General features: G+C 65.6%; 237 protein-coding genes, 5 tRNA genes, 3 rRNA genes, 1 other RNA gene and 4 pseudogenes (2 of these 250 running past the window's edge). 151 read left to right on the top strand and 99 right to left on the bottom strand.

Annotated elements, in window-relative coordinates:
• Together ffs and G9465_RS14170 are read right to left on the bottom strand one after the other, a co-directional pair.
• Window positions 1–145: signal recognition particle sRNA (ffs, locus tag G9465_RS14175), an RNA gene on the bottom strand (it extends 172 nt beyond the left edge of the window).
• 63 nt (window positions 146–208) lie between these two features.
• Window positions 209–622, bottom strand: coding sequence for a hypothetical protein (locus tag G9465_RS14170; RefSeq protein ID WP_166971080.1), 414 nt, complete (start codon window positions 620–622; stop codon window positions 209–211).
• A 78-nt stretch (window positions 623–700) separates the two neighbouring features.
• Between G9465_RS14170 and G9465_RS14165 the strand changes: the two genes are divergently transcribed.
• Entirely contained in the window at window positions 701–982 is a 282-nt protein-coding gene (locus G9465_RS14165) for a DUF5798 family protein (protein ID WP_166971078.1), read from the top strand.
• A gap of 9 nt (window positions 983–991) precedes the next feature.
• On the opposite strand, the gene G9465_RS14160 is transcribed toward G9465_RS14165, so the two are convergent.
• The gene (locus G9465_RS14160; RefSeq protein WP_166971076.1) at window positions 992–1,633 is read right to left on the bottom strand and encodes an ATPase domain-containing protein; all 642 of its coding nucleotides are present in this window, start codon (window positions 1,631–1,633) and stop codon (window positions 992–994) included.
• Window positions 1,634–1,830: 197 nt separating this feature from the next.
• Between G9465_RS14160 and G9465_RS14155 the strand changes: the two genes are divergently transcribed.
• Together G9465_RS14155 and G9465_RS14150 are read left to right on the top strand one after the other, a co-directional pair.
• Window positions 1,831–1,905 (top strand) — tRNA-Arg (locus G9465_RS14155).
• A gap of 325 nt (window positions 1,906–2,230) precedes the next feature.
• A complete protein-coding gene (locus G9465_RS14150; protein WP_166971074.1) occupies window positions 2,231–2,563 on the top strand; it encodes a hypothetical protein in 333 nt (110 codons plus the stop codon).
• Between the two features lie 310 nt (window positions 2,564–2,873).
• Here G9465_RS14150 and G9465_RS14145 read toward each other — a convergent pair whose 3' ends face one another.
• A complete protein-coding gene (locus tag G9465_RS14145) occupies window positions 2,874–3,728 on the bottom strand; it encodes a plastocyanin/azurin family copper-binding protein (RefSeq protein WP_166971072.1) in 855 nt (284 codons plus the stop codon).
• Window positions 3,729–4,256: 528 nt separating this feature from the next.
• Window positions 4,257–6,395 carry a catalase/peroxidase HPI gene (gene katG / locus G9465_RS14140; RefSeq protein ID WP_166971070.1) on the bottom strand — a complete coding sequence of 713 codons (2,139 nt, stop codon included), beginning with the start codon at window positions 6,393–6,395 and terminating at the stop codon, window positions 4,257–4,259.
• A gap of 512 nt (window positions 6,396–6,907) precedes the next feature.
• Here katG and G9465_RS14135 point away from each other — a divergent pair.
• Both G9465_RS14135 and G9465_RS14130 read left to right on the top strand, forming a co-directional pair.
• Complete coding sequence (locus tag G9465_RS14135) at window positions 6,908–7,612, top strand: hypothetical protein (protein ID WP_166973051.1); 705 nt, start codon at window positions 6,908–6,910, stop codon at window positions 7,610–7,612.
• A 90-nt stretch (window positions 7,613–7,702) separates the two neighbouring features.
• Window positions 7,703–8,305, top strand: a complete 603-nt coding sequence (locus G9465_RS14130; protein WP_166971067.1) for a bifunctional 2-polyprenyl-6-hydroxyphenol methylase/3-demethylubiquinol 3-O-methyltransferase UbiG — start codon at window positions 7,703–7,705, stop codon at window positions 8,303–8,305.
• 157 nt (window positions 8,306–8,462) lie between these two features.
• Here the strand turns inward: G9465_RS14130 and G9465_RS14125 are convergent, their stop codons facing one another.
• Window positions 8,463–9,986: an aldehyde dehydrogenase family protein gene (locus G9465_RS14125; RefSeq protein ID WP_166971065.1), complete on the bottom strand. Its 1,524-nt coding sequence runs from the start codon at window positions 9,984–9,986 to the stop codon at window positions 8,463–8,465.
• 162 nt (window positions 9,987–10,148) lie between these two features.
• Here G9465_RS14125 and G9465_RS14120 point away from each other — a divergent pair, with 162 nt between their 5' ends.
• Window positions 10,149–10,868 carry a helix-turn-helix domain-containing protein gene (locus G9465_RS14120; RefSeq protein WP_166971063.1) on the top strand — a complete coding sequence of 240 codons (720 nt, stop codon included), beginning with the start codon at window positions 10,149–10,151 and terminating at the stop codon, window positions 10,866–10,868.
• Between the two features lie 141 nt (window positions 10,869–11,009).
• Here G9465_RS14120 and G9465_RS14115 read toward each other — a convergent pair whose 3' ends face one another.
• Complete coding sequence (locus tag G9465_RS14115) at window positions 11,010–12,368, bottom strand: PQQ-dependent sugar dehydrogenase (protein ID WP_166971061.1); 1,359 nt, start codon at window positions 12,366–12,368, stop codon at window positions 11,010–11,012.
• Between the two features lie 45 nt (window positions 12,369–12,413).
• Entirely contained in the window at window positions 12,414–13,241 is an 828-nt protein-coding gene (locus G9465_RS14110; protein ID WP_166971059.1) for a proline dehydrogenase family protein, read from the bottom strand.
• Window positions 13,242–13,413: 172 nt separating this feature from the next.
• On the opposite strand from G9465_RS14110, the gene G9465_RS14105 reads away from it, so the two are divergent.
• The 9 genes from G9465_RS14105 to G9465_RS14065 all read left to right on the top strand — a co-directional run bounded on the left by G9465_RS14105 (window position 13,414) and on the right by G9465_RS14065 (window position 21,987).
• Complete coding sequence (locus G9465_RS14105) at window positions 13,414–14,733, top strand: ABC transporter substrate-binding protein (RefSeq protein WP_166971057.1); 1,320 nt, start codon at window positions 13,414–13,416, stop codon at window positions 14,731–14,733.
• Between the two features lie 8 nt (window positions 14,734–14,741).
• Window positions 14,742–15,701: a branched-chain amino acid ABC transporter permease gene (locus G9465_RS14100; protein WP_166971055.1), complete on the top strand. Its 960-nt coding sequence runs from the start codon at window positions 14,742–14,744 to the stop codon at window positions 15,699–15,701.
• Window position 15,702: 1 nt separating this feature from the next.
• Window positions 15,703–16,881, top strand: coding sequence for a branched-chain amino acid ABC transporter permease (locus tag G9465_RS14095; RefSeq protein WP_166971053.1), 1,179 nt, complete (start codon window positions 15,703–15,705; stop codon window positions 16,879–16,881).
• On the top strand, window positions 16,874–17,704 hold the full coding sequence (locus G9465_RS14090) for an ABC transporter ATP-binding protein (protein ID WP_166971051.1): 831 nt from the start codon (window positions 16,874–16,876) through the stop codon (window positions 17,702–17,704). The genes G9465_RS14095 and G9465_RS14090 overlap by 8 nt, the downstream gene beginning before the upstream one ends.
• A complete protein-coding gene (locus G9465_RS14085) occupies window positions 17,701–18,414 on the top strand; it encodes an ABC transporter ATP-binding protein (RefSeq protein ID WP_166971049.1) in 714 nt (237 codons plus the stop codon). Before G9465_RS14090 ends, G9465_RS14085 begins: the two co-directional genes overlap by 4 nt.
• A gap of 134 nt (window positions 18,415–18,548) precedes the next feature.
• The gene (locus G9465_RS14080) at window positions 18,549–18,740 is read left to right on the top strand and encodes a hypothetical protein (protein ID WP_166971047.1); all 192 of its coding nucleotides are present in this window, start codon (window positions 18,549–18,551) and stop codon (window positions 18,738–18,740) included.
• A gap of 214 nt (window positions 18,741–18,954) precedes the next feature.
• Window positions 18,955–20,163 (top strand): orc1/cdc6 family replication initiation protein, encoded by a 1,209-nt coding sequence (locus G9465_RS14075; RefSeq protein ID WP_166971045.1) that lies wholly within the window; start codon window positions 18,955–18,957, stop codon window positions 20,161–20,163.
• 404 nt (window positions 20,164–20,567) lie between these two features.
• Window positions 20,568–21,461: a universal stress protein gene (locus G9465_RS14070; protein ID WP_166971043.1), complete on the top strand. Its 894-nt coding sequence runs from the start codon at window positions 20,568–20,570 to the stop codon at window positions 21,459–21,461.
• A gap of 76 nt (window positions 21,462–21,537) precedes the next feature.
• Window positions 21,538–21,987: a pyridoxamine 5'-phosphate oxidase family protein gene (locus G9465_RS14065; protein WP_166971041.1), complete on the top strand. Its 450-nt coding sequence runs from the start codon at window positions 21,538–21,540 to the stop codon at window positions 21,985–21,987.
• On the opposite strand, the gene G9465_RS14060 is transcribed toward G9465_RS14065, so the two are convergent.
• Complete coding sequence (locus G9465_RS14060) at window positions 21,984–22,565, bottom strand: VIT1/CCC1 transporter family protein (protein ID WP_166971039.1); 582 nt, start codon at window positions 22,563–22,565, stop codon at window positions 21,984–21,986. The genes G9465_RS14065 and G9465_RS14060 overlap by 4 nt on opposite strands.
• A gap of 5 nt (window positions 22,566–22,570) precedes the next feature.
• Window positions 22,571–22,861, bottom strand: a complete 291-nt coding sequence (locus G9465_RS14055; RefSeq protein WP_166971037.1) for a DUF211 domain-containing protein — start codon at window positions 22,859–22,861, stop codon at window positions 22,571–22,573.
• Between the two features lie 86 nt (window positions 22,862–22,947).
• On the opposite strand from G9465_RS14055, the gene G9465_RS14050 reads away from it, so the two are divergent.
• Both G9465_RS14050 and G9465_RS14045 read left to right on the top strand, forming a co-directional pair.
• On the top strand, window positions 22,948–25,521 hold the full coding sequence (locus tag G9465_RS14050; protein ID WP_166971035.1) for a calcium-translocating P-type ATPase, PMCA-type: 2,574 nt from the start codon (window positions 22,948–22,950) through the stop codon (window positions 25,519–25,521).
• Between the two features lie 99 nt (window positions 25,522–25,620).
• Window positions 25,621–26,490: a universal stress protein gene (locus G9465_RS14045; protein WP_166971033.1), complete on the top strand. Its 870-nt coding sequence runs from the start codon at window positions 25,621–25,623 to the stop codon at window positions 26,488–26,490.
• A 15-nt stretch (window positions 26,491–26,505) separates the two neighbouring features.
• Here G9465_RS14045 and G9465_RS14040 read toward each other — a convergent pair whose 3' ends face one another.
• Window positions 26,506–27,060, bottom strand: coding sequence for a VIT1/CCC1 transporter family protein (locus G9465_RS14040; protein ID WP_166971031.1), 555 nt, complete (start codon window positions 27,058–27,060; stop codon window positions 26,506–26,508).
• A gap of 119 nt (window positions 27,061–27,179) precedes the next feature.
• Between G9465_RS14040 and G9465_RS14035 the strand changes: the two genes are divergently transcribed.
• A complete protein-coding gene (locus G9465_RS14035; RefSeq protein ID WP_166971029.1) occupies window positions 27,180–28,226 on the top strand; it encodes a bifunctional oligoribonuclease/PAP phosphatase NrnA in 1,047 nt (348 codons plus the stop codon).
• 5 nt (window positions 28,227–28,231) lie between these two features.
• Here the strand turns inward: G9465_RS14035 and G9465_RS14030 are convergent, their stop codons facing one another.
• Complete coding sequence (locus G9465_RS14030; RefSeq protein ID WP_166971027.1) at window positions 28,232–30,154, bottom strand: beta-CASP ribonuclease aCPSF1; 1,923 nt, start codon at window positions 30,152–30,154, stop codon at window positions 28,232–28,234.
• A 210-nt stretch (window positions 30,155–30,364) separates the two neighbouring features.
• On the opposite strand from G9465_RS14030, the gene G9465_RS14025 reads away from it, so the two are divergent.
• The gene (locus G9465_RS14025) at window positions 30,365–30,538 is read left to right on the top strand and encodes a DUF5786 family protein (protein WP_166971025.1); all 174 of its coding nucleotides are present in this window, start codon (window positions 30,365–30,367) and stop codon (window positions 30,536–30,538) included.
• 74 nt (window positions 30,539–30,612) lie between these two features.
• Here G9465_RS14025 and G9465_RS14020 read toward each other — a convergent pair whose 3' ends face one another.
• The 6 genes from G9465_RS14020 to G9465_RS13995 form a co-directional block, all read right to left on the bottom strand.
• Entirely contained in the window at window positions 30,613–30,951 is a 339-nt protein-coding gene (locus G9465_RS14020; protein ID WP_166971023.1) for a glutaredoxin, read from the bottom strand.
• A 48-nt stretch (window positions 30,952–30,999) separates the two neighbouring features.
• Window positions 31,000–31,233: a BolA/IbaG family iron-sulfur metabolism protein gene (locus tag G9465_RS14015; RefSeq protein ID WP_166971021.1), complete on the bottom strand. Its 234-nt coding sequence runs from the start codon at window positions 31,231–31,233 to the stop codon at window positions 31,000–31,002.
• 80 nt (window positions 31,234–31,313) lie between these two features.
• A complete protein-coding gene (locus tag G9465_RS14010) occupies window positions 31,314–33,497 on the bottom strand; it encodes a PQQ-binding-like beta-propeller repeat protein (protein WP_166971019.1) in 2,184 nt (727 codons plus the stop codon).
• 543 nt (window positions 33,498–34,040) lie between these two features.
• Window positions 34,041–34,352 (bottom strand): HalOD1 output domain-containing protein, encoded by a 312-nt coding sequence (locus G9465_RS14005; RefSeq protein WP_166971017.1) that lies wholly within the window; start codon window positions 34,350–34,352, stop codon window positions 34,041–34,043.
• A gap of 134 nt (window positions 34,353–34,486) precedes the next feature.
• Complete coding sequence (locus tag G9465_RS14000) at window positions 34,487–34,897, bottom strand: CoA-binding protein (protein ID WP_166971015.1); 411 nt, start codon at window positions 34,895–34,897, stop codon at window positions 34,487–34,489.
• A 60-nt stretch (window positions 34,898–34,957) separates the two neighbouring features.
• Entirely contained in the window at window positions 34,958–35,773 is an 816-nt protein-coding gene (locus tag G9465_RS13995; RefSeq protein WP_193571704.1) for a TrmB family transcriptional regulator, read from the bottom strand.
• A 316-nt stretch (window positions 35,774–36,089) separates the two neighbouring features.
• Here G9465_RS13995 and G9465_RS13990 point away from each other — a divergent pair.
• Both G9465_RS13990 and G9465_RS13985 read left to right on the top strand, forming a co-directional pair.
• Window positions 36,090–36,305 (top strand): annotated as a pseudogene (locus G9465_RS13990) (helix-turn-helix domain-containing protein); the annotation flags it as partial.
• A gap of 132 nt (window positions 36,306–36,437) precedes the next feature.
• A complete protein-coding gene (locus G9465_RS13985) occupies window positions 36,438–36,725 on the top strand; it encodes a HalOD1 output domain-containing protein (protein ID WP_166971013.1) in 288 nt (95 codons plus the stop codon).
• Window positions 36,726–36,734: 9 nt separating this feature from the next.
• Here G9465_RS13985 and G9465_RS13980 read toward each other — a convergent pair whose 3' ends face one another.
• The 3 genes from G9465_RS13980 to G9465_RS13970 form a co-directional block, all read right to left on the bottom strand.
• Window positions 36,735–37,070: a hypothetical protein gene (locus tag G9465_RS13980; protein ID WP_166971011.1), complete on the bottom strand. Its 336-nt coding sequence runs from the start codon at window positions 37,068–37,070 to the stop codon at window positions 36,735–36,737.
• Between the two features lie 107 nt (window positions 37,071–37,177).
• A complete protein-coding gene (locus tag G9465_RS13975) occupies window positions 37,178–37,420 on the bottom strand; it encodes a hypothetical protein (protein WP_166971009.1) in 243 nt (80 codons plus the stop codon).
• 8 nt (window positions 37,421–37,428) lie between these two features.
• Window positions 37,429–38,292, bottom strand: a complete 864-nt coding sequence (locus G9465_RS13970) for an SDR family oxidoreductase (RefSeq protein ID WP_166971007.1) — start codon at window positions 38,290–38,292, stop codon at window positions 37,429–37,431.
• Between the two features lie 154 nt (window positions 38,293–38,446).
• Between G9465_RS13970 and G9465_RS13965 the strand changes: the two genes are divergently transcribed.
• Window positions 38,447–38,632, top strand: coding sequence for a hypothetical protein (locus tag G9465_RS13965; RefSeq protein ID WP_166971005.1), 186 nt, complete (start codon window positions 38,447–38,449; stop codon window positions 38,630–38,632).
• Between the two features lie 54 nt (window positions 38,633–38,686).
• On the opposite strand, the gene G9465_RS13960 is transcribed toward G9465_RS13965, so the two are convergent.
• Entirely contained in the window at window positions 38,687–39,061 is a 375-nt protein-coding gene (locus G9465_RS13960; RefSeq protein WP_166971003.1) for a helix-turn-helix domain-containing protein, read from the bottom strand.
• A gap of 70 nt (window positions 39,062–39,131) precedes the next feature.
• Here G9465_RS13960 and G9465_RS13955 point away from each other — a divergent pair, with 70 nt between their 5' ends.
• Window positions 39,132–39,383 carry a sugar kinase gene (locus tag G9465_RS13955; RefSeq protein WP_166971001.1) on the top strand — a complete coding sequence of 84 codons (252 nt, stop codon included), beginning with the start codon at window positions 39,132–39,134 and terminating at the stop codon, window positions 39,381–39,383.
• A gap of 48 nt (window positions 39,384–39,431) precedes the next feature.
• Window positions 39,432–40,850: an FAD-dependent oxidoreductase gene (locus G9465_RS13950; RefSeq protein WP_166970999.1), complete on the top strand. Its 1,419-nt coding sequence runs from the start codon at window positions 39,432–39,434 to the stop codon at window positions 40,848–40,850.
• A 3-nt stretch (window positions 40,851–40,853) separates the two neighbouring features.
• On the opposite strand, the gene G9465_RS13945 is transcribed toward G9465_RS13950, so the two are convergent.
• The 3 genes from G9465_RS13945 to G9465_RS13935 form a co-directional block, all read right to left on the bottom strand.
• Window positions 40,854–42,110: an MFS transporter gene (locus G9465_RS13945; RefSeq protein WP_227015560.1), complete on the bottom strand. Its 1,257-nt coding sequence runs from the start codon at window positions 42,108–42,110 to the stop codon at window positions 40,854–40,856.
• A gap of 213 nt (window positions 42,111–42,323) precedes the next feature.
• On the bottom strand, window positions 42,324–43,544 hold the full coding sequence (locus G9465_RS13940; protein WP_166970997.1) for an iron-containing alcohol dehydrogenase family protein: 1,221 nt from the start codon (window positions 43,542–43,544) through the stop codon (window positions 42,324–42,326).
• Window positions 43,545–43,550: 6 nt separating this feature from the next.
• Window positions 43,551–44,585 (bottom strand): ring-cleaving dioxygenase, encoded by a 1,035-nt coding sequence (locus G9465_RS13935; protein ID WP_166970995.1) that lies wholly within the window; start codon window positions 44,583–44,585, stop codon window positions 43,551–43,553.
• Window positions 44,586–44,709: 124 nt separating this feature from the next.
• Between G9465_RS13935 and G9465_RS13930 the strand changes: the two genes are divergently transcribed.
• The 8 genes from G9465_RS13930 to G9465_RS13895 all read left to right on the top strand — a co-directional run bounded on the left by G9465_RS13930 (window position 44,710) and on the right by G9465_RS13895 (window position 53,410).
• Complete coding sequence (locus tag G9465_RS13930; protein ID WP_166970993.1) at window positions 44,710–44,898, top strand: hypothetical protein; 189 nt, start codon at window positions 44,710–44,712, stop codon at window positions 44,896–44,898.
• Complete coding sequence (locus G9465_RS13925; RefSeq protein WP_166970991.1) at window positions 44,895–45,737, top strand: 3-keto-5-aminohexanoate cleavage protein; 843 nt, start codon at window positions 44,895–44,897, stop codon at window positions 45,735–45,737. Before G9465_RS13930 ends, G9465_RS13925 begins: the two co-directional genes overlap by 4 nt.
• 847 nt (window positions 45,738–46,584) lie before the next feature.
• The gene (locus G9465_RS13920) at window positions 46,585–46,821 is read left to right on the top strand and encodes a UPF0058 family protein (protein ID WP_166970989.1); all 237 of its coding nucleotides are present in this window, start codon (window positions 46,585–46,587) and stop codon (window positions 46,819–46,821) included.
• A gap of 152 nt (window positions 46,822–46,973) precedes the next feature.
• Complete coding sequence (locus tag G9465_RS13915) at window positions 46,974–47,270, top strand: translation initiation factor eIF-1A (RefSeq protein ID WP_166970987.1); 297 nt, start codon at window positions 46,974–46,976, stop codon at window positions 47,268–47,270.
• A 621-nt stretch (window positions 47,271–47,891) separates the two neighbouring features.
• Window positions 47,892–49,358, top strand: a 16S ribosomal RNA gene (locus tag G9465_RS13910).
• Window positions 49,359–49,731: 373 nt separating this feature from the next.
• A 23S ribosomal RNA gene (locus G9465_RS13905) occupies window positions 49,732–52,648 on the top strand.
• A gap of 127 nt (window positions 52,649–52,775) precedes the next feature.
• Window positions 52,776–52,898 (top strand): 5S ribosomal RNA (gene rrf / locus G9465_RS13900).
• Together the 16S, 23S and 5S rRNA genes form the textbook arrangement of a ribosomal RNA operon.
• Window positions 52,899–53,026: 128 nt before the next feature.
• Window positions 53,027–53,410, top strand: a complete 384-nt coding sequence (locus tag G9465_RS13895) for a DsrE family protein (protein WP_166970985.1) — start codon at window positions 53,027–53,029, stop codon at window positions 53,408–53,410.
• Here the strand turns inward: G9465_RS13895 and G9465_RS13890 are convergent, their stop codons facing one another.
• The 4 genes from G9465_RS13890 to G9465_RS13875 form a co-directional block, all read right to left on the bottom strand.
• Window positions 53,411–54,181, bottom strand: a complete 771-nt coding sequence (locus G9465_RS13890) for an ABC transporter ATP-binding protein (RefSeq protein WP_166970983.1) — start codon at window positions 54,179–54,181, stop codon at window positions 53,411–53,413. It lies immediately after the preceding gene.
• On the bottom strand, window positions 54,172–54,978 hold the full coding sequence (locus G9465_RS13885) for an ABC transporter permease (RefSeq protein WP_166970981.1): 807 nt from the start codon (window positions 54,976–54,978) through the stop codon (window positions 54,172–54,174). The genes G9465_RS13890 and G9465_RS13885 overlap by 10 nt, the downstream gene beginning before the upstream one ends.
• Before the next feature lie 24 nt (window positions 54,979–55,002).
• Window positions 55,003–56,019 (bottom strand): ABC transporter substrate-binding protein, encoded by a 1,017-nt coding sequence (locus G9465_RS13880; protein ID WP_166970979.1) that lies wholly within the window; start codon window positions 56,017–56,019, stop codon window positions 55,003–55,005.
• Window positions 56,020–56,206: 187 nt separating this feature from the next.
• Window positions 56,207–58,303 (bottom strand): glycoside hydrolase family 3 protein, encoded by a 2,097-nt coding sequence (locus G9465_RS13875; RefSeq protein ID WP_166970977.1) that lies wholly within the window; start codon window positions 58,301–58,303, stop codon window positions 56,207–56,209.
• A gap of 94 nt (window positions 58,304–58,397) precedes the next feature.
• Between G9465_RS13875 and G9465_RS13870 the strand changes: the two genes are divergently transcribed.
• From G9465_RS13870 to G9465_RS13855, 4 genes are all read left to right on the top strand, one after another.
• A complete protein-coding gene (locus G9465_RS13870) occupies window positions 58,398–59,237 on the top strand; it encodes a VOC family protein (protein WP_166970975.1) in 840 nt (279 codons plus the stop codon).
• Window positions 59,238–59,363: 126 nt separating this feature from the next.
• Window positions 59,364–60,002, top strand: coding sequence for an alpha/beta hydrolase (locus G9465_RS13865; protein WP_166970973.1), 639 nt, complete (start codon window positions 59,364–59,366; stop codon window positions 60,000–60,002).
• Between the two features lie 66 nt (window positions 60,003–60,068).
• The gene (locus tag G9465_RS13860; protein WP_166970971.1) at window positions 60,069–61,169 is read left to right on the top strand and encodes a DUF3179 domain-containing protein; all 1,101 of its coding nucleotides are present in this window, start codon (window positions 60,069–60,071) and stop codon (window positions 61,167–61,169) included.
• Window positions 61,159–61,764, top strand: coding sequence for a hypothetical protein (locus G9465_RS13855; RefSeq protein WP_166970969.1), 606 nt, complete (start codon window positions 61,159–61,161; stop codon window positions 61,762–61,764). The genes G9465_RS13860 and G9465_RS13855 overlap by 11 nt, the downstream gene beginning before the upstream one ends.
• Here the strand turns inward: G9465_RS13855 and G9465_RS13850 are convergent, their stop codons facing one another.
• Complete coding sequence (locus G9465_RS13850) at window positions 61,765–62,193, bottom strand: CopG family ribbon-helix-helix protein (protein ID WP_166970967.1); 429 nt, start codon at window positions 62,191–62,193, stop codon at window positions 61,765–61,767. It abuts the gene before it with no gap.
• A 126-nt stretch (window positions 62,194–62,319) separates the two neighbouring features.
• On the opposite strand from G9465_RS13850, the gene G9465_RS13845 reads away from it, so the two are divergent.
• From G9465_RS13845 to G9465_RS13825, 5 genes are read left to right on the top strand one after another with little or no spacing between them, the layout of a single operon-like run.
• Window positions 62,320–63,504, top strand: a complete 1,185-nt coding sequence (locus G9465_RS13845) for a VWA domain-containing protein (protein WP_166970965.1) — start codon at window positions 62,320–62,322, stop codon at window positions 63,502–63,504.
• A gap of 52 nt (window positions 63,505–63,556) precedes the next feature.
• A complete protein-coding gene (locus tag G9465_RS13840; protein ID WP_166970963.1) occupies window positions 63,557–64,786 on the top strand; it encodes an FHA domain-containing serine/threonine-protein kinase in 1,230 nt (409 codons plus the stop codon).
• Between the two features lie 2 nt (window positions 64,787–64,788).
• On the top strand, window positions 64,789–65,886 hold the full coding sequence (locus G9465_RS13835; protein ID WP_166970961.1) for a PP2C family serine/threonine-protein phosphatase: 1,098 nt from the start codon (window positions 64,789–64,791) through the stop codon (window positions 65,884–65,886).
• Between the two features lie 48 nt (window positions 65,887–65,934).
• Window positions 65,935–67,032: a zinc ribbon domain-containing protein gene (locus tag G9465_RS13830; RefSeq protein WP_166970959.1), complete on the top strand. Its 1,098-nt coding sequence runs from the start codon at window positions 65,935–65,937 to the stop codon at window positions 67,030–67,032.
• 43 nt (window positions 67,033–67,075) lie between these two features.
• Window positions 67,076–68,272 carry a zinc ribbon domain-containing protein gene (locus G9465_RS13825; protein WP_166970957.1) on the top strand — a complete coding sequence of 399 codons (1,197 nt, stop codon included), beginning with the start codon at window positions 67,076–67,078 and terminating at the stop codon, window positions 68,270–68,272.
• Here the strand turns inward: G9465_RS13825 and G9465_RS13820 are convergent.
• On the bottom strand, window positions 68,269–68,679 hold the full coding sequence (locus tag G9465_RS13820; protein ID WP_166970955.1) for an archease: 411 nt from the start codon (window positions 68,677–68,679) through the stop codon (window positions 68,269–68,271). The two genes, G9465_RS13825 and G9465_RS13820, sit on opposite strands and share 4 nt — an antisense overlap.
• Before the next feature lie 53 nt (window positions 68,680–68,732).
• Window positions 68,733–69,386 (bottom strand): halocyanin domain-containing protein, encoded by a 654-nt coding sequence (locus tag G9465_RS13815; RefSeq protein ID WP_227015558.1) that lies wholly within the window; start codon window positions 69,384–69,386, stop codon window positions 68,733–68,735.
• A gap of 814 nt (window positions 69,387–70,200) precedes the next feature.
• On the opposite strand from G9465_RS13815, the gene G9465_RS13810 reads away from it, so the two are divergent.
• The 7 genes from G9465_RS13810 to G9465_RS13780 all read left to right on the top strand — a co-directional run bounded on the left by G9465_RS13810 (window position 70,201) and on the right by G9465_RS13780 (window position 78,568).
• Entirely contained in the window at window positions 70,201–70,509 is a 309-nt protein-coding gene (locus G9465_RS13810) for a hypothetical protein (RefSeq protein ID WP_166970953.1), read from the top strand.
• Between the two features lie 465 nt (window positions 70,510–70,974).
• Window positions 70,975–74,109 carry a molybdopterin-dependent oxidoreductase gene (locus tag G9465_RS13805; protein ID WP_166970951.1) on the top strand — a complete coding sequence of 1,045 codons (3,135 nt, stop codon included), beginning with the start codon at window positions 70,975–70,977 and terminating at the stop codon, window positions 74,107–74,109.
• Window positions 74,109–75,284, top strand: coding sequence for a 4Fe-4S dicluster domain-containing protein (locus tag G9465_RS13800; protein WP_166970949.1), 1,176 nt, complete (start codon window positions 74,109–74,111; stop codon window positions 75,282–75,284). The genes G9465_RS13805 and G9465_RS13800 overlap by 1 nt, the downstream gene beginning before the upstream one ends.
• The gene (locus G9465_RS13795) at window positions 75,281–76,021 is read left to right on the top strand and encodes a molecular chaperone (protein ID WP_227015556.1); all 741 of its coding nucleotides are present in this window, start codon (window positions 75,281–75,283) and stop codon (window positions 76,019–76,021) included. The genes G9465_RS13800 and G9465_RS13795 overlap by 4 nt, the downstream gene beginning before the upstream one ends.
• Window positions 76,018–77,094: an ethylbenzene dehydrogenase-related protein gene (locus G9465_RS13790; protein WP_166970947.1), complete on the top strand. Its 1,077-nt coding sequence runs from the start codon at window positions 76,018–76,020 to the stop codon at window positions 77,092–77,094. The genes G9465_RS13795 and G9465_RS13790 overlap by 4 nt, the downstream gene beginning before the upstream one ends.
• Window positions 77,091–78,017, top strand: coding sequence for a HEAT repeat domain-containing protein (locus tag G9465_RS13785; protein WP_166970945.1), 927 nt, complete (start codon window positions 77,091–77,093; stop codon window positions 78,015–78,017). The genes G9465_RS13790 and G9465_RS13785 overlap by 4 nt, the downstream gene beginning before the upstream one ends.
• On the top strand, window positions 78,014–78,568 hold the full coding sequence (locus tag G9465_RS13780) for a hypothetical protein (RefSeq protein WP_166970943.1): 555 nt from the start codon (window positions 78,014–78,016) through the stop codon (window positions 78,566–78,568). Before G9465_RS13785 ends, G9465_RS13780 begins: the two co-directional genes overlap by 4 nt.
• Here G9465_RS13780 and G9465_RS13775 read toward each other — a convergent pair.
• From G9465_RS13775 to G9465_RS13765, 3 genes are all read right to left on the bottom strand, one after another.
• Complete coding sequence (locus G9465_RS13775; protein ID WP_227015554.1) at window positions 78,535–78,864, bottom strand: hypothetical protein; 330 nt, start codon at window positions 78,862–78,864, stop codon at window positions 78,535–78,537. The two genes, G9465_RS13780 and G9465_RS13775, sit on opposite strands and share 34 nt — an antisense overlap.
• A gap of 33 nt (window positions 78,865–78,897) precedes the next feature.
• On the bottom strand, window positions 78,898–80,652 hold the full coding sequence (locus G9465_RS13770; protein ID WP_166970941.1) for a DNA mismatch repair protein: 1,755 nt from the start codon (window positions 80,650–80,652) through the stop codon (window positions 78,898–78,900).
• Window positions 80,653–80,817: 165 nt separating this feature from the next.
• Window positions 80,818–81,075: a twin-arginine translocation signal domain-containing protein gene (locus G9465_RS13765; RefSeq protein ID WP_166970939.1), complete on the bottom strand. Its 258-nt coding sequence runs from the start codon at window positions 81,073–81,075 to the stop codon at window positions 80,818–80,820.
• Window positions 81,076–81,294: 219 nt separating this feature from the next.
• Between G9465_RS13765 and G9465_RS13760 the strand changes: the two genes are divergently transcribed.
• Entirely contained in the window at window positions 81,295–81,912 is a 618-nt protein-coding gene (locus tag G9465_RS13760; protein WP_166970937.1) for a zinc ribbon domain-containing protein, read from the top strand.
• A gap of 45 nt (window positions 81,913–81,957) precedes the next feature.
• The gene (locus G9465_RS13755) at window positions 81,958–82,695 is read left to right on the top strand and encodes a sporulation protein (RefSeq protein ID WP_166970935.1); all 738 of its coding nucleotides are present in this window, start codon (window positions 81,958–81,960) and stop codon (window positions 82,693–82,695) included.
• 4 nt (window positions 82,696–82,699) lie between these two features.
• Here G9465_RS13755 and G9465_RS13750 read toward each other — a convergent pair whose 3' ends face one another.
• Window positions 82,700–85,534 (bottom strand): DEAD/DEAH box helicase, encoded by a 2,835-nt coding sequence (locus G9465_RS13750; RefSeq protein ID WP_166970933.1) that lies wholly within the window; start codon window positions 85,532–85,534, stop codon window positions 82,700–82,702.
• A 40-nt stretch (window positions 85,535–85,574) separates the two neighbouring features.
• Window positions 85,575–86,357: a hypothetical protein gene (locus G9465_RS13745; RefSeq protein ID WP_166970931.1), complete on the bottom strand. Its 783-nt coding sequence runs from the start codon at window positions 86,355–86,357 to the stop codon at window positions 85,575–85,577.
• A gap of 144 nt (window positions 86,358–86,501) precedes the next feature.
• Here G9465_RS13745 and G9465_RS13740 point away from each other — a divergent pair, with 144 nt between their 5' ends.
• Together G9465_RS13740 and G9465_RS13735 are read left to right on the top strand one after the other, a co-directional pair.
• Window positions 86,502–87,272, top strand: a complete 771-nt coding sequence (locus G9465_RS13740) for a creatininase family protein (protein WP_166970929.1) — start codon at window positions 86,502–86,504, stop codon at window positions 87,270–87,272.
• A 69-nt stretch (window positions 87,273–87,341) separates the two neighbouring features.
• Window positions 87,342–88,187: a class 1 fructose-bisphosphatase gene (locus G9465_RS13735; RefSeq protein ID WP_166970927.1), complete on the top strand. Its 846-nt coding sequence runs from the start codon at window positions 87,342–87,344 to the stop codon at window positions 88,185–88,187.
• 2 nt (window positions 88,188–88,189) lie between these two features.
• Here the strand turns inward: G9465_RS13735 and G9465_RS13730 are convergent, their stop codons facing one another.
• From G9465_RS13730 to G9465_RS13720, 3 genes are read right to left on the bottom strand one after another with little or no spacing between them, the layout of a single operon-like run.
• Window positions 88,190–88,939: a metallophosphoesterase gene (locus G9465_RS13730; RefSeq protein WP_166970925.1), complete on the bottom strand. Its 750-nt coding sequence runs from the start codon at window positions 88,937–88,939 to the stop codon at window positions 88,190–88,192.
• Between the two features lie 52 nt (window positions 88,940–88,991).
• On the bottom strand, window positions 88,992–90,653 hold the full coding sequence (locus G9465_RS13725; RefSeq protein ID WP_166970923.1) for a hypothetical protein: 1,662 nt from the start codon (window positions 90,651–90,653) through the stop codon (window positions 88,992–88,994).
• Window positions 90,650–91,930, bottom strand: coding sequence for a Single-stranded DNA binding protein (locus G9465_RS13720; RefSeq protein ID WP_166970921.1), 1,281 nt, complete (start codon window positions 91,928–91,930; stop codon window positions 90,650–90,652). The genes G9465_RS13725 and G9465_RS13720 overlap by 4 nt, the downstream gene beginning before the upstream one ends.
• 232 nt (window positions 91,931–92,162) lie before the next feature.
• Between G9465_RS13720 and G9465_RS13715 the strand changes: the two genes are divergently transcribed.
• Both G9465_RS13715 and G9465_RS13710 read left to right on the top strand, forming a co-directional pair.
• Window positions 92,163–92,621, top strand: a complete 459-nt coding sequence (locus G9465_RS13715) for a hypothetical protein (RefSeq protein ID WP_166970919.1) — start codon at window positions 92,163–92,165, stop codon at window positions 92,619–92,621.
• A gap of 48 nt (window positions 92,622–92,669) precedes the next feature.
• A complete protein-coding gene (locus tag G9465_RS13710; RefSeq protein ID WP_166970917.1) occupies window positions 92,670–93,344 on the top strand; it encodes a 2,5-diamino-6-(ribosylamino)-4(3H)-pyrimidinone 5'-phosphate reductase in 675 nt (224 codons plus the stop codon).
• Between the two features lie 6 nt (window positions 93,345–93,350).
• Here G9465_RS13710 and G9465_RS13705 read toward each other — a convergent pair whose 3' ends face one another.
• The 3 genes from G9465_RS13705 to G9465_RS13695 form a co-directional block, all read right to left on the bottom strand.
• Window positions 93,351–93,638, bottom strand: coding sequence for a hypothetical protein (locus tag G9465_RS13705; protein WP_166970915.1), 288 nt, complete (start codon window positions 93,636–93,638; stop codon window positions 93,351–93,353).
• 56 nt (window positions 93,639–93,694) lie between these two features.
• Window positions 93,695–94,171: an SRPBCC domain-containing protein gene (locus tag G9465_RS13700; RefSeq protein WP_166970913.1), complete on the bottom strand. Its 477-nt coding sequence runs from the start codon at window positions 94,169–94,171 to the stop codon at window positions 93,695–93,697.
• Between the two features lie 104 nt (window positions 94,172–94,275).
• On the bottom strand, window positions 94,276–95,322 hold the full coding sequence (locus G9465_RS13695; protein ID WP_166970911.1) for an NAD(P)/FAD-dependent oxidoreductase: 1,047 nt from the start codon (window positions 95,320–95,322) through the stop codon (window positions 94,276–94,278).
• A 102-nt stretch (window positions 95,323–95,424) separates the two neighbouring features.
• Between G9465_RS13695 and G9465_RS13690 the strand changes: the two genes are divergently transcribed.
• The 6 genes from G9465_RS13690 (at window position 95,425) to G9465_RS13665 (ending at window position 100,326) form a co-directional block, all read left to right on the top strand.
• Window positions 95,425–95,709 (top strand): DUF357 domain-containing protein, encoded by a 285-nt coding sequence (locus tag G9465_RS13690; RefSeq protein ID WP_166970909.1) that lies wholly within the window; start codon window positions 95,425–95,427, stop codon window positions 95,707–95,709.
• 344 nt (window positions 95,710–96,053) lie between these two features.
• A complete protein-coding gene (locus G9465_RS13685) occupies window positions 96,054–96,329 on the top strand; it encodes a winged helix-turn-helix domain-containing protein (protein WP_166970906.1) in 276 nt (91 codons plus the stop codon).
• Window positions 96,330–96,383: 54 nt separating this feature from the next.
• Window positions 96,384–96,689: a hypothetical protein gene (locus tag G9465_RS13680; RefSeq protein ID WP_166970904.1), complete on the top strand. Its 306-nt coding sequence runs from the start codon at window positions 96,384–96,386 to the stop codon at window positions 96,687–96,689.
• Between the two features lie 177 nt (window positions 96,690–96,866).
• Complete coding sequence (locus G9465_RS13675; protein ID WP_166970902.1) at window positions 96,867–98,915, top strand: PGF-CTERM sorting domain-containing protein; 2,049 nt, start codon at window positions 96,867–96,869, stop codon at window positions 98,913–98,915.
• Between the two features lie 163 nt (window positions 98,916–99,078).
• Complete coding sequence (locus G9465_RS13670; protein ID WP_166970900.1) at window positions 99,079–100,050, top strand: transcription initiation factor IIB family protein; 972 nt, start codon at window positions 99,079–99,081, stop codon at window positions 100,048–100,050.
• Window positions 100,051–100,146: 96 nt separating this feature from the next.
• Window positions 100,147–100,326, top strand: a complete 180-nt coding sequence (locus tag G9465_RS13665) for a hypothetical protein (protein ID WP_166970898.1) — start codon at window positions 100,147–100,149, stop codon at window positions 100,324–100,326.
• Here G9465_RS13665 and G9465_RS13660 read toward each other — a convergent pair whose 3' ends face one another.
• Complete coding sequence (locus G9465_RS13660; RefSeq protein ID WP_166970896.1) at window positions 100,327–100,731, bottom strand: translation initiation factor IF-2 subunit beta; 405 nt, start codon at window positions 100,729–100,731, stop codon at window positions 100,327–100,329. It lies immediately after the preceding gene.
• Window positions 100,732–100,918: 187 nt separating this feature from the next.
• Here G9465_RS13660 and G9465_RS13655 point away from each other — a divergent pair, with 187 nt between their 5' ends.
• Window positions 100,919–101,155 (top strand): UPF0058 family protein, encoded by a 237-nt coding sequence (locus G9465_RS13655; protein WP_166970894.1) that lies wholly within the window; start codon window positions 100,919–100,921, stop codon window positions 101,153–101,155.
• Between the two features lie 81 nt (window positions 101,156–101,236).
• Here the strand turns inward: G9465_RS13655 and G9465_RS13650 are convergent, their stop codons facing one another.
• Together G9465_RS13650 and G9465_RS13645 are read right to left on the bottom strand one after the other, a co-directional pair.
• Entirely contained in the window at window positions 101,237–101,677 is a 441-nt protein-coding gene (locus G9465_RS13650) for a DUF555 domain-containing protein (RefSeq protein ID WP_166970892.1), read from the bottom strand.
• Window positions 101,678–101,722: 45 nt separating this feature from the next.
• Entirely contained in the window at window positions 101,723–102,703 is a 981-nt protein-coding gene (locus G9465_RS13645) for a DMT family transporter (RefSeq protein ID WP_166970890.1), read from the bottom strand.
• A gap of 226 nt (window positions 102,704–102,929) precedes the next feature.
• Here G9465_RS13645 and G9465_RS13640 point away from each other — a divergent pair, with 226 nt between their 5' ends.
• On the top strand, window positions 102,930–103,718 hold the full coding sequence (locus tag G9465_RS13640; RefSeq protein WP_166970888.1) for a winged helix-turn-helix domain-containing protein: 789 nt from the start codon (window positions 102,930–102,932) through the stop codon (window positions 103,716–103,718).
• Between the two features lie 59 nt (window positions 103,719–103,777).
• Here the strand turns inward: G9465_RS13640 and G9465_RS13635 are convergent, their stop codons facing one another.
• Window positions 103,778–104,401 carry a uracil-DNA glycosylase family protein gene (locus G9465_RS13635; protein ID WP_166970886.1) on the bottom strand — a complete coding sequence of 208 codons (624 nt, stop codon included), beginning with the start codon at window positions 104,399–104,401 and terminating at the stop codon, window positions 103,778–103,780.
• 113 nt (window positions 104,402–104,514) lie between these two features.
• Here G9465_RS13635 and G9465_RS13630 point away from each other — a divergent pair, with 113 nt between their 5' ends.
• The 4 genes from G9465_RS13630 to G9465_RS13615 all read left to right on the top strand — a co-directional run bounded on the left by G9465_RS13630 (window position 104,515) and on the right by G9465_RS13615 (window position 109,588).
• Window positions 104,515–106,065, top strand: coding sequence for an acyl-CoA carboxylase subunit beta (locus tag G9465_RS13630; protein WP_166970884.1), 1,551 nt, complete (start codon window positions 104,515–104,517; stop codon window positions 106,063–106,065).
• A gap of 2 nt (window positions 106,066–106,067) precedes the next feature.
• Entirely contained in the window at window positions 106,068–106,370 is a 303-nt protein-coding gene (locus G9465_RS13625) for an acc operon protein (RefSeq protein ID WP_166970882.1), read from the top strand.
• A 314-nt stretch (window positions 106,371–106,684) separates the two neighbouring features.
• On the top strand, window positions 106,685–108,535 hold the full coding sequence (locus tag G9465_RS13620; RefSeq protein WP_166970880.1) for an acetyl-CoA carboxylase biotin carboxylase subunit: 1,851 nt from the start codon (window positions 106,685–106,687) through the stop codon (window positions 108,533–108,535).
• A gap of 66 nt (window positions 108,536–108,601) precedes the next feature.
• Window positions 108,602–109,588 (top strand): biotin--[acetyl-CoA-carboxylase] ligase, encoded by a 987-nt coding sequence (locus tag G9465_RS13615; RefSeq protein ID WP_166970878.1) that lies wholly within the window; start codon window positions 108,602–108,604, stop codon window positions 109,586–109,588.
• Window positions 109,589–109,614: 26 nt separating this feature from the next.
• On the opposite strand, the gene G9465_RS13610 is transcribed toward G9465_RS13615, so the two are convergent.
• The 5 genes from G9465_RS13610 to G9465_RS13590 all read right to left on the bottom strand — a co-directional run bounded on the left by G9465_RS13610 (window position 109,615) and on the right by G9465_RS13590 (window position 113,469).
• A complete protein-coding gene (locus G9465_RS13610) occupies window positions 109,615–110,091 on the bottom strand; it encodes a universal stress protein (RefSeq protein ID WP_166970876.1) in 477 nt (158 codons plus the stop codon).
• A gap of 60 nt (window positions 110,092–110,151) precedes the next feature.
• Window positions 110,152–110,553 carry an SHOCT domain-containing protein gene (locus G9465_RS13605; RefSeq protein ID WP_166970875.1) on the bottom strand — a complete coding sequence of 134 codons (402 nt, stop codon included), beginning with the start codon at window positions 110,551–110,553 and terminating at the stop codon, window positions 110,152–110,154.
• A 36-nt stretch (window positions 110,554–110,589) separates the two neighbouring features.
• On the bottom strand, window positions 110,590–111,612 hold the full coding sequence (locus tag G9465_RS13600) for an amidohydrolase family protein (protein ID WP_166970873.1): 1,023 nt from the start codon (window positions 111,610–111,612) through the stop codon (window positions 110,590–110,592).
• 21 nt (window positions 111,613–111,633) lie between these two features.
• Window positions 111,634–112,857, bottom strand: coding sequence for an HD domain-containing protein (locus G9465_RS13595; protein ID WP_166970871.1), 1,224 nt, complete (start codon window positions 112,855–112,857; stop codon window positions 111,634–111,636).
• 72 nt (window positions 112,858–112,929) lie between these two features.
• A complete protein-coding gene (locus G9465_RS13590; protein WP_166970869.1) occupies window positions 112,930–113,469 on the bottom strand; it encodes a dual specificity protein phosphatase family protein in 540 nt (179 codons plus the stop codon).
• 156 nt (window positions 113,470–113,625) lie between these two features.
• On the opposite strand from G9465_RS13590, the gene cofD reads away from it, so the two are divergent.
• From cofD to G9465_RS13565, 5 genes are all read left to right on the top strand, one after another.
• Window positions 113,626–114,618: a 2-phospho-L-lactate transferase gene (cofD, locus tag G9465_RS13585; protein WP_166970867.1), complete on the top strand. Its 993-nt coding sequence runs from the start codon at window positions 113,626–113,628 to the stop codon at window positions 114,616–114,618.
• Window positions 114,618–115,364, top strand: a complete 747-nt coding sequence (locus G9465_RS13580; protein WP_166970865.1) for a tRNA-dihydrouridine synthase — start codon at window positions 114,618–114,620, stop codon at window positions 115,362–115,364. Before cofD ends, G9465_RS13580 begins: the two co-directional genes overlap by 1 nt.
• The gene (locus tag G9465_RS13575) at window positions 115,361–116,200 is read left to right on the top strand and encodes a triphosphoribosyl-dephospho-CoA synthase (RefSeq protein WP_166970863.1); all 840 of its coding nucleotides are present in this window, start codon (window positions 115,361–115,363) and stop codon (window positions 116,198–116,200) included. Before G9465_RS13580 ends, G9465_RS13575 begins: the two co-directional genes overlap by 4 nt.
• Entirely contained in the window at window positions 116,200–116,784 is a 585-nt protein-coding gene (locus tag G9465_RS13570; protein WP_166970861.1) for a DUF447 domain-containing protein, read from the top strand. The genes G9465_RS13575 and G9465_RS13570 overlap by 1 nt, the downstream gene beginning before the upstream one ends.
• Window positions 116,785–116,924: 140 nt before the next feature.
• Window positions 116,925–117,116: a 30S ribosomal protein S17e gene (locus tag G9465_RS13565; RefSeq protein WP_166970859.1), complete on the top strand. Its 192-nt coding sequence runs from the start codon at window positions 116,925–116,927 to the stop codon at window positions 117,114–117,116.
• Between the two features lie 48 nt (window positions 117,117–117,164).
• Here G9465_RS13565 and G9465_RS13560 read toward each other — a convergent pair whose 3' ends face one another.
• Entirely contained in the window at window positions 117,165–118,226 is a 1,062-nt protein-coding gene (locus G9465_RS13560) for an Mrp/NBP35 family ATP-binding protein (RefSeq protein WP_166970857.1), read from the bottom strand.
• Between the two features lie 62 nt (window positions 118,227–118,288).
• Window positions 118,289–118,600 (bottom strand): hypothetical protein, encoded by a 312-nt coding sequence (locus tag G9465_RS13555; protein ID WP_227015552.1) that lies wholly within the window; start codon window positions 118,598–118,600, stop codon window positions 118,289–118,291.
• A gap of 195 nt (window positions 118,601–118,795) precedes the next feature.
• On the opposite strand from G9465_RS13555, the gene G9465_RS13550 reads away from it, so the two are divergent.
• The 16 genes from G9465_RS13550 (at window position 118,796) to G9465_RS13475 (ending at window position 127,212) form a co-directional block, all read left to right on the top strand.
• A tRNA-Ser gene (locus G9465_RS13550) sits at window positions 118,796–118,880 on the top strand.
• 23 nt (window positions 118,881–118,903) lie between these two features.
• Window positions 118,904–119,437, top strand: coding sequence for a 30S ribosomal protein S13 (locus tag G9465_RS13545; protein ID WP_166970855.1), 534 nt, complete (start codon window positions 118,904–118,906; stop codon window positions 119,435–119,437).
• Complete coding sequence (locus G9465_RS13540) at window positions 119,437–119,949, top strand: 30S ribosomal protein S4 (RefSeq protein WP_166970853.1); 513 nt, start codon at window positions 119,437–119,439, stop codon at window positions 119,947–119,949. Before G9465_RS13545 ends, G9465_RS13540 begins: the two co-directional genes overlap by 1 nt.
• On the top strand, window positions 119,946–120,338 hold the full coding sequence (locus G9465_RS13535; protein WP_166970851.1) for a 30S ribosomal protein S11: 393 nt from the start codon (window positions 119,946–119,948) through the stop codon (window positions 120,336–120,338). Before G9465_RS13540 ends, G9465_RS13535 begins: the two co-directional genes overlap by 4 nt.
• A 3-nt stretch (window positions 120,339–120,341) precedes the next feature.
• On the top strand, window positions 120,342–121,121 hold the full coding sequence (locus G9465_RS13530; RefSeq protein WP_166970850.1) for a DNA-directed RNA polymerase subunit D: 780 nt from the start codon (window positions 120,342–120,344) through the stop codon (window positions 121,119–121,121).
• 103 nt (window positions 121,122–121,224) lie between these two features.
• Window positions 121,225–121,309: transfer RNA gene (locus tag G9465_RS13525), tRNA-Leu, on the top strand.
• Between the two features lie 24 nt (window positions 121,310–121,333).
• Entirely contained in the window at window positions 121,334–121,684 is a 351-nt protein-coding gene (locus tag G9465_RS13520; protein WP_166970848.1) for a 50S ribosomal protein L18e, read from the top strand.
• On the top strand, window positions 121,681–122,118 hold the full coding sequence (locus tag G9465_RS13515) for a 50S ribosomal protein L13 (RefSeq protein ID WP_166970845.1): 438 nt from the start codon (window positions 121,681–121,683) through the stop codon (window positions 122,116–122,118). The genes G9465_RS13520 and G9465_RS13515 overlap by 4 nt, the downstream gene beginning before the upstream one ends.
• Entirely contained in the window at window positions 122,112–122,510 is a 399-nt protein-coding gene (locus G9465_RS13510) for a 30S ribosomal protein S9 (protein ID WP_166970843.1), read from the top strand. Before G9465_RS13515 ends, G9465_RS13510 begins: the two co-directional genes overlap by 7 nt.
• A 12-nt stretch (window positions 122,511–122,522) precedes the next feature.
• Complete coding sequence (locus G9465_RS13505; protein WP_166970841.1) at window positions 122,523–122,723, top strand: DNA-directed RNA polymerase subunit N; 201 nt, start codon at window positions 122,523–122,525, stop codon at window positions 122,721–122,723.
• Complete coding sequence (locus G9465_RS13500) at window positions 122,720–122,899, top strand: DNA-directed RNA polymerase subunit K (protein WP_135303168.1); 180 nt, start codon at window positions 122,720–122,722, stop codon at window positions 122,897–122,899. Before G9465_RS13505 ends, G9465_RS13500 begins: the two co-directional genes overlap by 4 nt.
• Window positions 122,896–124,101, top strand: a complete 1,206-nt coding sequence (gene eno, locus G9465_RS13495; RefSeq protein ID WP_166970838.1) for a phosphopyruvate hydratase — start codon at window positions 122,896–122,898, stop codon at window positions 124,099–124,101. The genes G9465_RS13500 and eno overlap by 4 nt, the downstream gene beginning before the upstream one ends.
• Complete coding sequence (gene rpsB, locus G9465_RS13490) at window positions 124,098–124,883, top strand: 30S ribosomal protein S2 (protein WP_166970836.1); 786 nt, start codon at window positions 124,098–124,100, stop codon at window positions 124,881–124,883. Before eno ends, rpsB begins: the two co-directional genes overlap by 4 nt.
• Window positions 124,884–124,990: 107 nt before the next feature.
• Window positions 124,991–125,368, top strand: coding sequence for a DUF5518 domain-containing protein (locus tag G9465_RS13485; protein WP_166970834.1), 378 nt, complete (start codon window positions 124,991–124,993; stop codon window positions 125,366–125,368).
• Between the two features lie 54 nt (window positions 125,369–125,422).
• Window positions 125,423–125,803, top strand: a complete 381-nt coding sequence (locus G9465_RS13480; RefSeq protein WP_166970832.1) for a DUF5518 domain-containing protein — start codon at window positions 125,423–125,425, stop codon at window positions 125,801–125,803.
• Window positions 125,804–125,871: 68 nt separating this feature from the next.
• Window positions 125,872–127,212, top strand: coding sequence for a cytochrome P450 (locus G9465_RS13475; protein ID WP_166970830.1), 1,341 nt, complete (start codon window positions 125,872–125,874; stop codon window positions 127,210–127,212).
• Here G9465_RS13475 and G9465_RS13470 read toward each other — a convergent pair.
• Window positions 127,209–128,036, bottom strand: a complete 828-nt coding sequence (locus G9465_RS13470; protein WP_166970828.1) for a hypothetical protein — start codon at window positions 128,034–128,036, stop codon at window positions 127,209–127,211. The two genes, G9465_RS13475 and G9465_RS13470, sit on opposite strands and share 4 nt — an antisense overlap.
• Window positions 128,037–128,199: 163 nt before the next feature.
• On the opposite strand from G9465_RS13470, the gene mvk reads away from it, so the two are divergent.
• From mvk to G9465_RS13395, 15 genes are all read left to right on the top strand, one after another.
• Window positions 128,200–129,183 carry a mevalonate kinase gene (gene mvk / locus G9465_RS13465; protein WP_166970825.1) on the top strand — a complete coding sequence of 328 codons (984 nt, stop codon included), beginning with the start codon at window positions 128,200–128,202 and terminating at the stop codon, window positions 129,181–129,183.
• On the top strand, window positions 129,180–129,920 hold the full coding sequence (locus G9465_RS13460) for an isopentenyl phosphate kinase (protein WP_166970823.1): 741 nt from the start codon (window positions 129,180–129,182) through the stop codon (window positions 129,918–129,920). The genes mvk and G9465_RS13460 overlap by 4 nt, the downstream gene beginning before the upstream one ends.
• A 49-nt stretch (window positions 129,921–129,969) precedes the next feature.
• Window positions 129,970–131,394, top strand: a complete 1,425-nt coding sequence (locus G9465_RS13455; RefSeq protein WP_166970821.1) for a hypothetical protein — start codon at window positions 129,970–129,972, stop codon at window positions 131,392–131,394.
• A gap of 266 nt (window positions 131,395–131,660) precedes the next feature.
• The gene (locus tag G9465_RS13450; RefSeq protein WP_166970819.1) at window positions 131,661–133,007 is read left to right on the top strand and encodes a ribonuclease J; all 1,347 of its coding nucleotides are present in this window, start codon (window positions 131,661–131,663) and stop codon (window positions 133,005–133,007) included.
• 4 nt (window positions 133,008–133,011) lie between these two features.
• Window positions 133,012–134,052, top strand: a complete 1,041-nt coding sequence (idsA3, locus tag G9465_RS13445) for a geranylfarnesyl diphosphate synthase (RefSeq protein ID WP_166970817.1) — start codon at window positions 133,012–133,014, stop codon at window positions 134,050–134,052.
• An 82-nt stretch (window positions 134,053–134,134) separates the two neighbouring features.
• Window positions 134,135–135,067 (top strand): ArsA family ATPase, encoded by a 933-nt coding sequence (locus G9465_RS13440; RefSeq protein WP_166970815.1) that lies wholly within the window; start codon window positions 134,135–134,137, stop codon window positions 135,065–135,067.
• Window positions 135,068–135,112: 45 nt separating this feature from the next.
• Window positions 135,113–136,846: a glutamate--tRNA ligase gene (locus G9465_RS13435; RefSeq protein WP_166970813.1), complete on the top strand. Its 1,734-nt coding sequence runs from the start codon at window positions 135,113–135,115 to the stop codon at window positions 136,844–136,846.
• A 97-nt stretch (window positions 136,847–136,943) separates the two neighbouring features.
• Window positions 136,944–137,315, top strand: coding sequence for an Hsp20/alpha crystallin family protein (locus G9465_RS13430; protein WP_166970811.1), 372 nt, complete (start codon window positions 136,944–136,946; stop codon window positions 137,313–137,315).
• Window positions 137,316–137,360: 45 nt separating this feature from the next.
• Window positions 137,361–138,284 carry an alpha/beta hydrolase gene (locus tag G9465_RS13425; RefSeq protein ID WP_166970809.1) on the top strand — a complete coding sequence of 308 codons (924 nt, stop codon included), beginning with the start codon at window positions 137,361–137,363 and terminating at the stop codon, window positions 138,282–138,284.
• Window positions 138,285–138,334: 50 nt separating this feature from the next.
• Window positions 138,335–138,664: a ferredoxin family protein gene (locus G9465_RS13420; protein WP_166970807.1), complete on the top strand. Its 330-nt coding sequence runs from the start codon at window positions 138,335–138,337 to the stop codon at window positions 138,662–138,664.
• A 193-nt stretch (window positions 138,665–138,857) separates the two neighbouring features.
• Entirely contained in the window at window positions 138,858–139,712 is an 855-nt protein-coding gene (locus G9465_RS13415) for an electron transfer flavoprotein subunit beta/FixA family protein (protein ID WP_166970805.1), read from the top strand.
• Window positions 139,713–139,714: 2 nt separating this feature from the next.
• Entirely contained in the window at window positions 139,715–141,370 is a 1,656-nt protein-coding gene (locus tag G9465_RS13410) for an electron transfer flavoprotein subunit alpha/FixB family protein (RefSeq protein WP_166970803.1), read from the top strand.
• On the top strand, window positions 141,363–143,021 hold the full coding sequence (locus G9465_RS13405) for an FAD-dependent oxidoreductase (RefSeq protein WP_166970801.1): 1,659 nt from the start codon (window positions 141,363–141,365) through the stop codon (window positions 143,019–143,021). Before G9465_RS13410 ends, G9465_RS13405 begins: the two co-directional genes overlap by 8 nt.
• Window position 143,022: 1 nt before the next feature.
• Window positions 143,023–143,382 (top strand): hypothetical protein, encoded by a 360-nt coding sequence (locus G9465_RS13400; RefSeq protein WP_166970799.1) that lies wholly within the window; start codon window positions 143,023–143,025, stop codon window positions 143,380–143,382.
• Between the two features lie 77 nt (window positions 143,383–143,459).
• The gene (locus G9465_RS13395) at window positions 143,460–144,191 is read left to right on the top strand and encodes a GNAT family N-acetyltransferase (RefSeq protein WP_166970797.1); all 732 of its coding nucleotides are present in this window, start codon (window positions 143,460–143,462) and stop codon (window positions 144,189–144,191) included.
• Here the strand turns inward: G9465_RS13395 and G9465_RS13390 are convergent.
• The 3 genes from G9465_RS13390 to tmcA are packed head-to-tail and all read right to left on the bottom strand — an operon-like array spanning window position 144,188 to window position 147,089.
• Window positions 144,188–144,352: a hypothetical protein gene (locus G9465_RS13390; RefSeq protein ID WP_166970795.1), complete on the bottom strand. Its 165-nt coding sequence runs from the start codon at window positions 144,350–144,352 to the stop codon at window positions 144,188–144,190. The genes G9465_RS13395 and G9465_RS13390 overlap by 4 nt on opposite strands.
• Window positions 144,349–144,843, bottom strand: a complete 495-nt coding sequence (locus tag G9465_RS13385; protein ID WP_166970793.1) for a DUF456 domain-containing protein — start codon at window positions 144,841–144,843, stop codon at window positions 144,349–144,351. Before G9465_RS13385 ends, G9465_RS13390 begins: the two co-directional genes overlap by 4 nt.
• Complete coding sequence (gene tmcA / locus G9465_RS13380; RefSeq protein WP_166970791.1) at window positions 144,840–147,089, bottom strand: tRNA(Met) cytidine acetyltransferase TmcA; 2,250 nt, start codon at window positions 147,087–147,089, stop codon at window positions 144,840–144,842. Before tmcA ends, G9465_RS13385 begins: the two co-directional genes overlap by 4 nt.
• 272 nt (window positions 147,090–147,361) lie before the next feature.
• On the opposite strand from tmcA, the gene rpl7ae reads away from it, so the two are divergent.
• From rpl7ae to G9465_RS13355, 5 genes are read left to right on the top strand one after another with little or no spacing between them, the layout of a single operon-like run.
• Window positions 147,362–147,724: a 50S ribosomal protein L7Ae gene (gene rpl7ae, locus G9465_RS13375; RefSeq protein WP_166970789.1), complete on the top strand. Its 363-nt coding sequence runs from the start codon at window positions 147,362–147,364 to the stop codon at window positions 147,722–147,724.
• A gap of 11 nt (window positions 147,725–147,735) precedes the next feature.
• Window positions 147,736–147,963, top strand: coding sequence for a 30S ribosomal protein S28e (locus G9465_RS13370; protein WP_166970787.1), 228 nt, complete (start codon window positions 147,736–147,738; stop codon window positions 147,961–147,963).
• A 2-nt stretch (window positions 147,964–147,965) separates the two neighbouring features.
• Window positions 147,966–148,313 (top strand): 50S ribosomal protein L24e, encoded by a 348-nt coding sequence (locus tag G9465_RS13365; RefSeq protein WP_166970785.1) that lies wholly within the window; start codon window positions 147,966–147,968, stop codon window positions 148,311–148,313.
• Entirely contained in the window at window positions 148,310–148,774 is a 465-nt protein-coding gene (gene ndk / locus G9465_RS13360; protein WP_188995712.1) for a nucleoside-diphosphate kinase, read from the top strand. Before G9465_RS13365 ends, ndk begins: the two co-directional genes overlap by 4 nt.
• A gap of 54 nt (window positions 148,775–148,828) precedes the next feature.
• A complete protein-coding gene (locus tag G9465_RS13355; RefSeq protein ID WP_166970781.1) occupies window positions 148,829–149,068 on the top strand; it encodes a glutaredoxin in 240 nt (79 codons plus the stop codon).
• Here G9465_RS13355 and G9465_RS13350 read toward each other — a convergent pair.
• From G9465_RS13350 to G9465_RS13340, 3 genes are read right to left on the bottom strand one after another with little or no spacing between them, the layout of a single operon-like run.
• Window positions 149,059–149,733, bottom strand: a complete 675-nt coding sequence (locus G9465_RS13350; RefSeq protein WP_166970779.1) for a hypothetical protein — start codon at window positions 149,731–149,733, stop codon at window positions 149,059–149,061. The two genes, G9465_RS13355 and G9465_RS13350, sit on opposite strands and share 10 nt — an antisense overlap.
• A gap of 40 nt (window positions 149,734–149,773) precedes the next feature.
• A complete protein-coding gene (gene msrB / locus G9465_RS13345; RefSeq protein ID WP_166970777.1) occupies window positions 149,774–150,184 on the bottom strand; it encodes a peptide-methionine (R)-S-oxide reductase MsrB in 411 nt (136 codons plus the stop codon).
• 49 nt (window positions 150,185–150,233) lie between these two features.
• Window positions 150,234–151,349, bottom strand: a complete 1,116-nt coding sequence (locus G9465_RS13340) for an NADH:flavin oxidoreductase (protein ID WP_166970775.1) — start codon at window positions 151,347–151,349, stop codon at window positions 150,234–150,236.
• Between the two features lie 140 nt (window positions 151,350–151,489).
• Between G9465_RS13340 and G9465_RS13335 the strand changes: the two genes are divergently transcribed.
• The gene (locus G9465_RS13335; RefSeq protein ID WP_166970773.1) at window positions 151,490–152,524 is read left to right on the top strand and encodes a YhjD/YihY/BrkB family envelope integrity protein; all 1,035 of its coding nucleotides are present in this window, start codon (window positions 151,490–151,492) and stop codon (window positions 152,522–152,524) included.
• 24 nt (window positions 152,525–152,548) lie between these two features.
• Here G9465_RS13335 and G9465_RS13330 read toward each other — a convergent pair.
• The 12 genes and pseudogenes from G9465_RS13330 to G9465_RS13275 form a co-directional block, all read right to left on the bottom strand.
• Window positions 152,549–152,622, bottom strand: a tRNA-Thr gene (locus tag G9465_RS13330).
• Window positions 152,623–152,652: 30 nt separating this feature from the next.
• The gene (locus G9465_RS13325) at window positions 152,653–153,120 is read right to left on the bottom strand and encodes a GNAT family N-acetyltransferase (protein ID WP_166970770.1); all 468 of its coding nucleotides are present in this window, start codon (window positions 153,118–153,120) and stop codon (window positions 152,653–152,655) included.
• 48 nt (window positions 153,121–153,168) lie between these two features.
• Window positions 153,169–153,741 (bottom strand): CBS domain-containing protein, encoded by a 573-nt coding sequence (locus G9465_RS13320; RefSeq protein WP_166970768.1) that lies wholly within the window; start codon window positions 153,739–153,741, stop codon window positions 153,169–153,171.
• 219 nt (window positions 153,742–153,960) lie between these two features.
• Window positions 153,961–154,299 carry a hypothetical protein gene (locus G9465_RS13315; RefSeq protein WP_166970766.1) on the bottom strand — a complete coding sequence of 113 codons (339 nt, stop codon included), beginning with the start codon at window positions 154,297–154,299 and terminating at the stop codon, window positions 153,961–153,963.
• 73 nt (window positions 154,300–154,372) lie between these two features.
• The gene (locus G9465_RS13310; RefSeq protein ID WP_166970764.1) at window positions 154,373–154,672 is read right to left on the bottom strand and encodes a DUF5785 family protein; all 300 of its coding nucleotides are present in this window, start codon (window positions 154,670–154,672) and stop codon (window positions 154,373–154,375) included.
• Between the two features lie 53 nt (window positions 154,673–154,725).
• Window positions 154,726–156,111, bottom strand: coding sequence for a PGF-pre-PGF domain-containing protein (locus G9465_RS13305; RefSeq protein ID WP_166970762.1), 1,386 nt, complete (start codon window positions 156,109–156,111; stop codon window positions 154,726–154,728).
• Between the two features lie 271 nt (window positions 156,112–156,382).
• Window positions 156,383–156,466: transfer RNA gene (locus G9465_RS13300), tRNA-Ser, on the bottom strand.
• A gap of 40 nt (window positions 156,467–156,506) precedes the next feature.
• Entirely contained in the window at window positions 156,507–157,247 is a 741-nt protein-coding gene (locus tag G9465_RS13295) for a hypothetical protein (RefSeq protein WP_166970760.1), read from the bottom strand.
• An 80-nt stretch (window positions 157,248–157,327) separates the two neighbouring features.
• Window positions 157,328–157,954 carry a uracil-DNA glycosylase family protein gene (locus G9465_RS13290; protein ID WP_166970758.1) on the bottom strand — a complete coding sequence of 209 codons (627 nt, stop codon included), beginning with the start codon at window positions 157,952–157,954 and terminating at the stop codon, window positions 157,328–157,330.
• A 1-nt stretch (window position 157,955) separates the two neighbouring features.
• A pseudogene (gene aroC, locus G9465_RS13285) lies at window positions 157,956–159,152 on the bottom strand (chorismate synthase).
• 67 nt (window positions 159,153–159,219) lie between these two features.
• Window positions 159,220–160,506: a 3-phosphoshikimate 1-carboxyvinyltransferase gene (aroA, locus tag G9465_RS13280; RefSeq protein WP_166970756.1), complete on the bottom strand. Its 1,287-nt coding sequence runs from the start codon at window positions 160,504–160,506 to the stop codon at window positions 159,220–159,222.
• A gap of 75 nt (window positions 160,507–160,581) precedes the next feature.
• Complete coding sequence (locus tag G9465_RS13275; RefSeq protein ID WP_166970754.1) at window positions 160,582–160,896, bottom strand: DUF6069 family protein; 315 nt, start codon at window positions 160,894–160,896, stop codon at window positions 160,582–160,584.
• A gap of 314 nt (window positions 160,897–161,210) precedes the next feature.
• Between G9465_RS13275 and G9465_RS13270 the strand changes: the two genes are divergently transcribed.
• Window positions 161,211–162,386 carry a Xaa-Pro peptidase family protein gene (locus tag G9465_RS13270; RefSeq protein ID WP_166970752.1) on the top strand — a complete coding sequence of 392 codons (1,176 nt, stop codon included), beginning with the start codon at window positions 161,211–161,213 and terminating at the stop codon, window positions 162,384–162,386.
• A 14-nt stretch (window positions 162,387–162,400) separates the two neighbouring features.
• On the opposite strand, the gene G9465_RS13265 is transcribed toward G9465_RS13270, so the two are convergent.
• Window positions 162,401–162,550 carry a DUF1272 domain-containing protein gene (locus G9465_RS13265; RefSeq protein WP_166970750.1) on the bottom strand — a complete coding sequence of 50 codons (150 nt, stop codon included), beginning with the start codon at window positions 162,548–162,550 and terminating at the stop codon, window positions 162,401–162,403.
• Between the two features lie 203 nt (window positions 162,551–162,753).
• Between G9465_RS13265 and G9465_RS13260 the strand changes: the two genes are divergently transcribed.
• Together G9465_RS13260 and G9465_RS13255 are read left to right on the top strand one after the other, a co-directional pair.
• The gene (locus G9465_RS13260; RefSeq protein ID WP_166970748.1) at window positions 162,754–162,921 is read left to right on the top strand and encodes a hypothetical protein; all 168 of its coding nucleotides are present in this window, start codon (window positions 162,754–162,756) and stop codon (window positions 162,919–162,921) included.
• A 45-nt stretch (window positions 162,922–162,966) separates the two neighbouring features.
• Window positions 162,967–163,176, top strand: coding sequence for a ribbon-helix-helix domain-containing protein (locus G9465_RS13255; protein WP_166970745.1), 210 nt, complete (start codon window positions 162,967–162,969; stop codon window positions 163,174–163,176).
• Here G9465_RS13255 and G9465_RS13250 read toward each other — a convergent pair.
• Window positions 163,177–163,584 (bottom strand): annotated as a pseudogene (locus G9465_RS13250) (hypothetical protein).
• A gap of 60 nt (window positions 163,585–163,644) precedes the next feature.
• Window positions 163,645–164,325 (bottom strand): hypothetical protein, encoded by a 681-nt coding sequence (locus tag G9465_RS13245; protein WP_394353970.1) that lies wholly within the window; start codon window positions 164,323–164,325, stop codon window positions 163,645–163,647.
• 122 nt (window positions 164,326–164,447) lie between these two features.
• On the opposite strand from G9465_RS13245, the gene G9465_RS13240 reads away from it, so the two are divergent.
• Both G9465_RS13240 and G9465_RS13235 read left to right on the top strand, forming a co-directional pair.
• Window positions 164,448–165,137: a VOC family protein gene (locus tag G9465_RS13240; RefSeq protein ID WP_166970743.1), complete on the top strand. Its 690-nt coding sequence runs from the start codon at window positions 164,448–164,450 to the stop codon at window positions 165,135–165,137.
• Window positions 165,138–165,251: 114 nt separating this feature from the next.
• On the top strand, window positions 165,252–168,443 hold the full coding sequence (locus tag G9465_RS13235; protein ID WP_166970741.1) for a carboxypeptidase regulatory-like domain-containing protein: 3,192 nt from the start codon (window positions 165,252–165,254) through the stop codon (window positions 168,441–168,443).
• A 13-nt stretch (window positions 168,444–168,456) separates the two neighbouring features.
• Here the strand turns inward: G9465_RS13235 and G9465_RS13230 are convergent, their stop codons facing one another.
• Window positions 168,457–168,756, bottom strand: a complete 300-nt coding sequence (locus G9465_RS13230) for a DUF5779 family protein (RefSeq protein WP_166970739.1) — start codon at window positions 168,754–168,756, stop codon at window positions 168,457–168,459.
• A gap of 112 nt (window positions 168,757–168,868) precedes the next feature.
• On the opposite strand from G9465_RS13230, the gene G9465_RS13225 reads away from it, so the two are divergent.
• The 13 genes from G9465_RS13225 to pfkB all read left to right on the top strand — a co-directional run bounded on the left by G9465_RS13225 (window position 168,869) and on the right by pfkB (window position 180,306).
• On the top strand, window positions 168,869–170,116 hold the full coding sequence (locus G9465_RS13225) for a LeuA family protein (RefSeq protein ID WP_166973038.1): 1,248 nt from the start codon (window positions 168,869–168,871) through the stop codon (window positions 170,114–170,116).
• 333 nt (window positions 170,117–170,449) lie between these two features.
• The gene (gene ilvB / locus G9465_RS13220; RefSeq protein ID WP_166970737.1) at window positions 170,450–172,213 is read left to right on the top strand and encodes a biosynthetic-type acetolactate synthase large subunit; all 1,764 of its coding nucleotides are present in this window, start codon (window positions 170,450–170,452) and stop codon (window positions 172,211–172,213) included.
• Between the two features lie 14 nt (window positions 172,214–172,227).
• Window positions 172,228–172,815 (top strand): acetolactate synthase small subunit, encoded by a 588-nt coding sequence (ilvN, locus tag G9465_RS13215; protein ID WP_166970735.1) that lies wholly within the window; start codon window positions 172,228–172,230, stop codon window positions 172,813–172,815.
• Window positions 172,808–173,839, top strand: coding sequence for a ketol-acid reductoisomerase (gene ilvC, locus G9465_RS13210; RefSeq protein WP_166970733.1), 1,032 nt, complete (start codon window positions 172,808–172,810; stop codon window positions 173,837–173,839). The genes ilvN and ilvC overlap by 8 nt, the downstream gene beginning before the upstream one ends.
• A complete protein-coding gene (locus tag G9465_RS13205; RefSeq protein ID WP_166970731.1) occupies window positions 173,832–174,077 on the top strand; it encodes a hypothetical protein in 246 nt (81 codons plus the stop codon). Before ilvC ends, G9465_RS13205 begins: the two co-directional genes overlap by 8 nt.
• The gene (leuC, locus tag G9465_RS13200; protein ID WP_166970729.1) at window positions 174,074–175,495 is read left to right on the top strand and encodes a 3-isopropylmalate dehydratase large subunit; all 1,422 of its coding nucleotides are present in this window, start codon (window positions 174,074–174,076) and stop codon (window positions 175,493–175,495) included. The genes G9465_RS13205 and leuC overlap by 4 nt, the downstream gene beginning before the upstream one ends.
• Window positions 175,492–176,190, top strand: a complete 699-nt coding sequence (gene leuD, locus G9465_RS13195; RefSeq protein WP_166970727.1) for a 3-isopropylmalate dehydratase small subunit — start codon at window positions 175,492–175,494, stop codon at window positions 176,188–176,190. The genes leuC and leuD overlap by 4 nt, the downstream gene beginning before the upstream one ends.
• Before the next feature lie 254 nt (window positions 176,191–176,444).
• Window positions 176,445–177,086 carry a hypothetical protein gene (locus G9465_RS13190; RefSeq protein ID WP_166970724.1) on the top strand — a complete coding sequence of 214 codons (642 nt, stop codon included), beginning with the start codon at window positions 176,445–176,447 and terminating at the stop codon, window positions 177,084–177,086.
• 46 nt (window positions 177,087–177,132) lie between these two features.
• On the top strand, window positions 177,133–177,258 hold the full coding sequence (locus G9465_RS26105; RefSeq protein WP_255491946.1) for a hypothetical protein: 126 nt from the start codon (window positions 177,133–177,135) through the stop codon (window positions 177,256–177,258).
• The gene (locus tag G9465_RS13185) at window positions 177,255–177,515 is read left to right on the top strand and encodes a hypothetical protein (protein ID WP_166970722.1); all 261 of its coding nucleotides are present in this window, start codon (window positions 177,255–177,257) and stop codon (window positions 177,513–177,515) included. The genes G9465_RS26105 and G9465_RS13185 overlap by 4 nt, the downstream gene beginning before the upstream one ends.
• A gap of 48 nt (window positions 177,516–177,563) precedes the next feature.
• Window positions 177,564–178,547, top strand: coding sequence for an isocitrate/isopropylmalate dehydrogenase family protein (locus G9465_RS13180; protein WP_166970720.1), 984 nt, complete (start codon window positions 177,564–177,566; stop codon window positions 178,545–178,547).
• 86 nt (window positions 178,548–178,633) lie between these two features.
• Window positions 178,634–179,395, top strand: a complete 762-nt coding sequence (gene glpR / locus G9465_RS13175; RefSeq protein ID WP_166970718.1) for an HTH-type transcriptional regulator GlpR — start codon at window positions 178,634–178,636, stop codon at window positions 179,393–179,395.
• Window positions 179,392–180,306, top strand: a complete 915-nt coding sequence (gene pfkB / locus G9465_RS13170; RefSeq protein ID WP_166970716.1) for a 1-phosphofructokinase — start codon at window positions 179,392–179,394, stop codon at window positions 180,304–180,306. The genes glpR and pfkB overlap by 4 nt, the downstream gene beginning before the upstream one ends.
• Window position 180,307: 1 nt before the next feature.
• Here pfkB and G9465_RS13165 read toward each other — a convergent pair whose 3' ends face one another.
• Both G9465_RS13165 and G9465_RS13160 read right to left on the bottom strand, forming a co-directional pair.
• On the bottom strand, window positions 180,308–181,423 hold the full coding sequence (locus G9465_RS13165; RefSeq protein ID WP_166970714.1) for a hypothetical protein: 1,116 nt from the start codon (window positions 181,421–181,423) through the stop codon (window positions 180,308–180,310).
• Between the two features lie 3 nt (window positions 181,424–181,426).
• Window positions 181,427–182,209, bottom strand: coding sequence for a class I fructose-bisphosphate aldolase (locus G9465_RS13160; protein ID WP_166970712.1), 783 nt, complete (start codon window positions 182,207–182,209; stop codon window positions 181,427–181,429).
• Between the two features lie 117 nt (window positions 182,210–182,326).
• Here G9465_RS13160 and G9465_RS13155 point away from each other — a divergent pair, with 117 nt between their 5' ends.
• Entirely contained in the window at window positions 182,327–182,476 is a 150-nt protein-coding gene (locus G9465_RS13155; RefSeq protein ID WP_166970710.1) for a hypothetical protein, read from the top strand.
• Here G9465_RS13155 and G9465_RS13150 read toward each other — a convergent pair.
• A complete protein-coding gene (locus tag G9465_RS13150; protein WP_166970708.1) occupies window positions 182,473–182,916 on the bottom strand; it encodes a DUF5799 family protein in 444 nt (147 codons plus the stop codon). The two genes, G9465_RS13155 and G9465_RS13150, sit on opposite strands and share 4 nt — an antisense overlap.
• A gap of 71 nt (window positions 182,917–182,987) precedes the next feature.
• Window positions 182,988–183,383: an OsmC family protein gene (locus tag G9465_RS13145; RefSeq protein WP_166970706.1), complete on the bottom strand. Its 396-nt coding sequence runs from the start codon at window positions 183,381–183,383 to the stop codon at window positions 182,988–182,990.
• Window positions 183,384–183,490: 107 nt separating this feature from the next.
• Here G9465_RS13145 and G9465_RS13140 point away from each other — a divergent pair, with 107 nt between their 5' ends.
• A complete protein-coding gene (locus G9465_RS13140; protein ID WP_166970704.1) occupies window positions 183,491–184,381 on the top strand; it encodes an NAD(P)-dependent oxidoreductase in 891 nt (296 codons plus the stop codon).
• 9 nt (window positions 184,382–184,390) lie between these two features.
• Here the strand turns inward: G9465_RS13140 and G9465_RS13135 are convergent, their stop codons facing one another.
• Both G9465_RS13135 and G9465_RS13130 read right to left on the bottom strand, forming a co-directional pair.
• Window positions 184,391–185,110, bottom strand: a complete 720-nt coding sequence (locus G9465_RS13135; RefSeq protein ID WP_166970702.1) for a metal-dependent hydrolase — start codon at window positions 185,108–185,110, stop codon at window positions 184,391–184,393.
• A gap of 56 nt (window positions 185,111–185,166) precedes the next feature.
• Entirely contained in the window at window positions 185,167–185,427 is a 261-nt protein-coding gene (locus tag G9465_RS13130; RefSeq protein ID WP_166970700.1) for a hypothetical protein, read from the bottom strand.
• A gap of 81 nt (window positions 185,428–185,508) precedes the next feature.
• Between G9465_RS13130 and G9465_RS13125 the strand changes: the two genes are divergently transcribed.
• On the top strand, window positions 185,509–186,612 hold the full coding sequence (locus G9465_RS13125; RefSeq protein WP_166970698.1) for a S1C family serine protease: 1,104 nt from the start codon (window positions 185,509–185,511) through the stop codon (window positions 186,610–186,612).
• An 11-nt stretch (window positions 186,613–186,623) separates the two neighbouring features.
• On the opposite strand, the gene G9465_RS13120 is transcribed toward G9465_RS13125, so the two are convergent.
• The 4 genes from G9465_RS13120 to G9465_RS13105 all read right to left on the bottom strand — a co-directional run bounded on the left by G9465_RS13120 (window position 186,624) and on the right by G9465_RS13105 (window position 189,796).
• Window positions 186,624–187,118, bottom strand: a complete 495-nt coding sequence (locus G9465_RS13120; protein ID WP_166970696.1) for a TspO/MBR family protein — start codon at window positions 187,116–187,118, stop codon at window positions 186,624–186,626.
• A gap of 84 nt (window positions 187,119–187,202) precedes the next feature.
• Window positions 187,203–188,102 carry a hypothetical protein gene (locus G9465_RS13115; protein ID WP_166970694.1) on the bottom strand — a complete coding sequence of 300 codons (900 nt, stop codon included), beginning with the start codon at window positions 188,100–188,102 and terminating at the stop codon, window positions 187,203–187,205.
• Window positions 188,099–189,277: a DNA primase small subunit PriS gene (priS, locus tag G9465_RS13110; protein WP_166970692.1), complete on the bottom strand. Its 1,179-nt coding sequence runs from the start codon at window positions 189,275–189,277 to the stop codon at window positions 188,099–188,101. The genes G9465_RS13115 and priS overlap by 4 nt, the downstream gene beginning before the upstream one ends.
• Before the next feature lie 39 nt (window positions 189,278–189,316).
• Window positions 189,317–189,796: an N-acetyltransferase gene (locus G9465_RS13105; RefSeq protein WP_166970690.1), complete on the bottom strand. Its 480-nt coding sequence runs from the start codon at window positions 189,794–189,796 to the stop codon at window positions 189,317–189,319.
• Between the two features lie 242 nt (window positions 189,797–190,038).
• Here G9465_RS13105 and G9465_RS13100 point away from each other — a divergent pair, with 242 nt between their 5' ends.
• From G9465_RS13100 to G9465_RS13090, 3 genes are read left to right on the top strand one after another with little or no spacing between them, the layout of a single operon-like run.
• Window positions 190,039–191,076, top strand: a complete 1,038-nt coding sequence (locus tag G9465_RS13100; protein WP_166970688.1) for a DUF502 domain-containing protein — start codon at window positions 190,039–190,041, stop codon at window positions 191,074–191,076.
• A gap of 24 nt (window positions 191,077–191,100) precedes the next feature.
• Window positions 191,101–192,195: a DoxX family protein gene (locus tag G9465_RS13095; protein WP_166970686.1), complete on the top strand. Its 1,095-nt coding sequence runs from the start codon at window positions 191,101–191,103 to the stop codon at window positions 192,193–192,195.
• A gap of 48 nt (window positions 192,196–192,243) precedes the next feature.
• Entirely contained in the window at window positions 192,244–193,698 is a 1,455-nt protein-coding gene (locus G9465_RS13090; protein WP_166970684.1) for an RtcB family protein, read from the top strand.
• A 67-nt stretch (window positions 193,699–193,765) separates the two neighbouring features.
• On the opposite strand, the gene G9465_RS13085 is transcribed toward G9465_RS13090, so the two are convergent.
• Window positions 193,766–194,200 (bottom strand): type IV pilin, encoded by a 435-nt coding sequence (locus G9465_RS13085; protein WP_166970682.1) that lies wholly within the window; start codon window positions 194,198–194,200, stop codon window positions 193,766–193,768.
• A gap of 91 nt (window positions 194,201–194,291) precedes the next feature.
• On the opposite strand from G9465_RS13085, the gene G9465_RS13080 reads away from it, so the two are divergent.
• Window positions 194,292–195,143, top strand: a complete 852-nt coding sequence (locus G9465_RS13080) for a translation initiation factor eIF-2B (RefSeq protein ID WP_166970680.1) — start codon at window positions 194,292–194,294, stop codon at window positions 195,141–195,143.
• On the opposite strand, the gene G9465_RS13075 is transcribed toward G9465_RS13080, so the two are convergent.
• Together G9465_RS13075 and G9465_RS13070 are read right to left on the bottom strand one after the other, a co-directional pair.
• Window positions 195,140–195,334: a hypothetical protein gene (locus G9465_RS13075; protein WP_166970678.1), complete on the bottom strand. Its 195-nt coding sequence runs from the start codon at window positions 195,332–195,334 to the stop codon at window positions 195,140–195,142. The genes G9465_RS13080 and G9465_RS13075 overlap by 4 nt on opposite strands.
• A 125-nt stretch (window positions 195,335–195,459) precedes the next feature.
• Window positions 195,460–196,203: a proteasome assembly chaperone family protein gene (locus G9465_RS13070; RefSeq protein ID WP_166970676.1), complete on the bottom strand. Its 744-nt coding sequence runs from the start codon at window positions 196,201–196,203 to the stop codon at window positions 195,460–195,462.
• 77 nt (window positions 196,204–196,280) lie between these two features.
• Between G9465_RS13070 and G9465_RS13065 the strand changes: the two genes are divergently transcribed.
• Complete coding sequence (locus G9465_RS13065) at window positions 196,281–197,321, top strand: mechanosensitive ion channel family protein (RefSeq protein WP_166970674.1); 1,041 nt, start codon at window positions 196,281–196,283, stop codon at window positions 197,319–197,321.
• Here G9465_RS13065 and G9465_RS13060 read toward each other — a convergent pair.
• Window positions 197,291–197,737 carry a universal stress protein gene (locus G9465_RS13060; protein ID WP_166970672.1) on the bottom strand — a complete coding sequence of 149 codons (447 nt, stop codon included), beginning with the start codon at window positions 197,735–197,737 and terminating at the stop codon, window positions 197,291–197,293. The two genes, G9465_RS13065 and G9465_RS13060, sit on opposite strands and share 31 nt — an antisense overlap.
• Window positions 197,738–197,769: 32 nt before the next feature.
• The gene (locus G9465_RS13055; RefSeq protein ID WP_166970670.1) at window positions 197,770–199,128 is read right to left on the bottom strand and encodes a bifunctional UDP-sugar hydrolase/5'-nucleotidase; all 1,359 of its coding nucleotides are present in this window, start codon (window positions 199,126–199,128) and stop codon (window positions 197,770–197,772) included.
• A 222-nt stretch (window positions 199,129–199,350) separates the two neighbouring features.
• Between G9465_RS13055 and G9465_RS13050 the strand changes: the two genes are divergently transcribed.
• Together G9465_RS13050 and G9465_RS13045 are read left to right on the top strand one after the other, a co-directional pair.
• Entirely contained in the window at window positions 199,351–199,590 is a 240-nt protein-coding gene (locus G9465_RS13050) for a DUF5816 domain-containing protein (RefSeq protein WP_166970668.1), read from the top strand.
• 122 nt (window positions 199,591–199,712) lie between these two features.
• The gene (locus G9465_RS13045; RefSeq protein WP_227015772.1) at window positions 199,713–200,063 is read left to right on the top strand and encodes a hypothetical protein; all 351 of its coding nucleotides are present in this window, start codon (window positions 199,713–199,715) and stop codon (window positions 200,061–200,063) included.
• Between the two features lie 18 nt (window positions 200,064–200,081).
• Here the strand turns inward: G9465_RS13045 and G9465_RS25615 are convergent.
• Window positions 200,082–200,311 (bottom strand): annotated as a pseudogene (locus G9465_RS25615) (IS630 family transposase); the annotation flags it as partial.
• Window positions 200,312–200,551: 240 nt separating this feature from the next.
• Between G9465_RS25615 and G9465_RS13040 the strand changes: the two are divergent.
• The 3 genes from G9465_RS13040 (at window position 200,552) to G9465_RS13030 (ending at window position 203,776) form a co-directional block, all read left to right on the top strand.
• Window positions 200,552–201,382, top strand: a complete 831-nt coding sequence (locus tag G9465_RS13040; RefSeq protein WP_166970666.1) for a UbiA family prenyltransferase — start codon at window positions 200,552–200,554, stop codon at window positions 201,380–201,382.
• A gap of 341 nt (window positions 201,383–201,723) precedes the next feature.
• Window positions 201,724–203,040, top strand: coding sequence for a cytochrome P450 (locus G9465_RS13035; protein ID WP_166970664.1), 1,317 nt, complete (start codon window positions 201,724–201,726; stop codon window positions 203,038–203,040).
• Between the two features lie 139 nt (window positions 203,041–203,179).
• Window positions 203,180–203,776 (top strand): hypothetical protein, encoded by a 597-nt coding sequence (locus G9465_RS13030; RefSeq protein WP_166970662.1) that lies wholly within the window; start codon window positions 203,180–203,182, stop codon window positions 203,774–203,776.
• 881 nt (window positions 203,777–204,657) lie between these two features.
• Here G9465_RS13030 and G9465_RS13025 read toward each other — a convergent pair.
• The 3 genes from G9465_RS13025 to G9465_RS13015 form a co-directional block, all read right to left on the bottom strand.
• Window positions 204,658–205,266, bottom strand: coding sequence for a hypothetical protein (locus G9465_RS13025; RefSeq protein WP_166970660.1), 609 nt, complete (start codon window positions 205,264–205,266; stop codon window positions 204,658–204,660).
• A gap of 146 nt (window positions 205,267–205,412) precedes the next feature.
• On the bottom strand, window positions 205,413–207,347 hold the full coding sequence (locus G9465_RS13020) for a prenyltransferase/squalene oxidase repeat-containing protein (RefSeq protein WP_166970658.1): 1,935 nt from the start codon (window positions 207,345–207,347) through the stop codon (window positions 205,413–205,415).
• 137 nt (window positions 207,348–207,484) lie between these two features.
• Window positions 207,485–208,159 carry a helix-turn-helix domain-containing protein gene (locus G9465_RS13015; RefSeq protein ID WP_166970656.1) on the bottom strand — a complete coding sequence of 225 codons (675 nt, stop codon included), beginning with the start codon at window positions 208,157–208,159 and terminating at the stop codon, window positions 207,485–207,487.
• 91 nt (window positions 208,160–208,250) lie between these two features.
• Here G9465_RS13015 and G9465_RS13010 point away from each other — a divergent pair, with 91 nt between their 5' ends.
• The 12 genes from G9465_RS13010 to G9465_RS12955 all read left to right on the top strand — a co-directional run bounded on the left by G9465_RS13010 (window position 208,251) and on the right by G9465_RS12955 (window position 219,365).
• Window positions 208,251–209,297 carry an ATP-binding cassette domain-containing protein gene (locus G9465_RS13010; RefSeq protein WP_166970654.1) on the top strand — a complete coding sequence of 349 codons (1,047 nt, stop codon included), beginning with the start codon at window positions 208,251–208,253 and terminating at the stop codon, window positions 209,295–209,297.
• A complete protein-coding gene (locus G9465_RS13005) occupies window positions 209,294–210,148 on the top strand; it encodes an ABC transporter permease (protein WP_166970652.1) in 855 nt (284 codons plus the stop codon). Before G9465_RS13010 ends, G9465_RS13005 begins: the two co-directional genes overlap by 4 nt.
• A gap of 250 nt (window positions 210,149–210,398) precedes the next feature.
• Window positions 210,399–213,035: an RND family transporter gene (locus G9465_RS13000; protein ID WP_166970650.1), complete on the top strand. Its 2,637-nt coding sequence runs from the start codon at window positions 210,399–210,401 to the stop codon at window positions 213,033–213,035.
• 696 nt (window positions 213,036–213,731) lie between these two features.
• Window positions 213,732–213,953: an Imm49 family immunity protein gene (locus tag G9465_RS12995; RefSeq protein WP_166970648.1), complete on the top strand. Its 222-nt coding sequence runs from the start codon at window positions 213,732–213,734 to the stop codon at window positions 213,951–213,953.
• Window positions 213,954–214,603: 650 nt separating this feature from the next.
• Window positions 214,604–215,179: an IS6 family transposase gene (locus tag G9465_RS12990; protein ID WP_227015771.1), complete on the top strand. Its 576-nt coding sequence runs from the start codon at window positions 214,604–214,606 to the stop codon at window positions 215,177–215,179.
• 76 nt (window positions 215,180–215,255) lie between these two features.
• The gene (locus G9465_RS12985; protein WP_166970646.1) at window positions 215,256–215,564 is read left to right on the top strand and encodes a hypothetical protein; all 309 of its coding nucleotides are present in this window, start codon (window positions 215,256–215,258) and stop codon (window positions 215,562–215,564) included.
• Window positions 215,565–215,588: 24 nt separating this feature from the next.
• Entirely contained in the window at window positions 215,589–216,122 is a 534-nt protein-coding gene (locus G9465_RS12980) for a mechanosensitive ion channel domain-containing protein (RefSeq protein ID WP_166970644.1), read from the top strand.
• A gap of 86 nt (window positions 216,123–216,208) precedes the next feature.
• A complete protein-coding gene (locus tag G9465_RS12975; protein WP_166970642.1) occupies window positions 216,209–217,123 on the top strand; it encodes a metal-dependent hydrolase in 915 nt (304 codons plus the stop codon).
• Between the two features lie 41 nt (window positions 217,124–217,164).
• Entirely contained in the window at window positions 217,165–217,785 is a 621-nt protein-coding gene (locus G9465_RS12970) for a hypothetical protein (RefSeq protein ID WP_166970640.1), read from the top strand.
• The gene (locus G9465_RS12965; RefSeq protein WP_166970638.1) at window positions 217,782–218,441 is read left to right on the top strand and encodes a hypothetical protein; all 660 of its coding nucleotides are present in this window, start codon (window positions 217,782–217,784) and stop codon (window positions 218,439–218,441) included. The genes G9465_RS12970 and G9465_RS12965 overlap by 4 nt, the downstream gene beginning before the upstream one ends.
• 71 nt (window positions 218,442–218,512) lie before the next feature.
• A complete protein-coding gene (locus G9465_RS12960) occupies window positions 218,513–219,028 on the top strand; it encodes a hypothetical protein (protein ID WP_166970636.1) in 516 nt (171 codons plus the stop codon).
• A gap of 136 nt (window positions 219,029–219,164) precedes the next feature.
• Window positions 219,165–219,365, top strand: a complete 201-nt coding sequence (locus tag G9465_RS12955) for a dodecin (RefSeq protein ID WP_166970634.1) — start codon at window positions 219,165–219,167, stop codon at window positions 219,363–219,365.
• On the opposite strand, the gene G9465_RS12950 is transcribed toward G9465_RS12955, so the two are convergent.
• From G9465_RS12950 to G9465_RS12940, 3 genes are all read right to left on the bottom strand, one after another.
• A complete protein-coding gene (locus G9465_RS12950; protein ID WP_166970632.1) occupies window positions 219,362–219,733 on the bottom strand; it encodes an iron-sulfur cluster assembly accessory protein in 372 nt (123 codons plus the stop codon). The two genes, G9465_RS12955 and G9465_RS12950, sit on opposite strands and share 4 nt — an antisense overlap.
• Before the next feature lie 132 nt (window positions 219,734–219,865).
• A complete protein-coding gene (hisD, locus tag G9465_RS12945) occupies window positions 219,866–221,134 on the bottom strand; it encodes a histidinol dehydrogenase (protein WP_166970630.1) in 1,269 nt (422 codons plus the stop codon).
• A 48-nt stretch (window positions 221,135–221,182) separates the two neighbouring features.
• On the bottom strand, window positions 221,183–221,435 hold the 3' end of the coding sequence (locus G9465_RS12940; RefSeq protein WP_166970628.1) for a PQQ-binding-like beta-propeller repeat protein. 1,013 nt of this gene lie beyond the right edge of the window; only the last 253 of its 1,266 coding nucleotides appear in the window; its start codon lies off the right edge, out of view; the stop codon is at window positions 221,183–221,185.

Below are 221,435 nucleotides of genomic sequence, written 5' to 3'. Positions count from 1 at the left end.
TGGACCGCCGTCCCCGTGGGACGAGGCTTCTACGTTGGCTCACGGGGTCCACGTCCGTCTGACCGGACGCCCCCGGGGTTCGGTCCCCGCTCATGACCACAGTGCGGGCGAGGAGGGGGGCCAAGCCCCCCGACCTAGTCCACTTCGATGGTCCGCCGCCGCCCCATAAGGGCCTTTCGGAACACCCGGGGACTGCGTGGCGATACGGTCAGAAAAGCCCGAGTGCGCGAGCGAACCACGCCGACCCGACCGGCACTGGCACGCTTGCGAGGACGACGGCCCACCGGTGGTGTTCGATGAGCGTCGACTCCGACAGCCCCAACACGAGGCTGACGGGCACCGTCGCCGCCCAGAGGAGGCTCAGACCGACGATGAACAGGCCCAGAACGAGCGTCGCGCCGGCGGCGATGCTGGGGTCGGTCCGCCCCTCTCGGCCCGCCGCGAGGACGATGATGACGACGAGCGAGAGGACGGCGGGGATGACCGGTGAGATACCACCGGAGCCGTAGTAGGCGCCGACGGCGCTTGCCGTCTCGACGATGACGTACGGCACCGCGAGCGCGAGCAGATAGAGGACGCAACCGGCGATACCGACGGTCGGTGCGGTCCGTAGGTCGTTCATATCGGCGCTCGGGTCGGCGGCGTCTTAACACCGACGTTCGAGCGAAACGACGAAATGGCCGCTCGAACTATCGACAGTATGGGATTTGGCTCGACGGCGAAGAAGATACAGAAAGTGGCCGACGTCGCCGACAAACTCTACACGAAAGTCAACGAACTAAAGACGCAGGTCCAGGAACTCCGCGAGACGGTCGAGGACACGAACGGCCGGGTCGACGACGTAGAGCGCCAGGTGGCCGAACAGCGAGCGCTGCTGGAAGCCATCGCGGACGAACAGGGCGTCGACGTCGATGCGGTCCTCACCGACGACGTCGAGAGAGCGCCAGCAGACGCGGCGGAGACGGCACACGGCGAGGAGTGAAAGGGGCCGTCACAGGTCGACGGTCTGGTCTTCGAGGTTCGGAAGCCGAATCGTCGCCGTTCCTTCCTCGGTCAGTTCTACCGTCCCGTCGACCAACTGCGTGAGAGAGTTCATCGTCTCGTCGTCGTGGGCCGTCGACGTGACGGTGTAGAAGCCGACTGCGCTGGCGTTGTCGACGCGCGAGGTGAACATGTGCATGAAGCGGAACACGCCCTGGAGATTCGAGTAGACCAGCAACGGCGACAGGGAGTCCACCAGCACGCGGGTTCGTTCGATGCCGCCTTCGGTGTAATACGACTGGACGAACTCGGAGAACTTGATACCGATACTGCTCATGTCCTTCGGTGATGACGTGTACTTCGTGTGCTGGTCGTCGGTGACCGACTGGCCGAAGGTCTCCGAGACGGCGTCGACGACGCCGAGCGGCGGTACGTCCTCGTCCCCGCCGGCAAACAGTGTCCGATAGTCAGAGCGCACCCTGTCGGCAGTGTCTCGTGTCGTCACGACGATAGCCCCCTCGCCCCGTCGCGACCCGGCCGCGAGCGCTTGCATCCCGAAGCGGCGTTTCCCACAGAGTGGCGGCCCGGTTACGAGGACGTTCGTGCCGGGGTCGAGAGCGAAATCGAGGCGGTCGTGTCCGATATCGTACATCAGTATTCACTGGTCGGCTGTAGTGAGCGAGCACACCAGAGCGATATTCCTACACGTACTCGAACAGACATATAATCTTTGTCTTGTCTCACAGCCGAGAGGTGGTCGGCGTCGACTGATAGCGCGTGGGTATCTCTCACGAGCACGATACAGAACCGGATGGTTTAAACCGGAACACCGAATTACGTATTCACGTAGGGCGCTTAGCTCAGCCTGGACAGAGTGCTTGGCTTCGGACCAAACCGTCGGGGGTTCAAATCCCTCAGCGCCCGTGATTTTGCGAGGAACGGACGTGACGAGCAAAGAGTGGTCGCTGAGGATTTGCATCAGGGAGGAGCTTGCTCCGACCGTGGTTCAAATCCCTCAGCGCCCGTCTTGTTACTTCACGCGTCGCATAGACCGTACAGCGGCCGGTTTGGTCCGATCCAACCACTCCGTTCAGGCTGACTTGAACACGCGACGTTGAGCGGGTCGATGCCGTCACGGCTTCAGCTAGAGCCGACGGAACGACTCAGAGTAGGTATTGACTCCCAATATCGTTCTGGAAGTCGAGCCATCGCCTAGAAAGCCTATCACGACCGATGACCGATATCCAACATGTTTCAACCATCCAACTGGGTTCGTTTGACTTCGTTGGCGGTGTTGCTACTTCTGGTAGCTGCTGTGATTGGATTCGGGTTTTCGATAGCCGGTGTTGAGCCAGCTATTGTCTCCCCGAACGCTGTTAACAATGAGTCGACCAGTGAAGCATCCCCCACAGAGCGAGAGACGCCGCATCCAGAGACGGGCACGCAGAACGATCAGATATTCTGTGACGACCCCGGAAGCGGCTTCGAGTGTGAACCCGGCATGCCCCTTCGGAACGGTTCGACGTACACCGCTCCAGATTCCAACGAGACACAGGAGCGCAACGAGACGGACGACACATAGCGGCGTGAGCGGGTTAAGCCGTTGTAGAAGTTGAACCCACTCAGAGACGGCGGAACTACGGAGACAGCTGGGTAATCAGCTATCTACGGGAGAGACCATACAATTTCTCAGAAGAGTGGTTAGTTTCGCTATTCAAATCGAGAAGACCGCTTAACCGAGTGTGCGAATTCACGACGCTGTATAGCGCGTAATTCAGCATCGCAAACCGTTCAGTAACGGTTCAACCCACTTCTGGATGGGATTTAGCTAATCAGAACCTACTGTTCTATCGGAAAACGATATGGGGGGATGTCTCAACCGCCCTCACGACCTACTCGTGTACGTGGTTGACATCGGCACGATCAATATCATCGAGAACCTCACTGAACGACACTTTTCCGTCACCCTCCTGTATATTCCCTGGGTCAAGCGCGTCCGTATCAAGGATTTCTTTCGGTGTCAGCCATACCCATTCACAGCCTTCGTTGTCACCCTCAACGAATGCGGTGAAATTATGGAGTTCGTGTTCGAGAGACGCTTTGCCAAATGGAGGCAAAAGCGGCGGTGGGCCTTCGGAACCCTCGAACGTGTCCTCGTAGTCTGGGATATCCTCGTCGCTGAGATCTCCGACGACGATCCGCATTGCCATGCCGAGAATGCGGTGTGGTCCGCAGTACATGTCGTAGAGTCCTTCTTTCTCGAATCGGTAGAGCCACGCTCCACCGGCACTAATGACTGGCGATGAGAAGGGGGGTGCCCCTTCAGGAACCCGCTGCTGGAACCCATGTGCCGGGTGATAGGACGTGATCGTGTGGTCTGGAGCGGTAAATGTGAACTGGACGATATCACCGGCGTCCACAGAAAGTCCACTTGGAGCAAAGTGGAACATCGGCGGTTGGTTCTCCGGGGGGTTTGGAAAGATCAAGTGCAGTTCAACCTCGTGATCCGGTTCCAGTTTCTTCGGAATGTTATCGGCGTCCGGGGTAGAATAGCCGTAGTGGGGGTCGATGTTCGGCGGATGCGGATCGTCGTGCTTTGCGGCTGCGCTACCGGCACTAAGCGACAGCGCAGTTCCAATACCGAGCGCTTTCATCAGGGACCGACGGTCGATACCGTGGTTTTTGATCAATTCGAGTAGCTCTGCATCACTGAGTTCCAGTTCGCTGATGGATGGTCGGTCGGGCATGTTATTTATCTTTCAGTATTTGGCTATCTACTGTTTCGGCGAGACGGACTGTTTCTTATCCGATTCGAACTATCCCCTTCCGGACTAGACTTGTGAATTGTTGACATACAACAATATAAGTAGTAGGACGTTACCGAGAGTAGAGGCTATGGATACGCACTCTGTATCTACTGCACGGTACGTGCGTCCCCTGTATCGAGCGACGCGAGGTGTATCAAGAAAGTCGGAGCGCCGACGGCTGATTCATCGACTCACTGCGTACGATTCCCATGGTATCCGGGCGTCTCTCGAATCCCTCTGACGGATCCGGTAATTAAGACGGTCGTTCCACAACAGCAATTCCGAACGGGCCATCGTCCGACGGCACGCCTCGGCTGTCGGTTGATATGTGGGGAGCAGCCGAAAACGTCACACGCCACTACGCTCGGCAGTTCTTCACGGCTCATTTGTGAGACGCGATTAGGGGCCGTGGCGACAGTGCATCGGGACGTCGGCGACGGTCACCGGCCCGAAAGCTCGTCGCTCAGTTCACTCGAGGTCGAAGCGATCGAGGGACATCACTTTGTGCCACGCATCCACGAAGTCGCGCACGAATTTCTCCTCTGCGTCGTCAGCTCCATACACTTCCGCGATGGCTCGAAGCCGGGAGTGCGAACCGAAGATGAGGTCTACGCGGGTACCCTTCCACTTGAGTTCGCCCGTGTCACGGTCGCGCCCCTCGAAGACGGTTTCCGAGTTCGCGGTCCGTTCCCACTCCGTGTCCATGTCGAGCAGGTTCACGAAGAAATCGTTGGTCAACGTCTCCGGTCGGTCGGTGAAGACACCGAGGTCGGACTGCTGGTAGTTCGCGTTCAGTGCTCGCATGCCGCCGACCAGCACCGTCATCTCGGGTGTCGTCAGATTCAACAGCTCCGCCTTGTCCACCAGCAACTCCTCCGCCGGTCGGTCGACCCCGTCCGTGAGGTAGTTCCGGAACCCGTCTGCCTTCGGTTTGAGCGCGTCGAACGAGTCGACGTCGGTCTGTTCCTGTGAGGCGTCTGTCCGTCCCGGTTCGAAGGGGACCTCCACGTCGTACCCGGCGTCCTTTGCCGCCTGCTCGACGGCTGCACAGCCGCCCAGAACGATCAGGTCCGCGAGCGAGACTCGCGTCCCGTCGGACCGCGAGTCGTTGAACTCCCGCTGGATCCCTTCGAGGGTCTCCAGCACCGTTTCGAGCTGCTCCGGCTCGTTGACCGCCCAGTTCTTCTGGGGTTCGAGTCGGATGCGGGCCCCGTTTGCGCCACCGCGCTTGTCGCTGTCGCGGAACGTCGACGCCGACGCCCAGGCGGTCTTGACCAGCTGGGAGACGGACAGGTCCGACTCGAGGATCTCCGCTTTGAGGTCGGCGATCTCGTCGTCCCCGATGAGACCGTGATCGACGTCGGGGACGGGGTCCTGCCACAGCATCTCTTCGTCGGGAACTTCCGGGCCGAGGAACCGAGACGGCGGGCCCATGTCGCGGTGGGTCAGCTTGTACCAGGCCTTCGCGAAGGCCATCCCGAACGCCATCGGATTGTCCTGGAAGCGCTCGACGATCTCCCGGTAGTCTGGGTCCCGCTTCAGGGCGATGTCCGTCGTGAGCATCATGGGCGTTTGCGTCTCCGACGGGTCGTGGGCGTCCGGCACGGAGTTCTCTAGCTCCTCGCTCTTTGGCATCCACTGCCACGCGCCACCGGGACCTTTCTCCGGCTCCCACTCGTAGTCGAGTAGGTTGTCGATGTAGCCTGTGTCCCAGCTGGTGGGCGCTTGCGTCCACGGACCCTCGATACCACTGGTGATCGTATCCGGTCCTTGGCCGGAACCGTACTCGCTCTCCCAGCCGAGCCCCTGTTTCTCGATAGGGGCCGCCGCGGGCTCGGGGCCGAGGTTGTCAGTGGAGTCGGCACCGTGGACCTTCCCGAACGTGTGTCCGCCGGCGATGAGTGCGACCGTCTCCTCGTCGTTCATCGCCATCCGGCCGAACGACTCGCGGATGTTCTCCGCCGACGCCTCTGGGTCCGGCTGCCCGTCCGGGCCTTCCGGATTCACGTAGATGAGCCCCATCACGGTGGCGCCGAGCCCCTCTTCGAGGTTTCCGTCGTCGTCGAAGCGCTCGGACGTTTCCATCTCGTCTTCGGGCCCCCAGTCGACGGCCTCGTCGGGTTCGAAGGCGTCCTCGCGTCCGCCCGCGAAGCCGAACGTCTTGGCCCCCATCGACTCTATGGCGACGTTTCCGGCCAGGATGATCAGGTCGGCCCACGAGAGTTTGCGGCCGTACGTTTGCTTGACCGGCCAGAGCAGCCGGCGGGCCTTATCGAGGTTCGCGTTGTCGGGCCAACTGTTGAGAGGCGCAAAGCGCTGTCTACCGGCGGACGCGCCGCCGCGGCCGTCGCTGGTGCGGTACGTGCCGGCGCTGTGCCACGCCATTCGAATGAAGAGCGGCCCGTAGTGGTCGTAATCGGCCGGCCACCACTCCTGTGACGTCGTCATCACCTCTTCGATATCCGCCTTCACGGCTTCGAGGTCGAGTTTCTCGAACTCCTCGGCGTAGTCGAACTCCTCGCCCATCGGGTCGGCCTGCCGGGCGTTCTGGTCGAGAATCTCTATGCTCAACTGATTCGGCCACCAGTCTTGGTTGGACCCGTTCACGCTCGGACGCTTCTCATGTTTGCGTGTTAAAGTTGTCTATTCAGGAACGATATCTTTGCTGTAGCTAAGTAACCTTCCGGGTTTGTGAAATTCCGTTAGTGCTTGACTCAGGCCGTGTATCCAGTACCATCGGCGGAATTTGGTCTTGACTGACGAGTTCGAGAAGGCCAATCGGGAACAAACCGGTAGACGATTGCAGCGCAAACCGAGCGGACGATATCGCCACGGCACCTGTGCGGTTCGCACTCACCGATCACAGCCGGGGCGACTCCGCTCGCCTCACGCAGACGACCCGTTCGCTCGGCGAGCGCCCGCGCGTAGCGCGCCTCGGTTCGACGGTGGGGGCACACGGCCAGTCGCCCTCGACTCACGGCGCTCTCCGGGTCGAGCAGTCGGCACATCTCGGCTGCGACGCCGACGGGCGCAGCGCCGACGGTGACGCCAGCGGCGGGACCGACCGCACTGGTTATTGCCCTCTGGGTGCTGGCACAGGTGTGACAGACTGGCCACCGATCGACCCCGCCGACGCGACGGCGGTCGCCGAACGACGTGACGAACTGGTCGCTGCGGTGCGGGACCACGCGGGCCAAATCGCCTACCAGTTAGCCCGACTGCAGGGTGGAGACTACGGACAGGCCACCGTCGAGACAGACGGCGGCGAGTGGACGGTCAAGTACGAGGGCGGCGACTTGGAGTACCTCCGGTACGACCCCGTCCGCGGGTCGGAGGTGTACGTCATCTCGACGAAACAACCCCCGGAACCGGACGCACTGGCCGACGCGTTGCTGGACTATCGGGCCTTCGTCGAGGGGTTCGGCGACTACGTCGACTCGCTGGACGGCGTCTTAGACGACGTCTCGACGGACTTCCCCGAGGTGGCGACCACCGATGGTGTCGTCGCCGAACGGAACCGCGTCCTCGGTCGCATCCGCGAGGTGTGTGACCGCATCGCCGGCGAACTCCAGCGCTACGAGGGCGGCGACTACGGGACGTACGCGACCCGCGTCGACGGCACCCGCTGGGAGCTAAAGTGGGAGAGCGCACGGGCGTCGTACCTCCGGGTCGGCGGCACCGGCGGCCTCTACCTCCTCTCTCAGTACGAACCGCCGTCGGCGGCCGACATCAGGGAGTACGCCCCGCGGTTCCGCGGGTTCGTCGAGGCGTACAACGACCACGTCGACGAACTGGAGTCGGACCTCGCGACCGTCGAGTTGTGAGTGGCGGAGAGTCGTCCGCCCGCGGGAACGGCCCCAGTTCCGGTGGCGAGGTGTCGGTAGACCTATACGCGCAGGCCACCCCGTTCCAACGTGGATTCTAACGACGTCCGAAGCGAGTGGGCAGAGCGGTCCGGCGAGTACTCGCCGACGTATTACGCCCACTACGGCCCGGACGAGACGAGCGAGTTGGTGCAGTCGATTCTGGAAACCGAAGTCGGACGAGAGGCGAGCGTTCTGGAGGTGGGGTGTGGCGTGGGCCGCCACCTCGCCGCGCTGGCCGACGCGGGCTTTTCGGACCTGACCGGTGTCGACGTCAACCCGGCGGCGCTGGACGTCCTCGCGGAGACGTACCCCGAACTGGCCGAGACGGGGTCGTTCCACGCCGAAGCCATCGAGGAGTACGCCACGGACGTCGCGGACGACGCCTTCGACGCCGTCTACTCCGTCGAGACGCTCCAGCACATCCATCCCGACGTGGAGTGGGTGTTCGACGACATCGCGCGTATCGCGGGTGAACTCGTCGTCACCGTCGAGAACGAGAGCGGCGAGTACGGTGAGGTCAACTACGTCGACGACGACATCCCGCTCTATTACCGGGACTGGCACCGCGTGTTCACCGACCGCGGGTTCGTCGAAGTCACGTCGTCCGAACGGAAGCGCGACACTGTCAGAGTGTTCCGGCCGTCGGAGTAATCCGGCGCAAAGACGGCTGGAGTCGCCCGACTGGCCTCAGTCCGAGCCCTGTCGCGGAACCCAGCCACAGTCGGCACACGTCACCACGCCCACCTGTCTGTGGAGGGTGCCGCCACAGGACGGGCAGACTGCGCTCGGTTCGCTCGTCGGAGTCGTCTTACTCGTCGTCGCTGGTGATGATGTCGGCAGAGAGGCCCTGTGCCATCTGGATCTCCTTCGAGTTGTTGAGCGTCCACGCCGTCCGGTCGGTGACCGCTTCGATGATCTCGCGGGCCGAGGGGTAGCCGTTCCCGGAGCGCTTGACGCCGCCGAAGGGGAGTTGGACCTCCGCGCCGATGCAGGGGAGGTTCCCGTAGGCGAGGCCGAGTTCCGCGTGGTCGCGGTAGTAGTTTATCTGGCGGTAGTCCTCCGAGACGATAGCGCCGGCCAGCCCGTACGGCGTGTCGTTCTGGATGTCGACGGCGCGTTCGATGTCGCCGTCGTACTCCAACAGGGCGACGTGTGGGCCGAACACCTCCTCGTGGGTACAGCGCAGGTCGGCGTCGGGGTCCGCTTCGTAGACGAACGGACCGACCCAGTGGCCGTCCTCGTGGCCGTCGGGAATCTCGTCGGCGTCGAGGTCGGTCCGGTCGACGAGGACGTTTACGCCCTCCTCGCGTGCGAGTTCGTTGTACTCCGTGACCTTCTCGCGGTGTTCGGCCTCGATGAGCGGCCCCATGAACGTGTCCTCTTCGAGAGGGTTGCCGACGGCGACTTTCAACGCCACGTCGACGAACCGCTCCGTGAACTCCTCGTAGACGTCCGTGTGGACGATGAGCCGCTCCGAAGAGACACAGCGCTGGCCGGTCGTCTTGAACGAGGACATCACCGCCGAGTGGACGGCGATGTCGAGGTCCGCGTGTTCGGTAATGACGACGGCGTTCTTCCCGCCCATCTCACAGGCGGCACGTTTCCCGGAGACGCCCCCGACCGAATCGGCTATCTTGTGCCCGACTTCGGCCGACCCGGTAAAGAGCACCGTCTCCACGTCGTCGGACTGGACGATGGCGTTGCCGGCGTCGCCGTAGCCCTGTACCATGTTGAACACGCCGTCGGGCAGGCCGGCCTCGTCGAACAGGCGGGCGATGACGTTCGCACACTTCGGCGTCTGTTCGGCGGGCTTGAACACGACGGTGTTGCCCTCGACCAGCGCGACGGCCATGTGCCAGTACGGGATGGCGATGGGGAAGTTCCACGGGGTGATACACCCGACGACGCCACGGGGCTTGCGGCGCATGTAGGCGTCTTTCGCGGGAATCTCCGAGGGGACGATGTCGCCGCTCGGGTGGCGGGCGTCGCCGGCGGCCCACTCGACCATGTGTGCGGCCTCGACCACGTCGGCCCGCCCCTCGCTGATCTCCTTGCCGCACTCCCGGGTGACGATTTCGCCGTACTCGTCGACGTTCGTCTTCAGTTCGTGGTAGACATCCCAGAGGTACTCTGCGCGGTCGATGCGGGAGAGTTCGCGCCACTCCTCGTAGGCCGCGTCGGCGGCCTCGACCGCCCGTTCTACGTCCTCGGGCGTTCCACGTCGGAACTCGCCCAGCGTCTCGCCAGTCGCGGGATTCTCGCTCGTGAAGGTCTCTGTGCCCTCGCCGTCGGTCCATTCGCCGTCGATGTAGTGTTGATATGTCGCTCCCATTGCATCTGACTACGCCGAGCGAGAGCCAATAGTCCCATCCGACCATGGACGGGTGGACAATTCAGGCCGTCGGCTGATCGCGAGGGCGGGACCGACCCGACCATGGTCGGAAGGGGTTTGTGAATTGGTCACGTACATCCGGGTATAGGGGCTACTGTATCCATGAGCGTCGAACAACAAGTTTCGGGGACACGGCTAACGCTTGACCTCTGGCATCCGAACTGCTGGGCCATCGAGGCCACCGAACAGACGGGTGGTGGGGTACTGGCACACGCGATCTACAACTCGCCGGCGACGAGCGGCGAGATGCCGACGTCGGTCAACGGCCTCTTTACGGCATTCGGTGACACCGAGGACGAAGTCGAGCGACTGCTAGACGCCATCTGCGAATCGGACCGGGCCGGCGAACTACAGGAACTACAAGAGCGGTTCGGCCGCCAGCGCAACGCGCCGGGCAACGTGGTCCGGGAGTTCTTCCTGGAGTACGATCCCGACGACATGGTCTGCCCGACGCTGCTCGAACACGGGTTCGTCCACAGCGCCCCCGTCCGCATCGAGGACGGCCGCGAGGAGTGGCAGGTGTGTTTCGCCGACGAGCGCTCGAAGATCGAACCCGCACTCGACAAGGTCAGAGAGGAGGCCGGGGCCGAGGTGAGCGTCGCCGCCATCACGGCCTCAGAGTCCGCGGCGTCCGAACGGGAACAGCGACTCGACTCGCTGACCTCCGCACAGCGCAAGGTCTTCGAGCACGCGCGGGACGCGGGCTACTACGAGTGGCCCCGCGAGACGTCGACCCGCGAACTGGCCGACGACATGGACGTCTCGAAGACGACGCTGTTAGAACACCTTCGGAAGGCAGAAGCGAAACTACTGGACCCGTAAGTTCGCGGCCGCGATAGCCCCGCCGTCCCACTATCCGGAGCCATTTCGCCGCGCTGTCCGACCCACCCACTCTCCGTCTCCTGCCGACGGCACCCATTCGTTCGCCCGGTTCCGCCGTGTCTCCGGCCGGCGCTGCCGTGCTCACTCTGCAGGCGTCAGCCGGACCAGCCGGTCGTCCCGTTCGGTCGGGAACCCGTCACCGGCACGGCCGTCTCGGTTCGAGACGATGGCATAGAGCCTGCCGGCCGGCCCCTGCTCGACGTGACGGATCCGCCCGAGTTCGTCGGTCAGTCGGGCGTGAGTCGTAGCGACGAAGCGGTCGTCGAGCCACTCGCCCGCGTGGCGGACGCCGGTCTCGCCCAGTGGCGGCGCCTCGGCCTCCGACGGCGTCAGTGTGACCACCTTCAGTTCCTGACTCGCGAGACAGCCGACCAGCAGCCGGTTACGCAGCGAGGGGACCGCATCGCCGGTGTAGAACACGCAGCCAGAGGGTGCCCACGTACTCTCTAGTGCGGTACTCGCCACCGGCGGTCGGACGTCCGACGCGGCGTACTCCTCGGGCTGGCGCACGTCGGGCCACCCGTGGTCGCCGCCGGCACCGAGCAGGTTTACCTCGTCCGGCCCGGGGCCGTGTTCGACCGCCAGCGGGCTGGCGTCCGGTAGCCAGTTTACGCCCTGCGGGTTGCGGTGGCCCATCGAGTAGATGCGCGGATCGGCGTCCCCGCCCCGCTCTGGGTTGTTCGGGGCCGGGTCGCCAGTCGGGGTGACCCGCAGCACCGACCCGGCCAGCGACGTCGGGTCCGAAGCCAGATCCGCCTCCCCGCTGTCCCCGACACAGACCCAGAGGTAGTTCGCCGGGCCGAACGCGATGCGGCCACCGTTGTGCACCGTATCGGCGGGCGCCTCCAGTATCGTCTCGGTCGTCGCTGCAGGATCGTCGGCCTCGACGTCGACGTACGCGAGCCGGTTCACTTTCTCGCCGTCGTCCCGCTCGGCCGTGTAGTAGAGGTAGACGACCGGCACGTCCGGGTAGTTCGGGTGGGACGCGACGCCCATCGTCCCGCCCTCGCCGCCCTCGACCCACCAGGAACTCTCGTCGGTGCCGGGGTCGACGGAGCCGGCGTCGATGGCGTCGGCCGGCGACGCGACGCCGACGACCTCCGAGTCCTCGTAGCGCAGGAGCCGTCCCGTCCGCTCGGTGATGAACAGGTCGCCGTCCGGCGTAAACGAGAGGTCCCACGGAATCTCGAGGTTGGTCACGAGCGTCTCGACTTCGAGGTCCGTCGGGACCGTCGTGGGTGCCTCCCAGTCGGGCACGTAGCCGTCCCACCCGTACAGGTCGTGGTCGACGGAGACGTCGTAGCTCGGTGCCGATGCCGTCCCCGTGTTTGTCCCCGCCTCCGTGTTCGCCCCCGTCTCTCCGCCACCGGTGACACAACCGCCCAGTCCTGTCGCCGCTGCCGTGGCGAGCAACTGGCGGCGCGTGACGTGTCGTTTCACGTCCCTCCACTGGATAAGGTACACCTAAAAAATTGCGTTCGCGCCTCAGCGGCCGACAACGGCCCGAAGCGCGAACAGGGCGTTTGACTTTCGCTCTCTGATGCGTCGGTAGAAATACGAGAACCACTTCTCGCCGTAAGGGATGTACTGATAGACGGTGACGTCGTCCGCGAGGTCGAACTGCGCGCGTTCCCGGACGCCGGTCAGCATCTGGACCTCGTAGGGCGTTCCGTACTCCTCGTGCAGTTCGCGAGCGTAGCTAATCATCGCCGGGTCGTGACTGCCGACGGCGATGCCGTCGTCGAAGTGCTGGAACATGAACGCTAGATCGTCTCGGTAGGCCTCGTCGACGCGGGCCTTCTCGCGGTAGGCGAGTTCGGCGGGCTCGTCGTAGGCCCCCTTGACCAACCGGACCTTGCCCGGGAGGTCGGCGAGGCGTTCGAGGTCGTCGCGGGTTCGTTTGAGGTTCGCCTGCACGCAGACGCCCACGTTCCCGTCCGTCTCGCGTGCGTGCCGTTCGAACGCGTCCAGCGTCACGTCCGTGGTCGTGTGGTCTTCCATGTCTATCCAGACCAGACAATCGGCGGCGTCTACGATGCGGGCGAGGTTCTCCTCGAACACTGCATCGCCGATGTCGAGTCCGATCTGACTCGGCTTGACGGAGATGCAAGCGTCGGTGTTTCGCTGTGCGAGCGCTCGTACGAGGTCGACGTACGCCTGCGTGTCCGCATCAGCGTCCGCGCGGTCGCCGTAGTGCTCCCCGAGCAGATTCAGGATGCCGTGTACCCCTCGCTCGTTCAGGTCGTCGACGTGGTCCATCGCCGCCGACGCCGTTTCGCCCGCGACGAAATTGCTGGCGATCGGTGGAATCATACACACAGGCACGGACTCCCCCCACCTATAACGGCCCCCGACCAAAAATTCCGTTTTAAAATATCCGAATAAAACGGCAGTGATTCAGGTACTGGTACGTGATTGCCCGGAACGTCCCGTCCATGGTCGGGGTACTGTTAACGATGTTCCTTGTTCCATGGTGTATCTAGACATGGAGTCAGACGACTCGCCGAAGAAACTCGATCGTCGAACAGTGCTACGAGCGTCCGGTCTCGCGGGCCTCGCTGGCCTCGCCGGCTGTGTCAGCACCACCGACGACGGTGGCGACGGCAGTGACGGCGATGGCGGCGATGGCGGCAGTGACGGGGGGAGTACGGACACCGAGGGCGACGGGGGTGGTGGTGACGGCGGCAGCGGTCCCTACAACATCGGCATGGTCGACGCGCTGACGGGGTCGCTGTCGGCGTTCGGCGAACGGAACCAGCGCGGGAAGGACCTCGCTCTGGAGGCCGTAAACGAAATCGGTATCGACGGCCGTGAACTCTCGATCACCGTCGAGGACTCGGAGAGCGAGAGTCAGGGCGGCGTCTCGGCGGCCCAGAAACTCGTCAATCAGGACGGCGTGCCCTTCCTCATCGGGGCGGTGGGGTCCGGCGTCTCGCTGGCTATCTACGAGAGCGTCGTGCAGGGCACCGACGTCGTCCAGTTGAGCCAGAACTCCACGGGCCTGTCGCTTACTGACTTCCCGGGCCTGCTCCGGATGTCGCCGACGGGCCGGACCCAGTCGACGGCGCTCGCGAACATCATCGCCGAAGACGGCTACGACACCGTCGCGCTGACCTACGTCAACAACGACTACGGGCAGAGTCTGGCCGACGCGTTCGTCGAGGCCTACGAGGGCGAGGTGGCGTACAACAACCCTCACGACCAGGAACAGCAGTCCTACTCCAGCGTCGTCTCGGGGATGAACTCCTCGGGCGCCGACGCGTGGCTGTTCATCACCTATCAGGCCGAGTTCGCGACGATGGTCAACGAGGTGTACTCCAGCGGGTACGAGGCGCAGTTCTACGGCGCCGACTCCGTCTCCGGGGACAACGTCATCGAGAACACCCCCGAGGGGAGTATGGACGGCATGAGAATCGTCGTCCCCTCCGCGCCCGTAGAGGAGGAAAACTACAAGCAGTTCGCGTCGGCCTTCGAGGAGGCCTACGGCGAGCAACCGACCGCGTGGTCGGCCTACGCCTACGACTGCGTGGTGACCGCCGCGCTGTCGATTCAGGCCGCCGACGAGTTCACCGGCGCGGCGCTGCAGGAGACGGTCCGCGACGTGACCCGCCCGGAGGGCGAGAAAGTCACCTCCTTCGAGGCCGCGAGCCAGATTCTTGCCGACGGCGGTGGCCCCGACGACGTCGACTATCAGGGCGTCAGCGGCCCCATCGACTTCGACGAGAACGGTGACCCCGTTGGCTTCCTACAGATTCTGACCGTCCAGGACCACGATTACGTCGGCACCGGATTCATCGAATCCTAAGCCGGACCATGGTCTTCGACTATCTCGCCAGCGGGCTCGTATTCAGCAGTATCATCGTGCTCGGGAGCATCGGGCTGTCGCTCATCTACAGCATCGCGGACTTCGCGAACTTCGCCCACGGCGACACGATGACGGTCGGCGCGTACGCGGCGTTCCTCACCTTCGGGGCGGTCGGCGGCCTCGGCGGTAGCGTCCTCGGTCTCCCACTGGGCTTTTTCGTGGCACTGGTGGCCGGCATCGTCGTCGCCGCCGTCGTCGCCGTCCTCACGGAGAAGGTGGTGTACGACGGGATGAACGCGGGGTCCATCGAACTGCTCATCACCTCTATCGGTATCGCGTTCGTCTACCGCGCCATCATCCAGATCGGCTTCGGCGCGGACTTCACGCGCTACGAGGTCCAGACGCTCCGCCCCATCGAGGCGTTGCTCCCCTACGGAGTTCGGGTCACCCAGCACGACGTGGCCATCGTCCTCTCGGCGCTCGTCCTCGTCGGGTCGCTCCACACCCTACTCCAGTACAGCGACCTCGGACGGAAGATGCGCGCGATGGCGGACAACCCAGACCTCGCTCGGGTCAGCGGCATCCGCACCGACCGCGTGAAACTCTGGACGTGGATAATCGGCGCCGGCCTCGCGGGGTCGGGGGGCGTGTTCCTCGGCCTGTACAATCAGCTCTCGCCACGGATGGGCTTTAACCTCCTCTTGCTCATCTTCGCCGCCGTCATCCTCGGCGGTATCGGCTCCGTCTACGGGGCCATGCTCGGAGGGTTCCTCATCGGGATGATAAACCAACTGACGCCGGTGCTGTCGGACATCGCGCTGCTGACCGACATGGGCGCCCTGTTGCCGCTGGTTCCGGACAGCTTCGGCATCGCCATCGGCATCGAGTACGCCAACGCCATCGCGTTCGTCATCATGGTCGCCGTGTTGCTCGTCCGTCCGAACGGCATCGCCGGGGAGGCGACCTGAGATGAGTGCTCTCTCCGACCCGAAAGGGTACTGGGCGGACCTCACGAGGTCCGAGCAGGGCGTCCTCGCGTTCATCGTCGGCTTCGCCGGACTCCTGCTCGTGGGCCTGCTGACGGGTGCGCTCGCGCCGACGTACTTCCTCTATCTCGTCGGCCTCGCGGGGATGTACGCCCTGCTGTCCTTCGGCCTGAACTCGCAGTGGGGGTTCACCGGACTCATCAACTTCAGCGTGGCGGCGTTCTTCGGCGTCGGCGCGTACGGGACGGCGCTGATGAGCGCCAGCAGTTCGCCCATCGCCGGCGACGTACTCCCTATCGTCGGCCTCGTCGTCGCACTCGGCGTCGCCGCCCTGCTGGCGCTGGCTATCGGGATTCCCACGCTTCGCCTGCGCGCGGACTACCTCGCCATCGCCTCGCTCGGACTGGCTGAAGTCGTCCGCCTCGTCGTGCTCAACGAGCGGCAGTTCACCAACGGGAGTGCCGGCGTGCGGGGCATCCCGCCGTTCTTCGAGGGAGTCCCCGTGCTGGCGACACTGCCGGAGACGATGCCGGGGCTGGCGGTTCGCCCGCTGCCCGGTACGACCCTCGTGCTCGAGACGCCGTTCTGGAGCGCCCTGTTGAACGTCGCAATCGTCCTCGGGTTCGTCGGCATCAGCTACGCCGTCTTGCGGCGCGCTCACCGCTCGCCGTGGGGGCGAGTCCTGCGGACCATCCGCTCGGACGAGGACCTCGCGCGAGCGCTGGGGAAGAACACCTACGGGTTCAAGATGCAGTCGTTCGTCCTCGGGAGCATCATCATGGCGCTCGCGGGCGTGTTCTACGCTCACCTGAACCTGTTCGTCAGCCCCGGCGACTTAGATCCGGTGACGACGTTCTACGTCTGGGTCGCCGTCATCCTCGGCGGCAGCGGGTCCAACCGCGGCGCGCTGTTCGGCGGGTTCGTCATCGTCTCCATCCGTGAGGGGACCCGCTTCCTCAACGAGTTCGCGTGGATTCCCATCGACGTCGCGCCGCTCCGACTGCTGCTCATCGGTGTCCTCATCGTCGTCCTGATGCGGTACCGCCCGCAGGGCGTGCTTCCGCCACAGCGAGAGCTCATCTGGCCCAAAGTCGTCGACGAGGCGCCGAACCGACCGGACTCTGGCGTCCGAGAGGCCAAGGCAGGTGGTGACGATGACTGACGCCGACGCGGCGGCGGCAGACGCCGCCGAGACGGCCACGGCGGCCGACCGGTCGAAAGACGACGTCGTTCTGCGCGTCGAGGACTTACAGAAGTCCTTCGGCGCGCTGACCGCCACCGACCACGCGACCTTCGAGGTCGAACGCGGCACTATCACGGGCCTCATCGGGCCCAACGGCGCCGGGAAGTCGACGCTGTTCAACCTCATCTCCGGGTTCTACGAACCGGATGGGGGCCGCGTCGAGGTCAACGGTACGGAGGTCACGGGGATGGAACCGTACGAAATCGCCGACCACGGGCTCATCCGCACCTTCCAGACGCCGCGGAAGCTAGAGGGGATGACCGTCCGGGAGGCGATGCTCGTCGGCCCGCGGAAACAGCCCGGCGAGTCGTTCCTGAACCTGTTCTTCAAACCCGGCGAGGTCGGCGAGCACGAGGCGGCGAATTTAGAAGACGCCGAACGCATCCTCGAAGAGTTTGAGATAGACCATCTCGCCACTCAGCCAGCGACGAAGATATCCGGCGGGCAGATGAAACTCGTCGAACTGGCCCGCGCGATGCTGGCCGACCCGGAACTGCTCTTGCTCGACGAACCGGCCGCCGGGGTCAACCCGACGCTGCGGAACAAACTCGCAGAGCAGATACGCCGCCTCAACGAGCAGGGGACGACGTTCCTGCTCATCGAACACGACATGGACTTCGTCATGAAACTCGCCGACCCAGTCATCGTCCTCGATCAGGGCAGCGTCCTCATGGAGGGGTCGCCACGAGAGGTACAGGCCGACGAGCGCGTCATCGACGCCTACCTCGGGGGGAGCCCATGAGCGACCGGACGGTACTCGAACTGTCGAACGTCGACAGCGGCTACGGGGAGGTGCAGGTCCTAGAGGACCTGTCGCTGCACCTCGACGCGTCGGAAATCGTCTGCCTCATCGGTCCCAACGGCGCTGGGAAGTCGACGGTCCTCAAGACGGCCTTCGGCATGCTGACGCCGTGGGAGGGAACCGTCACCTACCACGGCGACGAGATCGGCGGGATGGCGCCCGAAGACATCGTCCGCGAGGGCATCGGCTACGTCCCGCAGACGGACAACGTGTTCGGGAGCCTCACCATCGAGGAGAACCTCCGGATGGGCGGCGTCGCCCGCGAAAGCGGTCTCGACGAGGTTATCGAACGGCTCTACGAGCGGTTCCCGCTGCTGGACAACACCCGGAAGGCGAAAGCCAAGACGCTCTCTGGTGGTCAGCGGCAGGTGCTCGCCTTCGCCCGAGCGCTGGTGATGGAACCCGACGTGTTGCTCATCGACGAACCGTCGGCGGGGCTGGCCCCGAACACCGCCGACGAGGTGTTCGGCCACGTGCAGGCGGTCAACGACATGGACACGGCCATCCTGATGGTCGAGCAGAACGCGAAGAAAGGGCTCGGCATCTCCGACCGTGGGTACGTGCTGGATCAGGGGACCGTCCGCTTCGAGGACGCCGCCTCGGAACTGTTGGACAACGAAGACGTCTCGAAACTGTATCTGGGCGGCTGAGGCCGGCCCCCGTCACCCCACCGTGTCGAGTGTTCTCGGGGCGACGGGTGCTGGCGTGTCCGAACGGCCGCCGCTGTCGACCGAACCGCTGGCCGAGTGACGGACCCCTCCCACCCCACCGTGTCGAGTGTTCTGTGTCTCACAGAGTCGGGCCGGAGTGGGCCGTCGGTGCGACCGACGTGACCGACGGGGCGACCCGCCACTCACCGGGTCGTGGCTGGACGGACGTGACCGACGACCAGCATCTCCACGCGGGTGAGAACTACGCCCGGCGCTGTGAAGGCCCCGAGGACATCAAAGCGGACGTTGTCGGCACGGACCAATAGGGGCCGGCACTCGAGGACGTCGCCGTGACTGTCGAACCGCAGGTCCGCGAGACGAGAACGGACCATTCACGTAGGTCCACGCCAACCGACAGACGAGTCGTCGGTCCGCCGCCAGAACACTCGACACGGTGGGGTGGCTATTCGGGGTGAAAGTCTTTCACTCGACGCAGTCGACACGGTGGTTTTATGTACTGAATGTCCATACGGTGCGGCAATGGCGAGGTTCACCCGCGACGAGGACGTGTTCCGCGACGAGGACATGCTGCGGGAGGACTACCAGCCCGATTCTATCGCCGCCCGGGACGACGAACTGGCCGCCTACGAGAACGCGCTCCAGCCAGTCATCAACGGCGCGCAGCCGCGCAACATCTTCCTCTATGGGAAAGCGGGTGTCGGCAAGACGGCGGTCACGCGGTTCCTGCTCTCTCATCTGAAACAGGACGTCGCCGAGTACGACGACGTCGACCTCTCGGTGTACTGGCTGAACTGTACGAACTTCTCCTCGTCGTATCAGGTCGCTGCGAACCTCGTGAACCTCCTGCGCCCGGCGAACCAGCAGATAAGCACGACCGGCTACCCCCAGCAGGCCGTCTTCGATATGCTGTACGAGGAACTGGAGGACGTCGGCGGGACGGTCCTGCTGGTCTTAGACGAGATAGACCACATCGGCGAGGACGACGACATCCTCTATGAACTCCCGCGGGCGCGCTCGAACGGCTACCTCGATACCGTCAAGCCCGGCGTCATCGGCATCAGCAACGACTTCGGGTTCCGGGAGACGCTCTCGCCGAAGGTCAAGGACACGCTCTGTGAGGAGGAGATTCACTTCCCACCGTATCAGGCGCCCGAACTGGAGTCGATACTGACTCAACGCGTCGACGGTGCGCTACGGGAGGATGCGTTGTCGGCGGGAGTCCTGCAACTGTGTGCCGCTATCGCCGCACAGGATACGGGGAGCGCGCGACAGGCACTCGACTTGCTGTACAAGGCCGGCGACATCGCCCGCACGCACGGCGACCCGCCGATAGTCGAGGAACACGTCCGCGAGGCCTCACAGGAACTCGAACGCGGCCAGATTCGCCACGGGATGCGGGAGTTGACCCACCACGGGCACCTCACGCTCATCGCGACGCTCTCGCTGGCGTTCGAAGAGCAGATGCCGGCCCGCGTCCGCGAGATCTACCCCGTATATCGGACAGTGGCCGACCAGTCGGGCACCGATCCGCTCGTCCGCCGTCGGATGCACGACCACCTCGCGGACCTCGCGATGGTCGGCATCCTCCAGCGTACCGTCCGCAACGAGGGACGGGCCGGCGGGCAGTACCACGAGTACGAGTTCGACGTCCCGCTGGACCTCGTCTGTGACGTGGTCAGGGAACTGGACGACATCGCCACGCCCAGCGTCGTCGCGCGCCACATCTAAGCGGGTGAGCGTTCGGTCCGGCCTGTTCGACCAGTCACCTCGCTGTGAGAACACTCGACACGGTGGGGTGAGAGGGGCGACCGTCACGTGGAAACGGGCGGGTACGCGCGTTCCCGGTAGCGGTTAGTACTCACTGTCGACACGTTCCGCTCACAGAGCGACGCACTGGTACGGGAACACTCGACACGGTGGGGTGCGTGGGGTGGTGGCTGTCGGTAGAGACCCGTCGACGACACGTCCCGTCGTCCACGGTCCGGCCGTCGCTCGAACGTGAGTATCCGTCGCCCACGAGCCCCCTCCCCCGGGAACGCAGAACACTCGACACGGTGGGGTGGGCGTGTCCGTCCGCCACCGCGCTCGTGACGTAGAACTATCAACTGCACGCACGTATCGCCCCGGTACGGATGTACGACACTATCCTCGTACCAACGGACGGGAGTGACCACGCGCTCAGAGCGGCGACACACGGGGCGTACCTCGCCGACCTGTTCGACGCGTCGATCCATCTGCTCACCGCCGTCGACGTTGACGCCGCGAGCGGCCCCTTCTCGGTCGGCGGCGTCGACGACGAGTTCATCGCGCGACTGAAAGCCCAGGCGGAGTCTGCCGTCGATGCCACCGAGTCCGTGGTGGCGAACGTCGAGACGGTCCGACGAGAGGTCCTGACCGGCCGGCCATCGGACGTGATTCTCGACTACGTGACCTCTCACGATATCGACGTCGTCGCCATGGGGACCCATGGACGCAGTGGTCTCACGCGGGTCCTGACGGGCAGCGTCGCAGAACGCGTCCTGCGCCGGTCGCCCGTCCCGGTCCTCAGCGTCCGCGCGACCGAGGAGACGCAGGTCGGCGAGGGATACGACGAGGTCCTGATTCCGACCGACGGGAGCGAGGCGGCGACCGCCGCCGTCGAACACGGAGTCGCCGTCGCCCAACGGGCCGACGCCCGGGTCCACGCCGTCAGCGTGGTCAATCTCGGCGACCTCGCCACGGGGTCGGAGATGGGTATCCCGCCGGGCGTCCTCGACCACCTCGAGGAGTCGGCCGCCGAGGCAGCCGAATCGGTCGCCGAGACGGCACGTGCGGCCGGTCTCGACGCGGTCACGGCGACGCCGACCGGCTATCCGGGTCAGGCCCTGCTGGAGTACGTGACGGACGCCGGCGTCGACGTCGTCGCGATGGGGACCCACGGCCACACGGGCCTCGACCGGGTCGTGTTGGGAAGCACGGCCGAACGTCTCGTTCGCCGGTCGACTGTACCCGTTCTCACGGTGAGTACGCGCCAACGAGACGAGTGACGGCGTGTCGACCCGGACGGGACCGTACCGACCGCCAGTCAGGACTTATAGTCCACCCAACCAAATTGGTACAGATATGGAGTCAGACCATCCCGTGTCGATGGCGGACGACGAGGTAGACGAGTTCCTCGGAAACGGCGGCACTGGCGTCCTGTCACTGTCGAGAACGGCGGTCCACTCCCCGCACTCGGTCCCGGTGTCGTACGGATACGACGCGAACGCTCGGACGTTCTACTTTCGCCTCGCCGTCGGCCCCGAGAGTTCGAAGACTGACCTCGACGACCGTCCCGTCTCCTTCGTCGTCCACCGGCAGGTCGACGATCGGTGGCAGAGCGTCGTCGCCACCGGCCAACTCGAAGACCTCGCGGAGTCAGACATCGCGACCGAGACGCTTTCGGGCCTCGACAGAGTCGATATTCCGCTGATCGACATCTTCGAGGAACCGACGCGAGTGGTGGATTTCGAGTTCTATCGTCTCGTCCCCGAGGCACTGACCGGCCGCGTCGAGTCGCCGGGGCGGACCTAACCGGGCAAGAGGAGGTTGACGACGGCGACGACGAGGCCGGCCAGCGCCATCCGGGCCGCCGCGACGTACCACCGCTGGTCGGAGATAGACCCCATGTACGCCCCGAAGGCACCGAGGACGCCGATGCCGAGGCCGACGGCAGCGATTGCCGCCTCGGTCATGCTCAGCACGGTGCCTTCCAGCAGGAACGGCGACAGCGGTATCAGCACGCCGACGGTCGGTCCCAGTCCGCTCATCGTCGCGTGGAGTAGTCTAGCCCCGCGGTGTTCTCGCTGGATGCGGGTGTCGTCGAGGTCCGTAAGCATCGCGCGTTCGAGGCGGCGTATCTCCGCGCGCTTCTCTGCCCGTTCTATCTCCCAGACGCTCCAGACCGCCGAGGTGCCGAGACCGACGGCCGCCCCGAGTCCGATCTTTATGACGGTGAGGCCGTTCGGGACCCCCGAGAGTACCGACCCGATGACGACGCCGATGCACGTCAGCGTCCCGTCGAACCCGTTGGAGATGAAGTACCGTCGCGAGATGGCGAGGACGTCCTCTTTCCCCAGCAACCGGCGCAGTAACTCACGCGCGGAGGCCACGGCGGTCACCCGTCCTGAAGCGTCGGTTGGTCGTCGACGACGTACTCGCCGCAGGCGACTTGATCGACGGAGTGGACGGTGCCGCCGAGGCTCTCGATGGTCGACTCGATGGCCGACATGTCGAGGGCGTCGCCCTCGACGGTGACCTTGACGTTCTGTACCTCCTGATCGAGTTCGATGAGCGAGGTGGTCGCGCCGTCGACGCTGTCCGTCTCGCTGACCCGTTCGGTGAACTCCAGCAACGGCGGATCGTGCGGTTTCAATACGTCGACGACGAGTCGGCGGACTGGGGCCATGGGGGACTCTCCGACCGGCCGATACGTAAACCCGCTGCCCGTGTCAACGCCAAACACACTTAGTGCCGGGCCGAGTCACTCCGCGTGTGGACCCGCCCGCACACGCTCAGTCCGCCGACGCCGTGTACGACGCCCTCGACAGCGGCCCCGATGGCCTCTCGGCCGAGTCGGTCCGCGAGCGACGGGCCGCACACGGCCCGAACGAGGTGGCCCGCGATGCGGGACGGTCGGTGTTTCGCATCTTCGTCGCACAGTACCAGAGCGTCCTCATCTACGTGCTGGTGGTCGCGGCGGCGCTGTCCGTCTGGGCCGGCCACGCTGTCGACGCCGTCCTCATCACCGTCATCGTCGTCGCCAACGGCCTGTTCGGGTTCGTACAGGACTACCGCGCCGAGGAGAGTCTCGCCGCGTTGCGCGAACTGACCGCGCCGACGGCGACGGTTCGCCGGGAGGGAACGACGACCGACGTGGAGGCGACACAACTGGTTCCGGGCGACGTCCTCGAACTGACCGGCGGCGACGTGGTGCCGGCGGACTGCCGCCTCGTCGAGACGACGGGACTGGAAATCGACGAGGCCCCCCTGACCGGCGAGAGCGCGCCGGTCGGAAAGTCCGCGGACGCCGTCGACGCGGACACGCCGCTGGCCGAGCGGACGCCGATGGCATATAAGGGGACGAACGTCACGCGGGGCCGGGGCGTCGCCGTCGTCACCGCGACGGGAATGGATACCGAAGTCGGCGCTATCGCGCAGGAACTGGCCGCGACGGAGACGACCGAGACGCCGCTCCAGCGGGAACTGGACTCGCTCGGGCGCAGACTCGGCCTCGGCGTGGTCGTACTCGCCGCCCTCGTCGTCCCCCTCCTGCTCTTGCAGGGCACGGACCCGTTTCAGGCCGCGCTGACGGCGGTGTCGCTCGCCGTCGCCGCCGTCCCCGAGGGCCTCCCAGCGGTCGTGACGCTGACGCTCGCGCTCGGCGTCCGCCGAATGGCCGACGAGAACGCGCTGGTCCGCCGGCTCCCGGCGGTCGAGGCACTCGGCGGCGTCGACGTGATCTGTACCGACAAGACGGGGACGCTCACGCGAGGGGAGATGGCCGTCAGCAGGGTCTGGATCAACGACAGCGTGGTCGAACACGACACCGAACCCGTCGAAGACCGCGTCCACCTGCTGTTGCGAGCCGCCGCACTCTGTAGCGACGCGACGCCGGACGGTGACGCCGGCGACCCGACCGAACGAGCGCTGGTAGCCGCCGCCGAGGACGCGGGCATCGACGTGACGGCCCTGCGGGACGACCACCCCCGGACCGACGAGATACCGTTCTCCTCCGAGCGCAAGTGGATGGGGACGGTCCACGAGGAGCGCTCGTATCTCAAGGGCGCGCCGGAAGTGATCCTCTCGAAGGCCGACCACGTCCTGACCGAGGGCGGACCGGAACCGCTGACCGAGGCGGCGGCCGACCGGATTCGCGCGCAGGTCCGAACGTTCGCCGACGACGCGCTCCGGGTCCTCGCCGTAGCCTACACGGAGGGCGACCTTACCGCCGACGGGGTCGCCGAGGACGCCCTCGTCTTCGTCGGCCTCGTCGGTCTCATCGACCCGCCGCGCGAGGAGGTGGCCGACGCCATCGCCGCCACGGAGCGAGCGGGCATCGACGTGAAGATGGTGACCGGAGACAACGTCCGCACCGCCGCCGCTATCGCCGAATCGCTCGGGATGCACACCGAGGTGATGGAGGGTCGGGAACTAGCCGGGATGACCGACGAGACGCTCCGTGACCGCGTCGAGGACGTCGACGTCTTCGCGCGGACGGCCCCCGAACACAAGGTCCGCATCTTGCGGGCACTACAGGCCAACGGCCACCGCGTCGCGATGACCGGCGACGGCGTCAACGACGCGCCTGCGCTGAAACATGCCGACATCGGCGTCGCGATGGGGATTCGCGGCACCGACGTGGCCAAGCAAGCCAGCGACATCGTCTTGCTCGACGACAACTACGCGACCATCGAACGGGCCGTCGAGCGCGGCCGGGCCATCTTCGACAACGTCTGGAAGTTCGTCGCGTACCTCCTGAGTGCGAACATCGCCGAGGTGGCTATCGTCTTCATCGCCTCGCTCTTTGGCTACCTCGTCCTGCCGGCAGTGCAGTTGCTGTGGATTAACCTGCTGACCGACGGCCTCCCGGCAGTGGCGCTCGGTGCGGACCCTTCGAGCGAGAACGTGATGGACCGCCCGCCACGGGACCCCGGCCGCGGCATCGTAGACCGGGGGATGCTCGGTCTGATGGGCGGGTTGGGTACTATCTCGACGCTCCTCATGCTGGGGTTGCTGTTGCTGACCCTCGATGGCGCACCCGCCGTGACGCCCTACGCCATGACGATGGTCTTTACGGGGTTCGTCGCTATCGAGTTCGAGAAACTGTACGTCATCCGGTGGCTCAGAGAGACGCCGACGTTCTCGAATCTGTGGCTGGCCGGTGCGGTGGCCGTCTCCGCTCTGTTGCAACTGGCCGTGCTGTACACGCCGCTGCGCCGGTACTTCGGTACCGTCGCGCTCACTGTGAGTGACTGGGGTCGCATCGGGACAGTGCTCGCCGTTGCACTCCCTGCCTACCTCGCCGTCGCCGTCGCAGTCAGGCGGTGGAACCGGAGCAAGCGCTGACCGCTCTGACTCGCCCCCGCGCTTTATCCTGTCGGGTGACGAATCGGTGACTACGGGCCGCCACGACGGCGGCTACGGCGACACCCCGTAGTCTCCATTATGTACGACCACATCCTCTTCCCGACGGACGGGAGCGACACGGCCGAATCGGTCCTCGACTACGTCCTCGACGTCGCGGCGGCACACGACGCGACGCTGCACGTCCTGCACGTGGCGGACACGAACCGCGACAGCGTCACGGACGTCCGCGGCGAAATCGTCGACGTCCTCGAACGGGCCGGCGAGCGAGTCGTCGGGACGGTGGTCGACCGGGCGACCGACCGCGGCGTGACCGCGGAGGGCGAGGTCATGCAGGGCGACCCGTCGCTGACAATAGCCGACTACGCAGCGGAGTACGGGATGGACCTCGTCGTGATGCCGACCCACGGCCGGCGCGGCCTCGAACGCGTGTTGCTCGGCAGCGTCACCGAACGCGTCCTCAACGCCGCTCCGGTCCCTGTCCTCGTCGTCAACCCCGACGGGGAGGCCGAGTACCGCTACCCGTGTCAGCGCGTCCTCGTACCGACGGACGGCAGTCCGGGCGCAGAGCGAGCGCTGGCGGAGGGCGTCGACGTCGCCGCGGCGACGGGTGCGACGCTTCACGTCCTCCACGTCGTCGAGACGGGATCGCTCGGACCCGACGCACGGTCGGTCATCAGAGACAGCGAACTCGACGAGCACGCCCACGAGATTCTCGACTCGGCCGTAGAGACTGCCGAAGAATCGCTCGACTCGGTGACCGGGTCCGTCGTCTACGGGACCCCACACCGCGAGATTCGGGCGTACGTCGAATCCGAGGGCGTCGACCTCCTCGTCCTCGGAACGCAGGGCCAGACGAACTTCAGTTGGTACGCGCTCGGTGGCGTCAGTTCGAAACTCGTCCGGTCCTCGCCCGTCCCGCTCTTGATGACGCGAACCGCCGAGGACTGAGCGCGGATCGGCGGGTCAGGCGAGACCGGCCAGCAGGATACCGACGGCGAAGGCGACGCCCGCAGCGAGCATCCCGACGCCGAGCATCTCTGTGCCCGCCACGGGCCACTTGCGGTCGGTGACGACGCTCCGACTCGCACCGATACCGAAGAAGGCGACGGCCGTCGCCGCCACGGAGACACTGAACGTGGGGACGCCACCGAACGGGTCGGTCAGTACGAGCGCTATCACGTAGGGCAACAGCGGCATCCACCCGGCGAACACGAACGCGAGAAACGTAGTCAGCGCCGTCCACGACGGCGGTTTCACGGCCGTAGCGGTGCCGGTCTGTGCCGTCTGGTAGTCCATCGCCGAGCGCTGACTGAGGAAGTTGCTCATCCCCATCGAGAACCCGTCGGCAAAGAGGTTCGCGAAGCCGAGAATCAGGACGATACCCGGGTCGAGTGCCGCCCCGGCGACACCGGCGACGATGGCGAACGTCGTGATGATGCCGTCGTTGGCGCCGTAGACGACCTCCGCGATGTAGCCGCCTGCGTCCTCGACGCCGCCGTCGAGTAGCTCAGTCAACATATCACACACTGCGGGAGGCGTCGTTGTCAATCCCGATGCCTGTTCGGCCCGGTGAAACCCCGAACTGACCGGCCACTCTGGTCAGTAAATGCTTGTATCGGGAGAACCAAGTGAGGGCAATGAGCCACGCGCAGACGCTGTGGGACCTCCTCTCGGACAGTGACGAACTCACCATCGTCTGCCACAACAACCCCGACCCGGACTGTCTGGCCAGCGCCGTGGCACTCGGCCAGATAGCCGCCAGCACCGGTATCGACGAACGGCACATCCTCTACAGCGGGGAGATCTCTCACCAGCAGAACCGGGCATTCGTCAACCTGCTGGACGTCGAATTGCGCCCTTTCGACCCCGAACTGGTCCAGAACCGACCGTCCGGGTCGCTGCTGGCGTTCGTCGACCACTCGAAACCCGGCGCGAACAACCGCGTCCCCGAGGGGACTGCCGTCGACATCGTGCTGGACCACCACCCGGCAGAGGACGTCGAAGCGACGTTCGTCGACCACCGGGAGGACGTCGGTGCGACGGCCACCATCCTCGCCGAGTACGTCCGCGAGTTACCGATGGACCCGGACGCCCGAGTCGCGACGGCGCTGTTGTTCGCCATCCGCCGGGAGACGCTTGGCTTCCTCCGAGGGGTGACGCGCAAGGAGTACGAGGCGGCGAGCTATCTCCACGACTACGCCGACTCGGACCTGCTCAGGCAACTCTCGTCGCCAGCGGTCAGCGGCGCGACGGTCGACGCGATCGCCGACGCCATCCACAATCGGAGCGTCAGGGGGTCGGTCCTTATCTCTCACGTCGGCCGGACCAGTGAGCGCGACGCGCTTCCGCAGTCGGCCGACTACCTCGCGACCCTCGAAGGCATCGAGACGGCCATCGTGTTCGGTATCATCGACGATACGATCCAACTGAGTGCGCGGACGACGGACTCCCGAGTCCACATCGGCGAAGTGCTTGCGAGCGCCTTCGACGACGAGGGCAGTGCGGGCGGCCACCGCGAGATGGCCGGCGCGGAAGTCCCGCTGGGTATCTTCTCTGACTACACCAGCGACGACGACGTGCTGGTGGGTATCGTCGAACAGGTCATCAACAGCCGCCTGCTCGCGGCGCTCAACATCAAAGACGACGATAACTCGGGGAGCAAGGGCGGCGACGACAAAGACTGACCGACTCAGACGAACCGGAACGTCTCTAGGTTCTTCGGGTTGAACGTCCGCATGTTGAACTTCTGGTACAGCGCCGAGGAGAGCTGGTTCGTCGAACTCTCGTCGCCGTGGACACAGAGCACTTTCTCTGGTCGGGGGTGCATCGTCTCGACGAACGTCTCCAGCCCCTGCCGGTCGGCGTGGCCGGAGAAGCCATCCACCGTCTCGACGCCGAGTTTCAGGCTGACGCGCTCCGCTCGGGGACCGCTCTTGTCGGACATCGATATCTCGTCCTGTCCGCGCTGAATCTGGCGTCCGAGAGTGCCTTCGGCCTGATAGCCGACGAAGACCATCGTGTTGTCCGGGTCGCCACCCAGCAGGCGGAGCCACGACATGACGGGACCGCCCGTGACCATCCCCGATGTGGTGAGGATGATGGCTGGTTCCTCGTCGACGATGTCCTGTCGCATCTCCTCGCCGCCGTCGACCTGCTGGAACTGCTCGGCGAGGAACGGGTTGTCGTCCTCGTAGAGGATGCGGTTGCGCAGGCTCTCGCGCAGGTACTCGGGGTAGGCGGTGTGGATGGCCGTCGCCTCTCGAATCATCCCGTCCAGATACACTGGCATCGTCGGGATGTCGCCCTCGCTCATCGCCTCTTCTAAGACGAGCATCAGTTCCTGCGAGCGCCCGACGGCGAAAGCCGGGATGAGGATGTGGCCCTGCTTCTCGTGGGCCTCGTTGATGACGCGCTTGAGGACACGTTCGGAGTCCTCCTGGTCGGTCTGGTAGTCGTTTTTCCCGCCGTAGGTGGATTCGAGGATGAGCGACTCCACGCGCGGGAAGTCGTTGACCGCGCCGTCTAACAGGCGGGTGTCCTTGTAGTGGATGTCGCCCGAGAACGCGACGTTGTACCGCCCTTCGCCGATGTGGAAGTGACACACCGCCGACCCGAGGATGTGGCCGGCGTTGTGCATGGTGAGCTTGATGTCCGGCGCGATGTCGGTGACGTTGCCGAAATCCAGCGGGATGGTGTGTTTCAGGGCGTCACGGACCTGCTGGCTCTCGTAGGGCGGGGCGCGTCCCTCCTTGGCGGCGACGTCGAGATAGTCGAGTTGGAGCAGACCCATCAGGTCCCGCGTCGGTGCGGTGGTGTAGATGGGGCCGTCGTAGCCGTACTTGAACAGGATGGGGATGAGCGCGGAGTGGTCGAGGTGGGCGTGTGTCAGGACGACGGCGTCGATGGAGTTCGGCCCGGCCGCGAGCGCTTCCGGCACTTGCAGATACGGCACCTCGCCTTCGGCACCGGGTTTGTCGCCACAGTCGATGAGGATGCGCGATTCGGGCGTCGAGAGGATGAAAGAGGCGCGACCGACCTCGCGGCAACAGCCGAGCGTCGTAAGACGGACCCAGTCGTCGTCGGCCGTCGTCGGCCGGTTTATCTGGCGGCCGACGCGTTCGAGGATGTCCCGCCGCTCGTCGCGTTCCTGTTTCAGGAAGTTCCGGACGTTCGAGACGGTGGAGGACTCCATCGGCGGCGTGCGGACGACTTCGGGCGTCCAGCCGACGCTTGCGGCTATCTGGTCCAGCGTCTCGCCGTGCCGGCCGATGACGCGGCCGGGTTTCTCGGCCTCGATGAACACTTCGCCCGTCGCGTCGTCGAAGTCGAGGTTCTGGACGCCGGCGTCCTCGGGGATGGTCTCCTCGATCTTCGCGCGGGCTTCTTTCTGTGGGATAAGTGCGTCCGCCGTCGGACGAACGTTGATGCGTTTCCGGAGGGTCTGTGCGAGGTTCCGGACGATACCGTCCCGGTTGGCGATCTCCTTGGCGTCGGGCGTGTAGATCACCAGTTCCGGGCCTTCGAACGTCACCGACGATATGGTGATGTCGTCCGGCGTCTCTTCCTCGACCTGTGCTTTGATCTTCTCAAGCGTCTCGTCTGCGGTACTCATGTATGCGGGAAACTGCGATTGAAGACTTCGGCCGTCGAAGAACAACGGCTATCGAATGTCGTTATCTAGGGGATGTGCGACCACGGATAAGAACCTTTGCTTCCCGAGACGACGACCGAAACGACCGGTAGCCGACGTGTGTCGCGATACCGTGCGCCGACGAGCGGTGCGACCGTCCCATTTTAGTAGCCGACACGCCACCGTTCACACATGGGTTTTGGTAGCTACGACGAGTCCGAACAGAAAGACCAGGACGTAGACACAGACGACAGCGAAGGCGTCGCCGTCCACGAGAACGACCACGACGGCGAGGTGTCTTTCGACACCGAAGCGTCGACGAGCGACCTCGTCGACAAACTCGGCGACATCAAAGACAGCGAGTAGCGACCCGCGACGCCGGCCGCGATTGTGACCTGTCGGGCGGGTTTCGAACACCGAACCGCGAAGTGATTCGCTGCTCAGGCATTCAGCGTCGCTTCGAGGTCGCCGTTCTCGTCTAACTGTTCGAGGATGTCGCTCCCGCCGACGAACTCGCCGTCGACGAACGTCTGGGGAATCGTCTCGCGACCGCTGTACTCCGAGAGGGCCTCGCGATAGGCCTCCGTGGCTGTCAGGACGTTCACCGTCGCCACGTCCTCGCGGTACTGCTTGATGAGACCGATGGCCTTCCGGGAGTAGCCACACTGTGGCATCATCTCGCTGCCCTTCATGAACAGGGCCACCTCGTTGTTCTCGATGGTGTCGTCGACGTTTTCCTGTACCTCTTCGCGGGAGCGTTCCTCCGGTTCGAAGCTCATGGCTCCCCGTAACACGTCGGGAGGGAAATGGCTACCGCCGGCAGTGGTTCACTCGGGTGTCGAGGTGGTCAGTTCGATGGCGTGGATGTCTCGCGTGAGATGCTCGCCGAGAGCGTCGTGGACGAGTTGGTGTTGGTCGACGAGTGACTTCCCTTCGAAGGCCGGCGACACCACGTCGACGGCGTAGTGCTTGTCGTCGTCGGGGTCCCGCGGCGTGGTGACAGTGGCCGTTGCGTCCGGAATCTCTGCCTCGATGAGTGCCTCGACTTCCTCGGCGTCCATGTCTCCGGTCAGGTCGCCAGCGAGGAAAACAGTTGGCTTCCCGCCATCCGGCGACGGCTTGGCGGTCCCACCGCGGGGCGTTACTCCGTTCGGTCGAAGGCCGTCACCTCGGCGGCCTCGGTGGTAGCGTAGACGCTCCCGTCGGTGACTGCTGGGGGCTGGACGACCCGTTCGTCGGTCCGGTAGGCGCGAATCTCGCTGCCGTCGCTCGGGTCCAGCGCACGTACGGACGGGCCGCTCCCGAGATACACCGCGTTGTCGGTAGCTCTGGGTGCCGTGATGGCGTCGAGGTTCGGGTCGGTGTACTCCCAGATTTCGGTTCCGTCCGCGGCGTCGACGGCGACGAGGCGGTCCCCGCCCGAAGCCATCACTTGGGCGTAGACTCTGTCGCCGTCCGCCGCGAGGCCCTGAACGCTCCCGGCGACATCGTCGCTCCACTGGTCGTCACCCTCGGCCGAGACGGCTCGCAGGGTGCTGTCGCCGGCCGCGAACGCCTGCGAGTCGTTGGTCGCGGCGTGTTCGACCGTCCCGAGGTCGGTCCAGACGATGTTACCGGTCGATTTCGTGAGCGCGAACAGGCGGTTGTCGGTACCGACGACGACGCGGTCGCCCAGACTAGCCGGGCCGGCGGTGACTGTCGCGAGCGGGGGACAGCCAGAACCAGTGAACGTCCAGCGCGTCTCACCGCTCTCCGCGTCGATGGCGTACACCGCTGCAGCGTCGCCGTCGACGCCGCTCCCGACGTAGACGGTTCCCTCGACGGCTAGCGGGGCCGTCGTGAGCGGTTTGAGGCTCTTGGTCCATCGCTCGGACTCCCCTTCGAAGAGGCCGTCCGTCTCGACGATGTCGTAGGCGGTGAGGTCGTCCCCGTCGACGGCGTAGACGCCGGTGTCGCCGACGCCGAGAGTCCCGTCGGAACTGGCAGCCCAGTGGTATCCGCCTTTGTCGTCCTCGATGGCCTGCAGGAGTCCCCCCGCCGAGGTTTGATGGCTGACGTAGACGCCGTACTGGCTCGCTACCGGCGGCGTCTCGGGGACGTACTCCGACTCGTCGCCGTCGCTGTCGAACGTCCGTAGCTCGTAGGACCAGCGGAACGACCGCGGGCCGTCGACGAGTTCCTGAAGCGTGTCTCCGCCGGTAAAGAAGTACAGCGACCCGTCAGCGAGGTAGACGCCGAGCGGTTCAGCGATTTCGAGTTCCGTCCGGTAGTGGCGCCATCGCTCCTCGCCGGTGGCCGTATCGAACGCGACGAGTTGTTGATAGAAGTCGGTCCCCGTGGGTACGTACAGTGTATCGTCGGCGACGGCCAGTTGGATGTAGTTGGCCTCGCCGGGTTCGGCCTCCCACAGCTCCGTGCCGTCGGCGGCGTCGATGGCGTGTACCGAGTCCGGGTACCGGCGGACGAAGACCCGCCCGTCGGCGACGACGGGCGTCGACCGGATGTCGTACTCCGCGTCCGTCCGCCACTGTTCCTCGCCCGTCGTTTGGTCGAGCGCGGCAACGTTCTCTCCCTGTACGACGTAGACGGACCCGTCACCGACGACGGGCGGGAAATCGCTCGTGGTCCCGGTCCACTGCTGTTCACCGGTCGCCGCGTCGAGGGCGTACAACCCTTGCGAGGAGGAGATGAAGACGGTTCCGTCGGCCACCGCCGGAACCCCGAACAGCTTGTACGTGTGGACGTCGCCGGGCGTCTCGAACGCCCACTCGCGGGTCCCGTCGGCGAGCGAGACGGCGTGACACCAGCCGGTGTCCGACGCGACGTAGACGGTGCCGTCGACGACTTTCGTCGAGGAACTGTCCACCGAGTCGGTCTCGTACTGCCAGCGGACGCTGCCGTCGCTCCGCGAGAGTGCGGTGACGACGCCGCCGCCGCTGACGACGAGCGTGTCGCCCGCGACGGTCGGCGCGAGGTCTTCACCGATGGGTGCGTCGGCCGCCGAGAACGGCGTCCTCCACACCGCCGAGCCCGTTTCGAGGTCGGTGGCAGTGACGCTCCCACTCGCGTAGTAGGCGACGCCGTCGGCGACGGCCGGCCGTGAATCGGTGTATATCCCGGTCCGTACCGACGACCCGACTTTCGGGAACTCGACGCCGGGACCTGACGCTACCGACCCGGTGTTCCGTGCGTCGTGCTGGAAGGTCGGCCAACCGTCGTCGTCGGTCGCGGCAGTCGTCGTACGGCTACCGACAGCGGTGAGACTGACACCACACGCAGCGAGACCGATTCCTTTCAGGAACGTACGTCTGTCGTTTCGAAACATAGGCGACGAGTCCCCGTACTGATAGTGTCACTATATTTATCCGGACGGTAAGATTCCGCTACCGACCGTTCGGGACCAACCGCGTTTCCGCTCCCGTGGTCGGAACGGTCACCTTCGTCGTTTCGTCCCGATACGGCTAACGCCGCGGTAACTCCGATTCACGGGAGTTATCGGAAAATTAAGGCGGGACGAGCTGACACGTTACGATCGGTGACGCTGTGGGCCGACACGCTCGAACGGCGACGCGGGATGTCGGACCTGCCCCGTAACCGGACTGACGGACTCGTAGCGACAGTCGCGGTGACGGCGTTCGTGCTGACGCTCGGCGACGACGCCCCCGCTACCGTCTTCTGGACGTCTCGTCTTCGGGCTGGAAATCCGGAGGAAAACGGTTGGCATCTCTGCTTCCGTCTACGGCGCTATACTGGGTGTCTCACTCCGGTTCGTCCGCTCTGAGAGCGCCCCGAACGTTCTGCACTCGCTGGTGTCAGGCGAGTTCCGTTCGGGCGCGCCCCGCGAGCAGACAGTTCCGTCGACCCCCGCTCAGTTCTCGATTGGGTCGACGACGATTTCGCCGGTACCACGAACGACGACCAGCAGGCCCTCGTGCGTAAAGGAGAGTTCGATATCGCCGTCGGCAGACAGTAGCAGTCCGTCCATCGCTTCGAGGTCCGCCGTCTCGTACAGCGGCCCGATGTCGGTTGGGTGGCTGTTCAGCGCGACGCCAATCGCCCGGCACACCGCCTCACTCGGTGGGATATCGTCCCAGTCGAAGTGGTGGCGCACCGGTTCTTTTCCATCTACGTTCTGCGGTATCGCTTCGACCCCGCCATCTGATCCTTCGATGCTCGTCATTTGCTATTCTACTCGTCCTTAGACTGACTCCCTAATCAAAAGGGTCTAGCGTTTTCACGGCTTGAAAGAGCCGTCGGACGCCTCGGACTGACAGACGCTACAGCGGTCTGAGGAGCGCTCTGGCACCGGAATAGCTATCCGAGCAGCCGCTGGTGAGTCGGTTTCATACAGCGGTCCTGTACCACGCGGCGGCCCGCCGATTCGGCGCGTTCGACGGCGTCGTCGTCGTGGATGCCCAGTTGCAACCAGACGACCTGTACGTCCTCGCGTTCGAGGACGGCGTCGACGATGTCACTGACCTCCTCACTGGGGCGAAACACGTCGACGATGTCTATCTCGCCGGGGACGTCGGCGAGCGAATCGTAGGCCTCGCGCCCGAATATCTCGTCGGCGAACGGGTTGACCGGGACGACGTCGTATCCCTTGTCTATGAGGTACTTCGGTATCTCGTGGGCGTCCTTCCCGGGAGTGGTCGAACACCCAACGACAGCGACGCGGTTCAGGCTCAGTATCTCGCGGAGTTCGTCGTCGTCGGTGACCGGCATATCCGCTCGTAAACCCTCTAGCGCTAAAAACTGGACGGCGTCTCGCGGCGGTGACGCACATCAGGGACGTTCCGACCCGGGGTCGTCGACGGGCAACAGGCCGGTCGCCATCAACCGGCGAACGATCGTCACGAGGCCGTTGTCGAACCCGCGCCCGAAGATGGCCTTCTCGTCGTCTTCCCGACCCGAGCTAGTGCTTATCAGGATGGTGGTGCGGTCGACCAACAGGAGGCGTTCGATGTCCGTCTGGTCGTCGGGACCCGACGACGCGAGCCACGAGAGTCCGGAGACGAACACCTCGACGTCCGGAAGTGCCGACTGCACTGTCGTCTGTAGCTCTTCGATAGCCGCGCCGACGATTATCGTGACGCCACGCTGTTCTGCCGCTTCGAGCGCGTCCTGCAGGCTCTCGGTGAACATCGCCTCGTCGCCGAGAATCAGGACTACCTCGTCGTCGGCCTCACTGACCAGTTGCTCCGCCCGGGCCGCTATCGTGCGATTCCCCGACAGCGCCCACACCTCGTGGGTCACGTCTCGCTCCGGTTCGGTCGTGATCGGTTCGAGTGCCTTCAGCGTCTCTCTGAGTGACTCGGTACGGTCGTGGTACTCGTCGCGCAGAATGTCGGCTGCCTCGTCCACGGAGACGGCACGGAACTGCTGGGGATTCGAGTGGTGGATCTCCACCAACCCTTTCGACTCCAAGACGCGGACGGCGTCGTAGACGCGTGTCCGTGGTACCTCCGAGCGCTCACTGATGTCTTTGGCAGTGCCCGCGGATACTCGCGAGAGCGCTACGAACGATTTCGCTTCGTACTCTTTCAATCCGAGTTGCTGGAGCAGTTCTATCGCCTGATCGTCGCCTGTAAGCTCGTTCATGTGGGTCCCAACCTACGCCACGGCTGTCCCGAGGCTACGTGGCAGTTCAGTCGCCATCGGAAAGACATTTGGGCTACGAAGACGGGATTTCCCGTCCGATTACGCGACGACTGAGACGAACCGTTATTGTCTGGTATCAAACTGGTGATCACAGTTCACGACGAAACCTATTAACTCACTTAATCACAACACAAATATGTACGTCCGGAATTGATATTGAGGCGGCGCGTGGATCTAGTCGGGTCCCAACTCACTACTCCCACGCGTCGTACTGACTGAGAACGGAGCGCCGCCTAGCGCGGCGAGTGGTGCCAATATGTCGCAGGATTCACCCCAGTGCCCACACTTCGAGGCGATCAAACAGCTACCGGCCCTCGGCCTGAGTGCCTATGCAGCCCGGACGCTCGTTGCTCTCGTCGAACTGGGGGAAGGAACGGCACAGGACGTAAGCGGCGTCGCCGATGTCCCACGGACACGCGTCTACGACGCTGTCGATGAGTTACAGCACAGAGGGCTGGTCGTCGTCCTCCAGATGCTGTTCGCGTGGACGCTCGACGGGAACCGCAAATGACCATCACTCACGCTCTCACAAAACTGATTTACGCGCTGCCAATGACCGTACTCTCACTACCGAGTACTGCTGTAATATACGAGATTCGACACCATGTATGAGGACAACCCAGAGTCTGACGACAGCACAGCGCGTACAGAATGGGGCTCTGTCGCCGACTTGATCACGTCACTGCTGACGGCTGTCGCCGACGAAACAGGTAACCGGGTGAGCGATCTCCCACCCCTGAACGACTCCATCGACCCGGACGCTATGGAGTCTCTCCTGACCAGTGACCGCTCTGAGACGGTCCAGTTGTCGTTCAACTACACCGGCGTGAGAGTACACATCGACAGCGACGGCTACCTGTTCGTCCAACAGCGAACCGGTCCCACGGAGTAAGTCCACCGCTCACTCGAACGTGTCCGCGATGAACGTCAGCAACTCCTCGACTGCGTCGATACCGTGATACGAGACAGTCCTGTGTTGCCTGTCGCATTCGAGTAGGCCCATCTCGTCCAGTTTCGGGAGGTCGACGTGATGGAGTGTGACTTCGAGGCGCTCTTTCTCTCTACTGGGCGGTGCCGTCGTGCTATCGGCCGAATTGCGGAGCGCGTCGGCGAGAGTGGCGACTTCGACTGGCCCGTCACCGTTTCCCTCGAGATAGCGGAGGGCTTGTCGTCGCCGTCCAGTCTGTACGGCTTGCAGCGCTTCCTCTACGGTAGGCGAGTGACTCTGCTGATTCATTGTGTCTCGGGCTATGCCCTGTCGGAACTATCGGGCATATTTGATTGGTAATAGTCGACACACGCTGATCAGGGTGGCGTTCACCATGATACTCACAGGGTATCCGCTCACCACCGGTCGGCAGATAGCTGTCGGTGTTTTATGCGCGGGTGTGTCGGTGCGCAGACGAGCGACCGGACTCCGAGCGCGTTGAACGCGCCGCGGGAGGTGCTGCCGGTGCCGACGAGGTCACACCTCTCCTCCCAACCCTCCAGCAACTGACAGCGGGCGTCGACGGTGGACGCGGTGTGGCTCCCGTCGCCCAGACAGGCGATGGCGACGCGTCGGGTCGCAGTCGGCCGACGCGGCACTTCTGCCGTCACTCGTACGTGTGGGTGTAGCCGCCGTCGAACAGCAGGTCGCCGCCGTTTAGGTGTTTCGCGTGGCTGGAAAAGCCGAAGACAAACAGGTTGGCCACCTCCGCCGGGGCCATCATCTCTTTCGTGCGGGCCTGTCCGAGCATCACGTCCTCGATGACTTCCTGTTCGGAGATGCCCCGCTCTGTGGCCGTGTCCTCGATTTGGTCGACCATCAGCGGGGTCAGGACGTAGCCGACGCTGACCGAGAACCCACGGAGCGTCCCGTCGCCCTCGGCGGCGATGGCCCGGGTCAGCCCGGTGATGCCGTGTTTCGCGGTGACGTAGGCGGCCTTGTCCTTCGTCGCGTAGTGGCCGTGAACCGAGGACATATTGGCGATTGCGCCGACGCCGTCGTCGGTGTCGCGGACGTGTGGCATGGCGGCCTGCGCCATCTTGAACGGCGACCGGAGCATCACGTTCGTCAGGCGGTCGTACGTCTCCATCGGGAACTCCGGGATGCTCGCGATGTGTTGCATGCCGGCGATGTTGGCGACGAAGCGGACGTCACCCTCCTCGGCGGCGGCAGCGACGACGGCTTCCACGTCGTCGTCGTTCGTGAGGTCCGTCTCGACGCCGTGGAACGTCCCGTCGACGCCACAGTCCTCGGCGATGTCGCCCGTCTCGTCCAGTCCCGCCCGGTCGATGTCTGCTCCGACCACGGTGAGGCCGTTTGCGGCCAGCGCCACCGCCGTCGCGCGGCCGATACCGGAGGCCGCGCCGGTGACGACGGCGACGGTGTCCGCCTCGAAGTACGGGTCCTCGAGCACGAGGAAGTCCTCGTGGGTCAGTTCCGGCGCGCTGAGGTCGAACTCGGAGTCAGTCACGTCGTATCACTCGAACGGAACGTCGGTCCCCTGCACATTAACTCCCCACCACGGTCCGAGGCGGGACCACGGACACTCGGTAACCGCTCGGTAACCGAGCGACTTTACGTAACCAGACAATAGGTAGTAGTGTACAGTAACCCCTCCCACGACAATGGCTACGAACACCACTGACACCGACGACGCGGACGACAGATACCCCACGACAGGGCCCGATACGGAGACGTACGACCGATACCGACACGTCACCACCGGTGACGAGGCGATAATCTACGACACCGAGACAGAGGGCGCGTGGATACAGGCCGAACTGTCGCTGGACCTCGAAGACTGGCAGTAAACCGGACTGAGTGCGCCGTTGCTTTTGCTGTATGCTGCCCGATACAGCGCTCGCTCAGCGTATGCCGCCGTCCTCGCTGTCGGGTTCTCGGAGATGCTCTTGGCCCCACTGGGCCATCGTGGTGATGACCGGTTCGAGCGACGCGCCGCGTTCGGTCAGCGAGTAGTTGACGCGGAACGGTTGCTCGTTGACGACCTCTCGGTCGACGAGGCCCTTCTCCTGTAAGTCTTCGAGACTGTCCGAGAGCACTTTCGACGAGATGCCGTCGACGTTCTCCTTGAGTTCGTTGAACCCCGAGGGACCGCTGTCGAGGAGACGGTGGACGATGACCGGGTGCCACTTCTTGCCGATGAGCGTCGCAGTCGTCGTGATGGGGCACCAGTCCTCGCCGGCACACCACACTTCCAATTGCTCTGTTGTATCGCTCATACGCCGTCGTTTGCACTCCAGTGACTAATAGTTACGTGGCGTAATCGAGTTACTGCTAGTTATCACTCGTGTGTCGACTGCTGGTCTCTGTCCATGGAACGGCAGCGCTTCGGACGCCACGACCGGCGACCGTCCCGGCGTCGCCGTCACACCGACCCGCGTCGTCACGCTCGCCCTCCCGAAGACCGGCCTCACCAACCTCGGTGCCGACCGCGTCCTCGCCGACATCGGCTTGCTCAGCGGGGTGTACGAACGACTCGCTATCCCCGCCGCGTCGCCGTTTGGCGACGCGTACGCGGTGACCCTCTCGCTGTCTGCGTAACCCCCGGGTAACTGAACCATTAGGTGCCCGCCGGTCGACACTCCGTCCATGGCCGACCCGTTCGTGGTCGTCGGTGGTGACGCCGCCGGCCTCAGTGCCGCCAGTAAGTACGCGCGAGAGAACCCAGACGGCGACGTCGTCGTCTTCGAGAAGGGCCGGTGGGTCTCTTACGCCCACTGCGGGACGCCCTATTACGTCAAGGGCGAGGTGGACAACCTGACGGACCTCCTCTCGCTGTCGCCCGAGGACGCCGCCGACCGGGGTATCGACCTCCGTCGGGAACACGAAGTCGTCGACGTCGATACCGACGCCCAGACCGTGGTCGTCGTGGGCGACGGTGAGCGGTTCGAACAGCCGTACAGCGACCTCCTCGTCGCGACGGGCGCCCACGCCGTCACCGACCCGATTCCGGGGAGCGACCGCAAGATGGCCTTTACGATGCACGGACTCGACTCGGCGGCGGCGGTCCGGGCGGCACTATCGCCCGCTGGCGAAGAGTGGGTCGACACCGATATCGAGTACGTCGACGCCGACCTCGTCCAGCGGTACACGGACCGCGACCCGCCGGACCGGGTCGCCGTGGTCGGCGGCGGCTACGTCGGCGTCGAGATGGCCGAGGCGTTCCGCGCCCACGGACTGGAGACCCACGTCTTCCAGCGGTCGTCACACCTCCTGCCGCCGTTCGGCGACGCCGTCTGTGAGCGCGTGGCCGACCACCTCCGCGAACAGGGCGTGACGCTTCACCTGAACACCGCCGTCTCCGAACTGGACGGCGGCGACAGCGTCGAGGCCGTCATCCACGAGGACGGGCGCGTGCCCGTGGACCTCGCGCTGGTCGGTATCGGCATCGCACCGAACACGCAACTCCTCTCGGACACGCCGGTCGAACTCGGCGAGTCGGGTGCCGTCGCCGTCGACGACTACGGCCGGACGAATCTCGATGGCGTCTACGCCGCCGGCGACTGTGCCGAGGCCCGCCACGCCGTCACCGGCGAGTCGACGTGGGTGCCGCTCGGCCTCACCGCGAACCGGGCCGGGCGCGCCATCGGGCAGACGGTCGCCGGCGACCCGGAACCGGTCGGCGACGTGGCCGGAACGGCCGTCGTCAAGGCGTTCGAATTGGAGTGTGGCCGGGTCGGTTTCGTCCACGAGGGCGCGGCCAGCGACGCCGGGTTCGACCCCGTCTCGGTGTCTATCGACGCCGGCTCACGGTCGGGGTACTACCCCGATGGGGACGAGACGACAGTGACGCTGACCGCCGACCGGGAGAGTGGCCGCGTCCTCGGCGGGTCCATCGTCGGCCGTGACCGGGCCGCCATTCGCATCGACACGCTCGCCACGGCGCTGGAGTCGGACCTCACCGTAGCCGAACTGGAACGGCTCGACCTCGCGTACGCGCCGCCGTTCAGTCCGGTGTGGGACCCCATCCTCGTCGCGGCGAAGGTGCTTCGGGGGACCCTCGAATAGCTCTCAGCGATTCCCGCCGGCGAGCGCGCTGGCCGCTGGGAGGGTTCTGAGTCGCCACATCGCAAGCGTGCCGACGAGCGGCCCGACGACCAGCGGGAGGAAAGCCCACTGCCAACCGACGTGCTCGGCCACCATCGGGAGCAACTGGATGGAGCCGATAGTGAGCAGGAACCCCACGGCGGTCTGGAGCGTCAGCGCGGTGCCGACGTAGCTCTCCTCGGCGAGTTCCGTCACGCACGCCGAGAACTGCGCGGAGTCGGCGACGATGGTGAACCCCCAGATCGCGAGGAACGGGACGAGGACGGCGAGCGGTGCGTCGAAGACGACGCCGGCCAGCACGGAGAAACTCCCGCTGACGACCATGCTCGCGCCCGTGACGGTGGTCCGGCCGAGGCCGTCGGCGAGTCTGCCGGCTACGAGCGCGCCGAGGCTCCCGATACCGATGGTACCAAAGGCGAGGAGCGCGGCCAGCGTCGGCGTCGCGACGGTGCTGTCGCGGGTGGCGAAACTCGCCGCGAGGTAGACGGGAATCCACGTCCAGACAGCGTACAGTTCCCACATGTGGCCGAAGTAGCCGAGATTCGCCAACATGGTCGGCCGGTCGGTGAGGATGCGTCGGACGGCGCCGGGGTCGAACGGCGCGGCCGGCGACTGGTACGGTCCGGGCCGTGCCCAGAGGACGAGCAACCCGCCGACGGCGGCCAGCCCGGCGGCGACGAGGAGAACGAACTGGGGCCGTCCGACGCCGCCGACGGCCCGAACGAGGTGTGGGAGCGCCGACCCGAGCGTGAGTGCGCCGACCAGCGCACCGATGGCGAGGCCGCGCTGTCCCCGGAACCATCCCGCGACGAGTTTCATGCCCGGCGGGTAGACGCCCGCCAGCGAGACGCCGGTGAGAAAGCGGAGGACGATGGCCGGGCCGGCGCTGTCGACGACGATGCCGAGTGCCGCGGTCAGCGCCGCGCCGAGGAACGCCGAGGCCGCGAACAGGTAGCGGGTCGGAACGGCATCGGCGAGCGTCAGCGCCGCCGAGAGGACGGCGCCGACGACGAATCCTATCTGGACCGCGCTGGTGAGCAACGCCGACTCCGTCGGGGTGAGGTTCCACTGCGCGGTCAACTCCGGTGCGACGGCCGAGGCGCTGAACCACAGCGACATCGCCAGTAACTCCGCGACGCCGACCAGTGCCAGCATCCGCCAGCGTCCGTCGGTCGCGGGAACCGTGTCGACTGCCGCCCCGTCCGTGGTCTCCGCGGTCATCGGTCTGTCGTGTTCACGTACCGAACCCGCTCAATTGTATCGGCTCCGGTGTCGGTATCGGCCGCGGCGCGTGAGCGGGCCGACGGCGTGCGCTCCGGTCTGGACGGGTCGCTATCGAGCATACAAGTTACTACTGGTGACTGAACGCTGTCCCGTAATCAACGTCAGCCAACGGGCGCGTAACCCGGTAACGCTACGGAAACCACAGGCGGGCTACCACGCGGCGTCGAGGACGTGCTCGATGTCCTCGTGAGACGGGTCGAGGCCGGCCGGCGCGTTCGCCATGAACGCGTCCGAGAGGACGGCTTCGGCCACCTCGGGGAACGCCTCGCGGGCCGGGCCATCCACGTCCCGGAGACGCGTCGGGAGGCCCAGTGTGGCGGCCACCTCTGCCACGCTCTCGACGACGGCCGACGCCGGGTCGTCGGCGTCTGCCACGCCGAGAGCGTCGGCCAGTAGGTCCTGCCGGCCGTCGACGGCGTCGAACAGGTACTCGAGCGCGTGTGGCGCGATTACGGCGTGGGCGGCGCCCTGTTGGACATCGTACGTGCGCGTGAGGCCGTGCCCGAAGGCGTGAATCAGCGAGAGGGTCGTCACGCCCGGTCGGGAGATGCCGTACTGGACGAGCATGATGCCCTGCGCGAGTCGCTGGTACACCGCGTCGCCCTCGTTCCCCTCGCCGAACGCCAGCAGGCCGTCCTGCAACAGGCCGAGGCCGCGCATCGCCGTGGCGTCGGTCACCGGCGTCGCCGTACTCGCGTACAGCGTCTCGACGCCCTTATCGAAGCCGTTCATCGCGGAGGCAGCCAGCACGCCACGGGGCGTGGTCGCCAGTAGTTCGGGGTCGTAACACACCGCGGCGGGCATCAGTTCGGGGGCCGAGATGCCGCCGCTCGCTGCGTCCTCGACGGGGCAGGTCCCCGGGACGGCCGTGACGCCGGCCACCATCGAGAGGTCGGCGCCGGCGAGCGTCGTCGGGACGGCGACGATGGGGGGCAGTCCCGTATCGGGCACCCGTATCGTCCCCGTTTCGGCGAACTCGGCACCGACGGCTTCGGGGTCGCGGTTGGTGGCCGCGATGGCCGCGAGTACCTTCGCCACGTCGAGACTACTGCCGCCGCCGACGCTGACTACCGCGTCGGCCTCGACCTCGCGGAACCGGTCCAGCGCGTCGTACGCGGTTCCCAGTCGTTTCGCTGGCGTCGTCTCCGCGAAGACGCCGGCCAGTCGGTCGCCCAGTCCGTCCCTGACGGGGGTCATCACCGCCTGCGTCTCGCCGACCGTCGACCCGGTGACCACCAGCGCTCGCTCACAGTCGATAGCGGCCAGTTCCTCGGCTAGCTCGTCGACGCAGTTCGGGCCGTAGCGCAGGGTCGCTGGGTCGTACTCGAACCGGAACGGCGCTGTGAGGTCGTCGGCGACGTGGTCTGGCATCCTCGCTTACTCCGCGGGGACGTTCGCCCCATCGAACGGTGGGAGTCGCGCTTCGATCTCTTCGCGTTCGTCTTCCAGCCACTCGGGCAGCGTGAGCGACTCGCCGAGTTCGGACCGGGACTCGTCGGCGGTGAACCCCGGCCCCACCGTCGATATCTCGACGAGGACGCCGTTCGGTTCTCGGCAGTACAGCGCCGTGAAGTACGTTCGGTCGATGACCTCGCTCGGTTCGAGGCCCCGTTCCTCGTAGGCCTCGCGGTAGGCCTCCAGTTCGGCGACGTCCTCGGCGCGGAACGCGACGTGGTGGACCGTCCCAACGCCCATCCGGCCCATACTCTCGTCCGTCTCGACGACGTCGACGACCGACCCGAACTTGCCCGTGGTACTCCGGTAGCGGTGTCGGCCGTCCTCGGTCACCTCGTGTTCGTAGCCGAGAACGTCGGTGAGTAGCCCGCCGGTCGGGTCGACCGACTCGACGGCGAGCGTCACCGAGTAGAGCCCCCGTAGCTGATGCTCTTCGGGGACCGGGCTGTCTTCCCACGGGACCGCCTCCGTCTCGGCGTCGGTAGCGACGAGTTCCAGTCCGATGCCGTCCGGGTCGTCGAACTGGAGGACCGTCTCTGCTCGCGGCTTCGCCGCTTGCGTGTCCGCCGAACGCCGTTCTGTGGCACTCGCGTTCGCCGAGGCACTTCGTACCCCGCTCTCGAACCGTTCAGTCCGCTCGACGGCGACGTCGTGGGACTCCAGCCGGTCGGTCCAGTAGTCGACCGAGTCCTCCGGGATGAGATACGCCGTGGCCTGCGTCTGGCCTGCGCCGAACTCGCCCCGTCGCCCCCGGTCGGTCCACGGGAAGAAGGTGATATTCGTCCCGGGCGTCCCCTCGTCGTCACCGAAGTAGAAGTGGTAGGTGCCGGTGTCGTCGTGGTTGACCGTCTTCTTGACGAACCTGAGTCCGAGTGTACCGACGTAGAAGTCCGCGTTCCGCTGCGGGTCGCCGGCTATCGCTGTGACGTGGTGGAGCCCGGACGTTGCTGGTGACATGGACAGTCCTACGCGGTCGGCGCTTGTGGCCCTTTCCTCACACGGATGTCACCGGGGGACACGAGGGTTACCACGTCACCGCAAGCAAGTGAACTGTTAACACGGGCGCCCCGCTACGACACCTATGGTGTGTCCCCACTTGGCGTACCGCAAGACCAACGGTGACCGGTCCTTCGACGAGGCCCGTGCTTTCTGTACCGCCGTCGACGAGTTCGTCCAGCCGATGCGGGCCGACATCTGTAACGACCGGTTCGAGCTCGACCACGCGGCCCACTGCGAGATATACCGTGGCCACGAGGAGGGAGAGGAGTGAGCTACGAGACCTTCCTCGACGGGGACCCCGTCATCGTCACCGCGGCTCTCACCGGTGGCGTCCACGGGAAGGAAGCGAACCCGAACATCCCCGAGACGCCCGGTGAGATAGGCCGTTCGGCGGGCGAAGTCGAGGCTGCCGGCGCGTCCGTGGTCCACCTCCACGCCCGTCGACCGAACGGTGAGCGAAGCTTCGACACCGAGCGCTTTCAGGCCATAGACGACGCCGTACGTCGGCACACCGACGACGTCGTCATCCAGCACTCGACGGGCGGGACCGGCGCGCCGGACGCCGACCGACACTTGCCACTGCGGACCGACCCGCCGCCCGAGATGGCTTCGCTGGACATGGGGCCGCTGAACCGCTATGCCCACCTCACCAGCGAGAACACCCGCGCGCTGGTCGACTCGCTCCACGCCGAGATGGTCGACCGGGGCATCAAGCCGGAACTGGAGGTGTTCAACGACGGCCATCGCAACGAAATCTACGGGTTGCTGGAGCGTCGCGACCTCGCCGACCCAGTCTACGCGACGCTCATCTTCGGGCCGGGGACGCTCACCCGACCACGACCGGAGCACTTTCTCACCGCTATCGCGGACCTGCCCGACGGCGCCACGTTCAACACGCTCGGGTTCGGGCGCCACCAGTTACCTTTCGCGACGATGGGCATCCTCTTTGGCGGCCACGTTCGGGTCGGGCTGGAGGATAACGTCTACTACGACCGTGGCGAACTCGCCGAGAGCAACGCGCAACTCGTCGAACGGGTCGTTCGAGTCGCCGACGAACTCGGCCGACCGGTGGCGACTACCGACGAGGCACGGGAGATACTTGGTCTGTGACCACCGGACCCCTCTTTCAGTAGACGTTACGACTGTCGAGTGAGTAGTGGTGGTATGGGTACGCTCCGCTGTCGACACTGTGGGGAACCGCTGACGACCGGTCTTCTCGCGACGCAGCGGCGCCATTGCTGTCTCAACGACACTCCTATCGCCGGAGCCTGCCCCACCCACGGTCCGATCGGGCCACACGATGCTGTCGAGGAGTAGCGCTGTCGCTCGTCGGTGACGGACTCGGAAAGACGTGTTCTCAGTTTACGCGGCGATGCTAGCGGCGGCGATGAACGACCATCGCGTTCCGCTCGTCGATTCGCGCTGCTTCGCTTCTGCCTGTGTCTCGTTTCGAGGGTGTTTCCAGTTCATCGTACCACTTCATACACGCTCTGTGCGTAAAAAGTATTCCATTCCTGATATGTCTGTCGTGGTCGTTTATGGACAACGAACCACTCTTGAAGCGCACTTCCACGGTCTAAAGTACACGAATGATCCAAAACTATCGGTGTATGTGAAAGCCTTTTTGGTCGATATATCGGGTCCCACACTATTTATCGCAGGTGTATCACTACCCGGGCTACAGCGCGACACCATTACGCGCTCGCGCTCACGCACGCGTAGATATGACGAGCGCCAGTTGACTCGAGCGTGCGCTCCTCCACAGCACCCACTCTCTCGAATACCTGTCTACGAGCGTCGTGGGGGGTGTTCGGTGTGCCGGCGTATACGGTTGGCTGTCAATACAATCACACGAGGTATCGCAGTAGACGACGGCTCCAGCCCCTGTCTCGGCCATATCTTGGTAACAAGTGGCAAGATAATACTATAACCCCTCGTCCATTACCCCGTACTATCCATGAAGAAGCAAGAGCTCATTCACCTACATAGTCTTCTCGCACAGGTACAGCATCACTACGAGACAGAAGCCGAAACCTCCGTTCAACACGACGAATACGCCGAACTGGGTGTCAAGCCGACATCGATTCATAAGTCCAAGACCGACCACAAAGACGCCGTCTTCGCCCTCGCCGATGGTCTCACCTCGGATATGGTCGCCGAAAGCGACGAACCGCTGACGCTCACCGCCGACTGATCGATCCAGCCGCCGTTCTGCAGTGACACTATCCCGTTCAGCGTCTTAGCTGTCGGTCTCTAGTTCCCAGTTGCCGGCCCGTAGTCAGTTCGTGTGGTACGCGGTATCGCAACTCTCAGTTCCTTTATACGCTGAGGGGCCCTACTTGGCGTGTGAGTGAAGAAACAGGGCGACGGAACCTCCGAATGCCCAACGACGACGAACTGTTTGCGGTCGTAACAGAACACAACGGTGGCAACCACGTCAGAATCCAGTGCGAGGACGGCGAGAACCGGATGGGGCGCATCCCCGGCCGAATGAAGTACCGGACGTGGATCAACGAGGGCGACATCGTCCTCGCCGAACCGTGGGACTGGCAAGACGAGAAGGCCAACATCGAGTGGCGCTACAAGGGCCAGGACGCCGACCAGCTCCGTGCCGAGGGCCACATCGACTCCCTGACTGCCTGATTGACGTATTCTGCGGCCGCATGCTCCCTCCCTACTGAGTGTTCTTTCCGTCTGTTACCGCCGGCAGCTACAGGACTGGCGACTGCACCGGCCCCGGACTTCTCCGTTGCTGACAGACACTGTTTCGAGACGGGTCTGTCCCACCCCTGCGCGCAGCTCCGGAGAGATATGATGTCTATGTAGCTCCGTTCCCCGTCAGACGAAGTGTCACCGGATTCTGGAACAATCAATCTAACTGACTACTATTCGTTATATACTGCCGCAGTCTTGCGATTAGGCACGTGAAGTTCTCACGTCACGTGGGGCTATGTGGTGGCAGCACAGGGCGGGCTTGAGACGAGTCATTTATATGTACCCCTCCCATCGGATATGATGCGAAGGTCGCCCCGGGCCGCCCGGGTCGACACGGCCGGTCGTCGACGCGGCGACCGGTCGCTCGTAGAAGGGTGCTCGACGCGAGCACCCTTCGACCCCATGAGGATTCCACCCCTGCGGTCCGCCGTCAAGATGGAATCTGATGTGAGCCCACGGACCCATACAGTAGTCACCATCGACGTAGGAGTCGATGGGTTACGCTTCCGACGGAGTGCAACCACTTCCGCCGCTGATGTATATCAGCACATTCCGGTTGATCCTGCCGGAGGCCATTGCTATCGGAGTCCGATTTAGCCATGCTAGTCGCACGAACTTAGATTCGTGGCGTATAGCTCAGTAACACGTGGCCAAACTACCCTACAGACCGCGATAACCTCGGGAAACTGAGGCCAATAGCGGATATCACTCTCAGACTGGAGTGTCGAGAGTGAGAAACGTTCCGGCGCTGTAGGATGTGGCTGCGGCCGATTAGGTAGATGGTGGGGTAACGGCCCACCATGCCCATAATCGGTACAGGTTGTGACAGCAAGAGCCTGGAGACGGTATCTGAGACAAGATACCGGGCCCTACGGGCGCAGCAGGCGCGAAACCTTTACACTGCACGAGAGTGCGATAGGGGACTCCGAGTGCGAGGGCATATAGTCCTCGCTTTTCTGAACCGTAAGGTGGTTCAGGAACAAGGACTGGGCAAGACCGGTGCCAGCCGCCGCGGTAATACCGGCAGTCCAAGTGATGGCCGATATTATTGGGCCTAAAGCGTCCGTAGCTTGCTGTGTAAGTCCATTGGGAAATCGACGCGCTCAACGCGTCGGCGTCCGGTGGAAACTACACGGCTTGGGGCCGAGAGACTTGACGGGTACGTCCGGGGTAGGAGTGAAATCCTGTAATCCTGGACGGACCACCAATGGCGAAAGCACGTCGAGAGACCGGACCCGACAGTGAGGGACGAAAGCCAGGGTCTCGAACCGGATTAGATACCCGGGTAGTCCTGGCTGTAAACAATGCTCGCTAGGTATGTCACGCACCATGAGTGCGTGATGTGCCGTAGTGAAGACGATAAGCGAGCCGCCTGGGAAGTACGTCCGCAAGGATGAAACTTAAAGGAATTGGCGGGGGAGCACCACAACCGGAGGAGCCTGCGGTTTAATTGGACTCAACGCCGGACATCTCACCGGTCCCGACAGTAATAACGACGGTCAGTTTGACGAACTTACCCGAGTTACTGAGAGGAGGTGCATGGCCGCCGTCAGCTCGTACCGTGAGGCGTCCTGTTAAGTCAGGCAACGAGCGAGACCCGCACTTCTAGTTGCCAGCAATACCCTCGAGGTAGTTGGGTACACTAGGAGGACTGCCGCTGCTAAAGCGGAGGAAGGAACGGGCAACGGTAGGTCAGTATGCCCGAATGGACCGGGCAACACGCGGGCTACAATGGCCACGACAGTGGGATGCCACACCGAGAGGTGGAGCTAATCTCCAAACGTGGTCGTAGTTCGGATTGCGGGCTGAAACTCGCCCGCATGAAGCTGGATTCGGTAGTAATCGCGTGTCATAAGCGCGCGGTGAATACGTCCCTGCTCCTTGCACACACCGCCCGTCAAAGCACCCGAGTGGGGTCCGGATGAAGCCAGCATGCGCTGGTTGAATCTGGGCTCCGCAAGGGGCTTAAGTCGTAACAAGGTAGCCGTAGAGGAATCTGCGGCTGGATCACCTCCTACAGACCGGGATCAGGGCTCTGCCCTGACCCACCTTACACTGACTGGTGACCACAAGTCACCCGCACTGTCAGCGCGTAACACTGACGACTGTATGGGCCCTTGGGCTCACAAGACCGCTCCGAGACGGAGTCCCACTCTGGGATGTCGGGTGCAACTCCCGACAGGTCCGTACTTCGTGCCGCGTTCGAAACCCGTCCCCTTAAGTGTGGGCCGGCGCTCGAACACGGTACGACGACAGATGCACCAGCCCGGGTGAAACCGAGGCTGGGAAGGGTCGATTCGCCCACCATCTACCACCTTGGGGCGAGTATGAAACCGTGTGTACGTGCGATCCAGGCGTCCACTGGACTCGTTCAGTTTAGCGAGTCACAACGACGTTGGCTACTATGCCAGCTGGTGGATAGCTCGGCTCGAGAGCTGAAGAAGGACGTGCCAAGCTGCGAAAAGCCTGAGGGAGCCGCACGGAGGCTAAGAACTCAGGATTTCCGAATGAGAATCTCTTCACAATTGCTTCGCGCAATGAGGAACCCCGAGAACTGAAACATCTCAGTATCGGGAGGAAAAGAAAACGCAACGTGATGTCGTCAGTAACCGCGAGTGAACGCGATACAGCCCAAACCGAAGCCCTCACGGGCAATGTGGTGTTTGGACTGACTCTCATCAGCAGACCGTCTTCATGAAGTCCCTTGGAACAGGGCGTGAAACAGGGTGACAACCCGTAATGAAGACCAGTACGCTGTGCGTCAGTTCCGGAGTAGCGGGGGTTGGATATCCCTCGCGAACAACGCAGGCATCGACTGCGAAGGCTAAACACTCCTCGAGACCGATAGTGCACAAGTAGTGTGAACGAACGCTGCAAAGTACCCTCAGAAGGGAGGCGAAATAGAGCTTGAACTCAGTTGGCGATGGAGCGACGGGCATACAAGGTCCCGTGACGAATGACCGAGACGCGAGTCTCCAGTAAGACTCACGGGAAGCCGATGTTCCGTCGTACGTTTTGAAAAACGAGCCAGGGAGTGTGTCTGTATGGCAAGTCTAACCCGAGTATCGGGGAGGCACAGGGAAACCGACATGGCCGCAGCGCTTTGCGCGAGGGCCGCCGTCTTCAAGGGCGGGGAGCCACACGGACACGACCCGAATCCGGACGATCTACGCATGGACAAGGTGAAGCGTGCCGAAAGGCACGTGGAAGCCTGTTAGAGTTGGTGTCCTACAATACCCTCTCGTGATCTATGTGTAGGGTGAAAGGCCCATCGAGTCCGGCAACAGCTGGTTCCAACCGAAACATGTCGAAGCATGACCTCCGCCGAGGTAGTTCGTGGGGTAGAGCGACCGATTGGTGTGACCGCCTCCGAGAGGAGTCGGCACACCTGTCAAACTCCAAACCTACGAACGCCGTTTGACGCGGGGATTCCGGTGTGCGGGGTAAGCCTGTGCACCAGGAGGGAACAACCCAGAGATAGGTTAAGGTCCCCAAGTGTGGATTAAGTGTAATCCTCTGAAGGTGGTCTCGAGCCCTAGACAGCCGGGAGGTGAGCTTAGAAGCAGCTACCCTCTAAGAAAAGCGTAACAGCTTACCGGCCGAGGTTTGAGGCGCCCAAAATGATCGGGACTCAAATCCACCACCGAGACCTATCCGTGCCCTTGATCGGGCAATCGAGTAGGTTGGCGCTCTCATTGGGTGGAAGCAGGGGTGAGAACTCCTGTGGACCGATGAGTGACGAAAATCCTGGCCATAGTAGCAGCGATAGTCGGGTGAGAACCCGACGGCCTAATGGATAAGGGTTCCTCAGCACTGCTGATCAGCTGAGGGTTAGCCGGTCCTAAGTCTCACCGCAACTCGACTGAGACAAAATGGGAAACGGGTTAATATTCCCGTGCCACTATGCAGTGAAAGTCGACGCCCTGGGGTCGATCACGCCGGGCTTTCGCCCGGTCGAACCGTCCAACTCCGTGGAAGCCGTAATGGCACGAAGCGGACGAACGGCGGAATAGGGAAACGTGATTCAACCTGGGCCCGTGAAAAGACGAGCATAGTGTCCGTACCGAGAACCGACACAGGTGTCCATGGCGGCGAAAGCCAAGGCCTGTCGGGAGCAACCGACGTTAGGGAATTCGGCAAGTTAGTCCCGTAAGTTCGCGATAAGGGATGCCTGCTCCGGAACGGAGCAGGTCGCAGTGACTCGGATGCTCGGACTGTCTAGTAACAACATAGGTGACTGCAAATCCGCAAGGACTCGTACAGTCACTGAATCCTGCCCAGTGCAGGTATCTGAACACCTCGTACAAGAGGACGAAGGACCTGTCAACGGCGGGGTAACTATGACCCTCTTAAGGTAGCGTAGTACCTTGCCGCATCAGTAGCGGCTTGCATGAATGGATTAACCAGAGCATCACTGTCCCAACGTTGGGCCCGGTGAACTGTACATTCCAGTGCGGAGTCTGGAGACACCCAAGGGAAGCGAAGACCCTATGGAGCTTTACTGCAGGCTGTCGCTGAGACGTGGTCGCCGATGTGCAGCATAGGTAGGAGGCATTACACAGGTACCCGCGCTAGCGGGCCACCGAGCCATCAGTGAAATACTACCCGTCGGTGACTGCGACTCTCACTCCGGGAGGAGGACACCGGTAGCCGGGCAGTTTGACTGGGCGGTACGCGCTCGAAAAGATATCGAGCGCGCCCTAAGGCTATCTCAGCCGGGACAGAGACCCGGCGAAGAGTGCAAGAGCAAAAGATAGCTTGACAGTGTTCTTCCCAACGAGGAACGCTGACGCGAAAGCGTGGTCTAGCGAACCAATTAGCCTGCTTGATGCGGGCAATTGATGACAGAAAAGCTACCCTAGGGATAACAGAGTCGTCACTCGCAAGAGCACATATCGACCGAGTGGCTTGCTACCTCGATGTCGGTTCCCTCCATCCTGCCCGTGCAGAAGCGGGCAAGGGTGAGGTTGTTCGCCTATTAAAGGAGGTCGTGAGCTGGGTTTAGACCGTCGTGAGACAGGTCGGCTGCTATCTATTGGGTGTGTAATGGTGTCTGACGGGAACGATCGTATAGTACGAGAGGAACTACGATTGGCCGCCACTGGTGTACCGGTCGTTCGAGAGAGCGCTGCCGGGTAGCCACGCGGCACGGGGTAAGAGCTGAACGCATCTAAGCTCGAAACCCACCTGGAAAAGAGACACCGCTGAAGGCCCTGTAGAAGACAGGGTAGATAGACTCGGGGTGTACGCACTGAGGTAACGAAGTGTTGAGCCCACGAGAACTAACAGCCTGAAGCCATCATTCATACGCACTGTGACTCGCAGTTCAGCCATCGAGCTGACTGAACGAGTCCAGGCGCAAACTGGATCGCACGTACGCAAGGTTATTCGACCGAGACTGGTAGTTTCGCGGTTCGATTCCGCGACTCGGCGTTAGGCGGCCATAGCGGCGGGGTTGCCTCCCGTACCCATCCCGAACACGGAAGATAAGCCCGCCAGCGTTCCAGGGAGTACTGGAGTGCGCGAGCCTCTGGGAAATCTGGTTCGCCGCCACCATTCATATTCATACACATTCAGGCCTCGCGGAGAGTCATCTCTCTGCGGGGCTTTTTGCATGTATAGAGAGCGGCAGCGCTGTCCGTGGCGAGCGGAACGTTTTCGACTGTGGTCGGCCACGGCACGATATGCCCGCGAATCCGACAGCACCGGCGACGGACGGTGGGGTCGAGAGGCTCGGAACCATCGTTCACGTCCCCGAAGGTGACAGCACGTACGGGAAGCGAGCGTTCAGGAACGTCGAGAACCTGCTGGCCGACGAGACGCTGGCCAGTGACGTCACCGTCGTCTGCAACGGCGGTGGGGTCGACCATCTACTGCGGTCGGCGTCGACTGCGACCCGTGTTCGGACACTCGTCGAGCGCGGCGTCGACGTGTGCGCCTGCCGGAACTCGCTGGATAGCGGCGGCCACGATGCCGACGAACTCGTCGACGGCGTCAGAATCGTCCCGACGGCGATGGGGGAACTGACCAAACAGCAAGCGTCGGGGAGCGCCTACATCAGGCCGTAGTCACTCTTGGATGAGGTCGAGGAGTCGCTGGTAGTGGGACCCGAAGGCGTCGTCGGAGCGGTTCCGGGGCCGCTCGATATCGATATCGACGATCTCCCGGATACGGCCGGGTTCTTTGGCCATGACGACGACGCGGTCGGCTAGCTTGACCGCTTCTTCGACGTCGTGCGTGACGAAGAGGACGGTCTTGCCCGTCTCGGTCCAGATGTCGAGCAGTTCGTCCTGCAACATCTTCTTCGTCTGGGCGTCGACGGCGCCGAACGGTTCGTCCATCAGGAGCAGGCCGGGGTCGACGGCGAGAGCGCGCGCGAGGGCGACGCGTTGTTTCATCCCGCCGGAGAGGTCCCGTGGGTAACTGTCCTCGAACCCGTCGAGACCGACGAGGTCGATGAGTTCTTGGACCCGTCGCTGGCGTTCGGCCGAGTCGACGGCCCCGTTCTTTTCGAGTCCGAACCCGACGTTGCCGGCGACGGTGCGCCACGGGAAGAGGTGGTACTCCTGAAAGACGAGTCCGAGGTCGGGGCCCGGACCGTCGACGGGGTCGCCGTCGAGTGAGACGGTCCCGCTCGTCGGCGCTTCGAGGCCGGCGATGATACGAAACAGCGTCGTCTTCCCACAGCCGGACGGTCCGACGATGCAGACGAACTCGCCGGCCTGGACGTCGAAGCTCACGTCGTCGAGGGCCTGCACCGGTCCCTGTGTGCTGTCGTACTGCTTCCCGACGCCGTCGATGCGGACCCGCGGCGTCTCGGTGGGGTCTTCTACCGCCATGCCAGCGCCCTCCGTTGGAGCGTGCGAAACGCCACGTCGACGAGCAGGAACATCAGACTCAACACGAGGATGTAGGTGATGACGACGTCGACCTGCAGGTTGTTCGAGGCGCGGAGGATGCGCCGACCGATGCCGGCGACGCCGAATATCTCGGAGGCGACGACGAGCATCCAGCAGCGGCCGATGCCGGTCCGGATGCCGGTGGTAATCTCGGGGAGTGCGGCGGGCAGGACGACGGCCTTGATGAGTTCGAGGTCACCCTGGACGCCGAGACTGCGGGCGACGTCGAGGAGGTCTTCGGAGACGCCCTCGACGCCGCCGTAGGTCGCGTAGAAGTTGATCCAGAAGGCGCCGATAGCGATGATGAACGCGGCCCCGGCGTGGTTGATGCCGACCCACGCGATGGCGAACCCGATGAGCGCCAGCGGCGGGACAGGCCGGAGTACGCGGACGACGGGTGACGTGAGGTCGTCTAGTAGAGGGCTCCACGCGAGGGCGACGCCAGCGGCGATACCGAGACCCGTCCCGAAGAACGCGCCGGGGACCCAGTGGAGGGTGCTGTTCCAGAGTGCGGTCAGCATCCCGCCACTGGTGGCCTCCGTGTAGAACGTTTCGCCGACAGCGACGGGCGAGGGTAACACGTACGACGGTTGCGTGAGCGATGCGAGCCACCAGACGACGACGAACGCGAGGACACCGGCGGTACCACGGAGCGCTCGCTGGGGGTCGATGTCGGCGAGCGAACCGGCGACGGTGTCGTCGGTGTGGTCGACTTCTTCGGTAACGTCGATAGCCATGGTGTGGTGTGTGAGCGAAGCCAGTTAGAGGCTGTCGTAGACGCTGTAGTCGAATATCTGGTCGAGCGACAGCCGTTGGTCTATCTGCCCGTTCTCGTTGGCGAACCGGGAGAAAATCTTCGTCCCGTTCTCGATTTCGCGTGGGTCGGTGACGAAGTTCGAGAGGGGGCCCTGCAGCGCCGAGAGCGCCTGGTCGGCGTCCATCCCGATACCTTGCTCGACGATGTCGGCGGTCGGCTCGGGGTTGGTCTGGATGAACTCCGTCGCTCGGACGTGCTGTTCGAGGAACTGCGTCGCGACGTCGGTGCCGCGAACGTCGTCGCTCATGAGCGTCACGGCCGCAGGCTGACCCGGCATAATCTCGCTCGCGAGTTTGAACGTCGAGACCGGGACGTTCGCTCGGTCGGCGCGGGTCGGCACCGGTTCCATGATGGAGGACCCGTCGATTTCGCCGTTGGCGATGGCCTGCCAGACGGCGTTGGCACCGTTGATTTCGAGGATGTCGACAGTCGAGGTATCGACGCCCTCCTGTTGGAGCCAGTAACGCAGGAGGACGTCGGGCACCGACCCCTGTGGGAAGGTCCCGAAGCGGAACTTCCGCCCCTTCTGCTCTTCCCAGACTGCGAAGGCGTCGGCGCCGTGTTCGTCCCAGAGGGCCTGTAAGTCCTCGTGCGCGAGGATGGCCATCGGTTCCTTGATGTTCGCGGCAGTCACCTTCGCGGGGATGCCACGGTCGATGACGATCATCGAGGGGACGATACCGAACATCGCCACGTCGAGTTCACCACCGCCGTAGGCCTGCACGATGGCGGGGCCGTCGGTGAACTCCCGCCCTTCGATGGTCGCGTCCACTTCCTCGAAGTACCCCTCCTGTTCCATCACGAAGTACTGCAGGTCGGGGAAGATGGGCATGTAGGCGACCGAGAGCGAGTCACGGCCACCCGAGCCACCGATACCGAGGCATCCGGTCAGGCCGACGGTCGCAGCAGCACCACTACTAGCGAGATACGCACGTCGAGAGAGTGTCGTCCGTTCGGTCACGAGTGGCAGAACTAGCGGTTTCGACCGGTTATAAACAGAGACCCCGTCAAAATAAGCAGCCACCTCGAACGGCCGAGATTACCCGTATCAGGTGTTTCGACCCGGTACCGGAACAGAGCGGGTTACCACCCGAAACTCACCTGTCGTAGATACGGGAAACTTTCACCGGGAGTCCGCGACCGACCTCTCAGCGGTCGATACCGACCGACGCTCGGACGTCGCCAGCAGACCGAGCGACGTCGACGGTGTAGTGGCCGTCGTCGACGGTCCATCCGTCGCGTGAGTCGTATCGAGAGAACGCGAGTTCGTCGAGCGAGAGCGAGACGGTCCGGGACTCGTCGGCGTCGAGAGAGACAGACTCGAAACCCCCCAACTCCCGAACCGGACGGTCGACGTCGTCGGTGCCCGGTGGGCGGACGTACGCCTGGACCACCTCGCGGCCCGGCCGGTCTGCGACGTTCTCGACGGTGACCTCGACGGTGGACTCGTCGATGGCCACAGCGTCGCGGTATTCGAACGTTGCATAGGAGTGGCCGTGGCCGAACGGGTAGGTCGGGTCGTGGTCGGTCGCGTCGAAGTGTCTGTAGCCGACGAACAAGCCCTCGTCGTAGTGGGCTACGCCGTCGACGCCGGGGAACCGTCGCTCGTCGCTCGTCGGATACGCCTCTTCGGGCGCGAACGTGACGGGGAGTCGACCACCGGGGTCGCGGTCACCGTAGAGGACCGACGCGAGCGCCGACCCGTCGGCCTGTCCGGGGTACCACTGTTCGAGGACTGCCGCTACGTCGTCGCGCCACGGCATCTCGACCGGGCCGCCCGAGCGGACGACGACGACGGTCCGGTCGTTGGCCGCGGCGACGGCCTCGACGAGTTCGTCCTGTCGACCGGGAAGCGAGAGGGAATCACGGTCGCGGGCCTCCGTCGTCGCGTCCCGGACGACGACGACCGGTACGTCGGCGTCGGCGGCGGCGTCGACGGCAGCATCGAGCGACGGGTCAACGGGGGGTGTGGACCCGCCGTCGCTGTCGTGGCCACTCTCGACGAACGGTAGCAGGTCGAACAGCGATACGTCCTCGATTTCGGGGACGCCGGATGCGACCGTCACTGTCCCGTCGGCCCGCGATTCGATTCCGTCGACGGGACTGACCGAGTGAAACGGAGTCGTCTCCGAGGACCCGCCGCCACCCAGTTTCGGTTCGTGGACGTGAGGGCCGACGACTGCGACGTCGGCGTCGTCGGCGAGGGGGAGGACGTTGTCGTTGTCGAGCAGGACGGTCCCTCGGACGGCCAACCGCTCGGCGAGGTCGCGGTGGCGCTGGCTATCCAGTTCGCCGGAACGGTCCTCGTCGGCGAACAGGCCGATTCGGGTCATCTGCCCGAGGACGCGCGCAACCATGTCGTCCAGTCGCTCGGGCGAGACGTCACCGTCGTCGAGGGCGGTCGCAAGCGGGTCGCCGAACAGGCCCGCGTGGGTCGCGTCGGGGATGCCGTCGGGCCACTCGAAGTCGTCGAGTGCGTCGTCGCCTGCTGCCGGGACGCCCGGCATCTCGACGTCCAGTCCGGCGTTCGCCGCGCCGACAGTGGTCTCAAGCCCATACCAGTCGGAGACGACGTAGCCGCCGAACCCCCATTCGTCCTTGAGCACGTCGCCCACCAGGCGCTCGTGGTCGCTCATGTGCGTACCGTTCACGCGGTTGTACGCGGTCATCACCGACCCGACGCCGCCCTCGACGGCGGCCCGGAACGGCGGGAGGTACAGTTCGCGAAGCGTCCGTTCGTCGACGTCGGCGCTGACCGTCGTCCGGTGGGTCTCCTGATTGTTGGCGACGAAGTGTTTCACCGTCGCGACGACGTCCTCGGACTGGATGCCGGAGACGAGCGCTCGGCCGATGTCGCTCGCGTGGACCGGGTCCTCGGAGAGGTACTCGAAGTTGCGGCCACACTGCGGGACGCGGATGATGTTCACACCCGGGGCCAACAGCGCGTCTTGGTCGTGGGCGCGCGCCTCGCGGGCCATCGCGGCACCCTGCGTCCGTGCGAGGTCGGGGTCGAACGCCGCCGCCGTCGCGAGGGAGGCTGGGAACGCCGTCGCGCGTTCGCCCTCGGCCCGGATTCCAAGGGGGCCATCGACCAGTCTGAACGGTGGGATTCCGAGCCGTTCGACACCGGGGAGAAAGCCAGTCGCGGTCCCTTCAGGGTCGTGGGTCCCGCGAACGAGCGATAGTTTCTCCGCACGGTCCATCTCGGCGAGGAGTGTGTCGACGTCGACTGGCGTCCGTTCCATTAGCTACCGAATCGTCGTGCCGGGAGATGTAAAGCGTTCCCACGGGACCGAACGGCGGCACAACCGATATCTATCTCTCCGCCGAACAGTAATTATGGCGGACAAGACTGACGTGCTACCGACCGAGACAGGTATCGGGCGGGTCGCTCTCACCGTGGGCGATGCGACCGAGGCGGCCGAGTTCTACGAGACGGTGGTCGGACTGTCTGTCCACGAGCGACAGGCGGCGCGGACGGTCCTCGGCGACGGCGAGACGCCGTCGCTGGAACTGCACGAACACCCCGAAGCGCCCGAACGCTCTCGGTCGGCGGCGGGCCTGTTCCACACGGCGTTTCGGGTTCCGTCGCGGGCAGCGCTGGGTGACGCGCTGGAACGCATCGACACCGAGTGGCAACTGTCCGGGGCGTCCGACCATCTGGTGAGCGAGGCGCTGTACTGTCGGGACCCGGAGGGAAACGGGGTCGAAATCTACCGGGACAGACCGCGAGAGGAGTGGGGGGAGACGGCCGACGGCGGCGTCGAGATGGCGACGGAACCGCTGGACCGTGACGGTGTCCGAGCCGTTGCGACCGGTGCGAAAGGAGTGCCTGAGGGAACCGACGTCGGCCACGTCCACCTCGAAGTCACATCGCTCGAAGCGGCCCGTGCGTTCTACGTCGATGCGCTGGGCATGAACGTCCGGACGACCTACGACGGCGCGCTGTTTCTCGCCGCCGGTGACTACCACCACCACGTCGGCGCGAACGTCTGGAACGGCCGGACAGACCCGGCAAGCGGTCGGGGACTCGCGTGGTTCGAACTCGTGTTCCCGAACTCACGGACCGTCGAGGCGGCGACCGACCGACTCTCGACTGCGGGTTACGAGGTGACGGCCGACGGAGACGGGGTGTCGGTCACCGACGGCGACGGCATCACGCTGCGTCTCCGATCGTAAACCGGTTGTGTCGGTGTTACCGGCTACTCAAGAGGGCAGACGCGGTAACGGGGGTATGGTAGCGAGCGCTGTACACGACGGCGGGTGGCAAACGATAGACGCAGCGGGAGTCCTGGAGGGGCGACGATGAACGGGCCGCATCAGGGCCAGCAACTCGTCACCGCCGGCACGCCGCTCGAATCGGCCGACGCGGCGATGGTACTCGTCCACGGGCGCGGGGCGACGGCCCGGAGCATCGTCCAGATGGGACAGGAGGTCCATCAGGACGGCCTCGCCCTCCTCGCGCCGCAAGCCGCCGGCAACACGTGGTATCCGAACTCCTTTCTCGCCCCCGTCGAGGACAACGAACCGGGCCGGAGTTCCGGCTTGCAGGCCGTCGGCAACGCCGTCGAGACGGCGACGGAGGGCGACGTTCCACGGGAGAAAGTCGTCTTGCTCGGGTTCTCGCAGGGCGCGTGTCTCGCGAGCGAGTTCGTCGCACGGAATCCACGACGGTACGGCGGTCTCGCGGCGCTGAGTGGCGGTCTCATCGGGGAATCCGTCGACCTGGCGGAATACGAGGGCGACATCGAACGGACGCCCGTGCTCGTCGGGTGTAGCGACGTCGACCCGCACATCCCGCTGGAGCGGGTCCACGAGACGACCGAGGCGTTCGAACGGCTGAACGGCGACGTCGACGAGCGCATCTACGAGGGGATGGGCCACGGCGTCAACGAGGACGAACTCGACGCTGTCTCGGAACTGGTCGCCGACGTTCTCGGGTGAGGCGTCGGCGACCGGGTTACTGTGGGCTCACCGCGAGGCTTTGACGACCGCGACCGTACGTCACGTATGACCATGACACGCCGTGATTGGCTCCGAGCAACCGGTGCGCTCGGCGTCGTCGGCCTCGCCGGGTGTAGCGGCAGCGGCGGGTCGGGCGGTGGCGCCGATCAGCCGAACCGAACCGGGGGTGAGACGGGGCAGTCCACGTCGGCGGCCCGACGACCGCCGACGGCCGACCGGTCGCTGTATCTCGGCCACGACATCGAACACGTCTCGGACAACATCGTCAGTGGCGGCGTCCCGAAAGACGGCATCCCGGCTATCGACGACCCGAAGTTCGGGCCGGCGAGTGCGGCCCCACTCGACCCGGGTGACCCGGTGTTCGGTGCCGTCCGCGACGGTAAAGCGAAGGCGTACCCCCAGCGCGTCCTCGTCTACCACGAGGTCGTAAACGACACCATCGCCGGTGACCCGGTGGCAGTGACGTACTGTCCGCTGACCGGCACCGCACAGGGGTTCGACCGCGGGCCCGTCGAGTTCGGCGTCTCCGGTCGACTCGTGAACTCGAACCTGACGATGTACGACCGTGGGACCGATAGCTGGTGGCCGCAGGTGCTCGCGACGGCGGTTCGCGGCGAGATGCAGGGGGCGACACTCAGAGAGTTCCGTGTGGTCTGGACGACGTGGGAGGCGTGGCAGACCGAACATCCCGACACTGTCGTGCTCACCGAGGACACCGGGTTCCAGCGCCGCTACGGGACCGACCCGTACGGTTCGTACAACCCGAAGCGCGGGTACTACGCCAGCGCCCAGACGTTGTTCGCACCGCTGGAGTCCGACGACCGGGTCGACCCGAAGCGTGTGGTCCTCGGCACACGGACCACGGAGGGCGCACTCACCTTCGACAAAGAGACGCTCCTGACCGACCGAGTGCTCACCGGCGACATCGGGGACACCCAGTACGTCGCCGTCGCCGACGACGCACTCTCGACGGGATACGTCTACGCGAACCCCGAGGGCGTGTCGGTGAACGTCGTCGACGACGGATATCGGGTCGACGGCGGGACGTACGCGGCCGACTCGCTCCCGCTGGAACGGTCACTCGCCTTCGACGGGATGTGGTTCGCGTGGGCAGGGTTCTACCCCGGGGTGGACTATGTCCGCTGACGTCTCTATCGAGTCACAGTCGTCGGCGAACCGCGTCGAGCGACTCCTCCGGCAAACCGGTGTGGCGATTCGTGGGGCGTTCTCTCGCCGCGACGGCCGTGCGACGTTCGGTGTGGCGAGCGTGTTGTACCTCCTCGTCTACCTCGCCGGCTTGCGACACCTCGGCTTCGGGCCGTGGGGATTCGAGCTATCTATCGTCGCGGACCCACTCGCCCGGGCGACGCGGATGGTCAGTCCCTTCCAGTGGGAACCGGTCGCGCTCGTCGTGGCCGGTCCGGTGGAACTGCTCGTCTCGCCACTGAACGTCGCGCTGGGGACGGCGCTGGCGGTCCTCGTCGGCGTGAACCTCGCCGTCTCTGTGGTCGCCTACCGCGGTCCGAAAGCCTGCAAAATCGGTCCCGGTGCGGGTGCGGCCGCGGGGCTCCCGGGACTGCTCTCCGGGTTCGTCTGTTGCGGGCCGACGATACTGCTGGTGGTCGGGCTACAGGCCAGCGCCACGGTGCTCACGGTGTTTCAGTGGCTCGTCCCGTTCGCGGGACTCGCACTGGTCGGGACGTTGCTGTGGGTCGGGACGAAGGTCGACCTCGAGGCCTGACTACTCGATGTCCGAGAGCGCACCGAACTCGTCGACGGGGACCACGGAGTAATCGATGTTCAGCGTGTCCTTCGTCGCGCGAATCTTCCCGACGAACGTCGATATCTCTTCTAAGTCGCCCTCTAGGACGAACAGCTCCATACAGCGGTGTTCGCCGACGTGGCTGTGGAAGTTCGAGGCGACGAGGCCCTCGTGCTCGTGGCGCAGGCGCATCATCTTCTCCTCGACGGTGGTCGTGTCGTAGTCGAAGAGGACGGTGACGATGCCCATCAGTTCGCGGCCCTCCAGTCGCTTGTCTTCGAACTCGCCCAGCAGGTTCCGACTGGCTTCGCGGATAATCTCGCTGCGGCCCGTGTAGCCGTGTTCGTCGGCGAACTGGTCGATGCGCTCCAGTAGCGACTCCGGCATGGAGACACTGACGACGGTCATGTATTAATCGAGCGCCCCGTTCCTATTAATGATTATCGAACCGAGCGGGAACCGACAGACTGTGGCCGCTCTCCGCGTACACTGTGGGGAAAACTTATAATTAGTTCGTAAGTCCCTCATAACAGTATGACTGCGAACGTCGTGACCGACGTTAACCGGCCGTACGTCCCGGGGTCCGGGGCGAAACTCACCGCCGAGATAGAGGTCGAGCCGGGACAGCAGGACGAGCGGCCGACGCGACAGATTGCGCTGTGTATCGACGCCAGCGGGTCGATGGCCGGCGACGAGATAGAACGGGCCCGCTCGGGTGCCGAGTGGGTGTTCGGGCTGCTCGAAGACGACGACTACGTCTCGATAGTCGCGTTCGACAGCGACGTCCACGTCGTCCTCGACGCGACGCGGTGGGGAGACATCGCCCGCGAGGAAGCGATGGAGACGGTGGCAGACATCGCCGCGGGCGGCGGGACAGATATGTATCGAGGTCTCGCCGCCGCGGCTGATTCCTTGCGGCAACTCCCCGACGACGGCAACACCGCCCGGCGCGTCCTCCTGCTCTCGGACGGGAAGGACAACACCCACGACACGCCGGAGTTCGAGACGCTCGCCCGGGAGATAGACAGCGAGGGCATCCGAATCAAGTCGGCGGGCATCGGGAGCGACTACCGCGAAGAGACCATCCGGACGCTCGGCAGCGTCGCGCGCGGCGAGTGGACCCACCTCGAAGCGGCCGGGGACATCGAGGACTTCTTCGGCGACGCCGTCGAGGAGGCAGGGACCGTCGTCGCCCCCGACGCCCGACTGGAACTGGACGTGGCCGACGGCGTCGAGGTGAGCGACGTGTACCGTGCGCTTCCCCAGACACAGGAGGTCACGCCCGAGTGGGAGGCCAACACGACGGTCGTCAAACTCCCGGACCTGCTGGACCGGGAGACACAGCGCGTCGTCCTCAAGGTGCACGCGCCCGCCCGTGATATCGGACAGGAAGTCACGCTCGCGGACGTGACGCTGACCGCCGACGGCGAGACGGCCACCGGCGCGATAACCGTCGAGTACACGGACGACGCCGAGAAACTCGGCGAGCACAACGAGGGAGTCGACGTCGACCACCGCCAGACGGTCATCAAGACGGAACTCGGCAAGGGCAACGTCGCCGAGGCCCAGACCCAGATAGAGCGGATGACGCAGGTCCACGGCGCCGACACGGAGGCCGTCGAGGCGGCCGAACGCCAGACGGAAATCGTGATGGAAGGGGGCCGAGAGGAACAGAGCAAGGCGACGAAGATAGTCACCGACGAGGGCCTCCAGAAGTGACGGCGGACCCAGCGGCTGACGGCGATACAGCGGGACGCGGCGAGGCGTGACCATGGCGTGGGAACCCGAACCCGGCGACGTCATCGCTGGCCGCTACGAACTCGCGGAGTTCCTCGGCAAGGGCGGGTTTGCAAAGGCCTACCGGGCGCTGGACACCCAGGCCGGGGACAGCGTCGTCCTGAAACACCCCAACTACAGCGAGTCACAGAACGACCGGAGCGTCATCGAGGAGTACTTCGAGAAGGAGGCCGAGACGCTCGAACGCATCGCCGCCGCAGGCGGCCACGAGAACGTGATGGCGCTGTACGAGGCAGTCGAAGACCGCGGGACGCCGTTCCTCGTCGTCGAACTCGTGGAGGGCGGCATCGAACTCGACGAGGTCATCGAACAACACGGCCCTATCGACGCCGAACAGGTGCGACAGATAGGCATCGACCTCGCGGACGCGATGGGGTTCATCCACGAGAACGAAATCGTCTACCGGGACCTGAAACCGGAGAACGTGATGCTGACGCCCGACATCACGCCGACGCTCATCGACTTCAACACGGCGACGGGGTTCGACGCGACGGACGACCCGTCGACGGGCAACACCGGGACGACGATTCTCGGGCCGTTCAAACCCAGAGAGGTCGCCGAAGCGAGCCGGACCGACGTCCGGCAGGGACCGTGGTCCGACGTCTACTCCATCGGGAAGATTCTGCTCTTCCTGCTGAAGGGCAGTGTACCGAAGAAAGACGGCGTCAACCCGCAGGACTTCGGCGCCGACTGCGAGGACGCCCTCGCGGCAATCGTCGAGCGGGCCACCCAGTCGGACTACCGCCAACGCTATCGGAACGCGACAGTCCTGCGCGACGTGCTGGAAGCGAGGGACCCGACCCCGCCGGCGACGGCCTCGGTGCGGTACATCCAGGCCGACCAGCGGTTCACCGTCGAACCCGGCGACACTATCGGTCGCGCCGGCGCAAGCGGCCCGCCGGCCTCTATCACCATCGACGACCCGCAGGGAGAGTACATCTCCTCGGTGCAGGTCCAGTTCGACACGGAAAGCGACGACTGGTACCTCGTCGACCGAAGCCTCAACGGCACGTTCGTCCAGAAGGGTGCCGGCTGGCAACGCGTCCTGTGTGAGGCGGGTCGCGAACGCCTCCGCAGCGAGGGCGAGGACCCGACCGACCGCCACGGCGACGTGCCGCCGGAGTCGATTCGGCTCCGGGACGGCGACCTCGTCTCGCTCGTCCACCCGACCTACGGCGTCACGTTCGAGTTCAACTCGGAGTAACCATGCGATACGCAACCAACTACGACATCGGCGACCGGAAGCGCGGACAGGGAATCAACGAGGACAGCATCTCGATGACCGTCTTCGAGGAGGGCCATCGGGACGGCTACCGGGGACAGACCCGGCCACCAGTCGATAGCAGCGACACGGACGCCGAGCAGGTCGACCGCCCTGCGAACCGTTCTGCGGGCGTGTTCGTCCTCGCGGACGGCGCGGGCGGCCACGACGCGGGGGACGCGGCCTCGTACATCGCGACGACAGTCGTCGCCGAGCGTCTCGCCCCCATCGCAATCCGTACGGTGCGGAGCCATCCCGACGCCTTCGACGTGGACGTAGCCCCCGCTGTCCTGCCGGACGCGCTCGGGCCGGAAGACGTTCAGGCGGCGATAGCGGACGCCATCGTCGACGCGCACCGAGAGATACTCCGGTACGCCAGCGAATCCGGCACCCAGTCGTACACCACCGTCGTCGCCGGCGTCTACGCCGACGGGAAACTCCACCTCGGGTGGGTCGGCGACAGTCGCGCCTACCTCGTCAACCACGCTCGCGAGGAGATTGCCCGTCTCACGAAGGACCACGCCGTCGTACAGGAGTGGGAAGACGCCGGCGAGATTGACTCGGTAGAAGCCCACGTCCACCCCAACGGCAACGAGATAACCCGGGCGCTCGGCGGGTCGGGCCACGAGGACCCCGACCGAGCTATGGTCGACGTGGACACGCGGACCGTTCGTCTGTTCGCCGAGGACACGGTACTGGCGACGAGCGACGGCCTCATCGACGCCCAGACCGACGCCCCGGACCTCTACGAACAGTACGTCGACGCCGACAAGTCCGAGGACGCCGCAGAGCGAGTCCGCGAGGCCGTCGTCACCGACGACGAGATTCGAGACGTGTTGCTCGGGGCCGAGTCGCTCGACGCCGCCGCCGCCGAGTACGTCTCGCTGGCCAACGACCGCGGCGGGAAGGACAACGTCTCGGTACTGCTGTTCGAGGACGACGCACTCCCCGAGACGCCCAGTAGCGGCGGCTTACCGATCCGTGCCGTAGACCCCGAGGTGGACGTCTCGGACCGTGAGACGGTCATAATCTCGGAAGAGTGAGGGGGCAACTGTTTTCTTTCTCCCCGTAAAAACCGCTCACGAACGAGTATGTCAGACGCGAGCACCGGACAGACAGTGAAGTGCCCGATCTGCGGGGAGGAGTTCGACCCGACAGTCGCGGGCGGGTGGTGTACGAACACGGAGTGTGGCGAGTGGCAACACACCGACGAGGAGAGCGAGACCGAAGCGTCGTCTGCCGACGGCGGCGACCTCCTCTCGCAGGCCGCCGAGGCGTCGCCGACGGACGACGAACCGGTACAGGAGACAGGGGCGGCCGACGCCGAGGCCTCGACCGTCGAACAGACCGAGGCAGCGAGCGACGCCGGACCGGCGGCAGGTGCGGACGGCGGCGCGAACGCGACGGACGCCGGTGCGAGCGAGACAGACGACCTGTCGACTGGGGCCGACACCGAGTCGGAAGCCCCGGCCGGGACGGCGGATACGGCGGCCGACGACGAGGGCGATACGGACGCCACCGAGGCGGCGGACGACGGTCTGTCGACCATCGACTGCCCGGACTGTGGGACCGAACTCGACGCCGACGCGAACTTCTGTGTCGAGTGCGGGGCCGACGTCCGCGACGTCGAACCGGCCGCCCCGCTCACCGAGTGCCCCAGTTGCGGCACCGACGTCGGCGAGACGGACAGTTTCTGTGTCGAGTGCGGCGAGAACCTCGACGCCCACCGCGAGGAGGGCAAGACGGAGGCGGACGACGAGACTGAGACGGACTCCCACGGCGACGACGCGGAGACTGCCACTCCGGCCGAGACCGACACGGAAGCCGAGGACGCCGTGGAAGCGCTCGAAGCGCAGTCCGACGACGAGAGCGGGTCGGACCCGGTGCCCGACTCGCTCGTCCTCGAGGTTCGCGGTCGGGAGATCCCCGTCGAAGACGGCGACACGGTCGGTCGAGAGGTTCGCGCTGCGCTGACCGACGCCGGCCGACCCGAGGACGAGGCGGTTCGTGTCCACCGCGAACACGTCCGGTTCGTCCGCGAGTCCGACGCCTTCTACCTCGTCGACCTCGGCGACAACCCGACCAGCCTGAACGGCCACACCCTGCAGAAGGGCGACCGCGAGTCGGTCGCGCCCGGTGACGAACTCGAACTGTCGGGCGTCGCCACGCTCACGATTCGCGCGCCCTGACCGGACCACACGAACTAAGCCGCCCCTTGGAGATACCTCAGTAATGGCTGACCGTGTTCTCGTCGCGGAGTTTCGACGGTCGATCTCGTTGCTACGGAGTGAGGTGTGGGTGCTCACTGGCGCGCTGCTGGGTACCCTGTGTTACGGCGCGTGGGTTCTCGCGACCGGTATCGCGGTCGGGAGCGCTATACCGGGGCTAGCGAGCAGCGCAGTGACGACTGTCGGCGACGTCACCGTGACTGGTCTGTCGGTGCTGGCACTGGTGCTGTGGGTGGTCGTGCCCGCCATCGCCGTGTCGGTACTCGCGGGTCGACGGTTCCGCAACGAACACGGGAACCTCGAAAAGCGATATCGACTGGACCACCCGACCCTCCTGCTCGCACTGCCGGGACTGGTCATGGGTGGGTGTCTGGTGGCCACCGTCACAGCCGGACGGTCCCCGGCGGTGACGGCGATTGCTCTCGTCGCGAGCGTCCACCTGCTCGTCCGCACCGTCGCCTACGGCTATCGCGTCTACACGCTGTCGGTTCCGCGACTGTTCACGGCGTCTCTCGCCGTGGGTGGGGCTGCGCTCGCCGGGGGATGGCTCGTCGCGGCGACGGTCCTCGCCGAACGGAGCGAGACAGCGGGTGGGCTTGTGACCCGGTCGGGACTGTCCTCGGTGGTCGAGACTGGCCTCACGCTCGCCGGCGTCGGGCCGGCCGATGCGCTGGCGGTCCTCGTGTCGGTACCGGCACTCCTCGCGACGGCCTATCTCGCGGTCCAACTCGTCGCTGGAACCGTCGTCCGGATACAGGCACCGCTTTCGAACCCGACCCGACGCCCGGGACAGCGGTTCCCGATAATGCCGCCGGTGAGTCGAGGCGACGCCGGCGAGAACGGTGCTGTGGCCGTCGGCTCGGGATCAGACGACGGCGAGGCAGATACAGTCGACGAGGTGTCAGCGGAGGACGAACCCGACACGACCGGCGACGCGTCCGACGACGACCGCTCGCACACCCGAGTCTTCACGCCCGACGACCCCGCTCCCGAGAACAGTGGCACGCCGACGGAGGTAGCCACCGTCGACGGGATGGGACACGACGAGGACGACACGGACGACGGGTGGGAGGACGACACGGCGGTGTTCTCGTTCGACCGCGAGGAGTCGTCGCCGGACGTCTGTGAGGCCTGTGGGGAAACGATAGCGGCCGACACCGCGGTTTCGTTCTGTCCGAACTGCGGCGAGCGACTGGACTAGACGTCGAAGACGACGTACGCCCGCCAGCCGTCGTCGGTCGCTTCCAGCGCCATCTCGGAGTACGTGACCGCCTTGACCTCGCGAGCAGTGACGGCCGAGAGCGGGACGCCGCGGGCGCTCGCATCGACGCGCCACTCCTCGCCGCCGCCGCTGACGGCCGCCTCGTTGTCGACGGGGAGGACGTTCCGTACGTCCCGTTCGTAGATCAACTGATCGAGGTAGTCAAACAGCAGTGCCTCCCGCGACTCGGCGGTGACGGTCAGGTCGAACCGACTCCCCTCGTCGGGGACGGACTCACACATCGCGGCGGCGAGGCCGTCGGCGACGGCGGCGAACGTCTCGTCTATCGTCTCGCCGGTGGCTTCGACGGCGACGTCCGCCGTGTGTTCTCGGAGGTCGAACGGCATCACCCGAACGTCCGATCGCCGGGGAGAAAGCGGTACGGGTTCGGCCCGACAGGTCACCGCTGACGGTCTGTCTGTTTCGCCTTGCGCCGCATGAGCGCAGCGAAAGCCAGCGGCGAGAAGAACGCCATGGCGATGACGGCCGCGAGCGCTGTGACCGGACCGCTGGCGGACCCAGTGCGACCGCCGCTACCCGTCGCGTTCTCGCCACTGCTTTCCCCTTCGGCACCACCGGTCTCCGTTGCGGTGCTGCCGCCCCCGCTACTGCCACCTGTAGCCGCCCCGACGACGACGGCACCTTTCATGCCGAGGCCCTTGTGTGGCTCGCAGACGTACTTGTAGATACCCTCGCTCTCGAACGTATGTGAGTACGTCGTACCCTGTTCGGAGACCAGACCACCGGAGTCGAGGGGGCCGTCGCCGTCGGAGACGACGTTGTGGCCACCGCCGTTCCCGGTCCACGTCCAGACGACTTCGGTACCGGGTGAGACGCGGACCGCCGCCGGGTCGAAGGCGAACGCGCCGCCGTTGCCCTCGGCACCGACGGTTATCTCGACGGTGTCCTGTCCCGTCTCGTCGACCGTGCCGTCGAAGTTCGCGACGCCGTCGAACCACCCGCCGTAGTCGGGTCCCTGTTGTGCCGATACTGCCGTCGTAGCGCCCAGTGCGACCGTCCCGGCGGTCACCTGCGCGAACTGTCGCCGTGTCATCGAACCAGTCATGGGTGTCTCTTTGGACGAGCGGCGTCCGAGCCGTCAGCAACCGACCGTCCTTACCTGACGAGTCGGCGACGGACGAGCCTAAAAGCGGAGGGCTGTTCTCAGCGGATAGGAACGAACGCGATAGTGTTCGACAGTGCCGACGACGGGATGACACCGTGATCCCCTCTGTCTCGGCGGCTAGATGACAGCGAAATTCGCCCACGACGCTCATCCGATACAGTTCCGTCGAGGGAACGAAACCGTGCTACTCTATCACGAACGTGCAATAGATTTAATATATCACCTCGTGATGGTGTAGATACGTCACTCAGACCGACGTGGTGTTCACATGACCCGTACCACTCCTGCCCCAACGTCTCTGTCCGCCCCCCGCCGGTCGTCCGGTGGAGGGTGGGCCATCGGACGCGGCATCGATGCCGCGTATCCGGTATCTCTTGCTGGGGGCCGGAGTGGTCGGGTGAACGCCCGTCCGCTTTACCCCGCAGCATAGGGGTACAGCGCCACCGTGGGACGGCCGTCCGGTCGCGCGGACGCCCACTGCGGTGGGGCCTCGATTTCGACTCCCGACACCGACGACGGCGTCGGCCGTGGCCTCGAACGGTTCGAGTGTCACGACGGCGGGTCTGATACCCACGAAGGGACAGTCACTCGGTGGCGTCGGCCATCGACCGCCGTCGGCCGTCGGCAGAGACGCACTACACTAGAGATACATCTCCGTCGAGCGACGCGACCGTCGCTCGCCCCGACGTGCTCGACCGGCGAGCCCCCGTCTCGGGGCCGGTTCGACTCCGGCCGTCGGTGTATGTCGCTCCATGCGACCGTCCCCGTCGACGCATCGGCCGACGTCTCGCTCCGGGTCCCCCGTGGCGGGACCGAAGACCTAGAGAGCGGCGTCGCCGCGGTCATCGAGGGCGTCGACGGCGTCACCGCCGTCACCGTCGACCGCGTGACCAGCGTCCGCCCGACGTTTACCGACATCCGCGTAGACGCCGACGTCTCCATCACTGTCGCCCTCCCCGCCGACGCCGACCCGGAGGCGGACGTGGCCGAGCGACTCCCCGACGGGTTCGGAATCACGTCGGTGAACGACCTCGTCGTCGAGGAGGCCTGACGGCCGCGTTCGACGCTTCGTCTCCCCGAGTCCGCTGGCGGACCCCGGACGCCCGGGACCGGGTTCGACCCCCGGCGGGGAGCGAAATCCATGCGACCGACCTACCTACTCGCAATCGCTCGACAGCGACGAGAGACGAAGGATAGCGACGAGAAGCACCGACGCACCCGCCGTCGGTAACACTGCGGGTTTTTGACCGTATTTCGAGAGCACGACGGACACTCACTAGCCGCACTCGCCGGTCCGCCGTCCGCTGGACGCGTACGGGAACTCGGCACCAAAAACGACCGCAACATTGCGGCTCCATACGAACCGTGTCTCTGTTCTTCCTAAACGTTTGTCCCGGACGTATTCGCACCCGTTCCGAGGCCGCTGGAACGCGCGTCTCGATACAAGGTTTCGCTGTCTCTAGGCTCGGGTGATGTACACACACCGCCAGCGAGTAACGAACAGGGGTGGTGCCCCGTGACGCTGTCACGCCGTGACTTCCTGAGTGCGGCCGGTGCCGGTACCATCGGCGCACTCGTCGGCAGCGGTTGGGGCGCCTCACAAGCGACAGACCCAGTGACGAGCGTCGAGAACCCGCTCACGTCGTATCCGAACCGCGACTGGGAACAGGTGTACCACGACATCTACGCCTACGACGCCGTCGACTGGACGGTCTGTCACCCCAACTGCACGCAGTCCTGTGCGCTGAACTTCTACATGAAAAACGGCGTGCCGATACGCGCCGAGCAGGTGTACCACAACGAGGAGCCCTCGGTTGGCCCGTCCGGCTACGAGGACGCCGGTGTCAGCCAGAACTGGAACCCCCGTGGCTGTATGAAGGGGCTGACGCTCCACCGGCGCACGTTCGAACCCTCCCGCATCAAGTACCCGATGGTCCGCAAGGGGTGGAGCCCGGACGACCCGAACCCCGAGGGTCGCGGCGAGGACGAGTTCGAGCGCGTCTCGTGGGACGAAGCCATCGACCTGCTGGCCGAGAAGATGGCCTCGTTGGAGGACAACAAGCGGTTCCACGTCTTCAACGCCATCAAGGCCGACGGCCTGTTCACCCGCCACGGAGCGGGCCGTCGCCTCGCCTCCGTCTTCGGCGGATGTGAGTGGACGGAGTACGACTGGTACGCCGACCTGCCGCCGGGCCACGTCATCACCACCGGCTACCAGACCAGCGACGCAGACGCCGCCGACTGGCGCAAGTCCGACTACACCATCATTCAGGGCAAGAACCTCATCCACAACAAACTCGCCGACAACCACTGGTTTCAGGAGATGCGCGAGCGCGGCGGGCAGATGGTCGGCATCTATCCGGACTACTCGCCGACGGTCCAGAAGTGCGACCGGTGGCTCCCCATCCGACCCGGGTCAGACCCGGCGATTCCGCTGGGCGTCGCCCACGTCGTCATCGAGGAGGACCTGTACGACGCCGCGTTCATGCGGCAGTTCACGAGTCTGCCGTTGCTCGTCCGCGACGACGACGACAAGTACCTTCGCGCCCACGAGGTGTTCGCCGACCGCGATCCGCCGGCCGAGGGTGACGAACGCGACTGGGGCGAGTTCGTCGTCGTAGACCAGTCTGGCAGTCCGGTCGCCGTCTCCCGCGAGGAGGTGGGCGAGGAGATGCCGGTCACGCCGAAACTGGAAGTCGACACCGACATCTCGCTGGCCGACGGGTCGACCGTCGGCGTCCGCACGGACTTCACCCGCCAGAAGACGAACGTGCTGGAGAACTACTCGCCCGAACAGGTCGAGGAGATCACGACCGTCCCCGCGGATGCACTGGCAAAGACGGCCCGGGAGTTCGCCGCCGCCGAGAACGGTCAGTGGTTCACCGGTGAGGGCATCAACCACTGGTTCCACGGCAACAGCGCGCTCCAGCGCTCCATCTTCTTCGTCCAGTCGATGCTCGGAAACGTCGGCAAACCGGGCTGTGGGTACTACAACTACTCGGGCCAGTACAAGATAGAACTGCTGGACGGCTATCCCCAGTACGTCAACCCCGACGGCCACTCGGCCCACGGGATGTATCCCGGGTACGCCTTCGCCTTCTTCGGCGGCGAGCAACTGGACCCCCACGATATTCGCGGGGATTTCGACCGGGAGCTGGACCTCGTCCCGCAGGGCGACGCCGACGAGCCGGTGATGCCGAGGGGGGCCGAGTCCTACACGATGTCGAAGCCGTCCGTCCTGTGGACGATGAACTGCAACCTCCTGAACCAGACGAAACATCAGGAGCACGTCATAGAGAACTTCGTGAAACACCCCGAGACGGAGAACGAACTCTTCGTCGTCTCGGACATGCATATGACTTACTCGGCCCGCCACGCCGACATCGTGCTCCCGGTGCCCTCGTGGCTGGAGTGTGACTACCCGGACGTCACCGTCGGGCCGGAGAACCCGTTCGTCCAGATGGACCACGGCGTGATGGACCCGCTGTACGACACCAAACAGGACGGAGAAATCATCGCGCTGGTCGCCGAGAAACTCGACGAGAAGATTCCGCCCGAGGAGCGCCGCGTCGACTCCTACCGCGAGTACTTCGCCGAGTTCCTCGACGAGGACGGGGACGTGACGAACTACATTCAGGCGGCGTTCGACGCCGGCATCACGACCCAAGACATCGACGTCGAAGACCTCGAAGACGGCCCCGAGCGGTTGAACCTCAAGACCTATCCGCGAGTCCCCTTCTACTCCCAGATTCACGACGACCGGCCGTTCTACACGAAGACCGGCCGGATGGAGTTCCACAAGGAGGAAGACCGCTTCGTCGAACTCGACCGGGACGATCTGGACCACATCGAGAGCGTCGAGGGGACGCCCTACGAACCGAACGCGAAGTGGCCCGAGGCCGGCGAGGGGTCGAACGACCTCTACGAGGAAGGGTACCAGTTCTACTACAACACGCCCCACTCGAAGTACCGAACCCACTCCTCGTGGGGCATGACCGACTGGAACCTCATCTGGTCGGCCCGTGACTTCGGGAGCGTCAGTGCCGACCCCGAGGGGACCGAGCGCCTGATAGACGACTTCTCGTTCCCCGAAGGCGAGGGCGACACCAGCGACGCGCCGCCGCTGGGAGAGGCGTTCGTGGAGATGCATCCCTCCGACGCCGCCGACATCGGCGTCGAGAACGGCGACTACGTCCGCATCAGCGGGATTCGAGGGGATACCGTGGTGCGAGTGATGGTCAGCGAGCGCCAGCGACCCGGTGACGCTGGGGACATGGGCCAACTGACCATCTGGCACGGGTGGTGGCCACAGCACTTCCCCGACGACGAGGAGTCCGAGGACGGCATCAAGGGGTTCAACGTCACGACGAACATCTGGCTGGACCCCGGTCAGGAGACCGACGAACTCGTCCACAAGGGCGTCTTCGGCGACCCGAACGTCTCCGACGTCGTCGACGAGGACGTGGCGTGGCACGGTGCGGAACTCGAACACGGTTACGAGGAGACGGTGTGGGCGCCGACGGGCGTCAACCGCGACGACCTCGTGACCGTCGAGAAGTACGAGGAGGCGGACTGGTGGCCCGGCGACGCCCGACGTGACGACCTGATGGAAGACTACATCGGCGGCAGTCTGCAGGGAGGTGGCAACTGATGGCGAAAACCTACAATCCACAACTCGGCCGCGAACAGCCCTACCCCTACGAACACCGCGAGGAAGACCGGGACTACCACTGGGGGATGGTCATCAACACGAACCGGTGTATCAACTGTAACACCTGCTCGTTCGCCTGTAAGTCGACGTGGACCAGCGGCGAGGGTGAGGAGTACATGTGGTGGATGAACGTCGAGACCGAACCCTACGGCGGCTATCCGATGGGGTGGGACATGAAACTCCTCTCCGAACTCGACGAGGACCAGACCATCTTCGAGGCCGCCGACACCGACGAACAGGTCAAAGGGTACATCGCCCAGAAGGAGGCGTGGGAGTACCCGGCGCTGGGCGACGACCAAGCCCACGGCGAGTACCCCCGTGGCGACGTCGTCGAGTCCGACCTGGAGAACGACGAGTACCACGACGTCTGGCAGTTCTACCTCCCGCGCCTCTGTAACCACTGCAAGAACCCCGCCTGTCTCGCCGGGTGTCCACGACAGGCCATCTACAAGCGCGAGGAGGACGGCATCGTCCTGCTTGACCAGGAGCGGTGTCGCGGGTACCGCCGCTGTGTGAAGGCCTGTCCGTACCACAAGCCGATGTACAACCCCGAGACGGGCATCACGGAGAAACCGGTCGGCTGTTACCCCCGCATCGAGGCGGGGAACGTCCCGCGGTGTGTCTCCTCGTGTATCGGGAAGACGCGCCTGCACGGCAACATCAACCGCGGGCCCGACGCCGAGTCGCCCGGCGGCAACGCACCCGGCGGGCGGTCACCCATCAACTACCTCGTCCACTCCGACGAGAAGGTGGCACTGCCGCTGTACCCGCAGTTCGGGACCCAGCCGCAGGTGTTCTACATGCCGCCGTACCACGTCCCGCCGGAGTTCCTCACGCAGATGTTCACCCCGAACACGGAGCAAAAGCGCAACGACTGGCCGGGGTCGACCTACGAGGAGTCCATCCGCATCGTCCAAGAGCGGGTTCGGGACCCCAGTCACCACGTGCTGGGAATCCTCCAGTTGTTCGGCGCGACGACCCGCCTCGTCGAGACGTACAACGTGAAAGAGAACCGCGTGAAGGGGTGGGACCAGAACGGCGAGAAGGTCGTGGATATGCCCATCTACGAGGACATCGAGGTCCGCGAGGGCGAACAGTGGACCAACCAACCATGACGGAGGACAGCATGACCGACACCGACATCGACACCACGGACCCGGCGTACCACAGCGCCCGCGCGGCGCTGTACGCCGCGACGGCCGGGGCGTTCGTCTATCCCGACGAGGAGGCGCTAACGGAGCTCCGAAGCCAAGATGCCGTCGAAGGTATCGAACGGGCAGCCGACCGACTCGGCCTCGGCACAGAGGCGAGACGGTTCACCGAGGCCCTCGCCGAGGCCGACCTATCCGACCTCCAGTCGGCCTACACCGACCTGTTCGGATTGCCGACCGACGACGGGACCTACCCGGTCGTTCCCTACGAGGGCAACTACACGGCCGGCGAGGAGGTAGACAAGCAACAGCGGCGAATCGCCGCCGTCGTCGGTCTGCTGGAGACGGTCGGTCTGGAGCCGAGCGAGTCGTTCGGCGAACGGCAGGACCACGTCGCCACCGAACTGGAGCTACTGCAGGTCGCCGCCGGGCAGCGAGCGGTCGTCACCGACCGAGCCGACGACCCCAGCGACAACGAGGTAGCCGGGGAGATACAGGGCATCGAAGCGGCCGCGCTGTCGAACCACCTCGCACCGTTCGTCCCCGCGATGGCCCACGACCTGCGGGCGACGACCGACTGTGAGGTGTATCTGGCCGCCGCCAACCTCGCCGAAGCGCTCGTGGAGTTCGACGACGCGGTACACCCCGACCCGCCGACGAGTCCCGACGAACTGTCGCCGCCGGGGGTGACGGCGCGATGAGCGTCGCCGACCCCCTCTCGAAACTCCGCGCGTCCGAGCTACTGGACGGCAAAGCGGCCGTTCGGTCGACGCTGGTCGCCGTCGTCGTCGCCGCCGCCGTCCTCCTCGCACAGGGCGCGGTAGCGGCGGCAGTCACGAGCGGTGCACAACCGACCGCACAGGTCTCTACAGCCCCCACGTCGCCCTCGGCGGCGACGTGGGACGACGCCCCGGTCCGGACCGTCTCGCTCCAGAAACAGCAGATGGCGATTCCCTACGGCGGCGGGTCGACGGACGAACTGGACGTACAGGCCGTGACCAACGAGACGCACGTCGCCTTCCGCCTGTCGTGGGCGGACCCGACACGCGACGACGGCATCGACTCGCCGCGCAACTACAGCGACGCCGTCGCCGTGATGGCCCGCGCCGGCAACCAACCGCCCATCACGATGGGTGCCACCGGCGAACCGGTCGACATCTGGTACTGGCGGTCCAGTTGGCAGTTCGGGAACAAGTCCTCGGAGTGGTCCGGTGACATGTACGCCTACCCCCACCCGGACGCAGAGACCAAGCCCGGTCGGGCCGCCGGAAACCCCCTCTCTCGGGCGGCCTACGAGAACTACGCCCAGAACTACTACGCCGAGGGCTACGGCTCATTGAGTCACGCACCCACCCAGCCAGTGCAGGCCCGCGGCGAACGCACGGACGAGGGCTGGGCCGTGACGTTTACCCGGCAGCGCCGGACAGAGGGCCAGTTCGACGCGACGTTCGACGGGTCGAAGCAGGTGTATCTGGCCTTCGCCGTCTGGAACGGGAGCGCCGACGAAGTAAACGGGAAGAAGTCTATCACGCTGCAGTACTCGACGCTGAACGTCGAGAGCGGCGAACTCTCCCCACCCGAGAGCGGCGGGTCTGGAGCCAGTTCCGGCGGTGCGAGCGGGAGTGGCACCGATAGTGGCAGCGCTAGTGGCGGGAGCGGCGGTTCCGGTGGCGCTGGAGGTTCCGCGTTCGGCCAGTTCAGCGGGATGCTGGGCACCGCGCTGTCGGCTATCGTCGCCGCGTGGCTCGTCGCCTACTGGAGGCTCGCACGATGACGCTGGAGGACTACCACAGCGCCCGCGACGGCGCACCGGCCGAGGACGAACAGTCCCTCCGCGAGTGTCTGGCCGACCCGAGCCAGCGGCGTATCGCCGCGCTCGCACTGGTCGACGTGGCCGAACGGGACGGCCTCGCGGACGAGACGGTGGCCGCACTCGCCCGTGTCGTCGAAACGACCGGTGGCCCCGACGCCAGACAGTTCGCCGTCGAGGCGATGGGGCTCGCGGGCACGGGCGTCGACGTGATTCGGGCAGCACTGAGCGACGACCACGGGTGGGTCCGCGCGGAGGCTGTCGTGGCCCTTTCCCGTGCCGACCCGGGTGCCACCGCCGTCCTCCGGGCGGCGCTTGACGACGACAGCGGGTGGGTCCGACGGAACGCCCTCATCGCGCTGGGCAAACTCGGTGCGGTGGACCAGTCCCTGCTCGTCGACCGAATCAAGACGGACCCGCACCCCGCCGCCCGGGAGTACGCCGCGCAGTTCCTCCCGGAGGCGGCCGACGACACCGACGAAGCAGTTCGCATCCTCGCGGCGGTGCTGGCCCGGGAACCGAACGCGTATGTCCGGGCGAAAGCGGCCGACGGCCTCGGCGAACTGGCGACGGCCCGCGCGGAAGAGGCGCTGGAGAAACAAGGCCTGACCGACCGGAGCGACGACGTGCGCCGGACCGCTCGGGTGGCCCTCGCAAACGCCCGCGGGACCGACCCCGAGGACATCGAGATACCCGGACACAACGACGAGGCCGGGACACCACCGATGGCGTCCCCACCCGGTGGGTCGGACGCGCCGAGTCCGGCGGACCCACGCTCTGGAGCAGGCGACAGCCACCAACAGGGACAGCGAGGCCAGCACCCGCCGAGCGGCCCCGGGCCAGCGCCGAGTCGTGAGTACGGCCCCGATGGAGGTGGGTCGCGATGAGCGGGGTCGACGACGCGGAGCCACAGCAGTCCGTGGCGCTGTCGATTCCACCGGAGTACGCCGCCGAGTTCGTCGCCGAGGTGTTCGAGGACGCAGAGCGGTCGATCGACTGGCCGACCGTCGTCGACGCGTTCGTGCCGTCGAACCACCGCGAGGCGTGGGACACGCTCACGCCGAGAGAGCAGGTCACGCAGATTCTCGACCGCGCGGGCGAGTACGACGCGGAGGCGGTCGAGGTACTGGAATCGATTCCGTCGGACGCCGACCGGTCGCTGGCCGAGTCGCGGTTCGACGAGGCGCTCCGACGGCGGCGGAACGCCGACGGGTTCCGGAACGCCGTCGCCGACGCTTACGCGTCGGGACACGTCGACGACGACGCACTCGTCGGCGCCGTCGAGGACGCGGGCTTCGAGACGGACACGATAGCCCAGCGGGAGGAGAAGCTGGAACTCGTCGCCGAGAAGCACGACTTCGAGTTCAAACCCTACGGCGGGACGCTACTGGACGAGGACCGGTATCAGACCGACTCGTCCGATTCGGCGACCTGGTGACCGTCCTCGCCCTCGACTTCGACCGGCTCGACGTCCTCGTCGGCGTCGAGTTCGCCCGCGAGCAGGCCCGTGAGGCCGGTGACGAGCATCCCGACGCCGGCGACGCGCGTCGCTCGGACGTACCAGTCTTTGGGTTCGAGATCGCCGGGGTTCTCGTAGCCGCTGAGGAGGAATTTCGCGTTCAGTTTGATGGCCTGCCGCGGGAGAAATACCGCGAGCACTCCTTGCCCGACCATCCACGCGTAACTGAGTGGGAGGAGTCGTCGTAGCATCAGGTCCACGTTGGGCCTCTCCATACCTGAACCCTCGCCTGTCGGCACTCCGGGCGTCTACTCGCTCTCGGTCCAGAGCGCGTCCGAGAGGGTACGCTGGACGGCCTCCTCGCCGACGGCGCGGGCAAGCGTCTCGAACCCGCTCCGCTCGACGGGGTCGTTCGCGTTGGCGACGAGTCTGGAGACGATGAACTCCGGCGTGGACTTCCCGACGGTGCCGAAACGCGGTTGGTAGTCCACCTGCAAGTCGAGGTCCTGACTCAGTCCCTCGGCGAAGATGCCGTCCGTGCGGGCCGCTGCGGGCAGCGGTTCGAGGTCGGCCGCGAGGTGCGTAACGAACACGCCGAGTGCGTCGCGGTCGACGGTCAACGTGACTAGACCGTGCAACAGATTCGCCGCGGAGCCCGGTTCGGTGATGGCCTCGAACTCGTCGACGAGCATCAGCGCCCGGTCCCCGCCGGTCAGCGGCGGGACGACCGACCGGAGCGTGGATTCGAGGACGCCCGCGTTGAACGAGGCGTGCCGGCGGTGGAAGACGACGGTGTCGACCAGTCCCACCTCGGCGGCCTCGGCGGGCACCGGGAGGCCCATCTGGGCGAGCAGTTGGACCTGACACAGCGTTTCGAGGAGCGTGGTCTTCCCGCCGGAGTTCGCCCCCGTGAGGACGGCCACACGGTCGCCGCTGGGCGGGTCGTTCGCGGAGTGGACCGCCAGCGTGTGGTCGCCGATAGCGTAGGTGACCGGTTGGATGTCGTCCGTGTCGGCCAGCGCGAGGTTTCGGGCGTTGCGGACGGCGATGGTCTCGCGGTCGACGAACGTCGGCCGGGTGAGGTCGTAGGCGATGGCGAACCGGGCGAGCGACACCGACAGCGCCACGTCGCCCACGACGGCGACGGCGGCGTCGACGTCCTCGCGCGCGGCCGTGAGGTCGTCTTCGAGGCTCGCCGCGACGGTCTGTTCGCGCTCTTCGACGGCGCTCCGGAGCGACGAGCGCAGTTCGCGGAGCGCGGCGTCCACGAAGTCCTGCGCGTCCGTCGCCTCGCGCGGCATCGCGTCCCTGACTCGCGTGCCGTCGACGCCCGTCTCGCCGGTGACGTGCCGGACCAGCGCGTCCTGAAACTCGTCGGGTCGGCGGGCGTCCTCCTGTACCGCCTCGACCACTTCGGGCGTCGCCGCGGCGAGGTCCGCTATTTGGCCGAGTTGGGTCCGTAGGCGGTCGAGTTGCTCGTCTGCACCCTCGCCGACCCGGTCGCCCTCGCCCGCGAGGCCGGCGAGTGCGGCCCGGGCGTCGGTCAGCGCGTCGCCGTCCAGTTCCGCGACGGCGTCGAACACGCCCTCTGAGACGCCCGTGTCCTTGAGCGCGAGCGCCGTCTCGACGGCCGCGCGCTCCCCGCCGGCCTCGTAGCGTTCGAACGCGTCGAGGACGGCCCGATGGTCGTCCTCCGAGAGGGTTGCCCACGTGTCTCTGGCCGCTAATACGTCGTCCAGCCGTTCCTCCATCGCCTCTCGGGTCGGTAGCGGGGTCAGGACCCGAATCTTGTCGGCCGCGCCGGGCGTGACGGCGTACTCCTCGGCGAGGTCCAGCAGTTCCTTGTACACGTCGCGGGTGTCACGGGTCGCCAGGAGGTCCATCGACTCGGCCCCCGTCGCCCGCCGGAGGATACGCGTGGCCCGGCCTCGCGAGAGGCCCGCTGCCGTGAGCGCGCGCGTGTCCGCCGACTCGATGGCCTCGACGGCCCGTTCGACGCCCAGTTCCTCGCTCAGTAGCTCGGACGTCTTCGGGCCGATGCCCCAGTACTCCTCCAATCGCATAGGCGGGCCGACGGGCGGCCCGGGTTTAGTCGTTTATCATGGCCTCTCCGGGCCGTCTTCACCCCTCTGACTCGCCGGACTGGGCCTGATTGGCTTCGAGGTCCTGCCAGTCGACGGTCCCCTGTTCGGCGATCGTCGCTGGCTGTAGTGCCGGGTCCGTGAGCGTCACGCGAGCGAGGCCGACCGGCCCGGCCCGTGGCTCGGACAGATTCTCGGGAGTCGACGTCTCGAAGGCCTGCAGCCACGTGTCCGGGACTGGCTCCGGGGGACCGTCCCCCGCCCGTCCGTCTCCCGCTCACCGCCGCCCTGCCGGCCGTCGTCCGCCTGTGCGGTCGCCGTCCCGCCGAGTCCCGACAGCACGGCACCGGCACCGAGCGCCTTCATCACGTCTCGCCGCGAGGAGTCTGTTGGGTACTGTCCCATGGCGGGCCGTCATCACGCATCGTCCTTTGTTAACGAGTCCAACGGGACGAGGAAACGAGTACAAGACCGCGTTACCGGCGCTGGCGGTCGCCCGGCCGACTGGAAAGACGACCTTTGCGTCGATAGGGTGGCCGTATCGTTTCCAGACCCGACGCTCACTCGAAGACGGACCGCCCTTGTCTCCGGACCACTCAAGCCCTCGGCGTCGTAAGCGGTCGTATGGCCGACGGACCGGACGCCGACGGGCCGGCTTGTCCCGCCTGCGGGGCGCCCCTCGACTCCCTCACATTCGAGTGTCCGGCCTGCGGGGAGCGACTGCTCTCCGAGGCGCAACTGGCCAGACTCGACGAGCAGATGGCGGCGGCCTTCGAGGGCGACCGCGACGGCGCACCGGGGTGGGCCGTCGCCCTGACCGGACTGGCACTCGGCATCGCCATCGCGCCGCTGGTCGCCTACGCCGCCGTCATCGCCGTCGGTGACCTCCCCCTGTCTGCCCTCGCCGTGCTTCTCCTCGCGGGGTGGCTCCTCCCGGCGGCGTACCTCGGCCGGTTCCCCTCGCCCAGTGCGGCGCTCGCACGCGGCCTCTACCTCGTCGTCGTCGGCGTCGTCGCCGTCGTCCTCGCGGTGGCCTACGACGCGGTCTCCGGCGGGTCCTCGCTCGTCACCCAGCGAACCGGAGTCGTCGCCACGCTCTTGGCGGTGCCCGCCGTCGTCGCCGTCCTGTTGGCGCGCCGCGTCGCGGCCCGGGCCGCGAGACAGGCCCGTGGTGAACCCGGACCGCTACACAAACGCGCGGGTATCGAACCCGACGGTGAGGACGACGGTGACACTCCCTGACAGACACGAAGTTTATAACCGACGGCGACGCCACCCACTGATGGCATGAAAGACGTGCTCTCCCGCATCGGAATTGGTTCCGCCCATGTCGACACTGTCTTACCCTCCAGTACGGTCCGCGCCGGCGACGCCGTCGACGCCGAAGTCCACGTCGAGGGTGGCTCGACCGACCAGGACATCGACGCCATCTACTTCGCGCTGGAGACGGAGTACCGCATCGAGGAGGGGTACGCCGACGCCATCGTCGACAAGTGGCAACTGACAGAACCGTTCACCATCGAGTCCGGCGAGGAACGGCGCTTCGAGACGACTATCGACGTCCCCCGCCGGACGCCGGTGACCGTCGGGTCCGTCTCCGTCGAAATCGAGACGGGACTCGACATCTCGATGGCCGTCGACCCCGAGGACGAGGACCGAATCGAGGTCCGACCGACCGAGCGTCTGCAGGCCGTCTTCGACGCGCTAGAGAACGTCGGGTTCTCCCTGCGCTCCTCGTCCTGCGAGGCCCGTCCCGGCGGCATCTTCTCGACGTCGGCGAGTTTCGTCCAGGAGTTCGAGTTCCGCCCCCAGCGCGGTGAGTTCTCCGGCGAGGTTGACGAAGTCGAGATAATCCCGGTGTACGACGGCAACGGCCTCACCGTCCACATGGAGGTCGACCGGCGCGGCGGCCTGCTCTCGGAGGCCATGGACATCGACGAACGGCACACCTCCTTCACCGTTCAGCGTGCCGACCCGTCGACCATCGAACCGTCGCTGACGCAGGCGATTCGGGACCTGAGCTGACTGCTTAGCCCCAGAACGACTGCGTTCTGGCGTACTCTCGTTCCTGTCGGAGGATGTCCCGATAGAACTCGTCTTCGTCCTCCCGCAGGCGGTTGATGATGCGCGCGGCGTTGTGCGGGCCGACCCCCCGCGCGGCGAGGGCGACGACGGCCTGCTTGCCGTGGGTCTGGACGAGCGATCCGGCGCGGTAGGCGCGCTCGGTCATCTTCTCTTGCTCCTCGTCCTTCTCGTCGGCCCGCACCGCCGAGACGACTTCGTCGGCCCACGGGTTCAGCGCGGCGACGCGGGTGGACCCGCATTTGGGACACGCTGGCTGGTCACGAACCCGGCCGACCTGCTGTTTCCGGTCCCAGTCCTGACAGTGCAGACAGAGCAGGATGACCCGGTCGCTCTGGATGCGCTCTCTGACCGTCTGGATGACGCTCGCGTCTGCGTTCTCCGGCGAGAGCAGTTCACGGCCCGACGAACGACCGCCGAGGCCGACGGGGGTCCGCTCGGCCACCGTCTCCAGCGCCACCTCGCCGGACTGGAGGCGTTCGAGGAGCGTCGCCGTCGCTTCGATAGCGAGGTCCTCGTGCCGAACCTCCCGCAGGGCTTCCTCGTACATCGGCGTGTCCTCCAGCGCGGCCAACAGGCGGTCCCGTCCGAACTCCGTCGACCCGCGGCCGCGCCAGCGCTTGAGCGACCCGAACTTGGTCGCGACCTGTGCGAGTTTGAACTTCAGCGCGTCGGCGTTCTTCAGGCTCAACTCCACCAAGGCGGGAATGTGGTCGGGGTCCGTCTCCTCCAGTACCTCGATGACGTCACCGGCGGTGATTCGCCGGGGGACTTCAAGCCCGATGCGGTAGGGGTCGACCTCCATGGCGACTGAGGACCCGGCCCGCTGTCCCAGCAGTGCCGAGAGGACGCGACCCAGCGTCTCGTTGACGGTGTGGCCGTAACACGAATTGACGACTACTTCCCGGCCGTGAAACTCCACGAGGACGGTCCCGTCGTCGGGAATCGGCCCCTCGTGGTCCGCCAGTTGCGAGAGACCGTCGGCGACCGTCTCGTGGTCGCCGTCGTACCGGGCGGCGACGTGGGAGGCGACTGAATCGACCGGCGCTCCGTCCTGTAACTGGCTGCCGGCGACACGGCGCAACTCGCCGACCTCCTGTGCGACGGCCTGTGGCACCGGAATCTCGGACCCGGTCCACGACGGCACTTCGCCGGCGGGGTCCTCGATGGGCGAGACGGTCACCACTTCCTCCTCCTCGTCGATGTGGGTGATGCGCCACATCTCGCCGCGCTGGACGAACACCTCGCCGGGGGTGGCGAAGTTGACGACGAAGCGTTCGTCTAAGGTCCCGACCTGCTTGCCGGAGGCCACGTCCTCCACTTCGTAGGTGGCCTCGTCGGGAATCATCGAGAGGTTCTGGTAGAAGTACTGCCACGTGCCGCGGCGCTTCTCTAGGGTGTCGCGCTCCTCGTCCAACCAGACGACGTTGTTCTCGGCCAGTTCCCGCACTACCTCCTTGAACTCGGCTTCCCCGAGGTCACGGAACGGGTACGCCCGCGCGAGGACGTGGTAGGCCGCCATCGCGCGAACCTCGCCGGTGTCCATCACGAGGCCGGCAATCTGGTTGGCGACGGTGTCGAGGCTCCCGTCGTGAATCTGTGCGGGTTCCACGTCGCCTGCTTGCGCCTGCCGGGCGATGGCCAGCGCCTCCAGCGTGTCGTCGGCGTGGGTCGTGACGACGGTTCCCGTCGACACTTCGTCGCGGCGGTGGCCGGCACGGCCGACGCGCTGGACCAATCGGGACACCTGCCGCGGACTCCCGTACTGGACGACGTGGTCGACGTGGCCCACGTCGATACCCAGTTCCATCGAGGAGGTACACAGCAGGGCGTCGAGGTCGCCGGCCTTGAACCGGTCCTCGACGTCGATGCGGGCCTCCTTCGAGAGCGACCCGTGGTGGACCCCGAGGTTCGTCCCCAGTTCCTTGAACCGCGAGCCGAGTGCCTCCGCCGTCTGGCGCGTGTTCACGAACAGCAGGACCGACTCCTTCTCGGCTATCAGGTCGTCGATGTAGCGGACGTGACTGGCCGTCTCGGCGTCGGTGACGAGTTCGCTGGAGAGACGTTCGTCCCGGTCGGTCACCTGCGGGCGGACCACCTCGACGTCGAGACGACTGCCGATGTCCACCTCGACGACCGAACAGGGGCCACCGCCGGTGAGAAAGCGCCCGACCTCCTCGGGGTCGCCGACGGTCGCCGAGAGGCCGACGCGCTGGAACCGGCCTGCAACCTCTCGCAGGCGCTCTAACCCGACGGTCAACTGGGCGCCGCGCTTCGCGGCGGCGAGTTCGTGGACCTCGTCGACGACGACGTGGTCGACGTCCTCCAGCGCCACGCGGAGTTTCGACCCGGTGAGCATCGCCTGCAGCGTCTCGGGCGTCGTCACCAGCACGTCCGGCGGGTCGTTGGCTTGCTTCTGTCGCTGGTAGTCGGTGGTGTCGCCGTGGCGAACGTCGACGTCCAGACCGAGCGTCTCGCCCCACCACTCCAGTCGCTCACGCATGTCGCGGTTGAGCGCCCGGAGCGGCGTGATGTAGAGCGCGCCGATGCCGAACCGGTCGCCGTCTTCGACGAGGGCGTCCAGCACCGGGAGCATCGCCGTCTCCGTCTTCCCGGTGCCGGTGGGGGCGACCACGAGGGCGTCGTCGCCGCGGGCGAGCGCCGGGATGGCCTTCCGCTGTGGCTCCGTCGGCGTCGTGAATCCGCGCTCCGAGAGGGCGGCCCGCACCGCGTCGCCCAGCGCTGTGAACGCGTCTTGACCCTGTGTCACCCCGTCGGTCATCGAGGCCGACTAGCGACTACATCGGGTTAAACACGTTGTGTCACTGGCTGTCGTGGTCCGTCCGTGACTCCGTGTCTCGGCCGAAGAGGAGATGTCCGAGAACGACGGCGATACACAGCAGGACACCCACGACGGCGACGGGAATCCCGTAAAGGAATCCCACGAATCCGGCACCGAAGTAGGTACCACCGTCCCGGTGAATCGAGTAGAGGGTCCCGTTCTTCGAGACGAGTATCGGCGAGCGCTCGACGACCGCGCTGTTCTCGTGCGGTCGGTAGCTCCCGATACCGGCGTCACCGCTGGTGTTGGCGACGATCCGGTCGACGGTCCGCTGTGTCTGCGGACCGAGTGATTCGTACGCCACCGCCTGCCTGTCGACCGTCTCTGTCACCACCTGCTCTCGAGTCACGTGCGTCGTCTCGACGGTACCGCCGCCAGCAGCTACAGTGAACGCGTAGTACTCGTTTTGGTACCGGAGGTAGGTGTAGTTCCTCGCTACCGCTTGGATGTCTGACCTGACTGCGGGGGCCGACCGTGTGGCGGTCCCGTTCTGTATCGCTCGGACGAGGGTCCGTCGCAACCGGGAGGGGGCGTCGTACCTCTCGGTCGAGAGGTCGGCCGCGACTTCGAGTCGGAGCGTCCGGTCGTAGTAGACGAGAATCGTCTCCTGTCCGTCCTCGGTGGCCGGGTCGACCACCGGACCGTTGTACGGCGCGTCGGTCTGCGAGTGCGTCATCTCGATAGCGACCGGGAGGTACAGCGGTGCCGGGATACAGAGGAGGCCGATTACGAGGACGAGTATGGCAGGGCGGCCGAGGTCCATTCCGGATGCCTGGTCGTTAAATTACTGGACAAAAGTACCTTGTGTTAACCCTCTAGGCCTGTCGGTTCTCGACTGACGGTCCACGACCATCTGACCGCCCCCGACCGGCAGCACGTTGAAGACGCTGGCAGCGTCAGATATGGTATGTATCTCGCCGACGAGGCGTGGCCGGACCTCGAATCGTACTTCGAGTCTGAGTCGCTGGCGCTGGTTCCGCTGGGGTCGACCGAACAGCACGGGCCACACCTCCCCGAGGCGACGGACCACCTCATCGCCGAGTCGTTCGCCCGGGCCGCCGCCGAGGACACTGGATACCTCTGTACGCCGACCATCTCCGTCGGCGTCAGCCCGCACCATCGGCAGTTCCACGGGACGATGTGGGCCGACGCGCCCGCGTTTCGCGACTACGTCGAGAGTATCACCCGAAATCTCTCGTACCACGGCATCGACCGCGTCGTCTTCGTCAACGCCCACGGGGGCAACGTCGAGCATCTGCGTGAGGTCGGTCGACGCCTACGCGACGACGGTACGATGTACGCCATCGAGTGGATGTGGGACGAGAGCATCACCGACTACATCGAGGAGGCATTCGAGACGCCCGGCCCCCACGGCGGTCCGAAGGAGACGTCGCTCGTCCAGTACCTCGCCCCCGAGTTGGTCCACGAGGACCGCATCGAGGACGCTCGGGACGGCGGTCTGCGGGAGTTCGACGAGTCGACCGGGCGCGTCCACGGGGCGCGAACGTTCTACGACACCATCGACAACACCGAGAACGGCGTACTCGGTGACCAGACCGACGCCTCCGCCGAGGTCGGCGAGGAACTGTTCGAGGCCGCCCTCTCGAACCTCTGTCACCTCTGTGAGTGGCTCGCCGACCAGCGGTTCGAGGACCTGCTACCGAAAGCCCACGTGTAGCCTTATGTCGGTGGCCCTCCGACGTCCCGGTGAGATGAACGACAGCGGCGAGCCACGGAGGACCGGCCGATGAACACGCTGGACGACATCGAGCGAGCGGTCAAGGACACCGCGCACTACGTCAGCAGCAATCTGGCGAACTACGCGGACCGCTCCGGGGCGCAGAACCCGAGCGGCGAGCAACAGGTCGGCGGCGACGTCTGGGCCGACGACCTCTTTTTCGACGCCCTCTCGTACGTCGAGGGAGTGGGCGGCTACGCCAGCGAGGAGCGCGAGGACGTCGTCGACTGCGGCGAGGGGTACACCGTCGCCATCGACCCACTCGATGGCTCTGCGAACCTCGCGTCGAACAACTCCGTCGGCACTATCGTCGGCATCTACGATGGAGAGGTGCCCGCAAGCGGCCGTGAGATGGTCGCCTCGATGATGGTGTTGTACGGGCCCTACACCACGATGACCGTCGCCCGGGAGGACCGCGACGTGGTTCAGGAGTACCTCCTCCGTGACGGCCACAGCGAGCGCTGGGGGACCTTCTCGCTGCCCGACGAACCGACTGTCGTCGGCCTCGCCGGCAAGTACAACGAACGCAGCGACCCGATGAACGAGTTCGCACAGCAACTGTCGAGAGAGCTGAAACCCCGGTACGGCGGTGCGACCGTCGCGGACCTCGCACAGGTGCTTGAGTACGGCGGCCTCTTTGGCTATCCGGCGACAGAGACCTATCCCGGCGGGAAACTCCGCGTGCACTTCGAGGCCGCGCCGCTCGCGTACCTCGTCGAAGCGGCCGGTGGCGGGTCGACGGACGGCGAGCAGTCCTTACTCGACGTCGACCCCGAGGGCCTCCACGACCGGACGCCGACGTTCCTCGGCAACAGGGAACTCGTCGAGCGGACGGAGACGGCGCTGAGCGAGTAGCCTCAGACGCGGCGGTACCGCCCGAGTCGCGTCCCGTCGAGCAGGAACGCTTCCGTGTCGGTCATCCCCGCCGGGAGGAACGGCGCGAGGAAGTCCTGTCCCTCGACGTTGACCCACGTTCCGCCCGAGCGGTCGTTGAACGCCGGGAAGACGACGAGGTCCGCGCTCGTCTCGACGGTGACGCCGTCGTGCTCCGCGAACGGGTCGGCGACGAGCGACCCGCGGAGCCACGCCCGTTCCTTGCGAGCGCCGCCCACCTCGTCCTCCAATCTGACGACGGGGTGTTCGTGGCCCATGCAGACCACCTCGGCGTTCAGCACGTCGGGCGCGGGCCACGTGTGCCCGTGGACGAATCCCACGTCGCCGATGCGGGTGCCGTGGCCCGGCGTCACGTCGACGGCGGGCGCGAGGTCGTCGAGGATGCCTTCGAGGTCGCCGTCGTGGTTCCCTTTCACCAGCGTCACGGGCACGTCGACGGCGTCGAACAGCGCCGCGAGTTCGTCGCGCTCGTCGTCGAACGGCGACCCGATGGCGTGGCCGAGGTCGCCGAGGACGACCAGTCGGTCCGCGCTGGTCCGGTCGAGGAGCGACAGCAACCGCTCCCGGCGTCGGTCGGCGGCGGACTGCAGTTCCACGCCGTCGTAGCGCAGACCGGCCTCGATGCCGGCGTGGTAGTCGGCGACGGCCAGCAGTCGCTCCCCGTCGGTCTCGACGGTCGCGGCCGGTGCGTTCGGGAACGGTTCGACGCGCATCGCTGTCGGGTTGGCGACGGCGGAAGAAAAACGGCGCGGCTCGGATACGGACTCAGATGGGGGTGAGCTTCCCGTCCTCGGGTTCGTAACAGCGCCCGCCCATCAGCGCGTCCTGAATGGCGTCCGCGACGGCGTCGGGGTCGGCGCCGTACCGCTCGACGACGGTCGTGCGGACGGTCTCGCGGTCGGCGCCGCCCCCGTCGTTCAACTCCGTCATCACGTCCATGACGGCGTCTTCGAGGTCGACGTCCTCGGCGTCCGGCGCGTCTTCAGCACCCGACTCGTCGGGCGTCGTCTCGTCGGCTCCTGCCTCGGTAGCCGTCTCGGGCGTCTCGACGGGCGCGTCGCTGGTGGCCGCATCGGCGTCTGGTTCGACGGACTCGTCGCCGGCGGGTGCACCAGCAGAGTCCGGAGCGCTCTCCGCGTCGGCGGCCCCGGCCGGTGCCCCAGACTCGGCGGCCTCGGCCAGTTCCTCGGGGTCGGGCGTGTCGATGCCGGCCTCCCCGGCCTCGTCGACCTCCGTCCCGCTCTGGAAGTCGGTCCCGTACTCCTGTTCTATCTCCTCGCGCTCGTCCTCGTCCAGTTCGAACTCGGTGTCGAAGTCGCCGACCTCGTCCTCGTCGGCACCGAGGTCGGTGGCTCCGGTCTCGGTGGCGGCCGCGTCGGCGGCCGTCTCGGTCGGCTCGACGGTTTCTGGCTCGTCTGCGCTCGCGTCGGCCGTGTCGATACGCTCCACGTCGGTGTCGAAGTCGCCGAGTTCGTCGTCGGCGTCTGCGCTCACGTCCGTCGTCTCGGCAGCGCCCGACGTGGTCGTCTCTACGGGCTCGCTTGCAGCATCGGACGCTGGACTCGTCTCGGAACCCGTCCTCACCGATTCGGTGTCGGCACCCGCCGTCTCGCTATCGGACTCGCTCGTCGCCGGGGCAGCGTCCCCACCGGCCGAGTCCTCACTCGTCTCGGGCGCGGCCGTGGCAGTTTCGAGGTCCGTCTCCGCGAGTATCGGAATCGGGTCGTCGGTTCCGTCGCCGGGCGAGAGCGACAGCGACCCCGCCTCGTCGAGTTCGCCGGCGACGACGCGGGCCGCGTCCAGCGAGAGGTCGCGGACCGCCTGCAGGTAGTCGCCGGTCGTCCCGTAGTGGTCCAGCGCGAGGGTGATGCCGGCAGCGGTACTCTCGTCGACGCCGGACTCGACGAGCGACGCGTGGAGTTCGTCGCCGGACAGCCCCGATTGTTTCGCACTGGCCATCCGTGCCACGCGGTCGATGGTCTGCTCGGCGGCCTGTACGACCCAGCGGTCCCGCGTGTCGGCGTCCACCTCGCTGATGGACTCTGGCCGGATAGAGGTGAACACGCGGTCGCCGTCCTCCGGTTCGAAGGTGCGGGCCTTCCCGGTGACGGCGACGAACATCGGCGGGGTCGCCGATTCGAGGAACGCCAGCGCGTCCGGCTGGTACTGGCCGGCGTAGACGACGAACGGCCCCGTCGGGTCGACGATACGTGCGCGCAGGACTTCCTCGTTGACCTGCTCTATCTCCGTGAGGACGCCGACGACGAACAGGCGGTTGACCCGTGTGCCGGTCGGCGTGACCACGTAGTTCGGAGCGCGCTCCTCGTCGGACTCGGAGTACGAGAAGTCCGAATCGTCGAACTCGGCGGCGAACAGGCGGTGGGCCACCTCGCGGCGTCCCGGTCCCCCGTCATCAGACTCGCTCATGCGTCCACCTCCCGGAGGAGGGTGTTCGCACGCTCTGCCGGGTCGTCCTCGGATTCGGCGAACTCGCTGGCGTTGAGGTTGGCGCCGTACTCGTCGACCGAGAGCGAGCCACGGACGACGTACTCGAGGCCGACGACGCGGTCTGCGATGCGGTCCGCGACGACTTCCTTGTCCATCGCGTCGCGGGCATGTTCGCGAGCGTCCTCTAGGTCGCCGCCGTAGATTCTGGCGGTCAGTTCGTCGTCTAAGATGACGGTAACGGTGGCGGTGCCGTCGTCTAAGATGGCCTTCGTCCGCAGGTCGTCCTCGCCCTCGACGGCGCCGTGGGAGCGACACTGGCCGTTCTGGATGACGCGGCCACACTCCGGACAGCGCTCGATGAGGCCGGACCCGTCGCGTATCTCGATGACGTTGCCGGCGAGTTCGACGTCGAACTGCCCGCCGCTCTCGACGGCCTCGCGAATGGACATCCTCGGGGCGTCCTCAGCGACCGCTACCGACTCCGAGAGCGGCGTCACGGTCGAGAACTCGGAGACGTTGACCGACGGCGCGCCGCGGAACTCCCGGACGAACGTCTCCTCGATGCGGACCGAAGCGCCTTCTTCGATGGCGTCGTGTGGCTCCCAGTCGGTGAAGGGGAGGCGTCCCGACTCGTCGCCGAGGACACCGCTGAGGATAGTCGTCTCGCCGTCGCGGCCGTCGATGACTTTCTCCTCGCACTCTACGACCTGCACTTCGACGGTGATGCCGCGGTCGCCGGGTTCGAGGTCCGTGAGACTCGACTCGCCGCCAACCTCGGCGTCGATGTCGAGCGTCTCGTCGACGACGCTCGTCTGGGTGCTGTCACCGAGGTTGAGTTCGGGCTTCCCGTCCCACTCGCGGACGCCGGCGTTGCCGAACTGCACCGTCTGGCCGGGTTCGAGGTCGGCGTCGAAGCCGTCCCACGCGGTGTAGGAGATGGTGCCGGATTCGTCCGCGAGTTCGCCCTCACGGATGACGTGCTGTTCGCCGTTGTACTGGATGGACCGCCGACCGGACGTGAGCACCACGGCGGTGACCGTCACGTTCGAGTCGTCGGTAGAGACCTCGCTGATGGCCTTACTCGATGGGGTGCCGTCGCTCCCGCCGCCGCCGTCACCGTACTTCCGGCGGAGGCTCTGCTTGGCCTCGTCCATCGGTACGGAGTACTCGACGAGGTTCTCCAGGTCGCGTCTGACCTCCTCTTTGTCGACGTCGAGGTCGGAGGCGAGTTCCTCGACATGGTCTTCGAGAGACATCGAAGGAGGGTTCGGCGGGGGCGTTGAAAAGGGTTTGTGGGCCGACGCGAGGAGGATCCTGTCACCGAGCGACTAATTCGGCCGGTATTTTTATTGTTGATAATGTCTATCGCAGTTTGTATGTCTCGTATGTGGCGTTTGTATGGTCTAGGGGGCTATCTCACGTCATTATCGGCTTGGTTGATGGCTCTGGTTCCCAGTCATGATACCGACTACGCGGGGGGAGCGTAACGTGGGTAGTCTCTTCGGATCGAAACCCTCAGAGGCACACGTCATCTGGCGGAGCGGTCGAGACGATGGCGGGAAAAAGCGGTTCGACTTCGAGTATCTGGAACTGTGGGCGGCACACTTCGGCGTCGACTACGAGGAGTGGGAACGAGTGGACCACGACCGCGGCGAGGACCCCCGGGAACAGCACGTCTGCGTGTTTCATTGGGCCAAATCCGGGGGCCAGGAGGTCTCGCTGGGCGGCGAGACGTGGACGATGGGGGCCTCCGAACGCCCGCGGACGTTCATAGAGATCGACGAGGCGGGGATGGTTCGGCTGAAGGGATGGACGAGCGAGACCACCATCGACGTCGACGAACTCGTCCTCGACGGGACGACCCTCCGTCTGCGGACCGCAGACGGCGGCCAGAAGTCACTCGACGTCGAGAAACTGGCCAGCAAACCCGACGCGAACACCACCTGATTCACCAGAACCGAAACCCGTTTCCTCTCTACTCGCCTGCCGTGTCGTATGCACGTAGTCGTCAACGCCGCGATGAGTGCCGACGGGAAGCTCTCTACGCGGCGCCGTGAGCAGATACCTATCTCCGGGCCCGACGACTTCGATAGAGTCGACCAGTTACGGGCCGACAGCGACGCCGTCATGGTCGGCGTCGGGACGGTGTTGGCCGATGACCCCTCGCTGACGGTCGACGATCCGGACCGTCGCGAGGCGCGGACCGAGCGAGGCGACCCGGCAAACCCCGCCCGCGTCGTCGCCGACTCGCGCATCCGGACGCCGCCGGACGCGAGGGTCCTCGACGGCTCGGCGGAGACGTATCTGCTCGTCAGCGAGGCCGCGCCGACGGACTTCATCGAGGAGATGGAGGCCGCGGGCGCCTACGTCATCGCCGCCGGCGAGGACCGGGTCGACCTCACGACGGTACTCGCCAAACTAGAGGGTGAGGGCGTCGACCAACTGATGGTCGAAGGCGGTGGCGAACTCATCTTCGGCCTGTTCGAGGAGGGGCTTGTCGACGAACTCTCCGTGTTCGTCGGGCCGAAAATCTTGGGTGGACGGGACGCCCCGACGCTCGCCGACGGCGACGGGTTCGTCGAGGACTTCCCGGCGCTGGACCTCACCGGCGTCGAACGACTCGACGACGGCGTCCTGTTGACGTGGTCGGTAGACGGTCGAACCGAGTAACCCGAGTTAGTGGTCGTGGCCGGTCAGTTCGCCGAACGTCGCACCGAAGCGCTCCTCGAAGAGGTCGAGCGTGAGTTCTTCGAGCGCCGCAATCTCTTCGTCCGGTTCGCCCTGACTGTGGTGGACGGCGCCGTGGATTCGCTGAGCGAGACCGAACATCGCGATGTCACCGACGACCTGCGGGTCCGTCTCGTCGGCCTCCTCGCGGAGGATGTCCAGCAGGCCGCTGGGAACGGTCAGTTCGTCGGTCGCGTCGTCGCCTTCGATAGTCAGCGTGACAGTGTCACTAGCCATAAGGACCCGTTCGCCCACCCGACGGAAGGGTCTGTCGGGTTCGTGCCCGCCGCGTGTCAGGCCGCGACGGGGTCCGTGTCGTCTCCGTTCCCCGCTGGCGACGGGGCGGCAGATTCGACACGGGTCTTCAGCGCCTCGTTCATCGCCTCGAATCCTGCCCGGATGTCGGCCTCGTTCAGGAGCAGACCGACGAGCAGGCCCGAAAAGGACTCGCGGTGGTGCAGTCGGGTGCCGCCGTCGTCGAGGGGTTCCAGCCTGAACTCGTGGCGGCCATCGAAGAGGCCACGGACGCCCAGTTTGCCGACCCACTCCAGTCGCTCGCCGGGGTCGGCAGCCGTGACTCGGGGTTCGAATCCCATGCCTCGCCCCTCCGGGGGGTCGATACGGACGCTGAGGCGCTCACCCTCGGCGACGGTGCCCTCGATAGCCGTGACGAACGGGTTCCACTCCGGGTAGGCGTCGAAGTCGGTCAGCGTCGCCCAGACATCTTCGGGGGTCGCGTCGATGTCGACGGTGGTCGTGACGGTTTTCATAGGCGGAGAGACGACCGCTGAGTGAATAAAGACAGAGTGAGGCGTGTCTACACGTATGCCAGTTCGAAAACGGGAAACCGCAGTCGGTCAGGGGACGATAGTCCTCAGTCGTCCGCCGCTTCCGCGGCGGCCTCGGCCTCGCTCTCTGCTTCGGGCAGGTCTTCGAGGTAGTCGTCGGCGTCGATGGCGGCCTTACAGCCCATCCCGGCGGCGGTGACGGCCTGCTGGTAGTGGTAGTCGACGACGTCGCCGGCCCCGAACAGCCCAGGGACGTCCGTGGCGGTTTGGCCGCCGCCCTTGCCGCCCTTCGCGACGATGTAGCCCGTCTCGTCGAGTTCGACCCCCGTGTCTTCGAGGTAGTCGGTGTTCGGCGTGTGGCCGATGGCGATGAACACGGCGCCCACGTCGAAGTCGAACACCTCCGTCTCGTCGTCGTCGAGTTTCTCGGAGGGATAGCCCGCGTCGTTCCGGGCGAGGGTGACGTGGTCCACGCCGTCCTCGGGTGAGCCGTGCATCTCCAGCACCTCGGTGTTGCGCATGATCTCGATCTCGCCCGACTCGACCTTCTTCTGGACCTTGTCTATCCAGTAGTCCTCCGCGCGGAACTCCTCGCGGCGGTGGGCGATGTACACCTTGTTGGCGAACTTCGTGAGGAAGTGAGCTTCCTCCATGGCGGCGTCGCCGCCGCCGACGACCAGCATGTCCTCGCCGCGGAAGAACGCGCCGTCACAGGTCGCACACGTCGAGACGCCGTAGCCCATCAGGTCGTCCTCGCCGGGGATGCCCAGCGTGCGGGCGCTGGCACCCGAGGCGGCGATGAAGGCGTCACAGGTGTAGACGTCGCCGTTGGTGAGTTCGACGCGGAACGGGCGCTCTGAATCGTCGACGTTCTCGACGACACCGTGTTTCAGGTCGGAGCCGAACTGCTCGGCCTGCGCTTTCATCTCGTTGATGAGGTCGGGGCCGGAGATGCCCTCGGGGAAGCCGGGGTAGTTCTCGACTTCGCTCGTGAGCGTCAACTGGCCGCCCGGTTCGTCCCCTTCGAGGACGAGGGGGTCGTTGTTGCTGCGGGCGGCGTAGATGGCCGCTGTCAGGCCGGCGATGCCGGTCCCGGCGACGATAAGTCGGCGGTGGTCCTCGGTGTCTGTCATTACCCGTGCTACTCCACAGCGGCGTATTTACCTTGCGCTGTCGTGTCGACGGCACACAGCCACGCCGACAGGCTTACACGCTCGCCGTCGCTCGCTCCGGCTATGGCCGCCGACCTGACCGAGAAGACAGACCGGTACGAGGGACTGCTCGCCGAGGCACTGGACGCCGCCGAGATCGCGCCGCCCGAGGGGACGCCGATGCACGACGCCGCGCTCGACTGCGAAGAGATGGCGTCGTCGTACCTCGAAGACGGGCGCCATTTCCGCACGGAGGACGACCTCGTCAACGCGCTGGCGTCGTTCTCCTACGGGCACGCGTGGCTGGACGCGGGCGCCCGCATCGGCCTGTTCGACGTACCGACCGAGGGCCATCTTTTCACACAGTGACTGCGCGGAACTGAAATCGGGTGAGTTTCTAGAGAGTATTTACTACGTATCAGTCCACCGACCTCGACTGGGTCTCAGTATGAGGCCAACACGACGCAACGTCCTGCAGAGTATCGCGGCCGGAACTGCTGCGGTAGCGGTCGGTACTGGGACGAGGCGGCAGACGGTGACGCGAAGGTGCGGGTCGCCCACGCGTCGCCGGACGCGGGTACGGTCGGGTCGACGACTGACGGGCTTTCGGGAGCCACCTGAGTACTCCTCCACACCGCTGTCGGTGACGTGACCGGCGTTTCTGCCGTCACGGGCCGGTGGTTATACGTAGGCCCCAAGAGTTGGACACGACGATGGAGGCCGTGTTGTGGTACGTCTTGACGAGTACGCGGGGCGGAGCGAACCGTATCCGCATCCTCCGTGCGCTCGACGACCGGCCTCGGAACGCGAACAGACTGGCAGAGACGCTCGACCTCGACTACAAGACGGTCCGGCACCACCTCGACGTTCTGGAGGAGAACGACATCGTCACCGACAGTGGCGACGACTACGGCGCGGTGTACCTGCCGACCGACCGCACACGCAAGTACTGGGACACGGTCGAGGAGATAATGGAGACCGCAGAGTGACTATGGCTGAAATTGGGAAAGAGTATATCAGCGGCAATCTGAAAGGGTGGAGCAATGGTCGGTTGGATTGACGTCGCACGCGTCGCGGTGGCCGTCAACATGCTGTTACTGGCGGGACTCGTCTACGTCTGGGGGCGCAACTACTACGAACTCCGTTCGAAGCACACGCTCGGCCCCCTCCTGTTCGCCCTGTTCCTCTTCGGAGAGAACGCCTTCGCGCTGTACTTCTACCTGCTCGACCCGCTTCTGGCGGAGTGGTTCAGTACGGCGGTTCCCGACCCGGCGTGGCAGGCGATGGTGGTCCTGCACGTACTGGAAGCCGTCGGCCTCGCAGTGCTCACGTGGACGACTTGGGACTGAGAACCGAGCGGCCGTCGCCGTCGCGATTTTTAAGCACGTCCGTCTATCCTGTCCTCGCCAGCATCGACCGCCGAGCCGACAAACCGCTACACGTGGGCGGGAGTGGGGTGCAAATTGGGTGACAGTCCGGTCGCAGTTCGGAAAATCCCTTTTTATACGTCTCCGGTCTGACCGGGTATGCGGCAACGCATCCTGACTGCGCTGATAGCGCTCACCGTCCTGACGTCCGGTACCGCCGGCGTCGCGGCGGCCGAGACTGGCACCGATTCCGAACTGGCACAGGCCTCCAACGGGGCGAGCGTCACGTTCGCGAACCAGACCAGCGACGGCGACACGGTCACTGTGGACTCGGTGACGCTACCCGAGGGCGGGTACGTCACCGTCCACGACGCCTCGCTGAACGAGGGGGCGGTCCTCGGTAGCGTCGCCGGCACGTCGACGTACCTCGGACCGGGCACGCACGAGAACGTCACCGTGACGCTCACCGACGACGTGAGCGACGGGTCGTACGTCGCGATGGCCCACATGGAGACCGACGGCGACCGGACCTACGAGTTCGTCGCCTCGAACGGCCAGACCGACGGGCCCTACACGACGGACGGCGACATCGTGTTGGACGGCGCGGACGTGACCGTCTCGGCCAGCGTCTCGATGAGCGACCAACCGACTACCGGCGACAGCGTCGTCGTCGACCGGGTCGTCCTCTCCGAGGGCGGGTTCGTGACGGTCCACGACGCGTCGGTCACGGAGGGGGCCGTCTTCGAGAGCATCCGCGGCACCTCGGCGTACCTCGGCCCGGGCGTCCACGAGGACGTGCGCGTCCAGCTGTCGGAGCCAGTCACGGATAACGCGACGCTGGTCCCGATGGCCCACATGGACACGAACGACGACGAGGCCTACACCTTCGAGGAGAGCGAAGGGGAGGCAGACGGCCCGTACGCGACCGCTGACGGGAGCGCGGTCGTCGACACCGCCGCCGTGACGGTCACAGACACGGCACGGACGACGTTCGACGCACAGGCCACCGGCGGCCACAGCGTCGTCGTCGAGAGCGTCTTCGTCCCTGACGGCGGGTTCGTGACGATTCACGACGGTAGCGTCGCTGAGGGCGCCGTCTTCGACAGCGTCCGCGGCACGTCGACGTACCTCGAACCGGGCTACCACACCGACGTCGTCGTCACTCTCGACACGCCCGTCGAGAACGACACGACGTTAGTGGCGATGCCCCACCGCGACACCGACGACGACGAGACGTACGACTTCGTCGAGACGAACGGCAAGGACGACGGGCCCTATACGAACATGGGGAGTGCCGTCACCGACACTGGTGAGGTCACTGTCTCGGCGTCCGTGACGATAGCCGACCAGTCGAGCGACGGCACCACCGTCGTCGTCGACCGGGTCGACGTCTCGGAAGGTGGCTTCGTCGTCGTCCACGACGCGACGCTGTTCGACGGGGCCGTCTTCGACAGCGTCGTCGGCCACTCCGAGTACCTCGAACCGGGCGTCCACGAGAACGTCACCGTGACGCTGGACGAACGACTCGCCAGCGGCCAGACGCTCGTCGCGATGCCCCATGCCGACAGCGACGCCGACGAGAGCTACACTTTCGTCGAGAGCGAGGGCGACGCGGACGGTCCGTACACCGTCGGCGGTGACGCCGTCGTGGACACGGCCCAGACGACCATCGAGGCCAGTCTCGCGTTCGAGTCCCAGACCACCGACGGTGAGACGGTCACTGTCGACGCCGTGACGCTGCAGGACGGGGGCTTCGTGACGGTCCACGACGCGTCGGTCACGGAGGGTGCGGTCTTCGAGAGCATCCGCGGCACCTCGGCGTATCTCGGACCGGGCACGCACGAGAACGTCACCGTGACGCTCTCGGACACCGTCACCGAGAACACGACGCTGGTTCCGATGGCACACCGCGACACCGACGGTGACGAGACCTACACCTTCGCCGAGAGCGAGGGTAGCGCCGACGGTCCCTACGTCGCCGCCGGCAGTGCCGTCGTGGCCGTGGGTGACCTCTCGGTCGAGTCGGCGACCGAGAACTCGATGACCGAGGAGCCGACGGAGACGGAGATGGAGGAGATGACCGAGATGGAGGAGATGACCGAGATGGATGAGGAGTCCACGACCGGCGGGTCCGGTCCCGGGTTCACCGCCGCCGTCGCACTGGCGGCGCTGGTCGCGGTAGCGTTCGTCGCACGCCGGCAGGCTTAAGTACGCGAGTGTCCGCGCGTGTTACGGCCTATCACGGCGCTATCGTGCGGTTAGGTACCAAGAATAGCGAAAGGTTTTTATACTTGTCGAACTAACTATTGGTAAGAGAAACCCAGCAAGGGTTCTTTAGCATTACGCACCCGGCAGTCGGGGAACACCCACCATGAGTGAATCCACAGTACGCAACACGACAGAAGAACAAGTACAGGAGCGAGACATCGGCGAGGAGACGACAGAACAGCAGGACGTCTGTCCCGAGTGTGGCGGCAACGTCACGACAGACACCGAACACGGCGAGACGGTCTGTCAGGACTGTGGGCTCGTCGTCGAAGAAGACAGTATCGACCGGGGACCCGAGTGGCGTGCGTTCGACTCCTCGGAGCGTGACTCGAAGTCCCGCGTCGGCGCGCCGACGACGAACATGATGCACGATAAGGGCCTGTCGACCAACATCGGCTGGCAGAACAAGGACGCCTACGGGCGGTCGCTCTCGTCCAGCCAGCGCCAGAAGATGCAACGTCTGCGCACGTGGAACGAGCGGTTCCGCACCCGCGACTCCAAAGAGCGCAACCTCAAGCAGGCGCTGGGCGAGATCGACCGAATGGCCTCGGCGCTCGGCCTCCCGCAGAACGTCCGCGAGACGGCGAGTGTCATCTACCGCCGCGCGCTCGACGAAGACCTGCTTCCCGGCCGTTCCATCGAGGGTGTCGCGACGTCGGCGCTGTACGCCTCGGCGCGCATGGCGGGGAGTCCCCGCTCGCTCGACGAGATGGCGGTCGTCTCCCGGGTCGATAAGATGGAACTGACCCGGACCTACCGCTACATCGTCCGCGAACTGAACCTCGAAGTCAAGCCGGCGGACCCCGAGCAGTACCTCCCGCGGTTCGTCTCGGACCTCGACCTGAGCGACGAGACGGAGCGGCAGGCCCGCGAACTCATCGAACGCGCTCGCAAGGCGGGCATCCTTTCCGGGAAGTCGCCGGTGGGCCTCGCGGCCGCCGCCGTCTACGCCGCTGCGCTCCTGACCAACGAGAAGGTCACCCAGAGCGAAGTCGGTGACGTGGCCAACATCTCGGAGGTCACCATCCGCAACCGCTACAAGGAACTCCTCGAAGCCGAGAACGTCCCGGCGTAGACGGCTTCGTTGGACCCCTGACGCCGACACTGTCTGAGGCAGACCAGTGGGGAGACGCCAACCTTTTTCCACCTCCGGCGTGTGTCAATATCACACATGGAGGAAGCGTACGTCCGGTTGCTCTGTCCCGAGTGCACGAAAGACTGGGAGTCGACGCCGAGCGAGTTACCGACACACAACACGCTGTATCACTGCCCGAACTGTCACGCGAGCAGACGCCTCGCAGAATTTACACGAACCGACCGCGACTTACAGACGCTGAAAGGGCTCCAGTAACTAGCCGCTGGTCGCCGAGCGCGCACCACACGCCTCACAGCGCAACAGCAGTGCGTCTCCCTCGCTTTCGAGTCGCGTATCGGGGAGCCCACACTCAGAACAGCGGACGAACTCGTCGACGTACTCGTCGATAGCCGTTCCCAGACGGTCGGCGCCGAACGACCCGGTGAGCCGTGCCCGTCCGCTCTCGTCGATGTGCGCGCTGGTCCCCACCTCCGTCTGGAGGAACTGCAGGACGTGGTCTGGCTCCCGACCCAACCGGTCACACAGCGACTGGAAGTTCTCCACGACGGTGACGTTCCCCTCCTGTCTGACCTCGGGGTCCGGTACCTCGAACCGCTCTGACGACCCCTCTATGTCGGGCGTCTCCGACATCGCCCGGTCGAGCATATCGTCGTAGTCCATACGACACAGTGGACGGCCCGGCGTCAAAAATCTTTCAAACCCACCGACACCGGCCCCGGTCGGACGTGACCCGCTACGTGAATTCGGCCGTCTAAGACCGCCTATCCTAACGTTTTATCATCGAGTCGGTGTGTTAACTACCGTCAGAGTAGTACTATAACCCTCCGTCCTCTAGCAAGGGTTGACCATGAAGAAGCAGGAACTCATTCACCTTCACGGCCTGCTTGCACAAGTACAGAACCACTACGAACAAGACACCGGTTCTACGGTCGAACACGACGAGTACGCCGAACTCGGCGTCAAGCCGACATCGATTCACAAGTCGAAGACAGACCACAAGGCCGCTGTCTTCGCTATCGCCGATGGAATTACCTCGGAGATGACCGCCGAGGAGAAAGAGCCTGTTTCTGCCGCCGCTGACTGACTCTCCCGCATCGTTCCTTCGGAAGCGCCGCTACTCAGCGGCTGCCACGGCCGAAAACGGACTGCGAGACGTCGCCGACGGCTATTCGTCGATGAGTTCCTCGAACTCGGGTAGTATCTCTTCGTCGGTCGCGGTGTCGTCCGCCTCCGTGTCGTCTGTCTCCGCTTCCGCCGGTTCGTCCTCGTCCGGGATCTCCTCTATCTCGACGATGTCGAGCGGGATGTTCTCCAGTCGCTGGCCGATCTCCTTTCGCGCGATGCGGGCGGCGTGTTCGTCACGCTCGACGTTGAAGACGGTCATCTCCAGTTCGAGCGCGACGAGGCTCTCGTCGGCCGCGAGGAACGCAGGCTCTAACTCCTCCCCGCAGTGTGGACAGCTCCGTTCGCCCATGTTGATCTCGACGTAGTTGAGGTCCGGATTGAGCATATCGCCGGTCTTCGAGATAGCGATTCGGACCGCTTCGTCGGCTGTGGCTACGTCGTAGACGGGGACGGCTGCCTCGACGACAACTCTGCAGTCCATACGAGCATGTTTGCTGGCCTATATAATGAAGGTTGGCCCGGGTGTTCAGTCGGATTCGAACCCGGTCGCGTCCTCGCCGACGTCGAGGGCGTCGGTGGAGACGACGGCGTCGGTAGGCAGTCGGGAACCGATGGACGGGATGGCGATGGACTCGCTGCCCAGTACGGCGAACCCGACGAAGATGGTGAGGAAGCCGACGACGGCTAGCTCCGAGATGGACTCGCCCAGTAGCGCCCACCCACCGAGCGTCGAGACGACCGGAACGACGTAGAACACGAGGTTCGCGTGGGTCGCACCCGACCGGTCGAGCAGGCCGAAGTAGGCCACGTAGGCGACGGCGCCGGCGAAGACGCCGACGTAGAGGAGCGCGCCGAACGCCGCGGGGACCCAGCTAACGGCGGCGACGGACTCGCCGGCCTGCCAGCTAAGTCCGTGACACAGGGCGGCGGCGACGGGCAGGGCCCACGCCGTCCGGACGGTGCTAGAGAGGTCGCTGTCGCTCCAGCGGACGAGGACGCTCCCGAGCGCCCCGCTGACCGCGCCGCCGAACAGGAGGAGTTTGCCGCCGCCGCCACTGAACAGCATCTCGGGGTCGGGGTTGACGACCAGTGCGACGCCGAGCAAGCCGACGAGCAGGCCGACCGCACCGCGCTTCGAGAGACGCTCGTCGGCCAGCAACAGGGCCGCGAACACGGGGGTCAGGATGGGGTTGAGGCTGAAGACGATGGCGCCCACGGCGCTGGTGGCGTCCTGCTGGCCGACGAACAGGAGCGCGTTGGTCAGGCCCAGCGCCAGCAGTCCGGTCGAGAGGATACCCAGCGCGTCACCACGGCTCTGGGGGAGCAGGTCGATCCGAGACCGGGTGAGCGCCACGTAGCCGAGCAACGCCACGGCGGCGACGTCGAACCGGAGCGCGACGAACAGGAGCGGCGGGAAGTGGTCGAGGCCGGCCTTCGCCGCGACGAACGTACCGCCAAAGAGGACGCTGGCGGCCACACCGAGTGCGAGGACACGTCGTGACACCATCGTTATAGCAACACCTCGCCGACGGACTGACCGGGTACCGAGACACGCAAGAGAATCGCATATGACGGCTGTATCATCGTACTTTCGAGTAGACGTAGTAGGGTTATAGTCTCGTTCAGAAACTCTTACACGACGGGTAGGGACCGACGACCCGCGGCGGTATTTCACGGAGTGAAACTATTGCACGACACGAAAACCGTATCCGTACGGGCCAGCAAGCGCCGGTATGGACGCCACGCTTTCGGAGATAGAGTTTCTCGCGCTCTCACCGAATCGGGTCGCGGTGTTAGAGCTCCTCGCGGCCGACTGGCACACACGCTCGGAACTCGCCGCCGAGACCGGTGCGTCGCAGGCGACGCTGGGGCGCATCCTCGGTGACTTTGAGGACCGGAAGTGGGTCCGACGGACCGAGGGCGGCTACGTCGCGACGGCGACCGGACGCCTCGTCGCCGAGGGGTTCAGAGACTTACTAGACATTCTGGAGACGGAACGCGACCTGCGGGATATCGTCGACTATCTACCGACTGACGCGATGGACTTCGACTTGCGACACCTCGCGGACGCCACGATTACGACGCCGTCACAGACGCGGCCGAACGCGCCGTTACAGCGCCTCCTCTCGCTGATGCGCGACGCCGACGATGTGACGGCGTTCTCCCACGCGTTCAACGACCAGAGCCTCTCGGTCGCGGCCGACCGGGCAGGGAGTCAGCAGTTCCGGGCGATTCTGTCACAGAGTGCCGTGGACGCGCTCACCGGAGACGAGACGCTGCGGGCCCGCCTCCGTTCGCTCGTCGAGACGGAGACGGCGTCAATCGGCGTCTACGACGGGGAGATACCGCTCGCTGTGACTATCGTCGACGACGTGGTGAACCTCCTCGTCCGTGACGAGCGCGGGGTGTTGCAGGCGGCCGTCGACACCGACCATCCAGCCGTCCACTCGTGGGCCGAGGCCCGATTCGAAGACTACCGCGAGCAATCGGCGCCGCTCACTGCGGCCGCCCTCCGACCCTGAGTCCTGTTGTCGACTGCACCTTCGTGAAGACGGTCGCCACTGGCTGGCAACCGACGGTATCAGCGGACGCGCCAGACCTCGTCGCCCGGGAGGAACCGACCCAGTTCCGCTTCCTGTCTGTAGTCGGTCGCCAGTAGCGCCGTGAGTGCGGCGACGAGTTCGTCCTCGTCCTCGTCGGTCCACTCGACGGGGTCCTTGATGGGGTAGACGAGCCACCCGCTGCCGCGAACTTCCGTCGCGTGGAGTTCCTCCATGTCGACGGCGTCGGCCGGTTCGGCGGTCATGTTCGCGAAGACGTGCTTCGTCGCGCGTTCGCCGACCGGGAGGAGGACGTGTGAGGTAATGGCCCGGACCTCGGTATCGAACATCGGTTCGTGGTCCGCGTAGTCCGCTTCGGTCGGGACGCGGTCGCCACAGAGGAACAGATACGAGAGGTACGTCTTGTCGACGGTCGGCGGCGTCCCGGCCTCCTGCAGGAGGCCGCCCGCAACGAGCGCGCGCTGGAGTCGCTCGGCGGCAGGGGTCCCGGTGAAGGGGATGCCCGATTCGCTGCCGCCGTGGACGCCGGGGTGGTCACCGATGACGTGGAAGTCCGCGTTCGCATCACCGTAGCCCGGAACGAACGGCTCACACGGCGGCTCGAAGCCAAACGGGTTGTGCTGGGTTGCCGTGATGTTCTTCACGAGGGGAGTCTGGAAGCAGGTCGGGAAAACTCCGACGGTCTCGGGCGGGCAACGCTTTTTTCGGATGCCCCCGACGAGACGGGTATGCTCAGGTCCGGGAGCCGTGATGTCGCGTGAACCACGACGACCGCGTCGAGGACCTCCGCGAACGGAAGGCGGAGGCCGAACGTGGCGGTGGCGAAGAGCGCATCGAGGCCCAACACGAGAAGGGGAAACTCACCGCGCGTGAGCGCATCGACTACTTCCTCGACGACGACACCTTCGTGGAGATCGACGCCCTGCGGGAACACCGCTCGACCAACTTCGACATGGACGAGAAGCACGTTCCGGGCGACGGCGTCGTCGTCGGCTACGGCGAAGTCAACGGCGAACGGGTGTACGTCTTCGCCCACGACTTCACCGTCTTCGGCGGGTCGCTCGGCGAGGCCTTCGCCCAGAAGGTCTGTAAGGTGATGGACAAGGCCATCGAGAACGGCGCGCCCATCATCGGGCTGAACGACTCGGCGGGCGCCCGAATACAGGAGGGAATCGACTCGCTGGCTGGCTATGCCGACATCTTCCACCGCAACCAGAAAGCCAGCGGCGTCGTCCCGCAAATTTCGGCCATCATGGGGCCGTGTGCCGGCGGCGCCGTCTACTCGCCGGCCATCACGGACTTCGTCTACATGGTCGAGGAGACCAGCCACATGTTCATCACCGGCCCGGACGTCATCGAGACGGTCACCGGCGAGGAAGTCGGCTTCGACGAACTGGGTGGGGCACAAACCCACGCCACGGAGTCCGGTGTCGCCCACTTCACGGCCGCAGACGAGAAGGCGGCGATGGACGACATCCGCTATCTCCTCTCGTACCTCCCGCAGAACAACGTCGCGGACCCGCCGCGCGTCGACCCGTGGGACGACCCGGAGCGCCGCGACGAGAGTCTCGTCGAGACGGTGCCCGACGAGCCACAGAAGCCGTACGACATGGTGGACGTGATAGACGGCGTGTTGGACGAGGACTCCTTCTTCGAGGTGGCCGAGGGGTTCGCGCGTAACATCGTCACCGGGTTCGCCCGACTCGACGGGCACAGCGTCGGCGTCGTGGGCAACCAACCGCGCGTGAACGCCGGGACGCTGGACATCGACGCCTCGCGGAAGGGTGCGCGGTTCGTCCGCTTCTGTGACGCCTTCAACATCCCCATCCTCACGTTCGTCGACGTGCCGGGGTTCATGCCCGGCAAGGACCAGGAGCGCAACGCCATCATCAACCACGGCGCGAAACTGCTGTACGCCTACAGCGAGGCGACGGTGCCGTTGCTGACTGTCATCACGCGCAAGGCCTACGGCGGTGCCTACGACGTGATGGCCTCGAAGCACATCGGCGCAGACGCCAACTACGCGTGGCCGACCGCCGAGATAGCGGTGATGGGGCCACAGGGCGCGGTGAACGTCCTCTACGACGACGAACTCGCCGACGCCGAGGACGTCGAGGCCCGCCGGCAGGAACTCATCGACGAGTACCGCGACGCCTTCGCCAACCCCTATACCGCCGCCGAACGCGGCTTCGTCGACGACGTGCTGGAACCGAAACACACCCGACCGCGCCTCATCGAGGACCTCGACCTCCTACGGGGGAAGCGAAGCGACCAACCGGACCGCAAACACGGGAACATCCCACTGTAACCATGGCTACGGACTCCGCAGAGACGGTAGACGGCGCGCTGGTGGCGGAGATAGCGGCCCAACTCCCGGACGCGTCGACGGACGAGGCGGCGGCCATCGCCGTCGCCGTCGGCGCGCACCTCACGGACCGTAAGCGGGCCGCCGCCGCGGCTGCGGCGGCCGCAGCGGCCGGCGGCGAATCGTGGGACGGCAAGGAGTGGACGTTCTCCGAGCGCGTCGAAGGGACACAGAAGCGCCACGTCAGGGTCCGCGAGGAGGCGCCGACGGACCCGTGGAGTGCGGCCGGGCGGACAGACCGGATGTAACGGCTCGGCCGCCCAGCTCCGCCAGTTCGGTGGCCAGCAGCGGCAGGCTCGCCCGGCCTTCGAGCGTCTCCAGCCACGCCGCCGGTACCCCGTCGATGCCGAAGCGTGCGCCGGCGACGGTCACCGCGTCGATGGTACCGGCGTCGCCGCCGAGACGATGGCCACTCGCAGCGAACCGGCGGCGAGTGTGTGGACAACTCCGCGAGCGGTCCGTTCGTCCATGTCCGACCGTTCGTGTGCCGTGGAAAAAAAGAGCGGTCGGTCGATTCGCCGCTCCGCATAGTTTTATGGGCCAACTCTCAGTATGGTGGGATATGTTCGACAAAGTACTCGTCGCCAACCGCGGTGAAATCGCGGTCCGGGTCATGCGCGCGTGCGAGGAGTTGGGCATTGGGACGGTTGCTGTCTACTCTGAGGCCGACAAACACTCGGGGCACGTCCGCTACGCCGACGAGGCGTACAACGTGGGGCCGGCACGAGCGGCCGACTCGTATCTGGACCAAGAGGCGATTATCGACGCCGCAAAGCAGTCCGGCGCCGACGCCATCCACCCCGGCTACGGCTTCCTCGCCGAGAACGCCGACTTCGCCCGGAAGGTAGAGGACACGGACGGCGTCAAATGGATCGGACCGGCCGGCGACGCGATGGAGAAACTGGGCGAGAAGACGAAGGCCCGGAAGATCATGCAATCGGCGGACGTTCCCATCGTCCCCGGGACGACGGACCCCGTCGACGACCCCGAGGAAGTCGTCGAGTTCGGTGAGGAACACGGTTTCCCCGTGGCCATCAAGGCCGAAGGTGGCGGCGGTGGCCGCGGGATGAAGATCGTCCGCGATCCCGACGAGATAGAGGAGCAACTCGAATCCGCCAAACGCGAGGGTGAGGCGTACTTCTCGAACGATTCCGTCTATCTCGAACGGTTCCTCGAGAACCCCCGTCACATCGAGATCCAGATCATCGCGGACCACGAGGGCAACGTCCGCCACCTCGGCGAGCGTGACTGCTCGCTCCAGCGTCGCCACCAGAAGGTCATCGAGGAAGGCCCGTCGCCCGCGCTCTCTGATGAACTCCGCGAGAAGATCGGCGAGGCCGCGCGCCGTGGCGTCCGCGAAGCGGACTACTACAACGCCGGGACCGTCGAGTTCCTCGTCGAGGAAGACACCGACCGCGAACCCGGGGAAGTGCTGGGGCCCGACACGAACTTCTACTTCCTCGAAGTCAACACGCGTATCCAGGTCGAACACTGCGTTACCGAGGAGATTACCGGTATCGACATCGTCAAATGGCAGATCCGGGTCGCCCAAGACGAGGAACTGAGCTTCGAACAGGACGACGTGGAGATCGACGGCCACGCGATGGAGTTCCGGATCAACGCCGAAAACGCCGCCAAGGACTTCGCACCGGCGAATCAGGGCTCGCTGGAGACGTACGACCCGCCCGGCGGGATCGGCGTCCGACTCGACGACGCGCTCCGCCAGGGCGACGACCTCGTGACCGACTACGACTCGATGGTCGCGAAGCTCATCGTCTACGCGTCCGACCGCGACGAGGTCATCGAACGCGGCAAGCGCGCGCTCGCGGAGTACGACATCGAAGGGTTCCCGACGGTCATCCCGTTCCACCGGCTGATGCTCACCGACGAGGAGTTCGTCGGCGGCACCCACACGACGAAGTACCTCGACGAGACGCTCGAGAAGTCCCGAATCGAGGAGGCCCAAGAGCGCTGGGGTAGCGAAACCGAGGCCGCGGCCGACGAGGACGAGGAGGTCGTCGAACGCGAGTTCACTGTCGAGGTCAACGGCAAGCGCTTCGAGGTGGACTTAGAAGAGCGCGGTGCGCCCCCTATCAACGTCGGCGACGTCGACGTCGGCGGCGGTGACCGGCCACAGCGACCGGGCGAGAGCGGTGGGTCCGACGGTGGCGGGGGCGGCGGGTCCAGCACCGAGGGCCAAGAAGTCACCGCGGAGATGCAGGGGACCATCCTCGAAGTGTCCGTCGACGAGGGCGACGAGGTCGAATCCGGCGACGTCCTCTGTGTCTTGGAGGCGATGAAGATGGAAAACGACATCGTCGCCGAACGCGGCGGCGTCATCAACGACGTCGCCATCGGCGAGGGCGACTCCGTCGACATGGGCGACCTCCTGTTCGTCATCGGGTCCGAATAAGCGCCGAAGCGACGGCGTCTCGGTCGAGTGGCGCCCTTTTTGCCGGTCGCCGTCGAAGCGACTGGCATGAACGAGACACGCCATCGGGTTCTCGACGCGCTCTCTGACGGCCCGGTCTCGGGACCGGCGCTGGCCGAGGACCTCGGTATCTCGCGGTCTGCGGTCTGGAAACACGTCGAGGCGCTTCGGGAGGCGGGGTTCACGATTGCCAGCGACGACGCGGGCTACTCGCTTGCCGAGGTACCCGAATTCGGCGGTCTGGCGGTCGAGTACGGCCTCGACGCGCCGTTCGACATCGAGTACCACGACAGCATTCCGAGTACGAACGCCCGGGCCCGTGACCTCGCCGCCGAGGGTGCTTCTGACGTCGTCGTTCTCGCGAACGAACAGACTGGCGGCCGGGGACGCCTCGACCGGGACTGGGTGTCACCGAGCGGCGGCATCTGGCTTTCCATCCTCTTCCGGCCCGACGTGCCGATGGCCCACGCGCCGGTGTACACGCTCGCCGCCGCCGTCGCGGCGACCCGCGCGGCACGCGAGGCGGGCGTCGAGGCGACCATCAAATGGCCGAACGATGTTCTCGTGAGTGTCACGAGTGCGGGCACGTCGTCAGCGGGCGATGACGACGTGCTGGTCGGCGGCGAGGAGCGGAAACTGGTCGGTATCCTCACGGAGATGGAGGGCGAGGCCGACCGGGTCTCGTGGGTGGTCGTCGGCATCGGCGTCAACGCCAACGTCGACCCGGACTCGCTACCGAGCGAGGCGAACCCGACGAGTCTGCAGGCGGTCCGCGGCGAGGCAGTCGACAGGCGCCTGTTCACCCAGCGCCTCGTCGAGACGTTCGACACGCTCCGGCAGACGCCCGAGTCCGTGCTGGACGAGTGGCGCGAATACGCGACGACGCTCGGGAAACGTGTCCGCGTCGAGACGCCGAAGGGCGTCGTGGAGGGCGAAGCCGTCGACGTCGAGTTCCCGGGACGACTGGTGGTCGAGACCGACGACGGACGCCAGACCGTCTCCGCCGGCGACTGCGAACACCTCCGGCCGGTGTAGCGGCCGCAGTCTACGGGCGGGGTAGTTCACTGCGTGACGCTCGCTTCCGGTTCGTCGTCTCCCGGGTCGACGTCCGTGTCGCCGACCGGAACCGTCACCACCGGGACCGGCGACGACCTGACGACGCGTTCGGCGACGCTGCCGAGCAAGATCCGGTCGAGCCCTCCCCGGCCGTGGGTTCCCATCACGATGGTGTCACAACCGTTCTCGCGGGCGTACTCGACGATCTGCTTGCTCGGTGCCCCCTTCTCGATGGCCGTCACGACTTCGAGGTCGCCGGTCATCGTTTCGAGGGATTCGAGCGCGAGTTCGCCCTCCTCTCGGAGCATCTCGGTGACGCCGTCCCACGTCGTCTCGACGGGCAACGTCGCGTAGCTACCCGTGTCGATGACGTACAGTCCGTGTACCTCGGCGTCGTGGAACCGCGCGAGTTCGACGGCGTGGTCCACGACCCGGGACATCCCCTCGGACCCGTCTGTCGGCACCAGTATCCGGTCGTACATACCCCACAGTACGACGGCGGCGCGTTTAGTTATTTGCTAATTGATACCATACACCGTACCTCAGTTCAGCTCTGACTCGCGCTCGTCGTCACCGTCGGCGTCGCCGGCCGCCTCGTCCATCACCTGTTCGAGTTCGCGCTCTAACTCGCGCTCGGTGAGTGCGCCGTCCCTGTACTTCTCGGTCAGTCGGTCGACGGCGTCCGCGTCGGCCGCGGGGCCGTACTCGGCGGGCGCCTCCGCTGGCGATTCGTCGCTGCCGAGGAGGGACGACCCGACCCAGTAGACCGCGTAGCCGACGCCGACGACGAGGAGGGCGGTCACCAGCAGGGACAGGAGCGCCGCGAGTAGATTCTGGAGGACGGCGAGCACCGCGGCGGCGACGCTGAGAGCGACGAGCAGGGCCACACCGGAGAGCAGCACTCGCCAAAGTGTTCCGAGGGCGCGGTCAGTGGTGGAGGGCATCACGCACCCCTTGCAGTCCGTGGCCGATAAACGTGGCTACGACTCGGGGAGAACGACCCGTTCCACGTCGGACACTCCGGCGCGGCGGACGACCGCTCGGATGGGGTTGTGCGCCCCTGTGAGGTTGTCCGAGTCGCCGTCCAGAACGAGCAGGCTGGCCGGCCGCCCCTCCTCGATGAGGCCGCAGTCGAGACCGGCCAGTTCGGCCCCGTTGACCGTCGCCATCCGCAGGACGTCCCGCGCAGAGAGGTCGTACAGTTTCGCGGTGAACTCCATCTCGCGGAACATCGACGGACTGTTGAGAAAGACGTTGTCCGTCCCCAGCGCCACCGTCGTCCGCTCGGCCAGTTCCTCGACCGGCGGCGTACCGACGCCGGTGACGAGGTTCGACCGCGGGCAGACGGCGACCGGAATCTCGCTGTCGGCGACGCGTTCGAGGTGGAGACGCTTCGCGTGGACCATGTGGACGAGGAAATCGGGGTCTAAGTCCAGCGCCGGGTTGATGTCCGAACTGTCCACCTCGCCGGCGTGGATGCCGAACAGTTTGCCGGCCTCGCGGGTCGCTCGGCGCTCGGGGCCGAACTCGGCATCGTTGGCGCCGCTGGCGCCGAAGCCGTCGGCCATCTCCATCGCCTCGACCGTCTCGCGACCGAGGACGACGCTCCGGAGCGGCGAATCGGCAAGCGCCGCGCGGATGGCACGCACGCCCTCGACGCCGCCCTCACGGAACTCGACGAACGCGCCGGTCCCGGACTGGTGCATGTACGACAGCGACCGGACCATCCCCTCGACCAGTTCGGACTGGTCTGCCTCTCGGAGGAGTCGGTGTTTCAGGCCGTCGGGCGGTGCGACCAGTTCCTCCAGCGAGAGGCCCTCGCCGGCCTCCTTCGCGATGGAGTCCCCGATGTGCGTGTGGGCGTTGACGAACGCCGGGCAGACGATGGCGTCGCTGTCGACGCTGTCCGCCTCGATAGCGGCGATCTCGCCGTCTTCGACGACGACTCGCCCCTCGATAGGTTCGAACGTCCGGCCGCGGAGAATCGTCCCTTCGATACTCATGTACTCATCTCCACTCGATGCTCAGTTAAATTCGTCGAGGGTCGCGTGGATACCCGGTCGGACGTCCCGGACCCGCGCGCCGTCTAAGTCGAGGCCGAGTTCGCGGATGGCGACGTCGCCCACACGGTCGCTGTCGTCCTCGGGGGCGTAGACGCCCAGACGCCACTGGTCACGCTGGGCGGCGCGGATGGCGTTGACGAGCGTCGACTGCTCGCCGAGGCGGCGCACCTCGCCGTTGACGAGGACGCGACTCGTGGACTCGGTCATCGACGGTTCCGAGGGGACGTCGAGGACCACCGAGTCGGGGTCGACGTTCGCGCTGTCGGCGATGGCGTGTTCCCACGTCCGGATATCACGGTGGTCGGCCGCGACTAATTCGTCGGGGACGGCGGTCCGTTCGGCCCAGACGGAGCGCTTATAGAGATCTCGCTCGCTCAGCCGACGGGCGTATTCGGCCGTCTCGTCGCACTGCCGCAGGCGGACGAGCAAGTCTGCGTCGTCCCACCGGCGCAGGTCCGAGGCCGTCACGTTCGTCGCGGTCAGCAGCCGTTCGGCCCCGCGGCGGAGCATCGATTTGGCGATGCGGGCGACGTGGTGGGCGTAGACGGTCGGGTTCATCAACGCACGAGCGAGCAACAGCGACTCAGCGGTCTGGACGTTCCCCTCGTCTAAGACGAGTTCGCCGTCGACGAAGCGCAACTCCCGGACCAGCCGTTCGTGGTCGATAGTGCCGTAGGGGACGCCGGTGTGGTGGGCGTCGCGGACGAGGTAGTCCATCCGGTCGACGTCGAGTTCGCCAGACACCAGTTGGCCGAGTTCGCCGTCGCCGGCGACGAGGTCAGCCACCCGGTCGGTATTCAGGCCGTGGTCGGTGAGCACGCGGGCGACCTCGCCGCGGTCCAGCAGGTCGTGGACGTCGTCGTGGTACTTTCCCGTCTTGCGGTGGATGACCGCCTCGACGTTGTGGCTGAACGGGGAGTGACCCACGTCGTGCAGGAGGGCGGCGGCACGGACCCGTTCGGCCTGCTGACCCTCGATACCCAGATGCGAGAGCGCCCGGTCGGCGAGGTAATAGACGCCGAGCGAGTGTTCGAACCGGGTGTGGTTGGCCGACGGATAGACCAGCGTCACGGTCCCGAGCTGCTTGACCCGGCGGAGGCGCTGGACGGGCGGGGTCTCCAGCAGGTCGGCGGCGACGCCCTCGACCGCGATGTGGTCGTGGACGCTGTCCTTGATGGTGGTCATCGCGTGTCGGTTCGTGAGCCGTCGGCAAAACGGTACTGCCACATCTCGTGGCTGTACCGGCCCGAACGGTGGTCAGAGTCGTGCGACCGACCCCAGTAACTCGAGGAGGGAGTCCTCGTCGGCGTCGCCGTACTCGACGGCGTCCATCGGGTCACGCCCCATCTGCTGGACCGTCTCGATGGCCCGTCTCGGGCCGTAGTCGCGGTTGTATACGAGCCACGCGGCCAGTACCTGTCCCGTCCGTCCGATGCCGGCCAGACAGTGGACGACGGTGCGAACCTCGGTATCTACCGATGTCGCCAAGAACGGCAACACCTTCTCGTGGAGGGCCTCCTTACCGATGAGTCGCTGGTCGGGGACCGGGACGTGGAGGACGTTCGACTCGCCGAACGCGTCGGCGTACCGCTCTAAGTTCGACCCGGATTCGTCTAACTGTGTCCCCGCGAGGAGACAGCAGACGCGCTCTACTTGACAGTCGCGAACAGACTGTATCCAGTCCGAGAGGGCCGCGTCGTGGCTGGCAGCACTGTGCCAGCCGGGTGCGCACGCGCCGAAGACGTACTTTTCGTCGGGGGCTGCGGGGGCGAACCTGTGGGCGTGAATCATACGCATGACTGCAGTTGTCCACTTCCTCTCGGGCCACTAACTTCAGTCTCCCCCCTCGGTTCTCACGACTGATTATCAGCCGACTGACGGGACTGGGTGGGTGCGCTGCCCGTCCGTCCGGCAGGGCCACGTTTATAGGTTCACTCACCCCTACGTCGGCGTATGGTGACGTTCCTTGCCGGCGGGACGGGGACGCCGAAACTCCTCGCCGGCGCCGACGACGTGTTCGACCCCGGGGCCACGACAGTCGTCGCCAACACCGGCGACGACGTGGAACTCGGGGGCCACCTCGTCTGTCCCGACCTCGATACGGTTCTCTTTCTCGACGGGGGCGAACTCGACCGGGAGACGTGGTGGGGTATCGCCGACGACACGGCCGAGACACACGCCGAACTCCACCGCCTCGCCGAGGCCGCCGACCTGTCGACCGGCCCGCAGTACCTCTCCGACGACGCACAGACGTCGGGCCGCGATATCGCCCGCTGGCGGCGATTCTCCGGCGTCGCCGAGTTCATGCACATCGGCGACCGGGACCGGGCGGTCCACGTCACGCGGACCTCGCTGCTGGACGCGGGGTACTCGCTGACGGACGTCACGCGGACGCTCGCCGACGCGTTCGGCCTCGACCGGACGCTCTTGCCGATGAGCGACGACCCGGTGGCGACCATCGTCCACACGCCGCAGGGCCCGATGCACTTTCAGGAGTGGTGGGTCGGGCGGAACGGTGACCCAGCGGTCGACGACGTGGAGTTTCGCGGCGGCGAGACGGCCACGGCCACCGACGCCGTCCTGACCGCCCTCTCGGACCCGGTGGTCGTCGGTCCCTCGAACCCCGTCACGTCGCTCGGGCCGATGCTCGCCGTCGAAGGCATTCGGGACGCGCTCGCCGAGACGCCGGTCGTCGCCGTCTCGCCGTTCGTCGAGGACGAGGTGTTCTCCGGCCCGGCCGCGGACCTGATGGAGGGCGTCGGCCGCGAGGCCAGTACCGCCGGCGTCGCCGAGAGCTACCCCTTCGCAGACGCGTTCGTCCTCGACACCGAGGACGGCACCGACCTAGACAGGCCGGTGGTCCGCACGGACACGACGCTCGACGGCCCCGGAGACGCCGACCGAGTGGCCCGCGCGGTGACCGACGCCCTCTCGGAGGTGGCCTGATGTTCGAGCCACGGGTCGCGCTGGCGAGTCTCAGCGGCGAGGCGGACGCCGCGTGGGCCCGCGCCGTCGAGGACCACGTCGGGTGTGCCTTCCTCGGGGGTATCGCGCTGGACAGCCCCACGCGTGCGGCCGCCCGCGAGATGGTGGACCACGACCGCTCGGAGTTCCTGCCGGAGGACCCGGTCGCTTTCGTCGACGCGCAACTGGACGCACTGGCCGGCGCGCCGATTCGACCCGCGTTCAACGTCCGGAGTGCGTCGGTCGACCCGGTAGTGCGCGCGGCCCGGGTCTGTCGGGACCACGGCGCTCTCCTCGAAGTGAACGCGCACTGCCGACAGGACGAGATGTGCGCCGCCGGTGCCGGTGAGTCACTCCTTCGAGACGCCGACCGCCTCGCCGAACAGGTCGCCGCCGCGAGCGAGGCGGGGGCGACCGTCTCGGTCAAGGTCCGGACCGAGGTGGCGGGCGTCGACCTGCCCGAGGTCACACGAACCGCAGCGGAGGCAGGTGCGGACGCCGTCCACGTCGACGCCATGGACTCTGAGGCCGTCGTCGGCGACGTAGTCGAAGCGACGGACTGCTTCGTCATCGCGAACAACGGCGTCCGTGACCGGGAGAGCGCGACCGAGTACTTCGAGTACGGGGCCGACGCGGTCAGCGTCGGGCGGGCGAGCGACGACCCCGACGTGCTTCGCGAGGTCCGGGCCGCCGCCGACGACTGGACCGGTCGCGAGGTGGTACGGTGAGCGACCGCTCGACGGACCAGAACGCCGAACTGGCGCTGTTGCTGGAGGTCAGCGGGACGCCAAAACCCGGCAACGTCGACAGAGAACGGGAGTACGACGACCTCCGGTTCGAGCACTTTCTGGCCGGCGCCGTCGGCGCTCGCCCCGGCCTCGAACTCGCGGCTGACGGCGAGCGTGTGGGCCACGCCTTCGAACGAGCAGTCGAAGGGATGTCCGGCCAGTCGGGCGGCAACACCCAGTTTGGTGCCCTGTTAGTGCTGACGCCGCTGGTCGCGGCCGCGAGCGAGGACGACCTGACGCCAGACGGCGTCGAGCGAGTGGTCGCTCAGACCACCGTGGCCGACGCCGCCGACTTCTACCGCGCGTTCGAGCACGTCGACGTGGCCGTCGACGACCCGCCAGAGGGGCTCGAACCGCTGGACGTGCGCCGCGGACGCGAGGCGATACCGACGTTGGAGAAGCGGAGTCTGACGCTGTCGGACGTGATGGCCCAGAGCGCGGACGTCGACGGCGTCGCCGCCGAGTGGTCGAGCGGGTTCGAACGCGTCTTCGAGGCCGCCGAGGGGATACTGGACGACGAGGGGGCGGTCGCCGACCGCGCCTCGCGTGCGTTCCTCCGCTTACTGGCCGCGGAGGTCGACACCTTCGTCGTCACGCGGAACGACCGCGAGACGGCCGAGGAGGTTCAGCGACGAGCGCAGGCGGTGCTGGACGGCGAGGAGGACGCGACGGAACTGGCCGCGGAGTTCGTCGCCCGCGACGTGAACCCGGGGACGACGGCCGACCTCGTCGCCGGGGCGCTGTTCGTCGCGCTGGAACGGGGGCTGGTCGTCTGATGGGCGAGACGGACTGGCCGGCCGAACTCGCCGGCGTCACCGAGTCCGTCGTGACGACGCTGGGACCCAACGACCGCTGGAACGTCGCGGCGCTGGGCCTCACGGCACCCGACGGCGACGGTCCCGTAACGGCGACGACGTGGGGCCGGACCCGCACCTGGCGGAACTTCCGGGAGCGCGGCGAGGGGTACGTCCAGTTCACCCGCGACCCGGTCGACTTCGCGGAGGCGGCGCTCGCCGTCCGCGAGGAGGCCGACCCGGTTTTAGAACGTGCCGACGCGTGGGTCCGGGTCGGCGTCGAGCGACTGGCCGACGGTGAGGAAGGCGGGACACAGTGGGTCGAGTGGGCGCTCCGGCCAGTCGAGAGCGGCGTCGAACGACGCGTCGTCCCGACGACGAACCGGGGCCACGCCGCAGTGGTCGAAGCGACCGTCGCGGCCTCACGGCTGGACGTACCGACCTACGACCGCGAGACGCTACTGGATAGGCTCGCGTACTTCGAGTCGGTGGTCGAGACGGCCGGCAGCGAGCGCGAACGTGAGGCGTTCGAGCGCGTCCGGGACCTCGTCGACGCCGAGTGGTGAGACACCGCCCGGCACCAATCGCTCGACACCGCGCTCGAAGACGCTATAACGGGACCGCTGGCGCCGCATCGGGTGATAACGGTTCGCGTCCCGGCGTGGAAGTCGAACCCTTTTTGAACGCCACCTAGCAAGATGCACGCATGGCAATCAAACCCGCCTACGTCAAGAAGACCGGGACACTGCTGATGGAGCGATACCCCGACGCGTTCGGTGCCGACTTCGAGCACAACAAGGACGTCGTCGAGGAAGTCACGAACATCGAGTCCAAGGGCGTGCGCAACCGCATCGCCGGCTACGTCACCCGTAAGTACAACAACCCGGTCGAAGCGTAACTCGGTCTTTCTCTCTACCGCCTCACCTCGGACAGCGGCGGCACCGCCCTACTGCTCGGCCTCGGCGGCCCGCGAGTCGGACTGGCGCTTGCGGTGGATGATACCCTGCATGTTCGCGGTGCGGGCGGCGATGTCGCGGAACGCCTCGCCCGTCTCGTCGTCCTCGTCCAGCACGAGTGGTTGCCCGCTGTCGCCGCCCTCGCGGACGTCCGGGTCCAGCGGAATCTCGCCGAGGAACGGCATCTCGTTTTCGTCGGCGAACTCACGGCCGCCGCCGCTGCCGAAGATGTCGTGGTCGCCGCCACAGTCCGGACAGACGAACGTGGACATGTTCTCGACGATACCCAGCACGGGCGTCTCGTGGCGGCCGAACATCCGCAGGCCCTTGCGAGCGTCGTCGAGTGCGACTTCCTGCGGCGTGGTGACGATGACGGCCCCGGAGACGGGGACGCGCTGGAGCATCGTCAGTTGCGTGTCGCCGGTCCCCGGCGGCAGGTCCACGACCATGTAGTCGAGGCTCCCCCATAGCACGTCGTCCCACAGTTGGGTGAGGACGTTGTCGACCATCGGCCCACGGAAGATGACCGGGTCGTCCTTCCCGACGAGGAAGTCCATGCTCATCAGTTTCATCCCGTACTTCTCGACGGGGATTATCTCCTCGTCCTCGGTGGCACGGGGCGACTCGTCGGCGTTGAGCATCCGGGGGACGTTCGGCCCGTACACGTCAGCGTCGAACAGGCCGACCCGCGCACCGAGTCGGGAGAGGCCGGCCGCGATATTGACGGCGACGGTCGACTTCCCGACGCCGCCCTTGCCCGAGGCGACGGCGATGACGTTCTTGACCTCGGGGAGCGGGTCCTCGGCCTCGGGCACGCCGCGGTCGACGCTGGCCGAGAGGTCCACCTCGCGGTCGAGGTCCGAGAGCGCCTCCCGGACCTCGTTGGCCATGCTCGTCTCCGTCGGCGAGTAGGGCGCGCCGAGCGCGAGGTCGATACGAACCTCGTCGTCTGTGACCTCGATGCTGTTGATGAGACCCAGCGACACGATGTCGTCGCCGAGGTCCGGGTCCTGGACGGTCCGGAGACGCTCACGGACGTCGTCTTCGTTCATGTCTCCGGGTAGGCCCCGGAGGTGCGATAAGGATTGTGACAGGACCGGGCGTCCACCGTCGGTCAGGGATGCCGGAACGTGTACGTGACTTTCTCCCCGTCCGACCTGCCCTCGACGTGGAGTTCGCCGTCGTCGTGGTCGAAGACGAGGCGGTCGGCCGGTGCGTCGAAGGCGTGCAGCGGCATCCCCGTCGCCACGCGGCCCTCGGGGCCGACCGAGACGTACGTCGAGGCGCCGAACTCCGCGGTGAGCGTGCCGTCGTCGCGCTCGGTGACGCGGTTCGGGCCTGCGAACCGTTCGAGGTGGCTCCGAACGGCTTCGCTGTCGGTCGGGTCGACTGTGGTGCCGCCGTCGGCACGCGCGATAGTTTTCACGTCGGGTCGTACGGCCGCCAGCGCCGAAGCAGTTGCGCCGCTCGTCCGTGGGGAATACTCACGTATGCGCCGTCCTCACGGGGGGAGCGCCTTCCGTTGCGTTTAAATACAACCCCGGAATAGCTTGGGACAGACTCGTGTAGGGGGACGCGCCCCCGAGTCCGCGTGCCGCGGGCGCGAGTATCAGAAGCACGTGTCGTGGTAGCCAAGCCTGGCCCAAGGCGCAGGGTTGCTAACTCTGTGGCGTACAGCCTCCTGGGTTCGAATCCCAGCCACGACGCTCACCCAACCGATTACCCATATATGAGTGCAGAAGACCCCAACGCGGGCGAGGACGCGGATGCCGAAGAAGAGGAGGACATCCGCTATTTCGTCCGTATCGGACAGACCGACCTCGACGGTACCAAGTCCGTCGAGCGAGCACTGACAGAACTGAACGGCATCGGCCACCGCGCCGCCCGCATCATCGCCCAGAAGGCTGATGTAGACCGTCGCGCGGTGTTCGGGAAGCTCGACGACGACGTCATCGACTCCGTCGTCGAGGCCGTCGAGAACTACGCCGACGATGTCCCCGAGTGGATGACCAACCACCAGAAGGACTACTTCACCGGAGAGACCACCCACGAGACCGGGAACGACCTCCAGCTCACCCGTCGGCAGGACATCAACCGAATGAAGATGATCGACTCCTACCGCGGCGTCCGCCACAAGCGCGGCCAGAAGGTTCGCGGTCAGCGCACGAAGTCCACCGGTCGTACCGAGGGGACCATCGGCGTCAACGTCGAGGCCATCAAGGAAGAGCAGGCCGAGGAAGCCGCCGCGGAGGATGACGAATAATGGCACTCGGCTCCAACACCAAGTTCTACGAGACGCCGAACCACCCGTTCCAGGGCGAGCGAATCGCCGACGAGAGCAACCTGCTGGGACGCTACGGTCTGAAGAACAAAGAGGAACTCTGGCGTGCCCAGTCCGAGCTTCGTGGCTACCGCCGCGAGGCCCGGAAACTGCTCGGCCAGACCATCCAGACGGACGAGGCCGACGAGTTCCTCGCCCGCCTGAAGCGCTACGGTATCCTCAGCGAGCAGGACACGCTCGACGACGTCCTGTCGCTCGACGTCACCGACGTCCTCGAACGCCGACTCCAGACGGTCGTCTACCGCAAGGGCTACGCGAACACGCCCGAGCAGGCCCGTCAGTTCATCGTCCACGGCCACATCGTGCTGGGCGGCCAGCGCGTCACGCGCCCGTCGATGAAGGTCGAAGTCGCCGTCGAGGACACCGTCGGCTTCGACGAGAACAGCTCGCTTGCGGACGAACTGCACCCTGAGCGCGCGGAGGCACAAGAATGAGCGAAGCAGAAAACGACGGCATCTGGGGCGTCGCACACGTCCACGCATCGTTCAACAACACCATCATCACCATCACCGACCAGACCGGCGCGGAGACGCTCGCAAAGAGCTCCGGCGGGACGGTCGTCAAGCAGAATCGCGACGAGGCGTCGCCGTACGCCGCCATGCAGATGGCCGAAGTCGTCGCCGAGAAGGCCCTCGACCGCGGCGTCGAAGGCGTCGACGTTCGCGTCCGCGGTCCCGGTGGGAACCAGCAGACCTCCCCCGGGCCGGGCGCGCAGGCGACCATCCGAGCGCTGGCCCGCGCCGGTCTCGAAATCGGTCGCATCGAGGACGTCACGCCGACGCCGCACGACGGCACTCGCGCACCGAAAAACTCCGGATTCTAACCCATGACACAGGACTACGAGGTTGAGTTCGTCGAACGCGGCGAGCGGGAGTCGCTCGTACTGATTCGGGGCATCACGCCGGCCTTCGCCAACGGCATCCGCCGGGCGATGATCGCCGACGTGCCCACGTTCAGTATCGATACGGTCCGCGTCATCGAGAACACCAGTGTGATGTTCAACGAGCAGATCGGCCTCCGACTGGGGCTGGTCCCGCTCACCACCGACCTCGACGACTTCGAGATCGGTGACGAGGTGACGCTGTCGCTCTCCGTGGACGGGCCGGCGACGGCCTACTCCAGCGACCTCGTCTCCAGTGACGGGCTGGTGAAACCGGCCGATGACAACGTCCCCATCATCGACCTCAAGGACGGCCAGCGCCTCGAAGTCGAGGCCGACGCCGTCCTCGATACGGGGAAAGAACACGCCAAACATCAGGGCGGCGTGGCCGTCGGTTACCGACACCTCCAGCGTGTCGAAGTCGTCGGCGAGAAGAGCGAGTTCGAGGACGACGAGCCCAACATCCTCCGCGGCGTCATCGAGGAGGGTGCGGCCGAACACGCCGCCGTCGACGCGACGGACGGCGACCTCGTGCCGACCGACGACTTCGGCAACGACCTCTCCCAGCGCTACCCGGGCAAGGAGGTCGAGGTCACCGACGTCGAGAACGCCTTCGTGTTCCACGTCGAGACCGACGGCTCGTTCACCACCGACGAACTGGTCCTGCGCGCGGTCGAGACGCTGCGTGACCGCGCGACCGAACTGAAAGACGCAGTCCAACTGTAACGCCACATGCCCCGAAACACCCTTTCGACGCCGATGACCGCCCGCCCCCCGAGCGCGAGGACCGAAGGGGTTTTTACGGGGCACGCAAAACGCATGAATGCAAGCAGGGATAGCCAAGTCTGGCCAACGGCGCAGCGTTCAGGGCGCTGTCCCGTAGGGGTCCGCAGGTTCAAATCCTGCTCCCTGCACTTTTCCTACAAAGGAGGAACTCTATGAGCAAGACGAACCCGAGACTCAGTAGTCTCATCGCCGACCTGAAGTCGGCCGCCCGCTCTGCGGGTGGCAACGTCTGGGGCGACGTCGCCGAGCGCCTCGAGAAGCCACGGCGCACACACGCGGAAGTCAACCTGGGCCGTATCGAACGGTACGCACAGGAAGACGAGACCGTCGTTGTGCCGGGCAAGGTGCTCGGCTCCGGTGTCCTGCAGAAGGACATCACCGTCGCCGCAGTCGACTTCTCCGGAACCGCCGAGAAGAAGATCGAACAGGTCGGAGAGGCTATATCGCTCGAACAGGCAATTGAAAACAACCCCGAAGGCTCCCACGTGCGGGTGATCCGATGAGCCTCGCAGAATTCGACGCCGACGTCGTCGTCGACGCCCGTGACTGTATCATGGGCCGTGTCGCGTCCGCGGTGGCCGAGCAGGCCCTCGACGGACAGACCGTCGCCGTCGTCAACGCCGAACGCGCAGTCATCACCGGCCGCGAAGAGCAGATCGTAGAGAAGTACAAGAAGCGCATCGACATCGGTGACGACAACGCGTACTTCTACCCCAAGCGCCCGGACGGTATCTTCAAGCGCGCCATTCGCGGTATGCTGCCCCACAAGAAGCAGCGCGGCCGCGAGGCATTCGAGAACGTCCGCGTGTACGTCGGGAACCCACACGACGAGGACGGCGACGTCCTCGAAGGGACCTCGCTGGACCGACTGTCGAACATCAAGTTCGTCTCGCTCGGCGACGTGAGCGAGGCACTCGGAGCGAACAAGACATGGTAACGAACACGTCTGGCAAGAAGAAGACTGCCGTCGCTCGCGCGACGATTCGCGAGGGCGAGGGCCGCGTGCGTATCGACTCCCAGCCCGTCGAACTGGTCGACCCGGAACTGGCTCAGCTGAAGATGCTGGAGCCGTTCCGCATCGCGGAGGACGACCTCCGTGACGACGTCGACGTCGAAGTGTCCGTCGAAGGTGGCGGTGTCATGGGGCAGGCAGACGCCGCCCGAACCGCCATCGCTCGCGGACTCGTCGACTTCACGAACGACGCGGAACTCCGTGACGCGTTCATGGAGTTCGACCGCTCGCTGCTGGTCAACGACGTTCGCCAGTCCGAACCCAAGAAGTGGGGCGGCCCCGGCGCTCGGGCCCGCTACCAGAAGTCCTACCGCTGAGGTGATTCAGATATGATGGTACCGGTCCGGTGTTTCACCTGTGGTAACGTCGTCGGCGAGCACTGGGAGGAGTTCAAGGCCCGCACCCGCGAAGCCGAGGAGCCAGAGGACCCCGAAATGGTCCTCGACGAACTCGGCGTCGAGCGGCACTGCTGTCGCCGAATGCTCGTCTCGCACAAGGACCTCGTCGACATCGTCGCGCCCTACCAATGAACGCACAGGAGAGCCGATACGAGAAGGCCCGTAAACTCGGCGCACGAGCGCTGCAGTTGGCCCACGGCGCACCCGTGCTCATCGAGACGGAGCACACCCAGCCCATCCTCATCGCGGCCGAGGAGTACGACGCTGGCGTGCTGCCGTTCACAGTCAAGCGAGGTGACCACAAATGACGCTAATTACCGACGTACGACTCCGCCGCGTCCTCGACTCGCGTGGAAACGCGACCGTGGAAGCCGACGTCCTCACGGAGAGTGGGGGCTTCGGTCGCGGCAAGGCACCGAGCGGCGCAAGCACCGGCGAGTACGAGGCAATCGAACTGCCGGCTCAGGAAGCAATCGCGAACGCTCGCGACGACGCGCTTCCGCGCCTCATCGGTGAAGTCCACGCCGGGAACCAGCGTGACGTCGACGCGGCGCTCCACGCCGCCGACGGCACGGACGACTTCTCCGGTATCGGAGCCAACTCCGCCGTCGCCATCTCGATGGCGGCCGCGAAGGCCGGTGCCGACGTGCTGGGCGCACCGCTGTTCCAGCACCTCGGCGGCACCTTCCGTGGCAACGAGTATCCGACGCCGCTGGGTAACATCATCGGCGGCGGCGAACACGCCGCGGACGCCACCAACATTCAGGAATTCCTCGCGGCCCCCGTCGGCGCGCCGAGCGTCGAGGAGGCCGTCTTCGCCAACGCCGCGGTCCATCAGGAAGTCCACGACATTCTGGCCGACCGCGACCTGCCAGCGGGTAAGGGCGACGAGGGCGCCTGGGCACCCTCGATCTCGGACGACGAAGCGTTCGAGATCATGGACGAGGCCGTCGAGACGGTGGCCGACGACTTCGGCTTCGCTATCGCGTTCGGCCTCGACGTCGCTGGTGCCGAACTGTACGACGAGGACGAGGGCGGCTACGTCTACGACGACGGCGTGAAGTCGACCGACGAACAGATCGACTACATCGCCGAGAAAGTCGAGGCGTACGACCTCGTCTACGTCGAGGACCCACTCGACGAGAACGACTACGAAGCCTTCGCCGACCTGACCGACCGCGTCGGCGACCAGACGCTCGTCTGCGGTGACGACCTGTTCGTCACGAACGTCGAGCGACTGGAGGCCGGTATCAGCGCCGGTGCGGGCAACTCCATCCTCATCAAGCCCAACCAGATCGGGACGCTCACGGACGCGGTGGACGCCATCGAACTCGCGACCCGAAACGGCTACGAATCCGTCGTCTCCCACCGGAGCGGCGAGACCGAGGACACCACTATTGCACACCTCGCCGTGGCGACCAGCGCGCCGTTCATCAAGACGGGCGCGGTCGGTGGCGAGCGCACAGCCAAGCTGAACGAACTCATCCGTATCGAGGACAACGCAGTATGAGCGGCAACGAAAAAGAGGGTCTCGACGCGTCCGAGTCCGACTTCGACCCGTCCGAGGAGGACGACGAAGCGGTCGACGCAGAGGCCGAGACGGCAGCCGAACAGCCCGCCGACGCCGAGGAGGCCGAGGCAGAGACAACCGAAGACGAGGAAGACGCCGGACCCCAGCTCGACGAGGACGTCATGCCCGACGAGCAGTCCGAGGCCGACCTCCTCATCCCCGTCGAGGACTACCTCGGCGCCGGTGTCCACATCGGGACCCAGCAGAAGACCCAGGACATGGAGCGGTTCATCCACCGCGTCCGTGACGACGGGCTCTACGTGCTGGACGTCTCGATGACGGACTCGCGCATCCGCACCGCCGCGGACTTCCTGGCCAACTACGACCCCGAGCAGATTCTCGTGGCGTCCTCGCGCCAGTACGGTCGGTTCCCGGCCGAGAAGTTCGCCGACGCCGTCGGCGCCCGTGCTCGCACGGGCCGGTTCATCCCCGGCACGCTGACGAACCCGGACTACGACGGCTACATCGAACCGGACGTCGTGGTCGTCACCGACCCAATCGGTGACTCACAGGCCGTCAAGGAGGCCATCACGGTCGGCATCCCGGTCATCGCGATGTGTGACTCCAACAACACCACGTCGAACGTCGACCTGGTCGTCCCGACGAACAACAAGGGGCGAAAGGCGCTGTCGGTCGTCTACTGGCTGCTGGCCAACGAGACGCTCGACCGTCGCGGTGCCGAACCGTCGTACGGTCTCGAGGACTTCGAGTCCGAACTCTAACGCAGGCGTTCGATACCTTCACTTTCTCTCTACACGGCGCGCCAGTGGCGACGATAGGCGTCGCTACGGCACAAGACATAGGGCAGCCCCCCGAGTACCGGTCGCCGATGGCAGAACAAGATACCCTCCTCAACGCGGTTATCGGAGCTGTCGCGACAGCTATCCTGAGTGGTTTCGTCCCCTTCGCACCGGTGTTCGGCGGCGCACTCGCCGGCTATCTGGAAGGTGGTGACCGAGACGACGGCCTCCGAGTCGGTGCGATCTCCGGGGCCATCGGTCTCGTGTTCACGCTGGTCGTGTTCGCCTTCGTGGGAATGGTCTTCCTCGGATTCCTGCTCGGCGGGATGCCGATGCGTATGGGGGCGGTCGGTGTCGTCTTCTTCGTCGTCGCGGCGGTGTTCGCCGCCGTCTACGTCGTCGGTCTGAGCGCGCTCGGCGGGTGGCTGGGCAACTACGTGAAGTACGACACCGACCTCGGAAACTGACCGGCGACGGCGTGGCCAGCTATATTACACCGGCTGTCGACAGACACAGACGAGATGCGTGAGACGCTCGTCGACGCCGGCTGGGGTGCGCTGGTGACAGTCGCGCTCTCGTTCGTCCCGTTCTCGTCGGTCATCGGCGGGGCCGTCGCCGCCAACAGACACGGCAGCGGCTACGCGAGTGGGCTGTGGCTGGGGCTGCTTGCGGGCGTCGGCGCGATGGTGCCGTTGCTGGTGCTGTTCGTCCCGGCACTGTCCATCGCCGGGGCACTCGGATTCGGTATCCACCCGTCCTCGCCGGCGTACGAACTCTTTCTCGCGCTCGTGTTCGCGTTCTTTCTCGCGTACACGGTCGGACTGAGCGCACTCGGTGGCCTTGGCGGCGTCTGGGTGGCGCGACATACGGAGTGGCAGCTAGACCCCGGCCGCTGGCTCTGAGCCGCCTTCGGCCCGTAACCGGGCGATTTGGCATGCGATTCAAACGTGTCCAGCCCTAACTCCGACCGATGGCAGAGACGCCGCCCGGACCGAAAGGCGAACCGCTGTTCGGCAGTAGCAGGACGTACGCCGACGACCCGTTCCGGTTCATCTCGACGCTGGAGAGCGCCTACGGTGACGTCGCTCGCTTCGACATGGGGCCGATGGACACCGTCATGCTGTGTGACCCGGCAGCCATCGAACGAGTGCTGGTCTCGGAAGCCGACCGGTTTCGCAAGCCCGACTTTCAGGGGGACGCGCTCGGTGACTTGCTGGGTGACGGTCTCCTGTTGAGCGAGGGCGAGACGTGGGAGCAACAGCGTCGCCTCGCCAATCCCGCGTTCTCGATGGCACGGCTCTCGGGGATGGCCGACCGAATCACCGGTCACGCGCAGGACCGCATCGCAGACTGGCAGGAGGGGGACGTCGTCGACGTCGAACAGGCGATGACCCGGACGACGCTCGACGTCATCCTCGATTTGATGATGGGCGTCGAACTCTCCGAACAGCGCGTCCGGACCATCGAGGAGCAACTGATACCGCTGGGCCAGCGCTTCGAACCCGACCCGCTCCGCTTTGCCGCACCGGAGTGGCTGCCGATGCCGGACGACGCGGCGTTCGACAGCGCCGTCGAGACGCTCGATGCGGTGCTAGACGACATTATCGCCGTCCGAGAGGAGACGGTCGGAACGGACGAGGACGGCCCGATGGACTTCCTGTCGGTCCTCCTCCGTGCCCGCGACGACGGCGAGCAGTCGCCCGAGCAGTTGCGCGACGAGATGATGACGATGCTGCTTGCGGGCCACGACACGACGGCGCTGACGTTGACCTACACCTGGTTCCTCCTCTCGGAACACCCCGAGGCCGAACGCAAAGTCCACGAGGAACTGGACGAGATGGTCGGCGACGAGCGACCCGGGATGGACCACGTCCGCGAACTCGACTATCTGGAGTGGGTCATTCAGGAGGCGATGCGCCTGTACCCGCCGGTGTACACAATCTTCCGGGAACCGACCGAGGACGTCGAACTGTCGGCGTACCCCGTCGAGGCGGGGACGACGCTGATGCTCCCGCAGTGGGGTGTCCACCGCTCCGCCCGGTTCTACGACGACCCGGAGACGTTCGACCCGGAACGCTGGAAGCCCGAACGGGCGACCGAACGACCCCGGTTCGCGTACTTCCCGTTCGGCGGTGGCCCGCGCCACTGCATCGGCAAGCACCTCGCGATGCTGGAGGCCCAACTCATCGTCGCCACGACGGCCAAGCAGTACCGCCTCGACTTCACGGGCGAGACGCCGCTCGAACTCATGCCGTCGCTGACCGCCCACCCGCGTCAGGAGATGTCGATGCGAGTACAGACGCGAGATTAGGTCGGCGTCGAAGCGTCGCGAACCTGTACCTCGCGTTCGGCCGCGACGTGGCCGGTGACCGACAGCGTGACCGGGCCGTCCTCCATGGCCGTGTAGGCCGTGTCGACGTCGAGGGTCGCCGACACCCGTTCGCCCGCGGCGACGGACCGGTCGACGACGTGGGACTCGTCGTCGTCGGCGATTCCCTTCGTGGGCCAGTACACCGCCGCGAGGAAGCGGCCGTCCGTCTCGGAGACGTTCGTCGCCGTCAGCGACACCGACAACTGCTCGCCCTGCGAGACGCTGTCTGGAACGGTCAGGCTGTCGAGTTCGAACTGCGGTGCCGGTGTCGCGAGCGTGTCGCGTGCGTCTGCCGGTACCGGCCACTCGGTCCCGTCCGAGCGCCGAATACGGGGATTCGACGCAGACAGCGGTGACGGAACCGTGAACGCGACGTACGGGCGCTCGTGACCCGCGACAGCGTGGTTACGCGCGCCCACGGTGTCGGGGAGGCCTTGGTCCCACGAGTCGTCGGCCGTCTCGAACGTGTACGCCAGGTCGTGGAAGTCTTCGACCCCTCGAACCGAGCCAACGACGTACTGTCTATCCTCGCCGGTCAGTACGCCACCGGACCCCATCGACGAGTCGTAGGTGATGGCCTTCCGGACGACGACGTCCTCGACAGCGACCTTCGTGTGCGTCTGGGACGGCGTTCGCTGGTCAGTCCGTTCGTCGTCCGTGGACGTCTCGGACGCCTCGTCCGGAGTCGACGGGGATTCAGAGAGGCACCCGGCGACACCGGCGAGGCCAGTCCCGAGTGTGGTCAGTACGCGTCGACGTTTCATACACGCCCGTTCCATCGGCGCGTAAAAGGTCTTTCAGGTAGCTCAAAACCCGCTTGTATCGTTCCATCGGGACGTATCGCGGCTGTGGCGAGCGACAGACGGCGGCCGGCAGCCCGAAACTGGCTCCGAAAACGCCTAACCCCCTCCGGTCACACGGGCGGGTATGGTCACGTCGAGCGCTCCCGGCAAGGTGTATCTGTTCGGGGAGCACGCGGTCGTCTACGGTGAGCCAGCGGTCCCGTGCGCCATCGAGCGCCGGGCCCGCGTGACGGCGAGAGAGATAGACGAAGGACTTCGCATTCACTCGGAAGACCTCAAACTCGACGGGTTCACCGTCGAGTACGACGGAGACGGAGCGGGTCGGCCCGACGTCGACGCGTCGGAGCCCTTACTCGAAGCGGCGATGGGGTACGTAAACGAAGCGGTGGCACAGGTCCGGGACGCCGCCGACGTACCCGACGCCGGCTTCGAGATACGAATCGAGAGCGACATCCCGCTGGGTGCGGGACTCGGGTCGTCGGCGGCCGTCGTCGTCGCCGCCATCGACGCCGCGACTCGCGAACTGGGCGTCGAACTCTCAGCCGAGGCCATCGCGGAACGGGCCTATCAGGTGGAGGCGGCCGTACAGGACGGCGAGGCCTCGCGGGCCGATACGTTCTGTTCGGCGAAGGGCGGGGCCGTCCGCGTCGAGGGCGACGACTGCCGAACCGTCGAAGGCGTCGACAACCTGCCCTTCGTCATCGGCTACGACGGGGGCGCCGGGGACACCGGCGCACTGGTCGCAGGCGTCAGGAGTCTCCGTGAGGAGTACGACTTCGCCGCGGACACCGTCCGCGCCATCGGTGACATCGTCCGCGAGGGCGAGTCCGTACTGGGCTCGGGCGACTACGAGACGCTGGGCGACCTGATGGACTTCAATCACGGCCTCCTGTCGGCGCTGGGCGTCTCCTCCCGGTCGCTGGACTCGATGGTCTGGGCCGCCCGCGATGCGGGGGCGATGGGCGCGAAACTAACCGGGGCTGGCGGCGGTGGCTGTATCGTCGCGCTTGACGACACCGACGACGCGCTCACCGCCCTGAAGTACACGCCCGGGTGTGAATCGGTCTTCCGGGCGGAACTGGACACTGACGGAGTCCGGCAAGAATGACCGTCGTCCTCAAACTCGGCGGGAGCGTCGTCACCGAGAAGGAGACGCCGGAGACTGTCGACGACGAGGCGCTGGCGGCCGCCGCAGACGCCGTCGCGGCCAGCGACCACGACGTCGTAGTCGTCCACGGTGGCGGGAGCTTCGGCCACCACCACGCCGCCGAGTACGGGGTGAGTACGACCGAGGGAACGCACGACGTGGCCGGCGTACAGGCCATCCACGGCGCGATGACGCGGCTGAACAGCAGGATCGTCACGGCGCTGACCGAGCGTGGGGTCCCCGCCGTCCCGGTCCACCCGCTCTCGGCGGCGGACCGGCGCGCAGACGGCACGCTCACGCTCCCGACCGGACAGGTCCGAACGCTCCTCTCCGAGGGGTTCGTCCCGGTGTTGCACGGCGACCTCGTCGCCCACGCGGGCGAAGGGGCGACAGTCCTCAGTGGCGACGAACTGGTCGTCGAACTCGCGCCGGCCGTCGACGCCGACCGGGTCGGCGTCTGCTCGACGGTGCCCGGCGTGCTGGACGAGGACGGTGCCGTAATCGACCGAATCGAGGCCTTCGAGGACGCCGCGGCGGCGCTCGGCGGCAGCGACGCCACGGACGTCTCCGGCGGGATGGCCGCGAAGGTTCGTGCGCTCCTCGAACTCGAGAGCCCGGCCTCGGTGTTCGGCCCTGATGCGCTGTCGGCCTTCCTCGACGGCGACGCGCCGGGGACGACGATCGAGGCGGATCGGTGAACGTGCGACCGTCGTAACCTATTTCACCGCCGTTGCTAATTGTAAATTCATGTCTGCTGTTAGCTTACCCGACGTCTACCGCTACGGCGCTCGGTACGTCGGTTACGTCCTCGTGGTCGCCATCGTTGGTGGTCTGTTCGTTGGCATCGGCGTGGTCCTCGGTGCGTCACCCAGCGCGTCGCCCTCCGTTACGACGAACCGAGCACTGCTCGGTGTCGCCGTCGCTGCCATCGGGGTCTTGCTTACGCTTTCTGGCGTGTTCGGACTCCTGCACAAACTCGTCGCCGACGCGACGATGGTCGGTGCTGCCGCGGCCGTCGCGAAAGCGGACGACGCGGCGGCACCGACCGAAGCAGCGGCGCCCGACACCGAGAGCCGCGAGGTGAGCGGAGAACAGGAGGCCGCTGGCGCAGCAACCGCCGGAGCAGCTACCGGCTCGACGGCCGAGTCCCGCGACGAGACCCAGACGGGAACGGCCGATTCGGAGCCGAGCGAGACGACGGACGACGACCCGCTCGAACCGACCGCGGCCGAGGCCACCGACGGCGAGACGGCCGAGGCCGGCCCAGCCGAGACGGACGCACCGTCCGAAGCGGTGTCGACGACGGCAGCGACACCCGACGAAGAGCCCCCGGAAGCGGACGAACCGGCTTCCTCACAGCCCGAGTCGTCGGCCGAAGCCGACGCGGTGCAAGACGACTCCGAACTGATCGCCGAGAGCGACCAGTCGGCGCGCGAGAACGCCGCGGACGGACAGGACTCCCAGCCCGCGGCCGCTGCCGAACCGGCACGAGAGACGGACAGCGGTTCGGAGCCCGATGCAGATATCTTCGGTGGTCCCGCTGAGGAGGCGACCGACCAGCCGACGACTGCGGACGACGACGATTCGCCAGCACCGGCTGAGGACCAGGGGCCTGTGACGGCCGACGCCGCCGCTTCGGACGAGAACGACACCTTCGGTGGTCCCGCTGACGAACAGGCCGACGACGTCGGTCGCACGGACCCCGCCGCGGACGAACCGACGGCCGAAGACGACGCGCCGGCCGAACCGCAGGAGTGGTCGCCGCCGGACCCTTCGGAGTTCCAGGGCCGACAGCCAGCCGCGTCGGACGACGACCAGTCGAGCCCGGACGAGTCGGTGCCGGTGGACGACCAGCCCACGACCGAGGAGCAGACCGTCTGGGATATGGAGTCGGGGACCGGACCGGCCGAAAGCGACGACCAGACACAGTCGGCGGGACCACGGACCGCCGACGACCTATTCGGCGAGTCGGCGTCCGAAGAGAGCGACGAGGACCTGCTCGGGAGTATCGAGTCCAGAGAGACGCGCATCGTCGACGACGTCGCCGAGGAGAGCGACGAGTCGTCCGCCGACGACGTCGAGGACGACGCGACGCTCTCAGACGAAGGCGTCACCGGGTTCGACGTCGATTCGGACAGCGACCCGCTGTCGGACGCCCTGGACGACGAATAGCCGCCTGGAACCCACACCGTTTTAAGAAGCGACGTTGTACGTCCGCGTAACCGAGCGCACGGCCGCCCGCAGACCGCGGTTTGGCGGCCGGCAGACGACGGGGAAAGTCGTCGGGACGTCAGTCCCTTCCACTTCGGGAATCGAGGCTACGGGGTGTACCCGGCCGGCCTCGACGCCCACAGGAACCGAGACGCCGTTTCAGCAGTTACCGTCGTCGCCAGCACCAACCGCGGGCCCGCGGACGGCTTCCACTCGGACCTACAACCATGGAAGTCGAAATCGCAACAATCGGCGGATACGAGGCAGTTGGCCGTCAGATGACGGCCGTCCGTGCAGGTGACGACGTCGTCATCTTCGACATGGGCCTGAACCTCTCGAAGGTACTGATTCACGACAACGTCGAGACCGAGCGGATGCACTCGCTCGATCTCATCGACATGGGCGCTATCCCGGACGACCGGGTCATGTCCGACCTCGAAGGTGACGTGAAGGCCATCGTGCCGACACACGGCCACCTCGACCACATCGGCGCCATCTCGAAACTCGCCCATCGCTACGACGCGCCTATCGTCGCCACGCCCTTCACCATCGAACTGGTCAAACAGCAGATAAAGGGCGAGGAGAAGTTCGGGGTCCAGAACGACCTCGTCAAGATGAGCGCGGGCGAGACGATGCAGATCGGCGAGCGAAACGAACTCGAGTTCGTCAACGTCACCCACTCCATCATCGACGCCATCAACCCGGTCCTCCACACGCCGGAAGGGTCCGTCGTCTACGGACTGGACAAGCGGATGGACCACACGCCGGTCATCGGCGACCCTATCGACATGAAGCGGTTCCGAGAGATCGGCCGCGAGGGTGAGGGCGTCCTCTGTTACATCGAGGACTGTACGAACGCCGGCCGGAAGGGCCGTACGGCCTCCGAGGCAGTCGCTCGTCGCCACCTCAAGGACGTCATGACCAGCATCGAGGACTACGACGGCGGCATCGTCGCCACGACGTTCTCCTCGCACATCGCTCGTGTGAAGAGCCTCGTCGAGTTCGCCGACGACATCGGCCGCCAGCCCGTGCTGCTCGGTCGCTCGATGGAGAAGTACTCCGGCACCGCAGAGCGACTGGACTTCGTGGACTTCCCGGAGGACCTCGGGATGTACGGCCACCGCAAGTCCGTCGACCGCACGTTCAAGCGGATCATGAACGAAGGCAAGGAGAACTTCCTGCCCATCGTCACGGGCCATCAGGGCGAACCGCGCGCGATGCTCACCCGCATGGGCCGCGGCGAAACGCCCTACGAGCTAGATAACGGCGACAAGGTCATCTTCTCGGCTCGGGTCATCCCGGAACCGACCAACGAGGGTCAGCGCTACCAGTCCGAGAAACTGCTGGGCATGCAGGGCGCCCGCATCTACGACGACATCCACGTCTCGGGCCACCTCCGTCAGGAGGGCCACTACGAGATGCTCGACGCGCTCCAGCCCCAGCACGTCATCCCGGCCCACCAGAGTCTCGAAGGGTTCGCGCCGTACGTGGACCTCGCCGAGAATCAGGGCTACAAGGTCGGCCGCGACCTGCACATCACGCGTAACGGCAACATGATTCAGCTCACGGAATAACCACATGTCCGAAGGTTATCAGCAGGTCGAAAAAGCCATCCTCGCCCGCCGGGAGCGGGTCAACGAGGCCCTCCCCGAGGAGCTTCCAGTGAAGCGGCCCGAGCACCTCTATGAGGCGACCCGCTACCTGCTGGACGCCGGCGGAAAGCGACTCCGTCCGACGGTGTTGCTGCTGGTCGCGGAGTCGCTACTGGACGTCGAGCCACTGTCGGTCGACTATCGTGACTTTCCGACGCTCACCGGCGGGCAGGCCGACGTACTGTCGGCGGCGCTGGCCATCGAGGTCATCCAGACGTTCACGCTCATCCACGACGACATCATGGACGACGACGACCTCCGCCGCGGGGTCCCGGCCGTCCACAAGGAGTACGACCTCTCGACGGCGATTCTGGCCGGCGACACGCTGTACTCGAAGGCCTTCGAGTTCCTCCTCGAAACCGGCGCGGCCGACGACCGGAGCGTCGCCGCGAACAAGCGCCTCGCGAAGACCTGCACCCGCATCTGCGAGGGGCAGTCGCTGGACATCGAGTTCGAGCAGCGCGATGCGGTCACGCCCGATGAGTATCTGGAGATGGTCGAACTCAAGACGGCCGTCCTCTACGGCGCCGCAGCGTCCATCCCGGCGACGCTGCTGGGTGCCGACGAGGAGACCGTCGAGGCCCTGTACAACCACGGACTGGACGTGGGCCGGGCCTTCCAGATTCAGGACGACCTGCTTGACCTGACGACGCCCTCGGAGAAACTGGGCAAGCAGCGCGGCTCGGACCTCGTCGAGAACAAGCAGACGCTCGTGACGCTGCACGCCCGTCAGCAGGGCGTCGACGTCGAGAACCTCGTCGACACCGACTCCGTCGACGAGGTGTCCGAAGCCGAGATAGACGAGGCCGTCGCCACGCTCCGTGAAGCGGGGTCCATCGAATACGCCCGGGACCGGGCGCAGGAACTCGTCACCAGCGGGAAGGAGAACCTCGAAGTCCTGCCGGACAACGAGGCCCGCGACCTGCTTGACGGCATCGCCAACTACCTCGTCGAGCGCGAGTACTGACGCCAAGCGGTCGTTTGTACGCCCATCGCCCACGGCGGTACGCCGGGTCGGAATTAAGGCGAACCGACACGAACGAGCGTCCGTGACCGAGTTCCTCCTCTACGGCGGGAAAGGCGGGGTGGGAAAGACGACCATCGCGACGGCGACGGGGGTCTCGCTGGCCGAGCGAGGCTACGAGACGCTCGTCGTGTCGACGGACCCGGCCCACTCGTTGGGTGACGCCGTCGAGCGACCGGTCGGAGCCGGCCCCGTGGAGATACACAACGGCTTCTGGGGCGTCGAAGTCGACCCACAGGCAGGTATCGACCGCTACCGGACGCTGTTCGAGGCGCTGGCCGCGGAGTTCGCCAGCGCAGGCATCACCCTCGACGAAGACGAGATTACCGACCTGTTCACCGCGGGTGTGATGCCCGGGAGCGACGAACTGGCCGCAGTAGAGGGACTCGCGACCTACGCCGACAATGACCGGTGGGACCGGGTGGTGTTCGACACCGCACCGACGGGCCACACGCTCAGACTGCTGGACCTGCCGTCGCTGCTTGACCGCGGGATGGCGACGGCGCTGGACCTGCGCGATCAGGTACGCCGGAAGGTGAACACGACGCGAACGATGCTGTTTGGTCCGATGGCGAATCGACGGCGCGCCGACGAGGAAGACGAGTTCACGGCGATGCGCGACCGGATGGAGCAGGTCGGACGTGTTCTCAGAGACCCGGACCTGACCGAGTTCCGCGTCGTCACGATTCCGGAGACGATGGCGGTCCGCGAGAGCGAGCGACTCGTCGACCAGTTACGCGAGTTCGAGGTCCCGGTGACGACGCTCGTGGTGAACAAGCTAATCGAGGGCGCGGGGGACTGTGACCGATGTCGCGGGAAACGGGCCGTCCAGCAGGACGCGCTCGTGGCTCTGCGCGAGTCACTGCCGGAGTTGGCCCTCTGGACGGTGCCCGACGAATCCGGCGAGGTGACGGGGCTGGACGCACTCGGTCGGGTCGGCGCCCATCTCGACGTCTGACCGAACCCGACGGCGTTTTGGGGCCTCCCGCCGGACGCTTCGACCATGGACGACGCGCTGCGAACGCGAATCGAGGAGGCCGCCGAGACGAACGCCCTCCTCAACGCGGTCAAACACGACAGCGAGGCACAGGTCGGGGCCATCATGGGGCCGCTCATGGGCGAGAACCCCGAGTTCAGAGAGCACGGCGACGAGATTCCGGGGATCATTGCGCCCATCGTCGACCGGGTCAACGGGATGGACGCCGAGAAACGCCGTGAGCGCCTGCAGGAACTCGCCCCCGAGAAACTCGAAGAACTCGAAGCCGAGGACGAGGGCGAGGACCACCCCCTGCCCGACCTGCCCAACGTCGAGGAGTACGACACCGTGCGGATGCGCGTCGCGCCGAACCCTAACGGCCCGTGGCACATCGGCCACGCCCGGATGGCCGCCGTCATCGGGACGTACAAGGAGCGCTACGACGGCGAGTTCGTCTGCCGGTTCGACGACACCGACCCAGAGACGAAGCGGCCGGACCTCGACGCCTACGACCAGATTCTGGACGCTATCGACTATCTCGGCTTCGAACCCGACGACGTGTTCAAGGCGAGCGACCGGGTGGAGACCTACTACGAGTACGCCCGGCAACTCATCGACGCCGAGGGTGCCTACACCTGCTCGTGCCCACAGGGCGAGTTCTCCGACATGAAAAACAGCGGCGAGGCCTGTCCCCACCGCGAGAAAGACGTCGAGACGGTCCACGCGGAGTTCGACGCGATGGTCGACGGCGAGTACGACAGCGGCGAAATGGTCCTCCGGGTCCGGACCGACATCACCCACAAGAACCCCGCGTTGCGCGACTTCGTCGCCTTCCGGATGATAGATACGCCCCACCCGCGCGAGGCGGCCGCCGACTATCGCTGCTGGCCGATGCTGGACTTCCAGAGCGGCGTCGACGACCACCTGCTGGGCATCACGCATATCATCCGCGGCATCGACCTGCAGGACTCCGCGAAGCGCCAGCAGTTCGTCTACGACTACTTCGACTGGGAGTATCCGGAGGTCATTCACTGGGGGCACGTGCAGGTGGACGCCTACGACGTGCAGATGTCCACCTCGACCATCTCGGAACTCATCGCCGAGGGCGAACTCGACGGCTGGGACGACCCGCGTGCGCCGACGGTGGCGAGTCTCCGTCGGCGGGGCATCCGTGGCGAGGCGCTGGTCGACGCGATGGTCGAACTCGGCACCTCCACGTCCAACGTCGACCTCGCGATGTCGTCGGTGTACTCGAACAACCGCGACCTGATAGACGACGACACCGACCGGGCGTTCTTCGTCCGGGACAGCGAGGACCACGGCGGCCTCGTCGAGCGACAGGTCGTGGGCGGCCCCGACGTGGGCGAACCGCCTTACCACCCGGACCACGAGGACCGAGGCCGACGCGAGATTCCGGTCGCGGGCGGCGTCGCCGTCGAGGGCGACGACCTGCCGGGCCACGGCGAGCGAGTCTGGCTGAAGGGGTACGGTTGTGTTCGCCACACCCGCGACGCCTTCGAGTACGTCGGCGACGACATCGCGGCGGTGCGCGAGGAGGGCGTCGACGTCGTCCACTGGGCGCCGGCCGACGGCCCCGCGCTCCGACTGCGGACGATGGACGGCGACGTGACCGGCGTCGCAGAACCGGGGGTCCTCGACTACGAGGCCGACGACGTGCTCCAGTTCGAGCGCATCGGCTTCGCCCGCGTCGACGACGTGAATCCGGACGGCGAGTCGGTCGCGTACTTCGCCCATCCCTGAGCCCCTTTGCGATTCGTTACTCTGTGACAAACTATCATTTTCAGCTACATTTTTTACGAACCGCGAACAAGCATCTAGTGAATCGAGGTGAACAGCAATGGCACTGCCCACGACCACACCGAGCTCGTGGATGCGGGGACTCGACCTCCCCGGCCAACTGTTCGAAACCGGGAGTGACGACTACGAACTGTACGAGGAAGACGGCGAGTTCGTCCTCAGCGTCGAACTACCGGGGTTCGACGTCGGGGAGATTGACGTGACGTGGGACGACGGGATGTTGAACATCGCCGCCGAGCACGAGGACGAGCAGCGGAACCAGCGACGGACCTACCACCGTCGGTTCCGCTTCCCGAAGCGGGTCGACGACGAGAGTATCGCCGCGAGCTACACCAACGGCATTCTGGAGGTCCGCCTGCCCGTCTCCGAGGGCGCCGTCACTCGCGGCAAGCGCATCGAAATCGAAAGCTAACCCGTCCCCGACGCGTTTTTATTCCGTCCAACCGCAGTAGGGGACGTGACAGAGCGCGCTCCGACGACGGTCACCGTCGACCGAGACATCCCCTTCCACGAGGCGGCCGGCGAGACGCTCCTGCTGGACGTCTACGACTCGACGGCCAGTAGCGGGCCGAAACCGGTCGCCGTCCTCGTCCGCGGGGGCGGGTTCACGGTCGGTGACAAGGGCGAGTTCGCCCGCCACGCCATCGACCTCGCCGAGGACGGCTACCTCGTCGTCGAACCGCAGTACCGACTGGCACCCGAACACACCTTCCCGGCCGCACTCGTCGACGTGAAGGCCGCTATCGAGTGGTGCCGGGCGGAGGCGGACGCCTACGGCGCGGACCCACAACGCGTCGTCGCAGTGGGACACTCCGCTGGCGCGAATCTCGTGACGCTCGCCGCGGCGACGGCCGACGACCCGGCGTTCGAACCGGACCTGTATCCCGGCGCATCCTCCGAACTTTCGGCCGTCGTCGGCTACTCGGGCGTCTACGACTTCCGGGCGATGGCGGAGACCGACGACGCGGGCGATGCGGACATACACAGGCAGTATCTCGGCGGCGGGCCCGAGGAGGTTCCGGAGGCGTACGAACTCGCCTCGCCGGTGGCACAGGCCACCGTCTCGATGCCGCCGACGCTGTTGCTCCACGCCGAGGACGACGAGGTGCTTCCGCCGGCCCAGTCGGAACTGCTCGCTCGGACGCTCGACCCCCTGACGACGGTGGCATACGAACCCGTTCCGGGCGCTCACGGCTTTCCCTTCGCGGGAGCGTTCTACGACGACGTCTACGACCGCACCGCTGCGTTCCTCCAGCGTCACGTCGGTGTCACCGACGACCCGATGGGCGTCCACGACGGTCCGTCACTCGACGAGGGACGTGGTCCCGGCAAACCGCCCGGCCGTGGACCGACCAGTGGACCCGACGACCCTCGTTTCTGAGGCTGACTGTCGAAAGTTTAAGTATCGTCGCCGAGTGTTGTTAGATACCAATGGCCATAGACCCCGAATTCGAGGACAATCGTGACGTGGTCGAACAACACGACGGCCACAACGTCTGGGGGCCGGTCGAGGAACCCGACACACTGGGTATCCACGGCACCCACGTCGCCGTCGACTTCGACATCTGTCTCGCCGACGGCGCCTGTCTGGAGGACTGCCCGGTCGACGTGTTCGAGTGGGTAGACACGCCCGACCACCCCGAGAGCGAAATCAAGGCCGACCCGGCCCACGAGGACCAGTGTATCGACTGCATGCTGTGTGTCGACGTCTGTCCGGTCGACGCCATCGACGTCGACCCCGGCCGCGCCGGCCGTATCTGAGTCCAGAACGCCTGTTTTCCGTATCGAGTTCGGCGTAGTGGCGGCATCGTTCGTGTCCTCCAGTCGTCGGTCCGGCGGGGTGCTGTGTCCGCCGCATCACCGACGGACGCCCCACGAAACTCTCACCCGTTATTGTGAACATACATTTATGTTCCGCCCGAGATGAGGTACGTTGACGAGAGTCGTGACAACTATGCACACAGTAGTTCTGACAAAGGGGGTCCCCGACTTCCGAGAGGGACAGGTATCCTTCGACGAGGACGGGCACCTCGAACGTGGGAAGACCCCGACGGTGATGAACCCGAACGACAAACACGCGCTCCGGGCGGCGTTCCAGACTCGCGTTCGAAACGGCGGTCACGTCTCGCTCATGAGCATGGGGCCGCCGGGGTATCAGGAGGTGTTACAGGAAGGGATGTGCGACGTCTACGCCGACGACCTGTATCTCCTCTCGGACCGGGAGATGGGTGCCGCCGACACGTGGGCCACGGCGATGACTGTCGCCACAGGCATCCAGAACCTCGACACGCGACCAGACCTCGTGTTCGCGGGGTTCAAGACCGCTGACGGGGAGACGGGCCACACCGGCCCACAGACCGCGTACTGTCTGGACTGGCCGCTGGTCACCCACGTCGTCTCGCTGGACATCGACGAAGAGGCGGGGTTGTTGCGAGCGAAACGACTGGTCGACGGCGACGTCAGCGAGATAGAGACAGTAGAAGCGCCGATGCCGTGTTTCGTCGTCGCGGACCCGGAGTTCGAACCGACCTACCGGAAGGCCAGCCACCGCCTCGAACACAAGCAGTTGCGCGAGGAGACCCAAGAACGCGCCGAGAACTACGAAGACCTGGTGACGGTCTGGGACCACGAGGACCTCAATCTGGACCCGGACTACATCGGCCTCGACGGGTCGCCGACCATCGTCGCCGGCGTCGACCCCATCCCGAAGGTCCCGTCCGAACGCGAGGCGACGGTCGTCGACGGCGACGATTCGGCGGCGATGGAACCGATACTGGACGAACTGACGCCCTACGCAGCAGGTGACTGACCATGCCAGCAATAGACCCCACTGAGTACGAGATCGCCGAACTCGGGCCGAAGATAACAGACGTCGACGACGCCGACGAGTTGCACGAGATGTTGGAACTGGAGGAAGCGGGCGAGGACCGCGCTCCGGTGAAGACGCTCATCGAGGACCGCATCGAGAAGGTCGAAACCGAGGACGACGGCGAACTCGACCCCGAGACGGTCGACCTGACAGCGATGACCGTCGCTGACATCGCGAACATGGTTCGCGGCGTCGACGACGCCGACGTCCTGCGGGACGTCCTCGAACGCGAACGCGAGGGGAAGGAACGCAAGAGCGCCATCACCCAGATAGAGAACCGCATCGACTCCGTCGAAGGCAGCGAAGAGCAAGCGGGCGAGGACGTCGAGTACGTCCCGCCAGAGGAGAAGTACCCCGAACTCGACCACCCGACCAACGACAAGCAGTGGGTCGAGGGGACCGTCGGCGCGGAGTACCGCGACATGTGGGTGTACTGCGAGACGCAGGCGGGCGAACTGGTCGACGTCTCGAAGGAGATGCTGGGGAAGGCCCGCGATCTGATGGACCAGTACAACGCGGACTACGACGCCGAGGAACGCGTCGTCGCCGTCCTCGTCGGTGCCGACGCCAGCGACCACGTCGAGGACGTCACCGCCTACGGCGCCGACCTCGTGGTCTACATGGAGGACGACCGCCTCGAACGGTTCCGACACACGCCTTACACCGAGATAGTCACCGATATGTCTCGGGCGGGGGGCGAACTCGCCAGCGAGGGTCACGAGGACGTCGACTGGAAGGACTACCACGAACCGCGCTATACGATATTCCCCGCGACGAACAACGGCCGGGACCTCTCGGCGCTCGTCCAGGGGGCGCTGGACTCGGGCCTCGCGTCGGACTGCTCGGGGCTGTACATCGAGGAGGCGATGATATCCAACCCCGCGAAGGTCGGCACCGCGGGCGACAACAAGGAGTTCGAGCGCGTACTTCACATGAAACGGCCGGACTTCTCCGGGTTCGAGTACTCGACCATCCTCTGTATCGACAAGCCCAACCGGGACTTTCACCCGCAAGGGGCGTCCGTGATTCCGGGCAGTTTCGAGATTCCGGACCCGGACTACGACCGCGAGGCCGAAGTCGTCGAGTACGAGATGGACCTCGACGACGAGTGGTTCGAGGTGGACGTCACGGAGTTCGACCGCCTCTCGGGCGGCGTCGACCTGACCGGGAACGAGGTGGTGGTCGCCGTCGGTCGAGGCATCGGCGACGACCCGACGACGGGCATCGAACTCGCACTCGACCTCGTGGACGCCTTCGAGGACGCCGACCTCGGCCTCTCGCGGGGCGTCATCACCTCCTCGTACGCGTTCGACAGCCACGTCGAGCAGTACGTCACGGAAGCGCGCCAGATAGGCGAGTCCGGGCAGGTCGTCGAACCGGACGTCTACATCGCCGCGGGCATCTCCGGGGCCATCCAGCACAAGGTCGGCTGTGACGAGGCAGACACCATCATCGCCGTCAACACCGACCCGGAGGCCGACATCCGGGACTTCTCGGACTACGTCATCGAGGGGGACCTCTTCGAGGTGCTCCCGCGACTGACTGAGGCCGTCGAGAAGGGGGAACTGGCCGCGGCCGTGGAGGCCAGCGATGACTGACCACGAACACTACGAGGCCGTCGTCGTCGGGTGTGGCCCGGGCGGGGCCGCCGCGGCGGCGAACCTCGCACGCAACGGCGTCGAGACGCTCGTCCTCGAACGGGGCGTCGACGCCGGGTCGAAGAACGTCTCCGGCGGCCTCATCTACGCCGAGGAGTCCGCACCGTACACCATCGACGGCCTGTTCCCGGACTTCCGCGAGGAAGCGACCGAGCGACCAGTCACCGAGAACTACATCCACAACGTGGCCGGCGACACGGTGAAGACGTTCGACATCGGTGACCTGCACCACCACGACACGGCGTGGGCCGACTCGGTCCTCCGCCGCCGGATGGACTCGTGGCTCGCCGACCGCGTCCACGAACTCACCCACGAGACGGGCGGCGGCCTGCTGACCGAAGTCCACGTCACCGGCCTCCTCCGTGAGAGGGGGGAAATCGTCGGCGTCACCTGCGAGGAACTGGACCCGATAGAGGCCGACATCGTCGTCGCGGCCGACGGCGTCAACTCCGAACTCGCCCGTGACGCCGGCCTGATGGACTGGGAGGACCCCGACGAGTGGTTCCAGGGGGTCAAGGCCGTCGCCGAGATGGACCCCGACACGATAGACGAACGGTTCGACATCGACGCGGACGAGGGCGAGGCCCACCTGTTCTCGGGCGACCTCTTCGATGGGGTGCGTGGCGGTGGGTTCCTCTACACCAACGAGGCGTCGCTGTCCATCGGGACGGTGTTCCACCTGGACTCCATCGCCGAGGAACGGGCCGAACCGCAGGAACTGCTCGACGGCCTGCTGACTCACCCGCTCATGGCCCAGTGGCTGGGCGACGACTACCACGAACTGGAGTACAGCGCGAAACTCGTCCCGGACTCGAAGAAGGCGGCGCTCACCGCCCCGCACGAGGACCGCCTCGTCGTCGTCGGCGACGCCGCCGGCCAGATGCAGGCTCAAGGCCCCATCATCAAGGGGATGAACCACGCCGTCACGGCCGGGGCGCTGGCCGCCGAAGCCTTCGCCGACGCCCGCTCTCGGGGCGACCCGCACCGCGCCGGCGAGTTCTACGAGCAGAAACTCCACGACGAAGGAGTCATGGACAAACTGCGACCGACCAGCTACAGCGTGGTGGGGAAACTGGGCGAAATCGGGCCGATAGACGGCGTCGCGAACGCCGTCGTGGAGTCGGCCGTCGGTCGATTCGGTGTCCGTGCGGCCGAGGGACTGGTCGAACGGGCCTACAACTCCCCGACGCTCGTCTCGATGATTCCCGACACGAAACTGCCCTACGTCACGCTCCCGACGGTCATCGGCGAGGAACTTGGCGAGCGCGTGACCGACGAGAACCACGTCCAACCGCCCGAACTCGACGACCGCATCGGCGACCTGACCTACGACGTGGGCGACCCGCACATCGAACTCGTCGACAACTCCTTCGAGGCGTCCGGAACCGCCGTGACTGCGTGCCCGGTCAGCGCGACGGACTTCGGCGGCGGGTGTTACCGCGACGAGATGGTCCAGACGAACGGCCACGAGGAACACCTCGTGAGTCTGGACACCCAGCCTTGCGTCGAGTGTGGTACCTGCGCCGTCGTCGCCGACACCGAGTGGGAACACCCCGCCGGTGGCAAGGGCGTCGAGTTCGAACAGGGCTGAGATGAGCCACCAGTACCGCGACCGGATTCGGGCGCTCGAACGCCGGGCCGACGAGATCGCCGCGGACTTCGACCCGGACCCGCCGGACGAGGAGCGGGCGATGAACATACTCAGGCGGGGTGTCGGCCCGACGGTGTCGCTGTACTGTGAGGCCCGGACCGGCGGGCAGTGGGTCCGCTTCGACGAGGCGGCCTTCGACCGTCTCGAAGCGACGCTGAACCAGTGGCTGGGGCTGTACGCCGCCTGCTATGGGGTCGAACTGGACGGGACGTACTCCGTCCGCACGGCCGCCGAACTGCTCGTGGACACACACGACGTGCGGGACGTCGTGACGGTGCTGACCGGCGTTCCCGACCGGTAAGCATCGACGTATTCGGAAGTGTGTTATCAGTCCTCACGTGACAAACAATTAAATACTGGTGTGTGGTAACAGAACCCATGGAACTCACAGAGCCACTGCAGTTCGATCACGTAGACCGGCAGGACATCTACGAGTACGTCGAGTCTCACGGCCGCGTCGACGCCGAGAAGGTACGCAAGGCCCTGCAGATGGAGCCACGGCCGTTCGGCCACCACGTCGCCATCCTCCAGCGCGCCGGCATGTTAGAGCGCGACGGGGACGAACTCCGCATCGCCTACGAGGACTCGGACACGCAGGAGTTCGAGACCGAGGAGGTGGAGTACACCATCCGGCAGGCCCGGCAGGAGGACCTGAAGGGTCTCGTCGGGGCCATCCGCGCAGCTATCGGGAGCGGGGCCTACGTCGACGCCGAGACGCTCGCCGACATCATCGACAGCGAGGGCGTCCTCCTCCGACACAACGAACTGGAGTCACGCATCTTCTTCGTGGCTTGCGTCGACGACGACGTGGTCGGCTGGGTCCACGTCAAACACCCCGAAATCGAGAAGCTCAGCCACACCGCCGAACTCACGCTGGGCGTCCTCGTCCAGTACCGCGGGCAGGGCATCGGGTCACACCTCCTCGAACGCGGCACCGAGTGGGCGAGCGACCACGGCTACGAGAAACTGTACAACTCTGTCCCCTCGATGAATCAAGACGCAATCGACTTCCTCGAAGCCCACGGCTGGGCGACGGAAGCCGTCCGCGAGGACCACTACAAGTTCGGCGACGACTATGCGGACGAGGTGATGCTGGCGAAGGAACTCTAGGACCAGTCGTCCACAGCGTCATCGAGCGGTTCGGCGACGACGCCGTCTTTCTGTGCTAGCACGCGGGCGTGGGCGGTACAGAGGAGCACGTTGTCGGCCCACGGGACGTGTAGCTCCACTGCGGCCTCGTTCTCGCAGTCCGTCTCCTCGCAGGTGGTCATACGAGCGCGACCACCAGCATCGTCACCAGAATCGACCCGGTGAGCAGTGCCTGTACGACGCCGGAGGCGAGCATCCCGGCCGTCGTCACGAGCGCGGCTTTCAGCCCCTTCCGTGCGTCCTCCTGTCGGTAGAACTCGACGGCGAACACCGTCGCGGCGACGCCGAGGATGATACCCAGCGGCCCCGTCAGGAAGAAGAGGACGAGGCCGACGAGTCCGGCGAGGACGGCCGTCGCGTTCGATGCGCCGCCGACGCGGGCCGCGACGGCCCCGCCGACGAAGTCGACGACCCACGTCAGCACGCCGACGACGGTCAGCACCGCCAGTAACAGCGTCCCGGGTTCGGTCATGCCGGTGGCGACCCAGTAGAGGTAGACCCCCGCGAGCGACACCGGTGCCCCCGGCATCTGCGGAATCAGGCTGCCGACGACGCCGGCGACCAGCAGTGCGAAGGCGAGACCGACGAGCAGCAGTTCCATCCCCGGTGTCATGTGTGGCGGTCGAGTTCCTCCTGTACCCACTCCTCGCCGTATAGCCGTGTCAATCTTTCGACGGCTCCGCCGAGTGCACGCATGCACTGCCGGCGCGAGACGAACTCCAGTTCCGCTGTCACGTCGTCCCACGGTCGGGCCTGCAGCACTTTCCTGACGAGCAGTCGCTCCTCACGGTCGCTGAGGGCGTCCTCGTCGGCGGGCGCGACGAGATGGCGCACCGTCAGCGCGCGGAACGGCGCGGGGTTCGTATCGAGGATGGCGGCACCGCCCGGGACGCCAGCGACGAGTCGCCACTCCCACGCCGAGAGGTCCGGGTCGGGCGTGGCGTCGACGGCCCGGAGCGTCTCCCGAACCACGTCCGGGTCGCAGTCGTCCAGCGTGTCCGACAGCACCGCGCCGACGCGGTCACAGAACCACCCGGCGTGCCGGGCCGCCAGTTCCGCCCCGGCCTCGGAACAGGGGTCGACCATCACGGCCGAGTACTCCCCGCTGGTGTCGTTCCGCGAGGTGGAGAGGTGGACGGTGCCGTAGCCGTTCGCCCGCCAGAACCGCACGAGTTCCGGCGTCGCGCCGTAGCCGACGCCGACCCAGTCCACCTCGTCGGCGAACTCTGCCCGAATCTCGCCGAGGAGACGCGACCCCAGTCCCCGCGACCGGACCGCGGCGTGCGTGGCGATGCGGAGGACGCGTTGTCCGACAGGGACGCCAGCGTCCTCGTCGCGCAACTGCGTCGTCAGCACGTCCGGCACCATGTTCCCGCGGATGCGCCCGCCCTCGTACATGGTCGCCCGCGTCTCGGCCGGGAGGCCGCCCTCCCGTGCGAGCAGTGCGACGGCGACGACGTGGCCGTGGTGCATCAACGCCCGCACCGAGAGGTTCGGCGCGTCGAGCAGACGAGCGAGGTCCGCCGGCTCGGTGCGGTAGTGGGCAAGCACCAGCAGTCCGAACACCTCACGGAGCAGATGCTCGTCGGCGAGCAAGTTCGCCGTCGAGAGGCGGCGGTACGTGACCGTCTCCGGTGTGGCGTCGGCGACCAACTGCTCGGCGGGCGGGCGGGCGTCGAGCAACAGCGCCCGGAACGCCCACACCTCGACGGGGTCGGCCTCGGCGTAGCGAATCGGCGTCGTCATGGTCACGTCCGTCACCGCGTGGGCGCTCTCGGACAGACGGTCGCGAAAACGGACCGAGAACCCGCGACCGGCGCCCTCGTAGCCGTGGACGGTCGTCGTGAACGCGACGGCCGGCGCGTCGAGCAGGGATTCGAGACGCCGGACGGGGAGCGCGGCGGCCTCGTCGACGACCACCACGTCGGGGTCTTCGGGCAGTTCGACTGCGACGGCGGGCTTCGCGAACCGTATCCGGCCGCCGTCCTCGCCATCGACGGCGAGTTCGTGGGGCGCCTCCGGCCTGTCTGGCGCCACGTCGACGCCGAGCGTCTCGAACAGCGCCCCCGCCCGGACGAACACCTCGGCGGCGCTCCGGTACTGCGGCGCGGTCACGAGGACGTCCGTCCCGTCCAGCGCGAGGTTCGCCGCGGCGAGGCCGGCGGCGCTGGACTTCCCGCGTCCCCGGTCGGCCTCCACGACGACGGCGTGACTGGGTGCGCGCAGTGACTCGAACGCGTGGACGGCGTCGCACTGGTCGGTGGTGAGACAGGCCTCGTAGGTCTCCGGTCGGAAGACTGCGTCTTTGGGTGGTGCAGGCGGTTCGGGCGGGCGTCGTGGCGGCGGGTCGGTCAGGCCGTCGCTCTCGACGGTGTCGCCGTCCGCCTCGACGTGGACGATGGCGACGCCCCGGTGTGCCCGGAGCGTCTCGACCAGTCGGCGTCGGAAGCGGCCGCTCACGTCGTCAACGTCGAACGGCGGCACCGCAAGCGTCTCGTCGAAAGCGTCACGCAAGTCCGGCCACTCGGAGAGCGGCGGCGTCAGGAGGACGAGGAGACCGCCGCCGTCGACCGCACCGACGGCGGTTCCGAGCGCGTTCGGTCGGAGTTCCGCGTGGGCGTCGACGACGACCGCGGTCCGGGTCCGACCGAGCAGTTCCCCGGCGCGGGCCTGCTCGTGGCGTTCGCAGTCGAGGAACGGGTCGGGTCCGAGCAGCGTCGTGTCCGGCCGGGGAACGTCTGCGGCGTCGAGGGCGTCTGCGGCACGGTCGCGCGTCCGTTCGGGGTCGCCAGCCAGCACGAGCAGTCGGCGCTCGTTCGACCGGCGGGCTTCCTCTCGGAGCGACCGTGCGAGGTCCATACTGACGAGTGGCACCGGCGGAGGCATGGGCGTGACGGTTCCTCGGACCGCGGTCCGCGGGCGGCCCCCGGACGATGGCTGTGCACCGCGTTCGCACGCCGTTTCGGCTTCGAAAGCGCTTTTAGGGCCGGTGGCACAGAATGGTGTACAGCCTGTGCCGGGTTGATGATGCTCCCAGCCCTTTTAGGACTACGCGCACCGCCGCGGTGCGCCGCGGGAACGCCCGCGACGGCGGGGGAGCCTGAGCCCGCGCGCAGGAGGTGACCATACAAATGCCAGTATACGTAGATTTCGACGTTCCGGCCGACCTCGAGGACGACGCCCTCGAGGCGCTGGAAGTCGCACGAGACACAGGGAGCGTCAAGAAAGGAACCAACGAGACGACCAAGGCCGTCGAGCGCGGCTCCGCCGAACTCGTCTACGTCGCCGAGGACGTCCAGCCCGAGGAGATCGTCATGCACATCCCCGAGTTGGCCGACGAGAAGGGCGTCCCCTTCATCTTCGTCGAACAGCAGGACGATCTTGGCCACGCCGCCGGTCTCGAAGTCGGCTCGGCTGCCGCCGCCGTCGTCGATGCGGGCGAGGCAGAGGGCGACATCGAGGACATCGCCGCGAAGGTCGAGGAGCTTCGGTGAGGTGACGACGGATGAGTGCTGAGGAATCCGAAGGCAACGGCGCCACGCCCGCCGAGGTCATCGAGATCGTCGGCAAAACGGGGATGCACGGCGAGGCCATGCAGGTCAAGTGCCGCATCCGCGAGGGCGAGAACCAGGGGCGCATCATCACGCGCAACGTCCTGGGTCCCGTCCGAGAGGGTGACGTGCTCCAGCTCCGCGAAACGGCCCGCGAAGCCGACTCCATCGGGGGGCAGTAACGATGCCACAGACGCGCGAATGTGACTACTGCGGCGCGGACATCGAACCCGGTACGGGCACGATGCTCGTCCGGAACGACGGCACGACCATCCACTTCTGCTCCTCGAAGTGTGAGAACAACGCCGACCTCGGTCGCGAGGCTCGCAACCTCGGCTGGACGGAGTCCGGCTACAACGCGAGCGGCGAGAAGCAGGCCGAGGACGAGGCCGCGACGGAAGCGGCTGACGCAGACGAGAACGACGACGTCGACGCCGCACCCGACCTCGAAGCCGCAGAGGAAGACGTCGAGACTGCTGACGACGAAGGCGACGAGGACGACGAGGAAGAGGCCGAGGAGGCTGAAGCCTGATGTCGGACGAGCGTACCTTCGTGATGGTGAAGCCGGACGGCGTCCAGCGCGGTCTCATCGGGGACATCGTCTCCCGCTTCGAAGAGCGCGGCCTGAAGATGGTCGCTGGCAAGTTCATGCAGATCGATCAGGACCTCGCCGAGGAACACTACGGCGAGCACGAGGGCAAGCCGTTCTTCGACGGCCTCGTGGACTTCATCACGTCCGGTCCGGTCTTCGCGATGGTCTGGGAAGGTCAGGACGCGACGCGACAGGTCCGAAAGATGATGGGCGAGACGGACCCCGCCGAGTCCGCCCCCGGAACCATCCGCGGTGACTACGGGCTAGACCTCGGTCGGAACGTCATCCACGGCTCCGACCACGAGGACGAAGGCGCCAACGAGCGCGAAATCGCTCTCTTCTTCGACGACGACGAACTCGTCGACTGGGAAAGCGTCGACGAGACCTGGCTGTACGAGTAAGCCGGGTTCTCCGCGACCACACGTTCTTTGCCGTTCGCTCCGATAGTGCCACCCGTGAGCCGAACGCTCTATCAACTGGACGGCTGTCCCTACTGTGAGAAAGTGGCCGACCGACTGGACGAACTCGACGTCGAGTACGAGAGCATCTGGGTCGAGGCGCTCCACTCCGACCGGGACGAGGTCAAGCGCATCTCGGGGCAGCGCGGCGTGCCGGTCCTCGTCGACGACGAGTACGGCGTCACGATGGCCGAATCAGAGCGCATTCTGGAGTTCGCCGAGCAGACCTACGCCTGACGACCGAAGGTAAGCGCCGCACCGATGGTCACGAACACCAGCGGGAACAGCACAAAGAGGACGCCGGTGAAGTAGGGGTCTGGCTGCTGGCTGGCCGACCCGACGACGCCCTCCGCCGTCGTGAGGTCCCACCGCTGGACCATCGTCAGTGAGCCCACGAGGCCGACGGCGAGATACCCGACAGTGAAGCCGACACCGACCAGCGCCGCTTCACGGAGACGGCCACCGCTCGGATTCCGGCGCCGTCGCCCCTCGAACAGCCCCCCGGCGACGGTCAACGCGACCACGGGGACGAGGAAGTAGACGACTGGTGAGACGCTCGCCCCACCGTTGGCCAGCGAGAGGTAGAGGTCGTTTCCGTACGGCGACCCGGCTATCTGAATCGTGGCCCGCAGCACCGTCGGGACGTGGTGGGCGTTGAACAGGACGTGGGCGTACTGGATGAACACCGCCGCCGTCGAGTCGATGGCGGGGACGCTCCGGTCGACCGACGATGGGCCGACGACGAACAGCGCCGCGACGACCAGATACTCGAGGACGAACGTTCCGATAGCCGCCGTGCTCGCCTCCGTCCACGGGAACGTCCGGAGGGGGACCGACAGAAAGGTGTCGTCGGCGTCTCCGCTCGCGGCGGCTGTGTCGTCGGTATCTGCTTGGGTTGTCACTGCTTACCATATCGATGCACGAAAGATGAGTCTGGTGGTCTTACCGCTCCTCGGGTTCGAACGCAAGCGCCGCGCCGTTGATGCAGTAGCGCTTCCCCGTGGGTTCGGGGCCGTCGTCGAAGACGTGGCCGAGGTGGCCCCCGCAGTTGGCACAGACGACTTCGGTCCGGCGCATCCCGTGGCTCTCGTCGAGTCGCGTCTCGACGGTCCCCTCGTCGTAGACGTCCCAGAAACTCGGCCACCCCGTCTCGGAGTCGAACTTCTCCTCGCTGTCGAACAGTTCGGCGCCACACCCGGCGCAGGTGAACACGCCCGATTGCTCGACGTCCAGCAGGTCGCTGCTGAACCGCGGTTCGGTGCCGGCCTCGCGGAGGATGCGGTACTCCTCGTCGGTCAGTATCTCCCGCCACTCCTCGTCGTTGTCGGGCAGCTCGCCCTCTTGTTCGCTCATACCCGCTCGTAGGGGCCGGAGGGGTATAAGCCCACGTCAGCGCCCCGGTTCAGTCGTCGGCCGGCGACCGCTTGTCGGGGAGTTCGTGGGCCGATATCGACGCTTTGGGGGCGAGGAACCTCGCGGGGTCGAACGCCGTCAGGTCCTCGTCGTTTGCGACCCGGTCGGGCCAATCGGGGTTCGCGAGCGCGCTCGTCGCGAGCGTCACGAGGTCGGCTCCGTCGTCCACTGCCTGCCGGGCGGCGTCGGGGTCGCCGAGGCCACCGTTGGCGATGACCGTCGTCCCCTCGGTGACGTGTTCGGCGGCCGCCTCGGCGAGCGTCGGTCCCTCATCGCCGAACGTGGGACTGGTCGCGTTCGGTTCCGTGGTGTGGACGTAGTCCGCACCGGCGGCGGAGAGGCGCTCGAAGAACACTGCCGCTGCGTCCTCGCCCTCGGGCCACGCGTACTCGTCGTTGGTCACTCGGGTCTGTGAGAGACGGATGCCGACGACGAACTCGTCCGGCACGGCGTCGTGGACGGCCGAGACGACCGACTCGGGGTAGCGGACCCGCGCGTCCGGACCACCGCCGTACTCGTCGTCGCGCCGGTTCATGTCCGCCGCGAGGAACTCGTTGAGGAGGTACCCGTTGGCGGCGTGAATCTCGACGCCGTCGAACCCGGCCTCGTGGGCGTTCACTGCGGCGTCGACGAACCCATCGCGAGCGGCGTCGAGGTCGTCTTCCGTGGCTCGCTTCGGTTCGGGGAACTCGCCGCTCCCGCCGTAGGCTTCGGCCTTCTCGGCGTCCGGGCCGACGGTCGACGGTGCGAGGGTCGCCTCGCCGTCGACGTGGGGGTTCCCCTGCGTCTGTGCCCCGCCGTGCATCAGTTGGGCGACGACGGGTGCCCCGGCATCGTGGACAGCGTCTGTGACCCGTGACCACGCGGTCACGTGGTCGTCGGTGACGAGTCCCGGCTGGTTCAGATATCCCTGACTGTAGGCGTCGTCGGTGTAGACGCCCTCGGTGATGAGTACCGAGAAGCCACCGTCGGCGAACTTCGCGTAGTAGTCGGCCATCTCCTCGGTGGCCCGACCGTCTGCGGTCGCGCTCACCCGCGTCATCGGCGCGAGACCGACCCGGTTATCGAGCGATAGCGTCCCGAGCGTCGTCGAGTCGAACAACATCTCGGATAGGGGTACGCGAGGGTCGGCATTAACCGGCCGTTCGGAGTATGCCGAATCGTGTGTCGGCTCCCCGCACTGCGCTTCAGTCGGGGGAGACGACGGGACGCTGGCTATTTGCACGGCGGCGTCGAAAGCCGGCCATGCACGTCGACGCCGCCCGCGGGACGGAGGTGCTGGGGGCGATTATCCACGAAGCGAGGACCGAGAAGATAACCTTCATGGCCGGTTCTATCGCGTACCACGCCTTTCTCTCTATCCTCCCGCTGTTGTTGCTCGTCCTGACACTCGTCCAGCGGACGCAAAACGTCGCCGTGCGCGACTCCGTCGTCGGCATCATGCAGGCCGTGCTGACCGAGCAGTCCAGCGAACTCATCCAGCAGGGGTTGACCGAAGCGGACGCCTCCGTCTCCCTGCTGGGCATCGCGTTCCTCGTCTGGGGCGCGCTCCGCATCTTCCGCGGTCTCGATACGGCCTTTTCGGACATCTACGAGACCAGCAGCGAGAACACCTTCGCCGACCAGTTGCTGGACGGGTTGCTGTTGCTCGCCACCGTCGCGGTGGCCATCGTCAGCGTCGGCGTCGTCGGCAACCTCGTCTCCATCTCTGGCGACGGCGCCCTCGGTACGGTGCTCCGGGGGGCGGTGACGGCCGTTGGCCTGTTCGTGGTGTTCTACCCCATGTACTACGTCTTCCCGGATACCGACGTCTCGCTGGCCGAAGTCGTCCCCGGAACGGCCCTCGCTGCTGTCGGCCTCACCGTCGCACAGGCGCTCTTTACTACGTTCAAGTCCGGCAGCGCCGGGTCCAACCTCGTCGCCAGTATCCTCGTTCTCCTCACGTGGCTTTACGTCATCGGCCTCGTGGTGTTGCTGGGCGCCGTGGTCAACGCCGTCCTCTCGAACCGCTCTGCGGACGTCGACATCGCACCGGTCGTCGGCGGCATCACGGAACGAGCGACGGACGGTCGCGCGCCCGTCGACCGCGCCGTGTTGCTCACCGAACTCGACGGCCTCGCCGACCGTCTCGCCGACGGCGAGGCGGCCGTGACGATAACCGTCGGGGAGGAGACGGTGACGCTCGTCCCGCCGCAGACGGCCACCGTCGACCGAGAGCCGAGCGTGTTCGGATTGGACGACTCGGTGGCGATGACGCTCCGCTGGTGGCCTGACGACTAGGCGGGTCGACGTGGCGACGAGAAGAGCCAGGGGTGGGATTTGAACCCACGAACTCTCGATTACAAGTCGAGTGCTTGGACCACCCAAGCTCCCCTGGCGCTCGCGTTCGTCCGTTGCAGGGGGACTGTTTAGAGAGTATCGTTTTCCGTCGACTTTTCGAGTTCGATTCGGTGGGGGGCGTAGCCGTGGTCGGCGTAGAACCGGCGGGCGGATTCGTTCGCGGCCATCACCTCCAGCGCCACGGCTGTGGCACCGTTCTCGGCCAGCGCTTTCTCGCCAGCGGAGAGGAGTTCGCTGCCGATGCCCTCGCGGCGGTAGTCGGGGCGGACGTAGATGTTCTCGATGAGGCCCCGCGTGCATCGCTGTTCGTAGCGCCCTCGCTCCATCGAGACCATGACGAATCCGACGAGCGTCTCCCCGTCACGGGCGACGAGCAGTTCGTCGGCGACGACTCGCTGAAGCACTGCCTCGCGTATCGCGGTCCGATTCTCGGACGCGAGGAGGTGAGAGCCGTAGGTCTGCTGGTCGCGTGCGAGGGCAACCCACTGGTCGACGACGGCGTCCACGTCGGCCGCTGTCGCGAGCGTTATTTCCACAGGATATCTCGGATGCACGAGTCCAAAACAGTAGTGCCAAAGCGGGTATCAGACGTCCCGACAGTCCGTACACAGCAACTGACCGTTGAACGACGCGAGGTTGCGGGTGAAGGTCCCGCAGGCAGAGCAGATGCCCTGTTCTTCGAAAGAGTCCTCGGCGGCCGTCGTTTCGTCCGTCGTCGCCCCCTGTCCGGTGGGGGCCATCTGGGCTTCCTCGCGGACCTGCTCTGTCGTTTCGCTCTCCAGTCGCGCGGTCGAGAGGATGTCGTGTTCGGTCAGCGTCCCGAGCGGTTCGCCGTCTTCGGTGACGAGGACCCAGTCTGACGACCACGCGGCCATCTGGTCACGCGCTTCCGGGAGCCGGGCGTCCGGTGAGATGGACGGGACCGATTCGGTCATCACCTCGCCGACTGTGGTCGATTCGAGGGTACCTTCGGAGACGAGATAGCCGAGGATGTCCACTTGCGTGATTACGCCGACTGGATCGTTACCACGAAGGACCAGTGCGGTCGGTTCGTCTTCCCGAACCAGGAGTTCGGTCGTCTCGAGGAGATCGTCAGATTCGCTCGCGCCGACGTACTCGCGGTTCATCACCTCCCGTACGGAGACCGGATCGTTCATGTGTGTCTTTATCTGCCGAGGCGGCTAAAAGATACCTCCATCACGCTTATGCTACGTGGTACCGAAGACCAAGGTTGGTTCTCTCCCCACCGATTCAGATCGACCTGCGGGTATGACTGCGCCGAACCCGTCGAGCGCCGTCCCGCAACGACGGCGGACACGCCTAGCCGACCGAGCGGCCGCTATGCGTTATCGGTGACGACGGGTCGGCGGACCGAATCAGGTCCGCCCTCGGCCGACGATACCCCGGCGCCGTAGCTCGACGGCCCCCAGCATCGAGTCGTACTCGACGACCCCTGTCGCCGTCAACTTCGGGATGTGTTCGGTGAACAGTTCGTCACGCATGATCTCTCGGTCGGCATCACTGACTGTCGACTCCGGAATCCCGCGCTGGCGGGCGACGACGGCCGTCGCGAGGTCGCCGACGACCATCGCTCGGTCGCGTTCGTCGAGAATCGACAGGGCTAGGCGCCGACTATCCTCCGACAGCAGGTCGTCGACGACGGCCTCCGGTAGCTCCGCCGGGTCGGAATCGCCGTCAGTGCCTCGTGTCGCCATAGTGGAGCGTACGACAGTCTCCTACAAGTATGTGTCGTGGACTCACACCACACGGAGAGCGTCGCCTCGTCACTCAGGCGTGTTCGAGACGGTAGGGCCACAGGTCGGCCTCGCGGAGCGCCCGACCGAGGGCCCTGTGGAAATCTGGGAAGTCCTCGAACTCGCCCTGATCGACGTACTCGAATATCTCCTCGACGCTGACGACCGTCTCGTAGTCGATACGGACCGGATGGTCGCCGTACTGCTCGACGTACTCCTCGGCCGTGAGCGGGAAGTCCTCGTCTTCGTCGATTTTCTTCGCGAGGACGGCGTGTCCGTACTTCCGGCGGCCTTCGCTGCCCTCTTCACCATCTGGGTCGTGCGGCCAGTCCATACGTGTGGCTGGGTACAGCGACACAAAAAGGATTGCTCTCCGGCGACTCGACCCTAGAGTTGGTCGAACCCGCCGCCGCTGCCACCGCCGCCGCCACGGCGAAGCACCAACACGAGACCGAAGAACACGACGAGAGCGACCCCGATGCCGCCGCCGAGGTAGACGGTGTCGATGCCCATCACCGTCGCCGGGACGCCCGGTGGGACCGAGATAGCGGGGCCGCTATCGGACGCTGTGGTCGCTGCGGACGTGGACTGACTGGCGGTAGTCGTCGCTTCCGTCCTCGTCGGGGTGTCGTCTGCGACCTGTCCTTCCGAGATGACGATGCTCCCGGCGTCGTCGTCGTTCAATGCGAGTTCGTAGGTACCGGCCGAGCTAACGTCGTGGGTGAGACGAACGGTGCGCTCGCTGTCTGCCGGCATCGTCACCGTCGTCGCGTTCACTCGCTCGTCGTTGACGACCATCGTCCCTTCGTACTCACCGGCGACGCTGCCGTTGTTCCTGACGACGGCTTCGAGGACGAGGCGCTGGCCACTGTCTAACTGCGTCGTGCTCAGCGACGTGTCCTCGACGGTGAACTCGGGTTCGATACGGCCGGCAGCGAACGTCGAGAACTCCGTCGCCGTCACTTCGTAGACGACGCTACTCGCTCGCTCCTCGACGATAGCGGTGTCGAGCGACTCCCACGAGGACCCGTTGCGGTGGTACAGCGTCACCTCGCTCTGGTCGAGGCCGACCTCGCGGAGTCGGGACCGGTCGAGCGAGAACCGAACCGTGGCCTGCTCGATGTCCGCCGTCGAGTCGACGGTGAAGACGCTGGCGACGGTCGCCGACCTGCCAGACGGGACCTCTACCGTCGCCGCCGACGGGTCGGTGTACTCGATTATCTGCTGTGTGTACGACGACTCGCCCGTCTGGACGGTCCACGTCTCGACGGCGAACGAGCGGTTCGTCGCGCTCGGGATGTCGAGCGTGTACGGGCGCGTCGTCGAGACGGACCCCGCGCGCACTTCGATGGTTCGCTGGGCAGCGTCCGTGCTCTCGACCGTCGCCTTCGCCCGCTGAACCTCGACGAGTCCGGCCTCGCGGTCGTTGACCGAGAGTCTGTAGGTCCCGGGTGAACTGAACGAGACCGTCTGGTTGACCTGCACAGACTCGTCTGCCGCGACGACGACCCGTTGTGAGGCGAAGTCGCTACCGTTGCGCTTGAACTCGAACGTGAACCCACCCGACTCGTCGCCGAGGTTCTTCACTCGGGCGGTCACGGTCACGTTCTCGCCGACGAGGACCGTCGACTCCTGTACGTTCGCGTTCGAGAGATACATACTCGGTGCCGCCGCCGCGGGTGTCGCAAGCGCCCCGGCGACGAGGAGGACTACGAGACCTACGGAAACACACCGGCTCCCGATGTCCCATTCGGACCAGATGTCTGGCTGCATCACGTAGTCTTGACCCGTACCAGTGGCTTAAAACCGCCCGGTCGTTACCACGGTTTTTTGAACTATCGTTGCTGAAAAATACGTCGTCGTACCAGATCTCGATACACTCGGTCACCCGTCACCATCGGCGCCAGACAGCCGACTCGCGCGTCGTTGCTCTCTAGACGCACGGTCGGGCTGGGAGGTAAATCCGATGCCAGAGTACTGCGCTCGGTCTACCGTGGTCCGACTGTCAGTCGTACCGGTCCCTCTCGCGTGACTCGGAGCAAAACGGTGGGGCTGGGATTTGAACCCAGGAATCCGTGAGGATACCGGTTTTCAAGACCGGCGCAATAGGCCACTCTGCCACCCCACCGCAGGCACTGCTAACGGGCGATTCCTCTAAGGCCTATCGATTACTCGCGAACCAGCGTTGGGTCGCCGTCGGCGTCTCGCACACGCAACCCCAACTCGTCGAGGACCTTCGTCGTCCGCGGCGGCACCACGCGTCCGGTCCGGACACGGGCGCGGAGCAGGGGGACGACCGTTCGGAGGTCGGCCGGCGTCTCGACGACGGGGTTCGTCGGGAGGAAGTCGACGCCGTGGTCGGCGTCGGCGGCCCGGTCGACGAGCGTTTCGACGGCCGGCGTGGTGTAGGCGTCCTCGAAGTCTATCGGGTCGGCGAACCCGGCGTAGTACACGCGGCCGTCGGTCGACGGCCCGAGGACGACGTCGCTGGAGCGGAGTTTCATCGCGGCGCTATCTATCTGCTGGCGAGCGAGCAACGCGGCGGTCGGTTTCACGGCGGCGACGGTGGCCACGCCCTCTCGGTCGAGCAGGTGGGTGACGGTGTTGCCGATGCGGCCGGCGAACGTCGACCCGACCTGTACCTCGTACCGGGCCTCGCCGGGGTTTTGCAGGGCGTCGTCGAGTGGCTCTCTGACCGCCGCCTCTGGGTCGACGCCGTCGGGCACCTGTTCGCCGGGACGGTAGTTGACGAGCAACTCTGCACCGCTGGCCTCGACGGCGCGACAGACGTCGCCAAGCATCGCGGTGTAGAGGGCTGTCGCCTCGGATTCGTCGAGCGGTCCCGCGGCCAACTCGGGCAGGACGAACCCCTCGACTGGGGGGTCCGCGAGGACTGCGACCGTAGTCATACGTCACTCTGGGGCCGTCTGTGGTTAGTCGGTTCCGTTCTGTGTACGAGACGAGAACATCCGGGTAGGCGACGACGGAGCTATCGACCGCGTCGTCCCTTCGTCTGGCGGTAGTCCTGTCCGAGGACGTCACTGAAGTGCTCTACGAACGCCTCTCGTTCGTCGTCGGTCTGCTCGGCGGGCGGGAGCATCGGCAGAATCTCGAAGCCACGGCCGCGGATGGTCGTCGCGTGGCGTTCCTCGATGTCCAACTCGTCCTCGCTCAGCGTCGTGTACTCGAAGGCCAGTTCTTCGAGGGGGCGCTGGCCGACAGGGAGTAGAATCTCGGGGTTTATCATCCGTATCTCGCTGTTGAGGTACGGTTCGCAGTTCACGACCTCCTCGTCCGTCGCCGCTCGGTCGGGGTGGCGACACCGGGTGACGTAGGTGAGGAAGACGTTTTTCAGGTCCGGTTCGGCGGCGTCGGTGTCCTCGACCATGTCGACGTTGCGGAGGACGTCCAGCAGTTCGCGATCCGTCTCGCCGGTGAAGGGGATGCCAGACTCGTCGGCGCCCTCGCTCGGCGAATCGCCGAGGACGACGAACTCCGCGCCGACGTCGCCGTAGCCGTGGACGACGCTCTCCCGGGTCTCACACAGCGCCGGGCAGTTCTGACAGTTCTCGTCCATCCCGAACGGGTTCGCGATGGACTCCTGATTGGCGTCCATGCTAGTCCTCGTCGACGGTCTTGGCGTGCGTCTCCGCGTCCTCGGGGTCGTTCTGCGGGCTGGACGGGTGGTAGTCGGTGTCGTACTCGCCGGGGCGGCCGTCGAGGCGGTCGGGGTTGATGCGGCCGCCCAGCAACATGAAGTCAAGCACCGTACAGTACAGCATCGCTTCGACGACGGGGACGGCACGGGGCGGCAGGACGGGGTCGTGACGGCCCGTCACGGTGATTTCCTTCTCCTCGCCGGTCTCCCAGTCGACGGTCGTCTGGGTCTTCGGGATGGAGACAGGCGGATGCCAGCTAACTTCGCCGTAGATGGGCTGACCCGTGGTGATACCGCCCTGGATGCCGCCGTGGTCGTTGCCCTCCGGCACCGGGTCGCCGTTCTCGTCGAACGCCCAGTCCTCGTTGTACTCGCTGCCCGCCGTCGTCCGGGCCTCGCGGCCGATGCCGTACTCGAAGTCGTTGACCGCCGGGATGGAGTACATCGCCTGTGCGAGACGCGACGGGAAACTGTCGAACCGCGGGGCGCCCAGTCCGCGGGGGACGCCGCGACACTCGAAGTAGATGGCGCCGCCGATGGAGTCGCCCTCTTTCTGATACTGGTCGGCCAGTTCGCGCATCTCCTCGGCGGCCTCGGGGTCGGCACACCGGACCTCGTTCTCCTCGGAGTGTTCCAGCATCTCCTCGAAGGTCACGTCGTCCGCCTCGACGTCTCCTATCTGGCAGACGTGAGCCTTGATTGTCACGTCGTAGTCGGACTGCTCTAAGACCTGCTTTGCGACGCCGCCGGCCGCGACCCAGTTGACCGTCTCGCGGCCGAGGAGCGGCCGCCGCCGCCCCAGTTGCGCGTTCCGAACTTCGCCGAGTATGTGTAGTCGCCGTGGGAGGGGCGCGGGGCCGTGATGAACGGTTCGTACTTGCCGGAGCGGGCGTCCTTGTTCTGGATGACCATCCGATGGGCGTCCCCGTCGTGTAGCCGTCCTGCACGCCGGAGTTGAGTTTCACCTTGTCCGGTTCGCCCGCGAGGTCGTAATCATCGACTGACCGGGTTTGCGCCGGTCTAAGTCCTCCTGAATCTGCTCTTCGGAGAGTTCGACGCCTGCTGGAACGCCCGAGACCGTACATCCCATGGCCTCCCCGTGTGACTCGCCGTAGGTCGTCATCCGAAAGAGACGACCGAACTCGTTGCCGTTCATTAGCAACGTTTCGGGGGCGGGGGCATTTGAACCTTGTAGATGCGTACCCCGGTTCGCTGACTGACGGCTACCGGTCGACGGCCGCACCCAGACCCGACAGCACGTCGAAGAAGTTCGGGAAGGAGACGTCGACGTGTTCAGCCCCCGTGACGGTTGTCTCGCCGTCGGCGACGAGGCCGGCGACGGCCAGCGACATGATGATGCGGTGGTCCGCACGGCCGTCGACCGTCGCACCGTGCAGGTCCGTGTCCTCGCCGTAGACGACGAGTTCGTCCTGCTTCTCTTCGACTTCGGCACCCATCTTCGTCAGTTCCTCGGCCATCGCGCTCACGCGGTCCGTCTCCTTGTAGCGGACGTGCTCGGCGTCCGTGATGCGGGTGACGCCGCCGGCCGCCGCGCCCAGCGTCGCGATGGTCGGCAGGAGGTCCGGCGTGTCCTTGACGCCGACTTCGATACCCGACAGCGCCGACCGTTCGACGGTAATCTCGCCGTTCTCGCGGTCCCAGTCCAGCGTCGCGCCCATCCGGTCGAGGATGTCGACGATAGCCGAGTCACCCTGCGCGCTCGGGAACGCCGAGGTGACCGTCACCGCGTCGTCGCCCGCCAATGCGCCCATTGCGAGCAGATAGCTCATCGAGGAGAAGTCGCCGGGGACGTGGTAGGTGCCGTCCTCGGGGTCGTAGGACTGCCCGCCGGCGACGGTGTAGCCGTCGTCGGTCTGTTCGGCCGTCACGCCGAAGTCAGAAAGCACTTCGAGCGTGATGTCGACGTACGGCGACGATTTGAGTTCGGTCGTCAGTTCCACGTCGATGCCCGTGTCGGTGACCGCGCCGGCCATCAGGAGGGCGGTGATGTACTGCGAGGAGACGTCGCCGGGGATGGCGACGGTGCCGCCGCCGATGCCGTCGCCGACGACGAGGGGTGCCTGCCCGTTCGCACGCGTACTCTCTGCGCGCCCGCCGAGTTGCTCGATGGCGTCGAGCAGCGGTCCCTGCGGGCGCGAGCGGAGCGAGTCGTCGCCGGTGAGGACGGTCAGGTCGTCTTGCAGGGCGGCTGTCGCCGTCACCAGTCGCATCGTCGTCCCACTGTTGGCGCAGTCGATGACGTCGTCGGGTGTCTCGGGGCGGCCGTCGAAGCCCTCTACCGCGATTGCGCTCTCGTCGCTCCGGTCGACGGTGCCACCGTAGGCGCTGACGGCGCGCATCGTCGCCTTCGTGTCGGCGCTGACGAGTGGGTCGTGAACGGTCGCGCCGCCAGCGTATCCGGCGGCGAGGATGGCCCGGTGCGTGTAACTCTTCGACGGCGGGGCCTGCGTGGTCCCCGCGACCGCAGACTCGCGTATCGTGACGTCCATGTCCGGGCGATTGCGGGCGGGCGACAAGAGGCTACCGCTCTGAGAAACCGAGCGAGGACGGACGTGACGGCTCGTTCAGAGCCGAACTGCGCCGACGACGAAGGCCACCAGCGGCACGGCGACGAAGTTACGGACGGGCCGATCGGTCAGGCGGCCGAGCGCGGCGTAGGCGACACCCGCGCCGACGCCGGAGACGGCCGTACTGGCGACGACCGGAGCGGCCGCGAACGGACTCGTCTGCCCGGTCGCGCCGACCGAAAGAGCGAGCGCGTCGACGATAGCGAGAACCACCAGCGAGGCGACGATAGCCGCGAGGACGCCGAGCGTGGTCCGTCGGGTGAGTTCACCGGCGTTCTGTGCCATCGGATACCGCGACGAAATCGTTGCCATAGGTCCATCGTACGTCGGTTCAGAGCTTACACAGCTACTGTGGTCACGGCTATCGTGTGACTGGACACTCGTCGTTCGAACGCCGCCCGGACAGTCTCGTCTCTGTCTAGCCCGGTCGGTTCGCTCCCGATGTCTCCCCGGCGCCCGCTGGCGTCCACTTCAGGGCGTTGACGTGGTAGCGATACGCGAAGCGGAGGGGCCACCGCGCGTGGTCGTGGCCGATTTCCCGCGGACCGTCGACTGTGCCGTCTCGGCGCGGGCACTGCTACCGTGGCGTCGGTAGCCCTTTGCCGTCGCCGACCGGACGCCTGTGTATGGACCCCGGCCTCTCGGCACTCGACGAGTATCTCGACGAGACGGACACCGACGGCTATCTACTGGACGCGGACTCGGAGGACTCCGACCAGTACTACCTCTCTGGCTTCGACGCCCCGGACCCGTTCATCACGCTGTACGACGGGGAGACGCACCTGCTGTTCCCGCGCAGTCTGGAGTTCGGCCGCGCCAAGCGGGAGTCGCGGGCCGAGTCGGTCCAGCGGTACGTGGACTTCGACCACGCCGAACTGGTCGACGAGTACGGCCCCGAAGAGGCCGTTTCGTACGTCCTCGCGGCGTTTCTCTCCTCCTACGACGTCGACAGCGTGGCCGTTCCGCCGCGGTTCCCGCTCAAGACGGCCGACGGCCTCCGCGCACGCGGCGTCTCCGTGACCGCCGACACCGACGGCGTCGTCACCGAGATTCGCGCGACCAAGACCGACGAGGAAGTCGACCACGTCCGCACCGCCCAGCGAGCGAACGAAGCGGCGATGGCCGCCGCCGAGGACCTGCTTGCGGACGCCACGGTCGACGATGACGGCACGCTCACACACGACGGCGAGACGTTGACGAGCGAACGCGTCAAAGAGGAAATAGAAGTGACGCTCCTGCGACACGGCTGTTCGCTCGACGAGACTATCGTGGCTTGCGGGGCCGACGCCGCCGACCCCCACGACCGCGGGAGCGGCCCGCTGACGGCCGACGAGCCGATTATCGTCGACATCTTCCCGCAGGACAAGTCGACGAAGTACCACGCCGACATGACACGGACCTTCTGTAAGGGCACGCCGAGCGACACTGTCGAGGAGTGGTACGACCTGACCGAGCGAGCGATGGACGCGGCGTTCGACGCGCTGGAACCGGGCGCGACCGGCGAGGACGTCCACGACGCCGTCTGTGACGTCTACGAGGACGCCGGTCACCCGACACTGCGGAGCGACGACCGGACGGAGACGGGGTTCATCCACAGCACCGGCCACGGTGTCGGCCTCGACGTACACGAACTTCCGCGCCTCTCGCCCGTCGGTGGGGACCTCGAACCGGGCCACGTCGTCACTATCGAACCCGGTCTCTACGACCCCGAGGTGGGTGGTATCCGCATCGAGGACATCGCCGTCGTCACCGAGGACGGCTACGAGAACCTCACCGAGTACGAAAAACGACTGGTGGTGTAGGTGGGCAGGCCGCCCTACAACTGCTCCATCTGCCCACCGCAGTTCGGACACGCGGCTTCCGGTAACTCCGTCTGTTCCCCGCAGACGACACACTCATAGCCCATCTCTACCGCTTCGTCCGTGTCGTTGCTGACGATGCCTGTGAGTCGTGAGAGGAGGCCCATTGGTGTCCTCCACGGTAACATACCACGCGATTTATCAAAGTTCTTGTCACTGACAAAATCATTTCTGCCGGTTCGTTCATGAACATTTATTATAGATGGGGCAAAAGGAGCTGGTAGCCTATGCTTGTACCCAAAGCACGCGCCGCACGCACACGCACAGCCCACACGGACGACGACGCCAGACGACCCACACGACCCCCAGGATGACAACACGAATCACGACACCCACCGACGACGACGCGTATCCGACAGACACCCCGACGTTCGACGCGGCGCGCCGGTCCGGTTCCGACCGCGCGCAGATGATGTTCTCACCGACTAGCTCCGCGACTGCCGGTCAGTTCGACACCGACGCGGACGAACCCCGCTGACGACGGGACACAACCGTTTTCCTGCCGGCCGGCAATCGTTCAGGTATGGCCGAATACACCACCGTCTCGATACCGAAAGACCTCGCCGAACGCGTCGAGGGCACTATCGAGGGGACCAGTTTCTCCAGTACGTCGGACCTCGTCCGCTTTCTCCTGCGGAGCATCGTCGTCCAGCACCAGCGAGAGGGCGAACTGACGGAAGCGGAGTTCCAGGACATCGCCGACCAGTTGCGGGACCTCGGCTACCTCGAATAATCAGGCCAGCGACTCTTCGGGCGGTTCGACGTCGAGAATCGTCACGTCCTGCTGTCGTCCCGAGCGGTCGAATGCGGCGAACGACGCCTCGTCCCACGGGGGGATGGCGACGAACACCACCGCGTGCAGGTCGTCTGTCTTACTGACGCCCATGTAGCCGTCGGGGTGGGAGACGAACCGGCCCTGCGTCTGGCCGGCGGGCGTCCCGAGGTCCATCCCGAAGACGGCGTTGACCGACCCGCCGGCCGACGGGAGGTAAAAGTCCGTGAACACCGGCGTCTCGGGTCGAGGCCGGTCTCGGGCAGGTCCCGGCCGCCGTGACCGCCAGCGATATCGTCACGTCGTCGGGCTCTGCCTCCCGTGCCAGTCGCAACAGCGTCTCGACGAGGCGCGTGTGACGTAGACCACGCGTATCGTTGTCGTGGCACGCGTATAACCCGTCGCCGACGAGCGCCGGAGTAGCCCGGTTCAGCCGAGAACGAGCGACTTGATGTTCTTCGCGTACAGGCTCGGCGTGCGGGAACGAGAGCCCCGGAGCGCGTAGATGAGCGCCTCCGTGGCACCCTCCATGATGCCGTGGCCGTGGCCGACGAGCAGTCGGTCCGGGTCCAGTCGCTTCAGTTTCGACGGCGGCGTCAGGCGGAGCATCGGGTGGACGCCCAGACGCTCGTCGCCGGCGAGGAAGTAGTCCGCCGTCCCGACGGCTTCGGGGACGACCAGCGTGTCGTCGTCGTCGCCGTACAGCGCCGCTTCCTGCCAGAACGGGTTGTTGACGAGTTTGTGGACGCCGTAATCGGTGCCCGGAATCTGCCGGCGGACGCGCTCGACCGGCGCGTCGAGGTCGGATTCGACGCCGGACATCCACTCCGGGATGTACACCGGCACGTCGTGGCGGTTGGCGACGGCCGCGCTGTCACGCTTGTGCCGGTCCAGCAGGACGACGACGCCGGCCACCTCGCCGAACTCGGCGAACAGGTCGTCGATACCGTCGGTGTCGACCGGGTCGACGACGACGACGCCGGCCTCGGTGTCGAGGGCGTGGCTCACCCGCTGCATCGTCTCTTCAGGATGTGGGAGCCAACTGACGCCTCGCTCCCAGCGGTTCGTCTCCTCCCACCCTGTCGACGGCCCGGAGCCTTTCATAGGCATATCGCTCCGTAGGCCCTCAGCGTGGATAAATGTTCGAAACGGGGCCATCTGGAACACGGTACCCGTCTCGGACTGGCCCGCAGGTACGGACAGTTTTGACCCTCGACTACGAACGTCGTCGTATGGTCTCGCACCCGGAGTGGCTCACGCTCGAAGTGAAGTACACCGACCGGATGACGGCGTTCTACGACGCCTTCCTCGAGATGGACGTGGTCAGAGAGACCGAACAGTCGGCAGTTCTGGCCGCGGGCGACACCGAACTCCGTCTGCGGTCGCCGGGGCCGGTCCCTCGTGGTGGCCTGCACACCCACTACGCGATGACGATTCCCGAACGCGAGTACGACGACTGGTGGGACCGCCTCGACGAGCGGTTCGACCTCGTCGAGGAGACGTTCGGCGGCGAGCGCTCGCTGTACTTCTACGACCCGGAGGGTAACTGCGTGGAACTGGGCGAGCGCCCCCACGAAGGCCACGGCGTCACCGGTCTGTTCGAACTCGTCCTCGAAGTCGAACAGTTGGACGCCGCCGTCGAGTTCTACCGGGCGCTCGGGTTCGAGATGGCCGACGACGGGCGCGAGACGGGCCGTGTGCGGTTGACGACGGGCGAACTGGACCTCGAACTCTGGTCGCCGCGGCTCGGAATCGCCGACGCCCGCGGCGGCGTCCACGTCGACTTCGGCGTCGCCGCCGCGGACCCGAAGTCGGTCGCTCGCGAGGTGGCCGACGAGGCACTGGCGGTCACGTCCGTCGACGACGGTGTTCGCATCCGCGACCCGGACGGGCACTACCTGACGCTGGTGTCGCCGTCGTGACGCGCCGCGTAGAACTCAAATGAGGTTTACGAACGTTTGACATTTGGTCGATATGTTCTCAGCAGTGATAATGCGACCCGAACGTATTTTTAAAAGAATGTTACTTCCCCAATCATGGTTGAGCAGACTCGGAAGCTTCGGGCGATATGGTTGTCGGCGCTGCTCGTGTTCTCACTGCTCGCGTTCGGCGTCGGAACCGTACCCGGCGGTGCGGTCTCCGGTAACGCCGCGTCGAACGCGGCGGGCAACGCCGACCTGACGACGGCACAGTCGGCCGCGGGGGAGTACGCCGACTACTCGGTCCGTGCTGATTTCGACCCATTGAGCAAACGAGCACAGACGCTTCGGGTGAACTTCACCGGTACCGGTGCCGACCTGCAGAACGCGCGCGTCAGCGGCGTCACCGTCACCGTCGGTGGCACAAAGCAGGACGTCGGTGTCAGTTCCACGACCGCCGTGAAAAGCGGTGAGGCACTGGACGTCACCCTTGCAAGCGACATCCCCGACGGGAGTCCGGTCACAGTCACGTTCGACGTGCGGTCCGTCCAGAACCCTGCGCTGGCGGACGACCACAACGTGACCATCGACGCCCGGACCAACGGGCAGAACGTCCAGCGAGCCAACGACGAAGTGACTATCGTCGAAGGCGGTGACATCACCGGAACGGTAACCAACGAGAGCGGGTCGGCACTCACCGACAACAGCGTCGACGTCCGCATCGTCCAGCCAAATACCGGGACCGTCGTGACTAGCTACGGCGTCAACCCGAACAACGGGGTGTACAGGGCCACGGTCCCCGCGGGGACGTACTACGTCAACGTGACGGCGGACGGCTACGCCCGCCAGTCGAGTACGGTGAGTGTCACGACCGGCGGCTCGGTCACGAACGACGTGACGATGGAGTACGGTGGCTGGGTCAACGGGACGGTGACCAACGGCACCGGGGCACCGCTGGACGGCGTCCAGATTCAGGCCCTCCGGGCCGGGTCGAACGACCTCGCTGCCACTACGACGACGGCCAGCGACGGGTCGTACTCGCTGGCACTCGACCCCGCCACGAGTTCGTACGTCATCCTCGCCTCGCCGGGCACCGGGGACGACTACGACGTCGACTTCCGCGAGGGTGTCACCGTGACCGACGGGGCGACGACGACGGTGAATATGACCACGCCGAGGATTCCCGGCGACGGAACCCTCTCCGTGTCGGTCACCGGTCCCAACGGGAAGGATATCGACGGTGCGACCGTCAGTTATCGGAGTTCGGACTACCGGTTCGGCGGCCGAACGACGACCGACAGCACGGGGCAAGCCGCCATCACGACACCGGCAGAGACCTATCTGGTCCGTATCGAGGCGCCCGGCTACGGTCCGAAGGTCGTCCGCGGCGTGACGGTCAACGAGAGCGAGACGGCCAACGTGGCGGTCTCGCTCTCCTCCCCGGCCACCATCGAAGGGTCAGTCACTGACGTCGATGGGAGTGGTGCGAGCCGCGTGCAGGTGCTCGTCAGCGACGGCGAGAACTTCTACCCGGCCACGACCGACAGCAGCGGCGACTACTCCGTTACGGTCTCGTCCGGAAACTACACCGTCTCGGTGTTCGCACGGGACAAGAGCGCGTCCTCGAAGTCGGTCACCTTGCGTTCCGGCGAGACTGAACGGGCGGACTTCTCGCTGGAGAAAGCATCGGTCAAGGCGTCGAACGTCACCATCACGTCCGGACCCGGTGACCGGTCGAATCTCGGGGTGCGGACCGACCTCCAATCGGGCCTCCTACAGCTGCAACTCGTCGACGAGTCCTCCTACAAGGGTAGCGGCGTCGGCAAGCCCGACAACCTCACCAGCCTCGGCGTTACCGAGTCGACGGAGTTCCGCATCGATCTCACCGTGAAAAACTTCGACCCCAACTCGCTCATCTGGGGGCTCAGAAACGCTAGCTGGGAGACCTCACCCAACGCGAGCGTGAAAGACGGGACCGACATCACCATCACCGGTTCGACGGTCGACCTACAGGCAGTCGCCATCGACAAACACGGCGTCGGCCCGCTGCTGTTCCAGAGTCCGTCGCAAGTGAGTTGGCCGACCGGCCGGAACGCGGCGGCCGACGTCGGATTCACGCGGACGGTGTACTTCGGGCTGTTCGACCTCTCGACGGTGCCCGGGCCCGTCCAGAACAACCTCAACGGCATCAGTACGACGACGAACGCCCAGCGGTTCGCGCCGCCGACTTACGACAACGGGTCGCTACAGGTCTGGATGGCCGCACCGAGCAAGAACACGAGCGGTGGGAAACACACCGGGTTCTATCAGGCGACCATTCCGGACGCCCAACTGAACGAGTGGGGCGTCGACGATCCCGAGACCGAACTCGACGTCTCGTTCAAGAACGAGCCCCGGAAGTTCACCGTCACTGAGATCGACGACGGGGCCCGTATCCTCATCGAGAACATCAGCTACTCCGCAGGGTACGCCGAGATATCCCCGAACGAGACGGCTATCAGTTCCAACTCGGGTGGCAGTGATAACGGCGGGTCCAGCGGGACGACCGCCCCCACGGTGAGCGACACCGAGTCCGAAGAGACCACGAACACGACGGCGAACACGACCACGACGCCGTCAGTCGTCGAGGTGTCCGCCGTCCAGAACGCGAGTACCGGCATCGCGACGGCGACGGTGGCGACCGTCCAGGCCAACGAGACGGTGTCGGTCCAGTTCGACGGGACCGACGACACTACCGCGACCGACGGAGCGCGAATCACCCGAGTCAACGTCACCGCCGCACACAGCGTCGAAGATCTCGACGTGAGCGTCGGCCCGTCGTCTGAGTCGCCCTCGGACGTCCCGGCGCTCTCGACCGAGCGTACTGCCGCGGCCGTCGAGTACGTGACCATCGACACCAGCATCACCGACGGCAACGTCTCCGAGGCGGCGATACACGTCACGCTCACCGAGAGCGAGCGCGAGTCCCTCGGCGTTAGCCGGGCGAACGTCACGGTGTACCGCTACCACGACGGCTGGCAGGCGTTGAACACGACCTCCCTCGGCGACGGCGAGTACCGCGCAGAATCACCCGGCTTCTCGACGTTCGCCGTCGGTGGGCCACAGCGAAGCGTCGAGCGCACCGAGACGGCGACGACCACCGAGACGCACACCGAGACCGCGACGCCGACCGCCGAGCGGGCAACTGTCGAATCCACGTCTTCGCCGACGCCGACCGTGAGCGGGTCGAGCGGTCCCGGGTTCGGCGTCGTCGTGGCGCTACTGGCCGTGTTCGGCGTGGCGCTGCTGGCCCGGACTCGACGGGCATAACCCGCGGTCCGTTTCAGAGCCGGCCGGTGTCGATGGTGACGCCCGGCGGCGTGACGACGAGAAAGCCGCGGAAATGCATCAGTTCGCCGCCGGACTCCTTGACCGGACGGGCGAACCCGGACGCGAGTTCGTTCAGGTCGCCGTCGACGTCGAGGACGAGAACGGCGCCGTCCTCTATCATGTCTAGCCACTCGTCGTCCTCCTCGGACCCGTCGAGGACGCCGAGGACGACGCGGTTGCTCCCGCCCGCGTCGGCGTCGGCCGCCATCTGGTCCTCGACGGCCTGCAGGTCCAGTCCCTCGAAATCACTCATACCCGCGTACAGACGCGGCGGCGGCAAAAATCCTCGGCCCGGCGTCTGACGTCCGGCATCCGCGAGGGAGCGACCGACCGCCCAGAACCGGCCCGATGGACAACTATAAATACTGGAAGTGTCCAGATATAGGTGCTTATGTCCAACAACGAGGGCACGTCGGAATCTCCGGCGGATCGAGTTCTTCCAGGGCACACTGGATTCCACGTCTGAGATAACAGACGCACGGATTTTCGACACCACGCTGCGTGATGGTGAGCAGTCGCCACGCACGTCGTTCAACTACGAGGACAAACGCGAGATAGCCGCTGTACTCGACGAGATGGGGACCCACGTCATCGAGGCCGGATTCCCCGTCAACTCCGACGCGGAGTTCGAGGCAGTGCGCGACATCGCCGAGTCCACGACCGTGACGACCTGCGGTCTAGCGCGTGTGGTCGAGAAAGACATCGAGGCGGCCTTAGATTCGGGTGTGGACATGGTCCACACGTTCGTCTCGACGTCGGACGTACAGTTGCAAGATTCCATGCACGCGACCCGGCAGGAGGCACTCGACAGCGCCGTCGAGAGCGTCGAGCGCATCGTCGAGGCCGGTGCCGAGTGCATGTTCTCGCCGATGGACGCCACCCGGACCGACGAGGACTTCCTCGTCGAGGTCATCGAGGCGACGTCCGAGGCGGGTGCGGATTGGATAAACATCCCAGACACCTGCGGGGTCGCGACGCCACGTCGGTTCTACGACCTCATCGAGATGGTCGACGGGCACACGGACGCCCGTATCGACGTCCACGCCCACGACGACTTCGGTCTGGCCTCCGCGAACGCCATCTCCGGCTTCGAGGCGGGCGCGAGTCAGGCACAGGTGTCGGTCAACGGCATCGGCGAACGGGCCGGGAACGCGGCCTACGAGGAGGTCGTCATGACGCTGGAGTCGCTGTACGACGTCGAGACCGGCATCGACACCACCCGTATCACGGAGCTGTCACGGCTGGTCGAGGAGAAGTCCGACATCCCGGTTCCGGCGAACAAGCCCATCGTGGGACGCAACGCCTTCTCCCACGAGAGCGGCATCCACGCGGCCGGCGTCATCGAGAACTCCGATACGTTCGAACCCGGCGTCATGACCCCCGAGATGGTCGGCGCCGAGCGCGAACTCGTACTGGGGAAACACACCGGTGCACACTCGGTACGCGAGCGGTTGGTCGACGCGGGCTACGCGCCGACCGACGCCGAAGTGCGAGAAGTGACCCGCCGCGTCAAGGACTACGGCGCGGAGAAACAGCAGGTTACGATGAGCGAACTGGAACGGTTCGCCACCGAAGTCGGCGTCGACGAGGAGACCGAGGAGGTCCGCGCGTAGGCCGATGACCGGACCTCCGGCCGCGACGAACAGTCACCAGCGGCGCGCAGTGTCGCGTGTTCGCTATCGAGACGTGCGACAGCACCTCTCACAGAACGTTTATTACCCGTGGCAAACAGATTTTCGACGTGATGACAGCGCACGCTGGACCGCGGGTTCGACCCATCGCCAGCGGCGCGGACCTTCTTCGCGACGTGCGTATTGTAGGGGCTGTATAGCCCCTCACACCCCACTTTCGTCGCCGGCCGTACCGACTTTCCACCACACAGCAGAGACGCCAGCTATGCACGCAGGACACACACAATCGCGACAGACACACGGGGGGACGACAGCATGAGCGAACGTGCGTCCGTCCCCGCGGAGGACGAACAGGCAGACGACGAATCGACCGAGGAACAGGCACCGGTCACCACGGGCGCGCAGTCCGTCGTCCGCGCGCTAGAGAACGCCGGCGCCGAGTACATCTTCGGCGTCCAGGGCGGCGCAATCATGCCGGTCTACGACGCCCTGTACGACTCGGACATCACCCACGTGACGATGGCCCACGAGCAAGGGGCCTCTCATGCCGCCGACGCCTACGGTATCGTCACGGGCGACCCCGGCGTCTGCTTTGCCACGTCCGGGCCGGGTGCGACTAACCTCGTGACCGGCATCGCCGACGCGTCGATGGACTCGGACCCGATGATCGCGCTGACGGGACAGGTCCCGACCGACTTCGTCGGCAACGACGCGTTCCAGGAGACGGACACCGTCGGCATCACCCAGCCCATCACCAAGGAGAGCTACTTCGCGAACCACTCGGACACCGTCGGCAACGACGTCAGCGAGGCGTTCGCGCTGGCCGACGCCGGTCGACAGGGACCGACGCTGGTCGACCTCCCGAAAGACGTCACGCAGGGCGAGACGGACGTCGAACCGATGGCGCCGACCACGCCCGACACCTACGACGTCCCCGACGAGGCCGACGACGAGGCCGTCCAAGAGGCCGCCGACGTGCTTGCCGACGCCGACCGGCCGGTCATCCTCTCCGGTGGCGGCGTCATCAAGGCCGACGCCTCCGGAGCGCTCCGGGAGTTCGCGATGGAGTACGAGATTCCGGTCATCACGACGATGCCCGGTATCGGGAGTTTCCCCGAGGACCACGAACTCTCGCTGGAGTGGGCCGGGATGCACGGCACCGGCTACGCCAACATGGCCATCACGAACACGGACTGCATGCTGGCCATCGGGACGCGCTTCGACGACCGTCTGACCGGCGGCGTCGATTCGTTCGCGCCGGACGCGGACCTCGTCCACGTCGACATCGACCCGGCGGAGATCAGCAAGAACGTCTACGCCGACTACCCGCTCGTCGGGGACGCTCGTGCGGTCCTGCGCCAGCTGTTCGACGCGATGCCGCGCGCGCCCGACGCCGACGAGTGGCGCGAGCAGTGCCAGGACTGGAAAGACGAGTACCCGATGACCTACGAGATGCCCGACGACGAACCGCTGAAACCGCAGTACGTCGTCGAGACGTTCTCCGACGTGACGCCGGACGACACCATCGTCTGCACCGGCGTCGGCCAGCACCAGATGTGGGCCTCCCAGTTCTGGGAGTACACCGAGCCCCGGACGTGGGTCTCCTCCCACGGCCTCGGGACGATGGGGTACGGCGTTCCCGCGGCCATCGGCGCGAAACTGGCCGCACCCGACCAGGAAGTCGTCTGCTTCGACGGCGACGGCTCGTTCCTGATGACGGTGCAGGGGCTCTCCGTCGCGGTCCGGGAGAACCTCGACATCACGTACGTCATCCTCAACAACGAGGCCGTCGGGATGGTCCGCCAGTGGCAGGACGGGTTCTACGAGGGCCGTCGCATGGCCTCGGAGTACCCGTGGATTCCGCAGTTCGACAAACTCGCCGAGGCGTTCGGCGCTCGCGGCTTCCGCCTGGAAGAGACCGACGACGTCGAGGACACCATTCAGGCAGCGCGCGACTACGACGGGCCCAGCGTCATCGACGCCCACATCGACCCCGGGGAGAACGTCTTCCCGATGGTTCCGAGCGGCGGCGACAACGGTCTGTTCGCACTGGAAGAAGACCATCTGGAGATGCTCTAACGATGACTGGAGGAATGCCAGGCCCCGCGCCCGACGAACGGATGCGCCCCGAGGGCCGACGCAACTCGCAAGGGATTCGCGTCGACCCCGAGGCCGAAGTGACCCACGAACCGCGACAGGCGGTGCTGTCGGCGCTGGTCAAACACCGTCCGGGCGTGCTCTCCGAAGTGTCCGGACTGTTCAGCCGCCGCCAGTTCAACATCGAAAGCCTAACCGTCGGCCCCACGAGTGACGAGAACATAGCCCGGATGACCATCCTCATCGAGGAGCCGGAGCCGGGCATCGAGCAGGCCAAAAAGCAGCTGCAGAAGCTCGTGCCCGTCATCTCGGTGATGGAACTGGAACCGGAAGCGGTCCGGCGCGAACTCGCGCTCATCAAGGTCGGTGGCGAGAAACCCGACGACGTCAACGCCGTCGCGGAGATGTACGACGGACAGGCCGTCGACGCCTCCACCGACTCGGTGACCGTCGAGGTCACGGGTAGCAAACAGAAGATAGACGCTGCCGTCGAAGCCTTCCGGCAGTTCGACGTGCAGGAGATCGTGCGGACGGGGGCCGCCGCACTGGAACGAGGCCCCACAACACTCGATAAAGATGACTGACGAACTCACGACGACCGTCTACTACGACGACGACGCAGACGTATCGACACTCGACGACGAGACAGTTGCCGTACTCGGCTACGGCTCACAGGGCCACGCTCACGCCCTGAACCTCCACGAATCCGGGGTCGACGTCGTCGTCGGCCTTCGTGAGACGTCCTCCTCGCGACAGGCCGCCGAAGACGCCGGCCTGCGCGTCGAGACGCCCGACGTGGCGGCCCGCGAGGCCGACCGCGTCGTGATGCTCGTCCCGGACACGGTCCAGCCAGCCGTCTACGAGGCCATCGAAGACGAACTCGACGCCGGCGACACGCTCCAGTTCGCCCACGGGTTCAACATCCACTACGGCCAGATCGAACCGCCGGAGGACGTCGACGTGACGATGGTCGCGCCGAAGTCGCCGGGCCACCTCGTCCGCCGGACCTACGAGCGCGGCGAGGGGACCCCCGGCCTCGTGGCCGTCTATCAGGACGCCACCGGCGACGCATTCGAGGAGGCACTGGCCTACGCGAAGGGCGTCGGCTGTACCCGTGCGGGCGTCATCGAGACGACCTTCCAGGAAGAGGTCGAAACCGACCTGTTCGGCGAGCAGGCCGTCCTCTGTGGCGGCGTCACCGACCTCGTGAAGGCCGGCTTCGAGACGCTCGTCGATGCGGGCTACGCCCCGGAGATGGCCTACTTCGAGTGCCTGAACGAACTCAAGCTCATCGTCGACCTGATGTACGAGGGCGGCCACATGGAGATGTGGAACTCCGTCTCCGACACCGCCGAGTACGGCGGCCTGACCCGCGGTGAGGAGGTCATCGACCGCGAGGGCATGGAGAAGATTCTCGAAGAGGTCCAGAACGGCGAGTTCGCTCGCGAGTGGATCAACGAGAACCAGGCCAACCGACCCGCCTACAAGCAGTACCGGAACGCAGAACAGAACCACCAGATCGAGGAAGTCGGCGCCGGCCTGCGCGAACTGTTCGCGTGGGGCGACGACGCCGACCAGCAGAAAGAGGAAGCACCAGCAGATGACTGATACGAACGACACGATGGGCGACGTGGACCACACGCACCCACACACGAACGAGACGTTCGGCGCCGCGTTCAAACGCGGCCCGGCGGTGGCGGCCGACGGCGGTGAGCGCGATTCAGAGGCCGACGCCGAAGGGAATCGGACGGCGGAGACGATGGAAGACGTCGACCACGAGGCGCCCGGTGAGGGCGTCGCACGCGCCTACGAGCGCGGCACCGAAGGACGGGACGAGACAGTATGAGCCAGGGTACCCTCTACGATAAGGTATGGGACCGGCACAAAGTCACGACGCTGCCCAACGGGCAGGACCAGCTGTTCGTCGGCCTGCACCTCATCCACGAGGTCACCAGCCCGCAGGCGTTCGGGATGCTCCAGGAGCGCGGTCTCGAAGTCGCGCGCCCCGACCTGACCCACGCGACGGTCGACCACATCGTCCCGACGGCGAATCAGGACCGTCCGTACGCCGACGACGCCGCCGAGCGGATGATGGCCGAACTCGAAGAGAACGTCCGCGACGCGGGCATCGAGTTCTCGGACCCGACCACCGGCGATCAGGGTATCGTCCACGTCATCGGCCCGGAGCAGGGCATCACCCAACCCGGCAAGACCATCGTCTGCGGTGACAGTCACACCTCGACCCACGGTGCCTTCGGTGCGCTGGCGTTCGGTATCGGGACCAGCCAGATTCGCGACGTGCTGGCGACCCAGACCATCGCGATGGAGAAACAGAAGGTCCGCAAAATCGAGGTCACCGGCGAACTCGACGAGGGCGTCGAGGCCAAGGACATCATCCTCGAAATCATCCGCCGTCTCGGTACCGAGGGCGGCGTCGGCTACGTCTACGAGTACGCCGGCGAGACCATCGAGAACCTCGACATGGAGGGTCGGATGTCTATCTGTAACATGTCCATCGAGGGCGGCGCTCGCGCGGGGTATGTCAACCCCGACGAGACCACCTTCGAGTGGCTCGAACAGACGGACTACTTCCAGGAGCACCCCGAGAAGTTCGAGGAACTCAAACCGTACTGGGAGTCCATCCAGAGCGACGACGACGCCGAGTACGACGACGTCGTCGAGATCGACGCCAGCGAACTGGACCCCGTCGTCACGTGGGGGACCACGCCCGGACAGGGTATCGGCATCGACGACCCCATCCCGGCACCCGAGGACCTCGCCGAGGACAAGCAAGACACCGCCCGACGCGCCCAGAAGCACATGCGCGTCGAACCCGGAGAGACGATGGAGGGCTACGACATCGACGTCGCCTTCCTCGGCTCCTGTACCAACGCTCGCCTCCCCGACCTGCGCCGTGCGGCCCGCATCGTGAAGGGTCGACAGGTCGACGAGGACGTGCGAGCCTTCGTCGTCCCCGGCAGTCAGCGCGTCCAGCGCGCCGCCGAGGAGGAAGGCCTGAAGGACGTCTTCGAGGAAGCCGGCTTCGAGTGGCGCAACGCTGGCTGTTCGATGTGTCTCGGCATGAACGAGGACCAGCTAGAGGGCGACGAAGCCTGTGCGTCCTCGTCGAACCGGAACTTCGTCGGTCGACAGGGTTCGAAGGACGGGCGCACCGTCCTGATGAACCCCCGGATGGTGGCCGCCGCGGCCATCACCGGCGAAGTCTCTGACGTCCGCGACATCAAGGAGGTGACGCTGGCATGAGCGACCCGACAGAGGAGATTCCCGAAGTCGACTACGTCGAGGGGACCGGTATCCCCATCCGCGGGAACGACATCGACACGGACCAGATCATCCCGGCCCGGTTCATGAAGGTCGTCACCTTCGACGGACTGGGCGAGTTCGCCTTCTTCGACCTGCGGTTTGACGACGAGGACAACCAGAAGGACCACCCGATGAACGAGGAGCGGTTTCAGGACGCCAACGTCATGGTGGTCAACAACAACTTCGGCTGTGGCTCCTCCCGCGAACACGCCCCGCAGGCGCTGATGCGCTGGGGCATCGACGCCATCATCGGCGAGGGCTTCGCCGAAATCTTCGCGGGCAACTGCCTCGCGCTCGGTATCCCGACGGTGACCGCCGACCACGAGAGCATCAACGCGCTCCAGCAGTGGGTCGACGACAACCCGGACGGGAAAATCGAAGTCGACGTAGCGGCCGAGACGGTCCGCTACGGCGTTCCGGAATCGGACGATTCCGGAGCCGAGCAGAACTCGAAGAGTTCTGCGCTCGGCAACGAAATTTCTGTCTCCGTCGACGACGCGCAGCGACAGGCACTCGTCGAGGGCATCTGGGACACGACGGCCCTGATGAAAGCCAACCGGAACGCCATCGAGGAGACGGCCGACCAGTTGCCGTATCTCGACCAGACCCGGTCGGACGTCGAAGCGGACGATTAGCTAAGCAGGGTTTCATCCCTGTGGCGTCCCTCGCTGTGTCGCACAAACCGCCAGTACTCACCAGCGGACGACGCTGATTCCCGGTTCTGTCGACGGTAACCGTATAATACTACCTGTAGTAGCCAGTGTGCCACTGCGTCGGCGTCGGCAAAACGGCCACACGTCGCTGGCTGGTTCCGGACGGTGGCCAGTCGACCGCTCACAGCGGGCCTTAGCGACTGTCTAACTAAACCCTGACCGACCACACCAGCGCTATGGCCACGTTCGACGCGCGACAGATGCAATCACTGACTGGGCTTCAGGCCACGGCCCGGACGTTCCTCATGGTCGGGTTCACCGTGGTCGAGACGGTCGCGCTGGGGCTCTGGTTGGCACTCGTACAGGGGGCGCCGGTCATCTCACGCCCGGCGGCCATCGGCCTCGGTGTGTTGACGGTCGGACTCGTCGTCGAACACGTCCTCACCGACGCCACCGTCAACGGCCTCTCACTCTCTTTCCCGCTCGCTCGAATTGTCGGTATCAGCGTCTCCGAGGCGTTGCTCTGGGCCGTGTGGCTCGGTATCGCCGATAGGCTCGGCGGCGTCGACGGTATCCTCGTCGCCGGCGCGGTCCTGTCGGTGTTGCTCGTACCACAGCACAGCGTCGAGGACAACATCCTCCGGGGGGAGGCGCCGCTATCGAACGTGGTCAACCTCAACACTATCGGGTTCAGCCTCGTCGAAGGTATCGGAGCGACAGTGTGGCTGTTGCTGGTCTTCGAGGGCCAGCAGTTCGCGGGCCTGCTCGCCACTCTCGGCTTCGGCGGCGTCGACCCGGCCGCGGTCGGCCTCGCGGCGCTGGGCATCTTCTTACTCGTCGAACACGACATCGGCGTGACGCTGGCCCGGCAGGGGTGAGCGGTCGCCCCGGCCGATTTTAGTTCCGTCCCCCCGGAGCGTAACCGTGACACAGCACGCCCTCCTGCTTTCCCTGATAGTTCTCGTACTCCTCGTTACGGTGGTGTCGGTCGCGCTCTGGGTCGCCCTCGACGCGGCGTCACGCGGTCTGAACCCGCGGTCGCGGTCGTGACCTATCCCGTCGCCCCGCTGACGCTATCTCTCCTTCGACGGCGACGCGAGCGAGTCAGCGACCCGGGGCGCCGATACGTCGCCGCGAGGACCCTCGCCGTCGGGAGTCTGGTCGGATTCCTCACCGCCGCCGTCGCCGCGCCGCCGGACCCGTTCACGCAACTGTACTACTGGCTCGGTACGTATCCGGTCGCGATAGCCGTCGCGTTGGCCGTCGACCGCTACTGGCTCGGCGCTGGCGACCGCGTAACTTTCTGACGCCCACGAACCGAACCACTTTCACGGACCGCCCGCCTCTCGGCGCACATGACACACGAGATTGCGGTCATCCCCGGCGACGGCATCGGGCAGGAAGTCACGCCCGCCGCCGTCTCGGTACTGGAGGCGCTGGAGACGGTCGACTTCGAGTTCGTCGAGGCTGCGGCCGGCGACGCCGTGAAGGCGGAGACCGGCGAGGCACTCCCACAGGAGACGCGGGACATCGCCGCCGACGCCGACGCGACGCTCTTTGGCGCGGCCGGCGAGACGGCCGCCGACGTCATCCTCCCGCTGCGCGACGTCGTCGGGTCGTTCGCCAACGTCCGCCCCGCACGCTCGTACCCCGGCCTCGATGCGGTCCAACCGGACACCGACATCGTCTTCATCCGCGAGAACACCGAGGGCGTCTACTCTGGCATCGAGAACGAGATAGTCGACGGCGTCCGGACGCTGACACGCGTCGTCACCGAGGACGCATCCCGGAACATCGCCGAGTTCGGCTTCGACTACGCGAAACAGAACGACTACGACGACGTGACCATCGCGCACAAGGCCAACGTGATGCGCGAGACGGACGGCCTGTTCCTCGAAACCGCCGAGGCCGTCGCAGCGGAACGCGATGCCGACTACGACACGGCGTTGATGGACGCGCTGGCGATGCACCTCGTGATGACGCCCGAGGAGTACGACGTCGTCATCTGTCCGAACCTCGCGGGCGACATGCTGTCTGACCTCGCGGCCGGCCTCGTCGGAGGACTGGGACTGCTACCGTCGGCGAACGTCGGCGAGGAGAACGCGCTGTTCGAACCCGTCCACGGCTCTGCGCCCGACATCGCGGGCGAGGGCATCGCCAACCCCTCGGCGATGGTTCTCTCCGCGGCGATGCTGCTCGACCATCTCGGCTACGACGAGGAGGGCGGCCGCGTGCGCGACGCTGTCGAGGCCGTCCTCGAATCCGGACCACGGACCCCGGATCTCGGCGGCGACGCTTCCACCGAGGCGGTCACGGCGGCAATCGTCGACGAACTGTAGCGACCGACCGCTCCCTTCTTCGCTCACAAACGCGCAACAGTCGATAGAAAGTGGTAAAACCGAAGCGAAACAATCACGGGAACAGTATGCTCCCGGCCGAACGCAAGCGGACCATCGTCCAGTTAGTGACAGAGCGAGACGGCTGTTCGGTCGCGGTACTCGCCGACGAACTCGAGTTCTCGAAGGCGACCATCCGACGTGACCTCCGTGACCTCGAAGCCGAGGGTCGCATCGAGCGGTCCCACGGTGGTGCTGTTCCGGCCTCCTCGGTCGGCACCGAGCGGTCGTACGACCAGCGCGAGGTCGAGCGACTCGACGCCAAACAGGCCATCGCCGTCCGCGCCAGCGACGAGATTCGCGACGGACAGGTCGTCTTCTTCGACGCTGGGACGACCACCATGGAAGTCGCACGCGCAGCGCCTGACAGCGGCTACGTCGCGGCGACCAACATGCCAGCACTCGCCATGGAGCTTTCGAACCGAGAGATAGACGTCAAGTCTACCGGGGGGACGCTCCGGGCCCGGACGAAGGCGCTGGTCGGGCCGACCGCCGAGGCGTTCTTAGACCGGACGAACTTCGATCTCCTCTTTCTCGGGACGAACGCGCTGGACGCGGAGGCCGGTCTCTCCACACCGAACGAGGACGAGGCCGAAGTCAAGCGGCAGATGGTCGAACGGGCCGGTCGCGTGGTGCTCGTAGCGGACAGTTCGAAGTTCGGGGAGCGCAGTTTCGTCTCGTTCGCGGACCTAGACGACGTGGACATGATGGTTACGGACGGTGAACTCCCGGCCCCCCTCGCCGATGCGTTCGCAGACGCCGATGTCGTCGTCGAAGGAGTCAGCAAATGATCGTTACAGTCACGTTCAACCCAGCAGTCGACCAGACGATTCAGTTCGACGAACCGATGGCACCCGACCACGTCATGCGAGCCACCGATGCTCGGTTCGACGCGGCGGGCAAGGGAATCAACGTCGCCCAGTTTCTCACGGCGCTCGATACGGACTGTGCCGCGACCGGCATCGTCGGCGGGTTCACCGGCGAGTTCATCCGCGACGAACTGGCGGCCGACGGCGTCGAGACGGCCTTCGTCGAAGTCGACGGGACGACGCGGTTGAACACCACCGCGCTGGCCACCGACGCCGAGTACAAACTCAACCACGACGGGCCGACGGTAGACGACGCGGTCGTCGATGCCACCATCGATCGGATTCGTTCGAACGACCCCGAACAGGTCGTCGTCAGCGGCAGTCTCACGCCCGGCGTGTCGCTTTCTGACGTCGACGCCGTCGCCGCGGCCGGCGACTGGGACACCGTCGTCGACATGGAGGGACGCGCTCTCCGCGAACTCGACGAGCAGTACGCGCTGTGCAAGCCAAACCGCGAGGAACTCGGCGAGGCGACCGGTGCCGACGTCTCGACCGTCGAGGGGTGCGCTCGCGCGGCCGACGCCTTCCGCGACCGCGGGTTCGACCGCGTACTGGCGTCGATGGGCGGCGACGGCGCGGTACTCGCTACCGGGTCGACGCTCCTGTACGCCGAAGCGCTGAACGTCGACGTAGTCGGGACAGTCGGTGCGGGCGACGCGCTCCTCTCGGGCGCCCTCGCGGCGTGGGACGCGGGTGCCGACGACGCCGCAGCGTTACAGAACGGCGTCGCCGTCTCCTCTCGACTGGTCGAACAGGCCGGCACGGCGGTGCCGGCGCTCGACGACGTCTCGGCGTTGCGAGAACGAGTGACCGTCCGGGAACTGGACGGCTGAGTCAGAACTTCTCGTCGTAGGTATCGACGAACGACCGGACCTCGCCGAGCGATGGCTGGTCGGCCGTGCGGACGAAGTGTCCAGCGACGGCGTTGCCGACGACGACGGCCGCCGCCGGCGAGAGGTCCGTCACGAGGCCGAGGCCGAGGCCGGCGTTGAAGTGGTCGCCGGAACTCGTCGTCAGTTCGGGGTCGTCCACCGCCGGCACGGAGACGCTGTCGGTCCCGGCCGGAGAGACGACGACCGAGCGGTCGACGCCGTGGCCCACGAACCACGTCGGGTCGAGCGCCTCGTGGACGGCCTCGGCGGCCGCTTCGAAGGAGCGGTCGGCCTCGCCCGAGTAGGCGTCGGCCAGAACGCCGGTCTCGGCGCGGTTCGAGGAGACGACGACGTCGGTCACCTCGTCCAGCCGACCGATGGCCTTGCGGCCCGCGCGCAGGCGGTCTGCGTCGAGTTTCCGCACGTCGCCCGGGTCGACGAGGACGTGCCCCGGCGGGGTCTCGATGTCGTTCCAGACGTCACACAGGCCGTCGAGGATGTCGGGCAGGTTCGGCGCTTCGGACCAGTAGCCCATCCCCAACAGGTCGGCACCGTCGAGGCGCTGGGCCAGTCTATCGTGGCCGAAGCGCTCGCCGATGTCGGCCCAGTCGAGATGCATCGTGTCGCCGATCTCGCTCAGCATCAGTTTGCCGTCGTCGAACTCGATGGCGTCCGTGACGCCGGGGGCTCCCATCGAGTTGAGATCGAACTCGCCGAACTCCGCCTCGAACGCCTCGTGGACGGGATCACCGTACATCCCGACGAGCGTCGGGTCGAACGACCACGTCCCGAAGGCGCGGGCGAGGTGACAGGTGTGGCCACCCGTTCGGCGGCCTTCCTCCAGCCACTCGAACGTGAGGGAACTGTCGGCGGCGACGGAGCGGTCGACCCGCTCTCCGAACGCGGCTATCGTCGCCAGTCGCTCGTAGGTGTCCGGGTCCGTCCGGTCGGCGACGACTTCCCGGACGCGGTCGAGGTAACCGTCGAAGCCGAACACGACGCGGCCAGCGTCTATCGCCTCGGCGTCGGGCAACTCCTCGCGCGCGTCCGCGACGGCCCGTCGGGTAGCCTCGTCCATGGCCTACAGGACGTCGTCGGCGCTTTCGCCCTCGAAGACGACCCCTTCTAACTTATCGAGGATGTCGTAGGGGTCGTCGCGCTGCCAGACGTTACGGCCGACGGCCAGCCCCGAGACGCCGACGTCCATACAGTCGGCGACGAGTTCGAGGAAGTCGCGGTCCGACGTTTTCGAGCCACCGGAGAGCAGGACGCGGTTGTCGGCGGCGGCGTCGACGGCGTGGGCCATCGCGTCCTTGTTCCGGGGGTATTTCACCTTCGTGAAGTCAGCGCCCAGTTCGAGACCGATGCGGGCGGCGTAGGCGATGATGTCGCGGCTCCGGTGTTCCTTGACGGCCTGTCCGCGCGGGTACGACCACATCGCGATTGGGAGGTCGTGGTCGCGGGCGGCCTCTTGTACCGGCCGGAAGTCCTCGAACATCTCGGGCTCTTTGTTCACGCCGGGGTAGATGGTGTAGCCGATGGCGTCGGCGCCCAGTTCGGCGGCGTACTCGACCGACCAGTTGTGGGCGGAGTAGGGGTCGCCCATCCAGAGGTCCGAGCCGCCGTTGAGCTTCGCGAGGAGGTTCACGTCGTCCTCGTAGCTGGGGTAGTAGGTCTCTGCGAGTCCTTTGCCGACCGCCAGCGCCGTGACGGCGTCGTGGGTCGCCATCTCGAACACTTCGCGGGGGTCGAGACGTTCCTCGACGCCGCTGAACTGCTTCGGCCCGTGTTCGAGGCCGTGGTCGTGGGCCAGCACGAGCGTCTTGTCGTTGCGAACGAGCGGCGAGTCTGCTACAGGTCGCATATCGAAAATCTACCCAGAACGCACATTAACAGTTTTCGGTTGTGCTTTTTTACTACTGTCCGAGTCCGTTTCTGCACGTCCCCGAACGTTAAGTGTCCGCGAGGGGAACCCGCGACCATGCCGACAGTCGAACTCGACGAGGACACCATCCAGCGACTCGACGACCTGCGCGTCGAGGACGAGTCCTACGACGAACTGGTGACCGAACTCATCAACATCTACGAGGCCGAGGAACTCACGCTGTTTCACGGCGGCGACGAGTACTAGTTCGCCGCTTGCTTACAGATTGCCTGCCAGCGCCCGTTCGACTCCAGTTTCTCCTGTAATTTGTCGGCGTACTGCTGGGCGAGTTCCGCTGCTTCCTCGGTGCGTTGGTCTGCACCCCCGCCGCCGCCCAATCCGAGTGCGTCCTTGACGCCGGAGAAGAGTCCGCCACCACCGCCCCCCCCGCCGCCGGATTGCTGCCCCATCCCCGGTTGCTGGTCGATGCGGTCGAGTTCCGGCATGATGCTCGGGAGTTTCGACGTGTTCGCTACGATGCGGGCTGTCTCGGGGTCCTCCGGCCCCTCTATCTCGAACTCGACGGCGGTCATGACGAGACCCCACTGTTGGCTAGAGAAGGAAGATGCGGTGACCTGGTCGTTGAACAACCGGTCGACTTCCATCCGCTCGCCCGCGATGCGGTCCGTCCAGTCGTTGTCGCTCATGACTGCCTGTTCGAGGCCCTCACCCATGAGCGTTTCCCGGGCGCGGAAAAATACGGGGTCGGTCGGTGGCCTCAGACGCCGGACTCGATGGCGATGTCGGCGTGGAGTTCGTCCCGTAGCGCCGAGTGGACGTGACAGATGTCCTCGCCGAGTTCGACGATGTCCTGTTCGTCGTCGCCGAGGTCCGCCTCGACCGACATGTCGAAGGCGATGGAGACGAGGTCGTCGTCCTCGTCGAGGTCGGCCTCGACGTCGACTTCGATGTTCCCTACGTCGTCGTAGCCGTGTTTGTCCGCGGCGACGCGGAACGCCGGGATGTAACAGGAGGCGTAGTCGGCCGCGAGTACCTCGTTGGCCGACGGGCCGTCGTTGCTCAGGGCGTCGACGACGAGTTCCCACTCGCCGTTGATGACGCTCTCGACCGTGTAGCCTTCCTCGCACGTGCTGGTGACTTCGATGTCTGCCATAGCACTCGGGGAGTCTCGTCCCGGTAACGTAAACGTTGTCCGATAGTGTGTCTCGGTGAGCGAGAACCGACAGCGGATTGAAGGCTAGCGCGCCCGAAGACGCACACATGACGACTGTCGGATTCATCGGTCTCGGCGCGATGGGAACGCCGATGGCGTGGAACCTCGACGACGCGGGGTTCGACGTCGTCGTCTACAACCGGACGACCGACCGCGAGCAACCGTTCGCCGAAGCGGGCATCTCGGTGGCGGACTCGCCGAAACACCTGACCAAGCGGTCCGACGTGGTCTGTCTCATGGTCAGCGACGGCGACGCCGTCGCCGAGGTGCTCGAACGCGATCTCGGCGTCCTCGGTGGCCTCGACGCGGAGACGACGGTGGTCCAGATGAGCACCATCGCCTACGAGGAGACGATGGCAGCGGCCGAACTGGTCGCGGAGGCTGGCGCCCGGTTCGTCGACGCCCCGGTCTCCGGAACTGTCGGCCCGGCCCGCGAAGGGACGCTGGTCGGGCTCGCGGGCGGTGACGAGGCCGTGGTCGAGGACGTGCGCCCAGTGCTTGCGGCGATGTGTGACCCGGTCGTCCATTGCGGTGGCGTCGGACAGGGGACGAACATGAAACTGTTCGTCAACCTCCTGCTCGGGAACGCGATGAACGCCTTCGCGGAAGCGCTCGTCTTCGGTCGCAAGAACGGTCTCGCCCTCGATGACATGCGTACCGTCGTCGGGAGCGGGGGCCTCGACTGTCCGCTGTTCGCGGGCAAGGGCGCGGCCATCGCGGACGACGACTTCGAGTCGCGATTCCCGGTCGACTACCAGTTCAAGGACCTCTCACTGGCACTTGCCCGCGCCGGCGACATCGGCGTTCCGCTCTCCCAGACCGCGGCGGCCCGCGAGGCGTTCAGCGCGGCCCGCGCCCGCGGCTACGGTGACGAGGACATGGCGGCCGTACTCAAACCACTCGAAGAAATGGCAGACGTCAGTGTGAGCGACGACTGACGACCGTGGCTACAGGTCGTAGGTCTCGTCGCCGTCGAGGACGACGACTTCCGTGTCGCTACCGGCCGCTTTCACTTCTCTCACGAAGTCGTCGGTGTCTATCTCGATTGGCGGGAACGTGTCGTAGTGCATCGGGAACGCGTAGTCGACGTCCAGCCAATCGACCGCGATGGCGGCCTGCATCGGCCCCATCGTGAAGTGGTCACCGACGGGGAGCGCCGCGGCGTCCGGTTCGAGGTACGGCCCGATGACCTCGCGCATCTCGGTCATCAGACCCGTGTCCCCGGCGTGGTAGAACGTCGTGGACTCCTCGTCGCTGACCTGCGTGGGCTTCGTATCGGAGATGACGAACCCGGCGGGCATCCCGGCGCTCGTGCCGTAGGAGGTGTCGATGCCGTTGGTGTGGTCGGCCCGGTGCATCGTGACGAAGGCGTCACCGATTTCGACGGTGCCCCCGAGGTTCATCCCCATGCCGCCGACGGCGTCGAACTCGCCGAAGTTGTCCTCGCAGTACTCGACGAGTTCCGGCGTGGCGACGAGGCCCGTCCCCTCATAGCGGTCCACGTCACCGATGTGGTCGGCGTGGCCGTGTGTTAGCAGGACGTAATCGGGGTCTAGCTCCTCGGGGTCGGTGTCGGTGTAGGGGTTGTCGAAGAACGGGTCGATGAGCAGGTCCGTGTCGTCGACGCTGACGTGCCACGTGGAGTGGCCGTGCCATGTGAGTTCCATGAGTCGGCCGTGAATACTCGTGGCTCGCACTTAAGACTACACCGCGACTGGGGCCGTCAGTCGAAGAGACCGAGCGTCGTCGGTTTCCCCTGCGCGTAGCGTATCCAACGCCGCATGTGCCTGTTCAGCGCCCAGAAGAGGACCACTACCATCCCGACGAGCGCCGACAACAGCACGACGCCAAGCACCATCGGTTCGTCCGCCGGGAGGCCGAGGAGTGCAACGATGGTGCCGACGAGTGCCATCTCCATGGCACACCGTAGCCCCGGAAGGACGAACCCCGGAGAAGGAGTCGAGTCCTGTGACACATCAGCCATACGTCCCATTTGCTAGCCTCGATATAGTAGTTTGTGCCCCGCGACCGTGGCTTTATTCGGTCGCTCTCCTAACACGTCGGTATGGATAACGACAGGCTCTCGCGCCGGGGCTTTCTCGGCGCACTCGGCGTCACACTCGCCGGGACAGCAGGGTGCCAAGCACCGGGGCAAGTAGACGGTCCCGCGACGGCCGGGACAGACACGGCGCCCCAGTCTCGGCAGTCCCAGCAGTCGACGCAGTCCGGTGGTAGCGTCTACACGAGCGTCTATCGCGAGGTTGCGGACTCGGTCGTCTCTATACGGGTCTACTCTCGCATCGGGCGGGGGTCACAGGGCAGCGGCTTTCTCGTCGACGACGAGCACGTCGTCACGAACGAACACGTCGTCGCCGGCGGTGACGAGTACTACGTCCGCTTCGCCGACACTGGCTGGCGCCGAGTCTCGGTCGTCGGAACCGACGTCTACAGCGACCTCGCGGTGTTGCGTGTCCGGAGCGTACCCGAGAGCGCGACGCCGCTGCCGTTCGTCCGGCGCGACCCGCCGGTGGGAACGCGGGTCGTCGCCATCGGGAACCCCTTCGGCCTCTCGGGGTCCGTCTCTGAAGGCATCGTCAGCGGCGTCGACCGGACGCTCCGCGGTGCGAACAACTTCTCTATCGCGGACGCCATCCAGACCGACGCGGCGGTCAACCCCGGCAACAGCGGCGGACCGCTCGTCGATTTAGACGGCGACGTCGTCGGCGTCATCAACGCCGGTGGCGGCGACAACGTCGCCTTCGCAATCTCGGCCCAACTGGCACAGCGGGTCGTCCCGGCGCTCGTCGAAGACGGCACCTACCGCCACTCTTACATGGGCGTGACCCTCCAGAGCGTCGAACCGCTCATCGCCGAAGCCAACGACCTCCGGCGGGCCTCGGGCGTCTACATCGACACGATCGTCGACGGGGGTCCCTCCGACGGCGTCCTGCAAGGGAGCGACGGCTCCGAGACCATCAACAACACGGAGATTCCGGTCGGCGGCGACGTCGTTCGACGATTGGACGACACGCCGACGCCGACCCGGCAGGCGCTCGCGACGTACCTCGCACTGGAGACCAGCCCCGGCGACACCGTCGACGTGACGATTGTGCGTGACGGCCAGACGCAGACGGTCGAACTGAAACTGGGTCGGCGGCCGCGGCCCTAACCTGCCGGGCGTCAGTTCACTGCGACGAAGCGGTAGTTCAGGACGGCGGCGAAGGCCACCCACAGCAGGTACGGGACGAGCAACAGACCGGCCCGCCGACGGACCCGGTAGAACGCGACTATCGTCGGCACCAGCAGTGCTAGCAGGAGGAGAACGACGCCCAGCGCCAGCGTGAGGTTCTGTGCCTGAAAGAACGTCGGCGTCCACGCGACGTTGAACGCCATCTGTGCGGCGAACAGGCCCAGTGCGAGACGCCGTTGCCGGCCCGCGTCGGCCCGCCAGACGAGGTAGAGTGCGACGCCCATGAGCGTAAACAGGGCCGTCCAGATGACGCCGAACACCCACGGTGGTGGGTAGAGACCGGGTTTGACGAGGCGCTGGAACCACGCGGAGTCGGGACCGCCGAGGGCGGCCGGCGCCGCGCCGACGACGTTGACGAGTAGAATCGTCGCGAGTACTCCGGGGAGGTCCTCTCGGCTAAGTCTCGCCGTCTGGGTTGTCAGCATGGAACTCGGTTCGACCGGCCACGACGTATAGCTACGCCCGTGGCTGGGGGCCGTTCGAGCGACTGCTGAGAGGCGCTGTCCCGCTTACTCGAGCGGTTCGGCGGCGTCGCGCTCGACCAGCGGGTCGGCATTGTCGGCTGGCAGCGTCACCACGTCGTCCGTCGAGAGGTCGTACTCGCGCTGGTCGACGCCGAATATCTCGCCCACGTCGTCGGTGATGCGGACGGTCTTTCTGGCCACGTCGTCCGTCCCACCGTCTCGGTCGCCGGTCGCCGGTGTTTCGTCACCGCCGGCGGCCGCCGCGGCTTCGTCCGGCGGCCGCTGGGGGGCCGGTTCTTCCGGTGGCGGCGTCGGGGCGTCGGTCGTGTCGCCGTCCTCGTCCGATTGTGCGTCGGTACCGGACGAGGCGTCGGCTCCACCGCCCATGAGGTCCGCCGCATCGACGCTCGACGTCGGTTCGTCGGCGGTCCGCTGGGGCGCGTCGGGCGCTACGTCGGACGGCGGGGCTGGCGCCGAATCCTGCGTCGGCGTGCCGGCGTCGTCGGTCGGTGGTTGCGTCGTCGAACTCTCGCCGTCGTCGACGGCGCCAGTCGGCGCCTCGCCCGCGATGACGTCTAAGACGTGCTGGCGGTTCTCCTTGATGGCCCCGACCATCGTCTCGAAGAGGTGCCGTTCTTCCTGTGTCAGCCCGTCGTCTTCGGTGGGCATGTCGGCGGCCGCGAGCGACGCCATCTTGACGATTTTCCCGACGCGGCGCTCGTAGATGGCCTCGACGGTCTGTTCGGCGGTCTTGATGTCGTCGGTGAGGCGGTTGACCTCCGGCGAGTCGAACGGGTCGTCGGCCCGGTCGGCCGCACGGTCACGTTCCTCGCGGAGTTGGTTGACGAACTGGCCGGCCTCCTCGTAGAACGTCGCGCGCAACTGCTGTAGCTGGTCGGTCTGGCGCTCGCGTGACTGGACCGATTGAAGTTCGTCGAGATTCATTCTGCACCCTTCTCGGCGCGACCGCGGGCCATCAGGAACACGCCCACGTGCTCTGGTACTGTGTGATTACCCGCCTCCACTGTAAAGCTATCCCCGTCGAGTTCGACGAGGCCGCCGTCGGTCACCTCGACGGTTATCTCGTGGCCGCGGAAGGTCTCTGGCACCGCGTCGACGAGCGGGTCGAACTCGTCGAGTGCGTCGCGGTCGATGCGCTGGACTTCGAGGCCGCTGCCGCCGTGGAGCGACCCCGGCAGGCGGATGAGCCGGTTCGTGTCAGTCGTCACCGGTTCGTCGATTGGAGCGTTCTCGTCGGCGACAACCTCGTGGACCAGCACCTTCGAAATCTGGTAGAACGCCGAGTGGACGTCGATGTTGCCGGCGGCTAACTCGTCGTAGTTGGTCCGGGCGGCGTTGAGCGCGGCCGTCGCCTTCCCCTCGCCGATGCCCTCGTACCGCTGTAACCGTTCGAGGGCGTCGGTTTCGTCCATCTCCAGCAACGCGTCGACCTCCGACATGATGTGGCGGTGTGCGCGTGCGCTCCACCCGCCCTCGGTGGTGAGCGTGCGCTTCTCGGCGGGGCTGGACCGGCCGGCGGTGCCGGCCACTGTCTCTATCTCGACCAGTTCCTCGAACTCCAGACCGATGCCACGGACGTAGTCGACGATTTCCCGTCTGGCGTCCCGTTCGAGGCCGCGGATAGCCTCGTCGCGGACGTGGACGTGGTAGCCACGGCCGCCCGAGAAGACGACGGTCAGGTCGTCGAACGCGAAGTCGTCCTCCAGAAAGTCGAGCAGGCGAACTAACGCGTCCTTACACTTCGCGAGCATCTCGGCGTAGGAGTCCTCGCCGAGGACGACCGAGGGGAGGTGGTCGGCGTCTAAGTCGAAGACGAGGTCCGAGGAGCGCCATCCCTTGTCGCTCATCGACGAGGCGCTCGGGTCGTCGTAGCGGCCCGCCGAGAAGTAGACGTGGCGTGGCTTCTTCCGACCGAGGAACTCCTCGATGTCGCCGAGGTCCAGTAGCGAGCGGTGGCGCACCATCGTCTCGCCGGGGCCGTCCGTCCACGGGATGAACCCCCACTCTCGTTCGTTCGCGGCCGGCGGCGGCGCTATCGACGTGCGACGGTAGTGGTCGCCGAAGCGGCCACGGAGATACTCGAGGGTCCGCGCTTCCATCGGTGACTCGGTTGGGGGGACCCGTTCAAAAGGGTTCTCCTACCCGCGCAGGAACTTCGATAATTTGTCGGTTATCGAGTCGTCGCCGAGTTTGAGGTAGTATGCGTCGCCGCCGTCCTCGTAGTAGTTGTCGATGCGGCGCCGAATCTCGAAGCCGATGTGCTTATAAAAGCCCAGTGCGCCCTCGTTCGTCGACCGGGCGTGACAGGTCACGCTCCCGTAGTCTTCGGCGACGCGCGCGACGAGGCGCTTCCCGAACCCGTGGCCGCGGTAGTCGTCGTTGACGGCGAGAAAGAGGATGTAGCCGTCCCGACGGACCGCGGCGAAGCCGACGAGTCGATCCGAAGAGCGGTCGAGGTAGAGATAGACCGTCGAACGGCGGTACGCGTTTCTGAAAAATCCCCGCCGCTGCCGGAGTACACCGTCCGCTTCCCGGATGTTCTCTTTGAGTCGCCACGCGTCATCGACGTACTCGTCGTTCCCCCGGTCGACGACCCGTGTTTCGATGTTGACGCTCACTGACACTCACATAGTAGAGGCACGAATATAATTCCACCGCCGATGGACTGGCGGTGGGGAGTGACGAGACAGACACGGAGCAGCGCGACGCAGACGGCCAGTCGCCCCGTTTTCCCATCTAGCCCGTTCGAGCAGCCAGCTTCCGGTGGGGCGTTCTGGCTCGCTTACACTGATACCGCTACCTAAACGCTAGGGATGGGCTAAGGTACAGCTTTTTCCGACTGCCTGTCGTGTCCGCTGGCATGAGTGACAGGAGAGCGCCGAGTCGCGTCTCGCCGACGGCGGTCAGGACGACGGCACGGCGGGCCGTCATCACGGGGTTCGCCTTGACGATTCCGTTGCTGGTGACGCTGTTGGTCATGGGGGTCATCGTCAACGCGCTCTCGAACGTGCTCGACCCTATCGTGGCGTTCACCTTCGAGATGTCCGGGTCACAGATTCGGCCCTCGGAGACGTCGCCGTTTCTCCTGAAGGTGTTCGCGCTCGTCGTTCTGGTCGCCGGCGTCTTCTGTATCGGGTTCGTCGCCGAGCGGCGTTCGGGCAACGGCCGTATCGAGTCGGCGTTCGACGCGACGATGAAGCGCATCCCCGGCGTCGGCTCGCTGTATACGAGTTTCGACGAGATGAGCGACATGTTACTGGACAGCGACACGCAGAGTTTCAAGGAGGTCGTCCTCGTCGAGTATCCGACAGCGGGGTCGTTCACCATCGCCTTCGTCACCGCGAGTACGCCCCAGAGTATCGAAGACGCGACGGATAACGGGGAGATGGTGACGCTGTTCATGCCGATGGCGCCGAACCCGGTGATGGGCGGATACGTCATCCACGTCGAGATGGACCGGGTGTACGACGTGGACATGACCGTCGAGGAGGGCATCCGCTCTATCGTCACGAGCGGGGTCGCTATCGGCGAGGGAACTGTCTCTACACCCATCGGAGCGGGGGAAACGACGGCTAGCGCCGGCCACCCGGCACAGGCGCAGTACCAACCGGACGATGCGATGCGCGAACCGATGCCCCAGACGGACGTACGGGACCGTGAAGCCGCGTACAGCGAGACCATGGACCCAGAACACGCGGAGACGCCCGAGGCTATGGTGCGCCGGCAGGACACCGAGGAGACGGTCGGGACCGACGCGGACCACCCCGAAGAACTCCAACAGGGGAACGGAACGCTCGGTGACGAAAGCGACCTGCCACGAGACATCCACCCCCCCGACGTCGAACCGGATGCAGAGACCCAACAGGGTATCGAACGGGACGAAGAGGAACAGGATTAGGTGTCTCGTGGCCCTAGCGGGTGTATGAAACGCCGTTCGATACTCACGGGGGTTCTGTTGGGGGCCGCTGTCGTCGCGACGAGTCGGCCTGCTGTTGCACACGTCGACTACGTCACAGACGGCCCCGGTGCGGCACTCGATGCGTTCGCCTTCCTCATCGAGGTCCTCTCGAACCCGATAAACGCCGCCATCTTCGGCGTGTCCGGACTCGCGGGCGTCGTTGGCATCGCCGCGTATCTCTGGATCCGTCCGACCATCGCCGACATCGTCATCCTGCGGGAGAAACTCGCCGGCTACACCGACCTCGTGCCGTGGATGCTCAGGCTCGCGGTCGGACTACCACTGGTGGGGGCCGGTTTTCAGGGGTACCTGTTCGCGCCGACAGTGTCGTTCGACCCGAGCGCGAATCCGCTCGTCAGGCTGTTGTTCATCGGCCTGGGGTTTTTCATCCTGTTCGGTCTGGCGACGCGTATCACCACCGCTATCGGCCTGCTCACCTATCTGTGGGCGCTGACCGTCGACCCCGGCGTCGTGCTCGCGATGGAGTACGTCCCGGCATTCCTCGCCTTGCTCGTCGTCGGCGGTGGCCGACCGAGCGCCGACGACATGTTACACGAGGTCGCCAGCACCGAAGGGACCTACTACGGCCGCATCGACCCGGTCCATCACCTGAAGGCGTTCTTAGACGACGTGACCGACCCCTTCCGCCCGTACGTCCCGACCGTGTTGCGGGTCGGGATGGGCGTCGCGTTCGTCTATCTGGGCCTGTTCCAGAAACTCGCCGACCCGGGGAGCGGCCTGCTGGTCGTCGAGAAGTACAATCTCACGGCCGTCGTGCCAGTCGACCCCGGGATGTGGGTCGTCGGTGCTGGCGTGACCGAGATGCTGGTCGGTCTCGCGCTGATCGCCGGCTTCTTCACGCGCGGGGCGGCCGCCGCGTCGTTCGTCCTCTTTACGACGACGCTGTTCGGACTGCCGGACGACCCGGTGCTGGCTCACATCACCCTCTTCGGGATGGCCTCGGCCGTCTTCACGATGGGGGCCGGGCCGATTTCCTTCGACCATTGGTTCGGCCGACCAGCCGTCTCTGACGAGGAACCAGTCGTCCCCGCCGACTGACAGCCGAGCGACCATACACATTTGGGCGTCCGTGGCGGACGTTCACACATGGTGACATACGACACCGGTTCGGTCACGCTCGAACGGGTCCGGGAGTACGTCTGGGAGATTCCGCCGACAGACGGGATGCGCGTGCCGGCGCGGGTTCTCGCGAGCGAGCAGTTGCTGGACGAGATTAGCGACGACAAGACGCTCGAACAGTTGCAGAACTCCGCACACCTCCCCGGCGTGCAGAAGTACACGCTGTGTATGCCCGACGGCCATCAGGGGTACGGCTTCCCCGTCGGCGGCGTCGCGGGCATCGACACCGAGGACGGCTGTATCTCGCCCGGTGCGGTGGGCTACGACATCAACTGCGGCGTCCGGATGCTGACGACGCCACTCGAATACGCCGACGTACAGGGTCACGAGACGGAACTCGTCGACCGCCTGTTCGCGGCCGTTCCCTCTGGACTGGGCGGCGGCGGCGTCTACGAGGGGTCCGTCGAGGACGTCGACGCTATCCTCGAACGCGGGATGGACTGGGCGCTGGAACAGGGCTACGCCACCGAGGCCGACCTCGAACACTGCGAAGACGAGGGGTACCGCCCCGAGGGCGACGCCAGCGTCGTCTCGGAGAAGGCGAAGAACCGGGGGAAAGAACAGGTCGGGTCGCTGGGCTCTGGCAACCACTTCCTCGAAGTCCAGCGCGTCACGGACGTCTACCGCGAGGACGTGGCGACGGAGTTCGGTCTCTCGCCGGACCAGATCGTCGTCCTCATCCACTGTGGCTCGCGGGGCCTCGGCCATCAGGTGTGTACGGATTACCTCCGGAAAATCGAGAAGCGCCACGGCGACTTGCTCGCCCAGTTGCCGGACAAGGAACTCGCCGCGGCGCCCGCGGGGTCACAACTGGCCGACGAGTACTACCGGGCGATGTGCGCGGCCATCAACTTCGCGTGGGTGAACCGCCAACTCGTCATGCACCGGACGCGGGACGTCTTCACCGACGTGTTCGACGTCGACCGGGAGGACCTCGAACTGCTGTACGACGTGGCGCACAACATCGCGAAGAAGGAGGTCCACGACGTGGACGGTGAGGACCGCGAACTGTACGTCCACCGGAAGGGGGCGACCCGGGCGTTCCCCGCTGGTCGGCCGGAACTCCCGCCGGCCTACGCCGACGTGGGCCAACCCGTCATCATCCCCGGGAGCATGGGCGCCGGGTCGTACGTCCTCCGCGGCGGCGAGAACTCGCTGGCGGAGACGTTCGGGTCGACGGCCCACGGTGCCGGACGGCTAATGAGCAGGACGCAGGCCAAACAGGAGTACTGGGGCGAGGACGTGCGCGACGACCTGCGCGACCACCAGCACGTCTACGTCAAAGCGCAGTCGGGGGCGACGGTGGCCGAGGAGGCACCCGGCGTCTACAAAGACGTCGACGAAGTCGTCCGGGTGTCGGACGCGCTGGGAATCGGTGACCGCGTCGCGCGAACCTTCCCCGTCTGCAACATCAAGGGCTGATACGGATCGTCGTAGTCTCGTACCGGTATCGCCGGCACCGGTACACAGCTCCGACAATCCGTATGACTCACCCGCCGCTCCACTCGTCCAACTTCGTCCGGTTGCCGCTCCGGTTGTAGTATATCTCGACGGTGTCTCTCGCGCTCACGCGTCGTCCGTAGGCGTTGCCGCTGCTCAACTGCGCGATGTCACCGGGTTCGACCATCGACGTGTTGTTCCGGTTCGCGAGTCGTGCCCACGTCACCCGCTTGCTTGGCCCCTCGAACTCGATTTTGCCCGCTTCGAGCGGGTCGCCGCGGCTGTAGGTCACCAAGAGGAGTTCGTTCTCGCTGACGTAGTCGTAGGTGAAGTTCGCTTGCGGGCCGCTGCCGCTGTCGTCTTCGACGACGAGGACGTTCAGGCCGACGATGGCCGTCACGAAGATGGTCAGGAAGATGAGGACACCGACGCCTATCGACTCCGACATCCCTACCGTGTCGTCGCTGAGACTGCGCCCACCCATCGCCTGCCAGTTACATCGGTAGACGGCGTTAAATGCTGTTCGGCTCCCCGAGAGGGGAAAGCACATATCGATTCGGGTCACAACCCCCCACATGATAGACGAGACAGTCGAGGAAATCGAGGAGATGCAGACCCACAGTTCCTCGACGGTGGCGATGAAGGCGGCAAAGGCGTTGCGCGCCCTCACAGACCGGGAGTTCCCGACGGTCGAGGAGTACCTCCGGACGCTGGAGCGCAACAGCAACGCCCTCCGGCGGGCGAACCCGTCGCACGCGTCGCTTCACACCACGCAGTTGGAGATCGTCGAGGCCGTCACGGACGCCGACCCGGACGACGTGGCCGCCGCGAAGCGACTCACTGGGGAGGCCATCGACGCGGTCGTCGACGAAGTTGAGTACGCGAAGGACCGCGCGGCGGCGCGCGCCGCAGACCTCATCGCGGACGACGACACGCTGTTGACACACGACTTCTCCTCGACGGTGTTGACGGCTATCGACGACGCGCTTGAATCGGGACACTCCTTCGAGGTGTACACTACCGAGTCTCGACCGCGGTTCCTCGGCCGGAAGATGGCACGGAAACTCGCGGAGCGAGACGGGATAGACGTGACGCTCATCGTCGACAGCGCGGCGGGCCACTACCTGCCCGAGTGTGACCGGGTGCTGGTCGGGATGGACTGTATCGTAGCGGACACGCTGTACAACCGGGTCGGCACCTACCCCATCGCCACGGCCGCCGAGGACACCGGCGTCCCGATGACGGTGGTGGGGGCAGACGCGAAGTTCGTCGACGGCGCGTTCGCCTTCGAGAACGAGTTCCGGTCGCCGGCAGAGGTACTGCGCGAACCGGCAGAGGGGTTCGACGTGGCCAATCCGGCCTACGACGCGACGCCGACGTCGCTACTCGATTCGGTCGTCACAGACGAAGAGATACGCGAGTACTAGCGGTCGCTCACGACCGTCCGGCAGTCGGGACAGCGGCGGGTCCGCGTGTCACCGGTCAGTTCGACGTGCCAGTCACCACCCACTGGACTCTCGTGGCCGCAGGCCGGGCAGAACAGCACGCCCTTCGAGCGCTGATGGACCGACCGCTGCGCGTCAGCGGCGTCCACCGGGTGGGTTTCGATAGGAGTCATCACCTCTAGAGAGGGGACGGAGCGTGAAGTATGTGTTGACAAATTGTTTAATTATTCACGGGGAAACGCCCTGTCTACGAGTTCCGACCGGTACCTACTGTGTGACACATTCGCCTACCTCGCGCTCACATGTACATCCGGTCGTCTGGCATCATTTCCTCTTGGGTCGCTTCGATTCGCTCGGCCAGCGCCCGGTACTGGGCCTCGACGGTGGCGGCGAACTCGGCGAGCGGTTCGGTGTCGACGTCGACGTCGTGGGTCGCCGAGAGCGCCTCGACGAGGCGGACCGCAGCGGCGGCGTCTGGCGCCTGTGGGTGGGCCGGCGTCGTGAACACGCCGACGGGGCGTTCGTCGTCGGGGATTCCTCGGGCGACCAGTTCCGCCGTGGCCCGTCTAAGAACCCGTCCCATCGCCCTGATGTCGGTATCCGAGAGATAGCGCTCCCGGTAGTCCTCGGTGGCGATGTAGAACGGGACGTGGTCCTCGGGGCCGTGTGCGACGGGAACGCCCGAGAGGACGGTGAGGTTCGTCGGCGTCAACTGCGCGTAGACGTCGTCGACGGCGTCCGCGAAGGACTCGGCCATCTGTGGCGGGACGAACCGCTCGCTGATGACGACGCCCAGTGACGCGTCCTCGTCGGCGTACAGACGTGTGTGATGCCGCGGGGTTCCGTCCTCGAACGGCGTGATGGTCGGCGGCCCGGCGCTGTCGAGGTACCCCACCTGTTCCATCTCCATCTGGTCGACGAGGTAGTCGACGGCGGTGAAGCCGGCGAGGCCGTACTCGGTGAACCCGACGGCGAGCGTGTCGACGTCCGGCGGTTCGGCGGTCAATTCGAAGGTGGGTCCAGCAGTGTCAGCTGATACCATGGTGACTGTCTCGTCTGCCGCCGTCTAATCGGTTTGGGAGGGGAACGCTTTTCTCGTGGGACCGTTCAGTCTGTGCCATGCATCCCGGCTACGTCGTGTTGTTTCAGACGGCGTCGCCGACACCGACGTCGACCCAGACGGCCGCGGAGGCGACCCAGACGGCCGCGGAGGCGACCCAGACGCTGTTCTCGTGGCTCCCCTTCGAGATACCTCTCTGGGCGTCCCAGTTGCTGACGTCGCTGCTCGTCATCGTACTGGCGCTACTGGCGTCGCGCCTTCTCGTTCGCTTGCTCGGCCGGCGCGTCGCACAGCGGTTCCGCCGCCCCAGTCTGACGCGGACAGCCCTCCGAGGCATCCGGGTTGGCGTCTACGTCTTAGCCCTGCTGACTATCATGGGCATCTACGGCCTCGGTATCGGCGACATCGGCCTCTCAGTGGCCGTCTTCTCCGCCGTGGTGGGTGTCGTGGTCGCGCCCATCGTCGGGAGTTTCATTTCCGGCGTCTTCCTGCTGGCCGACCAGCCCTACGAGATCGGCGATATGATCGAACTGGCCGACCGGGGCCAGCGAGGGTTCGTCGAGGATATCACGCTCAGGTACACCAAGGTGTTCACGCTCGATAACACCTTCCTCATCATCCCGAACGGATCGATGCGCGACCGGGACGTGGTCAACTACTCCGCGGAGGACCCGCGAACCCGCCTCTCGCTGGACGTGCTGGTGACCTACGAGAGCGACATCGCCGAGGCCCGGAAACTCATCGAACGTGCGGCCCGCGACGTGGACAACGTCATCGAGGGCGGCCCCAACATCCGCGTGGGGGCGGCCCGCTACCCCTCCGCCCCGACGGCGTACATCAACGAGTTCGGCGACCACGGCGTCCTGTTGACGCTTCGCTACTGGGTGACGGAACCGTACAAACTACTGGCCTCTCGGTCGAAGGTCCAGACCAACGTCTGGGACGCACTCGACGACGCCGACGTCGAAATCGCCTACCCCCACTCGCACCTGTTCTTCGACGAGACGAGCGGGGAGATGCAGGTGTCGCTGTCCGAGAGTGACGCTGGACCGGGGCCCTCGCCCGGCGCTCAGTTCCCCGACGAACGCGACGCCGAGTAACCCGACCGCTTGCTGTCGGGGCTGACCGTGACGACGTCACAGTCCAGTTCCTCACGGAGGAAGTGCTCTATGTCCGGGTCGTCGACGAGGCGGCGAACCATCGACCGCCAGCGACTCACCTGTTTGTCGCCGATGACGACGACGTCGGCGTCCTGTGCGGCCACCTCGTCGAGAATCGTCTCCTCGACGAGCATCCCCGACCGGACGACGTAGCGTGTTCGTCGGAGGTGTCCGAACTCACGTTCGACGGCGCTCTTCAGTTGCGACCGCGATATCTTGTGCCCGTTCTGATAGAGGTTGACGTGGAGAACGGTGAGGTCCGCGTCCTCTTCCTCGGCGACTCGGATAGCCTCGGCGAGGGTGGCACGCGAGTTCTCGGAGAGGGGATAACGAACCGGGACGACGACCTGTGGCATCGCCGGGAGGTTCGGTGGCCGGGGTTAAATCCCTAGCGACGCACCACTCGACCAGTGACCGACGGGTCGATGCCCTCGGCTCGCGCGTACTCCGCGAGGACCTCGTACTGAAGCGCCCCCACGTCGACGCGGTGGGTGCCCGTGAGGACGGGGAACTCGACCGGGGTGTGGAGCAGATAGTCCGTCGTCGCGACGGTGTAGGTCGTTTCCGGGTCGACTGGCTCACCGCCGACGTGAAGCCGTTCGACGGTCCGGCTCTCGCGGTCCCAGACGACTTCGAGGCCGCTGAGGTGGGCGTTCCACCAGTCTGGCTCGCCGTACGGGACGACCCGCCCGCTGGCCTGCCGGCAGAGCGTGCGGAGTTCCGCGCCGCTAACCTCGGCCACGACGACGGGTTCCTCGAACGGGACGACGGAGACGAGGTCGGCGACGGTCACGTCCCCCGACAGCGGCGTCTCGTCCTCGCGCACCCCGCCGCCGTTCTGGAGGCCGACGTCGGTGTCCATCGCCCACCGATAGGCGTCGGCGACGAAGTTACCGATGCGGCTCTCGCCGCCGTAGGTGTCCATCCGCTCGCGAGAAATCGGTTCCTCGACGGTGGCGACGATCTCGTCCAGTCCGGTCTCTGCTAGTCGGTCCTCGATGGCTCCAGTGACGCGCTCGTCGGGCGCGGCATCGTCGACGGTCTTGAACTCCGCGGTCGGTTCGGCGCCGTCGAGCGCCACCGTGACGACCGTATGGCCGTTCGATCCGGGTCGGGCCAGCAGGGTCCCGTCGACGCGTTCGATGCGCCGCTGGTGGACGTGGCCGCCCAGAATAACGTCGACGTCGCTCCGGCGGGCGAGGTCATCGTCCGCTCGCCCGAGGTGTGAGAGGACGACCACGTACTCGGCGCCCGCGTTCCGCAGTGCCGCTTCTGCGCCGGCCACCGCGTCGAACGGGTCGGTGAACGTCAGCGGTTCGGCGGCGGGGCTGGCAGCCCCCGTCTCTGGTGCCGTGACGCCGACGAACCCGATTCGGGTGCCGGCCACCTCGCGGACGGCCCACTGTGCCGTCTCGTCGGCGAGGAACCGTCCGTCGCCGTTCCGGACGTTGGCGGTGAGCCACGTCTGTGGCGACGCCTCGACGACGTCCCGCGTGGCATCCAGACCGTGGTCGAAGTCGTGGTTCCCGAACGTCTCGAAGTCGGGTTCGACGGCCGAGAAGAGGTCGAGCGCTTGTCGTCCGTTCGTCACCAGCGAGAGGACGCCCGGCGCGGTGTTGTCGCCGGTCCCGACGAGCAGCGAGTCGGGCCCGGTCGAGGCATCGAGCGTGCTGGCAAGCCGACCGATGCGGTCGGGGTCGTCGTAGGCGTTCTCGACGTCCGAATAGTGGACGAGGCGGGGACCCATCACTCTCAGTAGCGGGACGGAGCGGCAAAGCGGTTGCGCCGCCGACGGGACGACTGGACGGGAGCGTCACGCGATTCGAGAGGCGGGTGAGGTCCGTCGCCTCTCGAGACCGGTAGCGTAGCGCGGGTCCTGCAGCGAGAAGGGTGACGCCAGCGCCGGGACCGAACGCCCGTCGGCGTCTGGGACCGCAGTGATTTAGCCGCTGGATCTGTTTCACTCGGTATGGACGAACGTGACGGTCCGGACGGAACGACGCTGTACGTGGACCGCGAGGACGGCGACATCGGCACGAAGGGTCCCTTCTACGTCGTCTACCGCGGCGAGGGCAGAGAGCGCCGGTGGGGGTACTTCTGTGGTAACTGTGAGACGTTCAACAACGCGATGGACTCGATGGGCCGAATCCGCTGTAACGAATGTAGCAACCTCCGGAAGGCGGAGGAGTGGGACGCCGCCCACGAATAATGCCGTCCGTTTCCTGTCGTCCGGTTGGCGGGCGGTGTGTAGTTAAGCGTGAAGGCTGAGGCGGGAGAATTTCTTGGTGCTCTATGCCAGAAATCGCCCGCCTCAGCGGTAGTTGAAACTGGATAGATTTGGACTTTGTAGAGCGCGAGCGGACACCCGAGCCTGCGACGGCGTTGGGTATTCAATCGTACGCTGCGGGGCTGTCGCTGTCGAGTACCGTCGAATTACTCGACAGCGATGTCGAAACCGCCGTGTTTCTCGTTGGCGGCGCGAAATACTTCCAAACTGCGCTCCAACGAATTGGACTCCGATTTCAGACGTGTCGCCACGGAAATCGGAACGCTATCGAGCGGATTTGCCGAGAGCTGAAGCGACGAACCTCGTCGTTCTCGAACTGCTTCAGTCACGTTGAACCAGAAACAGCCGAAAATTGGTTGCAGAGCTTCGCTCGCTGGCACAATGCTGCTAACTAAACATGACCAAGACAAAGGCCGTTGTTCGCCGTAGACGACCTGTTCGAACGGCTCATCAGCGAGCCGGTCAAGCCATTCCGGCAATCATTGACCAGTGTATCCGTACCGCCTCGCGACTTCGTCCATACCTGCGTCATCTTCTTCGAGATAGTTGATCGCCGCCATAAGACGCTGTGTCGGCTTTTTCTCTCAACTTCTGCGAGCACTTCACGGAGACCCTCGGTAGAGGTGTTCTCCAGTGAGGACATATCGATGAAACGTGTCGAGAATTCAAATTCGTTCTCAGATGATAGTATTAAACCTGTCCTTTGTCTACAGTATTACTACGAGTATAAATTTTAATAGTATACCTAATTTTATAATATTCTGTGGTGGGAAATTTACATCTGGTTGCAGGGGGACAGTGGAGAGAAATGAAGCAGGAAGTAAGGGGTCGATCCCGACGGCGCAGGGTATCCGTACGAAGCAGCTTGAAGGGGCGCTGACAGATGGGGGGTGGGAAGTACTCGATACGTGACCTCTTTGACCTCTTTGTCAGCTGCAGCCTCTACCTGAACCTCAATTCGGTGCTGATACTGATTATCTCGGCGGTCTACCTCGGTGGTGGCTACTTTGCGGCCGACACCGGCATCGTAACCGCGATCGCTGTGATGACGTTCATCTACGTGGTCGACCGACTTAACGTCACGGAGGAGGACAAAATCAACAACCCGGGACGGAGCGCACTCGTCCGGAAGTACCGCACCGAACTCTTCGGTTTGAGCGTGGTGGCGTTCAGCCTTTTTGAACTGTCGTTGTTCGTGACGGTCTTCTCGCCGGATCTGTCGGGTGCCGGTGCGCTCGCACTCGCTCACGTGCCACTGGCCGTTCTGGCTCTCTATGACGAGATCAAGACGGTTCCGCTACCGCTGGACTCCCTCGCCGTTGCGTTCACGTGGGGGTACATGCTCGTGTTCATTTACGTGTTCATTTCGCCGCTTTCGGTCGGGATACTCGAGGGTGCAGGGCTGTTCTGTGGCTGGTTCCTCATCGTCTTCGCGGGCCTCGAAGCGCGTAACGCGAAAGACATTGAAGGGGACCGGGAGGCAGGCAAGGTCACACTCGCCTCACGATTCGGGTGCGATCAGACCAAGCGCATCGAGATCGCGCTCAAGTCCGTCGGGGTGCTCGTGCTCGTAGCGCTGTCGGGGAGCCCCGTCGTCCTTGCCCTGCTGATCTGTCACATCGGGTTACTCCGCCTATTCGGATCACTCGAGACAGATTTCCGAGAAGAGGGCTCTGGTGAACCGCTTGACAGCGGTCGAATATCGGGTGATTAGCTCTGGAAAATTGAGACGAACAAGAATCCGCTCTTGACCAACAAGCGATTTGCTCACCTAAGGCCGTGGATGGACATTCCAGAGGAGCGATCACACCGACTCATCAACAGTAGAACCTACCGCCCTATAGTGAATCATCAAAGCCGAGAAGAGCGGAGCGTCACCGGACCCACGTAGGTCTTAGACGAAGGTATCGAACTGATCGAGGTGTTGTTGAAACAATAGTTTGCGCATCGACCACTCACTGACGCTCCAGGCACGGCAGTATCAGTTCGCGCCCCGACATTATTTCACACTAGTTAATCAATAGAAATATACGAGTGAGGCTGTAAATATTTTATATGTCTGATACCCAGTCCCCGCCGAAGCCCGAGGGGATGCCGTTCCTTGGGCACGCCCTGGAGTACGCGCGGGACCCCATCGAAGCCATAGAGAAGTTCGGAAACAAAGGCGACATCGTCGAGGTCGACACACCGATACAGTCGTTCTACCTCGTCACCGGTCCCAAGATGATACAGGAGATACTTGTCAAAAAACACGAAAGATTCACCATCGGGCCTGCACAGCAAGAAAGCTTCGCCGGCATCACGGACAACGCGGTGAACATGTCCACGGGCGACGACTGGCGTCGGCGACGAAAGGCGATCAGACCAGCGTTCACAGGGGACACCGTCGAAGCGTACCGGCGACGGATGATAGGCGAGGCCGTCGAGTCGGTACGCGCCTGGGAGCACGGCGAGACGTTCGACCTCCACAAGGAGATGCGAGTGTTCACGATGCGGATGCTCACGGATACGCTCCTGGGCATCGACATCCGCGGGGACGAGGAGGTCGTCATTTCGGCATCAGATGCGCTCATCGACCGCGCGAACCTCCGCCGGGTCGGCCGATACCTCCCTGACTGGCTGCCAACGCCAACCGACCGACGGTTCGAGCGGTCCGTCCGCCAACTCGACGAGTACGTCGACATGTGTATTCAGCAACGACGCGGCGAATCCGACGGCGAAGATGTCTGTTCGCTGTTACTGAAAGCGGCGGATCGCGGTGCCCTTTCGGAGGTCGAGGTCAGACACAACCTGGTAGGCCTCCTACTGGCGGGGACATCCTCACCCGGTGGATCGCTCATGCACGCGTGGCGGCTGCTCGACAGGCATCCGTCGGTACTTGAGTCGCTCCGAGAGGAGTACGATAGCGTCGTCGACGGGGACGCGCTCAAGCCCGACGAGGTCGACGATCTCGAATTGACACAACACGTCCTTTCCGAGACGCTGCGGCTCTACCCGCCGACCGTCGGTGTCAACCGGATGGCGACGGAGTCGGTGAGCGTCGGGCGATACGAGTTCGACGAGGGCACGCAGTTCATACTTCCTCAGTGGGTCCCGCATCGCGACGACCGGTTCTGGGAGGACCCGGAGTCGTTCGATCCGTTCCGCTGGCAGAGAGATGTCGAACGGCCGCAGTTCTCGTACTTTCCGTTCAGCGGCGGTCCACGGTTCTGTCCCGGGAAGAAGGTCGCACGTCAGGAGATGGTGATCGCGCTCGCCGAGATGGTCGGTCGCGTAGACCTGGACGTGTCTGTGGACGGGGATATCGAGTTCAAGCCGTCGATGACACTCCGACCGGCAACAGAGCACGTGGCGACCGTCAAACGGCGATAACGATCTAGGGGTCGTTCGTTGCGGACCCTCGCCGCGTCGGAGCGCCGCTGATCAAATGACCCTCTGGGACCGTTCCGAACGCGAAGGGCCGACCGAAACCGTTGTATCGTTTCAATCTCGAATCGCGAGTAGAAAGAAAATGATAGACGCGTTCAGGCTGGCTGATCTGGCGACGCAACCGCGGTTCCTACTCCCGATACTGTTCCCGGTGATGGCGTACCTCGGGTGGCGGTGGGACGGCGGGGGTCGATTGCGGAACCACCTGCTCGCAGTGCTGGGTATCGATGTGGTTGGATCCCTGTTGGCCACAGTGCTCGAGTCACAACCGATAGACGGCAGTCTGGTGAACGCGTTACAGGGCGTGGCGTTGCTTGTGGTCGCGGTGATCATGTACACCGTCTGGCGGCGGTTCGACTGGTCACCTCTCGTTCAGGGATGGGCGCTCGTGGCTGCGGTGAGCATCGTCGCGTGGCTCCCGGCGCGGACGGTGTTCACACTCTCCGGTGGTGTCATCGTCCCGACCGCAACGTTGCTGTATCTCGCGACCCAACGTCGCGTGCTCGCGGTCCTGCTTCCGATTCCAGCGCTCAGAGTTGTCGTCTCCGTGATGCGTGAAGGGTACGGTGTGTTCGACGTGCTGGCAGCGCTGTGTCTCGCGGTCGGGGTAGTTGCGTTCGTGCTCATCGGATGGTCGGCTGACGCTGATCGAATGCTCGCAGTATCGGTGCGGCACTGACCGCTCGTTCGCCGCCGAACTGCGAGCGGGTGCAACGGTACGACAGAGCGAACCGTGTCCCGCCACACGTTCAACGCCACGCGGTGCACCCTCCTGGAAGCACTCGATATCGGGCGTTCCCGGCCATGAATATCGGCCGGTTCGGTTTTCCCGCCGCGGAACCCAACACGGTACTGTTTAGTTTCGCAGTGCATGGGGCTCCCGTGACGCCGAAAGCCCTCGGCCCGCTCGTAGTCGGCCGAGGCCACGTCGATCAGCGACGCGAACGGCGTCACCGACGTCAGAGGCCGTCAGCGCTCTCGTCGACTGCCTCGGCGTAGGTCGTCAGAAGATCGTCTCACACAGGTCCGCTGCGGGCCCAAGAGGCGCTCGCCGGTCATTCCCAGAAAGTGGTCGTCGGTTTCGTTTTTCGAGTCAGAACTACCGCTTTGTGAATACCTGGGGGGAGGATTTCAACCTGTCAGATATGTGGCCAGCGTCAGTCGAAATATTGCCGTCGAAGCGGACGCGATGTTGACGTACGTCTAGTCCCGGACGGAGACCGCGGGTCAAGCCGCACGGTCCGGCATGGATGCCGGCCTCAGCCGGACGACCGCGAGGGTCGTGCCGGCGACCGGGAACGTTGCGAGCGCGAGTACGGTCCCGCCGGTGCTACCACCGACAGCAGCAGGCCGGCTACCGTCGCCCTCACGGCGCCGATCCCGAAGTTGACGGTAGATGTAACCGTAGGAGAGGCCGCGATCTGAACGCCGCATAGGGAGGGCTGAGACGCGTCCAGCGCTCGGCGCAGATAATTGTGGACGGATCGAGTGGTCGCACTACGGCCCACCGAGGTGAGCACACGTGATCAGCGAGTAGAGCACGTGTTATTGAGTGGATCGTCAGCTGACAGAGGGGAGAACGAGAACGATTACGACCGAGACGATACCCATGCTCAATCCCACGACCGTCTCGAAATACGTCAGATTCTCGATCTTGAGTGCGACCGGAACACGAAGGGCGGGAACGAGAAGCAGCGGAATAAATGACGACTCGATGACGGAAAGATAGACGAATACGGCAGTCGGGAAGATAACGCCGCCCGAGAGGGTGAGGAGCCGTCGCGTTGGAAGCCAGAGAAAAACGGCAATTGCGCCCACGAGCGCCCACCCCTGGACGAGGTCGGACCATCCGAAGTGGTTCCAGACGACGTAGATCAACCCAGCCACGACGGCGAGCATCACCCCCTGGATATCGTTGACGGTGTCGTCTTCGAGCGGGACGAACGGCTGGTACTCGACGAACATCGCACCGATCCACCCCACGAGCGCGATGGCGATGGCCGCTAGGACGTGATCCATCAGCGGTGCTGCCGGATCCCGAAGCCAGCCGAGATAGGTAACGAACGGGAACAACACCGGGAGCAGGAAACGCGGCTGCGTGGAGTAGTCGAACAACTTTAGCGGAGACGTTCGACGAACGAAATGTTGTATTGTCTGGAATGCTGCCATCTATTTATTCAGCAGATAACGTTTTAGTTTTATAAATTCGTTGGCTTGGATCGGGCGCCGAAACCGGCCATCACGTGTCTATCGGCGAACGTATGTCCGACGTGGGTAGGCCGTTTCAGGGGTTGCCACAGTGGGGCCGTTCGAAGCTACTGGCTGGACCGATACATCCCGAGCGCTTTCAGCGCCGTCCCCTGCGTGGTCGCTGCGGTACTGTACTTCGGGCCACCCCAGTTGTACATCACTAGGCTCACCGGCCAAGACCCATCGTCCGACTGTGTCTGCAGGAGGTACGCCACGCCGCGCCGAATCGCGTCTGTATCAGGCGACACACCCGCGGCCAGCAGCGCCTGGAGTGCCCACCCGGTCTGCTCAGGCGTCGACTCGTCGGGCTCGTAGGGGACGTCCATCGGGTCCGCCTGTCCCGCCGCATAACTGCCCTGTTCGCCCCACCCACCGTCGCCGTTCTGTTTGTCGAGCAAGGCAGAGGCGGCGTTCTGAACGATGTCCCGCTCCATGTCGACTCCGACCTCGCGAAACCCACGGAGTACCCGCGCCGTCCCGTAGGTGAACGCTTGCCCCCAGATGGCGACCCACATCCCGTTGTCCGAGCGCGCGTCCGCCAGCCACGCGACACCGTCACGAACGCTCTGGGAGTTCTCGACCGTGTACCCGAGCTTCCCCAGCGCTGACAGCGCACCCCCGGTGACGTCGGTCGCCCGATTCCGGCCGAAGAACCGCCGGAACAGTGCAGGGTGAAGCCGGTCTCGGACCGCGTCCTCGACAGCGTCGTCAAGGGGATCGAAGTCCTTCGCAAACGTCGACCAGCTGCCGTCACTGTTCTGGACCTCGATGAGAAACTCTGCGTCGGCACCCATGTGGGGACCCATGAACTCCGCGAGCGCCTCCATGCACATGGACGTGGTGTCCCAGTCGCTGTAGATGTTCTCTCTGTACCCCCAGCCGTTCCCCTGGTGGGTCCGATACGTCGCCATCGGCCGGTCGAGCTTTGCGTTTATCGGTTTGGCGGTGTGCTCGGGGACCCGAGCGTTGTAGAGCCACTGTGCGGCCTCGCGGACGCGCTCGTCGTTCGTGTCGAGCCCCGACGCCAGGAGGGCGTCGATGATCTTCGCGGTGTCCCACGTCGGGAGATTCCAGATCTCTACGCGCCCCTCGTCTGTCACGCGGTTTCGAGCGATCCAGTCGACGGGATACCGGACAGCGTCCTGGCCGGCCGGCTCCACGCCGGTCGCGAGGAGCGCGAGGACGGCGAGCACCGAAACCATCGATGTCGCCCAGACACCGCTACTGAGTCGGCGACTGATGAGCACGCGCTTCAGGAGCGGACGGAGCCTTCGATCGCGCGCGCTCAACGACCTCTTCTTGTCGGAAGCGATGATGAAGTGCGCGCAGATCGCAGCGACGAACGACTGCCGGAAGCTCTGGCCTTGCGCCGAGATACCGTCGCCGTCGAACGCTTCCGTGTAGGCCATGAGGCGGCCGATTTCGAGCGGTGCGTCGAGAGGGAACAGTTCCTCGTAGCTGTACTCGTCGGAGAGCGCGGCGTACATCACCCGCATGTCGTAGGTGAGGCCGGTATCGACAGCGCCGCCCTCGGAGACGGTTGGTGCGAATTCGAACCCCTCGCGTTCGTTCTCCGCCTCGATCTCCGCGACGACACCGTCGTACTGCGGCTCGTCCGCGAGATCGAACAGGAGCAGGGCGCCGTAGTTTGTCGCGACGTCACCCCACCCGCCGCCGTCCTCGCGTCCGTCGAGCAAAAACGAGATACAGCGTTCTTTCATGTCCTCACGGCGGTCCAGGTGTTCGAGCAGGATGGCGTAGTACAGCGTCTGGCGGTACTTGCCCTTCTCGTTGAGGCCGAGGATGTCGGTCTCCCAGTGCCGGAAGGTCCGGCCGCCGAGCTGGTTCGACCCGCGACGGTTCGCGAACAGGGACTCGCGGGCAGCTTCGATCGCATCCGTGACGGCGGCGTCAGAGATCACAACTGACTCGCTCCCCGAATCGTCCTCCGGGTCCGTGGCGGTCTCGTCGAGCGCTTGGACGGGGGCGGTCGAGATCATGGAAGCGACCCCACCGAGGAAAGCTCGTCGGGGGACGCGAGGTGAATAGTGCATAGGCCCGAATTTTCATTTCAAATCAAATAGTCTTACGATTATGACAGGGGGATAGAACTAAACCTCCAGCGGTGCGCCCAGGGTCAAATCTCTGGGCCGAGATCGTCTAGGACAGCGTCTACGAGCTTCGCCTCTGCTCGCTGGAGGTGATCGCTGACGGTGACCGGGGAGCAATCGAGTTCGGCCGCGACATCCTTGTGTGTCGCGCCGCGGGGTTGTTCGTAGTAGTCGAGTCGGTGAGCGGTCCGGAGGACTTCCAGCTGTCGGTCGCTCAACGCGTTTCTGGGGTCGTCGAGGTCCCCCCGAAAGGAGCCGACCTCGTCGATGCGGACTTCGAATGCGTCGGGTGCGACGTCAAGCGCCGCCTGCAGCGGCGCCGGGTCGCCGACGGCCCGACATTGGACTTCCCCGCCCCGATACACGATCGGCGTCCGGATGACGAGTCCCGCCCGCGGTCCGAGCCGCTGGAGCGCACCGAACAGCGGGGTTTCAGCCGGTCGCATGACCACGAGCGCGTACGACCACGTGCAACCACGCGAAGCGATTTCCACGGACTCGATGCCCGGCGAATCGGTGGCCTCGCGTTCGAACGTCGAGGGGTCGCCGTCGATGGCAAACAGGAGCGTCTCGACACCGTTCACGGTCGTGTTGATATCGAGGAGTCTGGCCTCGGCGATGTCCTCCGAGTCCGCGAGGAGGTTGTAGAACTTCGGTGCGTCCTCGCCGGTCATCCGGGCTGTCGCTCGCAGCCGTTTCATTGACCGCCACAAACGGGAGATGCTTTAAAAAACCCGTTTGTATACCTCACAGAAACGTCTCGTGGGGGGACCCGGTACAGTATTTCACGAGATGTCGAAGCAAGAAATAAAACCACACACAGACGACAGCGAGGAATCAGCGGGTGAGGCCCTAGCCATCGAGGTCGAGGGACTCACGTTCCGGTATGCCGACGGAACGACCGCAGTCGACGGCATCACGTTCTCGATTCCCAAAGGGGAATTCTTCGGGTTTCTCGGCCCGAACGGGGCCGGCAAGACGACGACGATAAAGATACTCGCGACGCTACTGGAACCGACGAAGGGCTCAGTCCGGGTAAACGGATACGACCCGACCGAGCAGCGGACGGCGGTACGTGGGTCCATCGGGTACATGGCGCAGTCGGTCAGCGTCGACGAGGAACTGACCGCCCGCGAGAACCTCCGGTTCGCGTGTGAGGCCTACGGCGTGCCGGCTGCCCACCGGGACGACCGTATCGAGGACCTCCTCGCACTCGCAGACCTCGCCGACGTCGCGGACTCACCGGCCGAACAGTTCTCCGGCGGGATGCAGAAGCGTCTCGACGCGGCGACGGCGCTGGTACACGACCCGGAACTCGTGTTCCTCGACGAACCGACGACGGGTCTCGACCCGAAAGCCCGAAACCGCCTCTGGGACTACTTCCGACGCATCAACGAACAGGGGACGACGGTATTTCTCACCACGCAGTACCTCGAAGAGGCCGACTCGCTCTGTGACCGACTCTCTGTCATCAAAGACGGGGAACTCGTCGAGGACGGGTCACCGGAGTCGCTCAAGCGCCGGGTCGGAGGACAGGTCCTCCGTATCGATCTGGACGGCGACGAGTCGGCCCTCGCCGACGCGGCGTCGGTCACCCGCAAGTGTGACGAACTCACCGAGGAGGCGACCGTCGAGGTCGGTTCAGAGAGCCTCCGCGTGACGACCCAGCACGCGAACGAACTCGGGACGGAACTCCTCGTCGAACTCAGGGACGCCGGACACACCGTCACCGGGTTCGACATCGAGGAGGCGACGCTCGACGACGTCTTCCTCGCGATAGCCGACGAGGAGGTCAGGGACCTCGAGGCCGAGACCGAACCGATGGAGGCGAGCCGATGAGTACGTCAGACACCGGCGGGCCCGACACCGGGAACTCTATCATCGGCGACGCGTGGGTGAACCACAAGCGGTGGAACCGGAAGACACTCCGGAACCCAACGGCGTTCGTCCTCGAGATCGTCGTCGCCGTGTTCTCCCTGCTTCTGTTCACTGCGGTCTTCGGTGACGTCGGCGGATTCGCGCTGGAACGCGCCGGTTTTGCGGACGTGGAATACGTCACGTTCCTGCTGCCGGCGGTTCTCGTGCAGGCGACGATGGGATCCGCTTTCAATTCGGGGATGGGTCTCGTGAGCGACTTGGAAAGCGGGATGTTCGAGAAGGTCGTCGTGATGCCGATGACTTGGACGGCCGTGTTCGCGGGGAAAGCGACCTCGGAGCTCGTGCGTATCGTCTTTCAGTTGCTCGCCGTGCTCGGTCTGGGCGTCCTCATGGGCGCGAACGTGACGACCGGCGTCCCAGGGGTGCTCGGCATCGTCATCGTCTGTCTCCTCGTGGGACTGCTATTCATGTCTCTCTCGAACGTCGTCGGGCTGCTCACGCGGGACGAGGAAGTCCTGAACGCGGCGTCGATGCTGTTCATGTTCCCGCTGCTGTTTCTCTCTCCGGCGTTCATCCCGATGTCCTCGGAGGTCGAACTGATAGCGACGTTCAATCCCGTAACGTACGCGGTAGACGCGATCCGGGCGCTCGTGCTCGGCGAAGACGTCATGACCGTGATTACCATCACCCAGTTCGGCGGGATGTACGACACCCTCGTACCAGCGTTCGCTGTCCTCGCCGGTTTGAACGTCGTGTTCGGTGGCATCACGGTAGTGTTGTTGTCCAGGGCGAGCAGTGCCGAAGCCGAGTGACACGATGTGACGGGATCGTGACTCTGACGAACGTAGCGATTATGATGTATATGAATACGACACGTAACGAAAGTTACTTGATGAGCAATAGAATTAACTTTAGATAGAGTGAGAAAATCAGCCGGTCGAGGATCGGGCGGTCCGAGTCGGGACGACCCAGGCGCACACTCGGGGGAACGGAACCGGCGCAGGACCACACCGACGGGACAGTCGAGATGACCGCCACGAACGGGATGAGTAGTGACCGCCGATGTCGAAGGTAAGCCGACTGGGGTCGGTCGTCACGGAACACAGCGCTCTCGTCGTCGCCGTGATGCTGGTCCTGACGGGCGTGTTCAGCGTCGGACTCGGTGACATCCAGGAGTCCTCGTCGATAAGCGGGGTGTCCAGTGATACACCCGAAAGAGCGGCCCACGACGAAGTACAACAGCGGTTCACGGAACGAGGTGCCAACACGACAGTTACGCTGGTCGCGGTCAGCAACGAGACCGGGAACGCGTTGTCGAGGGCCACGTTACTGGAGACGCTACGCTACCAGCGGGCCCTCTACCAGAACCGGACGCTGAACCGGACGCTGGCGGACGACCAGGCCGTAGTGAGCGTAGCGAACGTCGTCGCACGCGCGGCCGTCGCTGCGGAGCGCCGACAGCGGCTCCCCGACCCAGTCATCACTGGCTGGACCGAGTCCGGCACCGCGGACATCGAGGCGCAGGCGAGCGCGTCGGACAGCCCGGAACCGCCGACGCTCGAAGCACAGATAGCGCAACTGGAATCGATGAACGAGTCCGAGGTCTCGGCGGTCGTGACGCGCGTCCTCGATCCCAAACGACCGTCATCCGGCAGGCGCGCGGCGCTCCGCCTGCTCCCGCAGTCCTACGAACCGGGTGCCGCGACCGCGGACACCCACCTCGTGGTCGTAGTCCAAGAGACCGGCGGTGGCGCCACTGTGGACGTTGCGCTCCCCGAGCGAGTCACCGATGGACAGGTCGCGGCGAGACAGCTCGCCAAGGATCGGTCGGACGGGGAGCGATACTACCTCTACAGTGGTGGGCTGATGAGCGGCCAGCAGTCGATAGCGATATCGGACAGCCTCGCGATACTCGGCCCGCTCGCGCTGATGTTCGTCCTGGTCGTGCTCTCGATCGCGTATCGTGACCCCATCGACATCGGCCTGGGACTAGTCGGCATCGGCGTCGTCCTCGTCTGGACGATGGGACTCATGGGGTGGCTTGGTATCGCGTTCGGGCAGACGATGATCGCGGTCCCGATACTCCTCATCGGGCTATCGGTCGACTACGCGCTCCACGTCGTGATGCGGTATCGCGAGGAGCGCGAGGACGGCGAATCGTCGCCGGAGACCGCAATGCACCGGTCACTCGTCGGTGTCGGGCCAGCGCTCGCGCTCGTCACGGCGACGACCGCCATCGGGTTCCTCGCGAACCTCACCAGTCAGATGGCCGATCTCCGGATGTTCGGCGTCGTCTCGGCTATCGGGATCCTCGCAACACTGTGTGTGTTCGGCTTGCTGGTTCCCGCCCTCAAGATCGGCGTCGACTCGCTTCTGGCGCGGGTCGGGTGGGACAGACGGTCGTCCTCGCTGGGGTCGATGGCCACAGTCCGCCGAGCCCTGCGTGGCGGGTCGACCATGGCGACGCGCGCACCGGTCGCGGTCCTATTGTCGGTCGCGCTCCTCACGGCCGGTGGGGCCGCCGCCGCCACACAGGTGGATGTCGCGACGCCGGAGACGTCGTTCATGGCTGACGACCCGCCCGCGTGGACAGACAACCTCCCGGACGACCTGCAACCAAGCGACTACTTCCTCAAGGAGAACCGCCGGCTCATCTACGGGAACTTCCAGACCCCAGACAAACAGGGATACGTGTACGTCGAAGGGAACGTGACGGATCCGGGGGTACTCGATGGCGTAGCGCGGGCCACAGACGCAGTCGAAACGGCAGACGCCGTGTTGACGGGTGCAGACGATGAGCCAGCCGTCGTCACGCCCGTAAGGGCGATGCAAACGGCAGCTGCGCAGAACGAATCATTCAACGCGACGCTACAGGCAGCTGATACGGACGCAGACGGGGTCCCGGACCGAAACGTCGCGGCGGTCTACGACGCGTTCTATGAGACGACCCCGCGTCTCGCAACGCGAACGCTCCACCGGAGTGACGACGGCACCTACGATGGCCTGCTCTTGCGTATCGCGGTGAACGGGAACCTCGACAGGGACGCCGCTGTCGCGCCGTTGTACGACGCCGCGGGGACGATAGAAGACGCCGATGGCGTGTCGGTCATCGCGACCGGGTCGCCGGTGACATCGAAGAACCTCAACGATGGTCTGGCGACCACAGTCGTTGAGAGCCTGGCGTTGACCCTCTGCGTCGTGCTCGTGCTCCTGATGGTGATATATCACGTTCGGGAAGGTGCGCCGCTGCTCGGCTTAGTCACGCTCCTTCCGATATTCTGTAGCGTAACGTGGCTGCTCGGCACGATGTGGGCGCTGTCCATCCCGATCGGACTCACGACGGCGCTCGTTGGCAGTATCTCGGTCGGGCTTGGCGTGGACTACGCGATCCATATCAGCCAGCGATTCACCGAGGAACTGGACGAGGAGGTCGATACCGAGACGGCACTGGTACGAACAAGCACCGGGACCGGGAGCGCGTTGCTCAGTAGTGCGGCGACGACCGCAGCCGGGTTCGGTGTCCTGTCGTTCGCGCTATTGCCGGCACTGCGACAGTTCGGTCTCGTTCTCGCGATCGGGATCGTGTACTCGTTCCTCGCGAGCGTGTACGTCCAGCCGAGCCTCCTCGCGCTGTGGTCGCGGTACAGGTCGGAGCCGACGCTCCGGGCGAGTCCGTCACCGTCCACCACCGACGACTAATCTCCCTTCTCGACCGTTTCGGCGGACCGCTTCGAAAGGGCGGTGAAGTTCGGATCCGTATCGAGCAGTTCCGACGCCCTGCAAAACGCCGTTTGGTAGACGGTCCCGTGAATGCGGCAGCGTTCGAGCCGGGACCGGCCGCTGAGCGTTCGGACTTCGAATGCTAGTGCGGAAGACGTGGGCACCCCAGCGGGGACAAACACGATAACCGATCCATCAACTCCTTCATCGTCCGGGATGTCGTATGTCTAGTAGGTGCTTCCCGACGCCTGCTCAAAGACGTCGGCGACCGTCTGCTTCGGGACGTCAAGTGTATCTGGTGCTCGTAATCCCAACAGGTGAGGACGTACGCGACCGCGTCGCGCAACCCAACCTCGAATCGTGATTCGATATCGATGTCGCATCGGGCGTGTCGTACCACCCGCGCTACAACATCGCCCAGGGGATGTACACAGCGACGTTGGCTGGCAATGGTATCGGTCTCATCAGCATAGCTGAATCAATAGTCGGCCTGGCTAAGACCGAAGAGTGTTCGCCAGGTGAGCACAATTCTGACCGGTATTTTCTCGCCTGGCGTCTGGCCGGTGCCGTTCTCGATAACAGCGACGAAGCGGCACTATACGGGCTCGAAACTATCAACGAGTCCAAGCCCGACTATCACGTCAAGTATGGTCACGCCGTGATATCGCTCGGGGGATGCGTGATGCCGACCCGTCGATACTCGAAGCCGGAATCGAGTCGATGCTCTCCTTCCACGAGCAGGATAGCCATCAGGACAACGTCGTCGATCAAGTCATGGCGGTTCAGGCGACTGCGTTGCTGGTGCTTGCCCGCGTTCATGGGTACGACATACCGATAGAGTCACCATTGCTCCCCGACGACCCTGCGAACCAAGCGGTATCTCGTCTCAATTTGTAATCTAGCGATAAATCTCCCTTGGGCGAGATACGCGCCGTGTATCTTGCACAGTATCAATGTACCTACGGGACGTGGTGCAGACCGGTCACTGAGTTCGGCGGTTCAATACACCTAATATCATAGACTTATAATCTGATATTATGTGTCGGATGCGAAGATGGATTGAGGATTTCTTTTATTTGTATATGTACGGAGACTGGGAATCGGTCTCGCATGGCCTTTGGGTATACGGCCACGTTTCGGTTCTGCTTGCAACTGCGCTTGTCGGGTACACGTTCGCCCGACAGCAATACCTGTTCACTATGCTCCTAGTACTGTTTCCTGTCGTGTACTTCTACAAGCGCCACGAAAAAGCGCAGGCGTACAAAGTGCAGTCAGACACACCAATTGAACCCGGTGAAGACTACGATCCAAACGACCACCGGTGAAGCACCCCATCATTTCAGATATATCTGCTTCTCTCAGTGCTACAAGGTCGGCTCGTGGACACTCTTCCACACCTTGGTTCCGGTGACCGATACGCGCTGTGTATTCAGCAGGACTGTTGGAACCTGTCACGGCGGTGTGTAGTTAAGCGTGAAGGCTGAGGCGGGAGAATTTCTTGGTGCTCTATGGCAGAAACCGCCCGCCTCAGCGGTAGTTGAGACTGGATAGATTTGGACTTTGTAGAGCGCGAGCGGACACCCGAGCCTGCGATGGCGTTGGGTATTCAATCGTACGCTGCGGGGCTGTCGCTGTCGAATACCGTCGAATTACTCGACATGTCGGGTGTACAACGCAGTCGAAAGGCAATCCATCATCGAGTGCAGAAAGCCGATTTACAGCCCGAATCTGGCAAATCTCCGAATCAGATTGCGCTCGACGAAACGGTGATTCGCATCAACGATCAGCAAGTCTGGCTGTACGCCGCTGCTGATTCACAGACGAACCAACTGCTTCACGTCCGGCTGTTTTCGACGACGACCGCCCTCACGGAAGTTATCCTCCGTGAACTTCGACACAAACACGATGTCGAAACCGCCGTGTTTCTCGTTGACGGCGTGAAATACCTCCAAACTGCGCTCCAACGAATTGGACTCCGATTTCAGATGTGTCGCCACGGAAATCGGAACGCTATCGAGCGGATTTGCCGAGAGCTGAAGGGACGAACCTCGTCGTTCTCGAACTGCTTCAGTCACGTCGAACCAGAAACAGCCGAAAATTGGTTGCAGAGCTTCGCTCGCTGACACAATGCTACTAACTAAACACGACCGGTTGTCGAGTGGGAACGTTTATACTCCACCCACTGGTAGGCGTTGGCAGATGGGGGCCGTTACCACATCACTCGGCGAGCAGGCCCAGTCGATATTCGACGATATCGGGTACACCGTGTCGCGCACTGACAGCGGATTGCGAGCAGAACACAAGTGGCGCGTCGTCCGTGTCACCGTCCTCGACGGCGACGAGACACTCCCGGAGACGGGCGACTTGCGTTGTTTCGTCACGTGGTCGTCGGAGGCGACGACACTCGTACGACGTCTCACACGGATGGACGTCGAGTACGAGTGGGCGGTCATCGGCGTCCGGGAGGACGGCGACTACGACATCGTCCACCCCGGGACCAAGACTTAGGGACGCCCCCACCGACCTTGGGGCGTGCAGATGAACGTCATCGCTACCGCGCTCGAACAGTTCCTCACCGACGTCCAGAGCGTTCTCCCCGACTTGCTTACTGGATTGGTCTTTCTCGTCATCGCAGGCATCGCTATCAAGGCTCTCATGTTCGTCGTCCGGACGATACTGAAGCGGGCACTCCCCGGTGAGGCACCGGTGTATCGACAGTTCGTCGCGACTATCGTCCTCGTCTTCCTCTGGTTCGGCGTCGTCCTCTCCTTTCTCTCTATCGTGGGCCTCACGCTGGTCGCTGCGTCGCTGGGGACGGCGACCGGATTCCTCGCGCTGGGCGTCTCCTATGCGCTGTCGGGCATGATTGCCGACGCCGTCGCCGGTGTCTACCTCCTCCGGGACCCGGACTTCAACCCCGGCGACACCGTCACGGCGGGCGACACGACAGGCGAGGTGACGGCTATCGAACTCCGGAAGACGCGCTTCGACGTGGGCGGCGACACGGTGGTTCGGGCCAACGCGGACATCGAAAAACGCTGGACGAAAGTGACCGACGACGCCTGAATCCGGTCGTAGGAACCTGCCGCTGCGTGTGGTGATACACCCGTTGACACGCGATACTTATGCGTGTCGACACCGAACGGTGTGGTATGTTCGTGGGGCATGCCCTGCTGGCGTTCGCTATCGTGGCGCTCGGGGCCAAACGACTGGACGTGCGTCCGAAGCGTGCGCTCCAGCTCGGGTTCGTGGGCGGTCTGTTCGCCGCCGTGCCCGACGTAGACGTGGTGTACGCACCGGTCGGACTCCTGATGCGCTCCGTCGAGACGGTCGGACCAGACGTGTTCTGGGCGACGGCCAACGTCATCCACCGTGGCCCGACGCACTCGTTGGTGATGGGCGCCGTACTCGCCGTCGCCGTCGGCCTGTGGGCACACGGTACCCGGCCCACCAGAGCCGCTTCGCTGTCGCTGCTGTCGCTCCTCGTCGGCGCTGCCGGACTCGTTAGTGGCGCTGTCGGTGCCGTCGTCGTCCTCGCGTTCGCGCTGGCCGGCCTCGGCGTCGCCGTGCTCAGTCGGCGCCTCGACGTGCGTCCGCGGACGCTGTTCGCCGTCGCGTTCGTCGGCCTCCTCTCACACCCCTTCGGGGACCTGTTCACCGGGTCGCCGCCGGCACTGCTGTACCCCTTCGACGTGGTGCTAGTCGCAGAACGCATCGCGCTCCACCCCGACCCGACGGGGCACTTGCTCGCGGCCTTCGCGGTCGAACTGGGGGCGGTCTGGCTGGCCGTCTGGACGTACGCCCGTTTCACGGGGTACCGCCTGCCCGCCCTCGTCAATCCGCGGGCGTCGCTGGGCGTCGGCTACGCCGCCGCCGCCATCATGCTTCCGGCACCCACGCTGGAGCAGTCTGCACACTTCGTGTTCAGCGTCCTCGCTATCGGCGCCGTCGGCGCGCCGGTCCGTCCGTTCTCGCGCGGCGTCGATTCTCTGGAGGCCGTCGTCACCGGGCTAGCGGCCGTCAGCGTCGCGGCGGTCGCCTACGCGCTTGCCTACGGTGTCCTCTGACCTCCGATAGTGTTTTCCACGCAGCGCCGTATCTGACGGACATGAGCCCCGACGTGACCGAGTTGTTACGTGACCGGCGGACCAACGCGCTGGTGAGTTGGGTCGTGATCGCGATACTGGTCACCGTCGTTGCGGGTAGCGTACTGGAGAATCAACTTCTCTGGGCCGCCTTCGCCGCCGCCGTCGCCGCACTCGCGCTCCTCCCGCCGGTGTTACTGTGGAACCGGGACGCGATGCTCCCGTGGGAGATTCTCTTTCTCGCCGCCCTCCCCGTCGTCGGTCGCCTGTTCGCGACGGTCCGAGTCACCGGTAACCTCGCGACGTACCTCTCTGTCGCCGCCATCGCACTCATCGTCGCCGTCGAACTCCACGTCTTCACGCCGGTGAAGATGACGCCGCGATTTGCCGTCGTGTTCGTCGCCGTGACGACGATGGCCGCCGCCGGCGTCTGGGCCGTCGTCCGCTGGGTTGCAGACAAGACGCTCGGGACGACGTTCATTTTGGACCCGACGATGACGGAACACGCCATCGAGCGAGCGCTGATGTGGGAGTTCGTCGCGTCGACTATCGCCGGTATCGGTGCCGGCGTCGTCTTTGCGTACTACGTCCGTCGACAGATTGGCACGACCCGGGTCCCCGAGGAGGTGCAGCCCGACCTATGAGGATTCGGGACTACCTCGGTATCACCTCCCGTCGACAGCGGCAGGCCTCCCGAGTGATGACGTTCGCGATGGTCGGTATCTTCGCCATCGGCATCGAACGCGGGAGTACGGGCGTCATCGTCAACACTGGCGTCGGCCTCCTCGTTACGCAACTCCCGCCGATACTGGAACGGGACTTCGGCATCACGCTGGATCCCGGCCTGACCCTGTGGATCACCTCGGCCGTCTTCTTGCACGCCGTCGGCGTTCTCGGGTTGCCGGGGTCCGAAGTGAACTTCTACGCTAGCGTCCCGGGATGGGACCACGTCACCCACGCGCTGTCGTCGTCGCTCGTCGCCGCCGTCGGCTACACGACGGTCCGGGCGCTGGATCGCCACTCCGATGAGATACACCTCCCGCCGCGGTTCGTGTTCGTTTTCATCCTGCTGTTCGTGCTGGCGTTTGGCGTCGTCTGGGAGGTCATCGAGTTCACCATCACGCTGGTCGCCGAGGCCACCGGCAACGCCACTATCCTCACTCAATACGGCCTCGAAGACACGATGCTGGACCTCGTCTTCGACACTATCGGCGCCGTCGTCGTCGCTATCTGGGGCACCGCTCACCTCACCGACGCCGTCGGGTACGTCGAGGAGTGGCTAGAGACGCGGACCGGGTGAGAAGCGGACCGTTTCGCCGTGGTTAGATCGGGTCTAACAATGTCGAAACGGTAAGTATCTGAACGTGCAGTATGTCACCACAAACCAGACGTTCCGTACTCCGGTCGCTCGGTGCGGCCGGTGCACTCGTTGGGATAACTGGCAACGCTATCGCGGGCGGTAGAGGCGCTGCAGACCACCACAAAAAGCTCGCGGCGGTGCGGCGGGCAACGAGGAAGTATCAGGACGTCGCGAAAGCCGAGGCGGACGGATACGTCACTAACGGGCACTGCGTGGCCCACCCCCAAGGGAAGGGGGCCATGGGCGTCCACTACGTCAACTTCCTCGACGCGAACGGGAATCCCACGCACCTCGATAACTCGCTCGACCCGATGAATCCGGAAGTACTCGTCTACGAACCGAACAACGGGAACATGAACCTCGTTGCCGTCGAGTGGATTTCGACGGAACCGTTCACCATGTTCGGACACGAGTCTCACGAGGGGCCGGGGCCGTGGTACTCACTCCACGCGTGGCTCTGGAAGGCGAACCCGAACGGCACCTTCGCGAACTTCAACCCCAACGTCGACTGCTCGAACGCGGAGTGAGTCGTCCCGACGGCGTCGTCCAACGCCGGCGGCCCATGACACTCCTTCACAAAGATATTTGTCGGTACCGCGTGAAGTCCGACCGAGACGTGCCCGCATCGGACGGTCGTCTCACGACAGCACACGGTGACAACAGATGGTTTTCAAGAAGATCACACTGATCGGAACGAGCTCGGAGAGCTTCGACGCCGCCGCCGACGACGCAATCGAGCGGGCGGAGGCGACACTGGACAACCTGAAGTGGGTAGAAGTGGACGAACTCGGCGTCGAGATAGCGAGCGTCGAGGGTCGTGAGTACCAGGCAGAGGTGACGGTCGCCTTCGAACTCGAAGACTAGGTCCGGAACGACTCGCCACAGCCACACTCGCTGACGACGTTCGGGTTCTCGACGTGGAACCCGGCGCCCTGCAGTCCCCCTTCGTAGTCGAGTACCGACCCCTCGATGTAGTCGATGCTGGCGCCGTCGACGAACACCCGCAGGCCGTGGCGCTCGTAGACGGTGTCGTTCTCTTCGGGTTCGTGGTCGAAGCGCATCCCGTAGGAGAGGCCGGCACAGCCACCCTGCTGGACGAACAACCGCAAGCCGGCCACGTCCGTGTCCATGTCCTCACTCTCTAGGAGCGCTATCGCTTCCTCGGCGGCTTCCTCGGTGACACCCACGTCCTCGCCACCGAGTTGTGGTTCACCGTCGACGGTGCTGCTCATACTGATAGATGTGCCCCCGAACGTGTTAACACTGACGCCGGTCACGGCGTTCGCGTCTGCGCGCCCCTCGCTACTGTTCCACGGCTCTCTTCGGTCGCCGTTCCACCGAGGGCCGCGTCTGCGCGCCCCTCGCTACTCGAACCGCTTCCGCACGCTCTCGGCGTGTGCTTCCAGCCCTTCGGCTTCCGCGAGCGTCGTGATCGTCTGGCTGAGGTCTCCCAACGAATCCTCGGAGAGGCGCTGGACGGTCGTCGACCGGACGAACGTGTCCACCGAGAGTCCGCCAGTGACGCGTGCGGCCCCGCCGGTCGGGAGGACGTGGTTCGTCCCGGCGGCGTAGTCACCGGCCGCCACGGGGCTGTACGGGCCGAGGAAGACCGACCCGGCGGACGGAATCCGGTCCAGCAGAGCCTCGTCGTCGTCGGCCTGTATCGAGAGGTGTTCGGCGGCGTACTCCTCGGCGAACAACACCGCCTCGCTCATCGACCGGGCGAGGAAGACGCCGGAGGCGTCGTTGTCCAGTGCGCCCCGAATCACGGACTCGCGGTCCCGTTCGCTCGCCTGTTCCTCGACGGCTTCGGCGACGCTCTCGGCGAGGTCGGCGTCGTCGGTGACGGCGACGACGGAGGCGTTCTCGTCGTGTTCGGCCTGTGCGACGAGGTCCGCCGCGACCAGTTCCGGGTCCGCGTCGCCGTCGGCGACGACCATGATTTCGGAGGGTCCAGCGAGGAAGTCGATGGCGACGTCGCCGCGCACTTCGGCTTTGGCGGCCGTGACCCAGCGGTTGCCCGGACCGACGACGATGTCCGTCGCGGTCACCGTCTCGGTACCGTACGCGAGGGCGGCGATAGCCTGCGCCCCGCCGACCTGATAGACGGCGTCCGCGCCGGCGACGTGGATGGCCGCCAGCGTGACGGGGTTCACTTCCTCGGCGGGTGGCGTCGCGACGGCGACGTGTTCGACGCCCGCGACCTTCGCGGGGATGACCCCCATCAGCGCGCTGGAGGGGTAGGCCGCGGTGCCGCCGGGGGCGTAGACGCCGGCGCTGTCCAACGGTCGGAATCGCCGACCGAGTTCCCGCCCGTCGAAGTCCTCGCGCCAGTCTTCGGGCACCTGTCGCTCGTGGAACGCCCGGATGTTCTCGGCGGCGTCCTCGATGGCCGCGCGCACGTCGTCGTCTATCTCCTCGTAGGCGCGTTCGGCGGCGTCGGTGATGTCGACGTTGCCGACTTCCACGTCGTCGAACTCGCTGGCGAACCGGCGGAGGGCGACGTCGCCCTCCTCGCGGACCTTCGAGACGATGTCACTGACGTCGTCCCGGACCGCCTCGACGCCCGCGTCCCGGTCGAACAGGGCCGAGCGCTCGTCGGGGCCGAGGTCGGCGACACTGCGTACGTTCATACCCGGTCAACGTGACGGGCGGAAAAACGGGTTTCCCTTCGCCGGTGGTCAGGGCGTGACGCCGATGACCGTCCCGTCCTCGCCGGCGAACGCGAGCGAGTCACCGACGACGAGCCGTGTGAGTCGCGATTCGGCGGCGAACGACCACGCCGTCTCGCCCGTGTCGCCGTCGAGTGCGAGGACGTGTCGGTCACGGTCGTCCTCGCTCTTCGAGCGCTGAATCACCAACTGTCCGTCGAGCAGACCGGACGGCCGGGCCAGATACGCGTCGACCGGGGTCCGCCACTGCACGTTCCCCGCC

The organism is Haloarcula sp. JP-L23 (genome assembly GCF_011602445.1).
Taxonomy (GTDB): domain Archaea; phylum Halobacteriota; class Halobacteria; order Halobacteriales; family Haloarculaceae; genus Haloarcula; species Haloarcula pellucida.
This window is presented reverse-complemented; position numbering and strand designations above follow the sequence as displayed.

Excerpts from the sequence above, each read along its gene's own strand:
- G9465_RS13830 (WP_166970959.1), top strand. The coding sequence starts at position 65,935 with ATGTCAGACGCGAGCACCGGACAGACAGTGAAGTGCCCGATCTGCGGG.
- G9465_RS13140 (WP_166970704.1), top strand. The coding sequence starts at position 183,491 with ATGACGACTGTCGGATTCATCGGTCTCGGCGCGATGGGAACGCCGATG.
- G9465_RS13035 (WP_166970664.1), top strand. The coding sequence starts at position 201,724 with ATGTCTGATACCCAGTCCCCGCCGAAGCCCGAGGGGATGCCGTTCCTT.
- cofD (WP_166970867.1), top strand. The coding sequence starts at position 113,626 with ATGGTGACGTTCCTTGCCGGCGGGACGGGGACGCCGAAACTCCTCGCC.
- G9465_RS13795 (WP_227015556.1), top strand. The coding sequence starts at position 75,281 with ATGACGGAGGACAGCATGACCGACACCGACATCGACACCACGGACCCG.
- G9465_RS13365 (WP_166970785.1), top strand. The coding sequence starts at position 147,966 with ATGCCACAGACGCGCGAATGTGACTACTGCGGCGCGGACATCGAACCC.
- G9465_RS13020 (WP_166970658.1), bottom strand. The coding sequence starts at position 207,347 with ATGATCTCGACCGCCCCCGTCCAAGCGCTCGACGAGACCGCCACGGAC.
- idsA3 (WP_166970817.1), top strand. The coding sequence starts at position 133,012 with ATGTCCGAAGGTTATCAGCAGGTCGAAAAAGCCATCCTCGCCCGCCGG.
- G9465_RS13405 (WP_166970801.1), top strand. The coding sequence starts at position 141,363 with ATGACTGACCACGAACACTACGAGGCCGTCGTCGTCGGGTGTGGCCCG.
- G9465_RS13115 (WP_166970694.1), bottom strand. The coding sequence starts at position 188,102 with ATGAATCTCGACGAACTTCAATCGGTCCAGTCACGCGAGCGCCAGACC.
- eno (WP_166970838.1), top strand. The coding sequence starts at position 122,896 with ATGACGCTAATTACCGACGTACGACTCCGCCGCGTCCTCGACTCGCGT.
- G9465_RS14090 (WP_166971051.1), top strand. The coding sequence starts at position 16,874 with ATGACTGACGCCGACGCGGCGGCGGCAGACGCCGCCGAGACGGCCACG.
- G9465_RS13305 (WP_166970762.1), bottom strand. The coding sequence starts at position 156,111 with ATGCAGCCAGACATCTGGTCCGAATGGGACATCGGGAGCCGGTGTGTT.
- G9465_RS14085 (WP_166971049.1), top strand. The coding sequence starts at position 17,701 with ATGAGCGACCGGACGGTACTCGAACTGTCGAACGTCGACAGCGGCTAC.
- G9465_RS13420 (WP_166970807.1), top strand. The coding sequence starts at position 138,335 with ATGGCCATAGACCCCGAATTCGAGGACAATCGTGACGTGGTCGAACAA.
- G9465_RS14170 (WP_166971080.1), bottom strand. The coding sequence starts at position 622 with ATGAACGACCTACGGACCGCACCGACCGTCGGTATCGCCGGTTGCGTC.
- G9465_RS13015 (WP_166970656.1), bottom strand. The coding sequence starts at position 208,159 with ATGAAACGGCTGCGAGCGACAGCCCGGATGACCGGCGAGGACGCACCG.
- G9465_RS13120 (WP_166970696.1), bottom strand. The coding sequence starts at position 187,118 with ATGCTGACAACCCAGACGGCGAGACTTAGCCGAGAGGACCTCCCCGGA.
- G9465_RS13780 (WP_166970943.1), top strand. The coding sequence starts at position 78,014 with ATGAGCGGGGTCGACGACGCGGAGCCACAGCAGTCCGTGGCGCTGTCG.
- G9465_RS13965 (WP_166971005.1), top strand. The coding sequence starts at position 38,447 with ATGGCTACGAACACCACTGACACCGACGACGCGGACGACAGATACCCC.
- G9465_RS13095 (WP_166970686.1), top strand. The coding sequence starts at position 191,101 with ATGAAACGCCGTTCGATACTCACGGGGGTTCTGTTGGGGGCCGCTGTC.
- leuD (WP_166970727.1), top strand. The coding sequence starts at position 175,492 with ATGAGCGACCCGACAGAGGAGATTCCCGAAGTCGACTACGTCGAGGGG.
- G9465_RS12955 (WP_166970634.1), top strand. The coding sequence starts at position 219,165 with ATGGTTTTCAAGAAGATCACACTGATCGGAACGAGCTCGGAGAGCTTC.
- G9465_RS13270 (WP_166970752.1), top strand. The coding sequence starts at position 161,211 with ATGGACCCCGGCCTCTCGGCACTCGACGAGTATCTCGACGAGACGGAC.
- G9465_RS13995 (WP_193571704.1), bottom strand. The coding sequence starts at position 35,773 with ATGAACGAGCTTACAGGCGACGATCAGGCGATAGAACTGCTCCAGCAA.
- G9465_RS13205 (WP_166970731.1), top strand. The coding sequence starts at position 173,832 with ATGACTGATACGAACGACACGATGGGCGACGTGGACCACACGCACCCA.
- G9465_RS13680 (WP_166970904.1), top strand. The coding sequence starts at position 96,384 with ATGGTCGGTTGGATTGACGTCGCACGCGTCGCGGTGGCCGTCAACATG.
- G9465_RS13080 (WP_166970680.1), top strand. The coding sequence starts at position 194,292 with ATGATAGACGAGACAGTCGAGGAAATCGAGGAGATGCAGACCCACAGT.
- G9465_RS13310 (WP_166970764.1), bottom strand. The coding sequence starts at position 154,672 with ATGGACTGGCCGCACGACCCAGATGGTGAAGAGGGCAGCGAAGGCCGC.
- G9465_RS13625 (WP_166970882.1), top strand. The coding sequence starts at position 106,068 with ATGGCTACGGACTCCGCAGAGACGGTAGACGGCGCGCTGGTGGCGGAG.
- G9465_RS14165 (WP_166971078.1), top strand. The coding sequence starts at position 701 with ATGGGATTTGGCTCGACGGCGAAGAAGATACAGAAAGTGGCCGACGTC.
- G9465_RS13930 (WP_166970993.1), top strand. The coding sequence starts at position 44,710 with ATGGTGTGTCCCCACTTGGCGTACCGCAAGACCAACGGTGACCGGTCC.
- G9465_RS13060 (WP_166970672.1), bottom strand. The coding sequence starts at position 197,737 with ATGCCACAGGTCGTCGTCCCGGTTCGTTATCCCCTCTCCGAGAACTCG.
- G9465_RS13865 (WP_166970973.1), top strand. The coding sequence starts at position 59,364 with ATGAACGGGCCGCATCAGGGCCAGCAACTCGTCACCGCCGGCACGCCG.
- G9465_RS13255 (WP_166970745.1), top strand. The coding sequence starts at position 162,967 with ATGGCCGAATACACCACCGTCTCGATACCGAAAGACCTCGCCGAACGC.
- G9465_RS14100 (WP_166971055.1), top strand. The coding sequence starts at position 14,742 with ATGGTCTTCGACTATCTCGCCAGCGGGCTCGTATTCAGCAGTATCATC.
- G9465_RS13815 (WP_227015558.1), bottom strand. The coding sequence starts at position 69,386 with ATGACACGGCGACAGTTCGCGCAGGTGACCGCCGGGACGGTCGCACTG.
- G9465_RS14000 (WP_166971015.1), bottom strand. The coding sequence starts at position 34,897 with ATGCCGGTCACCGACGACGACGAACTCCGCGAGATACTGAGCCTGAAC.
- G9465_RS13835 (WP_166970961.1), top strand. The coding sequence starts at position 64,789 with ATGCGATACGCAACCAACTACGACATCGGCGACCGGAAGCGCGGACAG.
- glpR (WP_166970718.1), top strand. The coding sequence starts at position 178,634 with ATGCTCCCGGCCGAACGCAAGCGGACCATCGTCCAGTTAGTGACAGAG.
- G9465_RS13265 (WP_166970750.1), bottom strand. The coding sequence starts at position 162,550 with ATGGGCCTCCTCTCACGACTCACAGGCATCGTCAGCAACGACACGGAC.
- G9465_RS13510 (WP_166970843.1), top strand. The coding sequence starts at position 122,112 with ATGGTAACGAACACGTCTGGCAAGAAGAAGACTGCCGTCGCTCGCGCG.
- G9465_RS13710 (WP_166970917.1), top strand. The coding sequence starts at position 92,670 with ATGCACGTAGTCGTCAACGCCGCGATGAGTGCCGACGGGAAGCTCTCT.
- G9465_RS13950 (WP_166970999.1), top strand. The coding sequence starts at position 39,432 with ATGGCCGACCCGTTCGTGGTCGTCGGTGGTGACGCCGCCGGCCTCAGT.
- G9465_RS13875 (WP_166970977.1), bottom strand. The coding sequence starts at position 58,303 with ATGGAACGGACGCCAGTCGACGTCGACACACTCCTCGCCGAGATGGAC.
- G9465_RS13540 (WP_166970853.1), top strand. The coding sequence starts at position 119,437 with ATGGCACTCGGCTCCAACACCAAGTTCTACGAGACGCCGAACCACCCG.
- G9465_RS13025 (WP_166970660.1), bottom strand. The coding sequence starts at position 205,266 with ATGGCAGCATTCCAGACAATACAACATTTCGTTCGTCGAACGTCTCCG.
- G9465_RS13295 (WP_166970760.1), bottom strand. The coding sequence starts at position 157,247 with ATGACTACGGTCGCAGTCCTCGCGGACCCCCCAGTCGAGGGGTTCGTC.
- G9465_RS13565 (WP_166970859.1), top strand. The coding sequence starts at position 116,925 with ATGGCAATCAAACCCGCCTACGTCAAGAAGACCGGGACACTGCTGATG.
- G9465_RS13160 (WP_166970712.1), bottom strand. The coding sequence starts at position 182,209 with ATGCGACCTGTAGCAGACTCGCCGCTCGTTCGCAACGACAAGACGCTC.
- G9465_RS13135 (WP_166970702.1), bottom strand. The coding sequence starts at position 185,110 with ATGGAACTCACATGGCACGGCCACTCCACGTGGCACGTCAGCGTCGAC.
- G9465_RS14065 (WP_166971041.1), top strand. The coding sequence starts at position 21,538 with ATGGAGTCAGACCATCCCGTGTCGATGGCGGACGACGAGGTAGACGAG.
- G9465_RS13750 (WP_166970933.1), bottom strand. The coding sequence starts at position 85,534 with ATGACCGACGGGGTGACACAGGGTCAAGACGCGTTCACAGCGCTGGGC.
- ilvB (WP_166970737.1), top strand. The coding sequence starts at position 170,450 with ATGAGCGAACGTGCGTCCGTCCCCGCGGAGGACGAACAGGCAGACGAC.
- G9465_RS14020 (WP_166971023.1), bottom strand. The coding sequence starts at position 30,951 with ATGAGCTTCGAACCGGAGGAACGCTCCCGCGAAGAGGTACAGGAAAAC.
- G9465_RS13740 (WP_166970929.1), top strand. The coding sequence starts at position 86,502 with ATGTATCTCGCCGACGAGGCGTGGCCGGACCTCGAATCGTACTTCGAG.
- G9465_RS13940 (WP_166970997.1), bottom strand. The coding sequence starts at position 43,544 with ATGCCAGACCACGTCGCCGACGACCTCACAGCGCCGTTCCGGTTCGAG.
- G9465_RS12970 (WP_166970640.1), top strand. The coding sequence starts at position 217,165 with ATGAGCCCCGACGTGACCGAGTTGTTACGTGACCGGCGGACCAACGCG.
- ilvN (WP_166970735.1), top strand. The coding sequence starts at position 172,228 with ATGCCAGGCCCCGCGCCCGACGAACGGATGCGCCCCGAGGGCCGACGC.
- G9465_RS13695 (WP_166970911.1), bottom strand. The coding sequence starts at position 95,322 with ATGACAGACACCGAGGACCACCGCCGACTTATCGTCGCCGGGACCGGC.
- G9465_RS14075 (WP_166971045.1), top strand. The coding sequence starts at position 18,955 with ATGGCGAGGTTCACCCGCGACGAGGACGTGTTCCGCGACGAGGACATG.
- G9465_RS13685 (WP_166970906.1), top strand. The coding sequence starts at position 96,054 with ATGGAGGCCGTGTTGTGGTACGTCTTGACGAGTACGCGGGGCGGAGCG.
- ilvC (WP_166970733.1), top strand. The coding sequence starts at position 172,808 with ATGACTGACGAACTCACGACGACCGTCTACTACGACGACGACGCAGAC.
- G9465_RS13845 (WP_166970965.1), top strand. The coding sequence starts at position 62,320 with ATGACTGCGAACGTCGTGACCGACGTTAACCGGCCGTACGTCCCGGGG.
- hisD (WP_166970630.1), bottom strand. The coding sequence starts at position 221,134 with ATGAACGTACGCAGTGTCGCCGACCTCGGCCCCGACGAGCGCTCGGCC.
- G9465_RS13980 (WP_166971011.1), bottom strand. The coding sequence starts at position 37,070 with ATGAATCAGCAGAGTCACTCGCCTACCGTAGAGGAAGCGCTGCAAGCC.
- G9465_RS13850 (WP_166970967.1), bottom strand. The coding sequence starts at position 62,193 with ATGACCGTCGTCAGTGTCTCCATGCCGGAGTCGCTACTGGAGCGCATC.
- G9465_RS13725 (WP_166970923.1), bottom strand. The coding sequence starts at position 90,653 with ATGAGCGAGTCTGATGACGGGGGACCGGGACGCCGCGAGGTGGCCCAC.
- G9465_RS13190 (WP_166970724.1), top strand. The coding sequence starts at position 176,445 with ATGGCCACGTTCGACGCGCGACAGATGCAATCACTGACTGGGCTTCAG.
- G9465_RS13090 (WP_166970684.1), top strand. The coding sequence starts at position 192,244 with ATGGTGACATACGACACCGGTTCGGTCACGCTCGAACGGGTCCGGGAG.
- G9465_RS13040 (WP_166970666.1), top strand. The coding sequence starts at position 200,552 with ATGGGGGGTGGGAAGTACTCGATACGTGACCTCTTTGACCTCTTTGTC.
- G9465_RS13050 (WP_166970668.1), top strand. The coding sequence starts at position 199,351 with ATGGACGAACGTGACGGTCCGGACGGAACGACGCTGTACGTGGACCGC.
- G9465_RS13055 (WP_166970670.1), bottom strand. The coding sequence starts at position 199,128 with ATGGGTCCCCGCCTCGTCCACTATTCGGACGTCGAGAACGCCTACGAC.
- G9465_RS13480 (WP_166970832.1), top strand. The coding sequence starts at position 125,423 with ATGCGTGAGACGCTCGTCGACGCCGGCTGGGGTGCGCTGGTGACAGTC.
- G9465_RS13415 (WP_166970805.1), top strand. The coding sequence starts at position 138,858 with ATGCACACAGTAGTTCTGACAAAGGGGGTCCCCGACTTCCGAGAGGGA.
- G9465_RS14030 (WP_166971027.1), bottom strand. The coding sequence starts at position 30,154 with ATGAGTACCGCAGACGAGACGCTTGAGAAGATCAAAGCACAGGTCGAG.
- G9465_RS13650 (WP_166970892.1), bottom strand. The coding sequence starts at position 101,677 with ATGGACTGCAGAGTTGTCGTCGAGGCAGCCGTCCCCGTCTACGACGTA.
- G9465_RS14160 (WP_166971076.1), bottom strand. The coding sequence starts at position 1,633 with ATGTACGATATCGGACACGACCGCCTCGATTTCGCTCTCGACCCCGGC.
- G9465_RS13410 (WP_166970803.1), top strand. The coding sequence starts at position 139,715 with ATGCCAGCAATAGACCCCACTGAGTACGAGATCGCCGAACTCGGGCCG.
- G9465_RS13985 (WP_166971013.1), top strand. The coding sequence starts at position 36,438 with ATGTATGAGGACAACCCAGAGTCTGACGACAGCACAGCGCGTACAGAA.
- G9465_RS13390 (WP_166970795.1), bottom strand. The coding sequence starts at position 144,352 with ATGACCACCTGCGAGGAGACGGACTGCGAGAACGAGGCCGCAGTGGAG.
- G9465_RS13065 (WP_166970674.1), top strand. The coding sequence starts at position 196,281 with ATGCATCCCGGCTACGTCGTGTTGTTTCAGACGGCGTCGCCGACACCG.
- G9465_RS13315 (WP_166970766.1), bottom strand. The coding sequence starts at position 154,299 with ATGGCGACACGAGGCACTGACGGCGATTCCGACCCGGCGGAGCTACCG.
- G9465_RS13130 (WP_166970700.1), bottom strand. The coding sequence starts at position 185,427 with ATGGCTGATGTGTCACAGGACTCGACTCCTTCTCCGGGGTTCGTCCTT.
- G9465_RS13455 (WP_166970821.1), top strand. The coding sequence starts at position 129,970 with ATGTCTGCTGTTAGCTTACCCGACGTCTACCGCTACGGCGCTCGGTAC.
- G9465_RS13595 (WP_166970871.1), bottom strand. The coding sequence starts at position 112,857 with ATGACCACCATCAAGGACAGCGTCCACGACCACATCGCGGTCGAGGGC.
- G9465_RS13460 (WP_166970823.1), top strand. The coding sequence starts at position 129,180 with ATGACCGTCGTCCTCAAACTCGGCGGGAGCGTCGTCACCGAGAAGGAG.
- aroA (WP_166970756.1), bottom strand. The coding sequence starts at position 160,506 with ATGGACGTCACGATACGCGAGTCTGCGGTCGCGGGGACCACGCAGGCC.
- G9465_RS13165 (WP_166970714.1), bottom strand. The coding sequence starts at position 181,423 with ATGGACGAGGCTACCCGACGGGCCGTCGCGGACGCGCGCGAGGAGTTG.
- G9465_RS13150 (WP_166970708.1), bottom strand. The coding sequence starts at position 182,916 with ATGAGCGACAACGACTGGACGGACCGCATCGCGGGCGAGCGGATGGAA.
- G9465_RS14150 (WP_166971074.1), top strand. The coding sequence starts at position 2,231 with ATGTTTCAACCATCCAACTGGGTTCGTTTGACTTCGTTGGCGGTGTTG.
- G9465_RS13720 (WP_166970921.1), bottom strand. The coding sequence starts at position 91,930 with ATGTCTCTCGAAGACCATGTCGAGGAACTCGCCTCCGACCTCGACGTC.
- G9465_RS13005 (WP_166970652.1), top strand. The coding sequence starts at position 209,294 with ATGAGTACGTCAGACACCGGCGGGCCCGACACCGGGAACTCTATCATC.
- G9465_RS13260 (WP_166970748.1), top strand. The coding sequence starts at position 162,754 with ATGACAACACGAATCACGACACCCACCGACGACGACGCGTATCCGACA.
- G9465_RS13030 (WP_166970662.1), top strand. The coding sequence starts at position 203,180 with ATGATAGACGCGTTCAGGCTGGCTGATCTGGCGACGCAACCGCGGTTC.
- G9465_RS13180 (WP_166970720.1), top strand. The coding sequence starts at position 177,564 with ATGACACACGAGATTGCGGTCATCCCCGGCGACGGCATCGGGCAGGAA.
- G9465_RS13430 (WP_166970811.1), top strand. The coding sequence starts at position 136,944 with ATGGCACTGCCCACGACCACACCGAGCTCGTGGATGCGGGGACTCGAC.
- G9465_RS13370 (WP_166970787.1), top strand. The coding sequence starts at position 147,736 with ATGAGTGCTGAGGAATCCGAAGGCAACGGCGCCACGCCCGCCGAGGTC.
- G9465_RS13645 (WP_166970890.1), bottom strand. The coding sequence starts at position 102,703 with ATGGTGTCACGACGTGTCCTCGCACTCGGTGTGGCCGCCAGCGTCCTC.
- G9465_RS13125 (WP_166970698.1), top strand. The coding sequence starts at position 185,509 with ATGGATAACGACAGGCTCTCGCGCCGGGGCTTTCTCGGCGCACTCGGC.
- G9465_RS13545 (WP_166970855.1), top strand. The coding sequence starts at position 118,904 with ATGAGTGCAGAAGACCCCAACGCGGGCGAGGACGCGGATGCCGAAGAA.
- G9465_RS13000 (WP_166970650.1), top strand. The coding sequence starts at position 210,399 with ATGTCGAAGGTAAGCCGACTGGGGTCGGTCGTCACGGAACACAGCGCT.
- G9465_RS13450 (WP_166970819.1), top strand. The coding sequence starts at position 131,661 with ATGGAAGTCGAAATCGCAACAATCGGCGGATACGAGGCAGTTGGCCGT.
- G9465_RS13505 (WP_166970841.1), top strand. The coding sequence starts at position 122,523 with ATGATGGTACCGGTCCGGTGTTTCACCTGTGGTAACGTCGTCGGCGAG.
- G9465_RS13860 (WP_166970971.1), top strand. The coding sequence starts at position 60,069 with ATGACCATGACACGCCGTGATTGGCTCCGAGCAACCGGTGCGCTCGGC.
- tmcA (WP_166970791.1), bottom strand. The coding sequence starts at position 147,089 with ATGGACCTCGCACGGTCGCTCCGAGAGGAAGCCCGCCGGTCGAACGAG.
- G9465_RS13825 (WP_166970957.1), top strand. The coding sequence starts at position 67,076 with ATGGCTGACCGTGTTCTCGTCGCGGAGTTTCGACGGTCGATCTCGTTG.
- G9465_RS14025 (WP_166971025.1), top strand. The coding sequence starts at position 30,365 with ATGGGTTTTGGTAGCTACGACGAGTCCGAACAGAAAGACCAGGACGTA.
- G9465_RS13765 (WP_166970939.1), bottom strand. The coding sequence starts at position 81,075 with ATGGGACAGTACCCAACAGACTCCTCGCGGCGAGACGTGATGAAGGCG.
- G9465_RS13945 (WP_227015560.1), bottom strand. The coding sequence starts at position 42,110 with ATGACCGCGGAGACCACGGACGGGGCGGCAGTCGACACGGTTCCCGCG.
- G9465_RS13790 (WP_166970947.1), top strand. The coding sequence starts at position 76,018 with ATGAGCGTCGCCGACCCCCTCTCGAAACTCCGCGCGTCCGAGCTACTG.
- G9465_RS13070 (WP_166970676.1), bottom strand. The coding sequence starts at position 196,203 with ATGGTATCAGCTGACACTGCTGGACCCACCTTCGAATTGACCGCCGAA.
- G9465_RS13760 (WP_166970937.1), top strand. The coding sequence starts at position 81,295 with ATGGCCGACGGACCGGACGCCGACGGGCCGGCTTGTCCCGCCTGCGGG.
- G9465_RS13235 (WP_166970741.1), top strand. The coding sequence starts at position 165,252 with ATGGTTGAGCAGACTCGGAAGCTTCGGGCGATATGGTTGTCGGCGCTG.
- G9465_RS13240 (WP_166970743.1), top strand. The coding sequence starts at position 164,448 with ATGGTCTCGCACCCGGAGTGGCTCACGCTCGAAGTGAAGTACACCGAC.
- G9465_RS13735 (WP_166970927.1), top strand. The coding sequence starts at position 87,342 with ATGAACACGCTGGACGACATCGAGCGAGCGGTCAAGGACACCGCGCAC.
- G9465_RS13335 (WP_166970773.1), top strand. The coding sequence starts at position 151,490 with ATGCACGTCGACGCCGCCCGCGGGACGGAGGTGCTGGGGGCGATTATC.
- rpl7ae (WP_166970789.1), top strand. The coding sequence starts at position 147,362 with ATGCCAGTATACGTAGATTTCGACGTTCCGGCCGACCTCGAGGACGAC.
- G9465_RS13605 (WP_166970875.1), bottom strand. The coding sequence starts at position 110,553 with ATGCCCTCCACCACTGACCGCGCCCTCGGAACACTTTGGCGAGTGCTG.
- G9465_RS14070 (WP_166971043.1), top strand. The coding sequence starts at position 20,568 with ATGTACGACACTATCCTCGTACCAACGGACGGGAGTGACCACGCGCTC.
- G9465_RS13515 (WP_166970845.1), top strand. The coding sequence starts at position 121,681 with ATGAGCCTCGCAGAATTCGACGCCGACGTCGTCGTCGACGCCCGTGAC.
- G9465_RS13610 (WP_166970876.1), bottom strand. The coding sequence starts at position 110,091 with ATGTACGACCGGATACTGGTGCCGACAGACGGGTCCGAGGGGATGTCC.
- G9465_RS13230 (WP_166970739.1), bottom strand. The coding sequence starts at position 168,756 with ATGAGTGATTTCGAGGGACTGGACCTGCAGGCCGTCGAGGACCAGATG.
- G9465_RS12965 (WP_166970638.1), top strand. The coding sequence starts at position 217,782 with ATGAGGATTCGGGACTACCTCGGTATCACCTCCCGTCGACAGCGGCAG.
- G9465_RS13385 (WP_166970793.1), bottom strand. The coding sequence starts at position 144,843 with ATGACACCGGGGATGGAACTGCTGCTCGTCGGTCTCGCCTTCGCACTG.
- G9465_RS13840 (WP_166970963.1), top strand. The coding sequence starts at position 63,557 with ATGGCGTGGGAACCCGAACCCGGCGACGTCATCGCTGGCCGCTACGAA.
- G9465_RS14120 (WP_166971063.1), top strand. The coding sequence starts at position 10,149 with ATGAGCGTCGAACAACAAGTTTCGGGGACACGGCTAACGCTTGACCTC.
- G9465_RS13665 (WP_166970898.1), top strand. The coding sequence starts at position 100,147 with ATGGAGGAAGCGTACGTCCGGTTGCTCTGTCCCGAGTGCACGAAAGAC.
- G9465_RS13275 (WP_166970754.1), bottom strand. The coding sequence starts at position 160,896 with ATGGCAACGATTTCGTCGCGGTATCCGATGGCACAGAACGCCGGTGAA.
- G9465_RS12995 (WP_166970648.1), top strand. The coding sequence starts at position 213,732 with ATGCGTGATGCCGACCCGTCGATACTCGAAGCCGGAATCGAGTCGATG.
- G9465_RS13320 (WP_166970768.1), bottom strand. The coding sequence starts at position 153,741 with ATGAACGATCCGGTCTCCGTACGGGAGGTGATGAACCGCGAGTACGTC.
- G9465_RS12975 (WP_166970642.1), top strand. The coding sequence starts at position 216,209 with ATGTTCGTGGGGCATGCCCTGCTGGCGTTCGCTATCGTGGCGCTCGGG.
- G9465_RS14010 (WP_166971019.1), bottom strand. The coding sequence starts at position 33,497 with ATGTTTCGAAACGACAGACGTACGTTCCTGAAAGGAATCGGTCTCGCT.
- G9465_RS14095 (WP_166971053.1), top strand. The coding sequence starts at position 15,703 with ATGAGTGCTCTCTCCGACCCGAAAGGGTACTGGGCGGACCTCACGAGG.
- G9465_RS13670 (WP_166970900.1), top strand. The coding sequence starts at position 99,079 with ATGAGTGAATCCACAGTACGCAACACGACAGAAGAACAAGTACAGGAG.
- leuC (WP_166970729.1), top strand. The coding sequence starts at position 174,074 with ATGAGCCAGGGTACCCTCTACGATAAGGTATGGGACCGGCACAAAGTC.
- G9465_RS13785 (WP_166970945.1), top strand. The coding sequence starts at position 77,091 with ATGACGCTGGAGGACTACCACAGCGCCCGCGACGGCGCACCGGCCGAG.
- G9465_RS13085 (WP_166970682.1), bottom strand. The coding sequence starts at position 194,200 with ATGGGTGGGCGCAGTCTCAGCGACGACACGGTAGGGATGTCGGAGTCG.
- G9465_RS14040 (WP_166971031.1), bottom strand. The coding sequence starts at position 27,060 with ATGTTGACTGAGCTACTCGACGGCGGCGTCGAGGACGCAGGCGGCTAC.
- G9465_RS13145 (WP_166970706.1), bottom strand. The coding sequence starts at position 183,383 with ATGGCAGACATCGAAGTCACCAGCACGTGCGAGGAAGGCTACACGGTC.
- G9465_RS13475 (WP_166970830.1), top strand. The coding sequence starts at position 125,872 with ATGGCAGAGACGCCGCCCGGACCGAAAGGCGAACCGCTGTTCGGCAGT.
- G9465_RS13935 (WP_166970995.1), bottom strand. The coding sequence starts at position 44,585 with ATGTCACCAGCAACGTCCGGGCTCCACCACGTCACAGCGATAGCCGGC.
- G9465_RS14005 (WP_166971017.1), bottom strand. The coding sequence starts at position 34,352 with ATGACGAGCATCGAAGGATCAGATGGCGGGGTCGAAGCGATACCGCAG.
- G9465_RS14055 (WP_166971037.1), bottom strand. The coding sequence starts at position 22,861 with ATGGCCCCAGTCCGCCGACTCGTCGTCGACGTATTGAAACCGCACGAT.
- G9465_RS13960 (WP_166971003.1), bottom strand. The coding sequence starts at position 39,061 with ATGAGCGATACAACAGAGCAATTGGAAGTGTGGTGTGCCGGCGAGGAC.
- G9465_RS13655 (WP_166970894.1), top strand. The coding sequence starts at position 100,919 with ATGAAGAAGCAGGAACTCATTCACCTTCACGGCCTGCTTGCACAAGTA.
- G9465_RS13730 (WP_166970925.1), bottom strand. The coding sequence starts at position 88,939 with ATGCGCGTCGAACCGTTCCCGAACGCACCGGCCGCGACCGTCGAGACC.
- G9465_RS13535 (WP_166970851.1), top strand. The coding sequence starts at position 119,946 with ATGAGCGAAGCAGAAAACGACGGCATCTGGGGCGTCGCACACGTCCAC.
- G9465_RS13885 (WP_166970981.1), bottom strand. The coding sequence starts at position 54,978 with ATGGCTATCGACGTTACCGAAGAAGTCGACCACACCGACGACACCGTC.
- G9465_RS13500 (WP_135303168.1), top strand. The coding sequence starts at position 122,720 with ATGAACGCACAGGAGAGCCGATACGAGAAGGCCCGTAAACTCGGCGCA.
- G9465_RS13615 (WP_166970878.1), top strand. The coding sequence starts at position 108,602 with ATGAACGAGACACGCCATCGGGTTCTCGACGCGCTCTCTGACGGCCCG.
- mvk (WP_166970825.1), top strand. The coding sequence starts at position 128,200 with ATGGTCACGTCGAGCGCTCCCGGCAAGGTGTATCTGTTCGGGGAGCAC.
- G9465_RS13890 (WP_166970983.1), bottom strand. The coding sequence starts at position 54,181 with ATGGCGGTAGAAGACCCCACCGAGACGCCGCGGGTCCGCATCGACGGC.
- G9465_RS13775 (WP_227015554.1), bottom strand. The coding sequence starts at position 78,864 with ATGGAGAGGCCCAACGTGGACCTGATGCTACGACGACTCCTCCCACTC.
- G9465_RS13920 (WP_166970989.1), top strand. The coding sequence starts at position 46,585 with ATGAAGAAGCAAGAGCTCATTCACCTACATAGTCTTCTCGCACAGGTA.
- msrB (WP_166970777.1), bottom strand. The coding sequence starts at position 150,184 with ATGAGCGAACAAGAGGGCGAGCTGCCCGACAACGACGAGGAGTGGCGG.
- G9465_RS13395 (WP_166970797.1), top strand. The coding sequence starts at position 143,460 with ATGGAACTCACAGAGCCACTGCAGTTCGATCACGTAGACCGGCAGGAC.
- G9465_RS13245 (WP_394353970.1), bottom strand. The coding sequence starts at position 164,325 with ATGCCTATGAAAGGCTCCGGGCCGTCGACAGGGTGGGAGGAGACGAAC.
- G9465_RS13590 (WP_166970869.1), bottom strand. The coding sequence starts at position 113,469 with ATGCGTATGATTCACGCCCACAGGTTCGCCCCCGCAGCCCCCGACGAA.
- G9465_RS13895 (WP_166970985.1), top strand. The coding sequence starts at position 53,027 with ATGCCCGCGAATCCGACAGCACCGGCGACGGACGGTGGGGTCGAGAGG.
- G9465_RS13010 (WP_166970654.1), top strand. The coding sequence starts at position 208,251 with ATGTCGAAGCAAGAAATAAAACCACACACAGACGACAGCGAGGAATCA.
- G9465_RS13530 (WP_166970850.1), top strand. The coding sequence starts at position 120,342 with ATGACACAGGACTACGAGGTTGAGTTCGTCGAACGCGGCGAGCGGGAG.
- G9465_RS13700 (WP_166970913.1), bottom strand. The coding sequence starts at position 94,171 with ATGAAAACCGTCACGACCACCGTCGACATCGACGCGACCCCCGAAGAT.
- G9465_RS13600 (WP_166970873.1), bottom strand. The coding sequence starts at position 111,612 with ATGAGTATCGAAGGGACGATTCTCCGCGGCCGGACGTTCGAACCTATC.
- G9465_RS13570 (WP_166970861.1), top strand. The coding sequence starts at position 116,200 with ATGGGCGAGACGGACTGGCCGGCCGAACTCGCCGGCGTCACCGAGTCC.
- G9465_RS13485 (WP_166970834.1), top strand. The coding sequence starts at position 124,991 with ATGGCAGAACAAGATACCCTCCTCAACGCGGTTATCGGAGCTGTCGCG.
- G9465_RS13870 (WP_166970975.1), top strand. The coding sequence starts at position 58,398 with ATGGCGGACAAGACTGACGTGCTACCGACCGAGACAGGTATCGGGCGG.
- G9465_RS13100 (WP_166970688.1), top strand. The coding sequence starts at position 190,039 with ATGAGTGACAGGAGAGCGCCGAGTCGCGTCTCGCCGACGGCGGTCAGG.
- G9465_RS14105 (WP_166971057.1), top strand. The coding sequence starts at position 13,414 with ATGGAGTCAGACGACTCGCCGAAGAAACTCGATCGTCGAACAGTGCTA.
- G9465_RS13675 (WP_166970902.1), top strand. The coding sequence starts at position 96,867 with ATGCGGCAACGCATCCTGACTGCGCTGATAGCGCTCACCGTCCTGACG.
- G9465_RS13770 (WP_166970941.1), bottom strand. The coding sequence starts at position 80,652 with ATGCGATTGGAGGAGTACTGGGGCATCGGCCCGAAGACGTCCGAGCTA.
- G9465_RS12960 (WP_166970636.1), top strand. The coding sequence starts at position 218,513 with ATGTCACCACAAACCAGACGTTCCGTACTCCGGTCGCTCGGTGCGGCC.
- G9465_RS13470 (WP_166970828.1), bottom strand. The coding sequence starts at position 128,036 with ATGAAACGTCGACGCGTACTGACCACACTCGGGACTGGCCTCGCCGGT.
- rpsB (WP_166970836.1), top strand. The coding sequence starts at position 124,098 with ATGAGCGGCAACGAAAAAGAGGGTCTCGACGCGTCCGAGTCCGACTTC.
- G9465_RS13620 (WP_166970880.1), top strand. The coding sequence starts at position 106,685 with ATGTTCGACAAAGTACTCGTCGCCAACCGCGGTGAAATCGCGGTCCGG.
- G9465_RS14145 (WP_166971072.1), bottom strand. The coding sequence starts at position 3,728 with ATGCCCGACCGACCATCCATCAGCGAACTGGAACTCAGTGATGCAGAG.
- G9465_RS13705 (WP_166970915.1), bottom strand. The coding sequence starts at position 93,638 with ATGGCTAGTGACACTGTCACGCTGACTATCGAAGGCGACGACGCGACC.
- G9465_RS14045 (WP_166971033.1), top strand. The coding sequence starts at position 25,621 with ATGTACGACCACATCCTCTTCCCGACGGACGGGAGCGACACGGCCGAA.
- pfkB (WP_166970716.1), top strand. The coding sequence starts at position 179,392 with ATGATCGTTACAGTCACGTTCAACCCAGCAGTCGACCAGACGATTCAG.
- G9465_RS13810 (WP_166970953.1), top strand. The coding sequence starts at position 70,201 with ATGTCGCTCCATGCGACCGTCCCCGTCGACGCATCGGCCGACGTCTCG.
- G9465_RS13855 (WP_166970969.1), top strand. The coding sequence starts at position 61,159 with ATGTCCGCTGACGTCTCTATCGAGTCACAGTCGTCGGCGAACCGCGTC.
- G9465_RS13560 (WP_166970857.1), bottom strand. The coding sequence starts at position 118,226 with ATGAACGAAGACGACGTCCGTGAGCGTCTCCGGACCGTCCAGGACCCG.
- G9465_RS13290 (WP_166970758.1), bottom strand. The coding sequence starts at position 157,954 with ATGGACGCCAATCAGGAGTCCATCGCGAACCCGTTCGGGATGGACGAG.
- G9465_RS12985 (WP_166970646.1), top strand. The coding sequence starts at position 215,256 with ATGGGGGCCGTTACCACATCACTCGGCGAGCAGGCCCAGTCGATATTC.
- G9465_RS13755 (WP_166970935.1), top strand. The coding sequence starts at position 81,958 with ATGAAAGACGTGCTCTCCCGCATCGGAATTGGTTCCGCCCATGTCGAC.
- G9465_RS13520 (WP_166970848.1), top strand. The coding sequence starts at position 121,334 with ATGAGCAAGACGAACCCGAGACTCAGTAGTCTCATCGCCGACCTGAAG.
- G9465_RS13820 (WP_166970955.1), bottom strand. The coding sequence starts at position 68,679 with ATGCCGTTCGACCTCCGAGAACACACGGCGGACGTCGCCGTCGAAGCC.
- G9465_RS13075 (WP_166970678.1), bottom strand. The coding sequence starts at position 195,334 with ATGACTCCTATCGAAACCCACCCGGTGGACGCCGCTGACGCGCAGCGG.
- G9465_RS13340 (WP_166970775.1), bottom strand. The coding sequence starts at position 151,349 with ATGTTGTTCGACTCGACGACGCTCGGGACGCTATCGCTCGATAACCGG.
- G9465_RS13640 (WP_166970888.1), top strand. The coding sequence starts at position 102,930 with ATGGACGCCACGCTTTCGGAGATAGAGTTTCTCGCGCTCTCACCGAAT.
- G9465_RS13580 (WP_166970865.1), top strand. The coding sequence starts at position 114,618 with ATGTTCGAGCCACGGGTCGCGCTGGCGAGTCTCAGCGGCGAGGCGGAC.
- G9465_RS13155 (WP_166970710.1), top strand. The coding sequence starts at position 182,327 with ATGCCGACAGTCGAACTCGACGAGGACACCATCCAGCGACTCGACGAC.
- priS (WP_166970692.1), bottom strand. The coding sequence starts at position 189,277 with ATGGAAGCGCGGACCCTCGAGTATCTCCGTGGCCGCTTCGGCGACCAC.
- G9465_RS13435 (WP_166970813.1), top strand. The coding sequence starts at position 135,113 with ATGGACGACGCGCTGCGAACGCGAATCGAGGAGGCCGCCGAGACGAAC.
- G9465_RS14015 (WP_166971021.1), bottom strand. The coding sequence starts at position 31,233 with ATGGACGCCGAGGAAGTCGAGGCACTCATCGAGGCAGAGATTCCGGAC.
- G9465_RS14035 (WP_166971029.1), top strand. The coding sequence starts at position 27,180 with ATGAGCCACGCGCAGACGCTGTGGGACCTCCTCTCGGACAGTGACGAA.
- G9465_RS13690 (WP_166970909.1), top strand. The coding sequence starts at position 95,425 with ATGGCCGCCGACCTGACCGAGAAGACAGACCGGTACGAGGGACTGCTC.
- G9465_RS14110 (WP_166971059.1), bottom strand. The coding sequence starts at position 13,241 with ATGATTCCACCGATCGCCAGCAATTTCGTCGCGGGCGAAACGGCGTCG.
- G9465_RS13660 (WP_166970896.1), bottom strand. The coding sequence starts at position 100,731 with ATGGACTACGACGATATGCTCGACCGGGCGATGTCGGAGACGCCCGAC.
- G9465_RS13800 (WP_166970949.1), top strand. The coding sequence starts at position 74,109 with ATGGCGAAAACCTACAATCCACAACTCGGCCGCGAACAGCCCTACCCC.
- G9465_RS13745 (WP_166970931.1), bottom strand. The coding sequence starts at position 86,357 with ATGGACCTCGGCCGCCCTGCCATACTCGTCCTCGTAATCGGCCTCCTC.
- G9465_RS13400 (WP_166970799.1), top strand. The coding sequence starts at position 143,023 with ATGAGCCACCAGTACCGCGACCGGATTCGGGCGCTCGAACGCCGGGCC.
- G9465_RS14125 (WP_166971065.1), bottom strand. The coding sequence starts at position 9,986 with ATGGGAGCGACATATCAACACTACATCGACGGCGAATGGACCGACGGC.
- G9465_RS12950 (WP_166970632.1), bottom strand. The coding sequence starts at position 219,733 with ATGAGCAGCACCGTCGACGGTGAACCACAACTCGGTGGCGAGGACGTG.